The sequence below is a fragment of the Hallella absiana genome (genome assembly GCF_025457485.1).
GTDB lineage: Bacteria > Bacteroidota > Bacteroidia > Bacteroidales > Bacteroidaceae > Prevotella > Prevotella absiana.
In genome coordinates this window covers 1-183,227 of the sequence record NZ_JAMXSP010000004.1, presented here as the reverse complement: position 1 = coordinate 183,227, position 183,227 = coordinate 1, and the positions used below count along the sequence as shown (strand labels likewise).

The following is a 183,227-nucleotide window of genomic DNA, read 5'->3' as shown; positions in this document are numbered from 1 at the left end:
TGGGGTAAGGGGCATTTATATGTCTTTATGGTGACATTCGATGCACTGTGCCCCCTTTTTACTAACGATGCAGATTATTTTCGCTTCTGTATCATATTAGGCGCGTAGTTGCGGATTTGAGGGTGATGAAAACGGTTGTTTCATGTGGTCATCTCGGTAGTTTTGTCGGGTCAGAAAGGTGGTTTGAGCAAAAATTCTCTATAGAATTTTTGCTCAAATCACCTTTTTGATAATGTGACAAAATAAAAGTATTTTGTAAAAGTCTGAATGATAAGTTTTACTTATGTATATATACGACGGTGCGATTCGTCCGCGCTCACACCTTAATTATATATAGAAGTTTGCGTCCGTTATTTCCGGAACTTCTTCCCGATGACGGGCAGCGAGCTCAGCGGCAAGTCTTTCTTCACGATGAAAGCTACGTCCGCAATCAGCAACAGCGTGTTGACAAGCAAGGCCGGCAGCATCGGCAGATAGCGGTTGGAAGCCGTCATGCCCACAAAGAGCACTACGGCAAGCAGTGTGTAGGTGAAGATAGACTTCAGCGGATAGGCGATCGGATAGTATTTCTGACCGAAGAAATAGCTCAGCACCATGCTCACCGCATACGACGCAAAGCCTGCCCACGCGCAAGCCCAATAGCTGAAACGCGGGATGAAGATGATGTCGAAAGCGATCAATACGACCGCGCCGATACCTGAGAACCAGGCGCCCCAAATGGTCTTGTCGATGAGCTTATACCAGAAGCTGAGGTTGAAGAACACGCCGAACATAATCTCGGCAGCCATCACGATCGGCACTATCTCCAGGCCCTCCCAGTAGCTGCGGCCGATGATGTAGCGGATGATGTCCATGTAGGCCACCACGCAGAGGAAGGCGAGAAGGGTGAAGATGATGTAGAACTTCATCACGCGGGCGTAAGTCTCCTTGTTGTTTTTCTCTTTGGACTGCCCGAAGACAAACGGCTCGTAGGCGTAGCGGAAGGCCTGGGTGATCATCACCATGATGGTGGCTATCTTGATGCAGGCGCCATAGATACCGAGCTGAACGCGCGCGTCATGGGCGTTGCCATCGAAAACGTAGGGGAAGATGATCTGCGAGGCACACTGGTTGAGCTGTCCGGCCAGTCCCATGACGAGCAGCGGCCAGGTGTAGCGAAGCATGCGCCTGCAGGTAGCCTTGTCGAACGGATTGCCCATCGCCTTGAGTTCCTTGCCCAACAAAAGCAGCGTGAGCACGGAACCGGAGAGCTCTATCCAGAACACCCACACCACCTCCAAGTCGAAGTTGGCGTCGTAGATGCCGAAGAGATTGACGTGCATGGCGGGCAGCACGATGAGATAGAGCGACACGCCCACGATGTTCACGGCAATACTTACCATCTTCAGCAATGCGAACTTGATGGGTCTGTGAGCATAACGCAGATAGGCGAAGGGTATCGCCGTGAAGGCGTCTATGGCTACGCACACACCCATGATCATCAGATATTCGGGATGATCGGGATAGCCGATGGCACTGGCAACGGGATGGATGAACAGCGCCAGCACCACCACGAAGAGCAGAGAGGTGAAGCCTACGGTGTGGAGCGTGGTGGGATAGACCTTTCTCGGATCCTCGCCGGGGCGGTTCATAAACCGGAAGAAGGTGGTCTCCATGCCGTAGGTCAGGATGATGATGAGCAGGGCGATGTAGGCATAGATGTTGGTGATGATGCCATACTGTCCTCCGGCAGCGTTGAACTTCGCCGTCTCAATAGGTACCAGCAGATAGCCGATGAAGCGGGCTGCAATACTGCTCAGGCCGTAGATGGCCGTGTCTTTTGCAAGAGATTTTAAATTAGCCATAATTATATTGATGAGCTTATGTCGTTTTTAACGTTAGAAACTCTATTTTTCAAAAGAACAGATACGCGATGGCGATTGCCGCAATGACGCCTGCGAGGTCAGCCAGCAGGCCGCAAGCCACAGCGTGACGTGTGTACTTGATATTTACGGAGCCGAAGTAGACGGCAAGGATATAGAAGGTGGTGTCGGTGGAACCTTGGAAGATACAGCTCAGACGACCCACGAAGGAGTCGGGGCCATAGTTCTTCATCGCTTCCAACATCAGTCCGCGGGCTCCACTGCCCGAGAGCGGCTTCATAAACGCAGTGGGCAACGCACCCACGAAGTCGGTATTCAGCCCGCATTGCTTCACCACCCAGGCAATGCCATCGATGAGCATGTCCATAGCGCCCGAGGCACGGAACACGCCCACAGCCACCAGGATGGCAACAAGATAGGGGATGATGCGCACGGCAGTCTGGAAGCCTTCTTTGGCTCCCTCAATAAAGGCGTCGTAGACATTGATACGCTTTCTCAGGCCCGCAAGGATAAACAGCACGATCACCGTCATCAGTATCAGGTTGCCAGCGACGGCTGTCACGGTGCCCATCGTGTCCTTGTCCATCTGACCGAACCCCCAGATGACCAAAGCGACAAAGGCGATGAGTCCGCTCAAAGTGGCTAATAGTACCGGTTGCAAAAGGTTGATGCGCTGCCACATGGCCGTGATGATGATACCCGCCAGCGTGGCCACACTCGTCGCCAAAAGGATGGGGATGAACACATCGGTGGGCTGTGCGGCACCATAACTGGCGCGGAAAGCGAGAATCGTCGTGGGGATGAGGGTCAGTCCCGACGTGTTGAGCACCAGGAACATGATCATCGGATTGGTAGCCGTGTCCTTCCTCGTGTTCAGCTCCTGCATCCCGGCCATGGCTTTCAAGCCCGTCGGCGTGGCGGCATTGTCGAGTCCGAGCATGTTGGCAGCGATGTTCATGAAGATAGAACCCATCACGGGATGGTTCTTGGGAATGTCGGGAAAGAGCTTGGTAAACACCGGACTGAGCAGCCGCGCCAGCGCGTTGACGGCCCCAGCCTTCTCTCCTATCTTCATGATTCCCAGCCACAGAGCCAGCACGCCGGTCAGTCCCAGCGAGGTCTCGAAGGCTGTCTTAGACGTGTCGAACGTGGAGTCCACCATTTTCTGAAAGATTGTGGTGTCACCCATCAGCAATTGTACGCCGCCGAAGACGAAGGCAACGACAAAGAATCCAATCCAAATATAATTGAGTACCATACTATATCTTCTTATACACCTTTGGCAATGCAAAGGTAATAAAAAAAACCTACATGCACTTTTTTAGTGGCTAATATTTGTATAATCTAAAATAAAGTCGTAAATTTGCCACGTTAAGACGAACAGTATTAAGCCTGTCCTATCCGCCTTATGGCAGAGGGAAGTGAATAAAAACCATCCGTAGCGTGAATAATATCAACGTAGACAGAAGTAAAACTCTATTGGCCGCCATCTCATGTTGCGACTTTGTCATTGTCAACTTTGTTTTTTACTTGACCTTTATGATGCTTGGAAAAGACATTCCGGTATATTTCCATGCATATACCCGGGTCGTAGTTGTCTTGATGAATGTGTCTGTGCTGATTGGTGAGCTCTTTTTCCGTAGTATTGTCCACATGAGATTACTGCGTCTTGTAGACGTGTCCATTAACGTATTTCGTCTGACGCTTACCTTCACTTTGTCCTTTGCCATACTGCTGAAGATGATCTTCAACAATACTCCGACAGTGTTTGCGGCATTCTTTTTCTCAGGCTCATACATGGCTATAATGGGATCACGTCTTTGTGAGCGTGCTTTTCTGAACCGTTTGCGTAGTCACGGACGTAATGTGCAAAGAGTCCTCTTTGTAGGAGATGACCCGGCTCTATTAGCGCTGCACAAGGAAATGGCGGAGAATCCCGAAATGGGTTATCGCTCTTTAGGCTATTATAGTGATACACCTATAGCTGGCAGCCCTGATACATTTCAATATTTGGGCACGTTGGGTCAAATGAACCTGTTGATGCAACATAACGATCAGTCGCCGTTGAATCAGTCGGGGATCGACTTAGTGTTTTGCAGCTTGCCACACGAACAGGGCTACGAGGTTGATCGCATCATGCGATCCTGCGATAAGAATGTCGTGCATTTCTATTATGTACCACGCACTTTTGTGGGAGCCAATGTGAGCCTGCGTCCTGTGCACATGGGTGAACATCTGTTTTTCACCAACCATCGGAGCCCGTTGATGCAGCCCTACAATAAGTTGATCAAGCGCCTCTTTGATCTCGTTGTTAGCAGCGTAGCTTGTCTCTTTGTCATTCCGCTGACCTTGGTTGTCGGTATGATAATCAAGATTCAGAGCCCGGGTCCGGTGTTCTTCTGTCAGCAACGTACCGGGCTCAACGGCAAGACATTCTGGTGCTATAAGTTCCGCTCGATGCACGTCAACAAGGACGCCGACAGCAAGCAGGCCACCGAGAACGACCCGCGCAAGTTCCCCTTCGGTAACTTCATTCGGAAATATAACATTGACGAACTGCCACAGTTCTTCAATGTGCTCATTGGTAACATGAGTTTGGTCGGTCCCCGTCCGCACATGCTCGCACATACCGAGATGTACGGCAAGCTGATTGACAAATACATGGTACGGCACTTCTGCAAGCCCGGCATCACCGGATGGGCACAGGTCACCGGATGTCGTGGCGAGACCAAAGAGCTCTGGCAGATGGAAGAGCGCATTCAGCGCGACATCTGGTATATGGAGCATTGGAACATAGGACTGGATCTGAGGATCATAGCCATGACTTTCCGAACTTTCTTTGTCCATGACAAGAAGGCTTACTGAACTTTTTGGGGCTCAACGGACAGCGCCCTTGGAGTATCCTGTCATAAGGAATACTCCAAGGGCGCTCGCTTTTTATATATGCAACAATTGGCTTCTGCTATTCATCTTTGTCTGTCCGGAAGGGCATCAGCGGCAGGTTGGCACAGTTTTTCAGGTTGCCCAACTCGAAATTGCGGAAGCAGTAGCGTACGTACTTAGGCTGCTTCACCTCAGGCGACGTGACGAAGATCGTCTCATTGCGGCGATCCTGCCCCGACACCCAGAAGTGACCTGCCACAGCGCGATGGAAGACCTTGTCGGCTCCGGCCACTTCAAAGCCCTCAATATCGTCGTAGCGAGAGATGCCGCCTTCGGTTTTGTCAAGGCTCACATAGCAGGTGTCACCCTCGACAAACATGCTCTTATACACCGGGCTCTCGCATTTGATGCTCTTAAAACCGTAGTTGCGGTTGAGCGCAAGGAAGGCGAGGCGCTCGCCGACAGGCTGTTTCTGGCAGGGATGGATCTGATTCCTCTCCCAAGGATAGACGAGATCATTGGTGCAGACCAGGGCGCTGTTGGGAATGATGCTGGCCGCACGCTCCTGCTGCTCGCGAAGCAAAGCACCGGAAATGCCGTCGGCACCGTCACCATATATATAAGGAGCAATCTGCACGAAGTAGAATGGGATCTCGCCCTCACCGAAGTCGCGGCGCCACTGCTCCACGAGGAGCTTCAGCCGGTCGGAATATTCATTGCCCGGCGCACCGACATTGGAGCAACCCTGATAGTAGAGAATGCCCTTAACGGTGTAGTTGAGGATGGGGTGGAAAGTGCCGTTGCCCCACAACAGCGGGCGCAGATAGTCATAGGGGAACTTCTTCACCATCTTGCTGGAGTCGAGTTCTTCCTTAGTATATTTCTTCAGATTGTCGGCATCAAGCCAGCTCTCCACACGCGATCCGCCTTTGTTGGCAAGTATCAAGCCCACCGGCACATTGGCCACGCTGTTGACCTTGCGCGCGAAGAAATAGCCCACTGCGCTGCAGTCTCCCACCGTGTTGACATCCACAGCCTTCCATTGGCAATCGGCATCGTCTTGCGGCTCGGTGCGCATCACGCTTGGAATTTTCACAAAATGGACGCCACGCACCTCAGAAGTCGTGGTCACCACCTCGTTGTAGTCCTTCAGCGGACAGTTGCCAAAGCCCTGCACGGGAAACTCCATGTTGCTCTGTCCGGCACAGACCCATACTTCACCACTGAGCAGTCCCTTGATTGTCGTCTTCTCACCATCGTCGAAAGTCACCGACAGCGGCGTGTAGCTGGCCTTGGGCGTCTTGACTTTGAGGAGCCACTTTCCGTCGCGACCGACTCGAACCGAGTAGACATCACTGCTCCACGACACGCTGACGCGCACCGTCTTGCCGGGCTGGTCCCATCCCCACAGGCGAGCCTCACTTTGCTGCTGCAATACCATGCCGTCAGAAACCAAGTGTGGCAATCTGACCTTCGCCTGCCCCATGAGCGTCAACGCAAGGGCGGCAAGCGAAACAAAGAGTTGTTTAGTTGTCATTTGTGTTTAATTTAAGTTGTTTTTATTCCTAATTAACTCTTCCTCCTTATATATATTGTTGATAATATACAAAAAACCACGGCAAGCAAACGCTGTCCGTGGCTATCCATGAAAACAATCTATCAGTTTATCTGTGGAACTTTATCTACCTAATATGTCGTGTGCATGACACACGAGAGCTATTTGGTAAAAACCTAAGAAAAAGAGAGCAATCTCACGACTCCTCCCTTCCTACAAAAAACTACCTATATATTATTACTATACATATTTTGCCTAAACGGCTTGGTGATATATGATCAATCCTATTGTATCTTGTCAGTTTCTTATACATGTCTTCTTTACGACTGCAAAGGTATAGAATATATTAAAAACCGTGTAATACTATATTTACCAAATACAATACTATCTTATAAAAAGAATGTTACTTATACCATTTTAGATACTATTGTTCCTAAACAAAACCTTTGATTTCTGACATATTTTCGCTACTTAAACAAAATAAATACGAAAGTACGTGTTTATGTCAAAATTGTATTATTCAGTTTGGAATGAAACTCTTATCTTTGCAGCAGATTTCAATCATAAGATTAAAACCATTAAATGAATGTGACGGAGACTGACACTTTCGTGCTCAGACTTCCGTCAACCTAATAACATAAAGACAACATCAAAACAATGAAGCGACTTTCCCTTCTCTCCTTGATGATCCTGCTGATCAGCATGACGATAGGCGCGCAGATCAGAGGCAACAACATCACTGTGATCGTACAGCCCGACCACAACGACTGGAATTATCACGTGGGCCAGACTGCGCAATTCTCTGTCTCTGTACTCAAGTCGGGCACACCACTGGCCAACGCTCAGGTCGACTATGAAGCCGGGCCGGTGATGTATCCTTCTATATATAAAAAAGGTGTCACGCTTAAAGACGGTGTCATCCATCTCACCGGAAAACTGACCCGTCCGGGCTTCTATCGCCTCAAGGTCACGGCACACGTCGACGGCAAGGACTATGACGGACTGTGCACAGCAGCCTTCGATCCCGAGAAGATCGTGCCCGCCACACAATGCCCCGAAGACTTCGACGATTTTTGGAACAAGGCTTTGAATCAGGCCCGTCAATACGATCTCGACCCGCATCTCACGCCCCTGCCCGACCGCTCGACCAAAGAAGTGAATGTCTACGAGGTGAGCTTTGTCAATGACCGACCCGGCGGACGCATCTTCGGCATCCTGTGTGTGCCGGTGAAACCGGGAAAATATCCAGCTCTGCTCCGCGTGCCCGGTGCCGGCGTGCGCCCATACAGCGGTGACGTCTACACTGCCTCGCGCGGTGCCATCACGCTGGAGATCGGCATCCACGGCCTGCCCGTGACTCTCCCGCAGCATGTCTATGACGAGATCTTCCGTGGCGGACTCGACAACTATTGGGACACGAATCTCGACAACCCAGATAAGAACTACTATAAGCGTGTCGTCGTCGGTGCCGTGCGCTGCGTCGATTACATCGCCTCACTGCCGCAGTGGGACGGCCAGCACCTCGGCGTGACGGGCTCAAGTCAGGGCGGTTTCCTCTCGCTCGCCGTAGCTGCTCTCGACAAGCGCGTGAGTTTCATGGGGGCTGTCCACGACGCCATGTGCGACTACGAGAGTGAACTGAAAGGTGTCGCCGGTGGATGGCCACACTACTTCTATCAGGTCAAGAACCCCAGTGAGGCCCGCATCAAAGGTGCGCGCTACTACGACGGCGTCAACTTCGCCCGTCGGGTGACCTGTCCCTGCTGGTTCTCTTTCGGATACAACGACGAGGTGGTGCCACCAACATCGTCCTACGGCACCTACAACATCGTGAAAGCGCCCAAACATCTCAGCGTCTATCAGCTCACAGGCCACTATTGGTTTCAGGAGCAGTGGGACGAATGGGAGGCATGGCTGCTGAAGATGATGGACATCAAATAACATAAGCATCACTTTAAAAACATAAAACCATATCACCATGAAGACATCGATCATTACGGCATTATTGCTGCTCCTCGGCCTCAACTGCGCCGCCTCGCCCGCCACACAACTCATCCGGCGCATGGCAAAGTTGCAAAAGAGCGGTGTGATGACAGGCCATCAAGACGATCCTATCTATGGACATAACTGGAATTTAGAGAAGGGACGCAGCGACGTAAAAGAAGTCTGCGGGGACTATCCCGCCGTGATGGGGTTTGAACTCGGTGACTTGGAATTGGGAAAAGCAAAAAATCTCGACGGTGTACCTTTCGACCGTATGCGCCAGGAAATCAAAGCACAGAACCGCCGCGGCGGCATCGTGGAGATCAGCTGGCATCCCAACAATCCTGTCACCGGCAAGAATGCCTGGGATCCGGAAGGAAAACCGGTCGGAGAAATCCTGCCCGGCGGCAAGCTATGCAAGGAGTTTGCCAAGCGCATGAAGCGTGTGGCCCGCTTTCTGGCATCCCTGCGCGATGACAAAGGACAGCCGATTCCTGTCATCTTCCGCCCTTGGCACGAGATGGGCGGCGGATGGTTCTGGTGGGGAAAAAACAGTTGCACCACCGAGCAATACAAGCAACTCTATGTCTATACCTATCAGTTCATGAAGCGCCAAGGCCTTAACAACCTCGTGTGGGGCTTCTCTCCAAACACAGGCGACGCAAGTCTGGAGATCTATTATCCGGGAGATAAATACGTAGATCTGCTTGGCGTGGACCTCTACGACTTTGAAGGCAGTGCCGAAAACTACACAAAGACTATTGAGCGCGAGCTCAGCCTGTTGACCGAAATGGGCAAGAAACACCAAAAACTCATCGCCCTGACAGAGACTGGATCACAGAAGCTGCCAATCAAAAACTGGTTCACTACAGTGCTCTGGCCGGCCATCAAGCCTTATCCTATCTGCTACGTGCTCTTCTGGCGCAATGCCTGGGACAATGCCAAAGAACTCTATGTGCCATACGCCGGGCATCCTGATGCCGACGACTTCAAGACCTGGGTCGAAGATCCCCGTGTGCTGACCGTCAAGGACATCGCCAAGACCAAATAGCATACACTGCCTTGCCAGTATCATCACACAGGATGATCCCACACGAGCCAGCATTGGCAAGAACACAAATAAAGAAAAATATATTATCACCTGATAAAAACCATTCACAAATGACAGAATTCAAAGACCGCGTCGCCAAGTTGCGCGCACACCATGAAGAATTGATTACCCGTCAGAATGAGCCGCTGGAATGGGGCAACGGCATCTACACACGTTATAAATATCCTGTTCTCACTGCCGAGCACACGCCGCTGGAGTGGCGCTACGACTTCAATGAGAAGGATAATCCCTACCTGATGCAGCGCATCATGATGAACGCCACGCTCAACAGCGGAGCCATCAAGTGGCATGGCAAATACCTGCTTGTCGTGCGTGTGGAGGGTGCTGACCGCAAGAGCTTCTTCGCTGTTGCCGAGAGTCCAAACGGCGTAGACAACTTCCGTTTCTGGCCCGAGCCCATCACCATGCCCGAGGATGTGATCCCCGCCACCAATGTCTATGACATGCGTCTCACCGCCCACGAAGACGGATGGATCTATGGTGTGTTCTGCGCAGAGCGGCACGACGACAGTCAGCCCGGCGATCTGAGTGCCGCAACAGCCACAGCAGGTATCGCACGTACCAAGGACCTCGTCAACTGGGAACGCCTGCCGGACTTGAAATCAAAGAGCCAGCAACGCAACGTCGTGCTGCACCCTGAGTTTGTCGACGGAAAGTACGCCTTCTACACACGTCCTCAGGACGGCTTCATCGACGCTGGTTCCGGCGGTGGCATCGGATGGGCACTTGTCGACGACATCGAGCACGCTGAGGTGAAGGAAGAGAAGATCATCAACCTGCGCCACTATCACACCATCATGGAAGTGAAGAACGGTGAGGGTCCTCACCCCATCAAGACTCCTCAAGGTTGGCTCCATCTCGCCCACGGCGTACGCGGCTGTGCCAGCGGTCTGCGCTATGTGCTCTATATGTATATGACAGCTCTCGACGATCCCACACGCGTCATTGCCCAGCCGGGCGGCTATTTCCTCGTTCCTCAGGGCGAGGAGTATATCGGTGACGTGATGAACGTGGTGTTCTCCAACGGCTGGATTGCTGACGAAGACGGCAAGGTGTTTATCTACTACGCCTCTTCCGACACCCGTATGCACGTAGCCACCTCGACCATCGACAAGCTCGTCGACTACTGCATGCACACGCCCGCTGACGGCTTCGCCACCGGCAAGAGCGTGGAAACCATCAAGAAGCTCATCGCAAAAAACAAAGAAAACCTGAAATAAACAATAAGCGACACAAGCCTTTGTCAGAGCTCTAAAACCCTGACAAAGGCTTCGTCAATGAATCCTTACCAATGGCAAAAATCAAACTTTCAGAAAAAATCGGCTATGCGCTCGGTGATGCCGCTGCGGGCGGCATCACTTGGAAGATCATGTCAATAGCTTTCCCGCTGTTCTTCACCAATGTCTTCGGTCTGACATTCTACGACGCTGCCGTGCTGATGCTGGTGGCGCGTCTCATCGATGTCTTCATCGACCCTGTCATCGGCGTCATTGCCGACCGCACGCAGAGCCGCTGGGGCACCTACCGTCCTTGGGTCATCTTCGGCTCCATCCCCTTGGGTGTCATCTTCGCCCTGCTACTCTATACACCCGATCTCGGTCCTGTGGGCAAGCGTGTCTACGCTTACTTCTTCTATATACTGATGATGCTGGTCTATTCACTCGTCAATGTGCCGTTCGGCTCCTTGCTTGGTGTGATGACCGACGACGACAACGAGAAGAACCAGTTCTCCGCTTTCCGCATGGTGGGAGCCTATGCCATGGGCTTCGTCACCCTGCTCTCTTTCCCCTATCTTCAGAAGTTTGTCGGCGGCACTGACCAGCATCAGTATGCCGTGCTGGGTTGTTTCTTCGGTGCCCTCGCCGCTGCGGGCACACTGGCCTGCGGTCTGCTCACCAAGGAACGCCTGAAACCAGTGCGTGCCGAGAAGTTCTCGGGCAAGCAATTCGTGGACTTGGTGAAAAACAAACCTTGGATCTTCATGACGCTGACAGCCGTCTGCACCAACTTCTTCAATGGTTTTCGCTATGCCGTGGCCGGATATATGTTCTCCTACTGCATGGGCGGTGACATCACTGTAGGCAGCCTCATCATCAACTACACGGTGTTCATGGCCTTCGGCGAGGTGACCTGTATGATCTTCGGCGGTCTGTCGCCGGTCTGCACCAAATGGCTGGGCTCCAAGCGCAAGACGTTTATCTTCTCTGCCTTCATCTGCTTTGTGACCTCCGTCCTTTTCTTCTTCATCCCGATGAAGCCGGCATATATCTGGGTGATGATCGGCGTGACCATCCTCACTTCGGCCGGTGTAGGCATCTACTCCCCACTGCTGTGGTCAATGTATGCCGACGTGGCCGAATACGCAACGAAGAAGAACGGTACCTCCTCCACGGGTCTTATCTTCTCCTCCGGCACGATGGCACAGAAGTTTGGCACAGCTATCTCTGGTTCGCTGATCGCTATGTTCCTTGGTTTGGCCGGCGCGCACATGATCACCGACCAGTTTGGCAACCCCACCATCGACCCGCAGTCCATCACCGACTCCGTGCTGACGATGGTCTGGGCCCTGTTCTCTCTGTTCCCGGCAGCCTTTGCATTGATCATGATGCTGCTGTCATACCTCTATCCTATTAAGAAATAACAATTATGGAAACGCTCAAGAAAGAAATGAAACAGTGCCTTGAGAACAACATCCTCCGGTACTGGATCGATAAAGTCACCGACAATGAGCACGGCGGATACTACGGACGTGTCGACGGTCACGACCAAGTGCACCCTGAAGCAGAGAAGGGAGCCATCCTCAACGGACGTATTCTGTGGGCATTCTCCGCCGCCTACCGCGTGCTGAAAAAGCAGAAATATCTCGACGCCGCCACACGCGCCAAGGACTATATTCTCGATCACTTCATCGACAAAGAGTACGGTGGCGTGTACTGGAGCCTCGACTGTGAGGGCAAGCCCCTCGACACCAAAAAGCAGACCTACGCCATCGGCTTCGTCATCTATGGTCTCAGCGAGTATGCGCGCGCCACGGGCGACAAGCAAGCGCTCGACGCTGCCATCAAACTATACCACGACATTGAGGCTCATGCCTACGATGCCGTCAACGGCGGATACGTAGAGGCACTGACACGCGAATGGAATCCTATCGCCGACATGCGTCTCTCCGACAAGGACGAGAACGGTGCCAAGACGATGAACACACATTTGCATGTCATCGAACCTTATACCAACCTCTATCGCGTATGGCCTTCCAAGGAGTTGCGCGAGAGCATCCATCGGTTGCTCGACGTCTTCACCGACAAGCTATATAATAAGGAGACTCATCATCTCGACCTGTTCTTCGACAACGAGTGGCACGGACGCCGCAACATAGAGAGCTATGGTCACGACATCGAAGCTACCTGGCTGCTGTGGGAAACAGCCCTCGTGCTCGGTGAGGACGACGTGAAGACAAAGCTCGAACCCATTGTCGTGGACTTGGCAAAAGCCGCCGACGAAGGTCTGCAACCCGACGGCTCTATGATCTATGAGCACTGGAAGGACACCGGCAAGACCGACCGTCAGCGCCAGTGGTGGGTGCTCTGCGAGAATGTCATCGGCCATGTCAACCTCTATCAGTACTTCAACGACAAAGACGCGCTGACGGTGGCTAAGGACTGCTGGGCTTATATCGACAAGCATCTCGTGGATCACGTCAACGGCGAATGGCACTGGGCTGTCGACGACAACGGCAAGATCAATCTTGAAGACGACAAGGCCGGATTCTGGAAATGCCCTTATCACAACAGCCGCATGTGTCTGGAAATCATTGAACGACAATTTTAAAGCCCTACAACTATGAACAGCCACGTTTTGCATGAGATCACTCCACTGATGGACAAGGACATCCTCTATATAGTGGAGCGACACAAGAAAGAGTTCACCTATCCCATCCACTGCCATGAGGTCTGTGAACTGAACTTCGTTGAGAACGCCAGAGGTGTCAGGCGAATCGTGGGCGACAGCAGTGAAGTCATAGGCGACTATGATCTCGTGCTCATCAGCAGCAACGAGCTTGAGCACGTTTGGGAGCAAGGCGACTGCCATAGCGATGACATCCGGGAGATTACCGTGCAGTTTGATCTCGGCGATCTCAACGATGGTCTGCTGTCCAAGACACCCTTCGACAACATCCGAAAGATGCTCACAGAGGCGCAGAAAGGCATCGCTTTCCCCATCAGCACGATCATCAAGATCTACGAGAAGTTGGAGAATCTCGGGCACCAGGGCGACAAGTTCATGGCTACGATACAGTTCCTGGAGATTCTCAACACACTCGCAACCAGTGAAGGCATGAGGACGCTGGCCACGACAAGCTATGCCAAAGTGAACATCGAGGACGACAGCCGACGCATCCTCAAGGTGAAAAACTACATCGCTGAGAACTATATGAACGACCTCATGCTTGAAGATCTCTCCGGGATTGCCAACATGAGCAAGAGTTCTTTCAGCCGTTTCTTCAAGCAGCACACGGGACGCACGCTGAGCGATTACATCATCGACATACGCATGGGCAACGCCACACGCATGCTCATCGACACCAACGAGAGCGTTGGAGAGATCTGCTTCAAGTGCGGATACAACAACATGAGCAACTTCAATCGCATCTTTAAACGCAAGAAAGGATGCACGCCCAGTGAGTTCCGAGAGCAATACAAGAAGGTGAGGATTATCATCTGAAAATATTCGCAATCACAGAAAAAGACAAAAGCACTGTTTGACAGCCTAACACGCTGACAGACAGTGCTTTTTCTTTGTCTATTCATTTTGTCTATCGCACCATAGAAAAAGGCTGTTGCGACCATGGAAAGAAATCTCTATCTTTGCACCAGAGAAAAGAAAACAAGATTATCAACCACAAAAACACATAACATTATGAAGACTCTGAATTTCACCGGACTCAACAGCGAGCTCACTCTCAACGTCGTTAACGCTCTGGCTCAACTGCTCGCAGACTTCCAGATTCACTACACCAACCTGCGCAACCTCCACTGGAACGTCCGCGGACACGGCTTCTTCATCATGCACGAGAAATACGAGGAGCTCTACGACGACGCAGCCGCTAAGATCGACGAGGTCGCTGAGCGCATCCTCCAACTCGACGGTACGCCCGAGAGCCGCTTCTCCGCTTACCTCAAGGTGGCAAAGGTACAGGAACTCGACGTACCTGAGACTGGCTGCAACGCCGTGGAGTATGTCCTCGACACTCTCAAGACGCTCATCGCTCAAGAGCGCGAAGTACTCCGTTTGGCTGCCGACGCTGGCGACGAGGTCACCGTGGCACTGATGAGCGACTACCTCAAGGAGCAGGAGAAGACCGTTTGGATGCTCATAGCCTTCAACTCGCCCAAATGCGCTAAATGACGCAAAGGCGACGGCTCGCAAGCCCAACATAGCTTACTATACATAGAGAATTGATTCATCCTTTATCGCCGCATTGGCAAAGATTTCCCACCCGGAAACTTGCCGATGCGGCTTTTTTTTTTTAATTTTGCCGCAGATCATGCGGCGTTATTTGAAAGAGAATGCCGCAAACTCACCAAAAGCAGCACCATGTATATACACGAAAGAGACAACTGGACAGATTTCCGATGGGATGCCAATGCCATTTTACTCCCATTGGAACAGGCTTCCCATAAGTTAGGATCGCTTTATGGGCAATTAGGGCAACTGGGCTTTGACAGCCGTCTCGGTGCCATGGCCGAGAACCTCACCCACGACATAGTCTACTCATCTGAGATCGAAGGCATCAATCTCAATGCCGATCAGGTGCGGTCGTCCATAGCGCTTCGATTAGGAATAGAGAGCACGAAGTTTGTGGCTCCCTCGCACTATATCGATGCCGTGGTCGCTGTGATGCTCGATGCCGTTGAGCACTACGACCGTCCTATCACCAAGCAGATACTATGTGGCTGGCAGACAGCTTTCTTCCCTACGGGATTCAGTGCAGGCGAACAGATAGAGACAGGCAGATACAGAAGCCATGACGAGCATATCATCTCAGGTTATCTCGGGCGCGAAAGGGTGCACTATGTAGCTCCCAAGCCCGACAGAATAGAGACAGAGATGAGCCGGTTCATCGAATGGTTTAACAGCGAGACACAAGACTCCTATCTGATTCGCTCCGCCATTGCCCATTTCTGGTTTGTCTCCATCCATCCCTTTGAAGACGGAAACGGGCGGCTGGCAAGGATCCTGTCCGACATGATGCTCGCCCGCGGCGAAAAGAGTAAGTTCCGGTTCTACAATATATCCTCCGCTATCAATAGCGACAAGAAACACTATTACGAGATACTGGAGCGTGCGCAGAAAGGCAATGGTGACCTGACGGAATGGATACAATGGTATATCACCACGCTGATACGTGCTCTCGACACGTCTGCCGGTATGCTCAACCTGGTTCTGAACAAAGCTGTCTTCTGGAATCGTGCTCACGACCTGCCGATGACAGAGAGACAGAAACATACCATCAACCTGTTTCTTGACGGCTATGAGTCGAAGATAACCACAAAGCAATGGGCTGCACTCAACAAATGCTCAAAGGACACTGCCAACCGCGACATTCAGGATTTGGTTCAGAAGCACGTACTGAAAGAGGAGGTTCCAGGTGCCAAACGTCCAAGCTATGCCATCGTGTACATCGACAGCGACATCTCTCCGCTCTTCTCTCAGATACAAATCACTGGAAAAGGTAATGCAACCCGTCTGCTCACCACTTTTCAAGACGGCACTCCTATAGACATGCCGATACAAGCATTGGATGCTGAGCGCTATGAGAAAGGAGAGCTCCCGGCTTCCCTTCTGTTGAACAAATACTGCGCCTATCTGGTAAAATAGACCAAATTGCAACTCATACTGCCCTACTCTTACCACTCCTGCTCCTCCATGCTCTCACAAGGCGAAGCCTTCTCCGCCTCTCAGTGCCTCTATGTGAGAGATAATACCAAGCGTTTTCTTGGAATGCAACGCGCCCCCATATCAGCCTGAAGCGATATGGGGGCGCTTATATATAATAAGGTGTAGAGGATGCAACACAACGAGATGTGAACCCTCTACGCCCAAATTGCAGATTAATCTACATCGTTGCTGTGATCGAGCTTGTCGCTGAAGTCCTTAGGAGCCTCAGCATTGTCGTGATGCTCGAAGCGACGGGGACGACGCTCACCGCCGTTGTTGCCGCCTTCGCGACGCGGACGATGATCGCCACGCTCGCCACGTGGACGACGCTCACGCTCGACATAGCCCTCAGGCTTGTCGATGAGCACACGGTGAGAGAGCTTGTACTTACCGGTCTTAGGATCGATTTCAAGCAGCTTCACCTTGATCTTGTCGCCTTCCTTGATGCCAGCCTCCTCGACAGTCTCAAGGCGCTTCCAAGCGATCTCGGAGATGTGGAGCAAGCCTTCCTTGCCCGGCAGAATCTCTACGAAGCAACCGTAAGGCATGATGCTCTTCACCGTACCGTCGTAGACTTCACCGACCTCAGGCACAGCCACGATAGCCTTGATCTTGGCCAGAGCAGCGTCGATACTGTCCTTGTTGGGAGCAGAAACCTGCACCTTGCCCACACCGTCGGCCTCGTCGATGGTGATGGTAGCGCCCGTGTCTTCCTGCATCTGCTGGATGATCTTTCCGCCGGGACCAATGACAGCACCGATGAACTCCTTAGGAATGGTAAGGGCAACGATGCGGGGCACCTGCGGTTTCAGCTCCTTGCGGGGCTCAGAGATGGTCTTCATCATCTCGTTCATGATATGCTCACGGCCGGCCTTAGCCTGCATGAGGGCTTTCTCCAGAATCTCGAATGGCAGACCGTCGCACTTGATATCCATCTGAGTAGCGGTCAGACCGTCACGTGTACCTGTTGTCTTGAAGTCCATATCGCCGAGGTGATCCTCATCGCCGAGAATATCGCTCAGAATTGCGTAGCCTTCCTCACCGGGGTTATGGATGAGTCCCATGGCAATACCAGCCACCGGCTTCTTCATAGGAACACCGGCATCCATCAGTGCCAGCGTGCCGGCACAGGTAGTAGCCATAGAGCTTGAGCCGTTGGACTCGAGCACCTGGCTCACCAGACGCACGGTATAAGGGAAGTCCTCAGGGATCTGACCCTTCAGCGCACGCCATGCCAAGTGACCGTGACCAATCTCGCGACGGCCTACGCCGCGCTGTGCCTTAGCCTCACCGGTGCAGAATGGTGGGAAGTTATAGTGGAGCAGGAAACGCTGATAGCCGCGGTTGAGCACACCGTCGACCAACTTCTCGTCGAGCTTCGTACCGAGCGTACAGGTAGTGAGCGACATGGTCTCACCACGCTGGAAGATAGCTGATCCGTGGGGCATGGGCAGCGGCGAGACCTCACACCAGATAGGACGGATGTCGGTAGTGCCGCGGCCATCCATACGCAGGCCTTCGTCGAGGATGCAACGGCGCATGGCGTCGCGCATCACATCGGCATAGTAGCGGGTAGCCTCAGCGTGCTTCTCCTCGAGATCCTCCTCAGAGAGATCAGTGTGGGCGGCGTCGTACTTCTCCAGGAAGTCGGCGAGCACCTTGTCGTAAGCGTCGTTGCGCTCCTGCTTAGGCAGAGCCTTATGGTTGATCTCGTAGCAGGGCTTATAGAGTTCGTCTTTGATCTGCTGACGCAGGTCTTCGTCGTTGATCTCATCGTCGTACTCGCGCTTCTTGTCAGTGCCGAGTTCCTTAGCCAGCTCGTCCTGCAGCTCACACATCGGCTTGATGGCGGCGTGAGCAGCTTTGAGGGCGTCGATAAGGTCTTTCTCCTGAACCTCTTTCATCTCGCCTTCCACCATCATGATGTTGTCCTTGGTAGCACCGACCATCAAGTCCATGTCGGCGTCGGCCATCTGCTGGAAGGTGGGGTTGATCACGTACTCGCCGTTGATGCGAGCCACGCGTACCTCAGAGATTGTATAGTCAAAAGGAATGTCAGAGCAAGCCATAGCTGCGGATGCGGCAAAGCCTGCCAGTGCGTCGGGCTGATCTACGCCATCGGCGGAGAGCAACATCACCTGCACATACACCTCGCAGTGATAGTCAGAAGGGAAGAGAGGGCGCAGGGCACGGTCTACCAGACGGGAGACGAGGATCTCCTCATCGCTGGCTTTACCCTCACGCTTAGTGAATCCGCCCGGGAAGCGGCCTGCAGCACTGTACTGCTCACGATAGTCTACTTGCAAAGGCATGAAATCTGTTCCCGGAACTGCCTCTTTGGCTGCGCAAACGGTAGCAAGCAGCACGGTGTTGCCCATACGCAGGACAGCAGCGCCATCGGCTTGCTTTGCAACCTTTCCGGTTTCAATTGAGATGGTTCTTCCATCTGGCAACTGAACGGTTTTTGTAATTACGTTCATCTAAAATCTAAAAAACTTCGTTTTTGTACAAACATCAAAATAAATCGTGCAAATATACCTCTTTTATAGGACATAAGCAAATCACAGCGCGGAAATTTATTCTTTTTTATTAATGTATTCCTCACTTTGGTGGAATTGTCGCAATAGTAAGAACAAAAAAGCATGATGCACCGCAACAAACCTTGCGGTGCATCATGCTGGGTTTTGACACTGCCTCACTATAGTGGCAAGACACTCGCCGGGGGATGATAAAAGGAGAAGGCTGTAGGATGTTTCACCAACCCGCTCTATGCTCTCTGACCGAGCTGTTGGCACTTCTCCTCACCGAACTCCTTAGAGATGTAGTTATAGATGCTCTGACAAGCTGCCGCGGAGAACTCTTGGGCACAGGCGATGATGCTGTCCCACTGCTCCTCGGTGAGCCCGCGCTCGATGTCCTCGCGCGTGATACCATATTTCACCATACCATAGATGAGTCCGGCATTGAAGTTGTCGCCTGCGCCCACCGTGCTGACCGTAGGCGTCTCGATGGCAGGATAGCTCTTGCGGAAACCGTTGTCGGCACGCAACTCCACGGGGCGGGCACCCTGAGTGTAGATGAACTTCTTACAATAGAACGAGATCTCACTGTTGTAGACTTTGTCGGGATCGGTGAGCTTGTAGAGCACTTCAAAGTCCTCATGACTGCCGCGCACGATGTCGGCATACTCGAGATTTTCGAGATAATTGGGCGTGATCTTCATCACCTCGTCGCGGTGTGACGACCGAAAGTTGACGTCGTAGTAGATGATGGCACCGTGATTGCGCGCGTAGTCCAGCAGTCCGACGATCTGCGGACGAATGACGGGGTTGACGGCAAAGAACGAGCCGAAGATGACAATGTCGTCGGGCTGGATGTCGGGATAGACAAAGTCGAGCTGATCATGCGGGTGATCTTTATAGAAGATGTACTGCGCATCGTTGTTGTCATCGAGGAAGGCGAGCGAGACTGGCGACTTCGATTCCGGGAAGATATTGACGTTGGTAGTGTCCACTCCATTGTCTTTGAGAAAACACAGGATATTCTGTCCCACACGGTCGTTGCCGGTTTCACTGATGAAAGTGGTGCTCACGCCCGCACGCGCCATCGAGATGATGGCATTAAACGACGAGCCGCCAGGGTATGCACCGATGGGCTGCTCATGCTTGAAGATGATGTCAAGCACGGTCTCTCCTATTCCTATTACTTTTCGCATACTTAGTATATATTTTCCTTGGGGTGATTTCAAAGTGCAAATATCCGAAAAATATAGCATAAATCAAAGGGATTTTGCGTATTTTTGCAGGTGAAATGAAATATAACACCTTTACGCTGTCCAACGGACTGCGCATCATACATCTGCCCTCCACCGCTCCCGTGGTCTACTGCGGCTATCAGATCAACGCCGGATCTCGCAACGAAGACGCCGGCGAAGAGGGACTCGCGCACTTCTGCGAGCACACGACTTTCAAGGGCACTCAGCGGCGACACGCTCTCGAAATACTGAACTGTCTGGAGAGTGTCGGCGGTGACCTCAACGCGTTCACCAACAAGGAGGACACCACCTACTACGCCGCTATCCTCAAAGACCACATGCCGCGTGCGGTGGACTTGCTCACCGACATCGTCTTTCACTCGACCTATCCCCAACAGGAAATCGACAAGGAGGTGGAGGTGATCTGTGACGAGATTGAGAGCTACAACGACTCGCCCGCAGAACTCATCTACGACGAGTTTGAAAACCTCGTCTTTCACGGTCATCCTTTGGGCCATAACATCCTTGGCACCGCCGACCGCGTGCGGAGCTATACCACCGCTGACGCGCTGCGCTTTACGCACCGTTACTACCGTCCCGACAACGCGATTTTCTTCGCCTATGGCGATGTGGATTTCCACCGCCTCGTACGTCTGCTCGACAAAGCGACGAAGGACCTGAGCACTCTGAAGGGTGCAGATCAAGACCGGCTGCTACTTTCTACCGTCTCTTCCTCATCCATGACATCAAATGCCTCAAATGAGCCACTGCGACAAAAAGAGGAAGCGGTCAAAAGCAGCGTCAGCGACCTTCTACGACAAAAGGATGAGAAGACAGAAAACGCCTTGGAAGGCAAACTGCGACAAAAAGATGAATTGTTGCCCGGCGACACATATATTATTGATAAACAGACACATCAGGCTCATGTGATGGTTGGACACAGAGCCTACGACGTACATGACAACCGCAGAATAGCGCTCTATCTGCTCAACAACATCATCGGCGGACCGGGAATGAACGCTAAGCTCAACCTCGCACTGCGGGAACGCAACGGACTCGTCTACACCGTGGAGAGTACAATGGTCAGCTATGGCGATACGGGAATATGGAGTGTATACTTCGGCTGCGACGAGCACGACATCAAACGGTGCCTCCGGCTGACGCGTGGCGTGGTGGAGAAGTTCATCGATCAGCCGTTGACCGAGCGTCAACTCCACGCTGCGAAGAAGCAGATCAAAGGGCAGATCGGTGTGGCATGCGACAATCGTGAGAACTTTGCCCTGGACTTTGGCAAGAGCTTCCTCCACTATGGTTGGGAGAAAGATGTCACCGCGCTCTATGAGAAAATCGACGCTGTGACAGCAGAACAGATCCAGCAGGTCGCAGCAGACGTCATGGCACCGGAGAGGTGGACCACGCTGATCTATAAATAGGGCCGATATATTCTTGACAAAAGAGTGTTGTGAAAAAGAATCGTTCCAGAGAGGGCGGAGAGAAAACAGAAGAGCGGAAACAGCTCAAAAGGGCTGTTATGAGACAGAAAGAGTGGCTTGCTGTTGTCATCTCGGTGACTTTTAGCGATGAAATCGCTTGTTTTGTCAGCTCATCTCGGTTGTTTTGTCAGCTCATCTCGGCTATTTGATCATAAGACAAGAGGCTTTGATGTCGTCAAAACATCTCTTTTGTAGGATGTAAAATACACAAAAACGAGGAGCGGTGTTGTGCTTATCAAATTAATATCGTATATTTGCAGCAGATAATATCAAGCGATGATGCGACGTTGGCTTGAGTGATTCGTTTTACTTTTTAATCAATAGTAATATGCAGATTCGTATTAACCCAGAGACATGTATCAAATGTGGCAGTTGCGTGGCGGTGTGCCCTGTAAGCATCTTCCGCCAGTCAGCGCCCCGCACTCCAGTCACCATAGAGCGTGCGGAAGCCTGTATCAAGTGCGGACATTGCGTAGATGTCTGTCCTACAAACTCCATCGATCATGAACTCTTCCCCTTGGAGCGCCTTCATGAGATAGACTATCATCAGATGCCGACACCCGAACAACTGATGAATCTGATTCATGCGCGCCGTTCCAACCGTACTTTCCTCAAGAAAGAGGTGCCAGCCTCTTCCGTTGCGATGATGCGTGAGGCTGCTCTCTATGCGCCTACTGCCGGCAACAACCAAATGGTAGAGTTGAATGTGGTCTGTGATCCGGACAAGATCGTCGACATCATCCGCTTCACCATCGACACCCTTGGCGAGCATCTCGACATCCTTGGCCCCAACTATGCGGGCGTAGTCAGCGGAGCACGTCAGGCTTTTGAGCATGGCAAGGACATCATTCTTCGCGGCGCACCCTACGTGATGGTCTTTGCTTCCGACCATAGTTTCGGAGCCGCCGACTGCAATCTCGCTTATCAGAATGCCTCGCTGATGGCGCAGAGCTTAGGCGTGAGCCAGTTCTACATGGGCTTCGTCATGACCGCTACAGCCTTGGCAGACCCGGATCGTGTGAAGGAACTCTTCGGCGTGAAGCAGAAGGTACAGGCACTGATGGGCTTCGGCATGCCTCGTCTTCGCTATAAGCGTTACGCCGAGCGGGGATAACGGATTTCGGCTTACAGGCCTCACAGACGGCTGTGAGGCCCGTTGCGTGTGAGAGGATAGAGGCTGTCGTACGATCGCTTTGAAGGTGGCGACAGACAATTCACCCAAGAAAACTTGCAGAAGTCAATTGAAAGCATTATATTTGCAACATATAAGCAACTTTTCAATTATCAGTAAGGAGGTAATAGCATGAATGTGGCATCAATGAACAATCTATGGGATTATCTTTCAGGTTTATCCTTGACAGCAAGAAACAAGCAGTGGCTCTCCCAGAAACTGTTGGAGTCCGCAAAGCAGAAAAAAGTCTCATCAAAAGCAGAGGAGGCTCTTAGTAAATTGGATGGTTGTTGGGCCTGCGAAGATATAGATGATACATTAGAACATGATATATTGAACATAAGAAATCATGAAGCAAGGGCAGTGGAATCAATGGATGATTAGCTATGAAGAGATACTTGGTTGATACCAACATATGGATACATTTTTTCAAAGATAAGTATGGCGTTAGAGACAAAATCCTGAACGTCAACGCTGAGCAATTGTGCGTGTCTGAGATTTCTGTTGCGGAATTGACTTATGGAGCATACCATAGCAGTAATAAACCAAAACATTTGCAGGAAGTACATTTGGTACGAGACAATTTCTGTCTTTATACGATCTCGGAATGCATAGATGATTATGCGAAATTGAGAGACAAGTTGTCCAAGCAAGGACGTACCGTGGAGAACTTTGATTTACTGATCGCAGCAACAGCTATCCATTATCAATTGATCTTAGTGACAGAAAATGTTAAGCATTTCAAGAACATTCCTGGCTTGAAGATTGAGAACTGGGCGGACAGAGAAGCGTAACTAAGACGAATACATGATGGTGATGTCTCTATGTACACCACATGTACACAGCTAAAACGAAAAAAGGAGTTAGATTTACTCTAACTCCTTGATTTGTAATGCGCTCCAGGATGGGCTTGAACCAACGACCCCCTGATTAACAGTCAGGTGCTCTAACCAACTGAGCTACTGAAGCAGTGTGCGTGTCATTTCTGATTTGCGGTTGCAAAGGTACGGACATTCCTTGAAACCACCAAATGTTTTTGCAACTTTTTTTCGAGAAAGATGATTTTATGGTCTCTTTTTCGTATCTTTGCACCCGTGATACATTTAATATATACGGAAAACGACATAAAAAAGATATGAGAAAGACGTTTCTGACACTTGCCTGTCTGCTGCTCACCACCATGAGCTGGGCACAGGCAGACGCTGACCACAACTTCAAGGTGGCGAAGAACCTCGAAGTGTTCAACACCATCTACCGCAACCTCGACATGATGTATGTCGACACGCTCGACGCTGACGAGGTGGTGGGCTACGGCATCAATTCCATGCTCCACTCGCTTGACCCCTATACCGAATACTATCCTGAGGACAAGAGCAAGGACGTGAAGATGATGCTCACAGGCAAGTATGCCGGCATCGGCTCGCTGATCCGCTATAACTTCAAGCTTGGTCGCGTGTGCATCGATGAGCCTTACGAAAACATGCCGGCGGCGGAAGTGGGACTGAAGAAGGGCGACATCATCCTCAGCATCGACGGTGAGGACATGACCAAGCGCGACAACAACTATGTCAGCGACCACCTGCGTGGCGATGCCGGAACAACGTTTCTGCTGAAAGTTCTGCGCCCTTCCACCGGTAAGGAGATGAAGTTCAAGATCACGCGCCGCGCTATCCAGTTGCCCGCTGTCCCTTATTATGGCTTGCAGCAAGACGGTATCGGCTATCTCAACCTCAACCAGTTCACCGAAGGTTGCGGCAAGATTGTGCGCAACGCCATCATCGACATGAAGAAGCAGGGCATGAAAGCGCTCGTCTTCGACTTGCGCGGCAACGGCGGCGGATCGGAGCCGGAGGCAGTGAATGTCGTCAACTGCTTTGTGCCGAAAGGCAAGCTTGTGGTGAGCAACCGTGGTAAGGTGAAGCGTATGAACCAGGATTATCGTACTACCGTGGAGCCCGTAGATACCGTCATGCCCGTGGTGGTGCTTGTCAACGGCAACAGTGCGTCTGCCTCAGAGATCACCAGCGGTGCCTTGCAGGATATGGATCGAGCCGTGGTCATGGGCACGAAGACCTACGGCAAAGGACTTGTGCAGACCGTGATGGACCTGCCCTACAACGGCAAGATGAAGCTGACGACGAATAAATACTATATCCCTTCGGGCCGCTGCATCCAGAAGATCAACTATAAACACGCCAACGGCGGATCGACCGAAGTCGTTGCCGACTCGCTCAAGCGCACCTTCTACACTGCCCACGGACGCAAGGTGATGGACGGCGGTGGCATTGTGCCTGACGTGGAGGTGAAGGCCGACTCCATGTCAAACCTCGCTTATTATCTCGCTGCCGTAAAGGACTCCGATGAGCTCGTCACCAGCTACGAGGTCGACTATATCGCCAAGCATCCGACCATCGGACCGGCAGCTACGTTTGACCTCAGCGATGCCGACTACGAAGAGTTTAAGCAGCGCGTGCTCAACAGCCATTTTAAATACGATGCCATGAGCGAGAAGACACTCGACAACCTTGAGAAGGTGGCGAAGTTTGAGGGTTATTATGACGACGCAAAACCAGAGTTTGAGGCGCTGAAGAAAAAGCTCAAGCACAACCTTGCCAAGGATCTCGACTTCAACAAGGAGGGTATCAAACAGCTGCTCGCCAGCGACATCGTCTCGGCTTACTACTATCAGCGTGGTGCCATCCTCAACACGCTGCGCTACGACAAGCAGGTGCAGGCTGCCTACGCCTTGCTCAAGGATCCCAAACGCTATGCTGCTATTCTCACAGCGGGCGAGAGGAATAAAAAATAGCCAGGAGCTTGCGCTTCATGCTTTTTTGTATGAAAACACAGTATTTTAGCAGTGTGGAAGCAAAAAAGTAGGATCGATTGAATGGAATATGGAAAAAAAATAGTAACTTTGCAGTGTTCAGTGGAATGAGGGGCTCCCGAGAGCTCCTCATTTTTTTATAAACGCATGTTTTTTAACTGCATGATATGATAGACAAGAACGTCGTAAAACAATTAGTGAATGAGTGGCTGGAGGACAAAGACTACTTCTTGGTGGATGTCAATGTTACGCCCGATGACAAGATTACTGTTGAAATTGACCATGCTGACGGCGTGTGGATCGAAGACTGCGCAAAGCTGAGCCAGTATATCGAGGACCATCTCAGCCGCGACGACGAGGACTATGAGCTCGAAGTGGGATCGGCAGGTCTCGGACAGCCTTTCAAGGTGGAACAGCAATACCACAACTTTGTGGGCGAGCCCGTGGAAGTGCTCCAGGCTGACGGACAGAAGGTACGCGGCATCCTCAAGAGTGTCGACGGACGAGACTTCGTGGTCACTGTCAACGAAAAGGTGAAAGTTGAAGGCAAGAAACGTCCCGTGAAGATGGACGTGGACCACAACTTCAACATGGATGAGGTGAAATATACCAAATACCTCATCAACTTCAAATAAGCTCCAGGCCTGAGTGTGGCTCAGGTCGTGGTGCAGATTTCTGTAACGAGAAAACAATAAAGAAAAAGATATATGGTAGCAAGAAAGAAAGACGACGAGCAAGTGTCGATGATCGACTCCTTCCGGGAGTTTAAAGATACCAAGAACATCGACCGTACTACGCTCGTGAGCGTGCTGGAGGAAAGCTTCCGCAACGTGCTGGCAAAGATCTACGGCAGCGACGAGAACTTTGACGTCATCGTCAACCCCGACAAGGGTGACTTTGAGATTTACCGCAACCGTGTGGTAGTCGCCGACGGCGAGGTGGCTGACGAGAACAAGGAGATCAGCCTCACCGACGCGCGCAAGATTGAGCCCGACTACGAGGTCGGCGAGGAAGTGTCCGAGTCGGTCGACTTCGCTAAGTTCGGCCGCCGTGCCATCCTCACGCTGCGTCAGACACTGGCCAGCAAGGTGCTGGAGTTGGAGCACGATCAGCTTTACAACAAATACAAGGACAAGGTCGGCCAGGTCATGGCCGCTGAGGTCTATCAGGTGTGGAAACGCGAGGTGCTCCTCGTCGACGATGACAACAACGAACTCATCCTGCCCAAGAGCGAGCAGATCCCCGGTGACATGTATCGTAAGGGCGAGACCGTGCGTGCCGTCATCGAGCGTGTCGACAACGAGAACAACAATCCGAAGATCATTCTCTCCCGTACCAGCCCTACCTTCCTGCAGCGTCTGCTGGAACAGGAGGTTCCCGAGATCGCCGACGGTCTGATTGCCATCAAGAAGATCGCGCGCATGCCCGGAGAGCGTGCCAAGGTGGCAGTCGAGAGCTATGACGACCGTATCGATCCGGTAGGTGCATGCGTCGGTGTGCGCGGCAGCCGTGTCCACGGCATTGTGCACGAGCTCAACAACGAGAACATCGACGTCATCAACTGGACGGCCAACACCAAGCTGTTTATCCAGCGTGCGTTGAGTCCTGCTACCGTGACGAGCATCACCATCGACGAAGAGAACAAGAAGGCCGACGTCTATCTCCAGCCCGATCAGGTCAGCCTGGCCATTGGTCGTGGCGGTCTGAACATCAAGTTGGCTTCCATGCTGACCGAATACACCATCGATGTGTACCGTGTCGTCAAGGACGGCGAGCAGAACCCGGAGGAGGACGATGTCTATCTCGATCAGTTCAGCGACGAAATCGACCAGTGGATCATCGATTCCATCAAGGGTATTGGACTTGAGACCGCCAAGGCCGTCCTCAATGCTCCCCGCGAGATGCTGGTGGAGAAGGCCGATCTGGAGGAAGAGACCGTCGACCATGTGCTCGAAGTGCTGCGCAAGGAGTTTGAGAACTAACAGACAACTCCGCACGGCGTACACATCACACATATATTAATTTAAACGAAAGTAGAACATATCAGGGTATATGAGCATCAGATTAAACCAAGCATTACGAGAATTAAACATAGGAATGCAAACGGCAGTTGAATTCCTGCAAAAGAAGAGCGAGTTGGGCGAGGTGAAAGCGGACCTTAGCTATAAGCTCAATGAGAAGCAGCACGCTGCGCTTGTTGAGGCTTTCAAGCAAGATGCCGCCTTGCGCACCGATGCCGAGAAGCTCTTCGGTAAGAAGAAGGACAAGAAGCGTCCGCAGACCGCTAAGCCGGCAGAGACACACACTGGCAGCAGTGTGCTGGAAGGCACAGGTCATCAGACCTACAAGCCGCTGGGCAAGATTGACCTCAGCACAGTAGGCAAGAAACCGGTGGTCATCAAGTCTGATGCTTCTCAACCCAAGAAAGCAGAGCCGACGACTGCTGCCGTCAGTCATCCTCAGCCTGCTCCTGCTCAGCAGAAAGCCGGGCAGCAACCGGCACGTGTGCAGACTGCTGACAACGCAGCTGCCAAGCCGCAGTCGCAGAATCCAAAGCCCGAGCAGGCCAAGACTGAGCCCGCAAAGCAGGAATCCAAGGCAGAGAACCATGTGGAGAAAGCCGCCGACGCTCTGCAGAAGCAGGAGCCGGTGAAGCCCGCAGCACAGAAGAGCGAGCAGAAACCCGCTCAGAAACCTGCCGCTCCGAAGATCGCAGCCGTGAAGGTGGCTGAGGTCGTCGAGCCCAAGCCGGGCAGCAAGGTGTTCCAGCTCTCCAGCGAGAAGAAGATCCTCAGCACGCCAAAGGTCAACGTACTCGGTAAGATTGATCTCGACTCGATCAACCAGAGCACGCGTCCGAAGAAGAAGTCCAAGGAAGAGCGCCGTCGTGAGCGCGAGGCCAAGCAGAACGGTGGCAACGGTGGCAACAACGACCACAAGAAGCGCCAGCGCATCAACAAGGACCGTGTCGACATCAATGCAGCTGCCAACCAACAAGGTAATGGTAATGGTCAGGGCAAGAAAAAGAAAAACCGCAAGCGTGGCGGACAGAAGCCCGCTGAGGTTACCGAGGAGGATGTAGCACGTCAGGTCAAGGAGACGCTTGCCCGCTTGACGAGCAAGCAGAGCCAGACCAAGAAGGGCGCTAAGTACCGTAAGGAGAAGCGCGAGGCTGTGCAGGAGAAACTCAACCAGGAGGCTCGTGCCGAGAAGAAAGAGAGCAAGACGCTGAAGCTCACCGAGTTCGTGACAGTCTCTGAGTTGGCTACGATGATGAACGTCGGTGTCAACCAGGTCATCTCCACACTGATGAGCATTGGCGTGATGGCTTCTATCAACCAGCGCCTCGATGCTGAGACCATCAACCTGGTGGCTGACGAGTTCGGTTTCAAGACCGAGTATGTCAGTGCTGAGGTACAGGAGGCTGTCAGCGAGGAGCAGGACGACGAGAGCGAACTCGTGCCACGTGCGCCGATCGTGACCGTCATGGGTCATGTCGACCATGGTAAGACATCGTTGCTCGACCATATTCGCAATACCAACGTCATCGCCGGTGAGGCTGGTGGCATCACCCAGCACATTGGTGCTTATAGTGTCACACTGAAGAACGGCCGCAAGGTGACGTTCCTCGACACGCCGGGTCACGAAGCCTTCACCGCCATGCGTGCACGTGGTGCACAGGTGACGGATATAGCCATCATCATCATTGCCGCTGACGACAGCGTGATGCCTACCACCAAGGAGGCTATCGCTCACTGTCAGGCTGCCGGTGTGCCGATGGTGTTTGCCATCAACAAGATTGATAAGCCGGGAGCCAATCCCGACAAGATACGTGAGGACTTGGCACAGATGAACCTCCTCGTCGAGGAGTGGGGCGGTAAGTATCAGTGCCAGGAGATCAGTGCCAAGAAGGGTATCGGTGTCGATGACCTGATGGACAAGGTGCTCTTGGAGGCCGATATGCTCGACCTCAAGGCCAACCCCAACCGCAAGGCTACCGGTACGGTCATCGAGAGCTCGCTCGACAAGGGCCGTGGCTATGTGTCCACAGTATTGGTGAGCAATGGTACGCTCCATGTGGGTGACTATGTCATCGCCGGTACCAGCTGGGGCCGTGTCAAGGCTATGTTCAACGAGCGTAACCAGCGCATCGACGACGTGAAGCCTGCTGAGCCCGCTATCGTACTCGGTCTGAATGGCGCACCGACGGCCGGCGACCAGTTCCATGTGCTTGACACAGAGCAGGAGGTGCGCGATATCGCCAACAAGCGTGAGCAACTCCAGCGTGAGCAGAGCCTGCGCACACAGACCCGTCTGACACTGAGCGACATCTCGCACCGTATCGCACGTGGTGAGTTCCACGAGATGAATATCATCGTCAAGGGTGATACCGACGGTTCCGTGGAGGCTCTGAGCGACTCGTTCATCAAGCTGTCTACCGAGAAGGTACAGGTCAAGGTCATCTACAAGGCCGTTGGTCAGATCTCGGAAAACGATGTCACGCTGGCCGATGCTTCCGATGCTATCATCGTAGGCTTCCAGGTACGTCCTTCGGCTGCTGCCCGTAAGCTCGCCGACAACGACGGTGTGGAGATCAACACTTACTCAGTCATCTACGATGCCATCGACGACGTAAAGTCTGCTATGGTCGGTATGCTCGACAAGGTGAAGAAGGAAATCGTCACCGGACAGGTAGAGGTCAAGCAGGTCTTCAAGATTTCCAAGGTCGGAACTATCGCCGGTGGTCTTGTCACCGAAGGCAAAGTCCACAACAAGGACAAGGCCCGTGTGGTTCGCGACGGCATTGTCATACACACAGCTCCTATTGCTGCCCTGAAACGCTATAAGGACGATGCCAAAGAGGTTGCCGCCGGACTGGAGTGCGGTATCTCGCTCGTCAACTACAACGACATTCAGGTGGGCGACCAGCTTGAGACCTTCACCGAGGTGGAGGTAGAGCAGAAGCTCTAAACGGCGGCGAGAGGTGCGCGGCACCTATATATATAATAAGGTGTATCGAACATGATATAGGGTAGGGGCGCAATAGGTCAGATCTGTTGCGCCCCTGCTTTTTCAATATTGCCGACAAGGACAGAAGCTTGACAAATTACCACATTTGTGACCGCTTTGACTTGTCCCAAGCCATGTGGCACGTTGTTTGTCGCTTTGAGGCTGACGACAATGGTGTCATATTTCCAATCTCTATATATTATCATTTATGGAAATACAAATCAACGATAAAGAAAAGAACAAGTTCGTCAGGGAAGTGGCGGAGCAGAAGTACGAGTACGGCTTCACCACCGATGTCCATACAGACATCATCCCCAAGGGACTCAACGAGGATGTGGTACGTCTGATCTCGCAGAAGAAAGGCGAGCCAGACTGGCTTCTCGACTTTCGTTTGAAGGCTTACCGCTATTGGCTCACGCTGCCCGTGCCCACATGGGGCCACGTGCATGTGCCGCACATCGACTTTCAGGCTATCTCGTACTATGCCGATCCGCTGGCCAAGAAGCCCAAAAACAAGGAGATAGACCCTGAGCTGGAGAAGACTTTCGACAAACTTGGCATCCCCTTGGAGGAGCGGCTCGCGTTGAGCGGTACGGCTGTCGACGCTGTCATGGACTCGGTGTCGGTGAAGACAACCTTCAAGAAACAGTTAGCTGAGAAGGGTATCATCTTCTCCAGTATCGGTGAGGCCGTCAAGCAGCATCCTGACCTCGTGCGTCAGTATCTCGGCAGTGTGGTGTCCTATCGCGACAACTTCACTTCGGCACTCAACTCGGCAGTGTTCTCTGACGGTAGCTTTGTCTATATTCCCAAAGGCGTGCGCTGCCCGATGGAGCTGAGCAGCTACTTCCGCATCAACGCCCGCAACACCGGACAGTTTGAGCGTACGCTGATCATTGCCGATGACGATGCTTATGTGAGCTATCTCGAAGGCTGTACGGCACCGATGCGCGACGAGAATCAGCTCCATGCAGCTGTCGTGGAGATCGTGGTGATGAACAATGCTGAGGTGAAGTACTCTACTGTGCAGAACTGGTACCCCGGCGATGAGCATGGTAAAGGTGGTGTCCTCAACCTCGTCACCAAACGTGGTGACTGCCGTGGTGTCAACTCAAAGCTCAGCTGGACACAGGTAGAGACGGGGTCGGCCGTGACGTGGAAATATCCTTCCTGCGTGCTGCGTGGCGATAACTCTCAGGCCGAGTTCTACAGTGTGGCCGTGACCAACAACTATCAGGAAGCTGACACGGGTACGAAGATGATCCATATCGGCAAGAACACCAAGAGCACGATCATCTCAAAGGGTATCTCTGCCGGGCACAGCCAAAACTCCTATCGTGGGCTTGTGCGTGTAGCTCCGGGTGCCGAGAATGCCCGTAACTACAGTTCGTGCGACTCTCTGCTGCTGGGTTCTGACTGCGGTGCGCATACCTTCCCCTATATGGACATCCACAACGACACCGCCGTCGTGGAACATGAGGCGACGACCTCTAAGATTTCCGAGGACCAGCTCTTCTATTGCAATCAGCGCGGTATCCCCACAGAGGATGCCGTCGGGCTCATCGTCAACGGCTATGCCAAGGAGGTGCTCAACAAGCTGCCTATGGAGTTTGCCGTGGAGGCACAGAAACTGTTGTCCGTCTCTTTGGAGGGAACCGTAGGATAAACAAACTTAGAATAGATTAGAACAATGTTAGAAGTAAAGAACTTACATGCCTCTATTGCAGGCAAAGAGATATTAAAAGGTATCAACCTCACCGTCGCCGACGGCGAGATTCACGCTATCATGGGACCTAACGGTTCGGGTAAGTCTACGCTGTCTGCTGTGCTTACCGGCAATCCGCTTTACACCGTCACCGAGGGCGAGGCCATCTTCAATGGTAAGAATCTGTTGGAGATGAAGCCCGAAGACCGTGCCCGCGAGGGACTCTTCCTCAGTTTCCAGTACCCTGTGGAGATCCCCGGCGTGTCGATGGTCAACTTCATGAAGGCCGCCGTCAACGCCAAACGGAAGTATCAGGGCTTGGAGCCGCTGACGGCTGCCGACTTCATGAAGCTTATGCGCGAGAAGCGTGAGATCGTGGAGCTCGACGCCAAACTCTCACGCCGCTCCGTCAACGAGGGCTTCTCGGGTGGTGAGAAGAAACGCAACGAGATCTTCCAGATGGCAATGCTCGACCCACAGTTGAGTATCCTCGACGAGACTGACTCTGGATTGGATGTCGACGCCATGCGTATTGTAGCTGATGGTGTGAACAAGCTCTTCACCCCGAAGAAGTCCATTATCGTCATCACGCACTACGAGCGGTTGCTCGACATGATCAAGCCCAACATTGTGCACGTGCTGTACAATGGTCGTATCGTCAAGACCGAAGGCCCGGAGCTCGCCAAGGAGATAGAGAAGCGCGGCTACGATTGGATCAAGGAAGAGGCTGACGCTAAATATGGTAAATAAGGAGGTTGGCGTATGACTCAAGCAGAACAACAGTATATCGACCTCTACAGCCAGACGCGGCAGATGATTGCCGGGCACAGCGCGCCTGTGCTCAACGCGCTGCGCGACAAGGCTTTTGAGGACTTCAAGCGGCAGGGCTTTCCCTCACGCAAGGTCGAGCGATATAAGTACACCGACATGCAGGAACTCTTCGCACCCGACTATGGACTGAACATCAACCGCATTGACATCCCGGTCAACCCTTACGATGTCTTCCATTGTGATGTGCCCAACCTCAGTACTTCTCTCTATTTTGTCGTCAACGACCAGTTCTATAAGAAGGCACTGCCGAAGGCGCAATTACCCGAGGGCGTCGTCGTGGAGAGTCTTTGCGACGCGGCGCACAACCATCCCGACTTGGTGGCAAAGTACTATGGTAAGATCGCCAAGACTGAAGAGGACGCGGTGACCGCGCTGAACACCATGCTGGCGCAGGACGGTCTCTTTGTCTATGTGCCGAAAAACGTCAAAGTGGACCGTGCCATTCAGGTGGTGAACATCCTGCGCTCTGACGTGGATCTGATGGTCAACCGCCGTGTACTCATTGTCATGGACGAAGGCAGTGAGGCTAAGTTCCTCTTCTGCGACGACTCCGCCGACGACCGTCACTTCCTTGGCACGCAGGTCATCGAGGCTTATGTTGGCGACAATGCCGGTCTCGACCTCTATTGTCTGGAGCAGACACACGAGAAGAATACACGTGTGTCCAACGTCTATGTCGAGCAGCAGGCCAACAGCCGCTTTAATCATAATGTCATCACACTACGAAATGGCGTGACACGCAACAAACTCGACCTGGTCTTCAAGGGCGAGGGCGCTGAGTGCTGGTGCAACGGTTGCGTCATTGCTGACCACAGTGAGCATGTCGACAACAACACGCTCATCGATCATCAGGTGGGACACTGCGATTCGCATGAACTCTATAAATATGTGCTCGACGGGCAGGCCGTCGGTGCCTTTGCCGGTAGAGTGCTCGTTCGGCATGGCAGTCAGAAGACAACGTCGCAGGAAACAAATCAGAATCTTGTGATGACAAAGACGGCGCGGATGTACACTCAGCCGATGCTGGAGATCTATGCCGACGACGTGAAGTGTGCTCATGGCTCTACGGTGGGACAACTCAACGACGCTGCGCTTTTCTATATGCAGCAGCGCGGTATCGACGAGCATGAGGCTAAGTTGCTACTGGAGTTCGCTTTCGTTGGTGAGGTCATTGACCAGATCAAGCTCGAACCCTTGCGCGACCGGCTCCATCACCTCGTGGAGAAGCGCTTCCGCGGTGAGCTTGGCAACTGTGAGAATTGCAGGATTAAGAAATAAAGACTGACAAGGCATTCCCTGATCCATCTGAAAAAGAAGGGTCAGGGATGTCTTGTTATCATCAAGAATAGCTCTGATGGCGATCAGTATGATATAGATGCCGATAAGAACAATGTGTGATGTCGATATATATTATATAAGGTGTCGGTCAGAGTAAGACAAGTTTTCTATAAGAAAAGATAAAGATGTACGATATCAATCAAGTACGGGAAGATTTCCCGATATTGTCGCGTAAAGTCTACGACAAGCCGTTGGTCTACTTCGACAATGCGGCTACGACACAGAAACCACTCTGTGTCTTAGATGCCATGCGCGAAGAATACCTCAATGTCAACGCCAATGTGCACCGGGGTGTGCACTGGATGAGCCAGCAGGCTACCGAGTTGCACGAGCAGGCACGTGAAACGGTACGACGATTTCTCAATGCCAAGTCCACCACAGAGATCGTCTTTACCCGTGGCACCACCGAGGGACTGAACCTCGTGGCCAGCACTTTCGCCGACGAGTGTATGCAGGAAGGCGATGAAGTCATCGTCTCCACAATGGAGCACCACTCCAATATCGTGCCCTGGCAATTGCAAGCACGCAAGAAGGGCATTGTGCTCAAGGTCATACCGATGAGCGATGACGGCATCCTCGACATGGAGGCTTATAGAAGCCTTTTCACTGAGAAGACGCGCATCGTATCTGTTTGTCATGTGAGCAACGTCCTCGGTACGGTCAATCCTGTCAAGGACATCGTGCGCATCGCCCACGAGCATGGTGTGCCCGTGATGGTCGACGGTGCTCAGAGTGCGCCCCACTTCAAGGTGGATGTACAGGACATCGACTGCGATTTCTTTGTCTTCAGCGGACACAAGGTCTATGGTCCCACAGGCATTGGCGTGCTCTATGGCAAAGAGGCTTGGCTGGAGAAGTTGCCGCCGTATCAGGGGGGTGGTGAGATGATTGAGCACGTGAGCTTTGAGCATACCACCTTCGAGCGTCCGCCTTTGAAGTTTGAGGCCGGTACGCCCGACTATATTGCCTCGCATGGACTCGCCATGGCACTTGACTACGTGACGAAGTTAGGGATGGACAACATTGCGGCTCATGAGCAGGAACTCACCCGCTACGCCATTCAGCGGCTTCAGGAGATACCGGAGATGCACATCTATGGACCTATTGCCCAGGCAGAGACAGCGGCGTCTCAACCTTTGTCGCTCGACGCTCATGCCCACGATGCAGTGGTCAGCTTCAATGTAGGCAATATTCACCACATGGACTTGGGTACACTCCTTGACCGTCTGGGCATCGCTGTCCGTACGGGTCATCACTGTGCACAGCCGTTGATGGACCGTCTGGGCGTGTTGGGAACGGTGCGCGCTTCCTTTGCGTTGTACAATACCAAGGAGGAGATCGACACGCTTGTTGCCGGCATTGACCGCGTGCGCAAGATGTTCTGAGCATTTGTCATGGGTCATTCGTCATTCAATACTCAACATTCATCGCTCATCATTATTTATCACTCATCCATCTACATTCCCATTGTTACCACATTATTATACTGATTGCATAGAGGCCGGCTGTGACGAGGCCGGCCGCGGATGCCTGGCGGGTAGTGTCTATGCTGCCGCCGTCATCCTGCCGCGTGACTACGACAATCCGCTACTCAATGACTCTAAACAGCTTACGGCCAAGAAACGCTATGAGCTCCGCAAGGTCATTGAGCATGATGCTGTGGCGTGGGCTGTCGGTATTGTCACACCGGAGGAAATCGATGAGATCAACATCCTTCATGCCAGCTTTTTGGCTATGCACCGCGCCCTCGACCAGTTAAAGGTCAGACCAGATAAGCTCATCATCGACGGCAACCGTTTCGATCCCTATGTTCCTATTGCCGACGAGGCGTGTCAACCGCGACAAAAGCGTGTCTTTCCCAAGCGCGATGGTCGCCAGCCCTTGCCTTATCAGTGTATCGTCAAGGGCGACGGGAAGTACGAAGCCATTGCTGCGGCCAGCATTCTTGCCAAGACCTTTCGCGATGACTATATGGATGAGCTCGACCGGAAATATCCTGTCTATGGCTGGAAGAAGAACAAAGGCTATCCAACACGGCAGCACCGGATGGCCATTCGCGACCATGGCGTCTCACCCTACCATCGCAAGACGTTTAATCTCCTTGGCGACTTACAGCCAACGCTATTCGAGAATATAGAGTAAACAACCTCTTCTTATTCTAATCTCATCAGCAAGTTACAGTCTATGCTGCTTGAGAATGTTGTGTAACCCTAAACCTCAACCTCAACAATATGAAACATCCTTTACGCTTCCTTTTCCTTTTGCTGGCTTGTTGTCATTTTGTGCTGCTGATGGCGGCTCCAGCCCGTCGTGGTCATTGGATACAAGTGGTTACAACAGACGGAAAATCCGTGAAAGTGGAACTCTTGGGCGATGAGCGTATCCGTTATGCGCGCGCCGCCGATGGCACTTGTTATGTCTTGAACAAAGCGACAGGACGTTATCAGGAGGTTTCAAGCGACAGTATTGTGTCGAATGCGGCAAAGCGATATGCTTCTGTCTCCCGTCGTTTTGCACCGGCAGCCCGTCGCGCTGAGGCTGCGTCTTCTATATTTTCAGGAAACAAGCGTGGGCTTGTGATTTTGGTAGAGTTTCCTAATAAGCAGTTCAGCATGGCTGATCCTGTTGCTCTCTATCGCAAGATCACCAATGCTCCTGACTATCACGACAATGGCTTCCAAGGTTCTGTCCGCGATTATTTCAAGGCACAGAGTGGAGGCAAGTTCATCTTGGACTTCGACGTGGCGGGGCCGGTGATGATGTCTCAGCCTTATGATTATTATGGAAATGACGGTGAGAAGAACATCAGCGAGATGGTGAAAGAGGCATGCAAAGGCGTGCAGGACAGCATCGACTTCTCTCGTTATGACTGGGACGGCGACGGCGAAGCCGAGGAAGTCTTTATCCTCTATGCCGGATATGGGCAGAATGACTATGACACCTCCAACGACAGTCTGATATGGCCTCTGATGAACACGCTCGAAGGAGAATCATTGAAGATCAACGGTACGAAGATCAACACTTATGCTTGTTCCAGTGAGCTGAAATATGATGGAGAGATAGCAGGTATCGGTACTTTCTGTCATGAGTTCTCCCATTGCATGGGCTTCCCCGATATCTACGATGTTCAGAACAAAGGCAGTTTTGCCATGGACGCCTGGGATCTGATGGACTATGGCAACTACAATGGTGACGGGTATCTTCCGGCCGGATATACAGCCTATGAGAAGATGACGTGCGGCTGGCTCTCCCCTGTAGAGTTGGGAAACAATTCCGTGGAGGTCAAGGATATGAAACCGCTCGCCGATGGAGGACAAGCTTATCTGATCCGGCATCCGCAATATGCAAACGAATACTTCCTTTTAGAAAACCGCCAGCCCGTTGGCTTTGACAAGCTGCTGCCTGGCAGTGGCGTGCTCATCACCCATGTCGACTATGACAAAGACGCGTGGAAAGCCAATGCTGTCAATACGATAGGACTGTATAACGGCTATTATAACGATCACCTTCGTCTCGCCTTAGTCCCTGCAGACGGAATTGGTTCCCGATCAACTACAGCTCATGACGCTTATCCCTACGGCTCCCGCAACAGCTTCTCTGATAACTCCTCGCCGGCGACACAGCTCTTTCATGATAATTACGACGGCAGTAGGGTGCTGCATTGCAGTGTGACAAATATTGATGTCGACGGTGATGGGTTAGCTTCCTTTGCTTATTCGCCTGATCTTTCTCTTGCCACCAATCAAGAAGAAGGAGAGTATTTACTCAAGGAAACCTTCTCCAATTGCAAAAGTACTGGTGGCAATGACGGACGTTTCAATGGCTCTATAGCCAATGGTAGCTTTCTGTCGGATTTGAAAGGCTGGAATCCTCTGTGTAGTGCCTATGGTGGTGATCATTGTGCACGCTTCGGCAGTAGTAGTAGCCGTGGTGATGGTGGCTTCTTAGTATGCACTCCTTATTTTACGCTTCCTGGCGATACTGTGACGCTGACCTTTCGTTTGGCAGGTTGGAATACGAAGAGTGAAGGTACTGACTTGCAATTATTCTTGAGTCAGTCCGATGCTCAGTTTACTGAAGCCAAGGGCGCAACGATCATGACTACCATGCAGAAAGGGCAGTGGCAAACCTACGCTTATCATATTGTGGGCAAGGGCTCTTGCTCTCTGACATTTATTGCTACCGGTCGATTCTTCCTTGATGACGTGTATATCACAAAGCCGGTGGCGACAGGCATCCATGACCTTCCGGTATCCGACAAGGTTCAGCCAAGTATCTACAGTCTTTCCGGTCAGAACATGGGTACTGATCCTTCTGCTTTACCAAAAGGCATTTACATTATCAACCATCATAAGGTGATATTGGGAAAATAAATCTGCGAGTCTGACTGTGGGTTAAGAAGTGGAAGCTTTTGTAGACTTTATCATGATGAAGTGTAAGTGTGGGGCCTATAAAAGCTTTGTTTTTATACATAACTGCCGTTTGTTTAACTAATAAGTGTTAATAGAACCATGTTTTTAACATGATTCTTTCTTCCTTTCATCATCATCTATTAATTTTGCAAATGAAATTGAGGAATTGTAGTATGTCAGTGAAGGACTATTGCAAAAATCGTTTTGTATGCGAACAAACTTATGAGGACGACTTGTTGTCGCTTTTGAGTTTTTGCATCTTGCGAGAGAGTATATTGTAAACATATCGTATATCTAATCAGAAGAGAGAATTTATGGGAAAAGGACTAATGATGTATTTAGGATGCTTCTTCTTCCAAGGAGGCATAAATTCAAGCAATGTTTAGTGGTATCGTAGCCTCTGTTGAGGCGGTGCCCCTATTGTGGGTGTGGCTGTAGTAATTCTACAGATGAGGTCGCATTCGCTGTGGGTATGGTATGAAGTATCATGTGCATAAAGAAAACAATAACATAAGAATTTATCAGCCCGTGAGGGTCTGATTTTAATTCTCTCTATTTTTTCCGGGAACTGGCTCGTGCGAGTCGGTTCCCGTTTTTTCTTTTTGCTATGTGCGAGAATAGTTGTAACTTTGTAGTACGAAAACGATGTAATGTTTAGTTCAATAAGTATTGGTAAGAGGCAAGAACATGATACGCAAGACTTTATTCCTTTTTCTTTTGTTTCTCGGCTTTGGCTTGAGCGCTGCTGCTGAGGACAGTGAACGTGTCAACCATCAGGCAGTGAGAGTGGTCAAAGAACTCACGCCTCACTGGACCGGCACATGGGCGACCGCCATGCAGACGCCAGTGAAGGCTTTCATGCCCTATAACAATCAGATGAGCAACCGTTCGGTGCGACAAATCGTGAAGGTGTCGGCAGGTGGAGACGTTGTTCGCTTGCAGCTGTCCAACATCTTTTCCACTACTCCCGTCGTGCTGCGCTCTGTATATATCGCTCCGGCTCTCGGCGGTCATCGCGTCGACTCAGCCAAGGCCGTGTATCTCTCTTTCAGTGGTCACCGTGGTGTGACGGTCCCGGCCGGCAAGAGTTTGTTTTCCGATGCCGTACGCTTTGCGTTGAAGCCCTTGCAGCTCGTTGCCATCACCGTCAACTATCAGACAGCGCCTAAGGTGCCGACCGTACACATGGGCTCGCGCACCACCTCTTATATATTAAAAGGAGAGAGCAGACCGTCGACCGACTTCTCCCATGCCTTCCGCTATGAGAAATGGTTCAACATTGCAGCCCTTGACGTCTACACGCGCGACGTGCGTACCATTGCCATCCTCGGCAACAGCATCACCGACGGAAAGGGCTCCACGACCGATCATCAAAACCGGTGGCCCGACGAGATGAGCTATCAACTCAACGAGGTGGCAGGAGCGAAAGCGGTGAAAGAAGGGAAGAAACGCATGCAGTACGGTGTGCTGAACCTCGGCATTGGCAACAACCGTGTGCTCACGGTGGGCTTCGGACAGCCTGCTCGTCAGCGTTTCGATCGTGATATTCTGGAGCAGCGTGGCGTGACGGATGTCATCCTCTTTGAGGGCATCAACGACTTAGGCAACAGTAAGGACGGCATTGTCACTGCTCATGAGCTGGTGGAGGCATATAAACAGATGATAGAAAAATGTCATAAGGCAGGGTTGAAGGTATGGCTGGGTACGATCACGCCGATGAAAGGTGCTCATTATTATTCTGTCAGCCATGAGCTCGGCCGTAAGTTGGTCAATAACTGGATACGCTTGCAACATGAGGCCGACGGCGTTCTCGACTTCGACAAGCTCATGCGTGACCCTGCTGACGAGCACGCCCTGCGTCCGGGCTTGTATCTTCCCGATCATCTCCATCCCAATGCCGAAGGATATAAGATGATGGGAAAGTATGCGGCAGAGAGGGTGTTATCGCTTGAGTGAAGCTGCGGCAAGCAACTCCTTGGCCACGAGACACAGCTCATCGTACCATTCCTTACCGAATCGGCGGATGAGCGGCTCCTTGAGAAACTCATAGACCCGGATGTTCTCCTCTTGTCCTTTGCGCACAGCGGCTTTGCAAACATCCCAACGATGGTAGTTGATGCCTACGAGCCCGTTGCTGAAACTTTTCTCTCGGATAGGGTAGAGCTCGCATGAGATGGGCTTGCGCCATTTCGTCTTTCCCGCACGATAAGCACAGTCAAAGGCGCAGAGACAGCAATGGGGCACGGCGGACTTGCCGTCGCCTAAGTCGAGATCGCGATAGCAGGTAAACACGCAGTCCTTGCCGCCTACGATGCTTGTCACCAGGTCGCCGTCGTTGTCGGTGTAGGCTACGCCTTGTTTGTCGATGACGCTCTGTGCCGAAGCACTGAGGTCGCCCCATACCACGTCGAGTGCGTCTTCCATCTCCCCGACCTCATCGAGGGTTACCGGTGCGCCGGCGTCGCCCTCCACACAGCACTGTCCTTTGCAGGCGTGTAGGTCACAACAAAACTTCTCAGTGAAAATATCCGGGGAAACGAGCACGTTTCCCACTTCTACGATATGCAGTTCCATAATTAATCAGACCCTCTATAGCTTGTTCTTTCTACCAATCGATGGCTTGTTGGCCGTGAGCCGTGAGATATTCGTTGCAGCGTGAGAACTGGTGCAGGCCGAACCATCCGCCTCGGTTGGCGGAGAGCGGTGAGGGGTGAGCCGACTCCAGCACGAGGTTCTGCTGCTCATTGATGAGATAGCGCTTGCTGCGCGCATATCCGCCCCAAAGCATGTACACGATGCCCTGTCGGTGATCGCTGAGCGCTTTGATGGCCGCGTCGGTAAAGAACGACCATCCCAGACGCTGATGGCTGTTGGCCAGATGTGCCCTGACGGTGAGCGTGGCGTTGAGGAGCAGCACACCCTGACGTGCCCAACGGGTGAGATCGCCATTTGTCGGCATCGGCTTGCCGAGGTCGGCTTGTATCTCCTTGAAGATGTTGACAAGCGAAGGCGGCATGACAATGCCCTCAGGCACCGAGAAACTCAGCCCCATGGCCTGTCCCTGCTCGTGATAAGGATCCTGCCCGATGATCACCACCTTCACCTTGTCGAAGGGACAGAGATTGAAAGCGTTGAAGATCAGATGGCCCGGCGGAAAACACTGCTGCGTCTTGTATTCTTCTTTCACCTGCTGGGTGAGACTGGCAAAGTACGGCTTGTCAAACTCCGCGCCCAAGTATTGTTTCCAGGAAGGTTCTATCTGTACGTTCATAATAAAAAAGCCCCACCTCCGGTCAAGAGCCGGAGATGGGGCTATTAAGTATGTTGATTATTTATTGTCGCTGATGAGGTTCTCGCCGGTCATGTCAGCAGGCTGCTCCAGACCCATGATATGCAGGATGGAAGGAGCCACGTCGGCCAGACGTCCGTCCTTTACTGTGGCGCTGTTGTTGTTCGTCACATAGATAAACGGAACGGGGTTGAGCGAGTGTGCTGTGTTAGGCGTGCCGTCGGGGTTGATGGCGTTGTCAGCATTGCCGTGGTCAGCAATGATGATAGCCTCGTAGTCATTGGCCTTGGCAGCCTCGATGACGTCGTGTACGCAGTGGTCAACAGCCCAAACAGCCTTGGCGATGGCATTGTAGACACCCGTGTGGCCGACCATATCGCCATTGGCGAAGTTGACCACGATGAAGTCGTACTGCTGTGTGTTGATGGCGCCGACGAGTTTGTCCTTCACCTCGTATGCGCTCATTTCCGGCTGCAGGTCGTAGGTAGCCACTTTAGGCGAGTGTACGAGGATACGGTCCTCACCCTCGTAAGGAGCCTCGCGGCCGCCGTTGAAGAAGAACGTCACGTGAGCGTACTTCTCAGTCTCTGCTGTGTGGAGCTGACGCAGACCCTTCTTAGAGAGATATTCGCCGAGGGTGTCCTGAACGTTCTCTTTTGGGAAGAGAATGTGTACGCCCTTGAAGTTGGCATCGTACGGAGTCATGCAGTAGTACTGCAGATCCTTGATAGTGTGCATGCCCTCTGCCGGCATATCCTCCTGAGTGAGCACCTGAGTGAGCTCGCGTGCACGGTCGTTGCGGAAGTTGATGAAGATGATCACGTCGCCTTCCTGAATCGTGCCGTCGACGGCGGAGTTGTTGATCGGCTTGATGAACTCGTCGGTCACGCCTTCGTCATAGCTCTCCTGCATGGCCTTGACCAAGTCAGTAGCCTGCTTACCCTTGCCCTCGACGAGCAGGTCGTAAGCCTCCTTGACGCGGTTCCAGCGCTTGTCGCGGTCCATAGCGTAGAAGCGGCCTACGATGCTGGCGATGTGAGCGCCGTTGTCGTTGCATACCTTCTCGATGTCGGCGATGAATCCCTTGCCACTCTTCGGGTCAGTGTCACGACCGTCCATGAAGCAGTGTACATAGACATCTTTGAGGTTATATTCTTTTCCGATCTCGATGAGTTTGAAGAGGTGGTTGAGGCTGGAGTGCACGCCACCGGTAGAAGTCAGCCCCATCAGGTGGAGCTTCTTGCCGGTCTTCTGAGCGTAGCTATAAGCGTTGACGATCTCCTTGTTCTTCAGGATGTCACCTGTCTCGCAGGCCTTGTTGATCTTCACCAGGTCCTGATAGACGATACGTCCTGCACCGATGTTCAAGTGTCCTACCTCGGAGTTGCCCATCTGTCCTTTTGGCAGACCGACGTCCTCGCCGCAGGCCATGAGCTGAGAGTGAGCGCATGTAGCGTTGAGATAATCGAGATAAGGTGTCGGTGTGTTGTAGATCACGTCACCTTTGCCATGCTGTCCGATTCCCCATCCATCGAGAATCATCAATAAAGCTTTCTTTGCCATAGTGTTAAATGTATGTTATGTTGTTGATATTCTGTATCACTGCAAAGTTACTACCTTTTCAGCGAATGACAAAATCTAAAGGCAGAAAAAGAAAAGCAGCGTTTGTGTTGTGTATAGATGGCAATCTTATAATATGATGGGAGTTTCGTAGGTATGTTAGTTATGATCTTCATCCGTAAACGTTTAATTGCCATTGGTTATAATTAATTATGGTACAAAACAGACTAAAGTTTGTTTTTTCGACATTATATGGGTATCTTTGCAATATGTATTATATTTGGCTCGACGAAAGTGATAAGGAGGGTAAGTATTATTCTAACTTCTACGGTGGCATTCTGATTGACTCTGCCAACGTAGAAGATGTATTACGTCAAAGTAAAGAGGAAGTAGAAAAGGTTGGGCTGAAGGACGAAGAAATAAAATGGCAAAAAGTAAACGCTTATACATTCGATAAATACAAGCATATCGTCGATTTTGTCTTTGGCTTACTGAGGGCAGGTAAGTTGAAAATTAGAATATTTTTTCGTAATAACCAGTATGTTCCTGTTGATCTGACGAAAGATCAGAAAAAGCACGAATACTCGCTTCTGTACTATCAATTCATCAAACATGCTTTCGGACTACGATATTCTAACCCCGACGGAAAGGACACGAACGTTAAGCTGCTACTTGACGACATGCCTCTAAAAGGCGAGGACTCGAAAAAGTTTAAAAACTATATTTATAGGCTGAACTACGATGATGGTTTCAAGAAAGCCCATTTGCATATAAGCGAGGAGGACATTTGTGAGGTGGACTCGAAGAAGCATCTTCCCTTGCAGTTTATGGATCTGATCCTTGGTGCCATGTGCTTTCGACTTAACGACAAACATAAAATCAAAGATCCTGTTTCAGGAAAGCGAGGCACACGTACAAAGTTGAAGGAACAACTTTACAAGCATATCAACCAAAAAATTCGTGAGTTGCATCCCGGCTTTAATGTCGGAATAAGCACTGGCGTAACAGAACTTTCTGACAGATGGAGTGATGCTTACCGTCACTGGAGTTTCATTCCAGCAAACCATGAAAGGGATTATACAAAGGCAAAGAAATGAAAACGGCCCCTATGCATCTACCGAGTCAGCTACGTCAACGTAGCCTTTCAATGCGATAAGGACCTGTCTTCACTTGCAAAGATACGTTTTATTCTCGTAAACTCCAAATCTTTTAGCTTTTTTTGAGGGCTGAAAATGTCGTAAACGATTTGCTTTACGTCTTATATCCATTTTCTATTGTTTTCCCTCAGTTGCTGCTTTTCCTGTATTCCGATGGCGACATGCCGACATGCTCCTTGAAGTATTTTCCAAGGAAGCTTTGGTTGGCGAAGCGGAGGTCCTCTGTGATCTCCTTGATCGACTTTGACGTGTTTTTCAGCAGGTTGCGGAGCTCGAGCGTCACGTAGGTATCGATCCACTCATTGGGTGTCTGGTGGCTGACCTGCTTGATGATCTCGGAGAGATATTTCGGTGTGATGCTCAGCTGCAAGGCGTACCATCCCACGCGTCGCTCCTGTCGGAAGTTCTGTTCGACGAGTTGGATGAACTTCACGAAGATGTCCTCAGCGCGTGCCCGACGGGTCTGCATGAGTTGCTGCGACTGCCAGATGGTGTTGCCTGCGTCGTAGATGAGAGCCTTGAGGAGGCTCTGCACCGTCTCTCGGCGGAAGTGGTGATTGGTGTCGCCGACTTTTGTCTTGATAAACGAGAAGAAGTCGACGATGTTCTGCTGCTTCTGTGGGTCGAGATGATAAACAGGATGCATACGTGAGAAGATATACATTGTCGAGAGGTCGTGCACGCCGGCAAGGACTTCGTGGAAGTATTGGCTGGAGATGATGATGACCACCTCTTTGTGATCCGGACTGAACTTGTAGTAGTCAAGAATGGCACCGTTGCTGATGATGATGATGTCGCCGGCCCTCACCTTATGGTGGATGGTGTCAACGCTGTACTCACCCTCTCCTTGTGTGCAGAGCGCCAGCAGGATGAAATCCATGCGGCGGGGCTCCTGAAAGACGGGCAGGTTGTTCATGTTTTCTGTGAGAACCAGGTCGTCGTCGATGTAGCTGCCTCCTTGGATGAGTTTGACGTCGTTGATGGAAATACTGTTGAGACTCATGTTCATATCTTATTGGAAAGTGTTGTCAATGAATATCGGTGCGACATCCACGGCCTGTGCTTCCGTGATCTGGTCGCGTCGGAAATATCGGTCGCCCGTCACCGTGACTCGTCGCTGGTATCCGATGGCAAAGACTGGGCTGGCCTGTTCGTCCATCTGTCCGTTGCAGGTATAGTGCAGTCCGGCGGTCTCGATCTGCTCGCCCCATCGTGCCTCGCGGAGGTTGAGGCGGACGAAGCCACGGAAGCCACGGTCATAGTCGTAGGTCACCTCGTTGCCGTTGGCGTCGAAATAGTTATATCCCCGGCTTCTGACGATTTTCTCGGCAGGGAGGCAGGTAGTGTAGGCCTTGCAGGGTGCGGTTTGCTGTTGCGCAAAGGGTGCGGTGACGTTTTCGTCGTCTGTCGTCTCCACGGCATGTCGCCACAGTGCCGCGTCGAAATCGCTTGCCGTCCAAGGCGTGTCGGCTTGTCGTCCGTCGACCCACTCGTGTCCGTCGGCTGTGAGTCCTGAGGCCGCATGACGACAAATCCACGAATTGTCGCTGAAGTAGGCGAAGCGTTGCCCCTTGCTGTCGATGCCGTAGAAGACTGCCGACACCTGCCGCCGCGTGGCGTGAGGGAAAACAGGACTGTAGAGCACAGCCACCACGTTGCTGTCAGGACGCAGATAGGGCGTCACGTCGAACGTCAGCGCAATGGCCGTCGTGTCGCCCTGTGGTCGTGACGGGTAGAAGAGCGCGGTGCCAACCTTGGCTTCGTTGACATACACCTTGACGAGACCTGTCGTTGCGATGGTGAGATGGGCCTCGCGGTGACGTGCGCTGGAGAGCAGCGTGGTGCGAAACCATACGTGGGCCAGGCTGTCGGTGTCGGGAGCAGCCACCCAGTGGGTGTTGAATTGCCGGGCATTGACCCACAGCACCGTTGTCCACAAAACGAATGTCAACAGCCAGCCTCTCATTCTATAATCGTTTTCTTGTTCTTTTTCACTTTGATCGTCTTTTTCATACCGTTGTAGACGAGCGTCACCTTACCGGTGCGCACGCCGGAGAGTTCGCATCGTGTGATGCGTCCATTCTTCCATGCCATCGAGACTGTATAACCGCCGCGCGCCTTCAGTCCGTTGATGGATCCGTCGGCCCACTGCCGTGGCAGAGCCGGCAAGAGTTCTATCGTGTCGTCGTGGCTTTGCATGAGCATCTCGCAGACACCGGCCACGCCGCCGAAGTTGCCGTCGATCTGGAAGGGCGGGTGGGCGTCGAAGAGGTTGGGAAATGTGCCTCCGTGCTGCGACCGCGTGTGCTCGGGATCGACATAAGCGAGAAGTTTCTGATAGATGTGATAGGCCATTGTGCCGTTGTGAAGACGTGCCCAGAGGTTGATGCGCCATCCTGTGCTCCATCCCGTGGTCTGTTCTCCTTTTTGTCGCAGTGTCGCCGCGGCGGCCTCGGCAAGTCGGGGTGTGCCGCTGACCGTGATCTGATGTCCGGGATAGAGACCGATGAGATGGCTCTGATGACGGTGATGGAAGTCCTCGTCGTCCCAGTCGTAATACCACTCGTTGAGGTCGCCGCGCTGTCCGACGACGTAGGGATGGAGCCGGTCGAGGGCATTTTGTAGCGAGTCGCGCAGGCTTTTGTCGGTGCCAAGCGTGCGGGCAGCCTGCAAGGTGTTGGTGAACAGTTCGCGTATGATAGCCAGGTCGGCCGTACCGCCATACATGGTTGCGCCCTTATATCCTTTTGCGTTGATGTAGAAAGCTTCGGGCGATGTGCTCGGCGCGGTGATGAGCTCTTGGGGATTCTCCGGGTTGGGGATGAGCCAGTGAAGCATGAAACGGCTTGCGCCGCGCATGAGTGGATAGGCCGTCTGGCGGAGATAGTGCTCGTCCAGGGTGTAGAGATAGTGGTCGTAGACGTTCTGCATGAGCCAGGCGCCGCCCATGTTCCAGTTGCTCCACGTGGGACTCTCGTTTTTTTCGCCTACGGGATTGGTCATCGCCCAGATGTCGCTGTTGTGTCCGCAGCTCCATCCCTCGCGTATGCCGTAGTAGTTCCATGCGTTGCGGTGACCGGTCTTGGCGAGGTTCTCACAGAAGGTGGCCAGCGGTTCAAACATCTCCGGCATGGCGGCGACGTCGCAGGGCCAGTAGTTCTCCTCCAGATTGATGTTGATCGTGTAGTTGCCCCTCCAGGGTGCCCAGAGCTTGTCGTTCCACAGTCCTTGCAGTTCAGCGGGAGCTCCGGGCGTGCGTGAGCAGGCGATGAGCATGTAGCGGCCGTACTGGAAATAGAGCGTCTCGAGGTATTTGTCCCGTGCACTGCTTTGTCCGTAGGTCCGTATCATGCTGTCGGTGGGCTCGGCGGTGTTGGGCTGCGCGCCGTTGAGGCTGAGTCTCAACCGTTGATAGATCGGCTGATAGTCAGCGAGATGGCGAGTGCGCAGGCTGTCGTAGGTGTAGTTGACCAGATGCCAGGCGTCGTCCATGGCGTTGGCGAGATAGGGTGCGCCCTGCTTGACGGGATGGCGGTCGTAGCCGTTGAAGCTCGTCTCGTTGACAAGATATAGCGTCAGCTCGCTGGCCTGCCGGACAAAGAGTGTGCTGTCGTCGTGCTCAATGGTGCCGTCGGGCGAGGCGGCTCGCACGATGGTGCAGAAATGTATGCTCTCGTTTGGGTCGCCGACGGCGTTGCCCGTCATCGTCAACTGCTTGTTGGCGGCCTTTGTGCCGTGGGGAACGAGCGAGCCGAGGGCGAGTCTGACGTTGATGGCTTTTGGTGTGGAACTTTTGATGCGCACAGCAATGACCTTGTCGGGATGCGAGGCGAAGTATTCTCGACGGTAGGTGACGCCGCCACGCGTGTAGCGGTCGCGGCACAGCGCGCTGTCGAGGTCGAGCTCGCGGCGGTAGTCCGTCGTCGGCCCCTCGTTGAGATCATAGATGCGCAGGGTGCCCAACGGCTCGTAGAATTGAGAGTTGTGACCCTGGACATGGTGCTGGAGCGAGTCGGCGAGGGGGTAGTCCTCGTTGAAGAGTGCCTCGCGGATTGCCGGAATCCACTGGTGAGCCGTACTGTCGACGCTGAGGTCTACGGGTTTTCCGGTCCAGAAGGTGATGTCGTTGAGGTGGATGATGTCGCAGTCGGGCGCTCCGTAGACGAGTGCTCCGAGCTTGCCGTTGCCGATGGGCAGCGACTGCTCGAAGAGGCGGGCTGGTTGGTCGTACCACAGGCGCATGGGCGGTTGCTGCGCGTGAGCGGCAGTCGTCAGGGCGGCCAGGGCAAGGGTGGTGATGAGTCGGTGCATAGATGATAGGGTTTGAGAGGGAATTGGCACCGGCGGAGCATCTGCCGGTTGCTGTCGAAAAAAGAAGGGCGGTCAGTAACGGCCGCCCAACTTATAGATAGATGTGTGATTTGTCTTTGCGCAAAGACGCTGGTGCGAGCCTGGCGCGACTACGCGTCGATGTTGGCGTAGGTAGCGTTTTGCTCGATAAACTCACGTCGGGGCTCCACGTCGTCGCCCATGAGCATGGAGAAGATCTCGTCGGCTTCGGCAGCGTTCTCGATGGTCACCTGCTTGAGCAAGCGTGTCTTGGGATCCATGGTGGTTTCCCAAAGCTGGTCGGGGTTCATCTCACCCAAACCTTTGTATCGCTGTGTGTGGATGCTCTTGCCGTCCTCTACGCCATTGCCGTATTTGTCGAGGAAGGCCTGGCGCTGTTGGTCGTTGTAGCAATACTCGCTGACCTTGCCTTTGTAAGTGCACTTGTAGAGTGGTGGCGTGGCGATATAGAGATGTCCGTCTTCGATGACTTTCGGCATGAAGCGGTAGAAGAGAGTCATGATCAGAGTGTCGATGTGTGAGCCATCGACATCGGCATCGGTCATGATGATAATCTTGTCGTAGCGCAACTTGTCGATATTGGCCTCGCGGTCGTCTTCGCCGTCGACACCGAAGCGTACGCCGATGCTCTGGATGATGTTCATCACCGACTCAGCCTCAAAGACGCGGTGCCACTGTACTTTCTCGACGTTGAGGATCTTTCCGCGCAACGGCAGAATAGCCTGGGTGTAGCGGTCGCGGCCCTGCTTGGCGGATCCACCTGCGGAGTCACCCTCGACGAGGAAGATCTCGCACTTCTTCGGGTCTTTGTTCGAGCAGTCGGCCAGCTTACCGGGCAGTCCGCCACCGCTCATCACGCTTTTGCGCTGCACACTCTCGCGTGCTTTGCGGGCAGCCACACGGGCTGTGGCGGCGAGGATCACCTTTTCGCAGATCCTCTTGGCTTCTGCCGGATGCTCCTCAAGATAGTTGGTCAGGGCCTCGCCGACGGCTTGGTTGACGGCACCGGTGACCTCGCTGTTGCCGAGCTTGGTCTTGGTCTGACCCTCAAATTGTGGTTCGGCGACTTTGATGGAGATGACGGCAGTGAGTCCCTCGCGGAAGTCCTCACCTGCCACTTCTATCTTTGCTTTCTCGATCTGCTTGGAGATAGCAGGATCGTTGTCGGCATAGTTCTTCAGCACACGTGTCAATGCCTGACGGAAGCCGGTGACGTGAGTACCGCCCTCGATGGTGTTGATGTTGTTGACGTAAGAGTGGAGGTTCTCGGAGTAGTCGGTATTGTACATGATGGCCACTTCGATGGGCACGCCCTGCTTCTCGGTCTTCAGATAGATGACATCATCGAAGAGATGGGTACGGTGACGGTCGATGTAGCGCACCATCTCCTTGAGTCCGTCCTTGGCGTGGAAGACTTCCTGGCGTGTCTTGCCGTCGTCGTCGGGACGCAGGTCGGTCAGCGTGATCTTGATGCCAGCGTTGAGGTATGCCAGCTCACGCATACGGCGTGCCACGATGTCCCACTGGAAGGTGGTAGTGGTGAAGATGGTGGGGTCTGGCCAGAACTGCTGGCGTGTGCCGCGCTTGTCGGTGTCGCCGATGACGCGCACGGGATAGAGCGGCTTTCCCTTTTCGTATTCCTGCTGGTAGATTTTTCCATCGCGGAAGACTTGCGACTTCATGTGTGTGGAGAGTGCGTTGACACAGCTCACGCCGACGCCGTGAAGACCACCGCTGACCTTGTAGGAGCCTTTGTCGAACTTACCACCGGCGTGGAGCACGGTCATGACGACTTCCAAGGCGCTCTTGTGCAGTTTCTTATGCTCGTCGACAGGGATGCCTCGGCCGTCGTCCTCTACGGTGCAGGAACCGTCTGCGTTGATGGTCACCTCGATGTTGTGGCAGAAACCTGCCATAGCCTCGTCGATGGAGTTGTCCACGGTCTCATTGATGAGATGGTGCAAACCTTTCTCACTGATGTCGCCAATATACATAGCCGGACGCTTGCGCACGGCTTCCAAACCCTCCAGCACTTGGATGTTGGAGGCGGAGTAATTATCCTCTGGATGTTGAATTTCTGCCATTTCTGTTTAGTTCGTATTTATCTGCAAAGGTACTAAAAAAGCGTGACATAGCGAAAACTTATGCTGTGAAAAATAACTGCAAAAGGAGGCTTTTGCCTCTCACACAAAGCCATAGTGCCACAAAGTGGTTTTTATTGGTTGGGGGGCTCAATCAATCGACGATTATTCAGCCGTTGTTTATTTGTAACCTGAAAGTCGGCGTTTAGGATTTAGCGATTATGTCCTCATGATGATGATACTCATAAAATCTGTTGAATAAACTGACAATTTTCCGCCCAAATACAGGCGATTTTCTGAACCGGCACCCTCCTCGGCCCGATTTTCGCGATTCTCAGCGACTTTTTGTAAAGTGTTGAAACTTAAGCAGTTATTAAAATAGGGCAATTTTGATAAACACAAAAAGGTACTTTGACGCAAAATTCTCTAGAGAATTTCTCGTCAAAGCACCTTTTTCATCGGGTCATCTCGGTTGTTTGACCCTATAAAACAACCGAGATGAGGCTGCCAACTCATTGTTTTGATCACTTCAACTCACGTTTTTGTGTTTTCCACACTACTTTTTGCTTATTTCTCTGTTTTTGTTTTCTCTGGATTGAAAGTTGTGGGAGAGGTGTTTTTGTCAATAACATTTCATTGTTAACATGCTTGCTCGTGCAGTTGCTCAGTGTCTCTCTGTCTCTGCGTGAAAGGATTATTGCCCTGGTGCGATGACGCGGTATTTGCCACTGAGATGGAGAAAGGCGAAGAGGCGGAGCAGGCCGTCGTAGTAGGCATCGAAGTATCCGTCGGCAAAGGGCACGTTGGCAGTGTGCCACAGACGGTCGGCAAAGTCACGGGCCTTGGCGTGGTCGGCGACTAACGACACGGCGGCAAGGGTAGCGACGAGACCTACGGAGTGGCGCAGTCCGGGTTTGCCGCCGCCCTCGTAGGGCCTTTCTGCCGGCATGCCGTCGGTGCGGTACTGGTCGATGTAGGCGTCGATGCCCTTGTTAAAGAAGAAGTCCTGTACGGTGTTGGCGTAGTGGTGTTGCCATGCCGTGTCGGCGCAGGCCCAGCTATAGTCCAGCGCGATGTTCATCGGCATGCGCCAGGAGTCATAGCGGAAATCCCGGTTTCCCTTCATGGCTTTGGTGCCCGGTGGCGTGAGCGGCTTGCCGTTGTAGTCCGTAAGGTCGGGGCAGAGTGCCGTGAGCGGGTCGATGCAGCGGTGGAGATAGCGGCGTGACGCTGCGGCATAAGCCTTGTAGTCATCGGCGTGACCGTCGCCAGCCCATCGTGCCCACACCTCGTAGAAGGCAGGAAGGTGGTAGCTGGGGTCGGTGAAGCGGGCGCCGAAGCCACTTGGCGTGAAGGTGATGAGACGGTGTTGTGGGTTGATGAGCGCGTTGGCACTGTCCTGGCCGTTGCCCTCCCTGACGAGACGCAACAACCGCTGGGCTTCAGCGAGGTAGTCGATACCCGAATGGTTGCCCCAGCGGTTGGAGGCGAAGATGAGCGAAGTGATCATATACAGTTCGCCGTCGCTGGCCGGACCCTCAGCGTTGTGCGTGCCGTCGGTCTTACAACTCCAGGCGTAGTAGCCAGCCAAAGGCCCCTGGCGCATGAGCATGTAGCGCTGAGCCCAACGCAGCAGTCGGTCGAAGATGTCCTTGCGGTTCATCTCCACGGCGATCATCATGCCGTAGGACATGCCCTCGGTGCGCACGTCGTGGTTCTTCAAGTCGGAGATATAGCCCATAGAGTCGCCCACCTCGAAGTAGACACGGTTGGGACCGAAGAATACTTCTTGGAAGACATCGTTGACACGGCGGTCGATGTCCTCAGAGGAATAGCCCATCTCGGCGAAATAGTTGCGGTAGCGGCCGGTCTGCATGCCGCCTTGGGTATACGGTGGTATGGGTGCGCCTTCGAAAGAAAGCCAGTCTATGTCGGCGTTGCTGCCCTTTTCGAGTTGCAATCCGATGTCGTAGGTGCCAGCGGTGACAGGTGCGATGGTGACCGTCTGCTCGGCGAAGGTGTCGCAGGGGGCTATGCTGAGGCGGGCTATGCGCTGGTTGCCAATGGTGACGGCAACGGAGGAAGGGCTTTGCGCACGGGCGCGGAGCGTCAGGCGGCAGAGGTTGGGACGGAAGGATACGCGGTTGTATCGTGCCCAGCCTTGGCGGGTGAGGTGCAGTGCCCAGCCGCGGAAGGGTTGCAGACTGTCTAAGAGAACGACTTGCGCGCCCGTGGACGAGATGCTGCTGTAGCGGTCGACCTCGATGTGGCGGCGGGCATCGGTGATGCCGACACCGCGCAGCGTAGGATGTACTTTCACGATTGTGCCGTCGGGGCGGAAGCTCAGCGAGTCGACGCGCACGGACCGGCACTTGTCAAACGACGGCGAATAGTCGTTGTGGTGATAGAAGAGATACCATTGTCCGCGGTACTGCACGATGGAGTGGTGGTTGGTCCAGCACTTGTCGGGCCATTCGTCCATGATCAGTCCTTTGAAGGTATAGGGTCCTTCCGGGCTTTCGCTCATGGCGTAGGCCAGCGTCTCGGTGCCGTTTTTCTGTCGCACCCAGGGGAAGGTAAGGTAGAACAGGCCGTTGCGCTCAAAGGCGAAGGGCCCCTCCTTGAAGCCGTCGGGCAGTCCCGCGATGGTCTTCGGTGTCTCTGCCAGCGACTGATAGTCGTCGTTCATGCGCGCTACGGTGATGCCGCCGTTGCCGGCCCAGAAGAGGTAGCTCTCTCCCCGGCTGGTCTGAAGCATACACGGGTCAATGCCTCTCACGCCGTCCAAGGGTTTGGCGGCAGGCGTGAAGGGACCGATGGGGCTGGGGGCAGTGGCGATGCCGATGCCGAAGCCGCGCTCCGAAGCCAGCCCGGAAGGGAAGAGCAGGTAGTAGCGTCCCTGATGCTCCACGCAGTCGGGAGCCCACATGGCGTAGCCTTCGTGGTTGGCCCAAGGCACTTGCTTCTGGTCGAGGATGACACCGTGGTCGGTCCAGTCGGTAAGATCATTGGAGGAAAAGACGTGGTAGTCGGCCATGGCGAACCACCGCCGCTCAGGTGCCACGGGGCTGATGATGTCGTGGGAGGGATAGAGATAGACGCGGTCGCCGAAGACGCGGGCGGTAGGGTCGGCGGAGTATTGATCACGGATCACCGGGTTCTGGGCCGTGGAGGACAATGACGGTAGCAATAGCGCGGCTGTCAATGCGCACCAAAGTACCCGGGTATGTCTTTTCAGAAAGGTAGTCATGTCGTGGTATTGTTTAGTTATAGGTGAGGCAAAGATACGAAAAATAGGGGAAAGGCTGTTTGGATGGGGTAACAAAATGTTTGTCACTTGTTACGAATGTCGAAAAGAGTAAGATTGAACATAGTTCCTGTTTGACGAAAAAAGCGAGATTGTGTGCGGGAACAAAGAGATGTGACAGATTTTTTTTGTACTTTTGCAAGTAATGACATTACGTAGTTTGATTCTCATCATGGTTTCGTGTCTGCAAGCATTGCCATTGGCAGCGGCAGAGAACTTCTTCACTACGACGGGCTATAGCTTTGTGCGTCGTAGTGGCAGACAGTCGTATGCGGTGAAAGTGGACTTTCCCGTCGACGGCGAGGCCCATGCGCTTGACAGCGTGAAGGCTTGGATATGCGACATCCTCGACGTGGACGAACCGCAAGAACTGTATGAGGCGAACTTCGAAAACGTGATGCGGCAAAGCTACGACACCTTTCTCAAGGAAGACAGCGGGCTGTCACGGCGCGTGGAAATCGTGCGCAGCTATGAGGACGAGGAAATCGTGACCTATCAGTCGCAGGTTGTGGACCGTGACACGGCGACGTGGCGGGACGAGGACTGTGCGTCGTTCAGTAAGAAAGACGGGCATCGTCTGAGTATCCGGGAGATTTTCAAGTGTCCGGAAAGAAAGATCAAGCAACTGATGTGGCAGTTCCGTGGTGATCTGCCCGTGGGCGTGTCGGGTCCCGACGAACTTGTAGTCGGTGATGCCGGATACATCGACGGCTGGGTGGTGGTCATTGGCCCTGCACGAGGCTACACGGGCGCGGCCTACCGCATCCGCTATCAGGTGGCAGAGCCCTATCTGCAAGGAAAGCGCACGGGCGGCTATTACGATGGTGAAGAAGACGACGAATAAGTGAAAAGACGGGTGAAAGGAGGTAAATCGGTGACGTAGGGATACAAAAAAAGCCGCTCTTTCGGAGCGGCTGAATATCTTACATCAACAATGTCTGAAGCACGGATTAGCCGAGCTTGTTGATATGCTGTGCCAAACCAGACTTCAAGTTGGCAGCTTTGTTAGCGTGGATGATGTTGGTCTTTGCCAACTTGTCCAGCATCTTCTGTACCACGGGGAACTGCTTAGCAGCCTCGTCCTTGTCAGTGGTAGCGCGGAGCTTGCGAACAGCGTTACGCATCGTCTTTGCATAGTACTTGTTATGCAAAGTCTTCACCTTGGTCTGGCGAATTCTCTTTACTGATGATTTGTGATTTGCCATCTTTAAATTTCTACTTTTTATTTCTGTTTGTAGTCCCTAGCAGAGTCGAACTGCTCTTTAGAGAATGAAAATCTCTCGTCCTAACCGATAGACGAAGGGACCATATTATTTTCGTGGGTGCAAAGTTACTGCTTTTTCTTTGAGTCACCAAATTTTCTCTCATTAATTTTTTCTAAATGCTTGATTTTTCGTATTTTTGCGGTTGTATGGAAACAAAAACGCGCGCTATCGTGCTCAGATCTGTGCGATATGGTGATTCTCAGATCATTGTCGACGTGTTCTCACGAGAGAAGGGGAGGGCGTCGTTTATCTGTCATGTCTCGAAAAACGGACGGGGAAAGATCAAGCAACAGCTGTTTCAGCCGCTGACTATCTTGGAGGTTGTCTATGACGACAGACCCACGCGCAGCCTGCAACACTTCCGCGACATACGTCTGGCACAGCCGTTCTTCTCGATACCGTTTCAGTCCGAGAAACTGGCGATAGGCCTTTTCATCGCGGAATTCCTGTCTTATGCGCTGCGCGACGAGCAATGCAATGTGCCGCTGTATGACTATGTGGAGAGTAGTGTGACGTGGCTCGACAATGTGGTGGGGCAGTTTGCCAACTTCCATCTCGTGTTTATGCTACGCCTGTCGCGGTTCATCGGCTTCTTCCCTAACTTGGAAGAGATGGCTGAGGGCGACTGGTTTGATCTGCGCAACGGTGTGTTCACGTCCATAAGACCCTTGCACCCTGACTTCCTGCGGCCTGACGAGGCGGCAAAGATCGGTACGCTGATGAGGATGAACTACGACAATATGAGGTTTTTCCGCATGAGCAGTGCCGAACGAAATGAGTGCGTCGACACGATACTGACCTACTATCGGCTGCATATCCCAGGCTTCCCGGAGATGAAATCGCTGCCAGTGCTCAGGGAGCTATTCTGACTTTTGTCGTTTCCCAAGGCCTTTGACGAAGCAGTATTGCGTATAGATAAAAAGAAGTCTCCCATACGGCACGAGCCACATGGGAGACTTCAATGTTTAAAGTTTGCTATGTCTGCCGGTCAGAAGGCCGGGAGGTTATGCTAAGAGTTGGCGGACGATGGTGGAGATGACCTTGCCGTCGGCCTTGCCGGCCATCTGCTTGGTGGCCTGTCCCATCACCTTGCCCATGTCCTTCATGCCTTGTGCACCAGTCTGGGCGATGATGTCCTTGACCTGGGCGGTGATTTCCTCCTCAGTGAGAGGTTTGGGCAGGTATTCCTTAATGACGGCGACCTGCGCCAACTCAGCGTCGGCAAGATCCTGACGCTTGGCTTTTGCATAGGTGTCGGCACTTTCCTCGCCCTGCTTGGCGAGCTTTTGCAGAATCTTCAAAGCAGCTGCGTCCTCCAAAGTGTCGTTGGCACCGGGAGCCGTCTTTGCCTCGATGAAGTATTTCTTAATGTTACGCAGTGCTTCCAGACGCACCTTGTCGCGCGCCTTCATGGCTGTGCGGATGTCACTGCTGACCTGATCAAATAGATTTGCCATATCTCTTTGTTGTTTTAAAATCCTTGTCTTTGACGGCATAGGCCGCCGCTGTGTTATGCGAAGCTGATGATGCCGGGCACGGTATCGGCCTGTTCGTCGGTATTGGGCTTGTCGTCCTTATGGCCGGAACCAGTGTTGCGGATGTCTTCGAGCATCTGTCGTGTACGCTTGTAGGTAGGCGTGTTCTCCACAGCGAGAATGACATCCTCGTTGTCGAGCGTGTCGGGTGTGAAGATGTAGACGTGAGGACGGTGCTTCATCATCGGGTTCTTGCCGTCCTTGCCATAGTAGCGGTTGCGGCGGTCGGCCTTTTCGGCTGCGATTTCCTCTTCCTGTGCGATGCGGTTGGCTTCCTCTTGTGTGCGGCGCTCGCGGCGGTCCTTGGGCTCCACGTCCTCCACACCGAAACCGGTAGCGAGGATGGTGACCTTGACCTTCTTGCCGAGCTCGGGGTCTGTGGCCAGTCCCCATTTGATCTCGAAGTCGTCGCCGAACTTTGCCATGAAGTCGTTGACATCGTTCATCTCCTCCATCATCAGACCCTGGTTGTCGTTTTTCTCGTTGGAGAAAGCGATGGAGAGCAGGATCTTCTTGGAGTTGAAGACATCGTTATCGTTGAGCAACGGTGAGTTGAGCGCGTCGTCGATAGCCTTCTTCACACGTCCGTCGCCCTCGCCGTAGCCGGTACTCATGATGGCGACGCCACCGTCCTTGAGAACTGTCTTCACGTCGTTGAAGTCGAGGTTGATGAGTCCGTGAATGGTGATGATCTCAGCGATGCTCTTAGCGGCAACGCTCAGTGTGTCGTCGGCTTTGCCGAAAGCGTCGAGGACTGTCAGCTCGGGATAGATCTCACGCAGGCGCTCGTTGTTGATCACGAGCAGGGCGTCGACATGCTTAGCCATCTCTTCGACACCGTCGAGAGCCTGGTCGATCTTCTTGGGACCTTCGAAACGGAAGGGAATGGTGACGATGCCCACGGTGAGAATGCCCATCTCTTTGCTTACCTGCGCGATGACAGGAGCGGCACCGGTGCCTGTTCCACCACCCATACCGGCCGTGATGAATGCCATCTTCGTGCCGTCGTTGAGCATAGCCCTGATTTGGTCGATGCTCTCCATAGCGGCCTGACGGGCACGCTCGGGACGGTTGCCAGCTCCAAGACCTTCGGCACCCAACTGCAGGTGCTCGGGAACGGGAGAGTCGTTCAAGGCCTGCGCGTCAGTGTTGCAAAGTACAAACGACACGTCGTGGATGCCTTCGCGGTACATGTGGTTCACGGCATTGCCACCGCCACCACCGACACCGATGACCTTGATGATGCTCTGCTCTTTGTCAGGCTGACCGAAATCGAGAATGGAAGGCTTGGCGCTTTCCGTGAGTGGGGAAGGTTTCTGGCCTTCCATATTGTTGTTGTTATCTGGCATAGTGGTCTGTCTTTAAAGTAAAAATGTTGAGTCTTATTTCTCGTCTTCCTCTTCCTCTACCATCTTACGGCCAAAGGTCTTGAGTCCGTTGACGGCTTTGTGGAACCATGAGTTCTCGCGTTTCTTGCGCCGGCGCTCTTCTTCCTCTTCGGCTTCCTGCTGTCTGCGACGCTCCTCTTCCTCCTCCTGCTTGCGCTTGGCAGCCTCTTCGGCAGCTTTTTCAGCCTCGGTTTTGATGATGCCCTTGCCGTTTTCTGTCGTAGAGTGTGTGATGGGCTGAACAGGTGCTTCGTTGACGGGTTGTTCGTTTTGGAAGAGAGAATCGCTGATCTCACTGCCTGCGCAGTTCATGTTGCCTTTGGCCAACAGTCCAAGAGCCGTACACATAGTGCCGTCCTTGGCCGTGATGGCGGGGCTCTTGGAAATGATGGTTGTCGTAACAGAACCTGCTATTCTCACCTTATCAGTATGGGTGAGGATCTTGAAGGCTTTTTCAATGTCTTTCATATTGGAGCCACCACCGGTGAGGACGATGCCGCCAAGGAGTTTGCCCATAAATTCGTCGGGCACTTGATGCCATGCGTTCTCAATGATCTCCTGCAGGCGAGCCTCGACAATCTCCACAAACTTCGGCATGTCGATGCTGCGGTCGTGGTCGATGGGATAGGTCTTTTCCATGTCGATCTCGCTGGAGTCGGTGTAGGCAGCGGCATATTTAAGTTTCATCTCCTCTGCTGTCTTGTCTTCCATCTGCAAGGATGTGAGGTCCTTGGTGATGTTGTTGCTGCCAAGGGGAATGACGGCCAGGTGACGAAGAATATCGCGAAAGTAGACCGCAACGGTTGTTGTCTCGGCTCCTAAGTCCACGAGGACGCAGCCACCGCGGCGCTCGGCGTCGGTGAGTACGACATCGGCGAGGGCAAGGGGAGAAAGATACATCTCGGCGATGGCAATGCCAGCATTTTCAAAACAGCGGTTGAGATTGCGATAGAAGGACTTGCGCCAGAGGATGTTGAGGAAGTTGCCCTCCAGTCTGGAGCAGATAAAACCTGCCGGGTCGACTTGAAGCTGGTTGTCGACCTTGTATTCTTGTGTGACAGCGTCGAGGATCTCCTGGTCGGGATATTGCATGCTGCGGTTGGCATCCATCAGGCCGTTGACCATGTCAACGGTCACCTTGGTGTCGGCGGGCAATTGCTTGACAATGATATTTTTCTCACTGCGTATCGATTGACCGTTGACACCGACGTAGACGCGTGCAATCTTGGTCTTGAGCGTGTTCTCGAGTTTCTTGATCACATTGCCCAAAGCCTGCACTGTCTTGTCGATATTGTTGACCACGCCTTTGCGAATGCATGAAGTAGCGTCTTCCTTTACGACAGCCAATACCCTAATGCTGCCGTCGAGGTTCTTCTTCCCCGCAATGCCGGTGATTTTTGAAGATCCCAGCTCTATTGCTACTATAAAATCTGCCATACGTAAATAGTAATTATCAATTCAGTTCTTCCGTTTTTTCGTATTGTCTCTTTTTGCAAATGATTTGGTTGTCAAACTCTACGTTGATGTAGGAGTATTTGTTCCATCCGGCCTGTGAGAGTCCATACTTATAGAACTTCTCCAACCGGTCCATTTTGCGGTCGATGTAGTCAGTGACCAGTTGCCTGCGCTTGTCGGGCCTGTTGGTCTCAGGCAGTTGACCGATATAGATGATCTGGTCACCGACGCGCGGCACGAGCTCAATGCCTTTGTCAGGCAGTATGTTGATTTGCTCGATCTGGTTCTTCCAAAAGTCGTTGGCCATCAAAGCCTCTCCCACATAGGCCACATAATTGCGGGCGAACCACTTGTTGATATGGCCTGTGGCGATGATCAGGTCGCTCGTGTAGTGCGAGTTGGGCATGATGCTGTTGTTGTCGTCCAAGTAATAATCGTCACCATTAATGGACTTGATGCGCAGAGTCGGCATGCGCTGTGTGAGTGTGACACATACATGTCCGTCCTGTGTCTTATAGCATTGTGCCGACTGCACAAAAGGACTTCTCTTCAACATTTCCTCGATGGTGCGTGTGTCGACGGTATACAAGGGCTTGCCCAAAGGGTAGAGACCACTGTCTTTCAGGCGATCTTTGATCTCCTTAGCCGTGATGAAGCCATTGGTGGCCTCGTCGGCAATGTTGATATTCACTTGGGTACATATCTGCTTCTCTTGATCGGGCTTGTCAAAGACAACGAAGGCGATGGCAAGATAGGCAGCGAGCATGAAGTCGATAGTGCCCAGAATGATTTTTCCTCGGTTCATCCGCATGGTTCAGATAACTGTATAGGATGACACGCGGCGCGGACTATACCGCACCGGATGCCTTATTTCTTTTTGTCTTCCAGTATACGTGTGATCTGTGGAACCATGTTGTCGAGATCACCGGCTCCTAAGATGATCAGCACATCGAAGTCGCGACTCTTGACCAGATTGAGCACGTCGGCCTTCTGGATCATGCTCTTCTCCACGCCAGACTTGAGGTTGTCGTAAATCAGCTGCGATGTGACACCGGGGATCGGAGCCTCGCGGGCCGGATAGATCTCGGTGAGGATGACCTCGTCGAAATGGCTCAGCGCATCAGCGAAGTCCTTGTAGAAGTCGCGGGTGCGGGTGTAGAGATGCGGCTGGAAGATAGCGGTCAGCTTACGGCCCTGGTAGAGCTCGCGCAGACTCTTGGCGCTTTGCAGGATCTCCTTGGGGTGATGAGCATAGTCGGAAAGCAGTACGTGACGGTCGTCGTTGATCTTGAAATCGAAGCGACGCTCTACGCCGTGGTATGTGCTCATGCCGTAGCGCAGTTCCTCTGCGGTGCAACCATTGAGTTGGGCAAGTGCCATGGCAGCCACACCATTCTCTATATTAATAGGTACAGGCTGTCCGAGCTTCACATTCGTGACGTTTTCCACGGGTGAGATGAAGTCGAATGTGATGTTGCCGTTCTCTATCTTGATGTTCTCAGCATGGAAGTCTCCCTCGTCGCGGCTATAGGTATAGGTCTTTACCCCTTCCTGCACGTTGGGTTTCATCTCCAGATTCTTGTGGATGATGAGGGCGCCACCGGGCTGAATGAGCTCGGTGTAGTGACGAAAACTCTCAAGATATGCCTCTTTGGTACCGTAGATGTCGAGGTGGTCGGGATCTGTGGCGGTGATGACACTCATCCATGGACGCAGCCAGTGGAAAGAACGGTCGAACTCATCGGCCTCGATGACGACATAGTCACTGGTCTTGGAAAGGATATAGTTGGTACCGTAGTTCTTGGAGATGCCGCCCAAGAAAGCGTTGCAGTCAACATGGCTCTGATGCATGATGTGGGCGCACATGGTCGATGTAGTCGTCTTGCCGTGTGTGCCTGCAACACAGAGTCCTTTGTGAGAACGTGTCAGCATGCCAAGTACTTGAGCGCGTTTCTGCACTTCGAAACCATTGTTGCGGAAGTATTGCAGTTCCTGATGCTCTGCTGGAATGGCAGGGGTATAGACGACGAGACATGACTTGTTGTCGCGGCAAGCGTGGGGAATCTCATCTACGTTCTCTCTGTAGTGGATGACCATGCCTTCCTTTTCGAGTTGTTGAGTCAACGTAGAAGGTGTCTTGTCATAACCGGCCACAACAAGACCTTTATGTATGAAGTAGCGGGCCAGCGCACTCATACCAATGCCGCCGGCACCAATGAAATATACAGCTTTTATATCTTTGAGTTCCATGATATTTAAAGTGTTATTTGCATATCTTGGAAAGATGGCAGTCTCATCTTAAGAGGAGCACTGTCTCTTCCGAAGCGTTTTATTGTTTTCTCCAGGCGAGTTTAATGACTTCGTCGGCAATGACGTCGGCGGAGTCTTTCAAGCCGAGTTTTTTGATGTTTTCTGTCAGTGATGCAAGCTTGGCATCGTTGTGAACGATTTCCAAGGCTTTGTCGAGCAACAAGTCAGGAGCTTCTGCATCTTTGACATAGATGGCGGCGTCTTTATCTACGAGTGCCATGGCATTCTTGGTCTGGTGATCTTCGGCAACGTTGGGGCTGGGCACCAGGATGACGGCTTTGCCGATGAGGCAGAACTCACTGATGGAGCTTGCACCGGCACGGCTGATGACAAGGTCGGCGGCGCGATAGGCGGCACCCATGTCGCTGATGAAGTCGAGAACTTTCAGGTTGGAGATGTCGCCAAAGTCCTTTACGGCCTGGTTCATCTCGGTGTTGTAGTACTTACCGGTCTGCCAGATGAACTGCACGTCGGCGCTTTTCACTTTGTCGAGATGCTGTCGCATGCTCTCGTTGATGGTGCGTGCTCCTAAGCTTCCGCCCACGAGGAGAATCGTCTTCTTGTTGGGATCGAGTCCGAACTTGACTCTTGCGTCCTCTTTGGAAATGGTTGCGTCCACGACATTCTGTCGGACTGGATTTCCTGTCATGATGATTTTATCAGCCGGGAAGAAACGCTCCATGCCCTCGTACGCCACGCAGATCTTGCTGGCCTTCTTTGCCAACAGTTTGTTTGTGACGCCGGCATAGCTATTCTGCTCTTGAATGAGGCATGGTATGCCCATGCTGGCGCATACGTTCAGCGTAGGCCCGCTGGCATATCCACCTACTCCGACAGCCACCATCGGCTTGAAGTCTTTGACAATCTTCTTTGCCATCCGCTCACTCTTCCAGATTTTGAAGAGCACGGCGATGTTTTTCAGAAGATGCTTACGGTCGAAACCGCAGATGGGCAAGCCTTTGATGTTGTAGCCTGCCGCAGGTACTCGCTGCATCTCCATACGTCCCAAAGCACCCACGAACTGGATTTTGGCACTGGGATATTTGGCTTTGATGGCGTTGGCGATAGAGACTGCAGGGAAGATATGGCCTCCTGTGCCTCCGCCGCTGATGATGACTCTTAATTCTTTCTCCATGTCGCCTATTTCTTATTTTCCGCAAAAGTAATCAAAAAAAATGTCTTTTGATCATTTTTGTTCTACTTTATTTTGTTTCTTCTGTACCAAATGACTATTTATTATACATTTGTTTCCTTATCTTCGGTCGCTGCATTGTCTGGCCCGATGGTGCTTTTTTGAAGTTCAGGCTTCTTTTTTGCAGAGCGGCTGACACTGAGGATGGCACCTAAGTAGATGCAGTTGATGATCGTGGACGTACCACCTTTACTGATGAGCGGCAGCGGCTGACCTGTCACAGGAACGAGTCCCACGGCAACACACATGTTGAACAGTGCCTGCGTGACCAGTAGCAGAGCGAGCCCCATGGCAAGGAAGGCAGGGAAATTGTTCTCGCATCGACTGGCGATACGGCCTGTTCGGAAGAGCAGGATGATATAGAGCATCGCCACAAACGCGGCGCCCTCTATGCCTAACTCTTCGATGATGATGGCATAGATGAAGTCGGAGAAGGCTTGGGAAAGGAAGTCGCGCTCCACAGAATTACCCGGTCCTTTGCCAATAACGTTACTGGAAGCAATGGCGATATTGGCGTGGGCAGTCTGAGCGTCTTTGTCGAGATCGACTTTCTCTGGCGGTATTTCTTCATGGTCACTGAACTTGTCGATGCGCGATTTCCATGTGTCGAATCGGTGAAGCATGCCTCCATTCTTGGTCTTTACCGGCTTTTTGCCATCTACTTGTTCCGTGAGCTGCCCCTCAGGGGAGTTTTCTTCGTTGTCGTGCCCAAAGATCATGACCATAGAAAACACTAAAACGATAACCAGTACAACACTTCCGATGAGCTTTCCAAGCTGTTGGGCAGGTACACGACCAATGATCATCATGAAAAAGATGACGGAACACAATAGGGCTGCAGTGGAGAGATTCTCCACCATGATGAATGGGATGATGAAGGCACAAACCACCAAGATGTAGGGCATGGCATGGCGGTCAGCGCCACGCTCGGTCTGCATGGCACTTAACACTTGGGCCGTTGCGAGTACCAATGTGCCTTTGGCAATCTCAGAGGGTTGAAACTGCAAGCCGAAAATCGAGAGCCATCGCTGTGCGTCATTGGTGGAGTGACCGGCGAAATCTACCCAGATGAGGGTCACAAACGAGATGAACAGCAGGATCGGCGTGGCAATCTTGAAGTACTTGCACTTGATGTTAAGGGTGACGAGAGCCAGGAACACACCGAGCCCAAGCAGCCCTATGTGCTTGATGATAGGCGCGACATAGCTGCCTCCTTTGTAGGTCAGCTCGGAAGAGGCCGAGAAGACCTCTACGATGCTGATGAGACAAAGGAAGAAAAACACCATCCAGATGACTTTGTCACCCTTGAATATGTTTCCAAATTTTTTGTTGTCCACTTGTTATCTTTATTGAAGGGCCGGGTGAATATTCCTCCGGCCCATTTGCTTTACAGGCTTCTGACTTGTTGCTTGAACTGTTCGCCGCGGTCCTCCATGTTATGGAAGAGGTCGAAACTGGCGCAGCAGGGTGAAAGCAAAACCGTGTCGCCGGGGCGCGCCATGTCGTAACAGGCCTTCACGCAATCCTTCATGTTATGTGTGTCGCGCACGGGAATGCCCAGCGGATCGAAGAAGTTGTGGAGCTTCGTATTGTCGGCACCGAGATAAACCAGTCCCACGCACTTCTGCTGAACCAACTCTTTGATGGCGTTGTAGTCGTTGCCTTTGTCCTTACCGCCAAGGATGAGGATGACAGGTGTGCGCATGCTCTCCAACGCATACCAGCAAGCATCGACATTGGTGGCCTTGGAGTCGTTGACATAGTGCACGCCAGCCACGTCGCAAACCTTTTCCAGGCGGTGCTCCACACCCGGGAAGTCGCTCAGACTCTTGCGGATGATCTCTTTCTTGATGCCGCTGATGTTGGATGCCAAACCAGCAGCGAGAGAGTTATAGATGTTGTGCTTACCGGTCAGCGAGAGTTCCTCCTGCTCCATATTGAATGGAGTGGGGTACTCAAGTTTGTATTGTCCTTCCTCGATATAGGCGATACTCCCCTTCTCTTTCAGTTCTGAGAATGGACACTGCACGGCCTTGATGTCGTATTTGTCGAGTTGCTTCTTGATGACAGGATCGTCATTCCAATAGATGAAGTGGTCTTCCTCTGTCTGGTTTTGGATGATGCGCATCTTGGCATCGACATAGTTTTGGAACTTGAAGTCGTAGCGGTCGAGGTGATCGGGCGTGATGTTGAGCAGAATGGCGATGTTGGCACGGAAGTCGTACATGTTGTCGAGCTGGAAAGAACTCAGTTCGATGATATAGTACTCATGCGGTTCCTCTGCCACCTGCAGAGCAAGGCTCTTACCGATATTTCCGGCCAGTCCCACGTCGTATCCGGCACTCTTGAAGATGTGATAGATAAGCGAGGTGGTTGTCGTCTTGCCGTTGCTGCCTGTAATACAGATCATCTTGGCATGAGTATATCGTCCTGCGAACTCAATCTCGCTGATGATATGTGTGTGCTGAGCCATCAGTTTCTGCACCATAGGAGCCTCTTTTGGGATGCCCGGGCTCTTGATGACCTCGTCGGCATTCAGGATTTTCTCCTCGGTGTGATGACCTTCTTCCCATTCGATCTGATGGTCGTCAAGCAGTTTCTTGTACTTGTCCTTGATGGAAGAAGTGTCAGATACGAAAACGTCGAAACCTTCTTTCTTTGCCAGCACGGCAGCTCCTGCACCGCTCTCGCCGGCTCCTAATATAACGATTCTTTTCATTGCTGAACTACGTTTTTACTCTTTCGAGGTTTTTATCTTATTTGTTTGCAGCACTGCTGTCAGTGTTTGACAGCAGTGCTTTTTGTTTTTTACAGGTCAGACTGCTCTTTTGGGGCTACACCTTATTATATATATAGAAGTGCCGGACCGCTTATATCATAGTTTCGGCTCGCCTTTTTTGAGCAGTCTTCCTTATCTTATCTTAAGCGTGATAATGGTCAGAGCCGCCAAGATGATGGTGATGATCCAGAAGCGGATCGTGATCTTTGACTCATGCTTGGGCGAGTGGGGACTCGTGATCAGGTATTTGCAGTCGGGGTCAAGCTGCTCGTCTGTCACACGGAAGTTGTCGTGGATAGGTGTGCGCTTGAAGATACGCTGCTTCACGCCACGCCGCTTGCCAAGCTTATAGTACCATACCTGGCAGATGACGCTGAGGCTTTCGACGAAGAAGATGCCGCAGAGGATCGGCAACAACAGTTCTTTGTGGATGATGACAGCGCACACGCCGATGATGCCGCCAATGGTCAGTGAGCCTGTGTCGCCCATGAACACCTGGGCAGGGTAGGCGTTGTACCATAGAAAACCGATGAGCGCTCCGACAAACGCACACATGAAGACCACCAGCTCTTGCGAGCCTGGGATATACATGATGTTGAGGTATGCGGCAAATTGGATATGCGAGCTTACATAAGCCAAGATGCCTAACGCCACGCCAATGATGGCTGAGTTGCCGGCGCACATGCCGTCCATACCATCATTGAGGTTGGCTCCGTTGCTTACGGCGGTGACGACTAAGATCGTCATAACTACGAAGAGAATCCAACCGGCCGCTGTCTTATACTTACCACAGAAAGACATCACCGATGAGTAGTCGAGGTTGTGGCCTTTGACAAACGGTATTGTCGTCTTCAGTGTCTTGCGTGCTTCGGTGCGGTGCTTGACGACGACCTCCTGACCTTGGTGCTGGAGCACGATGTTCTCATTGGATTTCACGTCGGGCGAAGCCCAGAGCACGAGTCCCACAATCAGTCCTATGCCCACTTGTCCTACGATCTTGTACTTACCTTTCAGTCCTTCCTTGTTGCGATGGAAGATCTTGATGTAGTCGTCCATGCCGCCGAGGAAGCCCAGCCACACAGTGGTGATGAGCATCAAAATCAGATAGATATTACGCAGACGGCCTAACAGCAGTACTGGAATGAGAATGCTGACGATGATGATCACGCCACCCATTGAGGGCACTCCTATCTTTTTGACACCAAAGGGGTCGATCTTGGCATCGCGCTGCGTCTCGGTGATCTGTTTACTCTTTAAGTATTTGATGAACTTCTCACCAAACCATGCCGAGATGACCAGTGAGAGAATCAGAGCCAGCAACGCACGGAAGGAGATATATCCCCAGATGCGTGCGCCGGAAATACCGAACTGCTCCAGAAAACGAAAGAGATAATATAGCATGTCTTAGCTCTTTATGTTTATAGTCTTAGCTCTTATTATTTATAGTCTTAGCATCTGTCATTTATCACAACCGGTGGCGGTGTCCTGTGAAGAGCTATTGAGACCGAAGATCTCGCGCAATACTTCATGATCGTCGAAGTGATGCTTGACACCTTTAATCTCTTGATAGTTCTCATGTCCCTTACCTGCGACGAGAATCACATCGCCTTTTTGTGCCATCATACATGCAGTCTTGATAGCCTCTTTGCGGTCGACGATACTGATGACCTTTTGCATCTGTTGCGCATTCAGTCCGGCGAGCATGTCGTCGATGATAGCCTGGGGATCCTCGAAACGTGGATTGTCGCTGGTGATAATCACTTTGTCGCTCTGCTTGACGGCTTCCTGAGCCATGAGCGGGCGCTTGCCATGATCACGGTTACCGCCTGCGCCGCATACAGTGATGACGTGTCCTTTGCCGTTGAGTACCTCGTGGATGGCACCCAACACGTTTTGCAGAGCGTCAGGAGTGTGGGCATAGTCGACGATGGCCGTAAAGCCTTTGGGCGACTGGATGGGTTCCAGACGTCCGCTGACGCTGTGGAGCGTGCTCAAGATCACGAGGATCTCCTCAGGCTCCTTGCCCAACATACGTGCGGCAGCATATACAGCCAACAGATTGCTGACGTTGAATTTACCAATGAATTGCACGCCGACCTCGTGTCCGTCAATATCGAGATACATTCCAGCGAAGTGCATCTCGATGATGCGGGCGCGGAAGTCAGCCATCTGGCGAATGGAGTAGGTCTTCACCGTAGCCTTTGTGTTCTGCACCATGATCATGCCGTTCTTGTCATCGGCATTGGTGATGGCGAAGGCAGACTTGGGCAGTCCGTCGAAGAAAGCTTTCTTGGCATTGCGATAGTTCTCAAAGGTCTTGTGATAATCGAGGTGGTCGCGAGTGAGGTTGGTGAAGATACCGCCTGTGAATTTCAGTCCGCCAATACGTTTCTGAGCGATGGCGTGGCTGGAGCACTCCATGAAGGCATACTCACATCCTGCCTCTACCATCTTGCCCAAGAGCATGTTCAGTTCGATGGGATCCGGTGTGGTGTGGTCAGCGGGAATGGCTTCGCCGTCGATATAGTTGACGACAGTAGAGAGCAGACCGCACTTATATCCCATCTTGCGGAACATATTATATAATAATGTGGCGATCGTTGTCTTTCCGTTCGTACCGGTCACGCCGACGAGTTTGAGCTTCTTCGACGGGTCTCCATAGAAGAGCGTAGCCACATGACCGACAGCATCTTCGGTAGAAGGCACCTGAATGTAGGTGACACCTTCGGCTTTCTCTTCCGGCAGGTCTTCGCAGAGCACGGCACTGGCACCTTGCTCAATGGCCTTTGGGATGAAACGGTGACCGTCTACCTGGGTGCCTTTCATGGCAACGAACAGATGACCATCCTTGACTTGGCGCGAGTCTATGTCTACGCCGGTGATGTCGGCATCCACGCCCCCAACGATAGAGGTGGGCTTGATGCCCTTGAGAAGCTCTTGTAGTTTCATTTCTTTCTATATTATTTTTTTATATTTTATTTCTATCAGTTTTGTTCTTGTCTATATATTTTCCCGGTCAATTCAGAGATAAGCAGCCGGTCAAATCTGAGTCAAACGTGTCGACGACTGTGTTGTGCCTTGTTCTTTTCTACTCCAAGGTCAGCGTACACGTCTCGCGTCGGTGGATATATTTTCCTGGCGGGAGGCTTTGCTTGACGACCTTTCCACGCCCGATGATGCGGCATTTCACGCCCCGTTGCTCCATGAGATAGACAGCGTCGCGTGCTCCCATGCCCATGACGTTGGGTACATGTTTGGTACTTGGCACACCCTGATGGACAAGATCCACGTAGTGGGTGCCGCTCTTGGCCTGTCCCCACAGTGCGCTGGTGTTGGCGATGTTGGCGATATAGTTGCGCTTGGTCTTGATTCCCAACTGCGAGAGCACGAAGTCGGCAGAGAGAATATTGCCGTTTTTCACCTGCGGGACGAAGACAGAAGCCGAGTCGCGTGCCTGTCTGACATCGCGTCCCTCGCTCTGTGCCATGATACCCTCGGCGATATGATGGAAGACCACACCGCTCATGCCGCCACCTGAAGCAGGCAGTCCACCTTTCTGTATGCAGACGATACAGCTGTATTTCGGGTTGTCGGCGGGGAAATAACCGGCAAACGACAGCAAGTAGTGTGTCATTCCGCTCTTGTAGCCTACTGATCCTTTTGAGATCTGAGCGGTACCGGTCTTGCCGGCAACCTTAAAAGATGTCGATCCGGCTTTTTTCCCGAGTCCCTCGCTGACCACATGTTCCAGCATCACCTGCATCTTTTTGATGACAGCGGGCGAAGCGATTTGTGTATGCCCTTTGACCACTTGCGGCGGATATTCGGTGACTTCGCCGTTTTGAATGGATGCTTTGACGAACCGCGGCTGCATCATACACCCATTGTTGGCGATGGCGTTGTAAAATGCCAGCGTGGAGATCGGCGGCACCTGCGACTCATATCCTATGCTCATCCACGGCAGGGCAGTGTTGCTCCAGTTGAGCCACTCGCCGCGCTTGTTCTTCTTTGGCATACGAATCTTAGCCGGACTGGCACCCACAATAGGGATGTGCAGATCCGAGGCAATGCCGGAGCGATAGACACCGCGCACGAATTTTTCCGGATCATTGTGGTAGTACTCGTCGATGATTCGGCTCACGCCGATGTTAGAGCTCACGCGCAGTGTGGTGGCCATGTTCATGACACCATATCCACCGCGCCGCCAGTTGTGGTCTTTCATCTCCCGTCCATACATTGGCCAGACGCCGTTGCCTGTGTCCACGATCTTGCTTGTGTCGCACATGCCGTCCTGCAAAGCTGTCATGACACTGACGGGCTTGAAGACCGATCCCGGCTCCATGAGGTCGCTGACGGCGTGGTTCTTGATCTCCTTATAGATGATCTGTCCGTTGGGTCCGTAGCATTTGTCGATGTTGACGATGGCTTTGATGTCGCCCGTCTTTACCTCCATGACGATCGCTACGCCCACGTCGCCGTTGACTTCCGGCTGTTTGAGTTCTTCGATGACGGCTCTTTCGGCCAAGTCCTGAATGCCTACGTCGATGGTCGTGATGATGTCGCAACCGTTGACAGGCTCTTTGTCGATGATGTCGAGATACTTGTTGAGTACCTTGCGGCGGTGTCCGACGCCATTGGTACCACGGAGCAGTTTGTCAAACGACAGCTCCAGGCCACAGCGCGGCAGGCGTCCGCCGTCTTTCAGTGCATACATATCACCTACCGTGCGCTCAGCGAGCGTGCCGAAAGGATTCTCGCGTGCGTTGAGTTCCTCGCAGTGGAAACCGCTTTGGAACTTCGTGAGGTTGAATACCGGCAACTTCAGCACCTCTGAGTAAGTGTTGTAGTTGATGCGGTAGGGCCACACCGGCCAATGGCGGCTCATCTTCTTCCGTCCTTTGTCGAGGTTGGCTTTGAAGTCTGCGGAACTTTGTTCCGGGAAGATCTCGTGCAGGCCTTTGCAGATCAGCTTTTCCTTAGCGTCCCATAAGGAGTCGTTACCCGCATCGTGAAGTTGCTGAAAGTCCATAAAGATTTTGAACTCCGGCAGCGACGAGGCCAGCAGTTGTCCATCGCAGCTGAGGATGTTTCCTCTGACGGGCTGGATGACTACGTTGTCCCGTTTTACGCGGTCTGCCACCTTCATCCAGTAGTCCCGTTTGGCAGTCATGATATATCCAGCCTTGATAAGCACGCCGAGGGAGATGATGGTCATCAGCATACAGATGACACTGTAGCGTGGCATGATTTTCTGGTTGTTGAATTTGCTCATGTCGTTATTTGCCCTCCTCGGGTACTTCTATTTTATAAGGAGGAGCACTGGGAATCTTCAGCACACTGTCCTTATTGTTTTTCAACAGTTCGATGACATTGCTTTCGCGGCTGATCTCCGTGAGCTGGCTGGTGCTGGAAAGAGCCTTGTATTTGGCGTCCTTTAGTTTCACCTGCAACTTGTCGATCTGTATGAGGTCTTGCTGACAGCTGTATCTGCTGCCGATATACACGATCAGAAACGCGCCGATGAGCATGAAGAGCCATATCTGCCTTCTGACGAACGAGGTGTAGAGAATGTCTCCACCCAAGATCTTCTTCAGGGAGAAGAGGCGCGATTGCGGTGCCTCGTCCTCAGTGGCCTGCTCTTCGATGACCTCTTTCAGCGAGGGGAGGCTTTCTGCCGGTTTGTTCTCACTTTTGTCGGCGTTTTCGGTGGTCTGTCCGTTTGGCTTTTCCTCGTCAGCAGTGGCAGTTGTATTATTCGCCTTGTCGTCCGCCGGAGTCCCCAGAATGTCCTTTAGGGATCTGGTGCCATCCTTGTTGTCGGTTATATTGTTGTTTATTTGCTCTTGTTTCTTCATTTTTTCTCAGCGATTCTCAGTTTAGCGCTACGGCTTCTCGGGTTGCGTGCCTGCTCCTCATTGTCAGGCGTGATAACCTTATTGTTGACCAGAGCGAAGGGACTTTCTATTCTTCCGTAGAAGTCCTGCACGGTCTTGCCCTCTGCATTTCCCGTTTTCATCATGTTCTTGACGATGCGGTCTTCGAGCGAGTGGTAGGTGATGACGCTCAGCCGTCCGCCCGGTCGGAGCAGCTCGGTGGCCGCGGCAAGCATCTCTTTGAGTGCGCTCATCTCGTGATTCACCTCAATGCGCAGAGCCTGGAACAGTTTTGCCATGTCTTTTTTCTCCCTTTCTCGTCGAAAGAGCGGTTCCACAGTGTTGAGGAAATCGCTTGTGGTGAGGATGGGCTTGTCGGTCCGGGCCTTGACGATCGTGGCGGCGATGCGCCGTGCCGACCTCAGTTCACCATAGAGATAGAAGATGTCAGCCAGTTGCGACTCTGTGGCCGTGTTGACAATGTCGGCCGCTGTGGTTCCTGCCCGCTTGTTCATACGCATGTCCAGCGGAGCGTCGAAGCGGAACGAGAAGCCACGGCTCTCGTCGTCGAAGTGGTGACTTGACACGCCGAGGTCGCCGAGCAGTCCGTCGATATGGTCTACGCCGTAGTATCGCATCCAGTTTTTCAGGTATCTGAAGTTGGAGCGTACGAACGTAAAGCGCGGGTCGTCGACGAAGCGTTTTCCCTCACCTTCTGTAGTGAGAATGTTTTGCTCAGCGTCGGCGTCCTGGTCAAAGCTGTAGAGATGCGCCGTGCTGTCCATTCGTGAGAGAATCTCTCTCGAATGTCCGCCACCGCCGAATGTGACATCGACGTAGATGCCTCCGGGCTGAATATTCAGTCCGTCGACGCTCTGCTTCAGCAGCACTGGAATGTGATATTCTTCTGTCTTTTCCATCTTTACGTTGCTTTGAGCCGTGCTTTTGGCGTGGCTACACATCTTTATATAGCGTATTTGGGTTCAAAGTTACATAAAAATCCCCACTTATCTCCATGTTAGGGCTATATTTTTTCGATTCTCTTCCATCCTTTTGTTGGCGTTGTTGCACGGTGTCTTGTCAGAGATGTAGATGTCTGAGCTTTGTAGTTTACCCTTTTTTGTGCTTTTCTTATAATTTTAGTGGCAAAAATGAAGAAATATGAAAAAGAAGTGTTATTTTTGCATTTGATTAGTATCTTATGGAATAACATGGACGTTAGCACAAACAACACCCAAGGAGAAAGCGTTGAAGAGTCTTTTCAGAAGACAATAGACGTGAAGAAGGTTCTCGAAAGCAAACTGGGACGGCGCGCAAAATACGTGCCGGCTTTCCTTGTGTCATGGCTTCGTCGCATCGTTCATGAGGATGAAGTCAATGACTTCTTGTGGAAGCATCGTCATCAGTTCGGTACCGAGTGGCTCAAGGAATGCGTGAAGTACCTCGATATGCAGGTGACGATTGAGGGCAAGGAAAACCTGCCCGACAAGAACGACGGCAAGCTCTATACTTTCGTGAGCAACCATCCTTTGGGTGGCGAGGACGGTGTTTGTCTCGGTGCGATCATCGGTGACCATTACGACGGACGTTTCCGTTATCTCGTCAACGACCTGTTGCTGTTCCTTCCCGGCCTTCGTCCGGTGTGTATCGGCATCAACAAGACGGGTAAGCAAAGCCGTAACTTCCCCGCTATGGTGGAGGCCGGCTTCCAGAGCGACAACCACATGCTCATGTTCCCCGCGGGTCTCAACTCCCGTATGATCAATGGTCGTATCCATGACCTGCCGTGGAAGAAGACATTCATCTCCAAGAGTGTGGAGTATCATCGCGACGTAGTCCCCATCTACTTCAGCGGTCGCAATTCCAACCGCTTCTATCGTATCGCCCGTTGGCAGAAGCGTTTGGGGCTGAAGGTGAACATTGCGATGCTGTTTCTTGTCGACGAGATGTACCGCAACGTCCATAAGAAGTTCCGTATCGTCATCGGCAAGCCGATTCCATGGCAGACGTTCGACAAGAGCAAAACACCGAAGGAATGGGCACTTTTTGTAGAGAACAAGGTTTACGAACAGGCAGGCCCCGCAAGCCTACGCGGGGAGTGAACGCAACCAATATTAGCAGAAATGGAAGAAGAGATTATCCAACCCATCAGCAAGGAACTGCTGAAAAGTGAATTGACTCCTGAGCGCTGTCTGCGTACAACCAACAAGAGCCACAACGAAATTTATGTCATCCGTGCCACGGAAGCACCGCACGTGATGCAGGAGATAGGGCGTCTGCGTGAGATCGCCTTCCGCACGTCGGGTGGCGGTACGGGCAAGTCGGTCGACATCGATGAGTTCGACACGATGCCAAACGGCTGCAAGCAGTTGATCGTATGGAATCCCGAAGCCGAGGAGATCATTGGTGGCTACCGCTATCTCTTTGGCGAGGACTGGCAGATCAACGCTGAAGGACAGCCTAATCTGGCCATGAGCCACATGTTTCACTTCTCTGACGAGTTCATGCGTGACTATGCTCCATATACTGTGGAGCTCGGTCGCTCGTTTGTCTCTTTGGAATATCAGAATGTCAGGAAGAACACCAAGAGCATCTTCGCTTTGGATAATCTGTGGGATGGACTGGGTGCGCTGACGGTCATCAACCCGCGATGCAAATACTTCCTGGGCAAGATGACGATGTACCCGTCGTTTGTGCGTCGTGGCCGCGATATGATTCTCTACTTCCTGCGCAAGCATTTCGGTGATGCCGACAAGCTCGTTGTGCCGATGAAACCGGTGATAATCGACACGCCGGAGGACGAGTTGCGCCAGATCTTCTGCGAAGATGACTTCAAAGCCGACTATCGTATTCTCAATCATCAAGTGCGTGAGCTGGGTTATAATATTCCACCTTTGGTTAACGCCTACATGAATCTGAGTCCCACGATGAAGTTCTTTGGCACAGCCGTTAACTACGAGTTTGGTGATGTCGAGGAGAGCGGTATCTTGATTGCCGTCGACGAGATCTTTGAGGAAAAGCGCATCCGCCACATCAACAGCTTTGTTAAGGAGCATCCTGAGGCACTGAAGATGCCGATGCCAAAGAAGAGTTAAGGAAGGAGCCTGTCGCTTCTCTCCATTCATAATAGCGAAATGCGGTGAGCAAGACTATTTGTCTGTGCTCACCGCATTTCTGTTTTTATTTCATTACTCGAATTCTTTTAGTGAAAAAGCTTCTACGTAGGGAATCAGGTTGTGACTGTCCTTATACAGTTTCCATGCGTCCTCTGCGTGGCTTAATTCCACAACTTGTTGTCTCGTCATTGGAGACAGAATTTTTGAAACTTCTGTGATTGTCTTCTTTTCTTCATCATCTAATGCGCTAATATTGGGATTGTCGCATTTGAGAAGAGTATATTCAAAGTTGTTGGTTTCAACGATTTCCTTTTGCAGACCTTCAACATTGTCGTAAATTGTATCGTAATGTACAGGGACCGGGCCGAGTTGTATGGCCTTGTATTGCAGTCCACTGATGGATCGACCATGCCGACGGTAATGGAGAAAGTCAGCATAAAACATTTCCTTATTTAGCTTTGCCTTTACTACTCCGCTCTTTTCGTTGTGAACGAACATCCTTACCATGGCTTCAAGTTTGTTGGGAACCATAGGTGAGAAACCATTGTAAATGCTGCGATTTGCGTTTCCATAGAAAAGCAGAGTTTGTAGATCCTTCTCCTCTTTGTCAGGAGCAGCCATGACTTGAGCCCATATTTTGGAGAATTCTGCTTTGCTGAATTCTTCACGGCTTGCCATTAGCATGCTAATCATTCCCGATTTGTTTGAAGCAGCGATGATGCTTTTGCCGTTTGATTCTGATGGTACCTGCCCATTTTCATATTGTCTCCACTGGTTTTGACCGAAGCCTACAATCTTAGTTATTTGTGCGTAGGAAAGGCCATATTTCTCTCTTATCGCCTTTATTTCATCGGGGAAAGGTATTCCATGTTTAACGCGATATTGATTGTAAAGCTCATTGCAGCTCATGTCGCCTTGCTCAACATTATTGAACTCTTCCCCGGTGTCATCACAAACATAGTACCGTACGTGTACTTGATAGCGTTCTTTTCGGAACTCTTGTGTCTCCACGTCTTCCACAAGAAATACACGTCCGCCGGTGAACGGGCTTTTAATATCTTTTGCTAATGCCTTTTTCATACGTTGTCCTCCTTATTACCTTTAAATGCATATCGTAAGGGCTTTTCGGCCAAATGGAAAGAGATGCAGATCGTATTCGTGCTTGGCTGACCTAATGCAACCTTTACATATAGTTCTTGTTCATCAAAGTCTTTTCCAAAGACCCACATGTCACCATAAGAAAAAGCATCTATGATAGTTTCTACATAATCGATAGTACGTATATCCCTGATGATTTCCTTACTTGCAGTGTAGGTTATGCCGAGAGCTTTCATGGCTTCTTGGTTTTTCTTTCTGTCTACAAAGATGATTCCCCATATATCCATTTTGGGTAAAAATTGATGGAGAAAAGCATCGACTTCTTCTTTATTCTTGATAAGATGATTGTTCATTGCTCATTTTCTCTTTTGCAAAGATAGTCATTATAACTTGAATAAGCAAAAATGTAACGTTAAAGTTTTATATTAAACTTGTTTTTAACTTTAAAATAAGTATCGGCTATGATGAATGAATGTAAGAGCCTTTATTGTATGTATTCGGCAATGAATAGAGTATACGATTCAATGCTTCTGCAATCGTTACACTATCGGCAGTGCGATGCCATTGATCTTTTGATAGACGTCGAGGGCGTAGACATCCGTCATGCCGCTGATATAGTCCACGACAGCCATCAGCCGCGTTTCGAGGTCATCACTATGGATGTCGTACTGGCTGCTGAAGCGCTTGATGAGTTGCTGACTGTGGAATTTTTCGGGATGAACAGCCGCGTCGACAAGCGTCTGCATGAGTGTTTCCATGATCTTGTAACCGCTCAGCTCCACGTCGAGCACCGGTTTGCTCTGATAGATCTTGGCGTAGGACGTCTTGACACAACGTTGATAGGCCTGTCGCAGCGGCTCGCTCATGTTGCTGATGAGGCTGCCCTTGAACTCGCCGTTGAGTATCTGCTCCTCATGCTCCACAAAAGTCCTCACGCATTCGTGCTCCAACAGTCCCACCACGCAGGCGCGCATATACACGATCTGCTCGTTGCGGTCTGTCACATCCTCGTCTTTCAGCCGCTGCAGGATGTGTTTTCGCCCGTCCTCGTTAAAGAATCCGAGCAGCAGGTCAGAGGTTTCCGCAAAGGTCAGAATCTTCAGTTTGTGAGAGTCCTCAATGTCCATGATCTCATAGCAGATGTCGTCGGCCGCCTCCATCAAGTAGACGAGTGGGTAGCGGCAGTAGCTTAGCTGCGACCTGTTTTCGTTGTTGCATATCATGCCGAGCTCAGTGGCTATCCGGCGAAACACCTCTGCCTCGCTTTGGAAAAATCCAAACTTGCCATGCTCTCCCGCCATGCTGCTGGCAAAAGGATACTTCACGATCGAGGCCAGCGTGGAGTAGGTCATCGCGTATCCTCCCGGTCGTCGTCCCACAAAGCGGTGAGTCAGCAGTCGGAAAGCGTTGGCGTTGCCCTCGAAGTGTGTCAGATCGTCCCAGAAACCGGGGCTTACCTTCTCCTTCAAATAGCTTCCCTCACCCTCGGAGAAGTAAGTCTGTATAGCCTTCTCGCCTGAGTGTCCGAAGGGCGGATTGCCCATGTCGTGAGCCAGTCCGGCCGTTTGCACGATGGTGCCGATTTCCTCAAAGAGCGTACCTCTGAGTTCAGGATGCTTCTCAATGAGTTGTCGCGCCACGTCATCGCCTAAGGATTTTCCGAGCGAGCTCACCTCCAGAGAGTGGGTGAGACGGTTGTGCACAAAGATACTTCCCGGAAGCGGGAACACCTGCGTCTTGTTTTGTAGTCTTCGGAAAGGCGCGGAGTAGATCAGGCGGTCGCCGTCGCGCTTAAACTCCGAGCGCGCGTCGTGTCTGAGCGGATGGCGCAGTTCCTGCCCGAGACGCTTGTTAGAGATCAGTTGTTGCCAGTTCATATCGTTGCTGCTGAGTGTTTTCTCGCAAAGTTACTCTTTCTTTGTCTTCTATCCAACGATTTTCGTCTTTTTAATCAAAAAAATAAAGCAATGTGGGGATAATTGCTTAATTTTGCATCTAATATGGTTAAAATCAAAGTAGTCAACACGGGTCATCAGCCCTTACCAGCCTACGCTACCCCTCAGAGCGCCGGTCTGGACTTGCGCGCCAACATCGAGGCGCCGATCACGCTGCATCCTTTGGAGCGTCGCTTAGTGCCTACGGGCCTTCACATCGCCTTGCCTGACGGCTACGAGGCACAGGTGCGTCCACGCAGCGGTTTAGCCTTGAAGCATGGCATCACCGTGCTCAACACGCCGGGCACCGTAGACGCTGACTATCGCGGCGAGATCATGGTGCTGCTCGTCAACTTCTCCAACGAGGACTTCGTGGTGAAAGATGGGGAGCGCATTGCCCAGATGGTCATCGCCCAATATGCCAAAGCCGCGTTTGAAAGCGTGGAAGTGCTCGATGAAACCGAGCGTGGCGAGGGAGGATATGGACATACCGGTGTAAAATAACAAAGATAACATGAAGCAACTTCGCATCTTTCTTTTCAGTCTGCTCAGTCTGTTGCTCGTGCCGGGCTTGCTTGCCGCCAAGGACCGCAAGCGGCCCGCAGTCAAGAAAGCAACGGTCAGGACGACTGTCACCCTGCCGCCGTTGAGCTATAACGACAGCCGCCGGTATGACTTCTTCTTCCTGGAGGCGATCCGCCAGCAAGAGGCAGGACACTATGATGCAGCCTTTGACTTGCTCAACCATTGTCTTGACATCAATCCCAACGCGGCTGACGCGTGGTATTTCAAAGCCATGTATCTCTCCCAACTCAAGCAAGACACATTGGCGATGAAATGTCTCGAAAAGGCCACAATGCTCAGTCCGGAGAACGACACCTATCAAGAGCGGCTCGCCCAGTTCTATATCGGCACCGGCAACTACGCCCAGGCTATACAGTCCTACGAGCGATTCTTTGCCGCCAACCGCGACCGCAGCGATGTGCTGAACATCCTCGTCCAGCTCTACAAACAGCAGCAGAACTATCCGATGATGCTCAATACCATCGGACGACTCGAACAGATCGAGGGACCCAACGACTCTTTCACGCTGGGCAAGATGAGTGTCTACGAGATGATGGGAGATAAAAAGATGGCATATAAAACACTGAGAGGACTTGCCGACAGCCATCCCAATGATCCCAGTTTCACCGTGATGTTGGGCAACTGGCTCATGCAGAACAAACGCGGCGGCGAGGCTTATAAACTTCTCACACAGGTGTTGAAAGCCGATCCCACCAATGTCTATGCCCAGAGTTCCATGTATGACTATTACCGTGCCACGGGTCAGGATTCTCTTGCCCGCCGGATGATGACCGAAGTACTCTTGGGCAAGAACACACCGGCACAGACGCGCGCCATGTTTCTCAAGCAGGCCGTGCAGGAGTGCGACGCCAAGGGTGACTCCCTCAGCGTGGTGAAGCTGCTCGACCGCATGCAGGAGGCGATGCCCCGCGACACTGACGTGGCAGAGATGCGCGTGGCTTACTACACGGTCAAGAAGATGCCGACGGCGATGCTCGACAGCGCGCTCGTCTACCTCTTGAAGCTTGCGCCCGACAACGGCAGTGCCCGTTTCCAGCTCATCCAAAACAATTGGTCAAAGCAAAACTGGAAGGAGATTGCCGCGCTCAGCGAGCCGGGTATGCTCTATAATCCCGATGAGATGGCGTTTTATTACTTCACGGGGCTCGCGCGCTACTATCAGAAGGACGATGACGGTGCCTTGGATGCCTTCCAACGCGGTACTTCCGTGATCAACTCCAAGAGCAATCCCGACATCGTAAGCGACTTCTATGCCATCATGGGAGAGATCTATCACAACAAAGGACAGAACGACAAAGCTTACGCCGCGTTTGACAGTTGCCTGCAGTGGAAGCCCGACCAGGTGATGACGCTCAACAACTATGCTTACTTCTTGAGCGTTGATGGCAAAGATCTCAAAAAGGCCGAGGAGATGAGTGCCAAGACCATCAAGGCCGAGCCGAAAAATTCGACCTATCTCGACACCTATGCCTGGATATTATATATGGAAGACCGCTATACCGAAGCCAAACTTTATATCGACCAGGCTTTGGCCAATCTCTCTGACTCTGCCATGCGCGCTGATCTGCTGGAGCACGCCGGAGACATCTATTGGGCAGCTGGACTGCGTGAGCAAGCACTGAAATATTGGACGCAGGCAGTGAAGGCCGGCAGTAGTAACGCCGCCGTACTGCGACAAAAGATTGTCGGTGGAATGGCAGAAAAACAAAACGGTAAACGAAAAAACAGAAGATAAAATCATGAAGAAAACTCATATCTTTCTCACGCTCTTCGCCGGACTGATGGCGTTTACGTCCTGTGGTGCACAAAAGGCTGCCGTCAAGGACACGGTGACCTTGCCCTCTGCCTCCAAGGCAACTCCCAAAACTGCTAAAGCCGACCATCTTCAGAGTCTGGCTTTTGTGCAGCGCGTCAGCGACCAAAAGGTGTATGCCCAGAACATTGTCAGCTCTATGACTTTCACCGCGACAATGGGTGATAAGGAGATCACCGTGCCCGGGTCCTTGCACATGCGCCGCGACAAGGTGATCCGCTTGCAGCTCTTCATCCCGCTCTTGGGCAGTGAGGTGGGACGTCTGGAGTTTACGCCCGACTACGTGCTGGTCATCGACCGGATGCACAAAGAGTATCTCAAAGGCGACTACAACCAGTTGGACTTCCTCCGCGACAATGGTCTGAACTTCTATTCCCTTCAGGCACTGTTCTGGAATCAGCTCTTCCTCCCGGGAACACAGAAGGTGGGTGAGGGCGATCTGTCGAGATATACGGTGAAAACCGGTGAAATGGGCACTCTCAGACCCATCACGCTGCAAAACGGCAACATGACCTTTACGTGGAAAGCCGACACGGCCAGTGCACGTATCTTGCAGACTGACGTCAACTATAAGAGCGCGGCTCACGGCAATTCTTCACTGGTGTGGCTCTACTCCGACTTCAAGGCACTTGGCAATAAGATGTTCCCTGCCACGCAGTCTTTCTCTTTCACCACGACGGCAACGAAGAAAACGCAGAAGTGCACCGTCAGACTGGAGTTGGGAAAGTTCAAGACCGACAGCGACTGGGAGGAACAGTCAACGGTGTCGGACCGCTATAAGCAGATGGACGTAAAGGATGTTTTTGGTAAAATACTCAGCATGTAAATGAGACGAATAGTCACTTTAATGATTACCGTGAGCCTCGTGCTCACTCTGAACGCGCAAAACCGACGCAAGACTGCAACGGTGCGGAAAAACAGCCGCACAGAGCAGACGTCGCGTCGGAAGACGGCGACAACTGCTTCTACACACACAAAGGCAAAGAGCAGCAACAGCCGGAGAAATGGACGAAAAAACGCTCGGTCTGCGACAAAATCCAGCAATGCCAAGGTCTACACCAATGCTTCTATCCGTGGACTGCAAAACCAGCGGGCGGCCATACAGAAGAAGATACGGGAGCAGGAAGCCGCTTTGAAGAAAAACAAGGCTGATGTCGCTGAGCGGCTGCAGCACCTGATGGTTATCAATGGCGAAATCGATCAGCGACAGCACAATATCGAAGGTATACAAAAAGACATCCATCATATCGAGGGAAACATTGGCATCCTCAACTCGCAGCTGAAGACCTTGCAGCAGCAATTGCGCGACCGGCAGCAGAAATACATCAAATCGATGCGCTATATGGCGCGCCACCGCTCGGTGCAGGACCGGCTGATGTTTATTTTCTCAGCGAAGAACTTCTATCAGATGTACCGACGCCTGCGCTTCGTACGTGAGTATGCTCAGTACCAAAGGGCGCAGGGCGAGGCTGTCAGAGCCAAGCAGGGACAGGTCAATGACAAGCACCGTCAGCTACAGCACGTCAAAGGACAGAAAAACACCTTATTATATAAGGGACAGCAGGAGAAGCATAAACTCGAAGGCAACAAGGCTGAGCAGCAGCAGGTGGTGGCGAGCTTGCAGCAACAGCAGAAGACGATACAGACCATCATCGCTGAACAGCATAAGAAAGACGCCGCACTCAATGCCAAGATCGACCAGCTTGTGGAGATAGAAGTGCAGAAGGTGCGCGCCCGTGCTGCCGCCGAGGCGAAACGCAAAGCCGCCGCTGCTGCTGCCGCCAAGCAGCGTGCCGCTCTGCTGGCACAGAAAAAGGCGGCTGCGGAGGCCGCTGCCCGCGAGAACGCTCGTCGTATTGCTGAGGCACGCCAGCGTGAGGCTCAGCTCAAGGAGCAAGCCCGCCAGGCTGCCTTGGCAGAGGCTGCTGCTCAGCGTGCCCGTGAGGCGGCCGCGGCCAAGGCCCGTCAGGAAGCTGCCGCAAAGGCGCTTGCCAGTGAGCGTGCGGCTCAGCAGGCCGCGGCACGGGAGCTGGCAGCACGCGAGGCAGCGGAGCGTGAGGCTGAGGCTCGGAAGGCGGCTGCGGAGCAGGCTGCCCGTGAGGCGGAGTCTATGCGACGGGCTGCTGAGTTGAAACAGCGGGTCGATGCACAACGCGCTCAGCAGGAGATCAAGCACGTGCAACAGCAGAACCAGGAGGCGCAGCAGTTCTCTACCGTCGACCGCATGATGAATAATGGCTTCGAAGCCAACCGCGGACGACTGCCAATGCCGATCACGGGCAACTATCGCATCGTGAGCCACTTCGGACAGTACAATGTTGACGGATTGAAAGGCGTGACACTCGACAACAAGGGTATCAATATCATGGGCGGCCCCGGCGCGCAGGCACGTTGCGTCTACGATGGTGAGGTCAGCGCTGTCATCGGTTATGGCGGCAGCATGGTGGTGATGGTGCGCCACGGTGCCTATATCTCAGTCTACTGCAACCTCAGATCGGTGAGCGTCAGCCGTGGACAGAAGGTACGCACACGGCAGATCCTCGGTACTGTCGGCCCTGATCATATCCTGCAGTTCCAGCTGCGCAAGGAGAGAGCAAAGCTCAATCCCGAGGCATGGCTCGGAAGATGACAGAGTAAACGGACAAAGTAACGCTTTGTTTTAGACATAGTAACATAGTAAACAGACAGAGCGACGTCTTGTTATAAGACAGAGTGACATAGTAAACAAACATAGTAACAGAATAGGCAGACGTGGTAATGGAGCATCCTTTAAGGAGCGTTCGTTGCTACATCTGCCTATTTTTGTATTCTTGTCCCCCTTGTTTCGTTTTGTTGTGTAAACTGACATTTTTCGGCCGTTTTCCAGGCGATTTTCTGAAGCAACATGGGTGTTGGCCGAAAAGAAGCCCAAAATGGAGAGCTTTTCATAATTGCTTGTATATTAGTGATTTATGTGACTTTGCTTCGATAATCCACTTTTTTACTTGTCAAAATTAGCTGCTTACTTCGCCAAAACGCCCGTTTTTAGTGATCAAAAAGGTACTTTGACCATGTGAAAACGGCTGTTTGATGGAAAATTCTCTAGAGAATTTTCCATCAAAGTACCGTTTTCTTAGCATCATCTCGGCGTTTTGACCATGAAAAATCGGTGAAACTGCACTTTCATCCTTCTTTCTCCGTTTTTTGCTTCCCTAGATTGCAACTTCTTGCGGACGTGTTTTTGTCGGATAAAATGCCAGTTTTTTCAGACACGTAATCAAAAGATGCTTATTTGATACTTTTGTATGAAGGGCCGCTGTGTCGTTCATTTCTGCAATTATTAGCATTATTTTGTCCATCTAAAGTGACTTATTTGGATTTTGATAGACGCTTCTTACTTGTATCTTCACACGGTGGTTTACAATAAAACTTAATTTATAAGTTAATTATTTGGCGTTTTCAATTGTTTTACTTATATTTGCGGATAGATAACCCAAAAGTCTATGAAGGAAAGATATCGTATAGAACTTGTCGAAGAGCATGATAAAGCTAACTTCTATAGTATTCACTTGGAAGGACAAGAATTGACGGAGTTTGAAAGGTTCTTTGTGAAATTTCCATTAGGTTGTGAATATGATGAAGAATTAGACGTTATTGTTGCTTGGTTAGACAAAATTGCTGAAAGAGGTGCTCTTGAACGCTATTTTCGGCCAGAAGGACATTATGGTGATGGTGTAGGTGTCATTCCTATTGATGTTGGCAACAAAGTCCGATTGTATTGTTTACGGCTCTCAGACAAGATTCTAATATTTGGTAATGGTGGGGTAAAGGATGCAGATACTTGGCAAAACAGTAGAACTCTTGCTCCATATGTTAAGCTTCTGATTGACACAAGCCGATTTGTTCGGTCAAGGATAAATGACGGCAAGGTGTTATTGGTTGACAAGGAGATTGTCGGTGACTTAAATTTTATTAGAAATGAAACGAAGTAGTATTATAGAGGAAAGACGCAAGCATGTCTGCATGGAGGCTCGGCGTTCAGTAGATCTGTCCTTTCAGATCGTAGATCGTATTCATGAGATTCTGTTGGCAAAAGGCCTTAAGCAAAAAGACCTTGCTTCGATGCTTGGCAAATCTGAGGCCGAGATCAGTAGATGGATGCGTGGAACTCACAATTTCACCATAGATACGCTCATATCAATCGAGCATGCTCTTGGCTCTCCTATCCTAAAGGTCGTGGGAAAGGAAGAGACGATGCCTGTTTGATGTCGTTGGGGCGGTGCTTGTTGGTTGAGTTTGGTCACCAACGACACCGCTTTATTTTCCCTCCCATCTCGGTACGCTCTCCTCCAGTCCTTCGAGCACTTGCAGGTAGGTCGTGAAGGCATGGTCGACTTCGCTGATCTTGATGAATTCATCGGCACTGTGGGAGCGCGACGACTCGCCGGGGCCGAGCTTCAGCGAGGGGAAGGACATCAGTGCCTGATCACTGAGCGTCGGCGAGCCGAAAGGCTGCAGGCCAAGCGACACACAACGCTTGACGAGCGGATGTTCCGGGTCGATGCGCGAAGAATGCAAGCGGAACGAATGCGCGTGGACATCACTCTTGACATGCGAGCGCACTATGTCGTAAACCTCCTCATTGGTGTAGTATTCGTTGGTGCGCACGTCGACGAGCATCCGACATTCGTCGGGGATGACGTTGTGCTGCGTGCCCGCATGGACCACCGTCAACGTCATCTTTGTGGGACCGAGGAAAGGACTCACCTTCTTGAACCGAAAATCGCGAATCCATCGCATGTCGTCGAGTGTCTCATAGATCGCGTTGATGCCCTCGTTGCGTGCCGCATGACCACTCTTGCCGTGGCTGACGACGTCGAGCACCATCAGTCCTTTCTCCGCAATGGCCGGTTGCATGCCCGTCGGCTCACCCACGATGGCCACGTCGATATGGGGCAGCAGCGGCAAGACACGGCTGATGCCGTCCTTTCCCGACACCTCTTCCTCGGCAGAAGCCAAGTAGACGAGGTTGTAAGGCTGCGTGCGCAGCGTCATATAGCGAAACACCTGCAATAGCGTGACTAAGCCGCCGCCACAGTCATTGCTGCCTAAGCCGTAGAGCAGATCGCCCTCGCGTGTAGGCTTGAAAGGGTCGCGAACCCACGAAATGGCCGGTTTCACCGTGTCGATATGTGCGTTGAGCAGAATTGTAGGCTTGGCACTGTCATAGTCCGGGCATATCGCCCAGACGTTGTTGGCCTCGCGGTGTGTGGCGAGCCCGTAGGTGCTCATCTGCTGTTGCATCACGTCTGCGGCCTCTTTCTCGTCGCGGCTGACCGATGGCGTGGCGATGAGGCGGGAGAGCAGCTCCACGGCGTCGTTGATATAGTCTTGGTGTCTCATGTTGCGGAAATAGAAATGGTTATGTAGGCAAAATTAATAAAAACTGCCTAAACATTTCACTTTTTAATAAGAATTCTTTATCTTTGCAACAACAAAAAATACGTAGTACTATGCAGAATAGAAGTCATCTGTCTGTGCTGATACATGAACAGGCAAAGAAGTACGGGTCGCGGGGTGCCCTGACGTTCCGTACGTTTGGAAGCTTGAAATGGAAGACTGTTTCCTGGAAACAGTTCTCTTTGCGTGTCAAGCAAGTGAGCAATGCCATGCTGAACTTGAGCATCAAGCCCCAGGAAAATATTGCTGTGTTCTCGCAAAACTGTGTGCAGTATCTCTACACCGACTTTGGCGCGTACGGCATCCGGGCATGCTCTATCCCTATCTATGCCACCAGCTCGGAACAGCAGATACAGTTCATCATCAACGATGCTCAGGTGCGTTTTCTCTTCGTCGGTGAGCAGGAGCAATACAACAAGGCACACCGCGTGTTTGCCCTGTGTCCTTCGCTGGAGCGTATCATCATCTACGACGACAGTGTCCGTATCAGTTCGCATGACCCCAACGCCCTTTACTTCGAAGATTTCCTGAAGCTTGGCGAGGATCTGCCCCGCCAGACCGAAGTGGAAGCACTCTACAAGCAGGCCAACGACGATGATCTCTGCAATATCCTCTACACCAGTGGCACCACGGGCGACAGCAAAGGTGTGATGCTCAGCTACGGGCAGTATGCGGCAGCCTTGAAAGCCAACGACGCCTGTGTGCCGGTCACGGAGAACGACCGCGTCATCGATTTCCTGCCCTTCACCCATATCTTTGAGCGCGGATGGGCTTATCTGGCCTTGACCGAGGGTGCACAGCTCATCGTCAACACTTATCCCAAAGAGATTCAGGAAAGCATGCGTGAGACTCATCCTACGTCTATGTCGAGTGTACCGCGTTTTTGGGAAAAGGTCTATCAGGCCGTCAAGGACAAGATGGACCGCTCGAGCGCATGGCAGAAGAAACTTTTCTATCATGCCCTGAGCGTCGGTAAGAAATATAATGTGGACTATATCTGCAACGGCAAGCGTCCGCCCTTGCACCTGGCTTTGGAATATAAGGTACTCGACAAGTCGGTGCTCAGCCTCGTGCGCAAGGTGATGGGACTGGAACATCCCAATATCTTCCCGACAGCAGGCGCGTACGTGTCGCCCGAAGTGGAGAATTTCATCCATTCCATCGGCATCAACATGATCGTGGGCTACGGTCTGACAGAGAGTCTGGCTACTGTTTCTTGCGACCATATCGGTGAGAAGATCACTATTGGCTCGGTGGGACGGCCCATACAGGGCGTAGAGGTGAAAATCGGCGAGAACAGCGAGATTCTACTCAAAGGCCCGACAATTACCAAGGGATACTACCATCGTGACGAGCTCAACAAACAGGCTTTCGATGAGCAGGGCTTCTTCCATACCGGTGACGCTGGCTATCTCAAGGATGGAGAGCTCTTCCTCAAGGAGCGCATCAAGGATCTCTTCAAGACCAGCAACGGCAAATATATCGCACCGCAGATGGTCGAGTCGCTGCTGCTCGTGGATAAGTTCATCGATCAGGTAGCAGTCATCGCCGACCAGCGAAAGTTCGTTTCCGCGCTGATCGTGCCGGAGTTCCGCCTGTTGGAGGACTACGCACGTGCACACAATATCAAGTTTGAGCGCCGTGAAGACCTTTGTGAAAACAAGGAAATCCACGACATGATGATGGAGCGCATCGAGACGCTGCAGCAAGGCTTGGCCAACTACGAGAAGATCAAGCGCTTCACGCTCCTGCCTCACCATTTCTCGATGGAATCGGGCGAATTGACCAATACGCTGAAAATGCGTCGCCCTGTCATCTACAAGAACTATGCGGCAGTCATCGACAAAATGTATGAATGTTAGATGTAAGTTTGCATTCAGTTATCAACAATAAGTCATATATATAGGAAATAACGTCTTCCCTTGCAGCATTTTACTCCCCTCTCTTTGGGAGAGGGGCTGGGGGTGAGGCTTTTGATTGTAAATTAAGTACAATGATCACAGCAGATCAATTGAAAGATGTGATGGACCGCACAGAGAAACTCCATCATTATCTCAATATCGACCAAAAGAAAGTAGAGTTTGAAGAAGAGCAGCTTCGCACGCAGGCTCCCGATTTCTGGGATGACCCGAAACGTGCCGAGGCACAGATGAAGAAAGTCAAGGGCATACAGAAATGGCTCGACGGCTATAAGACTGTCAAGCAACAGGCCGATGAGCTACAGCTCGCCTTCGACTTCTACAAGGAGGAGATGGTGACCGAACAGGAAGTCGATGACGACTATGCCAAGGTCATCAAGTCCATCGAAGATCTGGAGTTGCGCAACATGCTGCGCCAGGAAGAGGACTCGATGGACGCTGTGATGAAGATCAACTCCGGTGCCGGCGGTACCGAGAGCCAGGACTGGGCCTCGATGCTCATGCGTATGTATATGCGCTGGTGCGATGCTCACGGCTATAAGGTGACGATCACCAATATGCAGGAAGGCGAGGAGGTCGGCATCAAGAGCGTGACGATGACCATCGAGGGCGGCGAGTATGCCTATGGCTTCCTTAAGAGCGAGAATGGCGTACACCGCCTGGTGCGTGTCTCGCCCTACAACGCTCAGGGTAAGCGCATGACGAGTTTTGCCAGCGTCTTCGTCACGCCGCTCGTTGACGACACCATCGAGGTGTATGTAGATCCGGCACGTGTGAGCTGGGATACGTTCCGCTCCAGTGGTGCCGGCGGTCAGAATGTCAACAAGGTGGAGTCGGGCGTGCGCCTGCGCTACCAGTATGAAGACCCCGACACGGGCGAGAAAGAGGAGATCCTCATCGAAAACACAGAGACGCGCGACCAGCCAAAGAACCGTGCCAAGGCCATGTTGCTGTTGAAAAGTCAGCTCTATGACCGGGCCATGAAGAAACGCATGGAGGCTCAGGCCAAGATCGAAGCAGGAAAGAAAAAGATAGAGTGGGGAAGTCAGATCAGAAGTTATGTCTTTGATGACCGCCGTGTGAAGGATCACCGTACAGGCTATCAGACCTCTGACGTAGACGGTGTGATGGACGGAAAGATCGACGGTTTCATCAAAGCCTACCTGATGGAGTTCCCTGAAGAGGAGCAGGCTCACCTGTAAGCATGGTGGGCTGTGAACTCATGTCAATACTTACCTTACCTAAAAAATAAAAATTATGAGTAACAAGAGGAAAAACAACAGCCACATTCCGGCTGAGGCTGTGAACAATGTGGCGCCGCAGGTGAAAAGAGTGAATCACGAGAGCAAGCAGAAAGATCAGGGCGACAAGATCGTGAAGATCATCTTTGGCGCGCTGATTGTGCTCGCTGTCATCTACATCATCTGGTCCTTCTTCATCGTGCAGTAAGCTGTGGGGCGCGGCCTGCGGAAGGATGTAAACCCAATAAAATCATTTTGTGCGATGAGTGGACTGGAGATAGAACGAAAATTCCTCGTGAAGAAAGGCGATGCGTACAAGCGTGCCGCCTTTTCTTCTTCCCATATCCAGCAAGGATATATCCCTGCTGAGGGGGCCACGGTGCGTGTCCGTGTGCGTGACGACAAAGCTTACCTCACCATCAAGGGCAAGAGCCGTGACGGTGGGATGACACGCTATGAGTTTGAAAAAGAGATTACGCTCGACGAGGCGGCCCATCTGATGCAACTCTGTCAGGGCGGCGTTATCGACAAGCATCGCTATCTGGTCAAGAGCGGAAGCCATACCTTCGAGGTGGATGAGTTTCATGGTGACAACGACGGACTCGTAATGGCAGAGGTGGAACTCGGCAGTGAGACGGAAGACTTTGTGAAGCCTGACTTCATCGGACCGGAGGTCACTGGGGATCCTCACTTCTACAATTCCCACATGCTTGCCCACCCCTTCTCCACTTGGAAAGAGTTAGTGCCAGAGGAATACCGATAAGCTGGCCAAGCACCACGCCGATGTTGTCGGCAGCCCAGTCCATGATGTCGCCGCTACGGTTGCCGCCTGTGCATGTGGCTTGAACGATTTCTATCAAGCCGCCCATGATCACGGGTAGCAAAAGCGTGTAGATCCATGCTCGTCTGTTGAGCGGACGGGCATGCTGACGGCCGTATTCTGCCCATACGACGGTGCACAGACCACCGTAGAAGACGAAGTGTGTCCATTTGTCGATCATGCGGATGTCGCTTAAGGGCGTCTCAGGAATAGGAATCAAACAGAGCACCCATATTACCACAACACTGAGCACTGACAAGGGGTACGACTTTAGGATGTTGTACATATCTGTTATCTTTTATTGCTCTTTTCTGCAAAATTACAATATTATTTTATAATTTTGCATTCAAATAGAAATGAATTGTATGTTATGGCAGAAGAAAGAGCAAGCTTCGGAAGTAAGTTAGGCATGATATTGGCCACGGCCGGTGGTGCCGTAGGCTTGGGAAATGTATGGCGTTTCCCCTATATGACAGGGCAGAACGGTGGTGCTGCCTTTATCCTTATATATATAGGATGTGTGTTGCTGTTGGGCATTCCGTGTATGATATCGGAATTTATCATCGGTCGCCACGGTGCGTCAAACACCTTTCGCGCCTATTCCAAGATGTCCGGAGGAAAGGCGTGGAAGTATGTGGGACTGCTGGGTGTGCTCACGGGATTCCTGATCACGGGCTACTATGCTGTCGTCTCGGGATGGTGCCTGCAATATATCTATGCGTCGGTCATGGGTGAACTGCATGGTGATCCCACGGCGGTGAAAACCTATTTCGACACGTTTGCCGCAAGCCCTGTGCGGCCGATCTTCTGGACGGTCGTCATCCTGTGGGTCACCCACTTCGTGATTATCCACGGCATCCGCGGAGGAATAGAGAAAGCTTCGAAGCTGTTGATGCCCACACTCTTCGTTTTGTTGCTTGTCATCGTGGTGGCCGCTTGTCTGCTCCCCGGCGCAGAGAAAGGCATCAGCTTCCTGCTGAAGCCCGACTTCTCTAAGGTGACGCATCAGACTTTCCTCAATGCGCTGGGACAAAGCTTCTATTCGCTGAGTATCGCCATGGGCTGTATCTGCACCTATGCCTCCTATTACACCCGACAGACCAATCTCGCCAACTCTGCCATTCAGGTGGCATTGGTCGATACCTTCGTGGCTATCCTTGCCGGACTGGTGATCTTTCCTGCCGCGTTCTCGGTGGGCGTAAACCCAGGCAGTGGTCCTTCGCTGGTGTTCATCACCTTGCCAAATGTCTTCAATGAGGCTTTTTCGGGTATGCCCGTCATCGGTTGGATCGTGTCACTGATGTTCTATTCTCTGCTCAGTCTGGCAGCGTTGACCTCTCTGATCTCTTTGCACGAAGTGAGCACGTCGTTTTTCAGTGAAGAGCTGCACCTGTCGCGCAAGACGGGAGCAACGATTGTGACAGTCGCCACCACCATCATCGGTGCTTTCTGTTCTTTGTCTTTGGGAGCTGTCAACTGGCTGTATGTGGGCGACAAGACCCTGTTTGATGTGTTTGATTTCGTCACGGGACAGATCTTCCTGCCGGTCGGTGGCTTCCTGACCTGCATCTTCCTGGGATGGTTTATTCCCAAGACGGTTGTCAAGGATGAGTTTACCAACTGGGGCACGTTGCGGGGCCGCTTCTTCGGTGTCTTCCTTTTCTTGGTACGTTTCGTCTGTCCGCTGGCTATCTTGGGCATTTTCCTGCACCAGTTCAATGTGATATAGAAGGGCTCGCTCTCCGATGGCCTTGCCCCTGTCCTCTTTCCCAAGGAGAGGTGCGTAGCATGCTTCAAGAGTGAGGAGAGAGGGAATGAGCAACCCTTTGTGGTTAGCTTGGTTCTGTACGACGGTGCTGTGCACCATCCTCCTTTGCAATTCATCACTTATAATTGATCATTCATCATTCATCATTGCTTATGTCTGAACGTGGTAGCTTTGGAACTAAGATAGGCGTCATTCTTGCTACGGCAGGATCTGCTGTAGGACTGGGAAATATCTGGCGCTTCCCTTATCTGACAGGACAGGACGGCGGTGCCGCCTTCTTGCTTGTCTATCTGGTGAGTATACTTATTCTCGGCATCCCCGGAATGGTCGCCGAGTTTATCGTAGGGCGGCATGGAGCCTCCAACGCAGCCCGTGCTTATTACCAGTTGGGAGGGCGATGGTGGTCGCTGATCGGCTATATGGGAGCCGTCACGTCCATGATCATCTTAGGTTTCTATGCCGTGGTGGCAGGATGGTGTCTGCAATATCTTGTGGTCTCCGTGCTGGGTGGCATCCATGGCGATCCCGCTTATGTGGCAGCCTATTTCAAAAACTTCTCTTCCGACCCCGTGAAGCCATTGCTGTGGACCGTCGCTTTCATCGTGCTGACCCATTTGGTTGTCATCCGCGGAGTGAGGAAGGGTATTGAGAAGTTTAGTAATATGCTCATGCCCACCTTATTTATATTGTTGCTTATCATTGTGGTGGCCTCCTGTCTGTTGCCCGGTGCCGGTAAGGGTATCGCTTTCTTGTTCAAGCCCGACTTCAGTAAGATCGACAGCAATGTCCTCCTTGATGCCTTGGGACAGAGCTTTTTCTCGCTGTCACTCGGCACAGCTTGTCTGTGTACCTACGCCTCTTATTTCAGCCGGCAAACTAATCTGTCAAAGTCTGCCTTGCAGATTGCCGGTATCGACACATTCATCGCTGTGTTGGCCGGACTGATGATCTTCCCTGCAGCTTTCTCGGTGGGTGTGCGTCCCGACAGCGGTCCCTCACTCATCTTCATCACCTTGCCCAATGTCTTTCAGCAAGCGTTCAGCCCCGCGCTCGGTTATATCATCAGCGTGCTGTTCTATGCGCTTCTGGCCTTGGCGGCACTGACTTCGACCATTTCCATGCACGAGATCGGCACAGCAATGTTTTATGAGGAGTTGCATATCTCGCGCAAGAAGGGAGCCATCATGGAGACGTTGGTGTGTGTGACCATCGGAGTGCTCTGCTCTCTGTCTTGTGGTGCGGCAGACATCAGTCTTTTCGGAAAGACCTTCTTGGAGTGCTGCGATTATCTGACCTCCAATATTCTTTTGCCTTTAGGTTCTTTCTTCACCTGTATCCTCATTGGCTGGGTGGTGCCGAAGCGCATTGTGCGTGACGAGTTTACCAATTGGGGCACGGTGCGGGGCCGCTTCTATGCTGTCTGGCTCTTTATCATCCGCTTCGTCTCGCCCGTGTGCATCCTTGCCGTATTCCTGCATCAGTTGGGAATACTGTAAAGCTTGTAAGAGACAAATATACTATAAGATAAGAGGGAAAGGCAGTGCTTTTCCCTTTTTTAATGTCATAGTATTGGTAGACGGACGGTATTCTCCTTTTGTACCATTATTTAGATATTGTAGGATTTGAAACATGAGCAAAAGAATATGATACAATAGAAAAAGTGATTTTAGACTTTTTGACCTAACTTTGCGATGTATTTAATCTAAACCTATCTATTTATCAAGTCTATGAACATCAATCTAGGAAAGACTACTCTTGTGTTAGGCTTATTGTCCTCTGCCGCTCTGTCTCTACCGCAGACGGCTGTGGCTGCTAATGTCGGTATGACACAAGCTGTACAGCAATCCAAGCGGATTACTGGTACTGTTAGTGACAAGATGGGGACGCTCATCGGTGCCACCATCATGGAAAAAGGTACAAAGAATGGAACGGTGACCGATCTCGACGGTCACTTCACGCTCAATGTCAAACCAGGTGCTACACTCATTGTATCTTACGTAGGATATGATGAGCAGGAAGTGCCGGTGGGCAGTAACTCCAATCTCAACATCACCCTTAAGGAGCACGGACGCAGCCTCAATGAGGTTGTCGTCATCGGTTATGGTACGCAGCGCCGTGAGGCAGTGACGGGTTCTGTCGCCAATGTCGGCGGTGAGGACCTGAACAAGATCGTGGCCCAGGATGCTGCCAAAGCATTGCAGGGGCGTGTGGCCGGTGTGCTGATGACGCAGACATCGTCGCAGCCGGGTGCCGAGATGCAGATTCGTATCCGTGGTCAGCGCTCGCTCAATGCCAGCAATGACCCGTTGATCGTTTTGGACGGTATTCCTTTTATGGGTAATCTCTCAGACATCAATCCGGCAGACATCAAGAGCATGGACATCCTCAAGGATGCTTCTGCTACGGCCATCTACGGTTCGCGTGGTGCCAACGGCGTGATCATGATCACCACCGTCAAGGGAGCTATGGGTACTCCGGCAAAGGTCAGCTACAACGCCTACGTCGGTTTCTCGAAGCTCTTCCATAAGTATCCGATGATGAACGGCCCGCAGTTTGCCAAGCTCCGCAAGTATGCCGGGAAGTTTGAAAACACTGTTGACGAGTCTGATGACGTCAACACCGACTGGCAGGATCTCTTTTTCAAGACAGGATTCCTTACCAGTCATGATGTCGGCGTGTCGGGCGGTACCAACGGCGGCAGCTATAGCTTCGGTGCAGGTTACTATCACAACGATGGCGTGGTGCCTACCCAAGGCTTTGACCGCTACTCTGTGCGTGCCAACTTCGACCAGCGTGTGGGTGACTACTTCCGTTTTGGTCTGACCAGCAACAACAGTTATCGTGAAGTGACCGGTACGCAGGTAGGACTGTACAACGTCCTGACGATGAGTCCGCTGGCTTCGCCTTACGATGCCGACGGTAAACTCAAACGTACCATCAACATGCCACAGGACAACCAATGGGTGCTCACGCGCAGTGTGGCCGAGGGTTTGGAGGACGACTGGCTCAATGAGAACAAGGGCTTCGGATCTTATAACACGCTCTTCGCCGAGGTGAAATGTCCGTGGGTAGAAGGTCTTTCATACCGCATCAACATCGGCTTGAACTATCGCTCGGCTAAGCAGGGTGCCTTCACCGGCACTGGAGTGGGCAGTGCAACAGCAACGACACCCAACTCTGCTTCCGTGCAGCAAGACATCACAAAGAACTGGGCTGTAGAGAATATACTTACCTACGACCGTATCTTCGCCGAGAAACATCATATCAACTTCACGGGACTCTACTCTGCTGAGCAGACACGCTTCGAGCGTACCTACATGTCCGGTCAGGCTATTCCGGCAGAGTACTTCCAATATTATAATATAGGTGCAGCTACACAGAACCTTGCTGTCAATCCCGGCAACCAAGGTTATTGGCAGAGCGGCCTCGTTTCGTGGATGGGACGTGTGATGTATGACTATGACAACCGCTATATGCTTAGTGTTGCTTTCCGTGCTGACGCTTCCTCACGTTTGGCCAAAGGGCATCAGTGGCACACTTATCCGGCTGTGTCTCTCGGTTGGAATATCGCAAAGGAACAGTTCATGAAGAGTGTCACCTGGCTGGACAACCTCAAGCTGCGTGTAGGTTATGGCGAGACATCTAACCAGAGTATCTCTCCTTATTCCACACTTGGTGCGCTGAGCTCCCGTACTTACAACTTCGGCGATCAGTTTACACGTGGCTATTATGTCTCTACACTGCCCAACAGTGAACTGAGCTGGGAGTATTCCTCCACTTGGAATGTCGGTGTAGACTGGTCGGTGCTCGGTGGAAGACTGTACGGTACTGTGGAGTATTACTTGCAGAACACCCATGACCTGCTGTTAGGTGTTGCCCTGCCGTCTACTTCCGGTGTGAACAGCTATACTGCCAACATCGGTAAGACCCGCAATACTGGTATGGAGTTCACCATTAACGGTACGATTCTTCAGGACCATCATGGATGGACATGGGACGCTGGTGTGAACTTCTATTTCAATAAGAATAAACTCGTCGCTTTGGCTTCCGGTGCTCAGCAAGATGTGGCCAACAGATGGTTTGTCGGCCATCCGATCGATGTCATCTACGACTATAAGAAGATCGGACTTTGGCAGAAAGACGACAAATACATGGATATCCTCGAGCCTGGTGGTAATGTTGGTATGATTAAAGTGGAATACACGGGTGAATACAACGAGGATGGCTCACCGAAACGACAGATCAACTCTGACGACCGTCAGGTGATGGACATGCAGCCAGACTTGATGGGTGGCTTCAATACCAGCGTAGGCTATAAGCACTTCGACCTGAGTGTCATCGGTTCATTCCAGATCGGCGGTAAGCTCATCAGCGCGCTCCACTCCGCCAATGGTTATCTGAACATGCTCTCCGGACGCCGCAACAATATCGACGTAGACTACTGGACAGAGGACAATACCAATGCCAAGTATCCGAAACCGGGCGGCATCACCACGAGCGATAACCCAAAGTATGGCACTACACTCGGTTACTTCAATGCAGGTTATTTGAAGATCCGTTCCATCACCTTGGGCTACGACTTCGGTGCAATGGCTGCTGTGAAGAAGTTAGGAATCAGCAAGCTGCGTGCTTACGTGTCGGTTCAGAATCCGTTTGTCTTCTTCTCACCGTTTAAGAATGAGTGTGGTCTCGATCCCGAAACCAATACCTTGAGTAACAATGGAGGCACAATGGCAGTCACGATGGAGGGTTATACTGGTGCACATGTCATGCCGGTGGTTGGCTACAACACGCCTTCAACACGTAACTTCCTCTTTGGTCTCAACTTGTCCTTCTAAATCTGCTATCATCATGAAAAAGAATCTTTTAATCAACATAGGAATTCTATCCTTGGGGCTCTTCTCGTTGGCTTCCTGCAACGACGTGCTCGATGAACAGCCCCGCTCCATCTACGACCCGTCGTTCTTTAAGACGCAGTCCGGTGTCGAGGGTGGCATCACTGCGCTGTACGCCCATTTGCGCGATACGTATGGCAACGCTTACTATTATAATATATGTGAGACAGGTACTGATGAGTACACTTGGGCACAGTCGGCAGACGGCAACTTCAAGGATGCCGACCTCTCCGGTGTAGGCTCGCTCAATGCTTCTACGAGTCGCTCCGACGCTTTGTGGGGCAATGCCTTCACCTATATCAACACGGCAAGCGGCACCATCGAGAATGGCGAAGCTGCCGGTATCAGCGAGAGTCTGCTTTCCGAGGCGCGCTTTTTCCGCGCTTTTGACTATTTCAGACTGGTGCAGACCTTTGGTGGCGTGCCGCTTGACTTAGGAGCAGGAGAGCTGAAGTTTAACTCCAACGCTACGCGTGTCTCCAAGCGCAACACGGTGCCGGAGGTTTATACCAAGGCGATCTTCCCCGATCTGACCAAAGCTATAGCGTCTCTGCCCGAGAAGCCACGCGTCAGCGGTGGCGTGACAAAAGACGTTGCACGCCTGGTTCTGGCGCAAGCCTATTTGACTTATGGCTGGTGGCTGGAGAATCCGAATGGCATTCCTACTTATCCCGAATGTGAGCGAAAGGATCCTGACGGGCTCTCCGCACAGCAGTATTTCCAAAAGGCTTATGACCTGGCAGTGGAAGGTATCAACAATCCTGGCCCGTATAAGCTGATGGATACTTACTACGACGTTAACCTCGCACAGAATGACCGCAATGCTGAGTGTATGCTCTGGGCTGACCATACCGAGAAGAGCGAGGAGTATAATGGTGGATCGCTGACTTATGGCAGTGGCGGCGCACCTGATAACTTCGCTTCTTGGATGGTCTGCTGGAACTATCCCAATATGCTTGCTAAGACAACAGACGGTAAGGTGTTCAATCCCGTACGCCGTGAGTGTGTGCAGGCCCTTGGTCGTCCTTGGACACGTATGGCACCTCCTCAGGAAGTATTCACCCATACCTTTGCCAACAAGACACAGGACTCACGCTACGATGGTACCTTTACCACTTGCTTCCGCGCCAATTGGAACAAAGACTCACAGTATAATGGCAAGGAGGCTCTCAACGCTAATGACATGAAGATCAAGCCCGGTGATGCCGTACTGACCTTCCTCAATGACAACAACAGCAGCATCGATTACTCCAAGAATGCCGACGGTGTCGGTGGCGGAACTCTGCCCGGTCGCTCTGATTATGTGGTAGATCCTGCCGGTATCAGCCGCTTTATGTATCCTATCCTTTGGAAGATAGGACCGTATCGCACCGACAATGGCAATGGTCTGGGACAGCCTAACGCAGGCAGCACACGTCCGTTTGTGGCTTTGAAGTTCTCGGAGTTCTACTTTGTGGCTGCTGAGGCTGCCGTGAAGTTAGGCAAGAACGACGATGCACGAAAGATGATCAATGTCATCCGTGCGCGCGCCGGAAAGTGGCGCTACAGCAATGCAGAGAACAAGGAGAAGGTTGTTGACTACAGCAAAGAAATGGTGGCTGCCACTCCGGCAACGATTACCATTGACTTCCTGCTTGACGAACTGGGCCGTGAATACTTTGGTGAAGGACATCGCTGGTTTGATCTTGTGCGCACACAAAAGTGGGCTGAGCGTGCCGGAACCTATACAATTGCAGGTACAGGCAACAACGATCATACGGGCAAAGTCTATAAACGTACAATCCCGAAAGAGTATTATCTGCGCCCAATACCTCAGGGACAGCTCGATGCTCTGGATATGACGACAGAGGAAAAGCAGGCTTATCAGAATCCGGCTTACCGGCAATGATAACATCAGAACAGAGCTTTGTCTCATCAGCAACACCTATTATTATATAGAGAGGCTTGTGAGACTACACTGATACCTAATTAATAGATAGGGAGAACTTTCGGGTTCTCCCTATTATTTTAGCATGTTGTCGAACTGCTATGTTCCCGTTTCCTGTCTTTCTCATGGCTTCGGCCTTCTGTAGTAGTGGCATCATAAATGCTTTGATACACAATAAGGCAGGGGGAGAGCCCGTTTTTCCAACAGTTATATAATCATTTTAGAAGGTAGAAATCAGATCATGATGAAGAAGATGTTATTGATGCTGCTGGTGGTGTTTGCCACGCAGTTTGCATGTGCCCAACAGGCTCAGAAGGTCTTTGATGCCTTTCGCAGTGAGAAGAAAGCAGAGTACACCAGCGTGCCCGGGGTGCTGATGGCTTTGGCTGGTGACAAGGTGAAGGATAACAATGTGGCGGCCGTGTTGAAAGAGGTGAAGTCTGCACGTGTCCTTCGCTTGGGTAATTGCAAAAAGCGCACACGCAAGAAGTTTGCTGAGCAGGTCGCCGCCTTGAGTAAAGAGGGCTATGAAGAGTATGCGCGCACCAAGCAGGGTGACAGCGATGTGCTGGTGATGATCAAGAAAGATGATGAGTTGATCCATGAGATCATCACCTGCGTGTATAGCGACAACAACTGTGTGGGCGTGCTGGTCAAGGGAGACATCAACCCCGAAGACCTGGGCGCTATCGTGGATATGATGGGCGACTGACCGTGATCTCTCCGTTGCTTATAGGCGACGCATGTGCTTCGTTTGCTTATTTTCACGTTTTTGTCGTTAAACACTCGATGACTGTGTGCGTCAAAGTAGTCAAGAAGCAGCATGAGAATTGCAATTTGCTATGCTTCGAAACATAAAACCCATGAATATGAAAAAGATGATGTTGATGCTTGTGGCACTGTTGTCTATGACAATGGCCATGGCACAGAATGCTAACGGCCGCCAGCCCCGCAAGATGGATGCGGCTACAGTGACAACCATGATGACACAGAGACTCGGACTGAATGCCGATCAGCAGAAGAAGGTGGAGGCGTTGAACAAGAAGTACGAAAGTGTCCTGCGCCCAGGATTCGGCGGTCCGCGCCCAGGAAAAGGCGGTACGCGTCCTCAGATGGGGCAAGGATCAGTCCAAGGCAAGAGTGCAGGACAGCGTCCGGAACTCACTGATGAGCAGAAAGCTGAGATGAAACAGCGCTTTGAACAGCGCGCAGCGTATGAAAAGGAACTGAAAGGCATCCTTTCAGAAGACCAGTACAAGACTTACCAGCAGATGCGCCCGCACCATGGTATGCGTGGTCGTCATCATGGAGAAAACTGTGCGCAGCAGCAGTGTACGGGCGATCAGCAGCAAAAGTGCACTGGCAACAATCAGCATTGCGACGCTGATCAGCAGCACTGCGACAGCAACAAGCAGCATTGCGACAGCCATGTACAGCAGAAGGATGGCGAGCATTGCCAGCAAGCAAAGAGCAACTGCTGCCAGTCAGGTAGCAAAGTTACGGATAAGACAACGGAGAAGACAAACAAATAACTTCCTGAGGAATAGGTATCAGCTTTTCGAGAAAGAGTTTTAGCTTTGTGAGAATAAGCAATCGACTTATTCAAATCGAGCTTTTACAATGAGGCAGGGCGTGTTGCTCCGCCTTTTTTCGTAACGGTAAAAACGGCTTGCTGAAGGTGTGCTTTTGGTGATTTTGTACAGTTTATGTTTCGTTTTGTATTGTAAAACGAAACATTGAGATAGGATAAAATACACTAAAAGTACTTTTGTGTTAATTAGTACTAATAAAAGGAACAACTTTAGAGATTTTATTCTAATTTTGTTTCGGTTTGAAGATATAACGGTTTTGCATACAAAATAAAACGAAAGAGCGTGTATCGACAACCAAGAATATCAACCTAAAAAGGTCTTTTGACATGAACGAGAACAATCTATATGATGTCGTCATCATTGGCGGAGGAATCACAGGAGCAGGTACTGCAAGAGATTGTGCCATGCGTGGTTTGAAGGTGCTGTTGGTGGAGAAACGCGATTTCACCAATGGAGCTACGGGACGCAACCATGGTCTTCTGCATAGCGGAGCCCGTTATGCTGTCACTGATCAGGAGTCTGCCAAGGAGTGTATACAGGAGAATCAGATTCTCCGTCGCATTGCCCGGCACTGCGTGGAAGAGACCGACGGTCTTTTTATCACCTTACCTGAGGATGACTTGGCGTATCAGCAGAAGTTTGTAGAAGCGTGTCAGAAGGCCGGAATCCGCGCGGATGTGCTTTCTCCGGAAGAAGCGCGTCGGTTGGAACCTGCCGTGAACCCAGCATTGAAAGGTGCAGTTCGTGTGCCCGACGCCTCTGTCGATCCCTTCCGTCTGACCACTGCCAACATCTTGGACGCCAAGCGGCATGGTGCGGAAGTGATGACCTATGAAGAGGTTGTAGGCTTCATCATAGAGAACGGAGTGATGAAAGGCGTGCATCTGCGCAATAACCATACGGGAGAGAAAACCGATATTCATTGCAAATTAGTCATCAATGCAGCAGGCATCTGGGGACATCTTGTGGCTCAGCTTGCTGATATCAAGATCAACATGTTCCCGGCTAAGGGTACGCTGCTGATTTTCGGGCATCGTGTCAACCACATGGTGATCAACCGTTGCCGCAAGCCTGCCAATGGAGATATATTGGTTCCGGACGATGCTGTCTGCGTGATTGGTACGACCAGCGACCGTGTTCCTTTTGATCAGATCGATGACATGAGGGCGACACCGGAGGAAGTGGATCTGCTCATCAGGGAAGGCATGCAGTTGGCTCCCAGTCTTTCCACCTCACGCATCCTCCGCGCTTACGCCGGCGTGAGACCGCTGGTAGCCTCTGACGACGATCCTTCTGGCCGCAGCATCAGCCGTGGCATCATTGTTCTTGACCACGAGCAGCGCGATGGACTCAAGGGCTTCATCACCGTCACGGGCGGAAAGATGATGACCTATCGCCTGATGGCTGAGCAAGCTACCAATTTGGCCTGCAAGAAATTAGGTGTAGACAAACCTTGTAAGACCGCCACCACACCGTTGCCGGGTTCTGAGGAAAGTGCGCGAGAAATTAAGAATGAGTTGCAAAGCGACTTCCGAAATCTCACAGCCTCCACAAGCCGGATGGCAGAGATCGGGCGTCATGGCACCTTCACGAAGGAGATTCCTTACAGCGAGATAGAGGACCACGCGCTTGTCTGTGAGTGCGAAGAGGTGAGCGTCGGCGAGGTGAAGTTCGCCATTGACAAGCTTCATGTTCATGGTCTGACCAATCTTCGTCGCCGTACCCGCATCGGTATGGGCACCTGCCAAGGCGAGCTTTGTGCTTGCCGTGCGTCGAGCGTGCTTTGCCAACTCGGTCATACCGAAGCCAAGAAAGCACTTGAGGATCTGAGCGTCTTTGTTCAGGAACGCTGGAAAGGCGACAGACCGATTGCTTGGGGCGATGCTTTGAAAGAGAATCAGCTGACGCTGAAGATCTATCAGGAACTGTTTGGAATGAACTAAAACCTAATTCTTGTAGATTATGAAATTCGATACTATTATAATAGGTGGTGGCCTGAGTGGTATGACCTGCGCCATTGCACAGGCTCAGAAAGGCAAGCGAGTGGCTGTCATTGCGGCAGGACAAAGCAATCTCCACTTCCATTCCGGCTCTTTCGATCTGTTGGGTTACCAGCAGGGACAACCGGTCAGTGATCCCGTGGCTGCTATCGCCGCGCTTCCCGAAAGCCATCCTTATCATCGTCTTGGCGATGTAGAGCAGTTGGCTGCCCAAGCCTGTCAGTTGCTTGCCGACGCCGGTGTGCGCACGCAGGGCGATGCTCATCACAACCATTTCCGCCTCTCACCGATAGGAAAGTTGGTTCCCACCTGGTTGACAATGGAAGACATGTTTTCCGTCGACAGTGCGGAGGAACTCAAAGGAAAGAAGATAGGGCTGGTCAATATCGTGGGATTCCTTGATTTTGCCGTGCCATATCTTGCCGATGCCTTGCATGATATGGGTGCAGAGTTGACAGTCCGTTCGTTCACGACACCGCTGTTGGAGAACGCACGCCGCAGTCCTTCAGAGATGAGAGCGACGAACATTGCCAAATATCTCGATGATGACAGCCATGTGAAAGAGGTCGCTGACCGGCTGAACTCCATCACTCCCCGCGAGTGCGACCTGTTGCTCTTGCCTGCTATCCTCGGCATTGCCAACGACCGTGCGGTGAAGTTGTTGAAAGAAAACGTGAAGACACCGCTACGCTTTGTGGCTACAATTCCTCCCTCGGTGCCCGGCACACGCGTCCAAAGTCTGTTGCGTCGCCGCTTCCAGCAGTTGGGTGGCACACTGCTTCCCAACGACACGGTCAAGGGAGGAGGCTTTGAGAACAACCACTTGAAGTATGTCTGTACCGAGAATCTCGCCGATACACGTCTGGAAGCCAATGAGTTTGTACTGGCCACGGGGTCGTTCCTCGGCGGAGGTCTTTCCTCGGATTACTACAGTGTACGCGAGTCTGTCTTTGGCTTGGACGTAGAATTGAACGGAGCTGCCAGCCATGTCGACTGGACAACAGACAAGCTCTTTGACAAGCAACCCTACGAGAGCTTCGGCGTGAAAGCCGATAACCAGTTTCGAGTCAGCAAAGATGGCACGACGATAGACAACCTCTATGCTATTGGTTCTATTCTCGGTGGCAATGACCCACAGCATCTGGCTGATGCTACGGGCGTTGACTTGCTGACAGCTTTGGCTGTTTTGTGATTGCAACACATTCTCTTTAAACGCTATCTATTATGTCTGAAAAGATTCAACTCCATAATCTCAGTGCCCACGACTTCGAACAATGTCTGAAGTGCAGCATCTGTACGGTCTACTGTCCCGTCTCTGCCGTGGAGCCCAATTACCCCGGACCTAAGCATGCCGGTCCGGATCTGATGCGCTACCGAATGAAGAATCCCGACTTCTTCAACGAGACCTTGAAGCTCTGCCTCAACTGTAAGCGTTGTGAAGTAGCTTGTCCGCATGGTGTCAAAGTCGGCGACATCATCCAAGAAGCCCGTATCCAGTACAGTCAGCATAGCCCCAGTCTGCGTGACCGCATGTTGGCAAATACCGATTTCGTTGGCTCGATGGCTACACTGGTGGCACCTCTTACCAACTTCTTCCTTGGCCTTTCTCCCGCAAAGACAGTGTTGGACAAGGTGATGAAGATCGATCATCATCGTCAGTTCCCGGCTTACAGTGGCACAAAATTCGAGACTTGGTTCCATCGTCACGCTGAGGCTGAGCAGCAGAACTATAAGCATTTTGTCGGTTATTTCCATGGTTGCTATGTCAACTACAACTATCCTAAGCTGGGTCAGGACTTTGTCAAGATCATGAATGCCTGCGGTTATGGCGTTCATCTCTTGGAGAAAGAGAAGTGCTGTGGCGTGGCACTGATAGCCAACGGACTCTCCGGTCAGGCCAAGCGACAGGGCGAGAACAACATGCAGGCCATGCGCCGCTCACTCTCAGAGGGCAATGAAGCAGTGCTGACGACGAGTTCCACATGTACGTTTACCATGCGTGACGAGTATCCCGACCTGCTTAAGGTCGACAACCAGGGCGTTCGCGACAGTCTGATGCTTGCCACCCGCTTCCTCTGCCAGAAGATTGATGAGGGTAAGATCAAGCTGGTCTTCCGCAAAGACTATCACAAGAAGGTGGCTTATCACACCGCCTGCCACATGGAGCGAATGGGCTGGACGCTCTATAGCACCCAGTTGCTGAAGATGATTCCCGGGCTCGACTTCATGATGCTCGACAGTCACTGTTGCGGCATCGCCGGTACTTACGGCTTCAAGAAAGAAAATTACGAGCGTTCGCAAAAGATTGGCGCGCCCCTCTTCCAGCAGATCAAAGAGGTTAATCCCGATTATGTCTCTACTGATTGCGAGACTTGCAAGTGGCAGATAGAGATGTCGACGGGCTATCCCGTCATGAATCCAATCTCCATCCTTGCCGACGCACTCGATGTGGAAGCGACAAAAGCATTGAATCAGAATTGCTAAGGCTATACGCCCAATCCTATTGGAAACAATTAAAAACAGTTATACAATCTCTTAAACCAATAACACTATGAGCGAAAAAAAGTACATCCTGGCACTTGACCAGGGCACGACGAGCTCGAGAGCTATCGTCTTCGACCACAATGGACAGATCTGTTCAGTAGCACAGAAGGAGTTTACACAGTATTTCCCCAAACCGGGATGGGTGGAGCATGACGCCAACGAGATATGGTCCAGTGAGGCCAGCGTGATTGCCGAGGCTATCACTCAGATTGATATCAACGGCTTGGATATCGCCGCCATCGGCATTACCAATCAGCGTGAGACCACCATCGTCTGGGACATCGACACCGAGGAGCCTATCTACCATGCTATCGTATGGCAGGATCGCCGTACCGCAGAGTACTGCGACAAGCTGAAGGCTCAGGGCCTCGTCGACAAAGTTCGTGAGAAGACCGGACTGATCATCGATGCTTACTTCAGCGGTACCAAGATCAAGTGGATCCTTGACAACGTACCTGGTGCACGCAAGCGTGCTGAGATGGGTAAGCTGCGCTTTGGTAATGTGGACTCCTGGCTGATCTGGCGTTTGACCCGTGGCACAGCCCATGTCACCGATGTCACTAACGCATCGCGTACCATGCTTTTCAACATCAACACGCTGCAGTGGGACGATGATCTGCTGAAGCTTCTCGATATTCCACGCTCTATGATGCCTGAGGTAAAGAGCAGTTCTGAGATTATGGCTCATACCAAGACCACCATCTTTGCCCACGAAGTGCCTATCGCCGGTGTTGCCGGTGACCAGCAGGCAGCCCTTTTCGGTCAGATGTGTACCGAGCCTGGTTCCATCAAGAACACTTATGGCACTGGTTGTTTCGTCATGCTGAATGTCGGCGAGAAGCCTGTGCTTTCCAAGAACAACCTGCTTACCACGGTAGCGTGGAAGATTGGTGATAAGGTCAACTACGCCCTTGAGGGTTCTATCTACGTTGGCGGAAGCGTGGTGCAGTGGATACGCGACGGTCTCGGTTTTATCAAGAGCAGCAGCGAGATAGAGGAATTGGCATCTACCGTACCGGACAGTGGTGGTGTCTACTTTGTGCCTGCCCTCACCGGTCTTGCCGCTCCTTATTGGGATCCATACGCTCGTGGGCTTATCTGTGGCATTACCCGTGGCACGACGCGCGCCCATATTGCCCGTGCTGCCCTTGACGGCATAGCCTTCCAAACCTATGACATCGCAAAGGCAATGGCCAAGGACATGAACGCCCCATTGACAGAATTGAAGGTCGACGGCGGTGCTTCACGCAACAACCTGCTGATGCAGTTCCAGGCCAATTTGCTGGGCATTAATGTCGTGCGTCCGAAGATCACTGAGACGACGGCTCTCGGCGCTGCTTATCTCGCTGGTTTGGCAGTAGGCTTCTGGGAGAACATCGACGAGCTGAAGAAGCAGTGGCAGGTGGAGCGTACCTTTGAGCCTGTCAAGGACAGCCCGGAGATCGAAGAGGCAAAGAAGGGTTGGGCTGACGCTATCCAAAGAACACTGACCGAAAAGTAATCAGTCTCTTGACATCCATTGAGTGAGGGGAAAGAACATAGTCTGTCTTGGGCATAATATCCTCCCCTCGCTTGATGCGGGAAAAACTAACAATCTTAACGAACAAAACCAACTAAAAACTTATTTTATGGATTATTCAATGACAACACAGTTCCTTATGGAGCTGATCGGTACGATGGTACTGGTAATTTTCGGAGACGGCGTTTGCTGTGCCGTAAGTTTGAACAAGAGTAAAGCTCAAGGAGCAGGCTGGATCGTAATCACCATTGGTTGGGGTCTTGCAGTGTGCATGGGCGTATTGATCGCCGGCCCTTACACGGGAGCTCATCTCAACCCTGCCGTGTCTGTCGGTCTCGCTGTTGCTGGTAAGTTCCCCTGGGCGTCTGTTCCTGCCTATGTGGCCGGTCAGATGATCGGTGGCGTGATTGGCGGTATCATCGTATGGTTGTTCTACAAGGATCACTTCGATGCCACATCCGATAAAGACACGAAGTTGGGCGTATTCTGTACAGCTCCTGCCATCCGCAACTATCCTCTCAACTTCATCAGCGAGTTCATCGCAACCTTGCTGCTGGTGTTCCTGATCGTAGCTTTCGGCACAAAGGGCAACTGCTATTGCCCAGAGTCTCATACCTTTGGTCTGTCTGCATTGGGTCCAGTGCCTATTACCTACGTTATCGTAGCGTTGGGTATGTCATTAGGCGGCACCACAGGATATGCTATGAATCCTGCCCGCGACCTTGCTCCACGTATTGCTTACGCTATCTGTCCGATTAAGGACAAGAGAGATCCCGACTGGGCTTACTCTTGGGTACCTGTTCTTGGTCCTATCGCGGGTGGTGCAGTAGCAGGTTTGGCAGGCATTTGGCTGATGTCTCTTTAATCTGTTCTGACTATCACTAAAGGGCAGTGGAATCCCATGATTTGGCTCCACTGCCTGTTCAAACACCTTTTCATCCACTTTTAACCTAAGCATCATGAAAAAGATTTTCAAATCATTGTTATTCTCGTTACTGGCACTTGTTCCAATGGGTATGCAGGCTCAGAAACTGCATTACAACGCAGGCTTGGAGACCACACACCTTTGGCGCGGTCTGGAGGTCAGCAAGGGACTGACCTTTGACAACGAGTTTAGTTTGTCAGACAACAACAATCACTTCCGCGTAGGCTTGTGGGGTGGTATGCAGATCAATGGCGACTACAAGGAGTTTGACTACTATGTCAACTTCAATCACAGTGGTTTCAACCTTGCCGTATGGGATATCTACAACTTCTCAGACGGTCTTGCTCCTGAAGGCTCAGACTGGTATAAGATCGGAAACTACAATTGCCGCACTACCGGCCACTTCATCGACGCTGCCGTCAGCTATGATTTCGCCGTGAAGGCAGGCTTTCCGTTGACGCTTTACTGGTCTACGATACTTGCTGGCCGCGATCGTGGCACTGCCAACAAGCAGAATATCTACTCATCCTGGGTTCAGGCTTCATATAAGTTCTATGAGGATGAGCAGTTCCGCGTAGACGGTAGCGTGGCAGGAGCGTTCGCTCTCAACAACTATGATGAGAATGCCAACGACCATTTCTACGGCAAGAGCAGCGGCATCAACGACGTTCGTCTGGGTTGCACCTATAAGCTAAAGGTGGGCAAGCATCCTATGCCGGTCACTGCACAGGGCGTTTGGAATCCAGAGGCCAACAAGGGCTACTTCCGAGTAGGCATCACTTTGCTGGACTTATAAGCGGACAACAACATTCTCGTAACTACTGTATTTCATAATCTCGCTTAATTTCTATTGTAGTTAATTTGGGGACCGGTCATTGTGGCCGCGTCCCTTTTTTCGTTTCTACGATGGGCGCAAGGTATCAGCACGTTTTCTTATTGCTGTTCTAACGCTGGTTTCTGTGTTAATTTATTGTTAAACCTCTTTACAGCAAAACGTGTAATAGGAAAAAGTCGTATATTTGTAAAACAATCGTCGAAAGTAACGTTATGGTGACAAGCAATATGACCAAAGAAGAGCGGCACGAGGCTATCATGGATCAGTTCTTCAAGCAGAACGTGGTGCTCGTGTCGGATCTGGCCGACAAACTCGGGGTCTCGTCGGTCACGATACGCAAGGATCTCACCGAACTGGAAAAGGAAGGCAAGCTCTATCGCAGCCATGGCAAGGCCATCGCTATCAATCCTTTTGCCAACAATCGCTCGGTGAATGAGAAAGAGCATTACTGTCCCGAAGAGAAGCACCGCATCGGTATGGAGGCTGCCAAGCTGATAGAAGACAACGACTCCATCATCATCGCTTCGGGAACGACCATCCATGCTTTTGCCAACTGCATCACCACCAACCATCGTCTCACCGTCGTGTCGGCGTCGTTGCAGGCTTCTATATCGCTGGCCAAGAACGAGAATGTCGACATCATCCAGCTCGGCGGCATGCTGCGCCACAGCAGTCTCTCAGTCGTAGGGCAATACAGTGAGAAGATTCTCGATGACTGCTCGTTCAGCAAACTCTTCATTGGTGTGGACGGCATAGACCTCGACTTCGGCATCTCCACGACCGACATGCGTGAGGCTCACCTCAATCAGAAAATGATCAAGGCTGCCCAGCACGTCATCGTACTGGCTGACTCCACGAAATTCGGCCGTCGCGGCTTTGCCAAAATCTGCGATATGGACACTGTCGACACGATCATCACAGACTCAAACATCCGCCCCGCGGACAAAAACCGCATCGAGGAGTTGGGCATCGAGCTGATTGTCGCCGAGATGAAAGACTGATTTGCGTCAGAGATAAACCATCTGAAACCATAGACACCTCTAAAATTAAGCAATATGAACATTCCATCAGAATTTGATCCCATCCGCCCCTTCAACCCAGAGGAGCTTCCCGCAGTATACGACCGGCTGTTGGCCGACCCACAGTTTCAGCAAGTCATCACCACTCTCTTCCCCGGCGTATCGCTGGAGGACCTGGGCAAGAAGATGAAAAGCTGCAAGACCAACCTGGAGTTTCAGAAGGCTTTCTGCTATCCGGTACTGCAAGACCTCATCCACAAGGCCAGCTTCGGTTGCAGCATGGACGCTTCGAGCGTGAACATCAACCACCGCTACACCTTTGTGAGCAACCACCGCGACATCGTCCTCGACTCAGCCCTGCTCGACAAGCTGCTGCTCGACGTGGGCTTCAGCACGACGTGCGAGATTGCCATTGGCGACAACCTGCTCACCATTCCATGGGTGAAGGACCTTGTGCGCATCAACAAGTCGTTTACCGTGGAGCGTGCGCTGCATGCCGTGGAGATGTACAAAGCCAGCAAGCGTATGTCGGAATATATGCATTTCGTCATCAGCGAGAAGAACGAAAACGTGTGGATTGCACAACGTGAGGGCCGTTCCAAGGACTCTACCGACAATACGCAGCCTGCCATCTTGAAGATGATGGTCATGGGCGGCGAAGGTAGCATCATCGACCGCTTGGCCGCTCTGCATATCGTGCCGCTGACGATCTCGTATGAGTACGACCCCTGCGACTATCTCAAGGCACGCGAGTTCCAGCTCAAGCGCGACGTCCCGTTCTGGAAAAAGACACCGGGCGACGACATCGAGAGCATGAGCGTGGGTATCAAAGGCTTCAAGGGACATATCCAGTACCACTGCGCGCCCTGCATCAACGACTGGTTGCGCAAACTAAACGCCAACACGCCCAAGAACCAGCTCTTCGACAGCATCGCCAAGTATATCGACACACAGATCCACTACAACTACCGCCTGTACCCCGGCAACTACGTTGCTCTCGATATGCTTCAGGGCAACAAGGAGCACGACGACATGTACTCGCCCAAGCAGCGCTCGATCTTCGAGCAGTATATCAACGGCCAGTTGGCAAAGATCGATATCGAGAACAAGGATGAGAAGTTCCTCCGCGAGTGCCTGCTCAACCAGTATGCCAACCCCGTGAAGAACTACTACAACGCACGCGACGCCGAGTCCAGCCGACTGAAGTCGCTGATGAGCAAACTCACGTTTAAGTTCTAAGACCATCAGCATGTCAATGAGAATCCCAAAACCGGCAGCGGTTCTATTGCTGATAGCGGGAGTTCTGCTCCTGCTATCGTGCAAAAACGACTCCTATGAGTCGGGCGACAGCCGCTATTCCTATCTTCGTGCCGACTTCTGCATGATGCACACGTCGGACAAGGGAGCCATTGACTATCTGCTTATTGACGGCGGTGACACTGTGAAAATCGCCACACCGGTGAAACTCAACTGGGCTTCTAAGGCCGACTCGCTGTACCGCGCGCTGGTCTATTACGATGTCATCACCCGTCAAATGTTCTCTGCCACTTCCGTGCTGGTGACGCAGCCGGTGAGCAAACAAAAGGCCGCCACGCTCTCCACCGACGCTATCACCGTGGAGAGCACATGGGAGGGTGGGGGATACTTCAATGTCGCCTTCAACGTGAAGACCGGACAGACCGATGAGAAACAGAAAGCGCAGCAGGTAGGACTCGTCGTCGACACCATCATCAAACACCACAACGGTGCACCCGACGACATCTATCTCATGCTCACTCACAACCAGAACGGACAGCCGGAATACTATACCGTACGCGGATACCTCAGCACGCCGCTCATCAAGAATACCCGGTATCATTTACTTAACCAACCATGAATCTCGCCTTGCCTCACCTTTCGATTAAGCACCTCTTACCTTACCTCTGTGTTTTTCTTTGGGCCATTGCCTGCTATGTCTTCTTTCAGACGACTTACGCCTACCATTTCTTCTACCAAGAGCAAAATCAGTTGTTTCTGCTCTCTTGGACTTATTGTGCCGACTATCTCCGCCGTCCCGCATGGCTGGCCAGTCTCGTTGGCGACTTCCTGACACAGTTTTATTACTATCGCTATGCCGGAGCGGCCATCCTCACAGCGTCTTTGCTCGTTGTGGGCGACCTCACGCGGCGCAGTCTGCAACGGATCGGACTGCGACACGGAGCCTTTGCCATCGCCATCGCGGTGATGACGCTCTTCGCCCTTTTCTCCTTACAGCACAGCTACCGGCTGGCCTCTGTCATCGCTGCCGACGGCGGATGCGCGCTGGCTTGGCTGGTGATGTTGCTGCTGCCTCATCTGTCGTCTACCCGAGGCGGTCGTGTGCTCATGACCATATTGTTGCTGTGTGCTTCTGCCCTTGCCTTTTGGCTGTTTGGCAACGGTGGCTTCCTCTGCCTGCTACTCCTTATTATATATAGCATCGCTCACCGTCGTCATCAACCGCTTGGGTTGTCTGTTGTGGCCACGGCCTTACCGTTGTCGCTGCTGCCGCTGACGAAGTCCTGCTACATGATGAACGTCGGTGACATCCTCGGCGCACCCGGACTGGGCAAGCTGGCCGCTCCCGAATGGACGCGACACCTATCACTCCTGGTCGAGCAACAGCCGGTGGTTTGGCTTTGCCAGCAAGCGCGACGACGGACTCTATGGCAAGCCCTATTTCTGCTATGTCGACCGTCTGGGGCATGCCCACAAACCTTTTGTGTTGCCGCAACAGGACTCGCAGTTCTACGATATGAACCTCAAGAGTTTCAACGTGCCCGAGCTCGGCCGTGGTCCTCTGCCCTTCGATGCTGTCGATGTGCAGCGAGCCATGAAGCAAGAAGCCGTTGGCTTCCAACTGAAAAGGCAATAAAGAGCCGTAGGTTACTCTCCATCCAGCTCGGCAGAAAGAACGAAGAGCATATAGAGCGGAATGTTGACGATGTGTGCCTCTTCGTTGCGCTCGTAGGGTAAAAGACTTGTACGCAGAGCCAGTCTGGGACGGTATTTCTCGCAATAGACCTTCAAGCTTCCGGCACGAGTTTTAATCATATTTATCACATTTTCGGCACGAGTTTCAGTGTAGTTCATCACATTTTCGGTACGAGTTTTCCGCTTTCCTTCACATTTTCGGCACGAGCTTCAGTGTCAATTATCACGTTTTCGGCACGAATAGTATGGCTTCTCTATATTCTGACTATTATCGCCACATCATTTTGCCAGCCGATGGCTAAATCGTCAAAAAACCAATTGCAGCAGAAGAGTTGGCTATGCTATAACGTTTGTGCTTGTTTAGAAAACTGACAAAAAACGGTCCTTATTTTGGCGATCTTTTGCACGAGAGGTCACTTTGCTCTGAATTTTGCGAAAATTACGAGTGTTTTTGTAATCTGTTGATAATAAGTATGTTATAATAGCTTTGCCTTTTCGATAAAAGAAAAGGCCAAGTGGGTAAAGAAGAAAACGCCTTTCTGAGCAGAAATTCTCTAGAGAATTTTTGCTCAGAAAGGCGTTTTGACAAGGTAAAACAACCGAGATGATCGTGTGAAATAGCCTTTTTGACCAAGTGAAACCACTGTTTTGATGGTGAGAGACCAGTTTTTTCACACTTTCCTTGTTGCTTTTTGATGGAAAGAGACCTCTTTTCGCTTCTGCTCTCTCTAGAATGCAAGGTTCAGAGAAAGGCCTTTTGTGAAATGTTTTGATGATGTTTAAGGTTTTAACTTTCTCCTTTTTAAGAACGGATATTACTTGATTTCCGTCGCTACGCGTTCGCTGCTAAGTATGTCCCCGGCAGCCTTACGGGCGTTGAGATGGACGGGGCGGAGGGTGAAGTCGGGCGTGTTGTAGCTGTTGAGTTGGCGGTCGTAGTAGAGCCAGGGATTGCGCTGAGGCAGCAGGAAAGGCTTGCCCATGCGTCCGCGGCTGTCGACGTGAGCCAGATAGAGCTGGGTATAGTAGCCGTTGATGCGTCGTGAGGTGAAGACGATCCAATGGCTGTTGCGGCTCCAGTTGTGCCATGAGTCGGTGTTCTCGCTGTTGATTTCCGTGAGTGGGTGGGCGCTCATCGTGCGCAAGTCGAGCAGCCACTGGTCGGCCTCCTTGTGCCAGATGGGGAAGCAGCCATAGTCGCTTAGGGTGAAGAGCAGGAAACGGCCGTCGTAGGACGGGCGTGGATGGTTGGCGCTTTTTCCCATCAGACGGGCGTTGAAAATGGTGTCGACCTTGCCTACGGTGTGTCCCGTCTTTGGGTCAAAGCCCACGCGACAGATGTTGTACTTGATGTCTTTATAGTGTGCCGGGATGCCCCATGCCGTAGAGGAGACAAAGTAGAGCGTGCGTCCGTCGGGCGAGAACACCGGGTAGTTCTCGTAGTGGTCTTTCGTCATCACTGCTGGGTTGAGCACGATCTGATGAGTGGCGGGATGATAGATGAGCACGTCGGAGGCTTGGTCAAAGACTTCGATGCGCTCGCTGCGGACGGCATGGAAGCTCTGATGAGTCTGGTTGGTGCTATAGGCAACCCATTGCCCTGACGGGTGCCAATAGGGATAGACCATCGAGCCTTTGAGCGAGTCGTTTTTGGCTTTAAGAATTTCCACGCGTCCGTGCTGCGAGATGAGCGTGCCGCCGTTAGCACCACGGATGTGGAAGGTGAACTGTTCGGGCGATGTTTGGTTGCTTGTATGACAATTGAGGCAAGCACCGGGCACGGCAGTGTTGACGAGGATGGCCTGCTCGTCGAAGTTGCTCAGGTTGCGCTGGTAGAGTCCCATCTTGCCATAGACTTCGTAGCCGGGAGGAATAAGGCGGTAGGTGAGTCCCCACTCGCCGAGCGGGTCAGAGGAGACATTGACCGTGAAGTCGCGATATTGCTTCCACTCGCCGCCGCGCTTGATGTATACCGAGAACACGAGCTTTCCGCCCTTGTTGGCTTCGGTGAGACGGTGCCACTCATCAACGTCGAAGTCGGCATAGTCGCCGCTGGCTTCCATCTTGCCACGCTTCGAACCTTTCACCACGACGTACATGGCCTCGGCATCCTGGCCCACCGCGCTGAAGTCGAGGGGTGCGATGTCTGCGGGGATGGTTGTACCGGCATAGTCAGGAAAAATCCTTGGCAGAGCGTTGACTGGCGTAGCGTTGGAGGGTTTGCTACTGCACGAGGTCAGCAGTCCGAGGCTAAGACAGACGACCGCTACAAGTGATGAGGCGATAATGAAACTTATTTTCTTCATTTCTGTGTTGTTCTAAAAGGTTATCAATAGATGGTCTGCATCTTCTCTTTACCCTTCTTCTTGGTGTTGCCGCTCATGAGCAGATAGTGCCAAGCGTTGTAGGCGAGTGGCGGCTGGTTGAGGGCTGGATCGTTGCGGTTGGTCATATAAGCACGGATGAAGGCCACTGTGGCGTCGACATTCTGCCGGTCTACACTGTAGGGCATGCCTTGCAGCGTGTTGTGGCGTTGCAGCCATGAGCCGATAAGCACCTGCTGGATAGCGTAGGGAATATGGTCGAACTGCACGAAGCGCCCCAGGGGATAGTACTGCATGAAGCGATTTACATCACGCTGGAGCAGTTCGTAGGCGATGAGATACTCGTAGGCCATGCGGTTGTCGTACTTCTTGTTGTCGACGAGCAACAGGCCAAGCATCTGGTCCATCTCTTGATCGCTGAAGAGATAGTCGTGATGTTTGATGCGGATGTCGCACAGACGACCGTATTCCGGATCGGCTTTGACAGCTGCACTGTTGTAGAGGAAACGCTCCTGGCTACGGGCCCACTGGCGGTAGAACAGACTGTTCTCAAGCATGCGCAGGTATTTGGCGGCTACGGCATAGTTGCCGTTGATGATCTCGCACTGGGCGATGCGGCGCGTCAGCCTGCCGCTCTTGCGATAGTTGGGTATGGCTTCCTGAGCCTCAAAGGTGTAGCGCTCGGCATCGTTGACCATGCCCAACTGATAAAACACCTCGGCTGTGGGCAACGGTGAGGTCATGTCGCGGGTGAATGTGGGGAAGAGGCCCTCAGCACCATTCTGATAGAATTCGAAGAGACGGTCGCAGAGCTGGCCCTGCATGGCAAGGGCAAGGTTGACACAGCTCACGCTCATCGGTGAAGAGGGCTGCCGCTTCTCGGCTTTCTCTATGATGCGCTGCCACTGGTGGGTGCGCACGAGATAGTCGTAATCAATGAGTTCGTAGGTGGCACGGTCGAAGCTGGAGTGCAGCAGGGGCACGGTGGCAAGCACGATGACGACAAGCTGAACAACCTCGCCGCGTATGGCTTTCTTGCCCTCCAAACGTGGTAGGTAGGAAGCTGCGAGGGGCAACAGGGCAAATAGTGCCGCCACTACCCACTGCATCAAGGGGATGATGCCGGGATAGCGGAAATAGTTGATGCCACCAAACAACTTGTAATAAGGATATTGCAGGAAGTGTCCGCCCAACCAGACAATGGCTACGAAGTAGAGAACGCTCAGCAGCATCCATCCCACTGGCGTCACCAACGGCTTGTGCTCCGCCTTCTTCTCGGCAAAGGATTGGACTTGTGTCGGGCTAATGCTTGTAGAGGAGGCGTGTGGGCGTGTTTGTGAATTGCTCATTCCCTCTCTCTTTGAGAGAGTGGAGGAGGATCTGTGGAACCCGGTTGCCAATGCTAATCCGATTGCGACCGGTCCCACCAGCCAGTAACCCACGGGGATGGCGATGAGCAGATAGACGGTCGGTGCCACCCACCCACGGCTATGGTCACGCACGATGATATAGTGGAGCATCATCTCTTCCATGCCGAGCAAGGCAATGGCAAAGGAGAGCAGCACGTTTTCGTTGCCCATGAGCGCCCAAAGGGCAACGGCGGGGATGAAGCTCAGCGGATACCACGACGGCGACACGCCGTTGCGCCGCATCAGCACCCATGTGAGTCGTTGCAGACAAAAGAATACAAGGGCAAGGAGTATGGTACCCAGCGCATAGACATAGTAGAACTGTGTGATGAACTCGGCCACATAGTCGGCTAGTCCACCCGGAACGCTGATGCGCTCGGTGAAATAGGATGGGGTGAAGAGAAACAGCTGATACTGCTCTTGGTAGCTGAGTGCGCATCGGTAAGGGAAGGCCCAAAAGAGCGCTATGGCAATGGCGAAGAGCAGGGAAAGGAAGCCTTGCAGATGCTTATGAATGAACGACCACATAAAAAAGGTAGTTGATACAAATGATAAATGAAGAAAGCAGCGCCAAGAGCCTGTTTGGACAGACTCATGGCGCATGCTTGAATAGACAATTTAAAGAAACCTATTTCTTAACAACGAAGTGCCAGAATGTACCCTCTCCACTTGGTGTCGTATGCTGGGCACGGATGTATAGATCTTCATCTGTGACCTTGGTAATCTCGAAGTTATGGCTCTCCTTGTAATTCTCATTGATAATGTATGGAAAGACAATGTTGCCAGAACCACTTGTGATGAGGTTACAGATAACATTCGTACTGGTGTTGCGTGCAGAGAAGTCAAGCTTAAATGTACCAGTTCCACTCTTGTCACCGCGTTGGTTGGACTCATCATAGATGGTTGTTGTCAGCGTACCGTCCTTCCAAGAGAAGGTCATCTCGCCGTAAGAACCACCCTGACCAGTGACATCAGTAGTCCACCAGCTCCCGGCAGCATCAGTGCTTGCGCCATTACCCCAGTTGTTGCCAGCTGCGAGCACCCATGTCTTGGTAGCATTGGCTGTCGTTGGATCCTTAGGATCGCAACCGGTGATCAGCTTAATCTCAGCAGGTGCTTCGGTGTAAGCCTGAGCTGTGTATTCACCGAGATCGATAGTTTTCGTGTTGCCTGCTGCATCCATGATATCCACAGAAAGCTTCAAAGGCTTGCCCATGTCATAGACAGTCAGCGAACCGATGTTCTTGTCAAGCGTTGTGGTTCCCCACTTAAACGTGCAGAGCACAGGGTTGACATTGCTGACAATATTCAGCTTGTTGCCCGGTAGGCCTTGAGCATCCTTGTCTTGCTCTACTTTGATAAGGGCTTTGTTAAAGCCTACGCCAAAGTGATCGGCACCACCCGTCTGACCGACGCAAAGGCGATTCTTCAGATCATCGGTGAGGTAAGTGATGGTATCTACTTGTACCGTAAGGTCTTTCTCCTCGGGAGTACCGCCATCATTGGTTGTCAGGCACTTTACTGTGTTTTGTCCCAACTTGGTGAAATAGATGGTAGCATCAGCAGAAACAGTGTTAGTAGTTTTCTCTATCAACTGGTCTGCCTGCCAAGCCACATTGGTCGGGGAATTGCAGACCACATGTATTTGGTTGGAGTTCTTTCCGTCCACTTGAACGGGTGTGGCACTTACCTTAAGCTGGTCAGCGGCGACATCTCCCCACTCAGATCCACCTTCAATATCAGAAGGATCACAGGAAGCTAATGCCAAGGCCAGCAGAGGCATTGCAAAAAATATCTTTTTCATGTCAATGTTCTTTTAAAGTGAAACAAAGCGCTTACCAGCCCTGGTATTCGGAACTGTTGTCCCAGCCTGGGTTTTGTTCTACGCTACCCAAGGAAATCTGGTTCTCAGGCATCTTGAAGAATCCGGCTGTAGCATTGTAGCGGGCTGCATAGCCACCATTGTGAGCTGTGTTCTTGGCCTCCTTGCCACAATAGTAGACAGGCTGGTTGTTCTGTGCCTCCAAAGCCTGAGCGGCGATATGCCAGCGACGGATGTCATTCCAACGTACACCTTCGAAAGCGAGCTCATGACGACGTTCGTTTTGAAGAGCTTTGAGAGAGTATGATGCAATAGGAGCCAGTCCGGCACGAGCACGCACTTTGTTGATACCACTTACGTTCTCTTCCAATTCGCTCTGCATGAGCAGCACGTCAGCGAAGCGCAGAAGTACAAGGTCGTGGATGTTATCGAGTTGCATGTTGCCGCCATAGCCGCCACTGAGTCCGCCCTTGTCACCATACATCAAATCCTCGAAGCAGCATATATACTTGTTGCCGTCCTTGGCAGAAATAGGAGAAATCTTCTTCTCGTAATAGTCGGTCTCCTGAACAAAGTCAGCCCAACCGCCTTTCTTGTAAGCCGGCAGCTTGTTGACATCCTGGATAGAAGCTTCTAGACGCATATCGTTGGGCTCGTCAGCTTTCCACTCCTTTACAAGATTGGGAGCTACAGGACCTGCACCCCAGCCTTGGCCGAAGGGGAACGTATTAGCGTAGTCCTGGCCGCCACGCATACCGAAGTGAAGTGCGTAACCATTGGCATAGCCGATGGTCGTGCTCCAAGAAGCAAGTTTGTTGAACTTGATGGCGAACATAGACTCCGGATTGCTGTCGCTTGCCTGAGTCTGGTCGTTCTCTACCCATTTCAAGCCCTTACCTTTGGTGTAGTCATAGTCTTCCACTGTACAGCGGTTGGTATAGGCCCAGAGGTTACGATAGTCAGAAACAAGAGAGTAGCCAGAATTGTTGACACAGTCATCGACGAGGTCAGAAACCATCTTCTTCGTCAGCTTGGTGCCATCGGGAAGATCAACTTCTGTAAGAGGGTTGTACGTGGTACTGACCAAATCCTTCAATTCTGTGCCGTTGCAGTACATACCAGTGTAGAACAACCAGGCGCGTGCCAGCATACCTTCTGCAGTGTACTTGTCCACATGTCCGTCGTTGCGGCGCTTTGCGGGCAGCAACTGTGTGGCCTGGTAAAAGTCCTGAAGGATCTGTCCCCAGAGGGTCTTCACGTCACCCTGCTTCACTACTTTACCTGTTGCCGATGTCATCAAGGGCACGTTGCCATACATGGAGGCAAGCTCGTAGTGGTAGAAAGCACGAAGGAAGAGAGCTTCGCCCAAATCGGTGTTGCGCACATCATCAGACAGAGAAGTGATCTTTGGCAGAGCCTCTATCAAGATGTTGGCACGGGAAATGCCCTGATAGCGATCCTTGTAGAACTGCTCGGTCATGTTCTGGTTATAATTGCAGAGCAAGTCCTCAGCCTGCATGAGCTTATCGTTGGTACCACCACCACCGAGGTTGTCGTCACTGGCCAGCATGGAAACATAGAGGAATGACTCCTGTGGTGTGGCGGCCACCTGGTTTAGATTATTATATACGCCGGCAAGCGAGGCTGTTGCGTCCTCTTCCGTTGTAGGGAACTTGTCGGTGGTAGCTTCGGTAATGTCGTCAGCATCCAAAGAGCAGGATGCCAGCGTGAGACTTACCGTGGCTGCTGACAATAAATATAATAGCTTGTTCATTGTTTCTGGTTTTAGAATTTAATATTGACACCAATCAGGTATGTTCGCGGTGAAGGATAATTGCCGACATCCACACCGGTCACCCAAGGCTCGCTGCTGTTGAGAGCCATACCGTTCTCAGGATCCATACCGTCGTAACCGGTAATGGTGAACAGATTCTGAGCAGTGAAGTAGAGGCGCAACTGCTCAAACGGACAGCTCTTCCAAATGCTCTTGAAGTCATAGCCAACGGTGAGATTCTGCAAACGCAGGTAGCTGGCGTTCTCGCAATAGATGTCAGAGATTTGTTGCCAGTTTGGACCTGTGTTGCCCGGAGCCAGACGAGGATATTTGTTGGAAGTGCCCTCACCATGCCAGTACTTGTATACCTCTGTGGTATAGTTCTCATACTGACCATCGGTGAACTTACGCCAAGAGCGCATCACTTGCTGTCCGAAAGCACCATATGCTGTAGCACTCAAGTCGAAGCCCTTGTAGCCAATGTTGAAGCCAAAGCCCATGGTCACATCGGGGTTAGGATCGCCAAGCTCAGTCTTGTCGTTGCCATCGATCTTACCATCGTGGTTGACATCCACAAATTTCAGATCACCCGGCTTGATGTCTGTTCCCTGCAATGAGTTGGCAGCGTTGCCGCCACAGTTCTTGTCGAGATAAGTCTGAATGTCGACTGCATTCTGCATCACGCCCTCGGTCTTGTAGCCATAGAAGTAGCCAATTGGGTGTCCTTCCTCCATACGTGCCATGATACCTGTGTTCTGAGCAAGCAAGTCATTACCGCCTTCATTGTAATGGTTGGCATTGTTGATCTTGGTAACCTTGTTGCTGTTGTAGGCCATGTTCCAGTTCACACCATAGTTGAAGTCGCGGCCAATCTTGTCGTTCCAGTTAAGTGCGATTTCAAAACCGGTATTACGTACGGTACCGGCGTTCTGCCACTGCGTAGAGAAGCCAGAGGTTCCTGGAACCTGAACCTGTACGAGCAGATCCTTCGTCTTCTTGTAGTACCAGTCCATCGTAGCGCCCAAGCGACCATTCAGGAAGCGGGCATCGAAACCGAGGTCGGTCTGCTCAGAAGTTTCCCATTTAAGATCATCATTGGAAAGACGGCTCAAATAAGCACCCTGAGTAGAATTCTCCTTGGTGTTTCCGAAGGAGTAGTTGCCGTAATCTCCATAAGAGAATGTAGCCAGATAGCCAAAGGCATCGCCAATATTCTTATTACCATTCTGACCCCAGCCGGCACGGAACTTCAAGAAGTCAAGCCAAGAAGCTGTGGGTTGCATGAATTTCTCGTTGCTGATCACCCAACCGGCTGAGAAAGAGGGGAAGTAGCCCCATCGGTGTCCGTCGGCGAAACGGGATGAACCATCAGCACGGAGAATGGCACTGAACATATAAGTCTCGTTGTAGTCGTAGTTGATACGGCCGAAGTAAGAGTTTGCTGTCTCGTCAGTATAAGGAGTACCAGTGACAGTAGCACCACCGTTACGGTCTTTGGTCAGCGAGAGATAGCCATGCTTGAAGTCACCATAGATGCTACTGGTAGCCATACCTGTCAGACTCTCACCCATACCCGGACGTGTCTGATAGTACTCGGTACCGACAAGAGCATCGAAATGATGATTGTTCAAAGCAAACTTGTAGTTCAGCGTGTGGGTCATACTCCATGTCCAGCCAAGACCCATCTGTTGGTTGGTCTCATCCGTTGTGCGGAAGCCATCCTTGTTGGTAGTGTTAGCACTGTAGATAGGTAGGAAGTAACGATAGGAGTAGGAGTTCTGACTGTAGTTGACCTGCCCACGATAAGTGAGTCCCTTGATAGGCTGAACTTCAATATAGCCGATAGCATTGAGCGTGAAGTTGCGGCTCTTATTGTTGGCGCTCTGACTGTTGACCAACTGATAGATTGGGTTGAGGGTATAGGAGTTATAGTTCATCCAGCCCTCGGTACCGGATTTCTTCAAGTCGTCAGAGTCAAAATAGTTGCCATCCTTGTCATAAACAGGTACGCAAGGATTGGCACGCAAAGCGGTAGAAAGCACATTGCTGTACTGGTTGCCAATCTGGATACCTTGCTTCTCACGATGCTGGAAGTAGAGGTTTTCGCCGAACTTCACCACGTCCAGTCCTTTGTCGTTGCGGTAGAGGACATGCTCTGAATTCAAGCGGATGGTGAAACGACGGAAATCGGACTTTGCATAGTCGCCGCCAAGGATACCGTCCTGATACTGATAACCAACACCTGTAGAGAATCTGCTACGGTCGGAACCACCGGTGATGTTGATGTCATGATTGGTGGTGATAGCATTCTTGTTACGCAGAATGTCTAACCAGTCAGTACCAGAATTTGAACCATCCTGATAAGCTTTCAGCAGGTCTGCATCGATATACTTTGACCAGTCATAAGCTGATCCGCCATTGTTCATTGATACCATGTCCTGCACCTGCATGTACTGCTTAGCGTTCAAGAGTTTAGGGATGCGATACATGTTCTGCCAGCCGATGTTGCCATCATAGCTGACGGAAATTTTGCCAACTTTACCTTGCTTGGTAGTGATAAGGATCACGCCATTAGCACCGTTGGCACCATAGATGGCTGCAGATGCTGCGTCCTTCAACACATCAATGCGTTCGATGTCGGCAGGATTGAGGTTATTGATGTCGCCGCCAGCTACTCCATCAATAACATAGATAGGCTTGGTATCACTGTTGGTACCAGCACCACGCACTGCTACTTTGAAACCATCACCAGGCTGACCGGAAACGGCCGTAATGTTCACACCCGGAGTTTTGCTCTGCAAAGCACCGAGCACCTGAGTGGTATTCATCTTTTCGATATCTTCACCCTTGACCTCTACAGTGGCACCGGTGACGAGTTTCTTCTTCTGCACACCATAACCGACGACGACAACATCCTCAAGAGTCTTGTCGTCGGTCTTCAGCGTGATTGCAAAGTCGGACTGATTTCCGACGGGGATTTCCTGTGTCTTATAGCCTACATAAGACACCACGAGGGTAGCTCCAGGCTTGACGTTCAGCGTGAAGTTACCATCAAGATCTGTGACTGCGCCGTTCTTGGGATTTCCCTTCTCCACAACACTGGCACCGATGACAGGGCCATCTACGTCAACGACATGTCCGGTGACTTTCTTTGCCTGCTGCACAGCTTGCGCCATTAGGCTTGGTGAGGCTGCATGTACACAGGGACTATAGGCAAGTCCCAAAGCAGTGCAGGCACCCATCAACAGCATGGTTTTGTTAAGATTAAAATTCATACTACTTCGTTCTAGGTTTTTTCTTTGATGATGATTGGGTTCTTGAGCGCGATAGTATTGACTACGATCGCTTTTCGGTCCTATTGTTTTGCAACAGGAAGCTTTCTTTTCATGGTGATTCTTGCATAATGGATAATTGGTTCTTAATTATTTTGACTTCGATTGTTGTTATAGTTGACACCAAAGGTAACACAATCAGGTTGGTTTTATAGTGTTCCTTAGGTTCTCTCGTCGGTTTTCAATCGCAAAGATACGGCTTTCTCATGTAAATACGTAATATTATCTTTGCTATTATTGATACTTTTTTATCAAAGTGAATAAGTTGTAAAAGTCAAGATAGACCTATTGTATTTTATTGTCCAACATTGATACTATGTTGTACAGTTCAGCAAGATAGAATCCTTGTTTCATAGCGTTCTGTAGACAGATAGCAAAAAAGGAGAGTACAACGATGTGTACTCTCCTTATATATAATAGTATTATTAGAGTGTTTCCAATACACGTTTGAGCACCACCTCTGCGGAGATCTCACGGTTGGCAGCCTCTGGGATGACGAGACTGTGAGGACTCTCGATGACGTCGTCGGTGACGATGAGCCCACGGCGTACGGGCAGACAGTGCATGAAGTAACCGTCGTTGGTCCAGCTCATGTGCTCGGTGTCGATGGTCCAACTGGCGTCTTTTGACAGTATCTTGCCGTAATCGTCTTTGTTCTTTACGCCCGGGCAGCTCCAGTTCTTGGCATATACAAAGTCCGCACCGTCCAAGGCTTTGCGCTGATCGTACTCTATCTGTGCGTCACCGACGAACTTTGGATCGAGCTCATAACCTTCGGGCTGGGTGACAACAAAGTCTACGTCAGCAGCATTCATCCATTGTGTAAATGAGTTAGGAACTGCCTGGGGCAGAGCGCGGCAGTGCGGTGCCCATGTGAGTACGACCTTCGGACGCTTGTGTGCAGGCTTTGTGGCAGGGTTGGCGTTGAGCTCTGTCCACTTCTCATGGATGGTGATCAGGTCGGCAAAGGCTTGAAGCGGATGCACGGTGGCGGTTTCCATGGCTACTACAGGGCGACCGGAGTATTTCACGAACTGGCCGACAATGGTCTCGGCGTAGTCGTAGTCGCGGTCACTGAGTCCGGCGAAGGAGCGCACAGCGATGATGTCGCAGTAGCAGCCCATCACCGGGATGGCCTCCAAGAGGTGCTCGCTCTTGTCGCCGTCCATGATGACACCGCGCTCCGTCTCAAGTTTCCACGCACCGGCATTGACATCGAGTACGATGACATTCATGCCGAGGTTCATTGCAGCCTTCTGTGTGGAGAGGCGCGTGCGCAAGGAGTTATTGAAGAAAATCATCAGCAGGGTTTTGTTCTTGCCCAACTGCTGATAGGCGAAGCGGTTGGCTTTCACCTCTTCGGCCTCTTTCAGAGCGGCCTGCAAGGGGCCGAGGTCTTGTACGTTGAAGAATGTTTTCATAAATAAAAAATTATGGGCAACGGCGCAGCCGCTGCACACGTTATATCTATCGCAGCGGCGCAGCCGCTGCTTACAGAACGACATGCGTGATGTATTATATAAAGGAGAGGAGAACGGGGGACAGGATGGCCGGGCCAGTGTTAGCCGTTAGGGCCGCACTTGTCCGTTGCCATTGATAAGCCACTTGTAGGTGGTCATCTCCTCCAATGCCATAGGTCCGCGGGCCCCCAGCTTCTGCGTGCTGATGCCAATCTCGGCACCAAGGCCAAACTGCGCACCGTCGGTGAAACTCGTGGGTGCATTGACATAGACGCAGGCGGCATCAACGGCTTGCTGGAAATGCAGGGCGGCAGCCTGGTCGTCGGTGACGATGCTCTCGCTGTGCCCACTACCGTAAGTGTCGATATGCTCAAGCGCCTCGTCGATGGAGTCGACAGTCTTGATGCCCATCTGCATACTCAGCCACTCGGTTTTCCACTCGTCATCATTGGTAATAGGAACAAGGAGGTCGGCGGGATAGTGTCCTTGCAGTGCTGCGTAGGCACGCGGATCGGCATGGAGCTTCACCTGCTTATCGGCCAAAGGCTTGACCAGCTCCGGCAGATCGCTCAGCCGTGAAGCATGGATGATCAGACAGTCAAGGGCATTGCATACCGAGCAGCGGCGCGTTTTGGCATTGTCAATGATGCGTTGTCCCATGGCCACGTCGCCCCGCTTGTCGAAATAGCAGTGCACGACGCCAGCCCCCGTCTCGATGACCGGAACCTTTGCCGTGTCGCGTACAAAGCTGATGAGGCGCTTGCCGCCACGTGGAATGCAAAGGTCGACATAGCCTACAGCCTGGAGCAATGCCGCCGTCGCCTCATGTGTGGCAGGGAGAAGCGCAACGATGTCGGGATTGACATGCACCGACTTTAGCACACGGTGGATGAGATCGACACCGGTCTGGCATGAGCGGATGGCGTCCTTGCCGCACTTCAGGATGCTGGCATTGCCACTCTTCAGACAGAGTGCAAAGACGTCGAAGGTGACGTTAGGCCTTGCCTCATAGACCACGCCGATGACGCCAAAGGGTACACTCACGCGGCGGAGATCCAGGCCATTGGGCAGCGTCTTGTGCTTGAGCACTTTGCCCAAGGGCGAGGGCAACGTGGCCACATGGCGCATGTTGTCGGCAATCTCCTTCAGCCGGGCTGGCGTCAACTGCAACCGGTCATACATAGGATTGCTCTTGTTCATCAGCGCCAAATCCTCACGGTTGGCCGCCAGCAAAGTCTCTGTTTCCTTCTCGATGGCATCGGCTACGAGGCACAGTAGCCGGTTGCGCAAGGCATCATCCATGTTGGCAAGAGACTTACTGGCCCGCTTGACCCGGCGGAATATATCTTCTAACATAGTGTTTTACTCCTTATTATATATAGGTGTTTTCAATCTCCACATATATGTGGCTTCACTCCATGTACATATAATCGTAGTGTACAAGAGGCCGGACCTCGTGCTTACCGATATTGGCACGGGCCTCATCAGCGTTGTAGGCACTGCGTCCCACGGCGACAAGATTCTTCTGTTCATCGACGATGCTCACGATGTCGCCTTCCTCAAAATCACCCTCAATCTTCGTCACGCCGACGAGCAACAGGCTCACGGCCTGCTTGCCGCGCAGTGCTTCAGCAGCCTTGGCGTTGACGTAGACGACACCTTTGGCAAAGCTCTCGCTGTGTGCAATCCACTTTTTCACGGTAGACGTGGGATTGGGGTTGGGCCGGAATTCCGTGTGCATGGTCTGCTGCGGATGCTGTGCCAGTTCAACGAGGATGTTGTCGGTCTTTCCATTGGCGATAATCACCTTGATGCCCTCATCGGCTACCTTGCCGGCGATATGTGCCTTCGTGACCATACCTCCACGACCGAAGCCACTTTTCTGGTTGATGATGTACTCGCCTAAATCGCGGTCGTAGTTGACCATCGGGATGACACGCGTGCCGGGTTCCTTCGGGTCTCCGTTGTAGATGCCGTCGACATTGCTGAGAATGACGAGCGTGTCGCAGTCCATCATGGAGGCGATGAGCCCCGAGAGCTCGTCGTTGTCGGTGAACATCAGCTCGGTGACGCTCACCGTGTCGTTCTCATTGACAATGGGGATGACGCCGTTTTCAAGCATCACCTGCATACAAGCCCGCTGGTTGAGATACTGCCCACGTGTGGAGAAGCTCTCCTTCATCGTGAGCACCTGGCCCACATGGCAACCGTATTCACGGAAGAGATCGTAGTAGAGTCCCACGAGTTTCACTTGGCCGAGAGCAGAGAAGAGCTGTCGCTGCTCCACGCTGTCGAGCCGGTGCTCCACATCGATCTCGTTGCGGCCGCACGCCATGGCACCCGACGACACGAGGATGACCTCGTAGTCGTGGTGCCTTAGCCATACGATCTGGTCGACGATGGCCGACATCCTCGTCACGTCGAGTTTGCCGTCATCACGTGTGAGCACGTTGCTGCCCACTTTCACAACTATTCTTTTCATTGGTCGTTATTTCAAACTGCCTTTGAAGCCTTCAATCACAGCGTTGGTGAATCCGTTGGCCTCCAGCGTGTTCAGCCCTTTGATGGTCATACCTCCGGGCGTGGTCACCTTGTCGATCTCAGCTTCGGGATGACTGCCGTCGGCAAGCAGCGAGCCAGCGCCTTTGATGGTCTGAAGCACGATGTCCTTGGCATCATCGGCCTTGAAGCCCAGTTCCACGCCGGCCTCGGAAGCTGCCCGGATGAAACGCAGTACGTAGGCAATGCCGCATCCTGCCATTGCCGTTCCAGCTCCCAAGAGATCCTCGTCGACGACCATGGTCTTGCCCAAAGCGTTGAAGATGTCGATTACACGTTTCGGGTTTGCTGCCGCCTTGTCGTTTGGTGAGAGAAAAGTCATCGACTGTCGGTGGGCGATGCCAATATTAGGGATTGCCTGCCAGATGGGCGGCACGTCTCCACCGCTGATGAGCCATGTCTCCAGCTGATCGAGCTTGATGCTGGCAGCCATATTCACGATGGTCTGCTCGCTATATTCGAGTTCCTCTTTGATCTCGTCGATGACGCCTTTCACCACCTTAGGCTTCACGGCGAGTACGACGATGTCAGCCAAGGCGGCCGCCATTTTATTGTCGGTGGTCACGCTGGTGCCCTGCTCGGCAAACGGTTTGAGTTTGCCTTCATGAGGATTGGACACGGTGATGTCATCGGGCTTGAACAAGTCGGTCTTCAATAAGCCGGTGACAAAGGCTCCGCCCATCTCACCGGCTCCAATTACTGCGATTCTCATAATATGAATGGTATACCTTATTATATATAGTACTATCTAACAGATTTCCTACATGCCGGCGAAGACGCGCTTGAGACGATAGATGAAGTCGTCGGCATCGGCCTTGGTCAGGCAAAGCGGCGGAAGGATGCGCAGTACGTCGGTGCCGGCAGCACCCGTGAAGACGTGTTGCTCGTAGATGAGCTTGCTGCGGACCTCTTTCTGCGGTACGTCGAGCACGAGTCCAATCATCAGTCCGCGCCCACGCACTTCCTTGATATGCGGCTCGGTCTTTTGCAGTTGCTTCAGCTCGTCGATGAAATATTCGCCCACCTCATGGGCATTGTCCACGAGATGTTCCTGCTCGAAGACGTCGAGCACGGCCAATGCGGCCGTACAAGCCAGGTGGTTGCCGCCAAACGTAGTGCCTAACTGTCCGTAGACGGGCTGGAACTCCGGCGAGATGAGCACGGCGGCCATGGGGAAACCATTGCCGATGCCCTTGGCGACGGTGATGAGGTCGGGACGTATGCCGAGCCATTGATGGGCAAAGAACTTTCCCGACCGTCCGTAGCCACACTGTATCTCGTCGCAGATGAGCACAGCGCCATATTTCTTGCAGGCCTTGGCGAGCCCTTGGGCAAACTCCTTGGTAGCGACATTGCAGCCGCCCACTCCTTGGATGCACTCCAGTATGCAGGCGCATACATCGCCCTTGGCAAGCTCACGCTCCCACGCCTCCAAATCGTTGTAGGGCAGGAAGGTCACATGACCATTGTCGTTGATAGGCGCTACTATCTTCGGATTACCCGTCACCTCCACGGCCAGTGAGGTACGTCCATGGAAAGCCTTCTCGGCAGAGAGCACACGTGTGCGGCCATTGTGGAAGCTGGCAAGTTTCAGCGCATTCTCGTTGGCCTCAGCTCCACTGTTGATCAGGAAGAGCTGATAGTCGTCGTAGCCGCAGATCTTGCCCAGCCGCTCGGCAAGCTGTCGCTGTAGCAGGTTGATGACACTGTTGGAGTAGAATCCAAGCTGGTTGAGTTGCTTGGTGAGCATGTCGACATAGTGGGGATGGCAGTGACCGATGCTGATGACAGCGTGTCCGCCGTAGAGGTCGAGATACTCCTGCCCTTTGTCGTCCCACACATGGACGCCCTTTCCCTTGACAATGTTGATATCGTATAACGGATAAACGTCGAATAGTTTCATACTTTTGTTTTTATTTAGTTAGAATGCCGACGGCTTAAGTTTCAGTCCTGTGGTCTCGTCGAGTCCAAACATCAGGTTCATGTTCTCCACAGCCTGACCGACGGCTCCCTTGAGCAGGTTGTCGATGCAGGAGGTGACGAGGAGTTTGCCGTCTATGACGTCGCAGTGGACGAGAGCCTTGTTGGTGTTGACCACCTGCTTCAGGTCGAGCGGCTTGTCGACATAGTGTGTAAAGGGCTCACCCTCGTAGAAATCCTTATATCCCTGAACGACCGTCTCAGCGTCCTTATCGGTGCGGATGACCTCAGTGGCAAAGATGCCGCGGGCGAAGTCACCCCGGTAGGGGATGAAGTCGATGTCGGCTTCGAGATGTCCCTGCACCTGGGTGACGCTTTGGCGTATCTCTGGGATATGCTGGTGAGTGAAAGCCTTGTAGATGCTCAGGTTGTTGTTGCGCCATGAGAAATGGGTGGTAGCACCGGGCTTTACGCCGGCTCCCGTACTGCCCGTGATGGCGTTGACGCTGACAGCGGAAGTGATGAGCCCCATCTTTGCGGCAGGCAGCAAGCCGAGCTGGATGCACGTGGCAAAGCAACCGGGATTGGCTACATGGCGTGCAGCGCGGATGCGCTCGCGGTTGATCTCGGGCAGACCATAGACAAAATCGTGCACAGCCGGTGTGGGCTTTGTGGCAGCGACCTCGTCAGCGGGCTGTCCGGCGGATGGCGCAAGGCGGAAGTCCTGCGCCAGATCGATGATCTTCACCTTTGCAGGCACGTCGTGCTCTGCCAGGAAACGCTCGCTCTTGCCGTGGCCGAAGCAGAAGAAGAGCACGTCGACATCGTCGAAGGGCATCTCGCTGGTGAAGCGCAGGTCGGTATCGCCGTAGAGTCCCTCGTGCACGTCGGTGATGAGGTTTCCGGCGTTGCTCTCACTGTTGACGAAGACGAGCTTTGCCTCGGGATGGTTGATGAGCAGGCGGATGAGTTCTCCTGCCGTATAGCCGGCACCGCCAAGTATTCCTATTCTTATCATGATCTTTCCTCTCTTTTTATTCTCTTTCTCCCGGATGCATGCCATAGTAGGCGCGCAGCGGTGTAGAGAGCACTTTGATGAAGCCTTTGGCATCGTCGGCTGTCCAGCCGTGCTGCATCTCACCATACTCACCGAGTTTCGACTTTGTGAGGTCGTCAGGCGAGTCTACGCCTACAGTTTCAAAGCTGTAAGGACGCAGTTTGAGGATAGCCGTACCGTTGACGTGACGCTGGCTGCTGGTGAGGAAAGCCTCCATGTCGGGCATGACGGGTTCGAGATACTGGCTTTCGTGCAGGAACATGCCGTACCAGTTGCCAATCTGGTCTTTCCAGTACTGCTGCCATTTCGAGAGCGTAGACTTTTCGAGCAGGCGGTGTGCCTCGATGATCAGCTTCGGAGCGGCAGCCTCAAAGCCGACGCGTCCCTTGATGCCGATGATCGTATCGCCGACATTGCAGTCGCGGCCGATAGCATAGCTGGCACCGATGGCCTCGATCGCCTGAATAGCCTCCACCTTGTCGGCATACTCTTTGCCATTGACAGCGGCGATCTCGCCCTCCTTGAACGTGATGCGCAGTTCGGCTTCCGGTTCTTTGGCGGTGACATGCTTGAGATAAGCCTCCTCGGGCAGTCCTTGTGTAGGGTCGAGGAGCTCGCCACCGCAGATACTCGTGCCCCAGATGCCAACATTATAGGAATACTTCAGCTTGGTGAAGTCAGCAAAGAAGCCGTGCTCGTTGAGGTAGTCTACTTCCTCTTTACGCGAGAGGGCGTGGTCACGGGTGAGCGTGATGATCTTCACACCGGGTGCCATGACAAGGAAAGTCATGTCGAAACGTATCTGGTCGTTGCCGGCACCAGTAGAACCGTGCGCAATGGCGTCAGCACCGATCTCCTTGGCGTATCGTGCGATGGCGATGGCCTGGAAGATACGCTCAGAGCTGACCGAGATAGGATAGCAGTTGTTGCGCAGCACGTTGCCGAAGATCATATATTTCAAGCTCTTCTCATAGTACTCATGCGTCACGTCGAGTGTGACGTATTTCTTAGCACCGAGCTTGTAAGCGTTCTCCTCGTTTTTCTTCAGCTGCTCAGCACTGAATCCACCTGTGTTGGCGCATGCAGCGTATACGTCCCATCCCTCTTGGGTGAGTTTCATGACTGTGTATGATGTGTCCAGTCCGCCGGAAAATGCGACGACGACAGACTTGGCGCCCTTCTTCTGTTCCATATCTTTTTCTCCTTATTTAATTATCAAACATTGTTATTTCCGTCTATTTGGCGAATGCGCTCGCGCACAGATTCTGGTATACGTGCAGGCAGTTGCTCTTCCGGATCGAAGAGCATGGCGGTGCAGATGCAGTAGCGGCGGTTGGTGCGGTGTAGGATGTCGCTGTTGATGCATCCCTCACATCCTCGCCAGAAGCTCTCGTCATCGGTGAGGTCGTTGAAAGTCACCGGAAGGTATCCCAGCTGCGTGTTCATCTTCATCACCGCAGAGCCGCTGGTCAGCGAGAAGATCTTGGCATGGGGCCATCGGACGCGTGCGAGGGTGAAGGTGAGGTTCTTGATGCGCTTGGCGACTCCCATTCCTCGGAAGTCGGGATGAACAATCAGTCCCGAGGTGGTGACATAGTGCTTGTTGCCCCAGGTCTCGATGTAACTGAATCCGGCGAATTTCTCGCCTTGCAAAGCGATGACCGCCTTTGCCTCTTTCATCTTCGTAGCCACGTACTCCGGCGAGCGCTTGGCGATGCCGGTGCCGCGGACCTTTGCTGCGTCGGCGATGGTTTTCAGTATGGTGTCGACATATTTGATATGACTTTCGTCGGCCACCATCACTTTGATTTCTTCCATGGTGTTGTTATCTATAATCTTGTCTTGTCCGAATGTTTATTCCAGCATGATGTCGTTGAGGCATTCTGAAATGGCTTTTCTGTCCGTACCCTCTTTGAGGACGATGATGATGGTGTCGTCACCGGCGATGGTGCCCAGTATCTCAGGGATGTCGCTGTTGTCGATGTTATATGCAATGGAGCTGGCATATCCCGGTCGGGTGCGGATGACACCAATGTTGCGTGAGAAGCGTATCGATTGAAAGCCGGAGGCTCCCATCATTTCTCTGGCAGGCAGCGGTTTGTGCACGCGCTTGTACATCGTTTCGTTGGGCAGCACATAGACGTAATGTCCGTTCATGCTGGCAGCCTTGGCGACTTTCAGCTGCTTGAGGTCACGGCTCAGTGTGGCTTGGGTGAGCAGAAAGCCTTCTTCCTTTAGTTCATCCAGCAATTCTTCCTGGCTGCCTATCTCCTTACTGGAGATGATCAGCTTGATAGCTTCGAGCCGTCGGTCTTTTGTCTTCATATATTGGATATTTATTCTTTTATGGTTGCAAAAATACGCAAAATAATCGTATAGACCAAATAATATCTTACTTTTCTATTAAAAACAATGATATTTTGATGTAGAAGATGTATACGTTTACTTATATTTATCCATTATTATCATTTCACCAAGTGTTTGGGAGCATGGCAGTGTGCAGGCTTCTTGATAGTACAGAGTTGAGATGTCTATTAAGATTTTAGCGCTAAAGCTTGCTTTTCTTTGGCAGATTGGAAACTTTTTATTAAATTCGCAACATCAACTATACACATTATATAATATAATCGTTTGGAAGATGAAACAAGAAGAAAAGACAAAGATAGAGGAGCGCATCGTGGATGTGCTGAAAACAGTGTACGATCCTGAGATTCCGGTAGACATTTGGAACCTTGGCATGATTTATAAGATAGACGTGAAAGACGACGGCACTGTCGACATGGACATGACTTTCACGGCTCCATCCTGCCCCGCCGCAGACTTCATTCTTGAGGACGTCCGCACAAAAGTAGAGAGCGTTGAGGGTGTGAAAGCCGCCAATGTCAACCTGGTCTTTGAGCCTGTCTGGGATCAGAGCATGATGAGCGAAGAAGCAAAGGTGGAGTTGGGACTGGACTAAGGCTATGCTGAAGGTTCAATGTTGAGTGTTGAATGAACACAATGTTGAATGTTGAGTGAAGAAGGAAATTGAATGTCTAACAAATTTTTGACAGCTATGAGAAAGAACATATACTTTTTGTCCGACGCGCACTTGGGGTCGCTGGCTATTCCTCACCGCCGTACCCAAGAGCGACGCTTGGTGCGTTTCCTTGACAGCATCAAGGACAAGGCGGCTGCCGTGTATCTGCTCGGCGACATGTTTGACTTTTGGAACGAGTATAAATATGTGGTGCCGAAGGGCTTTACGCGTTTCTTAGGCAAGATCTCGGAGTTGACCGACATGGGCGTGGAAGTGCATTTCTTCACCGGCAATCATGATATATGGACGTATGGCTATCTTGAAGAGGAGTGTGGCGTGATCCTTCACCGCAATCCGCTGACGACGGAAATCTACGGCAAGGAGTTCTATCTGGCGCATGGCGACGGCTTGGGTGACCCTGACAACAAGTTCAAACTCCTGCGCAAGATCTTCCACAACCGCGGTTGTCAGCGTCTGCTCAACTTCTTCCATCCCTGGTGGGGCATGCAGTTGGGTCTCAACTGGGCTAAGCACAGCCGTCTGAAACGCGCCGACGGAAAGGAGCCTCCCTATATGGGTGAGGACAAAGAGTATCTGGTGTTGTGGACAAAGGAATACATGAAGACGCATCCCGACATCGACTATTTCATCTATGGTCATCGCCATATAGAACTGGAGCTGACGCTCAACCGCAAGGCACGAATGCTGATTCTCGGCGATTGGATCTCGCAGTTCACCTATGCAGTCTTCGACGGCGAGCATCTGCTGCTTGAGGAATATGTCGAGGGGGAAAGCAGACCGTAATGAACGTTGTCTGACAGAGAAAAATGACAGCGTAAACGATACGTGAGACCGGAACAATCAAGCAGAGCGGTCGTCACGGATATGCAGAATTGTCGTCGCGGTTTAACCAATAGACAAAAGCAGCCGTCACGGAAAACGGGATGATCGTCATGCCCAAACAAAAAAGTAGGACGGCCGTCGTATACGATCTTTTTCGGGATTTCCCGGTTTCCAAATTGATAAATGATTGTAGGAGTGAACGAGATAGCTATTGTATAATATCAATATTTTTTATCTCTAACCTTCTCTGAGAATCGATTTTTAGGAAGCAATGCAATAATTGCTCTGAAAGAACGGTATTTTAAGCAAAAATAGTAAATGCTTATTAATCAGCGCGTTGTGAAGATACTATTTTGAAAACTTTTCCTTAACGCTTAAAAAACGGACTTTTACCATGTCATCTCGCCGAGATGACTGAGCAATCTCGCCGAGATGACCGCATCATCTCGCCGAGATGAGCGACTCATCTCGCCGAGATGATACGGTCAGGTTGGTTCTTCAACGCCTTTTTTCGTCGGTTTCTGTCAGTAGTCCCCATTTTTGCTTTCTATTTCGAAAGCTTCTATTGACAAGGCTTTTTACTTTTTGTAAGATATTATCCAAGTCAAGAGTGGACGCAACAGTTCAGCCTCTCTTGTCCAAAGACAGTATCAATATGTGCAAGGATACTGGGAGGATCATTCTGTTCCGGCATTTTGACGTTTTCAAAGGCCTTTCTTAGCGGTCGATGCGGCCGTTGCCTCCATGCATTGCTGCAAGGATCTCCTGCTCGCTCACTAAGTTCTGATCACCGGAAACAGTATTTTTCAGCGACGCGGCAGCTGTGGAGAACTCCAGACAGTGGCGGTCGTCGTCGGGCCAGCGGTGGCGTGCATGGATAAACGCGGCTACCCATGCGTCGCCCACGCCCATCTGGTCTACTATAGGCCGGATGTCGTAGATGCGCGAAGTGTAGATTTCACCGTTTGCCCACAGCACTCCGGCATTGACATGATGCTGGAACGAGAGTTGGTTGCGGTGTGCCATGAGCATGCGCTCAGCCCGCGGGAACATCTTGTGAAGCTGGTCGAAATAGCGACGGTAAGCGTCCAGGTCAAACTGATAGCTCTCATCCAAAGCAGTGAAAGGAATGGGATCGAGGCCGCTGGCTACGTACCACTCGTTCTGATCGCCAAAGATAAACGAGCTGTACTGCATGAGTTCGTCGAGGGCTTTGCGGGCGTTGGCACCCGGATATTTCCACAGGTTGGCGCGGTAGTTGATGTCGCAGGTGAGTTCTACGCCACTCTCAAAGGCTCGGCGCACGGCATCCATCGTGGTGTCGAGAGCAGCCTGACTCGTAGCGCAGGTGATTCCCGAACAATGAAACAATCCTACCTCCTTCAATATTGGTGCCCAGTCGATGTCGCCGAACGACAAGGTGTTGAAAGCAGAGTCATCGCGGTCATAGACCACTCTCGACGATCGCATGGCTGCAGAAGGCTCGAAATAGTAGGTGCCCAGACGTTTGCCACCCTTCACCGAATGGCGTACGTCGACACCGTATTCCCTGAGGTGCATGAGTGCCGCCTCGCCGATGGCATTGTCGGGTACACGGGTGACATACTCCACGTCGTCGCCGAGCATTGCCAGGCTCACTGCCACGTTGGCCTCAGAACCTCCATAGTTGGCATCGAAAGAGTTACCCTGTGTCAGCCTCATGGCACCATGCTTGGACAGGCGCAACATGATTTCTCCGAATGTAACAATCTTCATATCCTTTACTCTCCTTATTATTACTTGGCAGAAAACTTGCTTGATAATATAAAACTAAAAAAGGCGGACAGCCCGTCGTGAGCGTCCGCCTTTGAGTTGGTTGCGATATTACTTCTTCTGTGCCTCTACGAGGTCACGGGTGTCGCGGGCAATGACAATCTCCTCGTCGGTAGGAATCATCACCACCTTCACCTTGGAATCGTCGGCAGAGAGGATCTGCTCCTTTGAGCGTACGTGGTTGCGCTCCTTGTCCATCTTCACGCCGAGGTATTCCAGACCGGAGCAGGCATCCCAGCGCACGCCTTCCTGGTTCTCGCCCACGCCGGCAGTCCACACGATAATGTCGACACCGTTCATGGCAGCAGCGTATGCACCGATGTATTTCTTGATGCGGTAGTTGTACATCTGCAGTGCGAGATGAGCGCGCTCGTTGCCTTCGTTGTCGGCATTCTCGATCTCACGCATATCGCTGGAGATGCCCGTGATGCCGAGCACACCGCTCTGCTTGTTGAGGAAGTCGGCCATCTCCTGTGGTCCCATGCCGGTCTTCTGCATCAGATAGGTGACAGCAGACGGGTCGATGTCGCCAGAGCGGCTGCCCATCATCAGTCCGGCCAAAGGAGTCAGACCCATGGAGGTGTCGATGACCTTGCCATACTTCACGGCAGCCACGCTGGCGCCATTGCCGATGTGGCAGGTGATGATCTTCTGTGTCTTGATGTCCACGCCGAGGAACTCGCACACGCGCTGAGAGACATAGCGGTGAGAGGTGCCGTGGAAACCATAGCGGCGTACGTGCCACTTGGTATAGAACTCGTAGGGCACAGCGTAGAGATAAGCATACGGCGGCATGGTGCTGTGGAATGCATTGTCGAACACGGTCACCTGCGGTGTACCGGGCATGAGGGCATCAACAGCGCGGAGGCCTGCCAAGTGGCCCTTGTTGTGCACCGGCGCAAGGTCGATGAGGCTCTCAATGCCTTTCTCCACCTCGGGAGTGACGATACAACTCTTCTCAAAGAGGTCGCCGCCCTGCACGATACGGTGTCCCACAGCGTCGATCTCGTCGAGGCTCTTCAGGCAGCCGTACTTGGGATCCACGAGGAGGTCAAGCACGAATTTCACACCTTCTTTGTGCGACGGCATGTCGTGCATGATCTTTTCCTTTGAGCCGTCTTTCAGCGTCACTTTGACAAAAGCCTCGTCGAGACCGATGCGCTCTGCGCCACCCTGTGCGAGAACGCTCTCGTCGGTCATGTCGTATAATTTGTACTTAATGGAACTGCTACCGCAGTTCAGAACCAAAATCTTCATCTTAATGTTGAGTGTTGAATGGTGAGTAATATCAATGTTGAATGTTGGAAGCATTCATCATTTCTTGGCATCCATTGCCTGGCATGACGTGATGGCGACCATGTAGTAGATGTCATCGACAGAGCATCCGCGGCTCAGGTCGTTGACCGGACGGGCAATACCCTGTAGGATAGGACCGATGGCGATGGCGCCACCAAGACGCTGAACGAGCTTGTAGCCGATGTTGCCCACTTCGAGGTTAGGCACTACGAGCACATTGGCATGTCCGGCGATAGGAGAGCCCGGTGCCTTGAACTCGCCCACAGAGGGAACGAGTGCGGCGTCGGCCTGCAACTCGCCGTCGACTTTCAACTCTGGATATTTCTCGTGAGCGATCTTTGTGGCGTCGACGACCTTGTCGATGATATAGACGCTCTTGCCTGTAGTCTTGTCCTTGGCATCCTTGGCAGAGCCTTTGGTGGAGAAGCTCAGCATGGCCACACGCGGATCCTTGATGCCTGCCACGCTCTTTGCGGTATCGGCGGTGCAGTAAGCAATCTGAGCCAGCTGGTCAGCGGTAGGATTAGGAGTGACAGCTACGTCGCCCATAACCACGATGCCGTCCTCGCCATATTGCTTCTGGTCGGTGATGAGCAGCATAGCACCGCTGACGCAAGTGACGCCCGGAGCGCATTTGATGATCTGCAGAGCCGGACGCAGCGTGTCGCCCGTAGTGCTCAGTGCGCCGGAGATCTGTCCGTCGGCGTCACCGGTCTTGATGATCATGCAGCCAAGATAGAGGTTGTTCTTCGTTACCAGCTCGCGGGCCTGCTCGACGGTCATGCCCTTTTTCTTGCGAAGCTCAGCCAGCAGGGTAGCATACTCTTCGGTCTTCTCGCAGTGCAGCGGGTCGACGATGGTAGCCTTGTCGATGTTGGTGAGGCCCCACTCTTTGGCTTCCTTACGGATGTTTTCGGGATTGCCGATCAAGATCAGGTCGGCCAGGTCGTCGGCCAGTACGCGGTCGGCAGCCTTCAGAGTGCGCTCCTCTTCAGCTTCGGGGAGCACGATGCGCTGCTTGTTAGCTTTAGCACGCGCAACAATTTGCTCTAATAAACTCATAGTGTCGGTAATATATTAGTTTTGGTATGTCGATGTTACAAAGTTACGGAATCTTTGCGAGGTGACCAAACAGACGGCAACAAATCAATAAATAAAAAAGCCTTTGTTAACCTATCATCTCTCTGGCGAGTATGCTCTCGAGCTCCTCAGCGGAGAGACGCAGGCGGAACTGCCCTTTGATGGCCACGCTGATGCGTCCGGTCTCTTCTGAGACTACCACTGCGATGGCGTCGGAGTCCTGCGAGATGCCCATGGCGGCACGGTGGCGAAGGCCCAGCTCCTTCGGGATGTCCATGTTGTGGCTCACGGGCAGAATGCAGCCAGCGGCTTTGATACGCTTCTTCGACACAATCATGGCACCGTCGTGGAGCGGAGAGTTCTTGAAGAAGATGTTCTCTATCAACAACTTATTGACGCGCGCGTCGATCTGCTCGCCGGTTTGCACGATGTCGTCGAGCGGTGTGGCCCGCTCGATGACAATGAGGGCACCGACTTTTTTCTTTGCCATGTCCATGCAAGCCCATACGATCGGCATGATGGTCTCCTTGTCTTCGTCCTGCCCGTTGTCCTTGCGTTGAGAGAAGAAACGCATGACGCTCTTCACGCGCTGATGGGCCCCCAACTGATAGAGAAACTTTCGTATCTCTTCCTTGAACAGTACGATCAGACCGATGACTCCCACGCTGGCCAACTGGCTGAGGATGCTGCCCAAAAGCTTCATCTCCAACACTTGGGAGACAAAGAGCCAGATGAGTACAAACACGATGATGCCATAGAACACGTTCAGCGAACGGCTCTCCTTCATCAGCCGGTAGATGTAGTAAAGCATCAGGGCGACCAGAAAGATGTCTATGACATCCTTGATTCCAAACTCAAAAAACATAAGTAATGTATAATGTATAGTGTAGAAATGATTAATGTATAGTATAGTGTAGAAATGATTAATGTATAATGTATAGTGTAGAAATGATTAATGTATAATGTATAGTGTAGAAATAATAATGTATAAATCAGTGCTCCGGGTGGAGGTCATTCAACATTCATCATTCAACACTCAACATTGAGACCATTCGACACTCAACATTGAGACCATTCGACACTCAACATTGAGACCATTCGACACTCAACATTTCATCGTATATCTTCACGCACTCTACGGCTTCCTTCACATCATGAACGCGCAGGATGGAAGAGCCCTTCATCAACGCAATGGCGTGGATGGCTGTGGTGCCGTTGAGAGATGTCGTCGGGTCGCCACCGACGAGCTTAAAGATCATAGACTTGCGCGACACTCCCGTGAGTACAGGCAGGTCGAGCGCCAAGAGCTTGTCGGCATCGCGCAAGACAGCATAGTTCTGCTCCAAAGTCTTGCCGAAGCCATAGCCCGGGTCGAGGATGATGTCACGTGCACCTAAATCGCGCAGTTGCTGCACCTCACGGCTGAAAGCCTGCATCATGCTCGTGATATCGGGCTTTACAGACATGAGGATGTACGGGACGCGCAGTTGTCCCACCACCTCAAACATGCTGCCAGTCTCGTGTATCGGCGTGTTGACGATACCGGTAAGACCACCTTCCGACACGTCGTTGATGATGTCGGCCCCCCAGTCCTCAATGCACTGGCGGGCTACAAGCGGGCGGTAGGTATCCACCGACACGGGAGCGTCGGGCTGCTCACGGCGCACAATGCCCAGCGCCCACTTCAGTCTGCGGGCTTCCTCTTCCTCGCTCACCTCCTGTGCACCGGGTCGTGTAGAGAAAGCTCCTACGTCGATGATGGTTCCTCCCTGTGCGATGATCTCGTTGGCGCGGTCAGCGATCTCGCGCTCAGTCTGTTTGCGGCTTCCACAATAGGAGGAGTCGGGGGTGACATTGAGGATACCCATCACCTGAGGATGGGTCAGCGAGAGCAGCCGCCCCCGCACGTTAATAGTATAGTTCATGAATGTAATTACTTCTAAATCGTGTACACTATTTGCAAATGTACCTATTTCTCCGCTATCATGCAAATAATTGTGTTGTTTTTTCGGTCTGATCCCATGAGATTTAAAATTGTTTTCGTATATTTGCAGCAAAGAAAGGAATTGTAATGACAACGCTACAACTCAATGCAGAAATCCATAGTAATCTCAACTATCTCGCAGATAGTGAGGATTACCTCCGGAAGGCTTTGGAATACTTGAAAAAGCTTTCTTGGCAGAAGAGACATGGAGCTAAGGCCATGACGACTAAGAAAATCCATGTTGACGACGGTCCATTGCCTACAGACAAGTTTATGGATCTCTTTTCACAGACTATGCCCGGTGACGACGAGAAAATGAAGGAACATTATTTGAGTCAGAAATACGAAGAATATCTATGAGAGTCTTTCTTGACACAAATATAGTCATGGAGTTCCTTACACAGAGGACGCATTATGTTGCAGTTAGAAAGATCATGCGAGCCGCCCAATTGGGCTTGCTCGAAGCTTGTATCTCTACAATTTCTCTGTCAACAATAGCATATCTTCTTGGACTCAGATTGAAGCAGAATAACATCCACGAGCCAGAGAAGAGAAACATGATTAGACGCTTACTCATTGAATTAGAGACATATATTCAGATTGTAGACATATCACACGATCAGACGGCTATAGCATTGAAAGATGAGAATTTCAAAGATATAGAAGATAGTTTTCAGTATTATTGTGCTTTGGAGAACGATTGTGACTACATCGTTACCATTAACTTGAAAGATTTTCCCGCTTGTGACACAATTATTATCTGTTCCCCAGAAGATTTTGCAAAAGCTCAAATAGAAGAGTAACATAAAGGTGCTTATAAGAAAATAGAGACTACGAATCAACACATTTCCCACGACTATGAACGCAAAAGAATTATATCAGCTCTACCTGCAGCATCCGCAGGTGACCACCGACAGCCGCGACTGCCCTCAGGGAAGTATCTTCATCGCGCTGAAAGGTGCGTCGTTCGATGGAAACAAATTCGCCAAGAGCGCACTCGAGAAAGGATGCAGTTATGCCGTTGTTGATGAGAAGGAATACGCCGAGGAGGGCGACGAACGCTTCATCCTTGTCGACGACTGCCTCACCGCCTATAAGGAGCTGGCACGGGAGCACCGTCGGCAGTTCTCTATTCCTGTCATCGGTATCACCGGCACCAATGGAAAGACCACAACCAAAGAGCTCGTCTCGGCCGTGCTCGCTGAGAAATACCGCGTGATGCACACCGAGGCCAACTACAACAACGACGTGGGCGTGCCCAAGACGCTGTTGAGACTTACCGCTGAAGACGAGATCGCAGTGGTGGAAATGGGAGCCTCGCATCCAGGAGATATCAAAAAACTGGTCGAATATGTTGAGCCGACATGCGGACTGATCACCAACGTGGGCCGCGCTCACTTGCAGGGCTTCGGCTCGTTTGAGGGCGTGATGAAAACCAAGGGCGAGCTCTATGACTTCCTCAAAGCCCACGATGGACTTGTCTTCCTCAATACCAGTAACGAGCATCTTGTCGACATGGCGCAGCAACGTGAGTTGGAGCGCATCGTCAGCTACGGCACCGACGGCGACGCACAGGTGCAGGGCGAAGTAGGCGTGTGCGAGCCATTCCTCTCCTTCAGCTGGCATGTCGACGGGCAGCCCAATGTCTATGAGGTACACACGCATCTTGTCGGTACTTACAATATGGACAATATGCTGGCCGCCATTGCCGTAGGATTGCACTTTGGCGTGGCTCCGCAGCAGATCTGCCACGCTCTCGAAAGCTATCAACCCAGCAACAATCGCTCGCAATTGGAGCAGACTGCTCACAACTGGCTCATCGTCGACGCCTACAATGCCAACCCTACAAGTATGGCCGCTGCCCTCGACAACTTCCAGCGCATCACGGTCAAGCAACCCAAGATGGTGATCCTCGGCGACATGCGTGAGCTCGGAAGCGTGAGCCGGGAAGAACACCAAAAGGTCGTGGACATGCTTCGGAAAGACGACTTTGCGAAGGTTTGGCTCGTTGGTGAGGAATTTGGTAAGACCGACTGCGACTTCCGCAAGTTCCGGGATGTCGAAGAGGTTAAGACCGCCATTGCCAAGGAACAGCCGCAGGGCTACTACATTCTTGTCAAGGGCAGCAACGGCATCAAACTTTTCCAACTGCCCGAACTGTTGTAGATCCTAAGCACTGAGCACCACACTATTTTTTCAAGTCTGGGAAAGTACCATCTTGCTTCTCCCAGGCTTTTTTTATGGCCGCAAAGTTTAATAAATACGAAAAGTCATAAGAATTGGCCTATTTGGAACATTTTTATAGACAAATACGACATTTCTACAGAATTATGTTGTAACTTTGTGGCAAACAATCTAAACATGCGATATTCCTATTCTACTCCCAACATACATAGTCTTGTTTTGAGGTGGCCATATCTGTTGATGGTCATTGTGGCAATTGCCTTCCTGTCTGGAGCTTTGCTCTATACTCTCTTTAGTGAATACCCTGTTTTGTTGGCTACGCTTCAAACGGGGGACGCGCGGGCTATGATGTTGCTCAACTTTAATGGGGGAGCCGTTGCCGACCGTTTCTTCTATGGCTACAGCCATCTACAAACTTGGTTGCCGTTGTCTGCCGTACTGGTGGGCTACACGTTAGTGTGGCATCAGGGGGCATGGCGCGAACGTCTCCTGCTGTTACTGGTTATCGCAGCTATGATAGCATTTACAGACCAACTCTCCTCAAGCATCATCAAACCGCTTGTGGCGCGTCCCCGTCCTTCACACAATCTGACCCTGGCGCCAATGCTTCATTATGTCAACGGCTACCATGGCGGACGTTATGGCTTTGTTTCCGGGCATGCGACCAACATCTGTTGTCTGGTCACCTTTTTAAGTTACATCTATCGCAACAAGCTCATGCGTGTCGTGCTTGCTCTGTTTACCATTATCATCTGCTATTCACGTATCTATCTCGGCGTGCATTACCTGGGTGACGTTCTTTGCGGTGCGGCTATCGGCATTTTGGTGGCTCGCATCGTCATCACTTCCTGTCCGTCACGTTTGCTGCAACGCTACGACCGTATGCCGTGGGGCGTTGCCGCGGTGTGGTTCATCACTACACTTCTCTTACTCGTGGTTCCCTTAAGTTAGGCGATTGTTTTCAGAAGTGAAATATCAGCAACACCAATGGCGTATAAGATAATATAAAAAAATCCGGCCCCGTCAAACGACAAGAACCGGATTGAATGAAAGGAGGAAGTGGTGCCTCTTGGAGTTGAACCAAGGACACATGGATTTTCAGTCCATTGCTCTACCACCTGAGCTAAGGCACCCTCTACTTACGCATTTCCTTGTTATGGAGTGATATTTCTGAAATGCGAGTGCAAAGGTAGCACTTTTTTAGCAACCTCGCAAATTTTTCTTCATAAAATTATCTCTAATTCAAAAAAAAGTGCTACCTTTGCAACCGCAAAACAGAAAGAGGTGCTTCGTTGCTTCTTTAATGTGACTGCATCGGGATGTAGCGCAGTTGGTAGCGCACTACGTTCGGGACGTAGGGGTCGCCAGTTCGAGTCCGGTCATCCCGACCAACAAAAAGAGGAATGCTTTACGGAGCATTCCTCTTTTTGGTTGGTACTGCTTTGCTTGTGAAATGGGCGGTCGCATTGCTTTGAGATAGACACACGCACCTTATATATATGTTATGCGTGTCTTGCACATTATATATATAAGGTGTATGTAGCCTTTCTGTTTAGAACTGATTTTCGATAATGTCTGTGAGTACATCCTTCATGCTCAGTCCTGCGGCTTTCACTTGCTGTGGTATGAAACTTGTCGGCGTCATGCCCGGCGTGGTGTTGATCTCCAGCATATTGACTTTGTCATTGCCTTGGGCATCTTTGCTGATGATATAGTCGATGCGGATGATACCGTTGCAATGGAGGATATCGTAGATATGACTGGTCTCGTCGGCAACTTTCTTTGCTGTCTCTGGACTGAGTCGGGCAGGTGTGATCTCCTGAACCTGACCATTGTATTTAGCGTCGTAGTCAAAGAACTCGTTTTTCGTCACCACCTCAGTAGCCGGGAAGACGACAGTCTTGTCTTTGGTTTTATAGCAGCCGATGGAGATCTCTGTGCCCTTCATGAAGCCTTCTATCATCACTTCGTTGCTCTCCATGAAGGCGACACGCAGAGCGGGAGCCAGCTGGTCGGCATTCTTCACCTTCGAGACACCGAAGCTCGAACCGTCGGCAGCAGGCTTGACAAATACCGGCATGCCCAGACGCTTCTCAATGGCGGCAGCGTCATAGCTCTCGCCAAGGCGAAGCAGAATACTGTCGGCAACGTTGACGCCGAAGCCGCGAAGGTAGTTGTTGAGCACATATTTGTTGAATGTCATTGCCTCTACGAGCACACCGCTGGTAGAGTAGGGCAGGTGGATCAGATCAAAGTAGCCCTGCATGATGCCGTTCTCGCCCGGAGTGCCGTGGATGGTGATGTAAGCATAGTCGAAGACGACGGCTTTGCCTTCCTTGTTGATGAAGGAAAAGTCGTTGCGGTCGATCTTGGCGATGTCGCCGTCTTCGTAGTTGACATGCCAGTCCTGTCCTTTCACGTCGACGATGTAGACATTATAACGTTCCTTGTCAAAGAAGGAATAAAGACCTTGTGCTGAGCGCAATGATACGTCGTGCTCGGATGAATCGCCACCGCAGACGATGGCAATGTTTCTCTTTAAATCTTTCATATCATTTGTTTTTCGTTAATTCCTTATTTTGTCCTGTTATTATGTACTGAGCAATTCATCATCCAACACTGAGCAATTCATCATTCAGTACTGACCTGTTCTACATTGCTCTGTTCATCTTTCTTATTGATCATTCAGCGTTCTGTTCGTTCCTTTGATGAAGGTACGCCACTTGTCGATCAGTGCAGCGAAGTCTTCGGGCCATGGCGAGTCGAAGTCCATTTGCTGATGAGTGCGTGGATGTACGAAGCCGAGCGTCTTGGCATGCAGTGCCTGACGGGGACAGATCTTGAAGCAGTTGTTGATGAAAGCCTTGTAGGAAGCACTGCGCTGTCCGCGCAGTATCTCTGTTCCGCCGTATCTCTCGTCGCCAAAGAGCGGGTGCCCGATGTGTTTCATGTGGGCGCGGATCTGATGTGTGCGTCCCGTCTCGAGAATACATTCCACAAGGGTGGTATAGCCAAAACGCTCCAATACTTTGTAATGAGTAACGGCAGGCTTGCCAATGCCCGATTCCGGGTCGAAGACCTTCATGCGCAGTCGGTCTTTAGGATCGCGTCCGATGTTGCCTTCTATGCGTCCCTCGTCTTCCACGATGTGTCCCCAAACGAGTGCATTATAGGAGCGGTGAGTCGTCTTATGGAAGAATTGTTTGCCCAAAACCGTTTTAGCTTCCGGCGTCTTCGCCACGACGAGCAGGCCGCTTGTGTCCTTGTCGATGCGGTGCACCAGTCCCACTTCCGGGTTGTTAGCGTCGAAGGCAGGTACGTCGCGCATGTGCCATGCCACAGCATTGATCAGCGTACCCGTGAAGTTTCCGGCTCCTGGGTGCACCACCATGCCGGCCGGCTTGTTGACCACCATCAAGTCGTCATCTTCATAGACGATGTCGAGTGGAATGTTCTCCGCCACGATACTTGTGTCGTGTTTGGGATGGTCGAGCATAAGCGTGACGACATCTCCTGGTCGTACTTTGTAGTTGCTCTTGACAGCCTTGCCTGCTACGCAGATGCATCCGGCGTCGGCAGCAGTCTGAATACGGTTGCGGCTGGAGTGCTGCATGTGCTCGGCAAGGAACTTGTCGATGCGTACGGGTGCTTGTCCGGCGTCGACGATGATGCGCCAATGCTCATAGCGGTTGCCGTTGGAAGAATTCTGATCGTCACATCCGCTGTCTTCGGTCTGATCCAGTTCGTCGTCCAGCAAGTCTGAGAATATGTTGTCTTCTGCCATGTCTGTTGAAGTTTTGTTGAAGAGAAAGGTGCCAAGCGGACTTATTCGCCCGTATTGGTGTTTTCTTCCGTATTGTTGTTTTCGGGCTGGTCGGGTGGTGTAGGGATCTCTTGGAAGTTGTCTATGTCACCGCTTTCGTCGTCGGTATTGTCGTTTTCCATCTCCGGATCGACATAGTTGATGTCATCGCTTTGGTCGAGTTGCCCGTCGCCGACCTGAATGATCAGCGTAGCGTCGACCGGAATCTTGTCGCCGGCCACCACGTGCCGTCCGTTGACGGTGATACCATAGACCCAGTCTTTCTCTCCGGGCACCGATTGTGGCTTGCCCAGCTTGAATCCCATGGCTGTGAGTTTTGCCATAGCCTCTCTCAGCGAGCTGTTGTCGATGACATCGGGCAGGGTGATGGTAGGAGAGTGTGTGGCATTGATGGTGACATAGATAATATGTCCCGACTTGACGCGCTCACCAGGTCCCGGTGTCTGCTCCAGGATAGCTCCTGGTGGCAGAGAGCGTACATAACCCGTGTCGCTTACCTCTATCTCCAGCCCGAGACTATTGACGATCTGCTCAGCATCGGCGTATCGCTTGTGCAGAATATTGGGGATGGGAATCGACTCGCCGTGGTGGGTGTACAGGTCGATGCCAAAGCGGAAGCCCAAAGCCAGCGCAACGACTACGAGAGCCATTGCCGCGAGGTTTCCCCAGAGATAGGTACTTTTGAACTTGCCTAAGAATTCAGATATTGTCATCGGTACTTTATTTAATACAAAGGTAATGCAAACCGCTCGAAATACAAAATAAAACCCGTGAATATTTTCTTTTTCGTTGTGTCAACGGTGGCTCTTTTGTTATTAGCCACCGTTTATCAGCAACTGTCTCAGTAATGTTTGGTGGCCGCATCCTTTACGTTGTGATAGCCACCTTAGATACGGCAAAAGCAGCAAGGAAGAGTTATCCTTGCTGCTTTTTGCTGCCTTGCGCATAGACGCTAAGGAGTTACTTGCCGTGGTTCTCGTCAGAGACGGTCAGTTTCTTGCGGCCATGAGCACGACGGGAAGCCAGCACGCGACGGCCATTCTTTGTGGCCATTCTCTCGCGGAAGCCGTGCTTGTTGACGCGACGGCGGTTGTGAGGCTGAAATGTTCTTTTCATCTTTATTTATTGTTAATTTATTATTTGTTCCTTCTCTTTTTGAGCCTTTGCCCTTCTTATGGCTTGCAAAATTACGCATAATTTTCGAGATGACAAAGAATTAAGTGATTTTTCAGTGCTAAAAAGATGTTTTTATCTAAAATTATAGTAACTTTGCACCTGCAAAAGCATGATAATATACTTATAATATACACACAATGATTAATTCACAGGAAATTAAGATCGGTACATGCATCCGCATGGACGGTGGTATTTGGAAGTGTGTTGACTTCCAGCATCGTAAGCCAGGAAAAGGCAACACTGTCATGAACACCAAGCTGAAGAACGTGGCTGACGGCCGCGTGCTGGAGCGTACTTTCCAGATTGGCTTCAAACTCGATGATGTGCGCGTAGAGCATCGTCCTTACCAGTATCTCTATGAGGATCCTACTGGCTACATCTTCATGAACCAGGAGACTTTCGAGCAGATTCCTATCTCCAAGGACATGATCACGGGTTGGGAGTATATGAAGGAAGGTGACGTCGTTGACGTCCAGACCGACACTTCCGACGGTACTATTCTCTCTGCTGAGATGCCCGTGAAGACCAACTTGAAGGTCACTCACAGCGAGCCGGGTGTGAAGGGCAACACTGCTACCAACGCTACCAAGCCCGCCACTCTTGAGACTGGCGCTGAGATCCGTGTACCCTTGTTCATCAATGAGGGCGAGACCATCACGGTCGACACACGCGACGGCAGCTACGTGGGCCGCGTGAGCGAGAAATAATTGGGCACTAAGCCTTACGCCATCCTTCCTTTTGCGAAGGATGGCTTTTTTTGTTAACGACCGCTCGCTACTGAGTCCGGTCAGCGTCTTGGAGAATTCTATTACTATGGAGAAACCTTTGAAATATTCTTTTGTCATTCCTGTCTTCAACCGTCCTGATGAGGTCGACGAGCTGTTGGACAGCTTGACACGCCAGTCGTTAAGCACTTTTGAAGTTGTCGTTGTCGAGGACGGCTCGCAAGTGCCTTGCCATGATGTCTGTGCGCGCTATGTGGGAAAACTCGATCTTCACTATTTCAGCAAGCCTAACAGCGGACCCGGACAGAGCCGCAACTATGGCGTGGAGCGTGCGCGTGGCGAGTATGTCATCATTCTCGATTCCGACGTAGTGGTTCCTCCCGGCTATCTTCAAGCCGTTGACGATGAGTTGCAGCGAGAGTCCTGCGAGGCTTTCGGCGGTCCTGACCGTGCTGCCGACTCGTTCACTCCTACTCAAAAGGCCATCTCTTATTCCATGACGAGCTTCTTCACCACTGGTGGCATTCGTGGCGGAAAGAAGAAACTCGACAAGTTCTATCCCCGTTCCTTTAACATGGGCATCCGTCGTGACGTCTACCAGCAACTTGGCGGCTTCTCCAAGATGCGCTTCGGCGAGGACATCGACTTCTCCATTCGCATCTTCAAAGCTGGTCTTCACTGCCGCCTCTTCCCCGGCGCATGGGTTTATCACAAACGCAGGACAGACTTCCGCAAGTTCTGGCGGCAAGTGTTCAACAGTGGCATCGCCCGCATCAACCTCTACAAGAAATATCCCGATAGCCTCAAACTCGTCCATCTCTTGCCTATGGTCTTCACGCTTGGCGTGATCTTCCTGGCGTTATTGTTTATCGATGGCCTCTTGACTTGTCTCTTCTCAGCGTCATCGGATGCAAGCAGTTGGGGACTTGATGCGATGGAACTGGCCCTGGCTCCGCTGATACTCTACAGTCTGCTCATCTTCGCAGACTCAGCGCGTCAGAACCACAGCATGAAGATCGGATTGCTCAGCGTGCGTGCAGCCTTCACCCAACTTATGGGCTACGGCTGTGGTTTCCTTCAAGCATGGTGGCGACGGTGCGTGCGTGGTCAAGACGAATTTGCCGCTTATGAGAAGAACTTCTATAAGTAGTCTTGTCGCTTCCTTCTATTTTCAACCCTATAAAAGACAGCCTATGAACCGAAATATTTACCGTATGGCAAAGACAACAATGCTCCTTGCCGTCTTATGGATGTCCGGCATGATGAGTGCATTGGCCAAGACGACCACAGTGGTAATCTCCTGCGACGGCTTCCGCTGGGACTATGCCGAGATGTACGATACGCCTTTTCTCGACCTGATGTCCCGTCAGGGCGTCAAGGGCGAGCTTGTTCCCTCTTTTCCATCGAAGACATTTCCCAACCACTATACCCTTGCCACCGGACTGCGTCCCGAGCATCACGGTATCATCGCCAACTCGTTTCTCGACCGTGCCACCGGTGCGCGCTTCTCGTTGTCCAATCCCAAGACCAAGTGCGACGCCCGTTTCTACCATGGCGAGCCGCTTTGGCTTACAGCTCAGCGTCAGGGGTTGCATACGGCTGTCTTTTATTGGCCTGGGTCAGATGTGGCTGTTGCCGGTCATTATCCCGACCTTTGGCACAGCTACGACGAAAAGCCACATCTTACATTCAGCCAGCGTGTCGACGGCATCATGCAGCAACTCACGGCAAAGAATTGTCCCGACCTCATCATGGCCTATTTTGAAGAACCTGATGCCAGCGGACATAACTATGGCCCACAAGCCAAGCAGACACGATTGGCCGTGGAGCGCATAGACTCGCTGTTGGGCAGTTTGTGGACACGCATCGGCAAGGCGGGGCTCCAAAACAGCGTCAATCTTGTCATTGTCTCCGACCATGGCATGACGTGGTTCACACCTTCACGCCAGATAACCGTCAGTAGTTATCTTCATAAAGAATGGTATCAGAGCATTGAGGGCAATCTCCCTGCCAACATTTATGCACCAGCGCGTTGGCAGCAAGACAGCATTGTCGCAGCACTGAGTCATGTGGCTCACTTGCGTGTGTGGCGCAAAGACGACATTCCCCAGTGGCTTCATTACCAGTCCGACCCGAATATTGGCGATGTGCTGGTGCTGCCTGATGAAGGTTTTCTCTTCACCGACGAGACCTGCCACAATGGTGGTGTGCATGGCTACGACCCAGCCTACAGCGACATGCACGCCCTTTTCTGTGCCATGGGACCCGATATTCGCCGTGGTGAGGACATGGGCGTATTCTCCAATACCGCCGTCTACGCTTTGGTCTGCCGTCTGCTTGGCATCAGCCCGGCACCCAATGACGGCATGGAAGATTACCAACGGATAGCTATAAAGATGTTTAAGGATGGAAAAACTCAGCATTAATCATTGGGACGAACAGGACCGCCCACGTGAGAAAATGATGCGTCTTGGTGCGGCAGCACTCAGCGATGCCGAACTGCTTGCCATTCTCATTGGCTCAGGATCTGACCGACAGAGTGCCGTGGACTTGATGCGTACGGTGCTCAGCGACTGCAACTACAACCTCAACACGTTAGGCAAGAAAACTGTCAACGAGCTGTGCCGCTATCACGGCATGGGGCCAGCCAAGGCCATCACCATCCTTGCCGCCTGCGAACTTGGCAAGCGACGCAAAGACTCTGTTGCCGAGGAGCGCCCCGATCTCGGTTCCGCCACAGCCATCTACAACCTGATGCATCCCAAGTTGCAGGATCTCGACGTGGAGGAGTTCCACATTCTGATGCTCAACCAGTCGTTTAAACTCATCAAGGAAGAGTGCGTCAGTCACGGCGGCATCACGGAGACCGCCGTCGATATACGTATCATCATCAAGGACGCGCTGCTCTGCAACACTACGATTCTTGCCGTATGCCACAACCATCCCAGCGGCAGCAAGCGTCCCAGCCGTCAAGATGACCAGCTCACCGACCGCATCCGCAAGGCATGCGAACTGATGCGCATCTATTTTCTCGACCATGTCATCATCACTGATGGCAGTTATTACAGCTATCGCGAAGAAGGACGACTGTAGACTCCCCACATTCGGAAAGCACAAAAAATGCGGTGTCGTATTGAAAAAAGAAGAACTAATTATTGTTGGTTTGCTTTTTTTTACTTATATTTGCGACATAATTACCGCATTACAATATATAACACCTTTGACCAATACTCAATGAGAAGACTGATATTACTGCTAATAGACATCCTTATCCTGGCCTTGCCCGCATGGGCACAAACCAACTATCAAGTCACGGATTACGGAGCAAAAGGTGACGGAACAACCGACGACGCACCTGCTCTCCAGCGTGCTATCGACGCGTGCAGTGCCGATGGTGGCGGGCGTGTGCTCCTGTCTCGTGGCAAGACCTTCCTTTCCGGTCCCTTACAGTTGAAGTCCGGCGTGGAGCTGTATCTCGATGCCGGAGCCACCTTATTGGCCAATCCTGATGAGAAAGTCTATCGCCACAGTGCCTTTGGCAGCAATCAGGGCGAGGGTATGCTATGGCTCTGGGCCAAAGATGCCCATGATATCCGCGTATGTGGGCGTGGCACCATCGACGGCAACGGCGTGCGCTTCATGGGCCGCGAGTTGTCCGACTCTTATGAGCTCAAGCCTGTGACCACCTTCGATCCCCGTCCCCACGTCCTTACGCTCATTGGCGTGAAGAACGTACAAGTGCGCGACATCACGATTCGCGAAGGTGCTTACTGGACACTCCACCTCGTCGGTTGCGACGACGCAGTGGTCGACGGCATCAATCTCCTCAATAACTTGAAGATACGCAACGGCGACGGCATCGACATTGACCACAGCCGTCATGTGCGCATTAGCAATTGCCATATCACTTCCGGCGACGACTGCATCTGCCTGAAAAACCGCCGCGAGTTTGCCGAGTATGGTTCCTGTCACGACATCGTGGTGACCAACTGTACGATGAGCTCCCGCTCTTGTGCCATCAAGATCGGATCGGAGAACATGGATTCCATCTATAATGTCACCATCGACAACTGCATCATCACACGTTCCAATCGTGGCTTGGGCATTCAAAACCGCGATGAGGGCACGGTGACCGACGTCGTCTTTTCCAACATCATCATGGACCTGCACCTATGGAGTGATGTGTGGTGGGGAAAGGCTGAGCCCATTTACGTCACCAGCTATCCTCGTGCCGACGGCAACAATAAGGATGCCAACTGGCGTTTCCCCAAGGGTGAGACCCACGGACGCTGTGGAGAGGTAAGTCGCATCTACTTCCGTGGCATCGTCGCCACGTCGGAGAACGGCTGTTTCATCGGTGGAGGAGCGGGTAAAGTCCAGGACATTCATCTCGACAACGTCAGTTTGCGTCTCTGCCACATGACTGACTACAAGGGTGGCATCTACGACAAGCGTCCATGCCGCGGCGAGGGCTATATATATAATAAGGTGTATGGTGTCTATGTCGACCAGGCTCAGGGAGTCCACACCACCGGTCTCTCCGTCACAGCCCAAGGCGTAGACTATGGCGGTCCGACCTTTGGACTTTAACCAATCGTCAATCTATTGTAACGCGTCTGACACATACAGGTGTTATCTTTGCACTTAAATTATTAAACTCTATATCTATTATGCGAAAAAGACAAACCCATTTAAAGAAGGGCATGCAGAAAGCCGTGCTTTCCGCCTCTCTTCTGATTTGTGGCACTGCGGCCATGGCCCAGAGCCAGAAGTCTGGTGTCATCACCGACAGCAATGGTGAGCCGCTCGTTGGCGTGACCGTCATGGAGCAAGGTACCACCAATGGCACGGTGACCGACATCAACGGCCGCTACACCATCACCACTAAGAAGCCGGGCGCCAAGCTGAAGGTTTCCTACGTAGGCTATGAGGACCGTGTGATCACGCCGGGCCAAAGCGTAGTTCTGAAGGACGACAACAAGATGCTCAACGAAGTCGTCGTCGTGGGCTACGGCACCATGCGCCGCAAGGACGTCACCTCGTCGATCACCACCGTGAATGCCGAGGATCTGAACAAAGGCGTCTATTCCGATGCTGCCTCGCTGCTTCAGGGTAAGGTGGCGGGTCTGGTGGTGACCACCTCCGGCGACCCGAATGGCACACCGAGCATCACGCTGCGTGGTGCCTCCTCCTTGCGTACGGGCGAAGCCATGCAGCCTTACTACGTCATCGACGGCATTCCCGGTGTGGACATCTCGATGGTGGCTCCAGACGATATCGAGAGCATCGACGTGCTGCGCGACGCTACCGCCACCGCCATCTATGGTTCGAAGGCGGCCAACGGCGTGATCATCATCAATACGAAAAAGGGCCGCAAAGGTGAGGAACGTACCAGCGTCTCCTATAATGGATACGTTGCCTTTGATCATGTGGCCAAGACGCTCGACATGGCAAGTGCCGATGACCTGCGCGGCTATGCCAAAGCCAATGGCCTGACACTCGGCAATGACGAGGGCGCAAATGTCGACTGGCAGAAGGAAGTGCTGCGCACGGGCGTAAGCCACAACCATAACCTTTCCATCAGCGGTGGTGGTAAGAAGACTACCTACATGGTGAGCCTTAACTATCAAAACCGTGAGGGGGTCGTCAAGGAATCGGGAATGAACCGAATGAACGTGCGCTCACTGATGACCACCAAAGTGCTCAAGGACCATCTCGACATCTCTCTTGGCGTGAATGGTATGTATGGCACGGCTCATGGCGTGCCCATGTGGAATGAGGGCGCTTCAGTGCTCGATGCCATGAACTACTATTCTCCTTGTATGCCTGTCAGAGGTGAAGACGGCAACTGGTCAAAGGCTACAGGCTCAAAGAACTACAATCCTATGTCGCTGCTCCATGAAGATACCTTTGAGACCAATTGGAAGCGCATGCAGTATATCGCCAAAGCCTCTCTGAAGATCATTGACGGCTTGACATGGAATGCCAACTACTCTTTCACCAACAACCAGCATACCTACAGTGCCTACGACACCCACAACACGCAAATCGAGGGCGTGAGCGCCTATAACGGCAAGGCCACTCGTAACACTTATATGGGGCATGCCCATACGTTCGAGACTTATGGCAACTACGACGTCACGATCAGCAAGATCCACAAGTTGTCGGTGATGGCCGGATACTCTTGGGAAGAGAAGGAGAGTGGCGACGGCTTCGGACTGTGGGTCCACGATTTCTATGACGATTATCTGAAGTGGAACCAGCTGTCTTACGCCAGCAGCATCGACGGCATCCCTGCCGTGGAGAGCGGCACGAAGGCAACCGTGCGCAACATCTCTTTCTATGGCCGTGCTGCCTATAGCTACAACAGCCGCTATATGCTTCAGGCTACCATCCGTCGCGACGGCAGCTCGGTGTTTGGCAAGGATCATCGTTGGGGTACCTTCCCGTCTGTGAGTGCTGCCTGGAATATCACCGAGGAGCCATTCATGAAGAATCAGAACGTGTTCTCCAACCTGAAACTGCGTATGGGCTATGGCGTGAGTGGTAACGCCCTCGGCTTTGGCGCCTATACCGCCATTGCCACCTATGGCGCTTCCGGCTTCTTCGATTACAATGGAAAGAACTGGCGCACGCTGGCCGCTACGAAAAATGCCAATCCCGATTTGAAGTGGGAGAGCACAGGCATGTTTAATATCGGTATTGACTATGCGCTTTGGGGCGGACGTATCAATGGTACGCTCGAACTCTACAGCAAGAAGACCAAAGACCTCATCTGGTCTTATCCGGTGTCTCTGACCGAATATCCTTATGGCTACATCGATGCCAACGTCGGCGAGATCACCAACAAGGGTATCGAATTGACCGTCAACGCAACGCCTGTGAAGACCAAGAACTTCACTTGGCAGACCACGCTCAACCTGGCACACAACAAGAACCGTGTTGACAAGCTGACCAATGACAAGTACTTCACCAAGGAGTTCAATCAGGGCGATCCGATGATTGCCGGTGTGTCTGCCAATGGCTATACCCAGCGGATCATCGAAGGAGAGCCGCTCGGAACGTTCTATACGTTTACCTTTGCCGGGTACAACGACAAGGGAGTTGCCACTTATTATGTGCTCGACGACAATGGCAACCGCACGGGTGAGACCACAACAGCACCCGACAACGAGCGCGACCGCTCGATCACGGGTTGCGCACAGCCTAAGCTGAACTTGGGATGGAACAACACGCTGACCTACAAGAACTGGAGTGCTTCCTGCTTCTTCACAGGTGTCTTCGGCAACAAGATCTACAACGGCTCACGTGCACAGTACACCAGTCCCGAGATGTTCACCAATGGCAAGAACGTGCTCAAGGAGTTTATCACCGACCGTCCGGCTACCGACATCTCCGGCAACATTCCTTCTGACCGCTTCATCGAGAATGGAAGCTATCTGCGCCTCCAGTCTCTCACCCTGGGCTATACCTTCACAAAGTTCAATGGCTGGTTGCAAAACGCTCAGCTCTACGCCACAGTGAATAACGTATTCACCATCACCAGCTACAAAGGACTGGATCCAGAGGTGGACTTGGGCGGTATCTCACCGGGTGTGGACTACCGCTGGAGCAACTATCCCCATACACGCACGGTTATGCTGGGCCTGAAAGTAAATTTCTAACATTAACGACGCTACACAATGAAAAATAAGTTTTTTATGTCTTTGGCGGGAGGACTGCTCCTGCTGACGGGCTGCACAGACCTGAATGTGGATGTAGACTCGCTCTACACTAAATATCCCAACAACGACATCGCCGTGGAGGCAAAGATGGCAGACGTCTATTATCAGCTGCGCGGCTGTTTCGGCCGCCGCTATATGGAGGCACAGGAACTGTCGTCTGACGAGTACACGGCGGTCAGCTATGGCGGTGGATGGTACGATAATGGCGCTTATGCCCACCCGAGTCTTCACGCATACACCAAGGATGATGCCACCATCGACTGGATGGGCGAGCTGATGAGCGGTTGCACCAAGGCCAACACGGTCATCCGTGATCTCACCGAAAGCGGCGCCGACGAGAAGTATATCGCCCGTGCCCGTGCCATGCGTGCCTTCTTCGAGTTTGTCATGATGGACTGCTGGGGCGACGCACCGATCATGGATCACATCGTCACAAAAGACGAGGTTCTTGAGCGCTCCCCACGTGCCAAGGTGGCTGAGTTCATCGAGTCGGAGCTCAAGGACATCATCCCGCTGCTGACCGACGAGGTGAGTGCCAACACCTATGGCAAGCCGACGAAGTGGATGGCTGAGGCACTGCTCGTGAAGCTCTACATCAACTGGCCGGTCTATACTGCCGCATCTGTGGATCAGTATGACGCTGCTACGGCCAAGAACGAGAAACTCGACGAGTGTATCAAGTATTGCGACGACATCATCAACAGCAAGAAGTTCAACCTCGGCTCTGTACCTTATCGCAAGAAGTTTGCCTATGACAACGGCTACAAGATCGAGGACTTCATCTATGCCATGCCTTATGACACCTACACGGCTACGGGCATGCAGTACGGTCGTGCCATCACATGGAAGCAGGCTAAGGATGTGGACAAGAGCTACTATGGCATGAAGCTCCACAACTCGGCAGGCGGATACATGACCATGACGCCTGAGTGCGCTGCGCTTTTCAGTCTGCCTGGTGACGAGCGCAACCAGCTCATCCTCCGCGACACGGTTCATGTCTATGATCCCACGACGCAGCTGCCTACCAAGGAGGTGGCTCTGGACAAGAGTGGCGATTCTATTGTGCTCACCTCTTCCATCACATTGAAGACACAAGATGAGCATCTCGACGTGGGCGATAATGTCAATGGCTACAATCAGGGCAACCGCAATGTCAAGTTCTTCGTGACCGACGATGACTATAAGAACGGACGTAACCAGAGCAACGACCTGCCGATCTTCCGCTATGCCGACATCCTGCTGGAGAAGGCTGAGGCCATCGCACGTGGTGGCAAGGCAACGAACGGCGACACGCCGCAGAGCCTCTTCAACCAGATCCGCAGTTATGTCAAGGCACCTACCATCGATCACAACCCTTCGCTCAAGGAGATTCTTGATGAGCGCGGACGTGAGTTCCTCGGTGAGAACTGGCGTCGCAACGACATGATTCGCTTCGGTACCTTCGAGGGACAGTTCTTCCCACACTACACAGGATTCCCGACGGCTAACTTCGACAAAACGCGCCGTATCTTCCCAGTTCATAAGGATATCCTCAACGTGAATCCTACTTGGAAGCAGAACCCCGGCTACGAGAAGTAATTTTTAGCAAGCATCTTTCAGCGGGCTACACCTATTTGGGTGTAGCCCACTTTTTTTTCATGAAATTATAAACAATTTGACAAAACCTCCTCTTTCTGAACTTTCATTTTAGAGAGCGGTTTTGTGTTGGTATCGAAATTCGCGAAAATCGAGCTGATGATGGCCTTGCTTCAAAAGAATAGATTCTCGTGGGCGGAAAAATGTCAGTTTCTATAACAATAGCGGAGGTATGTCTTACACACAGACACAGAGCCACCGGGCAGGTTTCGCCAGATGGAGATCACAGAGCTATAAGAGTCTTGTGTGCTATATGAGTAGGGTGGAAGCAGGTAGTCGAATAGAAGCAAGAAAGGAATGACATCGGGAAATGGAGAGTTGGGGCTGCGCGTCTATGTGGTCTCTTAAGCCAGAATGGCTTCAACTCAGAGACAAAACATCCCAGTCTCTGTGACTCTGTGGCTCTGTGTGAGATAAATTCTAAAGATTTCACGTCAAGCAGCCAAACAAATTTACGTCAAACTGCCAAGCAAAATCGCGTCAAACTGCCAAGCAGATTTGCGTCAAACAGCCAAGTAAAATCGCGTCAAATAGCCAAATATTTTTCAAAACTCTTGGATAATCAATTAATTATGCGTATCTTTGTCGTCGTAGTATTTTAGTTAAATCATGCACCTAAATGGTGTCCCACTTTCGGGATGTTTTGCTTTTATAGCCTTCATTCTATGTCACGCAATTTCTTTCTGATCGTTTTCCTGTCTCTGACGACAGTAGTCCATGCCCAGTTGTGGCGTAGTGTCGACCCGCTCATCGGCAGCGAGGGAGAGGGACGCGTGTTTGTGGGGCCTGCTGCTCCTTTTGGAATGGTGAAGCCTGGTCCCGACTGTCTGACGATGCCCAATGCCGGATGGGCGCCACAACCTGAAATGGTGAAGGGATTCTCTCAGACCCATGTCAGTGGTACGGGAGGCGGACAGAAATATGGTAACGTACTGATACAGCCTTTCCGCCGCCATGAGTCGATGACGCCGCAACGCTTGCTGCTGCCCGATGGCAAGGTGGGCGTGGTGCCTTGTTTCCTCCATCACCGCACCTACGAGAAAATCACGCTCGGAAAATACAGCTGTCGTTTCGAGGACGGCATCGGTGTAGACATCACCGCTTCGGCCCGCTGTGCCCTCTATCGCTTCCGCCATGCCGACGGACTGCTTGTGGATGCCGCGTCGTTCTTGGGTATGGACACCATTCCCAACAAGCGTGAGACCCAGCAATATGTGGCTTCCTCCATTAGGGTCAGCGGGCAGAAGGAAGTGAGCGGCTCCACCACGGTGCGCGGCGGATGGAACAACGGCGGTCCCTATACGGTCTTTTTCTGTTTGCAGAGCAGTGCGCCGTTTGTGAAATCACGGCTATTTGGCGGTCGTGCCGCCTCGGTCTGGTGGGGCGACAGCGTCGTGGAGGTGAAGGTCGGCATCTCTTACGTGTCTGTGGAACAGGCGCGTCGCAATATCGTTGCTCATGATTTCGACACGCAGTTGCGTCAGCTTCGTCAGCAGTGGGACGAGACCTTGGCGCGCGTGCCTTATGAAGGGAACAGCCGGGAGCGCCGTATCTTCTATACAGCACTCTATCATACACTGCTCATGCCGGTGGACAAGACCGGCGAGTGCCCGCGGTGGTCGGGCACGCCCTACTATGATGACTTCTATGCCCTGTGGGATACCTACCGCACGTCGATGCCCCTGCTCATGGAGTACTACCCCGAACGGGCGACGGACATTGTCCGTGCGCTCTTGGCCATCTACCGCCATGAGGGTTACATGCCCGACGCGCGCAGCGGCGATTGCAACGGGCGCACGCAGGGAGGCTCGCATGCCGACGTGGTCATCGCTGAGGCCTACGCCCGCGGACTGAAAGGCATTGACTATCGCGAGGCGTTGCAGGCGGTGCTCAAGGACGGCGATGTGCCGCCCGCAGACGACGAGAAGGAAGGGCGCGGCGGACTCCGTGAGTATATCCGGCTGGGCTATGTGCCCTACGGCATACCGCGGGCTGGCACCCGCACCGTGGAGTACAGCTACGACGACTGGTGCATAGCGCAGGTGGCGAAAGGTCTTGGCAAGCATGCTATCTATAACAGGTATATGCGCCGGTCGCGTTCGTGGCAGAACCTCTGGCGCAGCGACTATGAATGGCGGGGTATGAAGGGATTTGTCCTGCCGCGGGATGCCAGTGGCCGCTGGCTTGACTCGGTGGAGTGGGGTCGTTCCCGGGTCTACCGTCCGAAGATCGCTTATCGGCCCGACACGAAGGTGGCACCGTGGTATATCCCTTGGTGGGACACGTTTTTCTACGAGGGTCTGTCGGCCGAATACTCGTTGAGTGTGCCTCACGACGTGCCGACACTCATCCAACTTTGTGGCGGTGACTCCGCCTTCCGGTGCCGTCTGGATACCTTCTTCGATGAGGGTCACTACAATGTAGGCAACGAACCGTCGTTTCTTACACCTTATTTATATAGCTACATCGGCCGCTCCGATCTCAGCAGCCGGCGGGTGGCGGAGATCGTCCACCGTTGCTTCTCCGACAAGGCCGACGGTCTGCCGGGCAATGACGACAGCGGGGCTATGTCGGCGTGGTTGCTGTGGGCGATGCTCGGCCGCTACCCCGTGGCAGGACAAGGGAAATACATCACCATCGATCCGGTACGCTTCCCCGAGAAGACGGCGAGAACAGACAACGGTGCTTCCACGGTGCACTTTGTGCTTAACCGCCAGTATCGCAACTGGCCGTTGAGCATGTGTTGGCAGGGCGACACGCTGGTGGTGACCTGCCACGACTGCACGTATCGCATGCCGCGTCGGGTCGTCGACCATGCCAAAGGTTTTTGTTGGGAGAGTCCACAGAAAGCGGGCGCAAAATACGATGCTGAGGGAACGTTTCTTTTCATCTCGCGCGATGCCCTTGACAGCCTGCAACATGCGGGCAGTTTTGTCTACGACGGCATCACGTGGCGGTGCGTAGACGGCAACGGACAGCGCATCCATGTGCGTGCCGATGTAGACGGAACGGAAATGTGGATTTCAACAATAGGGTCGCTTCCTTGGGTGACCAGAATGCAAGGCAACCGTTTAGGCATCGACTGGCAGATGGATGACTGCTGACAGATGCGGTCGGTCATCTATATCGTTTTCTCCATGATATAATCGTTCATGTAGAAGCCGTGCCCAATAGGGAAATCACCCTCACTGCTTATTTTCAAGCCTTGACGGCTATAGAAGTGCTTGGCGCGGTTGTGACGGTTGACATGCAGAAAGAGTGTACAAGGCTCCGGATGCTGCTCCTTGATAAAGTCAATGGCGGCATTGAACAACTTTGTGCCCAGATGTTGGCATTGATAGATCGGGAGAACGTATATCTTTTGCAGTTCGTATCGGTCTGCTTCTGTCGGTTGTACCGAGACATATCCGGCCGGCTTGTCGTCGATGAAGAGCAGCAGATAGGTATGATGCTTGACAGTCATCTGCCGACGGATCGATGCTTCGGAGTACATCATGTTCATCATATACTCGCACTGTTCCCGTGTGATGATGGTCTGGTAGGTGTCGGGGAATACTTTCTCCGCCATCGCCCTGATGATAGGAATGTCGTTGAGGGTTGCTTTTCTGATAGTTGTAGTCATGTTGATAGGTTTATGTTGGTCAAATCTTTATTCAGTGTTGTCTTGCTGATTCTTTTACGATATCATAGTAAAGATCCACCGGACTTTCATGCCACATCTTTGTGCTCTCCTGTGAAAGCTTTTTATAGGTGGAAGAAGCATAGACTTTTTTTATAGCATCTATGAGACTGATGTTCTCTTTAGTTGTGAGAATATCTGCAATTCTACTCACTTTTGATGGAATAATTAAGTAGAGATTTTGTTGAGTAATGTCTCCAATCATAATGTTACCTCCTTTATTTCTTTAAATTTAAGATAGTCCAGTGAGCGTTCTGTATGAAAAAGATATTGATCTACGAGTTGATAAGTACGTAGCTCTTCTATTAAGGTTTTCTTACTTATGACGTTTCCTTCAAAGAGGGCAAATGCGGCATAAACGTGATCATTGGCTACAGGACCGTACACAATGTCGTAGTTATGACTAAAATCCGGCAAAGTGCGGTTTTGCATAACGAAATCCACCCATTCCTCTGTAGGCTTTTCAAAGATAAGTGATTTCAGCTGGATAAGGGCTGTATCGTTGAAATCATAGACGTTTACATATCCTTTTGCTATCTTACTTTCCCGCATGCGTCGTTGTACCCACCTTTCTGCTTGCCAATATGCAGTGGTGGTGTAGAAACCAGTTCCATAGTCCAACCGGCGATTGGGCTCTCTTATTTCTGGTTGCGTGACAACTTCCAGACTCCCATGATAGACATTAATGATTGCCATTTGCTGCCTCCTTTCTGTTCTTGATGAACTTATTGATATCACCTAATATCCATTGGGCAGATTGGGTGTGAAGTACATCATAGAACTCTTGCAAGTATTCAAAGACGCCATATCGGTTGAACAAATTCATGACTTGTTCACCCTCCATGCCTTTTTCTGTTTTGTACTGCTCTATACAAAACGAAATAAAGTATGCAATATCTTGTCTTTCCTTTTGTTCCATCATTAAATTCTTAGTCATGCAAAGATACGCATATTTCATTAAAGTAACAACAGATAATCGTGCTTTGAGCCTTAAAATAGCGAAAATAATCGTAACTTTGTAGGGGATCTAACATTTGACTGAACATGAAAACAAGAACCTATGCTGCCCGCTGGCCGCAACCATGCCGCTGGATAGCAATATCGTCTTTACTACTATGCACTATCTTCTTGCACGCTTTGCCGCTTACTGCCCAGAAGCGTAGAGAGTTGAGTACTCATATTCAAAAGACTTATCAGCAGATGGGAGGCATCTACTATGCCTATTCCGCACCACCCACCGACTGTTTCGCTCCTGCGCCGGAGGGCTATCGCCTGGTCTGCCTCAGTCATTACGGGCGCCATGGCTCACGTTGGATGACGAGTGACAAGCGCTATGAATGGTTGTGGCAACAGTTCGAAGACGAGAAGCTGCTGACACGGCGGGGGCGTAGCGTACGCAGTCGGCTGAAAAAGATCTGTGACAACGCACGGGGCAATGGCGGACAGCTGTCGCCCGTGGGAGTGCGGCAACAGCAGGGACTTGCTGCCCGCATGGTATCCCGTTTTCCGCAGATGTTCGGTTCGGATAGTCACGTAACCGCAAGGTCGAGCGTGGTGCGCCGTTGCCGTAAGAGCATGGAAGCCTTTGTGGAAGAGATGAAAGCCCTTGGTCTTGGTGCACGGATAGATATGCGCACTGATTCGGTCGACATGCAGTGGATGAGCCACGAGAGTCCTGACGAGATGCTGTTGAAACTACAGACCGACAAGCGTTGGACACTGCCTACCCACCGCCTGCTTGCCTCACTCTTCCGCCACCCAGAGGCCATCGCCGACACGGCACGTCTCTTCTCTGAACTCTATGCCGTGGCTTCCGACTTGCAGGATGTTGACCTGCCTGGCATCTCGCTCTACGACCTCTTCACTCCCGACGAGATGCGTTATTGCTATGAGCGATCGTGCCGTGAGATGCGCTATGAGAATGGGGTGGATCCTGCCAATCACGGCATCCCGGCACAGTGCGCTGCTAATCTGTGGGGCAACATCGTACTTTGTGCTGACAGCGTCTTGGCCTCGGGAAAGCCTGGTGTGACGCTGCGCTTCGGCCACGACACTGCTCTCTACCGTCTGTTGAGTCTGCTCGGAGCCTCGCCCGTAGTAGGCGACAGTCTGAATCTTGAAAACTTGGTGCCGATGGCTGCCAACCTGCAGATGCTTTTCTACCGTAACCAGCAGGACAGTGTGGTGGTGGCTTTCTACCTCAACGAGCGGCCGATAACGCTACACGGTATACATCCTGCCCTTGTACAGGACTCTTGTCATGTCTCGTTTTATTCCTGGGCGGCATTGAAGCGTCATCTTCAGCATTTCCTCGACCGCCAGCAATGGATGGACCGCACACGCGCCATCAACACGATGGTGGGTACCGACTACGCCACGACAGCCTTTGCCGGACGCTACGGCAAAGGATCGGAAGAGCACGGACAGACCCTTCCCGCAGTGCTTGTGCCCCATGGCATGAACTTTTGGACACCGCAGACACAAGACACGGAACAGAAGTGCCGCGCGCCTTATTATTATAGAGACTCGCTGTTCCAGGGTTTCCGCGCCAGTCACTGGCTCGTAGGCGGTTGTACCCAGGACTATGGTTCCTTTACGCTCATGCCGATGACGGGGCGTCTTCGGTTGAAGTCTGAAGTGCGCGCCACTCCATTCAATCACAACGATGAGTTGAGCCATCCTTATTATTATGGTGTATATCTGCCTAAGGAGAAGCTGATGACCGAGATGACGGCGACGAGCCGTTGTGCCATCTTTCGCTTTATGCCCGACGAGGGTGGTGAGATGCATATCGTCGTCCAAGCAAACAACGACTATCGGGAGGGCTTCGTCGCCGTAGACACCGCCCGTCAGTGCATCTGGGGCTACAACCCCGTGCACCGCATCTATCAGGGCTGGGGCGAACGGGCAGGCTTCAGCGGTTGGTTCGTCGTACAGTTTCAGCGACCTTTCCGCCGCTGTGGGGTGAAAGACTCCGTGGCCTTCGTTACGCTCGACGTGAAAGGCGGAGAGCAGGTGCTGGTCAAGGCTGCCACGAGTTTCACGGGCATCGACGGTGCGTGGCGCAACCTCCACGCCGAGCTCCCAGGCTGGGATTTCCTCGGTACGCGGCTGGCGTTGGACCGTATCTGGCAGGATGAACTGCGGACCATCGACGTGGAAGACAGCGACAAGGCGAAGGTCAACGAGTTCTATGGCGCGCTCTACCGTACTGCCTTCGAGCCGCACGCTATCAGTGACGTCGACGGACGCTATCCCGCCTTTGCCTCGGGACAGCCGATGATGCCCGACAGCACCGACGCGGGACGCACTCGCTATATGGACTTCTCGATGTGGGATATCTATCGTGCAGAGTCTCCTTTGCTGCTCTTGACGCATCCGCAGATGGCTTCCGACATGATACAAAGTCTCGGAGGTATGTACCGCGAGGGCGGTTGGATGCCGATCTTCCCTTGCTGGAACAGTTATACGAGTGCGATGATCGGTGACCATGCCGCCTCGCTCGTGGCCGACGCGGTGGCAAAGGGACTCGATCGCACCCATCCCTTTGACCTCAAAACGGTCTATGAAGGACTGCGCAGGAATGCTTTCGAGAGTCCGAAAAACTATCAGGATTATGCCAATGGCATGGGTCGGCGCGCGCTGAAGAGCTGGCTGCGCTATGGCTTCATCCCGCTGGAAGACAGTGTGAAAGAGGCTTTCCACACCCAGGAGCAGGTGTCGCGAACCTTGGAATATGCCTACGACGACTACTGTGTGGCGCAGGTGGCCAAGGCGCTGAACCAAGAGAAAGACTATGAAACGCTGATGCGACGTTCACACAACTGGATGAACGTGCTGAATCCCCGTACGGGTTGGGCAGACGGTCGCCATGCCAATGGCAGTTGGCTGATGAACCGCGACCTGACGAGTCGCCTGCCGTTTATCACAGAGGGGGCTGTCATGCACTATAGTTTCTATGTCCCGCACGACATTCCCGGTTTGATCGGGGCGATGGGCGGACGGCGGGCGTTCATCCAGAAGCTCGACACCCTCTTTGGCTTCCATCGTGATGGGCGCCGCGACAGTGTCTGCTATTATTGGCATGGCAACGAGCCTTGTCACCACATTGCCTACCTCTATGCCTTGGCGGGTGAGCCGTGGAAGACGCAGCGGGTGGTCAGCGATATTCTGCGCACGGAGTATCGCGATGTCCCCGGTGGCTTGTCGGGCAATGACGATGCCGGGCAGATGAGTGCGTGGCAGGTGTTCTCCATGCTCGGCTTCTATCCTGTCTGTCCGGGCTCTGCGGAGTATGTCTTCGGCACACTGTCGTTCCGTCGTGCACGCATCGGACGTCTGACGATAGAGACGCGCGGTGGTGGCAATGGCAACTGCTATGTTCTGCGCATGACGTGGAACGGAAAACCTTACACCCGCTACACTCTTTCTCACGACATGCTGACCAATGGTGGACATCTCGTCATAGAGTTAGGGCCTGAGCCACTGAGGTAATTCAAAGAAGAGAGGACGCGATTGTATCATCCCCACTTAAGAAGAATGCATCAATCCTGCTTAAGTGGGGGTTAATACTTGATCCTGAAATAGTCGAGCAACATCTTAAACTTGTCTTGCGCGGCCAGGCAGGTGTCGATCAGATAGCCGCGGATGTGGGGATATTCGCGCAAGCCTCGGTAATAGAAGAAGCGCAAGTCCTCGTCGATGATGAACGGTATGAGGTTATGTGCCAGGCATTCTTTGAACATGATGAGGCGCCCTACACGTCCGTTTCCGTCTTGAAACGGGTGAATAGACTCGAATTGTTGATGGAAAGTGATAATACATTCCTCGTTCTTGTCTTTCACACTTCTATACCATTTCAGCAGTTCTTTCATGTCTTCGTTGACTTTTTCGGGTGCTGTAGTCTCGATGCCACCAACTTCGTTGGGCAGGCGTTTATAGTTACCAACAGCAAACCAGTCTTTTGTGCTGTCCGTCATTCCTGTTTTAAGGATCCTGTGCAACTCTTTGATGAGGCTTTCGGTCAATGGAGAGGTTGCGTGATCTATGATATAGTCTACGCAGCGGAAATGGTTGACGGTCTCGATGATGTCGTCCACTTTTACGGCCGGGCCTTCTTGTGGGGCTATCGTGTGCGTCTCAAAGATCATGCGGGTCTGTTCTTTGGTCAGTTTGCTACCCTCAATGTGATTGGAATTGTATGTTAAGTCTACTTGGACTCGATGATAGATTCCACCTTTTATTTTCCCGTCTTTCTGTTCTTTCAAAGCTTTGAGTAGTGGTGATAGCTTCTTGTTTTGGCTACGGCTGGGCAGCACAGCATCGGCCGGGATGTTCCATGTCTTTCCAGAGAGGAACGCTCCTGGTATTTTTCCCTGTCTGCAATAGTTCCTGACGGTTCTGTCTGAGATGCCGTTGAGGGATGCGAATTGTGAGGATGTTAATATGTTCATTTTCCGTTATCGGCAAGTTCTGTTGGTTGATATAGTGCAAATATACGGTTTTTTGCCGATACTGGCAAGTGAATTGGACTTTTGCTTCGCTTTTTTGCCGATAAGACTTTGGACGGAGTATTTGTAGCCGCAAATTGTCGAAAACGTGTATTCTCTCTTTGTGTTGCTTGGTTATGTTAATTGCTGCTTCACAGCAACGGGAAGTCTTTCCTCATTGCAGTGTCTTGATCTGTTTTTTGTTCAGCTAATAGTTATCAACAACAAAGGCCTCCACGGTATTCCGCGGAGGCCTTTATAGTTAGTTTGAAGTCTATTGCTTATCAGAGCAATTCTTTTCTTAGTTGTCGCTCTTCCCGAAGATACGCAGCAGATAGAGGAAGAGGTTGATGAAGTCGAGGTAAAGCTCCAGGGCACCGAGCAGTGCGATCTTCTGTGAAGCCTCGCTCATGTCGGGCTGCATGGCCAATGCCTGCTTGATACGTTGGCTGTCCCAAGCGGTGAGCCCCACGAAGAGCAGTACGCCAATATAGCTCAGGATGAGGTCAAAACCAGAGCTGCGCAGGAACATGTTCACCACCGAGGCAATGATGATGCCGATGAGTGCCATAAACAGGATATTCCCGATTTTGGCCAGATTGGTCTTCGTCACATAGCCATAGAAAGCCATGGCACCGAAAGTACCGGCGGTGATGAAGAATACCTGAGTGATACTCGTCATTGTGTAGACGAGGAAGATACTCGACAACGTCACGCCGTTCAGTGCCGAGTAGATGATGAAAAGCGTGGTGGCGGTAGACAGCGACAGCTTGTCGATACGCGCGGTAGTGTAGAATACCAGTCCGATCTCAGCGATCAACAATATCCAGATGGCAGCCCGACTGCTGTAGAGGGCCGTCATCAGGTGAGGACTGCTGGCCGTGCCAAAGGCACAAATGCCAGTGATGACCAGTGCCAGTGCCATCCATACATATACCTTTCGCATCAGCGCGGGAAAGGCGGTGGAGAGTGCACCTTCGCGTTGGCGGACGATCTGTTCCAAATCTTGTACTTCCATTGTTGTTGTTCTTTAGTTATGTTTATCGTTTACTATTGTCTGCAAATATATAGCTTTCCCTTCTGAAAAGCAAGAAATATGCCAAGAACAGTGTGCGATTTAATGTTTTTTGTATTGCTGCTTGTTGGCTTTTGATGCCTTTTCAGTAATTTTGTGTTCTATTTATTATCAGAGAGACAAGATGACACGATATCATAATATGACAAAGGGATGGTTGTGTGTCCTATTGGCAGTCTTGGGTTGGACCGTAGTCTATGCGCAAGGCGCGTGGGATGTGCAGACGCTGAGGTTGCACAATGGCTTTACGGTGTGGCTCAATATCGACCACAGTCAGCCCAAGGTCTATGGTGCCGTGGTGGTGAAGGCCGGTGCCAAGGATTGCCCCAACACGGGCATTGCCCACTATTTCGAGCACTTGATGTTCAAGGGTACGGACAAAATCGGCACGGTGGACTATGAAAAAGAGAAGCCGTGGCTCGACAGTATCTCGCATCAATACGATCTGCTGGCCGCAACGAGCGATCCTTCGCGCAGGTTGGCTATCCAAAAACATATCAACGCGCTGTCGGTCCGTGCGGCTGACTATGCTATCCCCAACGAGTTTCAAAACCTCATCACCCGCTTCGGCGGGACAGGACTTAATGCCTATACGTCGTTTGACGAGACGGTTTTCTACAATACGTTCTCGCCGCCGTATCTGTCGCAGTGGTGTGAACTCTATGCCGAACGTTTCCTCTCCCCTGTCTTCCGTCTGTTCCAGGGCGAATTGGAAACGGTGTATGAGGAGAAGAATATGTACTCCGACAACATGCTCGTGCAGGCCGCCGAGGCTGCCCAACGCTATGCGCTGGCGGGTACCCCCTATGCCTATCCTATCATCGGGGCTACTGACAGTCTGAAAAATCCGAGACTCAGCGAGATGATGCGCTTCTATCACCGCTATTATGTAGCAGGCAACATGGGGCTTATCCTCTGTGGAGACCTGCGTGCCGACTCCATCATGCCGCTGCTTGAGCGTACTTTCGGGCGGTTGCCCATGGGACAGGCACCGCAGACGCCTAAGGCGGTGCTGCGTGACTTCCGTGGGTCGAAACCGTTGAAATTAAAGTTACCGATCCCCGTTGTCAAGGCCGAGGGCTATGCTTTCCTTGCTCCACAGGAGGGTAGTCGCGATGAGGCTCCTTTCCAAGTGATGATGACGATGTTGTCCAATCCGTCACACACAGGACTGCTCGATTCGCTCGACAATGCCGGAAAGGTGATGGCGGTCATGGCCGGAAGCTATTACTTCAAGGACTTTGGTGCTTTTGGCTTTGGCTTTGTGCCCAATCTGCCCTTTGGTTCTAAGAAGAAAGCAAGCCGCCGTTGCTGGCAGGCCATCGGCCGCTTGCGCACCGGACAGTTCGACGATGCTCAGTTACATGCGGTGAAACGCTCGCTCATCCGGCAGAAGTTGCTTAGCTTGGAGACTGTCAGCGGACGCAGCTCAGCAATGATCAACGCTTTCTCGCATGGACTTAGCTGGCATACCGTGCTTGCCCAAGCAGCGCGCATCGACAGCGTGACCCATGATGATGTCGTCAGGGTGGCGCGTACCTATTTCAATGATGACTCGCTCGTGGTGAAAAAGACCTTTGGACATTATCCCAAAGAGCGGGTTGCGCAGCCCGGCTATCAGCCGGTGCGGGCCCGTCATGCCGGCGAGCAGAGCGAATATGCCAAGCAACTCGAAGCGCAGCCCGTGGACTCGGTGGCTCCGAAACTCGTAGATTTCAAACGCGATGTTGCTGAACGGTCCTTGTGCCCCTTGGTGCGACTCTACGGGGTGAAGAATCCCGATAACGAGATCTTCTCACTTCAACTCTGCTATCGCCGTGGCTCAGCCACTGACCACCGTATAGAAATATTGGGAGACTACCTCAATCGTGTGGGGACTACGTCGAAGTCTCGCCAGCAAATGGGGCGGGAACTCCAACAATTGGGGGCTACGCTCGATGTGTCGGCCGATGCCGGCAATGTCAAGGTGACACTGATGGGCTTTGATTCCCAGTTTGTTCCCGCCTTGCGCTTGTTGCGCTCGTTTCTCGACAGCGCGGCAACGGACAATGCCAAGTTGCGTGTCTGCTGTAAGGAACTCAGACTTAACCGGCGGTCGTTTCTGAAAGAGAATGCCAACATTGCGGATGCTATCTATCAAAAGGTTGCCTTGGGTGACAGTTCTCCCTATCTTTCGCGGTTGACAGTCAAAGAGGCAAGACGCCTAAAAGCCTCTGGCCTTGTGAACCTCTTCCGCGAGGTGCAGCGCAGTCAGCTCGACATCATCTACACGGGTACGCTGCCCGTGGACAGTGTTGCTCATCTCGCCGCAACCGCTCTGCCACTTGACAAAGTGTGCCGTCCTTGGCGTCCGGTGCTCCATCCTTTGCAGTCTGTCGACGTGCCTACGGTCTATGTCTATGACAATTCCCGTGCCCGCCAGACCATCGTCGGCTCTTACCAGCAGGTGGGGGCTCTGCCTTCGGATAGTCTGCGGGCACCGTTCCATTTGTGGGGAACCTATTTCGGGGGTGGCATGTCATCGGTGTTGTTCCAGGACATCCGTGAGTTTCGCTCTTATGCCTACTATGCCTATGGCCGCTGGCTCCAGCCAGACTTGCTCGTTCATCCTCAGTCGCCTTGCGCCTATGTCACCCGCTTAGGCTGCCAGTCCGACAAGACGATGGCGGCACTTGGCGTGCTCGACTCCGTACTCCGCAAGATGCCTGTGCGTGAGGAAAATGTCCGGACAGCACGCCAGGGCTTGGTCAACGCCGTCAACAACGGTTATCCCGCTTTTCGCTCGTTGGGCAGCTATGTCGCCACGTGCCGGCTGAAAGGCTATACGCTGGATCCGGACTCAGTGACGCTTCGTTTGCTGCCAAAGCTGGGTATAGGTGATGTCATCCGCTTCTACCAAAATCATGTGCAAAACACTCCTGCCTGCTATATTATTGTGGGAGACAAGCGCAAGCTCGATATGAAACAACTGAAACGGTATGGCAGGGTTGTCTTACTCCGGAAGCGTGACATCAGCAGATAGACACGATGGTTTGATGACAATAGCATGACCACGTGCATGTGTATTCGTATGGAATATATAAAGTTCAAAGGCTTCTTTCCTCAGTTATTATAGAGGAAAGAAGCCTTTGTGCGCTATCTTTTCAGATTGTATATTTTGGCCTTGCCACCCTTCACCGTCAGCTTGGTGTAGGGTTCTGAAGGAAATACGATGTTTGTCATGGCCATCTTGCCATTAGCATCGAAGGCTTCAATACTGCTCTTGTCGATGAAGATTTGGAGCGTTTTTATCTTGCCATAAGTAGGTGCCGTCGTCAGCGCGGGGAAGTCGGTACTGAAATCGGTCATTCCACTCTTCGTGCGGTCCATGGAGAACTTCTCCTCCTTGGCGTTATAGGTCATGGTGACGCTCTCGCCCTTGCCGTTGGAAAGCGTGATTACGCTGTTGCCCCGGAGTTGCACGTCGACGCGGCAGGCAGGTGTCAGCGAAGCCTGGGGTTTCTTGGAGAAGGCGTCGAGGATTTCCTGTGACGGCTTCACGCTGCAATAGCCGGTGCCTTTATACTCGAAGTAGCCTAAGTCACGGGCGATGCCGTTGGCGGAGCGATACTGCTTGGTGGGTACCTGCGCGGCATACTGCCAATTGCTCATCCACGGCAGCGCGACATGGCGGCCATTGGGAGCATTGTTGAACGTCACAGTGGCATAGTGATCCTTGCCCCAGTCCATCCACTTCGTGACTGACGGGTCGCTGTCGCAGATGAACTTGTGGCCGTCAAAGGAGCCTGTGAAATACTGGGTTGCCGAACCACCGAAGGGACCGCCGGGATTGATGTTGCAGACGAGAATCCACTTGCCGTTGCCCATGTCGAGGAGGTCGGGACACTCCCATACACCGGCGTGGGAGCCGTAGCCCTCACCGAAGTCGCTCTCAAAGGTCCAGTCCTTGAGGTTCTTCGAAGAGAAGAGCTTCATGTGCTGTTTCTCAGATACGATGAGAATCCATTTCTGCCCTTGCGGGTACCAGATGACGTGTGGGTCGCGGAAGTCGGGGATGTCGGAGGTCAGCACTGGGTTGTCTGCATACTTGGTGAAGGTCATGCCGTTGTCGGTGCTGACGGCCATACTCTGTGTCTGCGCCTTGCCGGCGGAGGTGTAGTAGGCCACTACGGCTCCCGGGCCGAAGCCCGCTGTATTGTCATTATCGACCACTGCCGATCCGCTGAAGATAGTACCCAAAGCATCGGGCTCGATAGCCTCGCCCTCAAACTTCCAGTGGCAGAGGTCTGTGGAGGTGGCGTGTCCCCACGTCATATTCTCCCACGTCGAGCCGTAGGGGTTGTGCTGGTAGTAGAGATTCCAGACTCCGTCCTTATAGAACAAGCCATTGGGATCGTTCATCCAGCCGTAAGCCGGCGTATGATGATAGACTGGGCGAAACTTCTCCCGGTTCTTCATGTCTACGGTTTGAGCGGTCTTGAGTAACTTCCAAGCGGCAAGGTCGGAAGTGGCAGCCTTGCTGGCAGAGTTGGCGACATCGCCGCGGTTGACGATGATATCCAGAAGTACCGACTTTCCGTCCTTGGTGAAGCGGCTGATGTCGAGGGGAACATAATAGTCTGCCTTGTTAGCAGCCAGCCGTACATTGAACTCCTGCACTACGGCATTGTCCTTGATGACGCGGATGTGGTCATAGCTTTGGGTCTCTTCTACGGGCAGCAGGACATAGCGGTCGTGGCAGGGAATTTTGACCATGACGTGATCGTCTGCGAGAACTTGCGCATGAAGCTTGGTCTCTGGTTGTGCCGTCAAAGGACCAGCAAGCATCAGAAAAGCTATGAATAGGAAAAGAGAGATTTTCATAAGTCTGAAGGGTTTTAATATTGGTGTACCTCCACATTGCTTACGTTTATTGCTCCATCATAGCTGTTGATACTCCAGCAATTTTTCTGGATGCCATAGATGCGGTTGGTGTAGCAGGCCACATCATTGATGTACATCACGCAGACGCTGTTGTCGGTGTAGATGGTGATGTGGTAGGTGTTGTCAGCCGGACGGTTGAAGACGTATCCGTCGATGCCGCCGATGAATCCAGCACCCTCGGTGCCTTCCTCTTCAAAGTTGACCTTGCGCGTGTTGTCGCTCTCGGGGTTGACGACAAGCGAGTAATACTTCTTAGAGTCACTGCCTCTGACAAGTGAGATGCCAAATTTATCCGTGTTGCCGTTAGTCTTTACCGTGAAGGAAATGCGGTTGCAGGTTCCTAAGCGGTTGAAGAGTACGTTGGCATTGCCTGTAAGCTGGAAGCTATTGTCGCTTTGTGCTACGGCCCCCTCACTGAGCGATTCCGCCTTGACGTTTTGCACCTTATTATATTTATTGCTAATTCCTTGCACCTCACCCAAGGTCAGCGTTCCATCGCTATGCTGAATGAGGCGGTGCATGACGAGGTTGCCGGCCCACTCCGGCTCAGCGGGATTAGCGCCCACTGCCGTGTTGTTCTTTCCCGAGCGTGTGGGGCACCAGCCCCAGATGTATCTGTTGGTACCATCTGAAGCCGTCTTGCCGGCATAGAAGCCACGGCTGTCGAGGAATCCTTCGTGGCTGTCAGGCCATAGCCCGGCATCCTTGGCCGTGCATGCTTTGAGCTCATCGAGCGTCTTGCCCTTGAAATACTGTACACGGCGCACGGCAGCGTGCTTCTCGCTGTAGATGAGATACCACCAGTCGCCCATCTTGAAGACATCGGGGCACTCGTAGAAGCGGTCCCACATCATGTTCATAAACTGTCCGTTGCTCGTCCAGCTCTTCAGGTCGTCGGAGAGAAACTCTGCCAATGTTCCTTTGTTGTTGGCTGTCGTCGCCACGATCATGTGCCACTTGCCATCATCACCTTTGAAGACGAAGGGATCACGGAAGTCATTACGGCTGTAGCCATAGTCGATGCCCCGGAGGAGGAACGTGCGGCTCTTGGTCCAGGTCTTGAAATCGGGCGAGGTTGCCATCATCACGGCTTCACCGCAGTCATCTGCCGTAGGCTGGTATTTGTTGCCGGTATAGAAGGTATAATACATTCCGTCGGCATCGTTGTACACCGTAGAGCCCGTTCCTAACGCAGCATCCTGTTCCTGAAGTCCGCCGCAGGGGATGAGTTCGCCAAGCGGTGTATAGCTGGCACCGTCGGTTGTGGACAGTCCCCAGATGGGATGGTAGGTTCCCGCCTGGTTGGGTCGGAACTCCTGAAGATAGAGGATCTTGAAGTCACCGGCCTTAGGGTCATAGAACGGCATGGGGTCACCCACATAGCCTACGGAAGGCTTATAATACGTCTCCTGCTCCTGGGCGTCAGTAGAAGCAAAGTAGGTCGTTGTCGACCAATCCTTTGTCTCCACGGTCTCGTTGTCGCTGCTGCAGGCAGTCATCGCCATGGCAGTCGCCATCAAGGTAGCAAATATCATTGGTTTCATGTTGTGCTGAGTTATTTGTTCATAAGATAGTTGAAAGCATTCTTCGTCATGCGGGCCACGTTGGCGTGATAGCCCTCCTCGGACAGTGGGGCCACGCTGTACCAGTCGTAGCATCCCGAACCGATGCAGAGGATGTCGCCGTGCCCGTTGGCAGCCGGGAATTCCCACGCCACGATGGCACCGTCGCCTCCATAGGCAAGGTCTGTGGCGCCTGTCTTGCTTCGCCAGGTAGCATAGTCGGCATATCCGCCCCAGTCGCTTCCGATGTGCCATTGTGCCGTAGAGTTGGTGATGCGGTAGCCAGCGTCGCAAGTAAAGACAGCATTCGCGTCACCGTCCTTCATGACGAGGTTCTGGAAGAGCGGGTGGCTGGTATGTCCCTGGATAGAGAAGCTCCACGGCCCATTGACCGTCTCGGCATCGGCCTCGTTCTGTCCCCAACAGTTGTTAGGACAAGCGTTGTTGGTCACAGCTCCTATCTCTGCCGGCATGTTGGTGGCATAGCGTGTGAAGAGGAACGACCCGCCATTGTTGTAATAGTCGCGGAGCGCCACCGCAGCGTTGATAGCCTCCGGTGCCGCTTTTTCAAAAGCTTCCTTTCCGTCGACACCGCCGTCTTTATGGAAATGCCACCAGATGACCTTACACTCGGAGAGGTCGACCGTTCCGTTCTTGATGTCATCGAAAGAGGCATAGAGCGAGTTGGGGATGTTGGCCAGCATCCAGTTGCAGGCTGTCTGCTCCTCTATATTGAGCTGGTCAACGGACTGCGCCAGTCCGACATAGACAGCTGAAGGCTTGCCGATGGCAGTCACGGTGACGGTATAAGTGGCCGAGGCCGTGTTGTTGGTGACCGTGTATTCCACCGGATGCGTGAAGTCGGTAGCCACCCCGCTTTCAGGAGATACCGTGGCGTTGGCACTGAGCGTGATGGTCGGTGTGAGGCTGGCCAGGTTGAGGGTGTTGGGGACGAACACGGAGATGGTCTTCTGCTCCTCGTTGATGACACCCACATAGGTACCGTTAATTTTGAACGACGTTATCTTAGCCTCATCGTGCTGTGCCGAGATGGTCCAGTCAAGGTATACATCGCCGTTAGTGACATGCATGACCTGTGGGGTGAGAAGATTGAGGGCGTCGCCCTCCTTGATATTACTCTCGGCTCCGTCACTCAGGCTGAGGGCGGAAATTTTCATGTTGCGGACATCGTAGCCTTCCGGCACCCTCACCGTGATGGTGCGGGCGGACTTGTCGATGATACCATCGTAGTTGTCAGCTTTCAGTGCCGTGACGTCACAGTTGCCGTTGAGCAGCAGGTCAGAGACATTGGAGTCGGAGCAGGCCGACAAAGCCAATATCATGACAACAGCGTATAGAATAGAAAAAATCTTTGTCTTCATCGTTACCATTCTCCTATGTTTTGTGTGTAATGTCCATTGGAAGCTGCTATCTGAGCGTATGGAATGGGCAGGTACTCGTTTTTGTTCTTAGTGAAATGAGCAGCTGTGTATATGGAGCAGTCGTTGGCCTCCTCAGCATAGTACTTGTTGAGGACTTTGTCGGCTTCTCCCCAACGTACGAGGTCGAAGAATCGCTCACACTCCATGCCCATCTCCAAGCGACGCTCCATCTTGACAATCTTCAGCGCCTGAGTCTGGTCGTAGTTGCCTTTGTAGGTGGCGATATTCATCTTCACGCCATAGTCGTGCTGATAGTTGGCGATGACGCTGGTACTCTGCTTGGCGCGCTGCCGCAGCTGGTTGACGAGGCTGATGGCCTCTGGGATGCGTCCGTCGTTGAGCTGTACGAGTGCCTCGGCGCGTTCCAAGAGCACATCGGCATAGCGGAAGACGATGCGGTTCTCGGAGGTGCCCCACCAGGAGCCCTTGATGAGATAGGAACCCACGAGGTCAGGGTCTACATTCTGCTTGAGGGTGACATAATGGCCATACAGACCGTTGGAGCGGCTCCAGGCGGCACTGTTGTCCATGATGTATTTGGGATTGAACTCATAAGGCAGTCCGGGCATGCCGACGGTGAGGAAGAGGCGCGGGTCGGCATAGTCGGTGCCTTTGTCGTAGTCTTTCTGATTGTAGGTGTCGAGCAAGGGCAGTCCGTCGGCACTGGTACGGTAGGCGTTGACAAGATTCTGGCTCGGCTTGTAGAAGTCGCATCCACCATCGGTGACGCCGGGGATATTGGGTACGATCAGACCGTAGCTCCAATTGAGGTTGCCATATTTCGTACCGTCGTTCTTTGAGTATTGCATGGCCCAGATGCTCTCCTTTCCGTTCTCATACTGCTCTTCAGGGCGAAAGTTGTTGTGGAAATCACTCTCCAGTCCATAGCCACCGGCGGTGTAGATGGCAGGGTCGCTGTATTCCACCACTTTGGCGAGGTCATCTTTGTTGATGCTCGTCACCTCATTGGTGTTGGGGTCATCCTGATGGTATGCCTTATAGAGATAGGCCTTTGTGAGGAAAGCGGCGGCAGCAGCCTTTGTAGGCCGACCCTTGTCAGCCTGCGTGACAGGCAGTGTCTTGTAGGCATCCTCTAAGTCATCGATGATGAGCTGCCAGCCCTCGTCATTGCTGTACTGTCTGTTGGAGAGCTCATTATACTGCGCTGTGGTGAGATGCTCATCCATAATGAACGGGATGTTCTTATACAGTCGCTTAAGAAGGAAATGACCGTAAGCGCGCAGGAACTTCATCTCAGCGATGCGCTCGTTCTTCAGTGGATAGGTAGTCTCATCGGTCTGATCGAGCAGAGCGATGGCGGTGTTGACACGGGAGATGCCGTTGTAGAGACGCTGCCACATGTCACTGATGTTCCAGTTCGTTGTCAGAATGCCCTGTGATATCTCAAGCTGATGGAACACGTCACCGTCGCTGGTACCATTGCCGCCCTTGTAGGCATCGTCGCTGCGTACATCATAGTTCCACATAGAGAAAGAGGAGTTGATGTCCTCAGCGGAAATCCAAACGGCATAGGCAGAGATGACGAGGTTATCAACATATTGGGACGACTTCACCTGTTCATCCGTCAGAACACCCTGTGGGGTCTGTTTGTCAAGGAAGTCGGAGCAGCTGGCCGTCAGCAAGCTGAGAGCCAAGGCTCCTATATATATAGACTTTTTCATGGTAGTGATAATAGTGTTAGAATGTAACGTTGACTCCGAACGTGATGTTCAGAGGGATAGGATAGCCATAGTTGGGGTTCTCCGGGTCCACGCCTGTAAAGTTTGATGCGTGTATCGTGAGCAGGTTCTGTGCGCTGACATAGAATCTCAGCCGCTGCATGTACAGTTTCTTTGCCAGACTCTCGGGCACGTTATATCCCAGCTGTATGGTGCGCAGCTTCAGATACGAGCCGTTCTCAACCCAGTAGGACGAGACCCGCTTCTCGTTGTTGTTGTCACTCAGTGAGAGTGCCGGGATGTTACTGTCCGGATTGGTCGTGCTCCAGGCATTGAGCAGACGGGTGCCTTTGTTGAGGAAGCCGATGTTCAGTCCGGCCCAGATGTCGGTCTCTTTCTTCAAGTCTGAGATGACATCTACGCCCTGTACACCCTGCCAGAACATCGTGAAGTCGAACTGCTTGTATTGCAAATAGACGTTCAGACCATAAGTGAAGTCGGGTACGGGATTGTATATCCAGTCCTGGTCGGCTTCCGTAATGACGTTGTCGCCATTGAGGTCCTTCCATCTGATGCGTCCCAAGGCAGCCCCTTCCTGTTTGGCGTGGTTGTCGATGTCGTCCTGGCTCTTGAAGATGCCGTCAGCGACATATCCCACCTGCGCGCCCATAGGATGTCCGATGACACTCTTCACGCCATTACCTCCGAAGGTACCGTTGGCAGCGACAGTGGCGGGCAGCTTGGTAATCTTATTACGATAGGTGCCGATGTTGCCGGTGATGTCATATTTCAGTCCCCACCGGGTGTTCTTACGGTAACCGAAGTTGAACTCCACACCCTTGTTCTCCATCTCGCCGGCATTGATCCACTGTGAGCTACCCTCTCCCATGGCAGCGATGCCAGCCATCTGCACGAGGATATTGGTAGTTTTCTTATAGTACCAGTCAAGGCTGCCGTAGAGCGAGTTGTCGAAGAGCGTGTAGTCGAGACCTAAGTTAGTCTGCGTCGTGGTCTCCCACTTGATGTCGTCGTTGCCAATTTGGTTGCGCTTAAAGCCTGACGAGAGAATTTGTCCGCCATTAGTGCCGGCGATGTCGTAGGATGTGCCATAACTCTGTCCGCCGCTCTCGTTGACACCATAGTTGCTCTCATAGATGGTGTAGCGGGCTATATTGGAGATTTCCTGGTTACCGGTCTGTCCCCATGAGGCACGTAGCTTGAGGTCATCAATCCATTTGGCTTTCATAAACTTCTCTTGGCTGATGCGCCATCCAAGAGAGAAGCTGGGGAACATTGCATAGCGGTTGTTCTTGCCGAAACGGCTTGAACCGTCATAGCGCACTGTGGCAGAGGCCAGGTATTTGTCAGCATAGGTATAGTTGGCCTTACCAAAATACGATACCAGGGAATAGCCTTCGCCACCACCGTAAGCTTGGGCAGAGCCCATGCCGGCACTGGGCCACATGTAGTCAGGATTGAGAATGATGTAGCTTTCTTTATAGCCTGAGAAATTGATATCATCCTCTCGGTTGAGCTCCACACCGGCCATGGCATCAAAACGGTGCTGATCCTTGGCGAAGTTATAGGTCGCTACCGCATTCCACATCCATTTAGTCCAATGTTCCTGTTTTGCTTCCACGGCATTGGTGGAAGTTGCCACATTGCCTTCAGTGATGGGATAGGTGAAGAAGCGCTGCTGCTTCTGCGCGTAGTCGAGGCCGAAGGTAGAGCGGAGGTTGAAACCCTTGAAGAGATGAAGATTGACATAGGCGTCGCCAAAAGCACGCCAGTAGGTATACCGGTTGTCGGCGTTGCGATGCAGACGTGCCACTGGGTTCTCACGGTCCGGGTAGCCGCCCACGGGACCGGCATAACTGCCATCGGTGGTGTAGACGGGGAGAGAGGGGTTGAACTGCAGGACATTCTCTAAAAAGCCACCGGGAGCCTGTACCTCTGAGGTGCGGTTCAGCGTGAAATGCTCGCCTAAGGTTAGCACGTTCTTGATGACATCGTATTCCGTATTCATACGTGCAGAGAAGCGTTCGAAGTCAGATGTCTTGATGATACCCAGATTCTTATAGTAGCCTAACGAGAAATAGGAAGAGCCGCGCTCAGAACCGTTGCTCACCGCCACATTATAGTTCTGAATGACACCTGTGCGCGTTGTCTGGTCAAACCAGTCGGTGTCTGCGGCGGGTGTTGTCCCGGCAGCGTCGAGATATTTCGACATGCTGATGCTGTTGAGCACAGGATAACCGGCTGTGTTGTAGCCCCAGTTGTAGTGATATCCCAAGCCGTTGGTATTTGGATCCAGACCGTCGTTGACATAGGCTTGCCACATCACCTGACCATATTGCTTGGCGTTGAGCACATCCATCTTATGGGCATACATGGAGGCTGCCACAGAAGCGTCGACATCGACCTTCACCTTGCCATTCTTACCTTTCTTTGTAGTGATGATGATGACGCCGTTGGCAGCGCGGCTGCCATAGATAGATGCAGAAGCCGCATCTTTGAGCACTTGGATGCTTTCGATATCAGCAGCATTGAGCTCGTGCATGCCGGCTTTTGTAGGCACGCCGTCGATGATATAAAGTGGGTCATTGTTGTTGAGCGTTCCCACACCGCGGATTCTCACGGTAGCAGCTCCTGAGGGTGAGCCGTCGGCAGTGATATTCATGCCTGGCACTCTTCCCTGCAAAGCTTTCATGGGGTTGTTCTCGTTTTGCTTGGCCAAATCATCGACGCTAACTACAGAGATGGCGCCTGTCAGGTCGGCTTTACGCTGTACGGTATAGCCGGTGACTACAACTTCATTGAGTTGCTTGCTGTCATCGTGCAACACCACTTTCATATTGTCGGAAGCCGACGTGGAAGTCGTCTTGAAACCGATATAAGAAATGGTGAGTTTGCTACCTGCAGGTACATTAATAACAAACTTTCCATCGATGTCGGTCACCACACCATTGCTTGTGCCTTCCTGCATGACAGTAGCACCGATAACCGGCTCGCCAGTTCCGTCTACCACCATTCCGGTGATGCGGCTTCCCTGCTGGGCTTGTGCTGTCAGACCATACCAACATGCCATCGCCCCAAATACAAACTTAAAAGTCTGGTTCATGTTACTTTGGTTTAAGTTTCTAATTACTTTTGGTTTCTGCCGCAAAGTTATGGGAATTATTATAATATGGTGTTACAAAATTCTATCAGCGGTTTTTAAAATCCATGCATGTTAGAAATTTAAATGGGAATGATAGAATATTTGAACTCGGCTTCGCTTTTTTCAGCCAAAGCCTTTCAAATATGAAAGAAAAACAATATCTTTGCAACTGACAATCAGAAAGAAACTATGAAACCGCTATTGCTGAACCTATTCTTTTGCAGAGACTCTTTTCTGAAGAAAGCAATGTCATGCAAGATGGTGTTACACATTGTAATGCTGTCATCCCTTTGCCTCTTGCTGTCATGCCAACAGCACCGCTATCGCATTGGTGTCTCGCAATGCAGCAATGATGGATGGAGACAGAAAGCCAACCGTGAAATCAAAATCGGACAATACCAATATAGTAATGTTGATGTCGTCTTTGCCTCTGCTGAGAACGACGGCCGACGGCAGGTGGCGCAGATAGATTCTATGGTGGCCGACGGTGTTGACCTGCTTGTCGTCTCCCCAAGCGATACTAAAACGGTGTCCCCGGCTATTGAGCGTGCCTACGATAAAGGCGTTCCGGTCATTCTTTATGACCGGATGACCCAGTCTGAGAAGTACACCGCTTTCATTGGTGCTGACAATGTTGCCATAGGCCGCTATATGGCACAGTTTGTCATATCGCAAGTCAATAATGGAGATGACGTCGTGGAGATCACAGGACTCGAAGGCTCTACACCCGTTGAGGAGCGGCATCGCGGCTTTATGGAAACAATCGCGAAAAGCAATAAACACATAAAGGTAACGACCCTTCAAGGCGATTGGACAATCAAAACTCCGCGAAAGTTGATGTATCAATTTCTTAAAGAAGGTCATCGCCCTGTATGTGTTTTCTGTCATAACGATGGCGAAGCCCTTGGTGCTTATCTTGGGGCTAAAGATATGGGGCTGGAGAAAAATATGAAATTCGTCGGTATCGATGGATTACCCGGACCTGACCAAGGTGTGGAGTGGGTGCGCGAAGGGAAACTTACGGCTTCATACATCTATCCTACTAAGGGTGAGAAAATCATTCCGCTTGCAATGAACATCTTGCAGCACAAGCCGTTCCAGCGCATCAATATCCTTACCTCTGCCTTGGTGACAAAGGACAATGCGGCTATCGTTGACATGCAAAACCGCGAGATGCTTAACCAAACGGCCAAAATTTCAGAGTTATACAACAATATCGACAGATATATCAATTTGTATCAAAGTCAAAAGATTATACTCGTGATGGCTGTCATCGTGGTGCTGTTGCTCATCGTCATAGCTGGCTATCAAGTATACCTGCGAAAGACGCACGAGCAAATCAACAAGAAGATACAACAATTGGATAAAGAAAAAATCGATTTCTTTACCAATGCGAGCCATCAGTTGCGCACACCTCTGACACTGGTGAGTGGACCCGTGGAACAACTACTTGCAAGCAATACATTGAAAGGAAAAGACCTCGAGACGGTAAAAATGGTGAGTCGTAATGTCCGTCAGCTCTCATTGCTTATTGATGGCGTGCTGTCTTTTGATAGCAATAACACTACTGTTGACGACAACACTGTACCGTCGTGTCAATCTCAGCATGAATACGCCAATGTCACAGAAAGTGAGAATGTTAAGACTGTACAGCCTTCATTGGCTGATGATATCATCAATGAGGATGACAGTCGCCAACAGATTCTTATCATTGACGACAATGCAGACATACGTAACTATCTGAGAAGCATACTTGAAAAGAAATATAATGTCTTTGAAGCTGCCAACGGGAAAGAAGGGGTCAGTATGACACAGAAATACTTACCCGATCTGGTTATCAGTGACATCATGATGCCAGAGATGAACGGCTTGGAGTGCTGCCAGATCATCAAACAGACTAAGATAACTTGTCATATACCTGTCATCTTGCTTACGGCACGCGCTCAGGAGGCACAACGTATCGAGGGCTTTGGACATGGTGCCGACGAATATATGACCAAACCATTTAGTGCCGAAGTATTGCTTGCACGCGTCAACAATCTGCTCAGCAACCATAAGCGGTTGAAAGAAATTTTTGACAACAACTCCGAGTGGGTTCAAGCAACGAAAAATATCGAAGGTTGCGACAAACAGTTCGTCGAACTGTTGCGTAAGACGGTATTGGATCATCTCTCAGATCAGAAATTGAAGATGACACAGGTTGCTGACATTATGAATATCAGCTATATACAACTGTATAGAAAGACAAAAGCTATCATTGGCATTACGCCAGTGGAGCTGCTGCGCAAAGCTCGCATTAAGCGTGCACTGCTACTATTGCAGACAACAAATCTCACAATAGCTGAGATCGCCTATCAGACTGGTTTTGGAAGTCCTTCATATCTTAGTGTGTGCTTCAAAGAAGAATTTGGAAAATCACCAAGTGAGATAAGAACTTCGAATGATTTCGAAGACTTAACAAATCCCTTATAAACGTCTTGCTTTCCTGCCACTATTCTCCTTCGATTCTCTGTGTATCACTGTCTCAGATTCTCTGTGTATCGCAGTCTTTGCGTCTCTTTTTTGTTGTGCTGGGTTCTGTAGGTTGCTGCTTTGCAGCGACACCTGGTCTTTGCTTTTTTCCGTCCTCCCTATAATATTTAATAAGGTGACCGCCTCTCTTTTTGTCAAACAAAACGAAAACTTGCGTATTTTCTTCAAAAAAACATGGGAAATGTTTGGAGGGTATTGGTAAAAGCTGTACCTTTGCACTCGCTTTTCAGAACTGCGGCAAATGCCTAAGACTGAGAGCAACGAGAAAGAGTTCTTTGAGAAGATTACATACAACAGAGAGTAGTACAAGAAGCGATTCCTACACCTTATTATATATAGGGTATGGGAATTGGGTAGAAGAAACGAACCGTT

Annotated in this window: 137 protein-coding genes, 3 tRNA genes and 2 pseudogenes; 74 read left to right on the top strand and 68 right to left on the bottom strand. The window is 51.9% G+C overall.

Annotated elements, in window-relative coordinates; all coding sequences use genetic code 11:
* Window positions 1-350: 350 nt before the first annotated feature.
* Both NG346_RS03500 and NG346_RS03495 read right to left on the bottom strand, forming a co-directional pair.
* Complete coding sequence (locus NG346_RS03500) at window positions 351-1,844, bottom strand: lipopolysaccharide biosynthesis protein (protein WP_262288330.1); 1,494 nt, start codon at window positions 1,842-1,844, stop codon at window positions 351-353.
* A gap of 49 nt (window positions 1,845-1,893) precedes the next feature.
* A complete protein-coding gene (locus tag NG346_RS03495) occupies window positions 1,894-3,120 on the bottom strand; it encodes a nucleoside recognition domain-containing protein (protein ID WP_262288329.1) in 1,227 nt (408 codons plus the stop codon).
* 185 nt (window positions 3,121-3,305) lie between these two features.
* Here NG346_RS03495 and NG346_RS03490 point away from each other — a divergent pair, with 185 nt between their 5' ends.
* Window positions 3,306-4,727 carry an undecaprenyl-phosphate glucose phosphotransferase gene (locus NG346_RS03490; RefSeq protein WP_262288328.1) on the top strand — a complete coding sequence of 474 codons (1,422 nt, stop codon included), beginning with the start codon at window positions 3,306-3,308 and terminating at the stop codon, window positions 4,725-4,727.
* Between the two features lie 97 nt (window positions 4,728-4,824).
* On the opposite strand, the gene NG346_RS03485 is transcribed toward NG346_RS03490, so the two are convergent.
* Window positions 4,825-6,282, bottom strand: coding sequence for a sialate O-acetylesterase (locus NG346_RS03485; protein ID WP_262288327.1), 1,458 nt, complete (start codon window positions 6,280-6,282; stop codon window positions 4,825-4,827).
* 675 nt (window positions 6,283-6,957) lie between these two features.
* Here NG346_RS03485 and NG346_RS03480 point away from each other — a divergent pair.
* From NG346_RS03480 to NG346_RS03445, 8 genes are all read left to right on the top strand, one after another.
* Window positions 6,958-8,241 carry an acetylxylan esterase gene (locus tag NG346_RS03480; protein WP_262280966.1) on the top strand — a complete coding sequence of 428 codons (1,284 nt, stop codon included), beginning with the start codon at window positions 6,958-6,960 and terminating at the stop codon, window positions 8,239-8,241.
* Between the two features lie 37 nt (window positions 8,242-8,278).
* The gene (locus NG346_RS03475; protein ID WP_262280965.1) at window positions 8,279-9,334 is read left to right on the top strand and encodes a glycoside hydrolase family 26 protein; all 1,056 of its coding nucleotides are present in this window, start codon (window positions 8,279-8,281) and stop codon (window positions 9,332-9,334) included.
* 110 nt (window positions 9,335-9,444) lie between these two features.
* A complete protein-coding gene (locus tag NG346_RS03470) occupies window positions 9,445-10,614 on the top strand; it encodes a glycoside hydrolase family 130 protein (protein ID WP_262280964.1) in 1,170 nt (389 codons plus the stop codon).
* Between the two features lie 71 nt (window positions 10,615-10,685).
* Entirely contained in the window at window positions 10,686-12,035 is a 1,350-nt protein-coding gene (locus NG346_RS03465) for an MFS transporter (RefSeq protein WP_262280963.1), read from the top strand.
* Window positions 12,036-12,040: 5 nt separating this feature from the next.
* Entirely contained in the window at window positions 12,041-13,222 is a 1,182-nt protein-coding gene (locus NG346_RS03460) for an AGE family epimerase/isomerase (protein ID WP_263010675.1), read from the top strand.
* Window positions 13,223-13,234: 12 nt separating this feature from the next.
* A complete protein-coding gene (locus tag NG346_RS03455) occupies window positions 13,235-14,116 on the top strand; it encodes an AraC family transcriptional regulator (RefSeq protein ID WP_262280962.1) in 882 nt (293 codons plus the stop codon).
* 195 nt (window positions 14,117-14,311) lie between these two features.
* Entirely contained in the window at window positions 14,312-14,800 is a 489-nt protein-coding gene (locus tag NG346_RS03450) for a Dps family protein (protein ID WP_262280961.1), read from the top strand.
* Between the two features lie 189 nt (window positions 14,801-14,989).
* Window positions 14,990-16,273, top strand: a complete 1,284-nt coding sequence (locus tag NG346_RS03445) for a Fic family protein (protein WP_154533907.1) — start codon at window positions 14,990-14,992, stop codon at window positions 16,271-16,273.
* Window positions 16,274-16,506: 233 nt separating this feature from the next.
* On the opposite strand, the gene pnp is transcribed toward NG346_RS03445, so the two are convergent.
* Both pnp and NG346_RS03435 read right to left on the bottom strand, forming a co-directional pair.
* Window positions 16,507-18,813, bottom strand: coding sequence for a polyribonucleotide nucleotidyltransferase (pnp, locus tag NG346_RS03440; protein ID WP_262280960.1), 2,307 nt, complete (start codon window positions 18,811-18,813; stop codon window positions 16,507-16,509).
* A 287-nt stretch (window positions 18,814-19,100) separates the two neighbouring features.
* Window positions 19,101-20,048, bottom strand: coding sequence for a carbohydrate kinase family protein (locus NG346_RS03435; RefSeq protein ID WP_262288326.1), 948 nt, complete (start codon window positions 20,046-20,048; stop codon window positions 19,101-19,103).
* Window positions 20,049-20,143: 95 nt separating this feature from the next.
* Here NG346_RS03435 and NG346_RS03430 point away from each other — a divergent pair, with 95 nt between their 5' ends.
* The 4 genes from NG346_RS03430 (at window position 20,144) to NG346_RS03415 (ending at window position 23,545) form a co-directional block, all read left to right on the top strand.
* On the top strand, window positions 20,144-21,520 hold the full coding sequence (locus tag NG346_RS03430; protein WP_262288325.1) for a M16 family metallopeptidase: 1,377 nt from the start codon (window positions 20,144-20,146) through the stop codon (window positions 21,518-21,520).
* 388 nt (window positions 21,521-21,908) lie between these two features.
* Window positions 21,909-22,694, top strand: a complete 786-nt coding sequence (locus tag NG346_RS03425) for a nitroreductase family protein (RefSeq protein ID WP_262288324.1) — start codon at window positions 21,909-21,911, stop codon at window positions 22,692-22,694.
* 189 nt (window positions 22,695-22,883) lie between these two features.
* Complete coding sequence (locus NG346_RS03420; RefSeq protein ID WP_262280214.1) at window positions 22,884-23,135, top strand: hypothetical protein; 252 nt, start codon at window positions 22,884-22,886, stop codon at window positions 23,133-23,135.
* Window positions 23,136-23,137: 2 nt separating this feature from the next.
* The gene (locus NG346_RS03415) at window positions 23,138-23,545 is read left to right on the top strand and encodes a PIN domain-containing protein (RefSeq protein ID WP_262280215.1); all 408 of its coding nucleotides are present in this window, start codon (window positions 23,138-23,140) and stop codon (window positions 23,543-23,545) included.
* A 101-nt stretch (window positions 23,546-23,646) separates the two neighbouring features.
* On the opposite strand, the gene NG346_RS03410 is transcribed toward NG346_RS03415, so the two are convergent.
* A tRNA-Asn gene (locus NG346_RS03410) sits at window positions 23,647-23,720 on the bottom strand.
* A gap of 166 nt (window positions 23,721-23,886) precedes the next feature.
* Here NG346_RS03410 and NG346_RS03405 point away from each other — a divergent pair.
* The 11 genes from NG346_RS03405 (at window position 23,887) to NG346_RS03355 (ending at window position 40,830) form a co-directional block, all read left to right on the top strand.
* Window positions 23,887-25,560 (top strand): S41 family peptidase, encoded by a 1,674-nt coding sequence (locus NG346_RS03405; protein ID WP_262288323.1) that lies wholly within the window; start codon window positions 23,887-23,889, stop codon window positions 25,558-25,560.
* Window positions 25,561-25,745: 185 nt separating this feature from the next.
* Window positions 25,746-26,213 (top strand): ribosome assembly cofactor RimP, encoded by a 468-nt coding sequence (gene rimP / locus NG346_RS03400; RefSeq protein ID WP_262280217.1) that lies wholly within the window; start codon window positions 25,746-25,748, stop codon window positions 26,211-26,213.
* 72 nt (window positions 26,214-26,285) lie between these two features.
* The gene (gene nusA / locus NG346_RS03395; protein WP_262280218.1) at window positions 26,286-27,560 is read left to right on the top strand and encodes a transcription termination factor NusA; all 1,275 of its coding nucleotides are present in this window, start codon (window positions 26,286-26,288) and stop codon (window positions 27,558-27,560) included.
* A 70-nt stretch (window positions 27,561-27,630) separates the two neighbouring features.
* Window positions 27,631-30,549 (top strand): translation initiation factor IF-2, encoded by a 2,919-nt coding sequence (infB, locus tag NG346_RS03390; RefSeq protein ID WP_262288322.1) that lies wholly within the window; start codon window positions 27,631-27,633, stop codon window positions 30,547-30,549.
* Window positions 30,550-30,796: 247 nt separating this feature from the next.
* Complete coding sequence (gene sufB / locus NG346_RS03385; RefSeq protein ID WP_263010674.1) at window positions 30,797-32,254, top strand: Fe-S cluster assembly protein SufB; 1,458 nt, start codon at window positions 30,797-30,799, stop codon at window positions 32,252-32,254.
* A 24-nt stretch (window positions 32,255-32,278) separates the two neighbouring features.
* Window positions 32,279-33,043: a Fe-S cluster assembly ATPase SufC gene (gene sufC / locus NG346_RS03380; RefSeq protein WP_154533731.1), complete on the top strand. Its 765-nt coding sequence runs from the start codon at window positions 32,279-32,281 to the stop codon at window positions 33,041-33,043.
* 12 nt (window positions 33,044-33,055) lie between these two features.
* Complete coding sequence (sufD, locus tag NG346_RS03375) at window positions 33,056-34,402, top strand: Fe-S cluster assembly protein SufD (RefSeq protein WP_262288321.1); 1,347 nt, start codon at window positions 33,056-33,058, stop codon at window positions 34,400-34,402.
* A gap of 185 nt (window positions 34,403-34,587) precedes the next feature.
* Window positions 34,588-35,847 carry an aminotransferase class V-fold PLP-dependent enzyme gene (locus NG346_RS03370; RefSeq protein WP_262288320.1) on the top strand — a complete coding sequence of 420 codons (1,260 nt, stop codon included), beginning with the start codon at window positions 34,588-34,590 and terminating at the stop codon, window positions 35,845-35,847.
* 82 nt (window positions 35,848-35,929) lie between these two features.
* On the top strand, window positions 35,930-36,604 hold the full coding sequence (locus NG346_RS03365) for a ribonuclease HII (RefSeq protein WP_262288319.1): 675 nt from the start codon (window positions 35,930-35,932) through the stop codon (window positions 36,602-36,604).
* A gap of 89 nt (window positions 36,605-36,693) precedes the next feature.
* Entirely contained in the window at window positions 36,694-38,835 is a 2,142-nt protein-coding gene (locus tag NG346_RS03360; protein ID WP_262288318.1) for a M6 family metalloprotease domain-containing protein, read from the top strand.
* Window positions 38,836-39,561: 726 nt separating this feature from the next.
* Entirely contained in the window at window positions 39,562-40,830 is a 1,269-nt protein-coding gene (locus NG346_RS03355; protein WP_262288317.1) for an SGNH/GDSL hydrolase family protein, read from the top strand.
* Here the strand turns inward: NG346_RS03355 and NG346_RS03350 are convergent.
* The 3 genes from NG346_RS03350 to gpmI are packed head-to-tail and all read right to left on the bottom strand — an operon-like array spanning window position 40,816 to window position 43,726.
* Entirely contained in the window at window positions 40,816-41,448 is a 633-nt protein-coding gene (locus NG346_RS03350; RefSeq protein WP_262288316.1) for a DUF3109 family protein, read from the bottom strand. The genes NG346_RS03355 and NG346_RS03350 overlap by 15 nt on opposite strands.
* Before the next feature lie 31 nt (window positions 41,449-41,479).
* Window positions 41,480-42,145 (bottom strand): uracil-DNA glycosylase, encoded by a 666-nt coding sequence (gene ung / locus NG346_RS03345; protein WP_262280226.1) that lies wholly within the window; start codon window positions 42,143-42,145, stop codon window positions 41,480-41,482.
* Between the two features lie 57 nt (window positions 42,146-42,202).
* Window positions 42,203-43,726 (bottom strand): 2,3-bisphosphoglycerate-independent phosphoglycerate mutase, encoded by a 1,524-nt coding sequence (gpmI, locus tag NG346_RS03340; RefSeq protein WP_154533721.1) that lies wholly within the window; start codon window positions 43,724-43,726, stop codon window positions 42,203-42,205.
* Window positions 43,727-43,992: 266 nt separating this feature from the next.
* Here gpmI and NG346_RS03335 point away from each other — a divergent pair, with 266 nt between their 5' ends.
* Window positions 43,993-44,820 (top strand): DUF3800 domain-containing protein, encoded by an 828-nt coding sequence (locus NG346_RS03335; RefSeq protein WP_262280227.1) that lies wholly within the window; start codon window positions 43,993-43,995, stop codon window positions 44,818-44,820.
* Between the two features lie 187 nt (window positions 44,821-45,007).
* Here NG346_RS03335 and NG346_RS03330 read toward each other — a convergent pair whose 3' ends face one another.
* The 5 genes from NG346_RS03330 to NG346_RS03310 form a co-directional block, all read right to left on the bottom strand.
* Complete coding sequence (locus NG346_RS03330; protein ID WP_317620779.1) at window positions 45,008-45,883, bottom strand: AraC family transcriptional regulator; 876 nt, start codon at window positions 45,881-45,883, stop codon at window positions 45,008-45,010.
* A gap of 9 nt (window positions 45,884-45,892) precedes the next feature.
* The gene (locus tag NG346_RS03325; protein ID WP_262288315.1) at window positions 45,893-46,846 is read right to left on the bottom strand and encodes an alpha-L-rhamnosidase N-terminal domain-containing protein; all 954 of its coding nucleotides are present in this window, start codon (window positions 46,844-46,846) and stop codon (window positions 45,893-45,895) included.
* The gene (locus NG346_RS03320) at window positions 46,843-49,191 is read right to left on the bottom strand and encodes a glycoside hydrolase family 95 protein (RefSeq protein ID WP_262288314.1); all 2,349 of its coding nucleotides are present in this window, start codon (window positions 49,189-49,191) and stop codon (window positions 46,843-46,845) included. Before NG346_RS03320 ends, NG346_RS03325 begins: the two co-directional genes overlap by 4 nt.
* A gap of 149 nt (window positions 49,192-49,340) precedes the next feature.
* Window positions 49,341-51,314 (bottom strand): DNA topoisomerase (ATP-hydrolyzing) subunit B, encoded by a 1,974-nt coding sequence (gene gyrB, locus NG346_RS03315; protein WP_154533715.1) that lies wholly within the window; start codon window positions 51,312-51,314, stop codon window positions 49,341-49,343.
* 691 nt (window positions 51,315-52,005) lie between these two features.
* Window positions 52,006-54,561 (bottom strand): glycosyl hydrolase family 8, encoded by a 2,556-nt coding sequence (locus tag NG346_RS03310; RefSeq protein ID WP_262288313.1) that lies wholly within the window; start codon window positions 54,559-54,561, stop codon window positions 52,006-52,008.
* Window positions 54,562-54,763: 202 nt separating this feature from the next.
* Here NG346_RS03310 and NG346_RS03305 point away from each other — a divergent pair, with 202 nt between their 5' ends.
* Entirely contained in the window at window positions 54,764-55,462 is a 699-nt protein-coding gene (locus tag NG346_RS03305) for a hypothetical protein (RefSeq protein WP_262280232.1), read from the top strand.
* A 106-nt stretch (window positions 55,463-55,568) separates the two neighbouring features.
* Here the strand turns inward: NG346_RS03305 and rpsT are convergent, their stop codons facing one another.
* Window positions 55,569-55,823, bottom strand: a complete 255-nt coding sequence (gene rpsT / locus NG346_RS03300) for a 30S ribosomal protein S20 (protein WP_154533712.1) — start codon at window positions 55,821-55,823, stop codon at window positions 55,569-55,571.
* Window positions 55,824-56,029: 206 nt separating this feature from the next.
* On the opposite strand from rpsT, the gene recO reads away from it, so the two are divergent.
* Window positions 56,030-56,752: a DNA repair protein RecO gene (recO, locus tag NG346_RS03295; protein ID WP_262288312.1), complete on the top strand. Its 723-nt coding sequence runs from the start codon at window positions 56,030-56,032 to the stop codon at window positions 56,750-56,752.
* 135 nt (window positions 56,753-56,887) lie between these two features.
* Here the strand turns inward: recO and NG346_RS03290 are convergent, their stop codons facing one another.
* From NG346_RS03290 to rsmH, 13 genes are all read right to left on the bottom strand, one after another.
* Complete coding sequence (locus tag NG346_RS03290) at window positions 56,888-57,340, bottom strand: GatB/YqeY domain-containing protein (protein WP_262288311.1); 453 nt, start codon at window positions 57,338-57,340, stop codon at window positions 56,888-56,890.
* Window positions 57,341-57,393: 53 nt separating this feature from the next.
* A complete protein-coding gene (ftsZ, locus tag NG346_RS03285) occupies window positions 57,394-58,767 on the bottom strand; it encodes a cell division protein FtsZ (RefSeq protein WP_396266698.1) in 1,374 nt (457 codons plus the stop codon).
* Window positions 58,768-58,800: 33 nt separating this feature from the next.
* Entirely contained in the window at window positions 58,801-60,243 is a 1,443-nt protein-coding gene (gene ftsA, locus NG346_RS03280; protein ID WP_262288310.1) for a cell division protein FtsA, read from the bottom strand.
* Window positions 60,244-60,259: 16 nt separating this feature from the next.
* Window positions 60,260-61,072 carry a cell division protein FtsQ/DivIB gene (locus NG346_RS03275; RefSeq protein WP_262288309.1) on the bottom strand — a complete coding sequence of 271 codons (813 nt, stop codon included), beginning with the start codon at window positions 61,070-61,072 and terminating at the stop codon, window positions 60,260-60,262.
* 56 nt (window positions 61,073-61,128) lie between these two features.
* Window positions 61,129-62,511, bottom strand: coding sequence for a UDP-N-acetylmuramate--L-alanine ligase (murC, locus tag NG346_RS03270; RefSeq protein WP_262288308.1), 1,383 nt, complete (start codon window positions 62,509-62,511; stop codon window positions 61,129-61,131).
* Between the two features lie 79 nt (window positions 62,512-62,590).
* A complete protein-coding gene (gene murG, locus NG346_RS03265; protein WP_262288307.1) occupies window positions 62,591-63,706 on the bottom strand; it encodes an undecaprenyldiphospho-muramoylpentapeptide beta-N-acetylglucosaminyltransferase in 1,116 nt (371 codons plus the stop codon).
* A 101-nt stretch (window positions 63,707-63,807) separates the two neighbouring features.
* Window positions 63,808-65,100, bottom strand: coding sequence for an FtsW/RodA/SpoVE family cell cycle protein (locus tag NG346_RS03260; RefSeq protein WP_262280239.1), 1,293 nt, complete (start codon window positions 65,098-65,100; stop codon window positions 63,808-63,810).
* 50 nt (window positions 65,101-65,150) lie between these two features.
* Complete coding sequence (gene murD / locus NG346_RS03255; RefSeq protein ID WP_262280240.1) at window positions 65,151-66,482, bottom strand: UDP-N-acetylmuramoyl-L-alanine--D-glutamate ligase; 1,332 nt, start codon at window positions 66,480-66,482, stop codon at window positions 65,151-65,153.
* 192 nt (window positions 66,483-66,674) lie between these two features.
* The gene (gene mraY, locus NG346_RS03250) at window positions 66,675-67,943 is read right to left on the bottom strand and encodes a phospho-N-acetylmuramoyl-pentapeptide-transferase (RefSeq protein WP_262280241.1); all 1,269 of its coding nucleotides are present in this window, start codon (window positions 67,941-67,943) and stop codon (window positions 66,675-66,677) included.
* A gap of 57 nt (window positions 67,944-68,000) precedes the next feature.
* A complete protein-coding gene (locus NG346_RS03245; RefSeq protein ID WP_262288306.1) occupies window positions 68,001-69,491 on the bottom strand; it encodes a UDP-N-acetylmuramoyl-L-alanyl-D-glutamate--2,6-diaminopimelate ligase in 1,491 nt (496 codons plus the stop codon).
* Between the two features lie 139 nt (window positions 69,492-69,630).
* A complete protein-coding gene (locus tag NG346_RS03240) occupies window positions 69,631-71,814 on the bottom strand; it encodes a penicillin-binding protein (RefSeq protein WP_262288305.1) in 2,184 nt (727 codons plus the stop codon).
* A gap of 4 nt (window positions 71,815-71,818) precedes the next feature.
* Window positions 71,819-72,397 (bottom strand): FtsL-like putative cell division protein, encoded by a 579-nt coding sequence (locus NG346_RS03235; protein ID WP_317620778.1) that lies wholly within the window; start codon window positions 72,395-72,397, stop codon window positions 71,819-71,821.
* A complete protein-coding gene (gene rsmH, locus NG346_RS03230; protein ID WP_262280244.1) occupies window positions 72,394-73,335 on the bottom strand; it encodes a 16S rRNA (cytosine(1402)-N(4))-methyltransferase RsmH in 942 nt (313 codons plus the stop codon). Before rsmH ends, NG346_RS03235 begins: the two co-directional genes overlap by 4 nt.
* A gap of 291 nt (window positions 73,336-73,626) precedes the next feature.
* Here rsmH and NG346_RS03225 point away from each other — a divergent pair, with 291 nt between their 5' ends.
* Window positions 73,627-74,517 (top strand): glycerol acyltransferase, encoded by an 891-nt coding sequence (locus NG346_RS03225; protein ID WP_262280245.1) that lies wholly within the window; start codon window positions 73,627-73,629, stop codon window positions 74,515-74,517.
* 21 nt (window positions 74,518-74,538) lie between these two features.
* Window positions 74,539-75,510: a GNAT family N-acetyltransferase gene (locus NG346_RS03220; protein ID WP_262280246.1), complete on the top strand. Its 972-nt coding sequence runs from the start codon at window positions 74,539-74,541 to the stop codon at window positions 75,508-75,510.
* A 93-nt stretch (window positions 75,511-75,603) separates the two neighbouring features.
* On the opposite strand, the gene NG346_RS03215 is transcribed toward NG346_RS03220, so the two are convergent.
* From NG346_RS03215 to dgt, 3 genes are all read right to left on the bottom strand, one after another.
* Complete coding sequence (locus NG346_RS03215) at window positions 75,604-76,611, bottom strand: type II toxin-antitoxin system antitoxin SocA domain-containing protein (RefSeq protein WP_262280247.1); 1,008 nt, start codon at window positions 76,609-76,611, stop codon at window positions 75,604-75,606.
* Window positions 76,608-76,982, bottom strand: coding sequence for a toxin (locus NG346_RS03210; RefSeq protein ID WP_262280248.1), 375 nt, complete (start codon window positions 76,980-76,982; stop codon window positions 76,608-76,610). Before NG346_RS03210 ends, NG346_RS03215 begins: the two co-directional genes overlap by 4 nt.
* Before the next feature lie 186 nt (window positions 76,983-77,168).
* The gene (gene dgt / locus NG346_RS03205; RefSeq protein ID WP_262280249.1) at window positions 77,169-78,506 is read right to left on the bottom strand and encodes a dGTP triphosphohydrolase; all 1,338 of its coding nucleotides are present in this window, start codon (window positions 78,504-78,506) and stop codon (window positions 77,169-77,171) included.
* Between the two features lie 123 nt (window positions 78,507-78,629).
* Here dgt and dut point away from each other — a divergent pair, with 123 nt between their 5' ends.
* The 6 genes from dut to NG346_RS03175 all read left to right on the top strand — a co-directional run bounded on the left by dut (window position 78,630) and on the right by NG346_RS03175 (window position 85,206).
* Window positions 78,630-79,067: a dUTP diphosphatase gene (gene dut / locus NG346_RS03200; RefSeq protein WP_262280250.1), complete on the top strand. Its 438-nt coding sequence runs from the start codon at window positions 78,630-78,632 to the stop codon at window positions 79,065-79,067.
* Between the two features lie 10 nt (window positions 79,068-79,077).
* A complete protein-coding gene (locus NG346_RS03195; protein ID WP_262288304.1) occupies window positions 79,078-80,883 on the top strand; it encodes a tetratricopeptide repeat protein in 1,806 nt (601 codons plus the stop codon).
* Window positions 80,884-80,887: 4 nt separating this feature from the next.
* A complete protein-coding gene (locus NG346_RS03190) occupies window positions 80,888-81,787 on the top strand; it encodes a DUF4292 domain-containing protein (protein ID WP_262288303.1) in 900 nt (299 codons plus the stop codon).
* Window positions 81,788-83,590 (top strand): murein hydrolase activator EnvC family protein, encoded by a 1,803-nt coding sequence (locus NG346_RS03185; RefSeq protein WP_262288302.1) that lies wholly within the window; start codon window positions 81,788-81,790, stop codon window positions 83,588-83,590. It begins immediately after the preceding gene.
* An 853-nt stretch (window positions 83,591-84,443) separates the two neighbouring features.
* On the top strand, window positions 84,444-84,932 hold the full coding sequence (locus NG346_RS03180; protein WP_262280254.1) for a hypothetical protein: 489 nt from the start codon (window positions 84,444-84,446) through the stop codon (window positions 84,930-84,932).
* Window positions 84,919-85,206, top strand: coding sequence for a helix-turn-helix domain-containing protein (locus tag NG346_RS03175; RefSeq protein ID WP_262280255.1), 288 nt, complete (start codon window positions 84,919-84,921; stop codon window positions 85,204-85,206). Before NG346_RS03180 ends, NG346_RS03175 begins: the two co-directional genes overlap by 14 nt.
* A gap of 51 nt (window positions 85,207-85,257) precedes the next feature.
* On the opposite strand, the gene NG346_RS03170 is transcribed toward NG346_RS03175, so the two are convergent.
* Window positions 85,258-86,343 (bottom strand): M20 family metallo-hydrolase, encoded by a 1,086-nt coding sequence (locus NG346_RS03170; protein WP_262288301.1) that lies wholly within the window; start codon window positions 86,341-86,343, stop codon window positions 85,258-85,260.
* Window positions 86,344-86,453: 110 nt separating this feature from the next.
* On the opposite strand from NG346_RS03170, the gene NG346_RS03165 reads away from it, so the two are divergent.
* The 4 genes from NG346_RS03165 to NG346_RS03150 all read left to right on the top strand — a co-directional run bounded on the left by NG346_RS03165 (window position 86,454) and on the right by NG346_RS03150 (window position 90,323).
* A complete protein-coding gene (locus NG346_RS03165; RefSeq protein WP_262288300.1) occupies window positions 86,454-88,262 on the top strand; it encodes an AMP-dependent synthetase/ligase in 1,809 nt (602 codons plus the stop codon).
* A gap of 131 nt (window positions 88,263-88,393) precedes the next feature.
* Window positions 88,394-89,521 (top strand): peptide chain release factor 2, encoded by a 1,128-nt coding sequence (gene prfB, locus NG346_RS03160; RefSeq protein ID WP_154533689.1) that lies wholly within the window; start codon window positions 88,394-88,396, stop codon window positions 89,519-89,521.
* Window positions 89,522-89,576: 55 nt separating this feature from the next.
* A complete protein-coding gene (locus NG346_RS03155; RefSeq protein WP_262280258.1) occupies window positions 89,577-89,768 on the top strand; it encodes a hypothetical protein in 192 nt (63 codons plus the stop codon).
* A 54-nt stretch (window positions 89,769-89,822) separates the two neighbouring features.
* The gene (locus tag NG346_RS03150) at window positions 89,823-90,323 is read left to right on the top strand and encodes a CYTH domain-containing protein (protein WP_262280259.1); all 501 of its coding nucleotides are present in this window, start codon (window positions 89,823-89,825) and stop codon (window positions 90,321-90,323) included.
* Here NG346_RS03150 and NG346_RS03145 read toward each other — a convergent pair.
* Entirely contained in the window at window positions 90,235-90,666 is a 432-nt protein-coding gene (locus NG346_RS03145) for a VanZ family protein (RefSeq protein WP_262280260.1), read from the bottom strand. The two genes, NG346_RS03150 and NG346_RS03145, sit on opposite strands and share 89 nt — an antisense overlap.
* Before the next feature lie 84 nt (window positions 90,667-90,750).
* On the opposite strand from NG346_RS03145, the gene NG346_RS03140 reads away from it, so the two are divergent.
* From NG346_RS03140 to NG346_RS14500, 17 genes and pseudogenes are all read left to right on the top strand, one after another.
* Window positions 90,751-92,109 (top strand): sodium-dependent transporter, encoded by a 1,359-nt coding sequence (locus NG346_RS03140; protein WP_262280261.1) that lies wholly within the window; start codon window positions 90,751-90,753, stop codon window positions 92,107-92,109.
* A 191-nt stretch (window positions 92,110-92,300) separates the two neighbouring features.
* Window positions 92,301-93,644, top strand: a complete 1,344-nt coding sequence (locus NG346_RS03135; RefSeq protein WP_262280262.1) for a sodium-dependent transporter — start codon at window positions 92,301-92,303, stop codon at window positions 93,642-93,644.
* A 327-nt stretch (window positions 93,645-93,971) separates the two neighbouring features.
* Window positions 93,972-96,986: a SusC/RagA family TonB-linked outer membrane protein gene (locus NG346_RS03130; RefSeq protein WP_396266702.1), complete on the top strand. Its 3,015-nt coding sequence runs from the start codon at window positions 93,972-93,974 to the stop codon at window positions 96,984-96,986.
* 13 nt (window positions 96,987-96,999) lie between these two features.
* Window positions 97,000-98,931 carry a RagB/SusD family nutrient uptake outer membrane protein gene (locus NG346_RS03125; RefSeq protein ID WP_262288299.1) on the top strand — a complete coding sequence of 644 codons (1,932 nt, stop codon included), beginning with the start codon at window positions 97,000-97,002 and terminating at the stop codon, window positions 98,929-98,931.
* Between the two features lie 280 nt (window positions 98,932-99,211).
* On the top strand, window positions 99,212-99,682 hold the full coding sequence (locus tag NG346_RS03120) for a DUF4252 domain-containing protein (RefSeq protein WP_262288298.1): 471 nt from the start codon (window positions 99,212-99,214) through the stop codon (window positions 99,680-99,682).
* 157 nt (window positions 99,683-99,839) lie between these two features.
* Window positions 99,840-100,502 (top strand): DUF4890 domain-containing protein, encoded by a 663-nt coding sequence (locus NG346_RS03115; RefSeq protein WP_262288297.1) that lies wholly within the window; start codon window positions 99,840-99,842, stop codon window positions 100,500-100,502.
* Window positions 100,503-100,888: 386 nt separating this feature from the next.
* The gene (gene glpA, locus NG346_RS03110; protein WP_262280267.1) at window positions 100,889-102,505 is read left to right on the top strand and encodes an anaerobic glycerol-3-phosphate dehydrogenase subunit A; all 1,617 of its coding nucleotides are present in this window, start codon (window positions 100,889-100,891) and stop codon (window positions 102,503-102,505) included.
* A 19-nt stretch (window positions 102,506-102,524) separates the two neighbouring features.
* On the top strand, window positions 102,525-103,754 hold the full coding sequence (glpB, locus tag NG346_RS03105) for a glycerol-3-phosphate dehydrogenase subunit GlpB (RefSeq protein WP_262280268.1): 1,230 nt from the start codon (window positions 102,525-102,527) through the stop codon (window positions 103,752-103,754).
* 32 nt (window positions 103,755-103,786) lie between these two features.
* Entirely contained in the window at window positions 103,787-105,046 is a 1,260-nt protein-coding gene (gene glpC / locus NG346_RS03100) for an anaerobic glycerol-3-phosphate dehydrogenase subunit GlpC (RefSeq protein WP_262280269.1), read from the top strand.
* Window positions 105,047-105,113: 67 nt separating this feature from the next.
* Window positions 105,114-106,607, top strand: coding sequence for a glycerol kinase GlpK (gene glpK / locus NG346_RS03095; protein ID WP_262280270.1), 1,494 nt, complete (start codon window positions 105,114-105,116; stop codon window positions 106,605-106,607).
* Between the two features lie 127 nt (window positions 106,608-106,734).
* Window positions 106,735-107,490: an MIP/aquaporin family protein gene (locus tag NG346_RS03090; RefSeq protein WP_262280271.1), complete on the top strand. Its 756-nt coding sequence runs from the start codon at window positions 106,735-106,737 to the stop codon at window positions 107,488-107,490.
* Window positions 107,491-107,584: 94 nt separating this feature from the next.
* A complete protein-coding gene (locus NG346_RS03085) occupies window positions 107,585-108,346 on the top strand; it encodes a hypothetical protein (RefSeq protein WP_262280272.1) in 762 nt (253 codons plus the stop codon).
* 266 nt (window positions 108,347-108,612) lie between these two features.
* Window positions 108,613-109,386 (top strand): DeoR/GlpR family DNA-binding transcription regulator, encoded by a 774-nt coding sequence (locus NG346_RS03080; RefSeq protein ID WP_262280273.1) that lies wholly within the window; start codon window positions 108,613-108,615, stop codon window positions 109,384-109,386.
* Between the two features lie 54 nt (window positions 109,387-109,440).
* Window positions 109,441-110,643 (top strand): 1-acyl-sn-glycerol-3-phosphate acyltransferase, encoded by a 1,203-nt coding sequence (locus NG346_RS03075; RefSeq protein WP_262280274.1) that lies wholly within the window; start codon window positions 109,441-109,443, stop codon window positions 110,641-110,643.
* Between the two features lie 10 nt (window positions 110,644-110,653).
* The gene (locus NG346_RS03070; RefSeq protein WP_262280275.1) at window positions 110,654-111,280 is read left to right on the top strand and encodes a NigD1/NigD2 family lipoprotein; all 627 of its coding nucleotides are present in this window, start codon (window positions 110,654-110,656) and stop codon (window positions 111,278-111,280) included.
* Window positions 111,277-111,972 (top strand): annotated as a pseudogene (locus NG346_RS14505) (DUF6057 family protein); the annotation flags it as partial. The gene NG346_RS03070 and the pseudogene NG346_RS14505, both read left to right, overlap by 4 nt.
* A gap of 46 nt (window positions 111,973-112,018) precedes the next feature.
* Window positions 112,019-112,297 (top strand): annotated as a pseudogene (locus tag NG346_RS14500) (hypothetical protein); the annotation flags it as partial.
* An 874-nt stretch (window positions 112,298-113,171) separates the two neighbouring features.
* Here the strand turns inward: NG346_RS14500 and NG346_RS03060 are convergent.
* The 14 genes from NG346_RS03060 to argR all read right to left on the bottom strand — a co-directional run bounded on the left by NG346_RS03060 (window position 113,172) and on the right by argR (window position 132,338).
* The gene (locus NG346_RS03060; protein WP_262288296.1) at window positions 113,172-114,662 is read right to left on the bottom strand and encodes a TolB family protein; all 1,491 of its coding nucleotides are present in this window, start codon (window positions 114,660-114,662) and stop codon (window positions 113,172-113,174) included.
* Between the two features lie 23 nt (window positions 114,663-114,685).
* Window positions 114,686-116,617: a DUF6057 family protein gene (locus NG346_RS03055; RefSeq protein WP_262288295.1), complete on the bottom strand. Its 1,932-nt coding sequence runs from the start codon at window positions 116,615-116,617 to the stop codon at window positions 114,686-114,688.
* Between the two features lie 100 nt (window positions 116,618-116,717).
* A complete protein-coding gene (locus tag NG346_RS03050) occupies window positions 116,718-117,893 on the bottom strand; it encodes a hypothetical protein (RefSeq protein WP_262288294.1) in 1,176 nt (391 codons plus the stop codon).
* A 31-nt stretch (window positions 117,894-117,924) separates the two neighbouring features.
* Window positions 117,925-119,685: a RagB/SusD family nutrient uptake outer membrane protein gene (locus NG346_RS03045; protein ID WP_262288293.1), complete on the bottom strand. Its 1,761-nt coding sequence runs from the start codon at window positions 119,683-119,685 to the stop codon at window positions 117,925-117,927.
* Between the two features lie 11 nt (window positions 119,686-119,696).
* Window positions 119,697-122,960 (bottom strand): SusC/RagA family TonB-linked outer membrane protein, encoded by a 3,264-nt coding sequence (locus NG346_RS03040; protein ID WP_262288292.1) that lies wholly within the window; start codon window positions 122,958-122,960, stop codon window positions 119,697-119,699.
* 482 nt (window positions 122,961-123,442) lie between these two features.
* The gene (locus tag NG346_RS03035) at window positions 123,443-124,438 is read right to left on the bottom strand and encodes a Rossmann-fold NAD(P)-binding domain-containing protein (RefSeq protein ID WP_262288291.1); all 996 of its coding nucleotides are present in this window, start codon (window positions 124,436-124,438) and stop codon (window positions 123,443-123,445) included.
* Between the two features lie 147 nt (window positions 124,439-124,585).
* Entirely contained in the window at window positions 124,586-125,833 is a 1,248-nt protein-coding gene (locus NG346_RS03030) for a glutamate-5-semialdehyde dehydrogenase (protein WP_262288290.1), read from the bottom strand.
* Between the two features lie 55 nt (window positions 125,834-125,888).
* Window positions 125,889-126,959 (bottom strand): glutamate 5-kinase, encoded by a 1,071-nt coding sequence (gene proB, locus NG346_RS03025; protein WP_262280640.1) that lies wholly within the window; start codon window positions 126,957-126,959, stop codon window positions 125,889-125,891.
* A gap of 6 nt (window positions 126,960-126,965) precedes the next feature.
* Window positions 126,966-127,748 carry a pyrroline-5-carboxylate reductase gene (gene proC, locus NG346_RS03020; RefSeq protein ID WP_262288289.1) on the bottom strand — a complete coding sequence of 261 codons (783 nt, stop codon included), beginning with the start codon at window positions 127,746-127,748 and terminating at the stop codon, window positions 126,966-126,968.
* A 48-nt stretch (window positions 127,749-127,796) separates the two neighbouring features.
* Window positions 127,797-128,939: an aspartate aminotransferase family protein gene (locus tag NG346_RS03015; RefSeq protein WP_262288288.1), complete on the bottom strand. Its 1,143-nt coding sequence runs from the start codon at window positions 128,937-128,939 to the stop codon at window positions 127,797-127,799.
* A gap of 18 nt (window positions 128,940-128,957) precedes the next feature.
* Window positions 128,958-129,974 carry an N-acetyl-gamma-glutamyl-phosphate reductase gene (gene argC, locus NG346_RS03010; RefSeq protein ID WP_262280637.1) on the bottom strand — a complete coding sequence of 339 codons (1,017 nt, stop codon included), beginning with the start codon at window positions 129,972-129,974 and terminating at the stop codon, window positions 128,958-128,960.
* Window positions 129,975-129,990: 16 nt separating this feature from the next.
* Window positions 129,991-131,205 carry an argininosuccinate synthase gene (locus tag NG346_RS03005; RefSeq protein ID WP_262288287.1) on the bottom strand — a complete coding sequence of 405 codons (1,215 nt, stop codon included), beginning with the start codon at window positions 131,203-131,205 and terminating at the stop codon, window positions 129,991-129,993.
* Window positions 131,206-131,228: 23 nt separating this feature from the next.
* Window positions 131,229-131,831 carry a GNAT family N-acetyltransferase gene (locus NG346_RS03000; protein ID WP_262280635.1) on the bottom strand — a complete coding sequence of 201 codons (603 nt, stop codon included), beginning with the start codon at window positions 131,829-131,831 and terminating at the stop codon, window positions 131,229-131,231.
* Window positions 131,832-131,867: 36 nt separating this feature from the next.
* Window positions 131,868-132,338 (bottom strand): arginine repressor, encoded by a 471-nt coding sequence (gene argR, locus NG346_RS02995; protein ID WP_262280634.1) that lies wholly within the window; start codon window positions 132,336-132,338, stop codon window positions 131,868-131,870.
* A gap of 313 nt (window positions 132,339-132,651) precedes the next feature.
* Between argR and NG346_RS02990 the strand changes: the two genes are divergently transcribed.
* A complete protein-coding gene (locus NG346_RS02990) occupies window positions 132,652-132,972 on the top strand; it encodes a metal-sulfur cluster assembly factor (RefSeq protein ID WP_262288286.1) in 321 nt (106 codons plus the stop codon).
* Between the two features lie 96 nt (window positions 132,973-133,068).
* Window positions 133,069-133,836, top strand: a complete 768-nt coding sequence (locus tag NG346_RS02985; protein ID WP_262288285.1) for a UDP-2,3-diacylglucosamine diphosphatase — start codon at window positions 133,069-133,071, stop codon at window positions 133,834-133,836.
* 756 nt (window positions 133,837-134,592) lie between these two features.
* Here NG346_RS02985 and NG346_RS02980 read toward each other — a convergent pair.
* The 5 genes from NG346_RS02980 to folP form a co-directional block, all read right to left on the bottom strand.
* Window positions 134,593-135,630, bottom strand: coding sequence for a sugar kinase (locus NG346_RS02980; protein WP_262280631.1), 1,038 nt, complete (start codon window positions 135,628-135,630; stop codon window positions 134,593-134,595).
* A 108-nt stretch (window positions 135,631-135,738) separates the two neighbouring features.
* Complete coding sequence (locus NG346_RS02975) at window positions 135,739-136,944, bottom strand: acetate/propionate family kinase (RefSeq protein WP_154535329.1); 1,206 nt, start codon at window positions 136,942-136,944, stop codon at window positions 135,739-135,741.
* Between the two features lie 57 nt (window positions 136,945-137,001).
* Window positions 137,002-138,045 carry a phosphate acetyltransferase gene (gene pta, locus NG346_RS02970; RefSeq protein WP_262288284.1) on the bottom strand — a complete coding sequence of 348 codons (1,044 nt, stop codon included), beginning with the start codon at window positions 138,043-138,045 and terminating at the stop codon, window positions 137,002-137,004.
* Window positions 138,046-138,151: 106 nt separating this feature from the next.
* A complete protein-coding gene (cdaA, locus tag NG346_RS02965; protein ID WP_262280628.1) occupies window positions 138,152-138,928 on the bottom strand; it encodes a diadenylate cyclase CdaA in 777 nt (258 codons plus the stop codon).
* Between the two features lie 217 nt (window positions 138,929-139,145).
* The gene (folP, locus tag NG346_RS02960; protein WP_262288283.1) at window positions 139,146-139,988 is read right to left on the bottom strand and encodes a dihydropteroate synthase; all 843 of its coding nucleotides are present in this window, start codon (window positions 139,986-139,988) and stop codon (window positions 139,146-139,148) included.
* A gap of 146 nt (window positions 139,989-140,134) precedes the next feature.
* Between folP and NG346_RS02955 the strand changes: the two genes are divergently transcribed.
* From NG346_RS02955 to NG346_RS02940, 4 genes are all read left to right on the top strand, one after another.
* On the top strand, window positions 140,135-140,407 hold the full coding sequence (locus tag NG346_RS02955) for a hypothetical protein (RefSeq protein ID WP_262280626.1): 273 nt from the start codon (window positions 140,135-140,137) through the stop codon (window positions 140,405-140,407).
* On the top strand, window positions 140,404-140,850 hold the full coding sequence (locus NG346_RS02950; protein WP_154534740.1) for a type II toxin-antitoxin system VapC family toxin: 447 nt from the start codon (window positions 140,404-140,406) through the stop codon (window positions 140,848-140,850). The genes NG346_RS02955 and NG346_RS02950 overlap by 4 nt, the downstream gene beginning before the upstream one ends.
* Window positions 140,851-140,905: 55 nt before the next feature.
* On the top strand, window positions 140,906-142,213 hold the full coding sequence (locus NG346_RS02945; RefSeq protein WP_262288282.1) for a UDP-N-acetylmuramoyl-tripeptide--D-alanyl-D-alanine ligase: 1,308 nt from the start codon (window positions 140,906-140,908) through the stop codon (window positions 142,211-142,213).
* Between the two features lie 330 nt (window positions 142,214-142,543).
* Entirely contained in the window at window positions 142,544-143,182 is a 639-nt protein-coding gene (locus NG346_RS02940) for a phosphatase PAP2 family protein (RefSeq protein ID WP_262288281.1), read from the top strand.
* Window positions 143,183-143,291: 109 nt separating this feature from the next.
* On the opposite strand, the gene NG346_RS02935 is transcribed toward NG346_RS02940, so the two are convergent.
* Window positions 143,292-143,364 (bottom strand) — tRNA-Phe (locus NG346_RS02935).
* Window positions 143,365-143,546: 182 nt separating this feature from the next.
* Here NG346_RS02935 and NG346_RS02930 point away from each other — a divergent pair.
* Window positions 143,547-143,622, top strand: a tRNA-Pro gene (locus NG346_RS02930).
* A gap of 161 nt (window positions 143,623-143,783) precedes the next feature.
* On the opposite strand, the gene NG346_RS02925 is transcribed toward NG346_RS02930, so the two are convergent.
* The 4 genes from NG346_RS02925 to rpmH all read right to left on the bottom strand — a co-directional run bounded on the left by NG346_RS02925 (window position 143,784) and on the right by rpmH (window position 147,170).
* Entirely contained in the window at window positions 143,784-144,782 is a 999-nt protein-coding gene (locus NG346_RS02925; RefSeq protein WP_262288280.1) for a D-alanine--D-alanine ligase, read from the bottom strand.
* A 123-nt stretch (window positions 144,783-144,905) separates the two neighbouring features.
* The gene (locus NG346_RS02920) at window positions 144,906-146,015 is read right to left on the bottom strand and encodes an RluA family pseudouridine synthase (RefSeq protein WP_262288279.1); all 1,110 of its coding nucleotides are present in this window, start codon (window positions 146,013-146,015) and stop codon (window positions 144,906-144,908) included.
* Window positions 146,016-146,056: 41 nt separating this feature from the next.
* On the bottom strand, window positions 146,057-146,767 hold the full coding sequence (locus tag NG346_RS02915; protein WP_262280621.1) for a PASTA domain-containing protein: 711 nt from the start codon (window positions 146,765-146,767) through the stop codon (window positions 146,057-146,059).
* A gap of 247 nt (window positions 146,768-147,014) precedes the next feature.
* On the bottom strand, window positions 147,015-147,170 hold the full coding sequence (gene rpmH / locus NG346_RS02910; RefSeq protein ID WP_004378018.1) for a 50S ribosomal protein L34: 156 nt from the start codon (window positions 147,168-147,170) through the stop codon (window positions 147,015-147,017).
* Window positions 147,171-147,367: 197 nt separating this feature from the next.
* On the opposite strand from rpmH, the gene efp reads away from it, so the two are divergent.
* The 8 genes from efp (at window position 147,368) to NG346_RS02870 (ending at window position 160,418) form a co-directional block, all read left to right on the top strand.
* Window positions 147,368-147,937 (top strand): elongation factor P, encoded by a 570-nt coding sequence (efp, locus tag NG346_RS02905; RefSeq protein WP_262288278.1) that lies wholly within the window; start codon window positions 147,368-147,370, stop codon window positions 147,935-147,937.
* 118 nt (window positions 147,938-148,055) lie between these two features.
* Complete coding sequence (locus NG346_RS02900; RefSeq protein ID WP_262288331.1) at window positions 148,056-149,105, top strand: glycosyltransferase; 1,050 nt, start codon at window positions 148,056-148,058, stop codon at window positions 149,103-149,105.
* Window positions 149,106-149,169: 64 nt separating this feature from the next.
* Window positions 149,170-150,381, top strand: coding sequence for an alkaline phosphatase family protein (locus NG346_RS02895; RefSeq protein ID WP_262288277.1), 1,212 nt, complete (start codon window positions 149,170-149,172; stop codon window positions 150,379-150,381).
* Window positions 150,362-151,048 (top strand): RadC family protein, encoded by a 687-nt coding sequence (gene radC / locus NG346_RS02890; RefSeq protein WP_262288276.1) that lies wholly within the window; start codon window positions 150,362-150,364, stop codon window positions 151,046-151,048. Before NG346_RS02895 ends, radC begins: the two co-directional genes overlap by 20 nt.
* Window positions 151,049-151,189: 141 nt before the next feature.
* Window positions 151,190-152,545, top strand: a complete 1,356-nt coding sequence (locus tag NG346_RS02885; RefSeq protein ID WP_262288275.1) for a glycoside hydrolase family 28 protein — start codon at window positions 151,190-151,192, stop codon at window positions 152,543-152,545.
* An 80-nt stretch (window positions 152,546-152,625) separates the two neighbouring features.
* On the top strand, window positions 152,626-155,619 hold the full coding sequence (locus NG346_RS02880) for a SusC/RagA family TonB-linked outer membrane protein (protein WP_262288274.1): 2,994 nt from the start codon (window positions 152,626-152,628) through the stop codon (window positions 155,617-155,619).
* Between the two features lie 18 nt (window positions 155,620-155,637).
* Window positions 155,638-157,257, top strand: a complete 1,620-nt coding sequence (locus NG346_RS02875) for a RagB/SusD family nutrient uptake outer membrane protein (protein WP_262288273.1) — start codon at window positions 155,638-155,640, stop codon at window positions 157,255-157,257.
* 722 nt (window positions 157,258-157,979) lie between these two features.
* Complete coding sequence (locus NG346_RS02870; RefSeq protein WP_262288272.1) at window positions 157,980-160,418, top strand: GH92 family glycosyl hydrolase; 2,439 nt, start codon at window positions 157,980-157,982, stop codon at window positions 160,416-160,418.
* A gap of 17 nt (window positions 160,419-160,435) precedes the next feature.
* Here the strand turns inward: NG346_RS02870 and NG346_RS02865 are convergent, their stop codons facing one another.
* Genes NG346_RS02865 through NG346_RS02850 form a run of 4 tightly spaced genes read right to left on the bottom strand, consistent with a single transcriptional unit; the run spans window position 160,436 to window position 161,930 of the window.
* Complete coding sequence (locus tag NG346_RS02865) at window positions 160,436-160,936, bottom strand: GNAT family N-acetyltransferase (RefSeq protein ID WP_262288271.1); 501 nt, start codon at window positions 160,934-160,936, stop codon at window positions 160,436-160,438.
* A gap of 31 nt (window positions 160,937-160,967) precedes the next feature.
* Complete coding sequence (locus tag NG346_RS02860; RefSeq protein WP_154534754.1) at window positions 160,968-161,198, bottom strand: hypothetical protein; 231 nt, start codon at window positions 161,196-161,198, stop codon at window positions 160,968-160,970.
* Window positions 161,195-161,689: a DUF3990 domain-containing protein gene (locus NG346_RS02855; RefSeq protein ID WP_154534755.1), complete on the bottom strand. Its 495-nt coding sequence runs from the start codon at window positions 161,687-161,689 to the stop codon at window positions 161,195-161,197. The genes NG346_RS02860 and NG346_RS02855 overlap by 4 nt, the downstream gene beginning before the upstream one ends.
* Window positions 161,676-161,930: a DUF3791 domain-containing protein gene (locus NG346_RS02850; RefSeq protein ID WP_262280612.1), complete on the bottom strand. Its 255-nt coding sequence runs from the start codon at window positions 161,928-161,930 to the stop codon at window positions 161,676-161,678. Before NG346_RS02850 ends, NG346_RS02855 begins: the two co-directional genes overlap by 14 nt.
* A gap of 107 nt (window positions 161,931-162,037) precedes the next feature.
* Between NG346_RS02850 and NG346_RS02845 the strand changes: the two genes are divergently transcribed.
* On the top strand, window positions 162,038-165,487 hold the full coding sequence (locus NG346_RS02845; protein WP_262288270.1) for a GH92 family glycosyl hydrolase: 3,450 nt from the start codon (window positions 162,038-162,040) through the stop codon (window positions 165,485-165,487).
* A gap of 71 nt (window positions 165,488-165,558) precedes the next feature.
* Here the strand turns inward: NG346_RS02845 and NG346_RS02840 are convergent, their stop codons facing one another.
* Both NG346_RS02840 and NG346_RS02835 read right to left on the bottom strand, forming a co-directional pair.
* Window positions 165,559-166,446: a Fic family protein gene (locus tag NG346_RS02840; RefSeq protein WP_262288269.1), complete on the bottom strand. Its 888-nt coding sequence runs from the start codon at window positions 166,444-166,446 to the stop codon at window positions 165,559-165,561.
* 337 nt (window positions 166,447-166,783) lie between these two features.
* Window positions 166,784-167,500: a Bax inhibitor-1/YccA family protein gene (locus NG346_RS02835; protein WP_154534757.1), complete on the bottom strand. Its 717-nt coding sequence runs from the start codon at window positions 167,498-167,500 to the stop codon at window positions 166,784-166,786.
* A 181-nt stretch (window positions 167,501-167,681) separates the two neighbouring features.
* Between NG346_RS02835 and NG346_RS02830 the strand changes: the two genes are divergently transcribed.
* On the top strand, window positions 167,682-170,579 hold the full coding sequence (locus NG346_RS02830) for a M16 family metallopeptidase (RefSeq protein WP_262288268.1): 2,898 nt from the start codon (window positions 167,682-167,684) through the stop codon (window positions 170,577-170,579).
* Between the two features lie 113 nt (window positions 170,580-170,692).
* Here the strand turns inward: NG346_RS02830 and NG346_RS02825 are convergent, their stop codons facing one another.
* Genes NG346_RS02825 through NG346_RS02805 form a run of 5 tightly spaced genes read right to left on the bottom strand, consistent with a single transcriptional unit; the run spans window position 170,693 to window position 180,251 of the window.
* Window positions 170,693-172,384, bottom strand: coding sequence for a DUF4980 domain-containing protein (locus NG346_RS02825; protein ID WP_262280647.1), 1,692 nt, complete (start codon window positions 172,382-172,384; stop codon window positions 170,693-170,695).
* Window positions 172,385-172,434: 50 nt separating this feature from the next.
* Window positions 172,435-174,024, bottom strand: coding sequence for a glycoside hydrolase domain-containing protein (locus NG346_RS02820; protein ID WP_262280608.1), 1,590 nt, complete (start codon window positions 174,022-174,024; stop codon window positions 172,435-172,437).
* A gap of 11 nt (window positions 174,025-174,035) precedes the next feature.
* A complete protein-coding gene (locus NG346_RS02815; RefSeq protein ID WP_262280607.1) occupies window positions 174,036-175,433 on the bottom strand; it encodes a DUF4960 domain-containing protein in 1,398 nt (465 codons plus the stop codon).
* Window positions 175,427-177,166 carry a RagB/SusD family nutrient uptake outer membrane protein gene (locus NG346_RS02810; protein ID WP_262280606.1) on the bottom strand — a complete coding sequence of 580 codons (1,740 nt, stop codon included), beginning with the start codon at window positions 177,164-177,166 and terminating at the stop codon, window positions 175,427-175,429. Before NG346_RS02810 ends, NG346_RS02815 begins: the two co-directional genes overlap by 7 nt.
* 16 nt (window positions 177,167-177,182) lie before the next feature.
* Complete coding sequence (locus NG346_RS02805) at window positions 177,183-180,251, bottom strand: SusC/RagA family TonB-linked outer membrane protein (RefSeq protein WP_262280646.1); 3,069 nt, start codon at window positions 180,249-180,251, stop codon at window positions 177,183-177,185.
* A gap of 261 nt (window positions 180,252-180,512) precedes the next feature.
* Here NG346_RS02805 and NG346_RS02800 point away from each other — a divergent pair, with 261 nt between their 5' ends.
* Entirely contained in the window at window positions 180,513-182,795 is a 2,283-nt protein-coding gene (locus tag NG346_RS02800; protein ID WP_262280605.1) for a hybrid sensor histidine kinase/response regulator transcription factor, read from the top strand.
* The last annotated feature ends 432 nt before the right edge of the window (window positions 182,796-183,227 follow it).

What these genes read in the sequence shown, in the direction of transcription:
- NG346_RS03500 (WP_262288330.1), bottom strand. Translation starts at nt 1,844, where the DNA reads ATGGCTAATTTAAAATCTCTTGCAAAAGACACGGCCATCTACGGCCTG.
- NG346_RS03495 (WP_262288329.1), bottom strand. Translation starts at nt 3,120, where the DNA reads ATGGTACTCAATTATATTTGGATTGGATTCTTTGTCGTTGCCTTCGTC.
- NG346_RS03485 (WP_262288327.1), bottom strand. Translation starts at nt 6,282, where the DNA reads ATGACAACTAAACAACTCTTTGTTTCGCTTGCCGCCCTTGCGTTGACG.
- NG346_RS03480 (WP_262280966.1), top strand. Translation starts at nt 6,958, where the DNA reads ATGAAGCGACTTTCCCTTCTCTCCTTGATGATCCTGCTGATCAGCATG.
- NG346_RS03475 (WP_262280965.1), top strand. Translation starts at nt 8,279, where the DNA reads ATGAAGACATCGATCATTACGGCATTATTGCTGCTCCTCGGCCTCAAC.
- NG346_RS03470 (WP_262280964.1), top strand. Translation starts at nt 9,445, where the DNA reads ATGACAGAATTCAAAGACCGCGTCGCCAAGTTGCGCGCACACCATGAA.
- NG346_RS03465 (WP_262280963.1), top strand. Translation starts at nt 10,686, where the DNA reads ATGGCAAAAATCAAACTTTCAGAAAAAATCGGCTATGCGCTCGGTGAT.
- NG346_RS03460 (WP_263010675.1), top strand. Translation starts at nt 12,041, where the DNA reads ATGGAAACGCTCAAGAAAGAAATGAAACAGTGCCTTGAGAACAACATC.
- NG346_RS03455 (WP_262280962.1), top strand. Translation starts at nt 13,235, where the DNA reads ATGAACAGCCACGTTTTGCATGAGATCACTCCACTGATGGACAAGGAC.
- NG346_RS03450 (WP_262280961.1), top strand. Translation starts at nt 14,312, where the DNA reads ATGAAGACTCTGAATTTCACCGGACTCAACAGCGAGCTCACTCTCAAC.
- NG346_RS03445 (WP_154533907.1), top strand. Translation starts at nt 14,990, where the DNA reads ATGTATATACACGAAAGAGACAACTGGACAGATTTCCGATGGGATGCC.
- pnp (WP_262280960.1), bottom strand. Translation starts at nt 18,813, where the DNA reads ATGAACGTAATTACAAAAACCGTTCAGTTGCCAGATGGAAGAACCATC.
- NG346_RS03435 (WP_262288326.1), bottom strand. Translation starts at nt 20,048, where the DNA reads ATGCGAAAAGTAATAGGAATAGGAGAGACCGTGCTTGACATCATCTTC.
- NG346_RS03430 (WP_262288325.1), top strand. Translation starts at nt 20,144, where the DNA reads ATGAAATATAACACCTTTACGCTGTCCAACGGACTGCGCATCATACAT.
- NG346_RS03425 (WP_262288324.1), top strand. Translation starts at nt 21,909, where the DNA reads ATGCAGATTCGTATTAACCCAGAGACATGTATCAAATGTGGCAGTTGC.
- NG346_RS03420 (WP_262280214.1), top strand. Translation starts at nt 22,884, where the DNA reads ATGAATGTGGCATCAATGAACAATCTATGGGATTATCTTTCAGGTTTA.
- NG346_RS03415 (WP_262280215.1), top strand. Translation starts at nt 23,138, where the DNA reads ATGAAGAGATACTTGGTTGATACCAACATATGGATACATTTTTTCAAA.
- NG346_RS03405 (WP_262288323.1), top strand. Translation starts at nt 23,887, where the DNA reads ATGAGAAAGACGTTTCTGACACTTGCCTGTCTGCTGCTCACCACCATG.
- rimP (WP_262280217.1), top strand. Translation starts at nt 25,746, where the DNA reads ATGATAGACAAGAACGTCGTAAAACAATTAGTGAATGAGTGGCTGGAG.
- nusA (WP_262280218.1), top strand. Translation starts at nt 26,286, where the DNA reads ATGGTAGCAAGAAAGAAAGACGACGAGCAAGTGTCGATGATCGACTCC.
- infB (WP_262288322.1), top strand. Translation starts at nt 27,631, where the DNA reads ATGAGCATCAGATTAAACCAAGCATTACGAGAATTAAACATAGGAATG.
- sufB (WP_263010674.1), top strand. Translation starts at nt 30,797, where the DNA reads ATGGAAATACAAATCAACGATAAAGAAAAGAACAAGTTCGTCAGGGAA.
- sufC (WP_154533731.1), top strand. Translation starts at nt 32,279, where the DNA reads ATGTTAGAAGTAAAGAACTTACATGCCTCTATTGCAGGCAAAGAGATA.
- sufD (WP_262288321.1), top strand. Translation starts at nt 33,056, where the DNA reads ATGACTCAAGCAGAACAACAGTATATCGACCTCTACAGCCAGACGCGG.
- NG346_RS03370 (WP_262288320.1), top strand. Translation starts at nt 34,588, where the DNA reads ATGTACGATATCAATCAAGTACGGGAAGATTTCCCGATATTGTCGCGT.
- NG346_RS03360 (WP_262288318.1), top strand. Translation starts at nt 36,694, where the DNA reads ATGAAACATCCTTTACGCTTCCTTTTCCTTTTGCTGGCTTGTTGTCAT.
- NG346_RS03355 (WP_262288317.1), top strand. Translation starts at nt 39,562, where the DNA reads ATGATACGCAAGACTTTATTCCTTTTTCTTTTGTTTCTCGGCTTTGGC.
- NG346_RS03350 (WP_262288316.1), bottom strand. Translation starts at nt 41,448, where the DNA reads ATGGAACTGCATATCGTAGAAGTGGGAAACGTGCTCGTTTCCCCGGAT.
- ung (WP_262280226.1), bottom strand. Translation starts at nt 42,145, where the DNA reads ATGAACGTACAGATAGAACCTTCCTGGAAACAATACTTGGGCGCGGAG.
- gpmI (WP_154533721.1), bottom strand. Translation starts at nt 43,726, where the DNA reads ATGGCAAAGAAAGCTTTATTGATGATTCTCGATGGATGGGGAATCGGA.
- NG346_RS03335 (WP_262280227.1), top strand. Translation starts at nt 43,993, where the DNA reads ATGTATTATATTTGGCTCGACGAAAGTGATAAGGAGGGTAAGTATTAT.
- NG346_RS03330 (WP_317620779.1), bottom strand. Translation starts at nt 45,883, where the DNA reads ATGAGTCTCAACAGTATTTCCATCAACGACGTCAAACTCATCCAAGGA.
- NG346_RS03325 (WP_262288315.1), bottom strand. Translation starts at nt 46,846, where the DNA reads ATGAGAGGCTGGCTGTTGACATTCGTTTTGTGGACAACGGTGCTGTGG.
- NG346_RS03320 (WP_262288314.1), bottom strand. Translation starts at nt 49,191, where the DNA reads ATGCACCGACTCATCACCACCCTTGCCCTGGCCGCCCTGACGACTGCC.
- gyrB (WP_154533715.1), bottom strand. Translation starts at nt 51,314, where the DNA reads ATGGCAGAAATTCAACATCCAGAGGATAATTACTCCGCCTCCAACATC.
- NG346_RS03310 (WP_262288313.1), bottom strand. Translation starts at nt 54,561, where the DNA reads ATGACTACCTTTCTGAAAAGACATACCCGGGTACTTTGGTGCGCATTG.
- NG346_RS03305 (WP_262280232.1), top strand. Translation starts at nt 54,764, where the DNA reads ATGACATTACGTAGTTTGATTCTCATCATGGTTTCGTGTCTGCAAGCA.
- rpsT (WP_154533712.1), bottom strand. Translation starts at nt 55,823, where the DNA reads ATGGCAAATCACAAATCATCAGTAAAGAGAATTCGCCAGACCAAGGTG.
- recO (WP_262288312.1), top strand. Translation starts at nt 56,030, where the DNA reads ATGGAAACAAAAACGCGCGCTATCGTGCTCAGATCTGTGCGATATGGT.
- NG346_RS03290 (WP_262288311.1), bottom strand. Translation starts at nt 57,340, where the DNA reads ATGGCAAATCTATTTGATCAGGTCAGCAGTGACATCCGCACAGCCATG.
- ftsZ (WP_396266698.1), bottom strand. Translation starts at nt 58,767, where the DNA reads ATGCCAGATAACAACAACAATATGGAAGGCCAGAAACCTTCCCCACTC.
- ftsA (WP_262288310.1), bottom strand. Translation starts at nt 60,243, where the DNA reads ATGGCAGATTTTATAGTAGCAATAGAGCTGGGATCTTCAAAAATCACC.
- NG346_RS03275 (WP_262288309.1), bottom strand. Translation starts at nt 61,072, where the DNA reads ATGCGGATGAACCGAGGAAAAATCATTCTGGGCACTATCGACTTCATG.
- murC (WP_262288308.1), bottom strand. Translation starts at nt 62,511, where the DNA reads ATGGAACTCAAAGATATAAAAGCTGTATATTTCATTGGTGCCGGCGGC.
- murG (WP_262288307.1), bottom strand. Translation starts at nt 63,706, where the DNA reads ATGGAGAAAGAATTAAGAGTCATCATCAGCGGCGGAGGCACAGGAGGC.
- murD (WP_262280240.1), bottom strand. Translation starts at nt 66,482, where the DNA reads ATGAAAAGAATCGTTATATTAGGAGCCGGCGAGAGCGGTGCAGGAGCT.
- mraY (WP_262280241.1), bottom strand. Translation starts at nt 67,943, where the DNA reads ATGCTATATTATCTCTTTCGTTTTCTGGAGCAGTTCGGTATTTCCGGC.
- NG346_RS03245 (WP_262288306.1), bottom strand. Translation starts at nt 69,491, where the DNA reads ATGAAACTACAAGAGCTTCTCAAGGGCATCAAGCCCACCTCTATCGTT.
- NG346_RS03240 (WP_262288305.1), bottom strand. Translation starts at nt 71,814, where the DNA reads ATGAGCAAATTCAACAACCAGAAAATCATGCCACGCTACAGTGTCATC.
- NG346_RS03235 (WP_317620778.1), bottom strand. Translation starts at nt 72,397, where the DNA reads ATGAAGAAACAAGAGCAAATAAACAACAATATAACCGACAACAAGGAT.
- rsmH (WP_262280244.1), bottom strand. Translation starts at nt 73,335, where the DNA reads ATGGAAAAGACAGAAGAATATCACATTCCAGTGCTGCTGAAGCAGAGC.
- NG346_RS03225 (WP_262280245.1), top strand. Translation starts at nt 73,627, where the DNA reads ATGGACGTTAGCACAAACAACACCCAAGGAGAAAGCGTTGAAGAGTCT.
- NG346_RS03220 (WP_262280246.1), top strand. Translation starts at nt 74,539, where the DNA reads ATGGAAGAAGAGATTATCCAACCCATCAGCAAGGAACTGCTGAAAAGT.
- NG346_RS03215 (WP_262280247.1), bottom strand. Translation starts at nt 76,611, where the DNA reads ATGAAAAAGGCATTAGCAAAAGATATTAAAAGCCCGTTCACCGGCGGA.
- NG346_RS03210 (WP_262280248.1), bottom strand. Translation starts at nt 76,982, where the DNA reads ATGAACAATCATCTTATCAAGAATAAAGAAGAAGTCGATGCTTTTCTC.
- dgt (WP_262280249.1), bottom strand. Translation starts at nt 78,506, where the DNA reads ATGAACTGGCAACAACTGATCTCTAACAAGCGTCTCGGGCAGGAACTG.
- dut (WP_262280250.1), top strand. Translation starts at nt 78,630, where the DNA reads ATGGTTAAAATCAAAGTAGTCAACACGGGTCATCAGCCCTTACCAGCC.
- NG346_RS03195 (WP_262288304.1), top strand. Translation starts at nt 79,078, where the DNA reads ATGAAGCAACTTCGCATCTTTCTTTTCAGTCTGCTCAGTCTGTTGCTC.
- NG346_RS03190 (WP_262288303.1), top strand. Translation starts at nt 80,888, where the DNA reads ATGAAGAAAACTCATATCTTTCTCACGCTCTTCGCCGGACTGATGGCG.
- NG346_RS03185 (WP_262288302.1), top strand. Translation starts at nt 81,788, where the DNA reads ATGAGACGAATAGTCACTTTAATGATTACCGTGAGCCTCGTGCTCACT.
- NG346_RS03180 (WP_262280254.1), top strand. Translation starts at nt 84,444, where the DNA reads ATGAAGGAAAGATATCGTATAGAACTTGTCGAAGAGCATGATAAAGCT.
- NG346_RS03175 (WP_262280255.1), top strand. Translation starts at nt 84,919, where the DNA reads ATGAAACGAAGTAGTATTATAGAGGAAAGACGCAAGCATGTCTGCATG.
- NG346_RS03170 (WP_262288301.1), bottom strand. Translation starts at nt 86,343, where the DNA reads ATGAGACACCAAGACTATATCAACGACGCCGTGGAGCTGCTCTCCCGC.
- NG346_RS03165 (WP_262288300.1), top strand. Translation starts at nt 86,454, where the DNA reads ATGCAGAATAGAAGTCATCTGTCTGTGCTGATACATGAACAGGCAAAG.
- prfB (WP_154533689.1), top strand. Translation starts at nt 88,394, where the DNA reads ATGATCACAGCAGATCAATTGAAAGATGTGATGGACCGCACAGAGAAA.
- NG346_RS03155 (WP_262280258.1), top strand. Translation starts at nt 89,577, where the DNA reads ATGAGTAACAAGAGGAAAAACAACAGCCACATTCCGGCTGAGGCTGTG.
- NG346_RS03150 (WP_262280259.1), top strand. Translation starts at nt 89,823, where the DNA reads ATGAGTGGACTGGAGATAGAACGAAAATTCCTCGTGAAGAAAGGCGAT.
- NG346_RS03145 (WP_262280260.1), bottom strand. Translation starts at nt 90,666, where the DNA reads ATGTACAACATCCTAAAGTCGTACCCCTTGTCAGTGCTCAGTGTTGTG.
- NG346_RS03140 (WP_262280261.1), top strand. Translation starts at nt 90,751, where the DNA reads ATGGCAGAAGAAAGAGCAAGCTTCGGAAGTAAGTTAGGCATGATATTG.
- NG346_RS03135 (WP_262280262.1), top strand. Translation starts at nt 92,301, where the DNA reads ATGTCTGAACGTGGTAGCTTTGGAACTAAGATAGGCGTCATTCTTGCT.
- NG346_RS03130 (WP_396266702.1), top strand. Translation starts at nt 93,972, where the DNA reads ATGACACAAGCTGTACAGCAATCCAAGCGGATTACTGGTACTGTTAGT.
- NG346_RS03125 (WP_262288299.1), top strand. Translation starts at nt 97,000, where the DNA reads ATGAAAAAGAATCTTTTAATCAACATAGGAATTCTATCCTTGGGGCTC.
- NG346_RS03120 (WP_262288298.1), top strand. Translation starts at nt 99,212, where the DNA reads ATGATGAAGAAGATGTTATTGATGCTGCTGGTGGTGTTTGCCACGCAG.
- NG346_RS03115 (WP_262288297.1), top strand. Translation starts at nt 99,840, where the DNA reads ATGAAAAAGATGATGTTGATGCTTGTGGCACTGTTGTCTATGACAATG.
- glpA (WP_262280267.1), top strand. Translation starts at nt 100,889, where the DNA reads ATGAACGAGAACAATCTATATGATGTCGTCATCATTGGCGGAGGAATC.
- glpB (WP_262280268.1), top strand. Translation starts at nt 102,525, where the DNA reads ATGAAATTCGATACTATTATAATAGGTGGTGGCCTGAGTGGTATGACC.
- glpC (WP_262280269.1), top strand. Translation starts at nt 103,787, where the DNA reads ATGTCTGAAAAGATTCAACTCCATAATCTCAGTGCCCACGACTTCGAA.
- glpK (WP_262280270.1), top strand. Translation starts at nt 105,114, where the DNA reads ATGAGCGAAAAAAAGTACATCCTGGCACTTGACCAGGGCACGACGAGC.
- NG346_RS03090 (WP_262280271.1), top strand. Translation starts at nt 106,735, where the DNA reads ATGGATTATTCAATGACAACACAGTTCCTTATGGAGCTGATCGGTACG.
- NG346_RS03085 (WP_262280272.1), top strand. Translation starts at nt 107,585, where the DNA reads ATGAAAAAGATTTTCAAATCATTGTTATTCTCGTTACTGGCACTTGTT.
- NG346_RS03080 (WP_262280273.1), top strand. Translation starts at nt 108,613, where the DNA reads ATGACCAAAGAAGAGCGGCACGAGGCTATCATGGATCAGTTCTTCAAG.
- NG346_RS03075 (WP_262280274.1), top strand. Translation starts at nt 109,441, where the DNA reads ATGAACATTCCATCAGAATTTGATCCCATCCGCCCCTTCAACCCAGAG.
- NG346_RS03070 (WP_262280275.1), top strand. Translation starts at nt 110,654, where the DNA reads ATGTCAATGAGAATCCCAAAACCGGCAGCGGTTCTATTGCTGATAGCG.
- NG346_RS03060 (WP_262288296.1), bottom strand. Translation starts at nt 114,662, where the DNA reads ATGAAGAAAATAAGTTTCATTATCGCCTCATCACTTGTAGCGGTCGTC.
- NG346_RS03055 (WP_262288295.1), bottom strand. Translation starts at nt 116,617, where the DNA reads ATGTGGTCGTTCATTCATAAGCATCTGCAAGGCTTCCTTTCCCTGCTC.
- NG346_RS03050 (WP_262288294.1), bottom strand. Translation starts at nt 117,893, where the DNA reads ATGAAAAAGATATTTTTTGCAATGCCTCTGCTGGCCTTGGCATTAGCT.
- NG346_RS03045 (WP_262288293.1), bottom strand. Translation starts at nt 119,685, where the DNA reads ATGAACAAGCTATTATATTTATTGTCAGCAGCCACGGTAAGTCTCACG.
- NG346_RS03040 (WP_262288292.1), bottom strand. Translation starts at nt 122,960, where the DNA reads ATGAATTTTAATCTTAACAAAACCATGCTGTTGATGGGTGCCTGCACT.
- NG346_RS03035 (WP_262288291.1), bottom strand. Translation starts at nt 124,438, where the DNA reads ATGAAAACATTCTTCAACGTACAAGACCTCGGCCCCTTGCAGGCCGCT.
- NG346_RS03030 (WP_262288290.1), bottom strand. Translation starts at nt 125,833, where the DNA reads ATGTTAGAAGATATATTCCGCCGGGTCAAGCGGGCCAGTAAGTCTCTT.
- proB (WP_262280640.1), bottom strand. Translation starts at nt 126,959, where the DNA reads ATGAAAAGAATAGTTGTGAAAGTGGGCAGCAACGTGCTCACACGTGAT.
- proC (WP_262288289.1), bottom strand. Translation starts at nt 127,748, where the DNA reads ATGAGAATCGCAGTAATTGGAGCCGGTGAGATGGGCGGAGCCTTTGTC.
- NG346_RS03015 (WP_262288288.1), bottom strand. Translation starts at nt 128,939, where the DNA reads ATGAAACTATTCGACGTTTATCCGTTATACGATATCAACATTGTCAAG.
- argC (WP_262280637.1), bottom strand. Translation starts at nt 129,974, where the DNA reads ATGATAAGAATAGGAATACTTGGCGGTGCCGGCTATACGGCAGGAGAA.
- NG346_RS03005 (WP_262288287.1), bottom strand. Translation starts at nt 131,205, where the DNA reads ATGGAACAGAAGAAGGGCGCCAAGTCTGTCGTCGTCGCATTTTCCGGC.
- NG346_RS03000 (WP_262280635.1), bottom strand. Translation starts at nt 131,831, where the DNA reads ATGGAAGAAATCAAAGTGATGGTGGCCGACGAAAGTCATATCAAATAT.
- argR (WP_262280634.1), bottom strand. Translation starts at nt 132,338, where the DNA reads ATGAAGACAAAAGACCGACGGCTCGAAGCTATCAAGCTGATCATCTCC.
- NG346_RS02990 (WP_262288286.1), top strand. Translation starts at nt 132,652, where the DNA reads ATGAAACAAGAAGAAAAGACAAAGATAGAGGAGCGCATCGTGGATGTG.
- NG346_RS02985 (WP_262288285.1), top strand. Translation starts at nt 133,069, where the DNA reads ATGAGAAAGAACATATACTTTTTGTCCGACGCGCACTTGGGGTCGCTG.
- NG346_RS02980 (WP_262280631.1), bottom strand. Translation starts at nt 135,630, where the DNA reads ATGAAGATTGTTACATTCGGAGAAATCATGTTGCGCCTGTCCAAGCAT.
- NG346_RS02975 (WP_154535329.1), bottom strand. Translation starts at nt 136,944, where the DNA reads ATGAAGATTTTGGTTCTGAACTGCGGTAGCAGTTCCATTAAGTACAAA.
- pta (WP_262288284.1), bottom strand. Translation starts at nt 138,045, where the DNA reads ATGAGTTTATTAGAGCAAATTGTTGCGCGTGCTAAAGCTAACAAGCAG.
- cdaA (WP_262280628.1), bottom strand. Translation starts at nt 138,928, where the DNA reads ATGTTTTTTGAGTTTGGAATCAAGGATGTCATAGACATCTTTCTGGTC.
- folP (WP_262288283.1), bottom strand. Translation starts at nt 139,988, where the DNA reads ATGAACTATACTATTAACGTGCGGGGGCGGCTGCTCTCGCTGACCCAT.
- NG346_RS02955 (WP_262280626.1), top strand. Translation starts at nt 140,135, where the DNA reads ATGACAACGCTACAACTCAATGCAGAAATCCATAGTAATCTCAACTAT.
- NG346_RS02950 (WP_154534740.1), top strand. Translation starts at nt 140,404, where the DNA reads ATGAGAGTCTTTCTTGACACAAATATAGTCATGGAGTTCCTTACACAG.
- NG346_RS02945 (WP_262288282.1), top strand. Translation starts at nt 140,906, where the DNA reads ATGAACGCAAAAGAATTATATCAGCTCTACCTGCAGCATCCGCAGGTG.
- NG346_RS02925 (WP_262288280.1), bottom strand. Translation starts at nt 144,782, where the DNA reads ATGAAAGATTTAAAGAGAAACATTGCCATCGTCTGCGGTGGCGATTCA.
- NG346_RS02920 (WP_262288279.1), bottom strand. Translation starts at nt 146,015, where the DNA reads ATGGCAGAAGACAACATATTCTCAGACTTGCTGGACGACGAACTGGAT.
- NG346_RS02915 (WP_262280621.1), bottom strand. Translation starts at nt 146,767, where the DNA reads ATGACAATATCTGAATTCTTAGGCAAGTTCAAAAGTACCTATCTCTGG.
- rpmH (WP_004378018.1), bottom strand. Translation starts at nt 147,170, where the DNA reads ATGAAAAGAACATTTCAGCCTCACAACCGCCGTCGCGTCAACAAGCAC.
- efp (WP_262288278.1), top strand. Translation starts at nt 147,368, where the DNA reads ATGATTAATTCACAGGAAATTAAGATCGGTACATGCATCCGCATGGAC.
- NG346_RS02895 (WP_262288277.1), top strand. Translation starts at nt 149,170, where the DNA reads ATGGCAAAGACAACAATGCTCCTTGCCGTCTTATGGATGTCCGGCATG.
- radC (WP_262288276.1), top strand. Translation starts at nt 150,362, where the DNA reads ATGGAAAAACTCAGCATTAATCATTGGGACGAACAGGACCGCCCACGT.
- NG346_RS02885 (WP_262288275.1), top strand. Translation starts at nt 151,190, where the DNA reads ATGAGAAGACTGATATTACTGCTAATAGACATCCTTATCCTGGCCTTG.
- NG346_RS02880 (WP_262288274.1), top strand. Translation starts at nt 152,626, where the DNA reads ATGCGAAAAAGACAAACCCATTTAAAGAAGGGCATGCAGAAAGCCGTG.
- NG346_RS02875 (WP_262288273.1), top strand. Translation starts at nt 155,638, where the DNA reads ATGAAAAATAAGTTTTTTATGTCTTTGGCGGGAGGACTGCTCCTGCTG.
- NG346_RS02870 (WP_262288272.1), top strand. Translation starts at nt 157,980, where the DNA reads ATGTCACGCAATTTCTTTCTGATCGTTTTCCTGTCTCTGACGACAGTA.
- NG346_RS02865 (WP_262288271.1), bottom strand. Translation starts at nt 160,936, where the DNA reads ATGACTACAACTATCAGAAAAGCAACCCTCAACGACATTCCTATCATC.
- NG346_RS02860 (WP_154534754.1), bottom strand. Translation starts at nt 161,198, where the DNA reads ATGATTGGAGACATTACTCAACAAAATCTCTACTTAATTATTCCATCA.
- NG346_RS02855 (WP_154534755.1), bottom strand. Translation starts at nt 161,689, where the DNA reads ATGGCAATCATTAATGTCTATCATGGGAGTCTGGAAGTTGTCACGCAA.
- NG346_RS02850 (WP_262280612.1), bottom strand. Translation starts at nt 161,930, where the DNA reads ATGACTAAGAATTTAATGATGGAACAAAAGGAAAGACAAGATATTGCA.
- NG346_RS02845 (WP_262288270.1), top strand. Translation starts at nt 162,038, where the DNA reads ATGAAAACAAGAACCTATGCTGCCCGCTGGCCGCAACCATGCCGCTGG.
- NG346_RS02840 (WP_262288269.1), bottom strand. Translation starts at nt 166,446, where the DNA reads ATGAACATATTAACATCCTCACAATTCGCATCCCTCAACGGCATCTCA.
- NG346_RS02835 (WP_154534757.1), bottom strand. Translation starts at nt 167,500, where the DNA reads ATGGAAGTACAAGATTTGGAACAGATCGTCCGCCAACGCGAAGGTGCA.
- NG346_RS02830 (WP_262288268.1), top strand. Translation starts at nt 167,682, where the DNA reads ATGACACGATATCATAATATGACAAAGGGATGGTTGTGTGTCCTATTG.
- NG346_RS02825 (WP_262280647.1), bottom strand. Translation starts at nt 172,384, where the DNA reads ATGCTTGCTGGTCCTTTGACGGCACAACCAGAGACCAAGCTTCATGCG.
- NG346_RS02820 (WP_262280608.1), bottom strand. Translation starts at nt 174,024, where the DNA reads ATGAAACCAATGATATTTGCTACCTTGATGGCGACTGCCATGGCGATG.
- NG346_RS02815 (WP_262280607.1), bottom strand. Translation starts at nt 175,433, where the DNA reads ATGGTAACGATGAAGACAAAGATTTTTTCTATTCTATACGCTGTTGTC.
- NG346_RS02810 (WP_262280606.1), bottom strand. Translation starts at nt 177,166, where the DNA reads ATGAAAAAGTCTATATATATAGGAGCCTTGGCTCTCAGCTTGCTGACG.
- NG346_RS02805 (WP_262280646.1), bottom strand. Translation starts at nt 180,251, where the DNA reads ATGGCATGTTGGTATGGTCTGACAGCACAAGCCCAGCAGGGAAGCCGC.
- NG346_RS02800 (WP_262280605.1), top strand. Translation starts at nt 180,513, where the DNA reads ATGAAACCGCTATTGCTGAACCTATTCTTTTGCAGAGACTCTTTTCTG.